Below are 230,686 nucleotides of genomic sequence, written 5' to 3'. Positions count from 1 at the left end.
GATCCACAAGCTGGCACCTGTTCTAAATACCCAGTCTTACGAGTACTCCTTTGGCGCGGGACTGGACACCATGTTGAAGACCTCGAACGGCTCTGCCTATATCTTTGCCATGATCGACGGCAGCTCAAAGCCAGGTAGCCGTGTTTTCCAACTCCCTAAGGACATCAAGGCCAGTTCCGTTGAGGTTGTGGATGAAAACCGCACCATCAGCGTCGGCGCTGATGGAAAGTTCACTGACAATTTTGCCAATGAATACAGTTACCACATTTACAAGATCGGCTAGCCTTCACCAGCCTTTTCGACGGGGTGCGGTCCGGACCATTCGTTCGGGCGGCACCCCATTGGCATTTGCCGCGAGCTAGTTTCTTTTCCTGATCCTTCGAAGCTGGCGGATTCCCCGGTCCACCACAATGGCCGAACTCATAGCGGTGGCAGCGCCCAGCGCAGCAATGGCCAGCAGAGCATATTTTGAGCGGACGGGTATGTACTCCACCGTGACTTGTGCCGGTTGCCTCTCGCTGGTGATCCGGGACTTTTCCCAGATGCCCATCTGCGCCTGTGGCAGCACCACAAGTTTCTCAATATCGGCAGTGATTTTCTCGGCTGTCAAGATCACATCTTGCGGGTTGGATTTCACGATCTCCACCGCTATCGCGGGACTGTTGAAGTTGGTCTGCCATTGCCCTCCGGCACTGGGAAGGTAGACAGCCACAGCATTCCTCAGGCCCGAGCCATAGAGCGGGGCCGAGGTTGGCACCACTGGAGCATTTACATGCCCATCCGCATACAGCCTCTGCACCACGGCCGCAAAGTGCACCACCGATGACGCTTCCGTGCGCAAGGCATTACCCTTTGTTGCCCCCGCCGGCGCCTGGAGCTCTATATTGAACTTCGCATAATAGACCCCCGGCGCACTACGCGCCACCATGGCCATGGGGATAAAAATCAGCAGCACTGCCAGACCCACATACCAGCGTCGACGCAAGGATCCACTCAAACGTCTGGCTCCGGTGTTCTCTTGGGGATCACCACCGTGCGCGCCGGGCGCGTCCAACTCAGCAGGTACAGTCTGCCTGATGTTCCAATGCCCTCCGCTGAGGCCAATCATGAGAAAGAGCATGCCGACTGCCTGCGGAAAATGGAACGAGTCAAAAAAAGCGCTCAGCAGGGCACCGGCCATTACAGCTGCGCAAAGTGCAGGGCCAAGGGCACCAATGAGCGGATCGGGTGCGCGCCGCCGCAGAAAAGTTGTCACCATGGCGGTCAGCACAAGCAGGGAAAACGCCACCGTACCAATCACACCCGTCTCAATGATGAAGCCAATGTACTGGTTGTCAAAGATGCGGTACTGAGGTCCCATGGTGCCTAATCCACGGCCAAACAAGGGTGAAATGCTAAGGTAGTCTCCAACAACCGAGTAGCTCTCGGTACGTGAATCCACGCTGGGGTCATTACCGGAAAACATGCCTAAAATAGTCCCGCTCAGCCCTGGCACCAGAGCGTACATGACCACCGCCCCGCCGCAAGCAGCCCAGATTGCCATCTTCTTCACTGCTGGTTCCCACGTTGGAATGAGCACCAGGAGCACGGCAATAATCCCCAGCAGTGCAGACCGGGTGACTGACAGGAACGCCGCCATCAGGATCGCGGCTGTAGGAAACCAACGAATAAACATTCGCTTCCGGGATTCACCGATGGCCATTGTCAAAGCAATCGGGAGGATCATCGAAAGCACAGCGGCGTATTCCAGGGCATGCCTGGCCGTTGATTCCGGCCTAACGAAGTCACCTCGAGTATCCACGCCTCCGGTCCCGCCCGAGGCCAAGCCCGGGATTTGGAGAGAATCCACAAAGTTCAGTCCCGTAAAGAACTGCATGAGACCCAACGCCGCATAGAGTCCCCCAGCCAGTGCGATGCGCCGCAACAACACCAAGAACCGTTCGCGGCTCTCGATTCCGTCATTGGCAAGCAGGACCACTCCTACATAGGAGGCCACGTTCACCAAGACCAGGTTGGAGGCGTTCTGGTCAATGAACGGCAACGAGGAAAGCGCCGCTACCGTGTAGCTTGCCAAAACAGCCAGGGCAAAGATCACGAACGCGATTCGCACCGGTTGCACCCTACGAAATTCATCGGGCCGCTGATGACGAACCTGATGCCAAATCCACCAGAGCAGAATGCCAAGTCCAAAAATGGTTGAGAGCGAGCCGGCTCCTCCCAATGGCGCAATACCGCGGTCGGAGGGGACTGCCACCAGAAGAAACAAATAGATAGAGAGCACCGTCACCGCATCTGGTGATTGCAGTTTCCGTGGCGGCGGCAGCTTCCTGCTCTTTGCTTGCTTTGCCGGCAGGGGTTCTGCCGCGCGGGTCTCAGGTGCCAACATCTGCTGATTCGCTGCTCTCAGCGCGGCCCTTCTCTACCCCGTCCCGGTACTTTTGCCGACGAAGGCCGGTATCTGCGCCGGGCATGGCTGGGTCCGCCTGCTTGCCAGTGACAATAGCTCGTGGGCCCATCGGCTGGTCAGGGGCAGTATCCAGGCTTTTCTTTCTCCGTGCCCCCTTTTCCCTGGACATGATCCGATCAATAAATCCGGTGGCTATCAGAGTCACTGCTAGCCCGCCTAGGGCCGCCATGGCAGTCATCTGGATTTGTTTCTTGGCAATCTTGGTTGGTTTTGTGTCCACTGACAACGCCAAGGCCGTAATGACTGACGGTGCTGGCACCAACATGTCCTGCTGTAATGATGCCAAAGTGGCCGGTATGAGATCCAGCGAAGCCCGCAGCAGCTCCATGGTTTCATCCGCGTTCTCCCCTGCAACCGTTACCGCCATGATGGGGCCCGAGGTGGTGCCATCCTTGGACATGGCAATGGAGGAGCCAGGGAACTTCTCTAGCAGCGGTCCGGACACTTCCGGAGATGCCGCTTTGACCTGCAACACGCCAAGTGCCTGGTCCAGACCGCCCAAGTAAAGGTATGGGTTATCCCCAACGGTCACGGCCACAGCTGGGGGAAGGAGAACAATGCTGGCTTTCGCCTCGTAACTGGGCGGGACCATGGTGAACGCGAAATACGTTAAGACACCGGTAATGAGCAAACCAGCCACCACAAAATACCAGCGTCTTAGACAACTAATCAGTATGTCCCTAACCAACAATGAAAGCGCCCCCTAGCTCGATTTGACGTGTGACGCCAACCATATACCTGTTGTCTGTATCAACATTTGTTTCAATTTGCACGTGTAGGCGCACCCCCAGCGAGGAAGGATTTGAACGCGTTCAACCCTTTTTTTCCAGCGACGCCCAAGATCAGCGCCTTGGCTGCACCGCGCAGCGCGTCTTTTCCCGCCCGCAGCGGTGAAAACACACAACTATCGAGGATCAGTTCAAAAGCGGCAGGATCTCCCGCCTCATCCAGTCCCACCTTAAAAATTTCCCGATACTTGCCCGGAGCCACTCGGGTGCCCCTGACGCGGTTGCTGACATTTCCGGTGTGGATCATTTGCAGCCAGCCCGGATGCCCGAGGATTTCAATGACTGGCATCAACTCCCCCAGCTTGGTGTGCCAATCGGTCCAGCACGTCAGTGGAGCCTCCCAGCTTTCTGAGACTGAACAAAAAGCATTCACGCGGTCCCTACGCAAATAGAGCCTCCCGCTTTGCTGAATCAGCCCATTGACCACATACACCGCCACCCGGCTCTGAGACTTGACCGCTGATTGCAGGCGAGAAACAAAGTCCACCGCCAGGCCGTCGTCGTTGTCCAAGTTGGTAGTCAGGAGGACGTCCCCGCCTGCGCCAGTTACCCCGCGAATGTCTGCAACGAGGACATCGTGGGGCACCTCGTCACGGTAGATGGCTGTGAAGAGGCCGCAGTTGCCGAGCTCGCCTATCCGCTCCCGTAACCACTGCGGACTTTGCGTGTCCAGGTAAATGATCCAATGAAATCCCTGTTCGGATTGCTGCGCGACAGCGGGGAGACAGTAGCGCTCAAAGAGGGCAATACGGTCCACAAGCCACCCTTCCTGGGCCCGGACCAGACTCTCCACACCGACGGATGGGAGGTTGAATCTGGTCAGGAGAACATGGTCAATACGCATCTGGCAGCTCCTCTGTAGTCAAGATTCCGGCGTGCTTGTGACTCGGAACGCCTGTCTGGGCCGTAAGTATCCAAGATCAATCCCCCTTATCAATCATTGCCATCAGCTGCGTGGCCCGCGCGTCCCAGGTATGTTGGCTGGCAAAAGAGCGCCGGGCAGCAACGAACTGATCTGGTTCCTGGGCTGCCAACGCCTGCCGGACCATGTGGACAAAGTTCGTTGCCGAGTCCGCAATGTTCACCCATTCACTGTTGAGCCACCTCGCTGAGGGCAGGTCGGTACTGACCACTTGCATGCCAGCTGCAAGATAATCCAGGGTCTTAATGGGGAAGCTGGCGCGGTTGAAAACAGTATCCGCGTAGGGCGTGATGCCGACGGCCGCGGTTTGCATCCGCGCAAAAGCATCACCTTCATCAATTTCCCCCAGCCACGAGACACCCTCTGAAGCCAGAAAAGTATCAAGACGGCGGCGGACCTGCGGATCCCGTTCCCTCCGCGGGCCAATGACTTCTATTTCCACACCGCTAGCCACCAGCTGATCAAGCAGGTCCAAGTCAAGACGTTCATTGAGCTGGCCCACAAGTGCGGCCACGGCACGGCGTTCAGGCGCGGCGCCGCTGTTGCTGCGTTGGCCACTGCCGCTACTACTGAGGCAGCCGTTAGGGAGGATGACAGGGACACAGCCAGGATTCCGGTCAGTGATCAGCGCACCCAGTGAAGGAGACACAATGCACACAGTGTCCGCCTCATCAATGTTGCTATGCAAAGTGCTGGAGACCGCTTGCTGCGAGAGCCCCATCATGGCCGAACCTGCCACCCAGTCATCCGTGACATGAAGAATCTTCCGCCCGCCAATCCCCACAGGGAACACCTCCCGCGGTGACAGGAGAATAGTTGCACAGTGCTCAAAAGGCAGCTCTCGGAGCGTGGCCCTAATGGCCCGGCCCACAAGAGCCTTGACAACATCACGCAGTACTGGCTTGGTAAACCCGGGAGGAGCCGCAACACGCAGGCGCAGCATGCCCGGCTTGATCCCATCCAGCGCATAGCCGGGCCGTAACGGTGGCCTTCCCGAGGCTGCGGGCCCAAAAATTGGTGTGGGCGGATCCACCCACAATACGGAAGCCCGTTTGGCCAGGGCCTCAGCTAAGCGGTGATCGGTGCCCCTAGTATTTTCCCATCGACTCCCAGCGATCATGACCACCAGTCTGGGGGCGTCTGCGCTCATCGTTTCACCTGCTCAGCCACAGCAACAGGCGTTGCATTGAAATCATCAAGCGAATACCGTCCCACCAGTTTGGCCTTGAATTGGGTGGCCTTGTAGTTAAGGAACCTTCCTGCCGCCAGCGTTGCATGGCGCAGTTCATCAAGTGGCCCAGCCGGGGCCAATTCGAGGGCTTCCTTGTAGAACTCGAGTTGCTTATGCGCAGCAACCTCTAGAGAAAAACGCTCGCACACAAGAGTCCGAGAAAACTGCCCCAACTGGGCGCACAGGCGGGGGGACGTAGCCAACCGTTCAAGAATGATCATGAGCCTGTCCACGGCGCCTTCGCTCCCGGAGCCCACCCCGTACCAGCCCTGCCACAGGAATGTCTGCACCGATGACTTATCCAAAAGCTGCCAGTAGCCACTCTCGCCCTGGACAATGAGTGGAAGTTCAAAAGCCATGGCTCGCAGGGCCGAGCCACCCATGCCAATACTGACATCGGCACAGGCGTAGGCCGGCCGGGGGTCATCCAGCTCGCCCGCAAGAATGATCCGAGTGGTTCCCAACGCGTGGTTGGCGGCACGTGCCGCCTGCTCAACCTCCGCACGGGCTGGCCCATCGCCGGCAATGATGAGCTGAACGGGAAGCGTTGCATTGAGCCTTTCTACAGCCGTGATGGCGCACAGGATGCCTTCCAGCTTCATCTGGTGGGCCAATCTCGAAACTATCGAGACAGTGAAGACGTCCTTGCTGGTACCGAGCCCTGCCAAGAAGGCATCAGGGCGGGAATCATCTGAGACCGCGTTGAGAACTGTGTCCACGGGCGGCTCCAACAGTGCTGCCCGTCCACGGCCCCTGGCCTTTTCTGCGGCAAGAATCTGTTCCGTGCCTACCAGTAAAGGCATATTGTTCGGGATAAAAGGGGCAACCGACATGGACATGACCGTTGCCGTTGCCGCTGCCCCTCCACGTCCAGCACAGGCAAGGGCAGATTCGAGCGCCGGCGGCCATTCATAAGCGTGAACAACGTCAAATCCGCGTTGCTTCGCTGTCCGGCGCAAGTGCCTGACAACGCCCGGAGTTGGACGCCGATGCACCGCCGGGGACGGGATGAACTCCAACCCCAGTTCATGCACCCGGTCCACCAAGGGGCCCGGTTGCCCGTAAACTGCCACATCATGGCCCAGTGCTTTGACTGCCGAAGCCAGTTCGATGGCATTGAGCTGGCTGCCGCCAATGGCCAGATCATGAGGATAGACAAGTATTTTCATGTCACAAGCTCCTGTTCCCGGCCCCAGCTGCGGATGGCTGCCAGGTCCTTTCTGCGGATGAACAACAATGCTGCCATGGCAGCTGTGCCCAACCCGGTGGCAGCAATAACTGCCAGCCAGTCAGTGGCAATAGTGAGGGAGAGGACGTGGCTACCTACTGCTACGGGGATCGCCACTACAATGGCCGGCCACATCTTGCCAAGAAATTCGACCAGGCGAAATCCTCGCGCCGTTAGCATTCGCAGGTAGATCGGCAGCACCACCAACGCGGCAACGCCAACGGGTGCCGCAGCTAAACCTGCCAGGCCTGCCCAGTGCGCGCCAGCAAACAAGGCGGGTATAAGAACCACCAGCCAAAGGATCTGTACTTTGAATATTGGTCCGGAACTTCCCAAAACAACCAGATAGTCATAGACCAGTTCAAAGAGGATCCGGAAAACAGCAAATGCGGCCAGCCACACCAGCGGCACAGCCGCAGGTGCCCATTGTGTCCCGTAAACAAACGTCACCAGCGGGACGGCCACACCGGCCATGACGGCAACCACAGGAAGGACCGCCGCCGTAACAACCCCGGTGAGGGACAACATTGCCGAGCGCATGGCAGGGGGATCGTGTTGTAACTTTGCAAAAACGGGTGGTGCCACGCCCCGCAATGGCTGGGAAAAGATACTTGTGGGCCAGCTTGAAAGGTTAAAGGCCAGTACATAGAAGCCCAACGCAACAGCACCAAGGACTTTGCCAGCAATGATCTGGTCCGCGTACCCAACAGCAAAAACAACAATGCTGGAACCTGCCAGTGGCAGGCCAAACACAAGCAATGCTCGCAGCTTGAGCTTATTGAAACCGAACCTCACCGGTAACGGCGAATATTTTATGAACATTATTGCTGCCACAAGGCTGGCCGCTACCCGCCCAATGGCCAGGGACATTGCGCCCAGCCCCACAACAACCAAAACCACGGAGACAATTGCTCCAAGCCATACATTGACCTGATCAATGATCATGCGCCGGCCCTGCAAGAAGTCCCGCTGCATCAGCGCCGCCGGGGTGGCAACGGCTCCGTTGATAATGACACAGCTGGCAATAACTCGGACAACGGCAGTAGCTTCTGGATCCCCCATGGCAGCAGCAAAATAGGGAGCGCCCAGAAAAGCACCCGCAAAAATGAGGGTACTGCTGATAATAGAAATAGTGGTGACGGTTCCGGCAATTTCCTTTGGATCACCAGGCCACCGCACTATGGCCAGGCTGACGCCCAGTTCATTGAAACTCAAAATGGCAATGAGCGCCACAAAGGCAATGGCGTACGTGCCAAATTGTTCCGGCCCCAACAGGCGTGCCAGAGCTATGCCAATCCCAATGGTGCCGAATCTGGATATAACGGTATTGAGCAGGCTCAGAGCAAAGGCCCGTGCAGCGGTGGGTTTTGCCTGCTCAGATTCCTGAAGTGGAGTGGCCATTAATAATTCACCCTGTCCGCAGCGCCTGGCGAAGAGTGCCAACCACCCGTTCCTGCTGTTCCGCGGAGATGTGTGGGAACAGGGGCAGTGAGAGAATCCGGCCAGCCGCAGCTTCGGTGACAGGGAAGTCGCCTGCGCCCTGCCCCAAATAGGAGAAGGCCTTGGTCATGTGGATCGGGGTTGGATAGTGAATGCCTGCCCCAATACCAGCAGCGTTGAGCTGCGCCAGGATTGCATCGCGATTGTGCACCTGCACCACATACAAGTGCCACGCGTCCTCGTAACCGGACCGGCCCACAGGAAGGCTGACCCCAGGCACATCATTCAACAGTTCGCTATACAACGCGGCAGCCTTACCCCGCATACCATTCCAACGTGGTAGCCGCTTAAGTTTGGCATCCAATACCACCGCCTGAATGGTGTCCAAGCGAGAATTCATGCCCACAACCTCGTGCACATACTTACTGGGGCTGCCGTGTGCACCGAGCATTCGAACGTGCTCGGCAACCTTGGCATCATCAGTGGTGACGGCACCGGCATCTCCGGCTGCCCCCAGATTCTTCCCGGGATAAAAACTTGTTGCACCAGCGAGGCCGAAGGACCCTGAGAATTTGCCGTTATAACTGGCACCCTGAGACTGAGCCGCATCCTCAATCACTACGGCACCGCAGGACGCGGCAACATCAAGGATTTCCTCCATGGGCGCCAGCTGTCCAAAGAGATGGACGGGCAGAATTGCCCGCGTCTTGGCCGTGACAGCCTCCGCGGCCAACTGCGGATCAATCAGCAAGTGCACCGGATCCACATCTACCAACACCGGCGTTGCTCCCATGCGCGCCACAGCCTCCGCCGTTGCAATAAAGGAATTCGCTGGCAGGATCACCTCTGCACCGGCCATCACCCCGCAGGCTCTCAGCGCCAGCTCCAGGGCATCGGTCCCATTGGCCACGCCAACACAATGCGATGTCCCGGCGAAGTCCGCATAAGCGTTTTCAAATCGGCGCACGGCTGGGCCGCCAATGAACGCTGCCGACCGCAACACGTCCTCTATTTCCTCAGAAATATCGTCATAAATTTCCGCCTGCTGCACCTGCAGGTCAACCAAAGGAATGTGTTCCATCTCAGCCAAGCCTCCCCAATTCAACTCTTTTATCTGCTTCCCTGCCCATAGTTGCCAGCGGCCGGGCAGGTACCCCAACCCAGGTTTCCCCGCTAGGTACGTCATGGACGACGGCGGCCCCCATCCCCACCGTGGCACCGGCACCAATGGTGCGCCGTTCCCGCACGCTGGAATTCATGCCCAGGTAGGCGCCGCGGCCAATCCGCACTCCCCCACCGAGGGACACGCCTGCCGTCAGTGTGGCAAAGTCCTCAAGCTCGCAGTCGTGCGTCAAAGTCACTTGCGGCATGATCACAACGTGCCGCCCAACCCGGACATCTGCCGTGAGCACCACGTTGGCCAGCAGGATGCTCCCCTCGCCCACTGCGGTGCCATAGGGAACGGTTGCGGTGGCGGCAATGACGGTGGCAAAGCGACCGGCGCCCACCCCGAGATCCGCCAGTTGGTAGGCAATCCGTTCCCTGATGGCACCCTTCCCGGCACAAATCACAAAGCGCACATCCGGATACTTTCCTGCCTCGGCTATGGGCCCAAGCACGGGCACACCACCTTGCAGGGTGCCTGCGAGCGCAGGATCGTCATCGAGGAAACCAACCACTTGGTCCTTCCCAGCAGCCCGGAGTGAGGCGAGAACTTCGCGTGCCAGGCCACTGGCCGCTACGAGGATCAGTTGCCCCATGTCAGTGCCGCCCCGTGTTTCTCACGGCGTCAATCACGCGGTCCTGCTCGCCGTCTGTGAGCTGGTGGTAGACGGGCAGAATGAGAGTGTTGTCGGTGAGCCTGTTGGTCACGGCCAGCTCGGCGTCGCCTGTATCCCGCCCGGCATAAGCCGGTTGACGGTGGGAGGCCATGATGCCGCGCCGTGCCGAAATACCCTGCACCGCAAGGTGTTCCAGCAACCTTTCGCGGCTTGTCCCGAAGCCCGGCAGTACCTCAATCCAAAAGGATTGAAAGTTGCTGCTCCCATGCTCGGGGTCACCGCAGAGCCGAAGCCCATGTACCCCCGTGAGGGCTTCCGTGTAGCGTGCCACAATCCGGCGGCGCTGCTCTACAGCCTGTGCAAGGCGCCCCAATTGGACAATTCCCACGGCCGCTTGCATGTCAGTCATACGGAAGTTGTAGCCAATTTCCGTATACTCCTCAGGCGGTGCAAGTACGGAGGCGTGCCGGCTCGCGGCAGAGGCACTCATGGCATGTTCGCGTAGTTTGGCGGCTCGCTGCGCCCAATCAGCTCGGGAACTGGTGAGCATGCCGCCCTCCCCCGTGGTCAGGATCTTGCGCGGGTGGAAGGACCACGCCGCCAGCTCGGCCCCGGCCCCAACAGGGCGGCCCTTGTAGGTGGACCCGGCGCCGCAGGCGGCGTCCTCAATCACTGTGATGCCCAGCGGATCGCACAGTTCCCGGATCGAATCCAGGTCTACGGGCATGCCGCCTTGGTCCACCACAATGACAGCCCGTGTTTTATCTGTCAGGGCCGCGGCGATGGTGGTTGCGCTCACGTTGCCGGTGGCCGGCTCAACATCGCAAAAGACCGGCCGGGCACCCACGTAGGTGGGCGCGTTGGCCGTGGCGATAAAGGAGAAGGAGGGCACAACCACGTCATCCCCAGCTTTGATCCCGGCCACCACCAAAGCCAGGTGCAGTGCCGTGGTGCAATTTGAGGTGGCCACGGCGAATCCGGCCTGTTGCACGGCCGCGAAGGCCGCCTCGAACTCTGCCACTTTGGGACCCTGCGCCACCCAGCCTGAGGCGATGACGCCCGCCAGCGCCTCGGCTTCCTCGGTGCCCAGCCACGGCTTCATGACGTTGATGCGCGGCAGGGCCGTCACATCCGATGACGTTGAGATGGTCATCGGGTACCCGCCCCCACGGTGCGCCCGGCAGCGATTTCCTCACGCAGCGGACGCCACCACTCAACGAGTTCGCGCAGTCCGTCCTCAAGCTGTGTTGAAGCTGCGAATCCCAGATCACGCTGCGCCGCAGAAATATCAGCCAAGCGCCGAACCACACCGTTGACGGCACGCTCGGGACCATGTTCTACGTGCAGGCTGGAACCCATGGCCCGCAGCAGCGCCTGCGCCAGCTCCAGCAGGGAGGTCTCCTGCCCACTGGCAATGTTATAGACGCCTTCGTTGACTTTGCTTTCCGCGGCCAAAATATTGGAGCGGGCAATGTCCACCGTATAGGCAAAATCCATGGTCTGACGTCCGTCACCGAAGATCAGCGGGGGCTGACCGTCAACGATCCGTTCCATCCAACGCACCAGCACTTCCGTGTACAAGCCGTGAACATCCATGCGGGGTCCGTAGACGTTGAAGTAGCGCAGCAGCACATAGTCCAGGCCGGTCATGGCCCTAAAACTGCGAACCATGCCCTCATTGAAGGACTTGGCCGCCCCGTAGAAGGTGTCATTGTTGTGGTGGTGGTGCCGTTCTGTGGTGGGGAACTCCTCCGCCATGCCATAGACGGAGGCGCTCGAGGCGGCGATCAGCTTACCCACCTTATGTTCGGCAGCAGCTTCTATGACGTTGAAGGTTCCATCAACCAGTACCTCCAAAGCCAGCCGGGGTTCCTCAGCGCATTGGGTGATGCGGATGGCTGCCTGGTGGAAGACGAGGTCTTTGCCCAGGGTCAGATCGTGGACACTGTCTCGGTCCCGCAGATCCGCTTCAATCAGCTCTACTTTTCCGGTGGCAAGCGCGCCGGCCAGATTTGATCTGCGTCCACGCACCAAATTGTCCAACACATCAATGTGGGCAACCCCCGCGTCCAATAGCTGGTCCACAATGGTGGAGCCAATGGTTCCAGCACCGCCGGTTACCAGAACATTTGCACCGTGAAGATTGCTCATCGTGTTCCCTCCAGTTGAACGTCATTGCTTGCCACGAAGCTTCTTTCCCCGCCCAGTTCCAGGCTCCGGCTGGCCGCCTCTAAAACATTGAGTACCCGCATCCCCGCCATGCCACTGGTACGTGAGGGGCGTCCTTGCAAAATGCTGGCCGCGAATTCAGTCACCATGAGTCCCAGGGCTTCCGTCTCGGGCAATGCCGGGGACCAGGTGTCTCCCATGCGGTAGGAAATGGCTTGGGCTTTGCGTTGAGCCGCAGAAGTGGAGGCCTTCTGGAAATTGATGCCCCTGTCATAAACACTGATCCGCTGCTGCGGTACCAGGTCATCCCAGACCAGAGTGCGCTTGGTACCACCAATGATCATCTGGCGGATCTTGGTGGGACTGAGCCAGTTGACGTTGATGTGGGCCATGGCATTGTTGGGCAAGTCAAAGCTCAGGTGACCTACACAGGCTTTGCCGGTCCCCAACGGGTCGGCGCCATGGGCTGCCACAGATTCGGGCCGCAGTCCGCCAGGGAGGATGAAGTCAATGACTGACAGGTCATGAGGTGCCAGGTCCCAAAACACGTCCACGTCCGGCTGGACCAGGCCCAAGTTGATCCGCACCGAATCGATAAACAAGATCTCGCCCAGCTCACCCTCTTGGATGAGTTCGCGAATTTTCAGTGCCGCAGGTGTGTAGCAATAGGTGTGGTCAGCCATCAGGATCAGCCCGCGGCTGGCGGCCGCTTCTACCATTTGCATACCGAGTTCCCGGCTGGCAGCCAGCGGCTTCTCAACCAGGACGTGTTTGCCGGCTTCAAGTGCTTGCAAAGCAAGCAGATGGTGGGTGCGGGCGGGTGTGGCGATGGCGACGGCGTCAACATCGATCTCTGCGAAGAGACGCTCTAGTGATTCAAAGACCGGCACGTCCCCCAAAGGCCCAGCAACCTTCAGAGCTCTGGCAGTGTCTTGGTCCACTATCGCGGACAGCTCACAATCCGGGCTTGCCTTGAAATTCCGAGCCAGGTTGGGCCCCCAGTAACCCGCACCTATCACTGCAACTCTCAAAGGCGCACCGGCGTCAGCCGGTGTTTCCTGATGGAGAGGACCTGAATTTGAGACCATGATACATTCCATTTCTGTTTGAAGTTGTGGTGTTTTCCGCCAGCGGATGCTCAGGAGGCGCCCGCCGGAGAATAGACAGCTTTAGCTGTTCTCCACAAAATGATGAAGTCCCCTGTTAGTGACCAGTTCTCCACGTAGTAAAGATCCAGCCGCACGGCTTCATCCCACGGCAATTCCGAGCGTCCGCTGACCTGCCACAGACCGGTGATGCCAGGCTTGATCAGCAGCCGGCGTCCTACAGGTGCCTGATACTTGGCTACTTCCGTGGGAAGCGGAGGGCGGGGCCCCACCAAGCTCATGTTCCCTACCAAGACATTCCAGAACTGTGGCAGTTCATCGAGGGAGTACTTGCGCATCCAACGCCCACAACGGGTAATGCGCGGGTCACAGGCCATCTTGAACAGCAGCCCTGCCCCCTCATTTTTGTTGGCAAGATCGGCAAGTAACTTCTCCGCATCCATGACCATGGACCTGAACTTGAGCATTTTGAAAGTGCGCCCATCCCGGCCCACACGTTCTTGGTGGAACAGTGCCGGCCCGGAACTGTCCAACCGGACAATGAGTGCCAAAATCAGCAACAGCGGAGAAAGGACCAGCAGTGCCATGGCTGAGAGTCCAACATCCATAGCTCGCTTGTAAACGTGTTTTCCACCTGAATACTGTGGCAGCTCCACGTGCATCAACGGCAGCCCCTCCACAGGGCGAAAATGCACCCGGGGTCCGGCCACGTTAGTGAGGCTTGAAGCGAGCACCAACTCAGTTTTCAACTCACCCAAGTCCCAGCCCAGCTGCTGGATGGCACCGGGACCGCCAGGCAGATTTCCGGCAACAATCACGGTGTCAGCACCTGTTACCGCAAGTATCTTCTCAATCTTCGCCTCACTGGAAAAAACCGGGACCCGATACCACGGCCGGTTCAGCTCCCTGCCCACGGCCAAAGAGGTCAAGGCCACCCCTGCCACCTTGTACCCCGTGCCGGGGTTGGCACGCAGTTGGGAGATCACATAGCCGGCGTCCTCGGTACCGCCCATGATCACGGCGTTGGAGAAGTAACTCCCTCCGGCCCGCTGCCGAGCCAACCACCGGCGCCACAGCCAGCGGCTCATCAGCAGCAGGAAAATCCCCAACGGCAGCGCAGTGGCGAAAAAGCCGCGGACCACTTCGAGTTTGACAACAACCAAGAGGATGGCCAGAAAACCAAAGGCGCGCAAAGTTGAGTGAATGATGCGTTTGTATTCGGTGGCACCGGAGCCAAAAATTTGCCGCTCACGGGTGCGGAACATTTCAAGGTCCGCATTCCACAACACCAGCAGAAGAAGACTCAACAGAATGTACTGTTTGGGCTCCCCGTGCAACTGGGTGGGCTGGTCCAACGTAAACCGGCCCAGAAATGCCACGGTCACAACCAAGCAGGTGACTAGGAAATCGGTCAGGCGGATATTTCGAGCGTAAGTGGTGGACCAGTTGACGCCCATCACGGGGTTGTCCGTGGCCGCGGGCCGAACCACTGCATCCCAAACGGAATGCCTGCTCCGTGCCGACTTCAACCGCTGACGGCGACCCGGTGCAGGTGCTGTGCCAGCTGATGAGAACAAGGAATGGTTTTTCAAGATGCTCATGACAACCTCTTTCCGAGGGTTGCTGTGAGCGGGGGGAGCCCTGTAAAAGCCCGATCCTGAGGCCAAAAGTAAGGGGGAGCCGACGACGGCTGGGGGAAAGCCTTGGTCTCAGAAGGCTTATCCGCCGTCGACTCCGATCTTGGAGCCCTGTGGCAGGCACAGGGCTGTTTTTTGACGGGTGAGTTCGAAGCATGGGCAACTGGATAGCGTAGGTGCGCTTCGTGACAGGCTGTAACTCCCCCGGCAAGGTGCACCACCGCGTGCATTGGCTGAGACATTGAGACCTTCCTGCACTAACGTTCGGTGGAATAACTCCAGCTAACGGCTTTTCGGCGCGAGTTACCCGAGTGGGCACTACGTGATTAGTCACAGCTTGCCCAAGTAGCTTCTCTGGAATTACCTAGAGCGGTACTTGCATAGCTGAGTTCACTACTTGGTTTGCCAGGTCTATACATAAAAAACCACCGTCTAATACGCCCTAAAGGACGGTACAAGACAGTGGTTTTTTTGGTTTTTTTCGACGCTAGCGAGTAGCTTTAAATACCGTATTTCTTAGTCTGAAAGGATTAACGCAAGGTCGTTTCGATCGGTTATTTCAAGCTTGGCATACGCCCGGTAGAGGTGACCTTCAACGGTCCGTACTGAGACGTGCAGTTGCGCACCAATGACCTTATCAGTGAGCCCCTGCGCGGCCATGAGCGCAATTTCTAGTTCTCTGGCTGTCAGCCGTTCCCTCATCCGTTGATGACCACCGGATTTTTTTCCTCCGGGTTCACCCTGCGCCCCCAATGTCTGCTCAATCTGTTCCAGGCCGTGACGGATCCGCCGGTTAATCAGGCTGTCACGTTCTTTAGCCGCTGTTGAATCTGCCAGCCGCAACAACCTGCCAGCATGTTGGTACATCTGTGCTTCTAAGAGCTGTTCGGCAGCATCCACCATGATGGAAGCTTGCCGTTGTTCTAGTGCACTAGCGTACGCGTACAGCCCCGCAGCCCATCTTCCCTCCACCTTGCCGGCGACGGAAAGAATCCGTGCTCTGGCGTTGCCGGGCGCAAAATCCATCAGTAGCGAGAGCGCGTTCAGCTCTGCCGAGAGCAGGCCTCGCTCAGCAGAGTCTTCGATCACACCAAGGAGTTCACCAACGCCTGCTCCGTCGCCGTTCAGGTACTCGCGTGCTGCCGCGATGAAAGCCCTCTCGTGAGCGAGCACAATATACATACTGGTGTCTTCGCCGTACTGTTCAATGAGTTCCCGAGCGGTGTCATGGCGTCCCAGCTTGGCTGCGGCATAGGCGGCCATCGAGATGCAGTAGCCCATGAGCTGCTGCGGATCGCTGTGCCGCAACACGTCCAGTCCCTCCAAGAGCACCTCAAGTGCTGCGGCCGGATGCCCCTGCTGCAGCCTCATCATTCCGCGGGCTACGCCCACACTGCCACCGAATGAAATGGTGCCTTTTCCAACATCGACTGCGAGAACATTTAGACTTTGTTCAGCTTCTTCCCACTGGCCTGCCGTCAGAATCGCTACTTGCGCGCGGCTAATGATCCACTCCGGCACGAAGAATACGTCGTGGTCCTCCGCCTGGACAATGGCAAAGGCTGCCGCTGCTTGTGCCATACCGGCCAGCGGAAAACCTAAGGCACTAAGTTTTTCCGCCTCGAACGCCAACGCAAGGGATCGGTTGCACACGTGATCGGGATCGTTATGCCCGTCACTTCGATTGAGCACTTCCTGGATGTGCCCGCTCATCTGGTTGTAGTTTCCTGCCCTAGAGTGGGCCATCAAGTCAATAATGTGGGCCCGCTCCCCAGATCGCAGCAAAATATCCGCAGCGTTCTCCGGATCCTTGCGGGCCAGCCTCTCACCATGCTGGCGCAACGCGGTGGCCGCATCATGAATGGCCTGCGGTGGCAGGGCCAGTGCGGACTGCAAAGCGGCCCTCAGCAATCCACCAAATAAAAGTTCGCTGATGCTCGCGGCGTTCTCATCGTGATGTTCCAGCAGTGCAGCAGCCTGCGCGTACTCCCCCATGTTGAAGTGTGCACGGGCTTTGACAGCACGCGCCCTGCCTTGGTTGTGGGGGTCTCTAATCTCTTCGGCAAGCCGCAACGCCACACCAGATTCATAGAGTTTGCCGGCAAAAATGGCTGCAGATAACACTTCAGAGTCCGGGACTGGCAGCCCGCTTTCCAAGGTCCAAATAACCATTCTCAACGCCGACTCCGGAGTGCTGGATTCCAATTTGAGCACATTGATGAGCCGGCTGTGCAGCATCCGGCTCTCGGATCGGGGCACCATCTCACGAATGACTTCACCATAGATGGGGTTTATCAGCCTTAGTAGCCTGATGGAATCAAAACTTTCCTGCACTAAGTCCCGTTCGAACAGTTCTTTCAACGCCTCTGCGCCTAGCTGTTGGCTAACTATTTCGGCAGAAACCGGTTCAGAAAGGGCCACCAAATACAGGGTTTTACGTGCATCTGAGGACAGACCACGCAATTGTTCCCGAACCACGGACTGCAATTGGTGTCCCACTGAAACGGACTGGACATCCATGATCCACAGATCGCCTCTGAGCCGCAGCCTGCCGCTGGCCAGCGCGTCCTCCATGACCAGCCGCATAAGCAGTGGGTTCCCGCCGGCAGTGTTCCAGAAGTACCAGCTGCTGTTGGCGGTGGTTGGCCCGCCCAGAAGGCCCACACAAAATTCGTGCCCGTCCTCTCGGTTCAGGGGGCGCAGGTGGAATCTTTCAGCAACTCCCGCTTGCCAGAGTTGGGGCAGCGGGCTGACAGGGTCATTAGCTGCGCGGTGCGCAACCACAACCTTGATTTTCTCTGCCTGTGCAAGGCTAACAACCACCGTGGCAGTTGCCGTGTCAATGTAGTCCGCTTCGTCAATGATGATCAGCGGACGCCCAAGATCTAAGCCCTCCCCCAGTGTGGCCCGCAGATGGGCTTGCTTGTCATCCAAGAGTGCCAACGTCTTCCGGATTGCATCCACATGCGATTCAACAAAGGCACAGGAGGTGCGTCGTAAAAAAGGTGCGAGAATTCCAAAAGGTATAGCTGCCAGCGACGGGGTGCCCTGCAGTGATATGACGGCAACGCGCTTGGACGCAATGGTGGCCAGCTCACGCAGCAGAGACGTTGCACCCATTCCCGTTTCACTGCTAAGGAAAATGGCGCTACAGTCCGGACGCTGCAATTGGGCGTAGATTTCATCGAGTTCCACCTGCCGGCAGAAATACGTGGACAGCGGCACAGTGCCAGCGGTGCGGGCTTGATTTTGAGTCCCCGGCATATCCTAAAATTCCTGCTCTTGTGCAAGTTCATGCCGCGTTGTGATGCCCAGCTTGCTGTACAGCTGGTACAGGTGGCCTTCGACTGTCCGCACCGAAACACCGATGCGATCTGCGATAGCCCGGTTGCCGAGCCCGCGTTTAGCTAATTTGGCCACTTGGATTTCCCGTTGGGTGAGTTTCACTCCGGCCCGCACCGGCATGTGGGGCAATTTGGGCAAGTTCTTGTTGAGCCGCTCCAAACGCTGTGTGGCCAGTTTAACGAGCGTATTTCTTCCTGCATCTCGCGCGAAGTCCAAGGCGATGACAGCGCAGCGGGACTCCACGGCGTCGAGCTTTAAAGACTGGGCAATTTGTGCGGCCTCAAGTGCCAGCTCGGCACTCCGGGTCAGGTAGCTGCGGGCCAGCAATACGCTGACAGTTGCCATGGGACCTTGGCGGAGGAGGGAAACTTCCTCCAGCAGGGCATGATCCTTCTCGCTTGCTTGGACGCTTGCGGCGAAAAGTGAAATGGACGCAGTAGTAACGCGGCTCTTTTCAATGTCGATCAAGGCAGAGCCCCGCAAGTTATCCGCAGCCCGGGGATCATCGAGCCAGCGCATGGCCAGCAGCCTGAAGAATTCAAGCATGGCTTGATTGGTCCACAGTGTGGGTCCTTGAACTGAATCAGCAAGTGCCAGGCACGCCATAGCCTCTTGTTCGTTATTGACCTGGGCATGGCAAAAGGCCAGCGCCGCATAAGCCAAGCTCAAGGCGTTGTCACTGTTGCGGGCTTCAAGTTGGGCGGCCGCCGACATCAGCACTTGCACCGCCTCGGCACCGCGTCCGGCATAGGCGTGGGCCAGGCCGAGGTTGAGCTCAATCAAGCCGCCGCGGTAAGGAATCGGCCGTTGGCCATCCTCGATTTCCTCACGGAGCAGCTCAACACAGTCCGTCCACTGTCCGCTCCAGATTTGGGCAACCGCCAGGCCATTGCGGTAGTGGTCGCTGAAAAGGGGTGTCAGTCCCAGCGCAGTAGTGTCCTTCTCAATACTTCGGGCCAAGGTGATGGCCTCAAGCTCGCGGCCAACCACAGCCAGCGCAGTCACCAGCAAGCACGCACAATTGAGGCTGTATTCCGTGTCCTCACCATGGAGCGCAGCTTCCAACGCCGGAATGACAGCGGCGAACTCACCCAGATGAACTTGGAACTCAAACCGGGCCAGATTGATCAGCGTTCCGGCCGCGCGGCTAGCTTCCATGGTTGCAGTGCCATCCGCCGAGGCCAAACGCCGCTCAGCCTGTGCCAACAGCGCCACAATTCGGCGTTCGCCACCGGGCACCCATAATAGTGCCCCGGCCATGGCCAGGACCCAGGAACCGTACTCTTCAAGAGAAAGCCGGGAAATGACCTCTTCTGGCAAGGCATCAAGTTCAGCTACCGCGGTGCCATAGTCTGCCAGCAGCCGGAAAGCGGCGCTGCGTGCTTGAACCGCCTTGGCCCGAAGCGGGTTGGCGGAGGGAATTTGGGCAGTGCAGCGCAGCGCCAACTCCGGGTCAAAGTGCCGCAGTGCACTGGACGCGGCAGCCAATGCAAGTGGCGGTTCCAGGACCATGCCGGCGTCCAGGGTCCAGGCCGCTAGGGACATGATCTCCCGCTCGTCAAGCGATTCCAGCTCCTGGTTGAGGCTCAGCGCAATGTCCGCAAAAATTTCAGACATTCTTGTGGAACTGAGGCCGCTGCGCACAATGTCACCGATGTAGCGTTCGGCAAGGGATGCGCGGTGCCGTCCTTCCACGGAAATCTCAACAAATCCGCGCTCTTCAAGTTGCCAGAGTACCTCCTGCCCCAAGGCGGACATGGCAAGCTGAAGCGGCGCATTGCCCAGAAGAGCCATTCTCTCCACCCCCAGACGCACGGCTGGATCCTCACGGGAGAGCCTGGCCCGAACAATTTCCGCCAGCGCACTATCGGCGTCAATATTGATGGAATCCTTGACTACCCAGCCGCCCAAGTGTTTCCTGATGCCACCCTTGGCCACTTGCTCGCGAAACAGTGCCTGTAATACCAGTGGAATGCCGTTGCTCGCCTGGTGGAGCGCAGTTACCGCAGTTTCGGAAACGAAGGTTCCAGTGGCCTTCCCAATCAATTCCCCGACCTCGGCCCGGCTGAAGTGCTCCAGCCTGATTTCACCCAGTTGTCCGTCCTTGGCAAGCCATACCAGGTCCTCGGGCATGTCGGTGGAATCGCGCGCCATGACCAGAACTTTCGCAGTTCCACCCATGAGCAGGTGCATCAGCACACCCACGCTCATAAAGTCCAGCCCCGGCAGGTCATCAACTACCAAAAGCACCTTGCGCCCGCCCGCATCGGAGCGAATGAGTTCATCGATCCCACGGATCACCCCGGTAGGTGTTTCCAAGGCGGTGGCAGGCAGCCGGGCCATGAGCATGGACAGAGGGCCGTAGGCGACGAGCGTTTCAGCGGACGAGCCGAAGAGCCGTTCAATGTGTGTAGTGGGGGCCAAAGCTTCTTCGACGGCACGGGCCAAGGTGGTTTTACCAACTCCCCATGGCCCCAAAACAGCGACCCCATAAGTTTTAGGGTCATTTAGTGCAAGGACAGTCCTGTCGATTTCCGTCTGCCTGACGAAAGAAGACCAGAACTTCCTATCAGCCGCCCCCATGGCTTCAAAAGTCCCCGATTTTAAGGGCCTCGACCATTTGGGAGCAGCGACATCATTGAAAATAGCCATGTCGAGACCCCGTTTTTTCCGTAGTCAACGTCCCCTCAGAGCCGCTGTACCACATATTTGCGATCATAACAGGGTGGCCCGACAAACAGAACAGCATACCGTGACGTGTAGCACAGCGTGCGGGGTGGCTTATTAGTTAAACTTGGCTTGGGCGGCCAGCAATCCCTCTGCAACAAGGAGTTCAACAGCATCGGCACTGTTATCTATCAGAAACGGCAGCGCCTTGTTTTCGGCAGTGGAGAAATCACGCAGCACATGGCTGGCAGCGTCAGCGCGGCCCGGAGGCCGGCCTACACCCGCACGCACACGGTAATAATCCTTGGTGCCAAGGGTTCGGGAAATATCCCGAAGACCGTTGTGCCCGCCTTCGCCACCACCAAGTTTGAGCTTCACGGTGTCAAAGGGGATCTCAATTTCGTCATGCACGGCGATGACATTGGCGGCGGGGAGGTTATAGAACTTGGCCAGTGCCGCCGTGGGGCCTCCATTAAGATTCATGAAGACGGTGGGCTTGGCAAGGATCAACTTGTGCCCGCCCACAGCTATGCGCCCGGTAGCAACCAGGGCCTTGGCTTTGTGGGTCTTAAAAGTGGCTCCTAGGCGGGAGGCTAGTTCCTCAACCACCATGTAGCCAATATTGTGTCTGTTACGGCTGTAGCCGGGCCCGGGGTTCCCGAGCCCGACTACAAGCCAAGTATCACTCATAAGTATGAGGTATTACTCTGCTGCTTCTTCAGCTTCAGCGACAACAACCGGCTCAGCGAAGTGAACGATCAGCAGGTCAGGCTCGTTGACCAGCACGACGCCGGCAGGCAGTACCAGATCGCCGGCGAGGACGTGCTGGCCGGCGGCCAAGCCCTCAATGCTGACCTCAATAAAGGCAGGCAGGTCGGTTGCGTCGGCTGACAGGCTGACAACAACTTCTTCCTGGTTAACAACGGTGGCCGGGGCAGGCTCGCCAACGAGGTGGACGGGAACGTCAACAATGACCTTCTCACCCTTCTTAACGGTCAGCAGGTCAATGTGCTCTACGATCTGCAGAACGGGATCGCGCTGGATGTCCTTGACCAAGGCCAAGTGAGCTTCGCCGTCGATGGTGATGGTCAGCAGCGCGTTGGAGGCGCGGATGGCGCGAACCGTCTCGCGCTCCGGCAGAACCAAGTGCAGGGGGGCCAGGCCGTGGCCGTAGATAACAGCAGGGATCTGCTTGGCACGGCGGATGCGGCGTGCCGCGCCCTTGCCGAATTCGTTGCGCAGTTCGCCGTTGAGAGTCAGATCAGACATAAAAAATGCTCCTTCTTGATGGGTGGGCGTGGACTAAACAGGTCAACACAATCCACAACACATTCGTCAGGAGCTGCGAGACCCAGTCGATCACGGACACCCACACTATGGGTGTCCCTCGCCAAGGTTTACTGCACAAGTTTAGCAGAACGCGAGGGTAGCAAACGCCAACGGCCGCTTCCCGGAGAGGGGAAGCGGCCGTCAGTGGTGCTGGGCCCTCAGTGTTCAGACGCGTCAGCGGCTGGACAGTGGGAGGCGTTGGTGGGCCCCCAGGCCCGAGGGCCCCGGTGTTCAGACGCGCCAGCGGCTGGACAGTGGGAGGGCGTGGGTGGGCCCCCAGGCCCGAGGGCCCCGGTGTTCAGACGCGCCAGCGGCTGGACAGTGGGAGGGCGTGGGGACTAGGCATCGCCGTCGAACAAGCTGGTGACTGAGCCGTCCTCGAAGACTTCCTTGATGGCCCGTGCCAGCAGGGGTGCGATGGAGAGCACTGTCAGCGTGGGGAAGCGCTTCTCCTCCGGGATGGGCAGCGTGTTGGTAACAACCACTTCACGGGCACCACAGTTGGCCAGGCGTTCGGACGCTGGGTCAGAAAGGATGGCGTGCGTGGCGGCGATGATGACATCCTTTGCGCCAGCATCCTTGAGGACACGTACCGCACCAGCAATGGTTCCACCGGTGTCGATCATGTCATCGATCAGAACGCAGGTGCGTCCCTCAACCTGACCCACCACGGTCTTGGAGACAGCCTGGTTCGGCACTGTCAGATCTCGTGACTTGTGCACGAACGCCAAGGGGGCACCGCCCAAGCGCTCGGCCCACTGCTCAGCCACGCGCACACGGCCGGTGTCCGGGGAAACTACGGTGACGGCGTCGTCCCCGATGACCTTGCGGATGTGGTCCGCCAGCAGCGGGATGCCGAAGAGGTGGTCCACGGGGCCGTCGAAGAAGCCCTGGATCTGTGCGGTGTGCAAATCAACGCTCATGATGCGGTCTGCGCCAGCGGTCTTGTACAGATCTGCCACCAAGCGAGCCGAGATGGGTTCGCGACCGCGGCCCTTCTTGTCCTGACGTGAATACGGGTAGAACGGGGCCACCACGGTGATGCGGCGGGCAGAAGCGCGCTTCATGGAGTCAACCATGATCAGCTGCTCCATCAGCCAGTTATTCATCGGGGCAGGGTGAGCCTGGATGATGAAGACTTCCTTGCCGCGCACGCTTTCGCCGGAGCGGACGTAAATCTCACCATTGGCGAAGTCGTAGGCAGACATCGGCAGCAGCTCGGTCCCTAGACACTTGGCCACTTCCTCGGCCAGTTCAGGGTGGGCGCGGCCGGAGGCCAGCACCAGCTTTTTGTCGACGTTATGGACTAGTTCGCTCATGATTTTCTTTCTCGCAGTGGTGGGGTCGGTGAGAAGTTTTAGTTGGCTGAATCATCTGTGGCGCGGGCATTTTCGGCAGCCTGGGCAGAGATGCTCCCCGGACGGTTCGCCGCGGTCCAGCCTTCGAGGTTGCGCTGTGGGGCCACGGTCAGGGTCAGTGCACCTGCCGGAACGTCCTTGCGGACAATGGCTCCGGCTCCCGTGAAGGCGCCGTCTCCCACCGTGACAGGAGCTACAAAGACAGTGTTGGAGCCGGTCCGCACACCGGAGCCGATGACCGTGCGGTGCTTGTTCACGCCGTCGAAGTTGGCCGTGATGTTGCCGCAGCCAATGTTGGTGTCCTCACCAATTTCGGTGTCTCCGGCGTATCCCAGGTGGCTGAGCTTGGAGCCGCGGCCAATGGTGACGTTCTTCGTTTCATAGAACGCGCCGATCTTGCCGTCGGCACCCAGAACGGTCCCCGGACGCAGGTAGGTGAACGGACCCACATGGGCGCCCTCGCCAATGATGGCACCGGAGCCGTGGGTGCGCGTGACTTCGGCACCTTCGCCAATCTGGACATCGGTCAGCGTTGAATCTGGACCCACGACGGCGTCCCTCGCCACAGTGGTTTTACCGTGGAGTTGGGTGCCGGGCAAGATGGTGACATCTTCGGCCAGCTGCACAGTGGAATCTATCCAGGTGGTGGCGGGGTCAATGACACTCACACCCGCGCGCATCCAGCTCGCAACAATGCGGTGGTTGTGCTCGGTACCAAGCGCCGCCAGCTGAACGCGGTCATTGGCGCCTTCCACCTGCCAGCGGTCAGTGGTGGAGACTGCGGCCACCCGGCCACCGCTGTTCCTGGCCAGGGACAGCACATCCGTCAGATACATCTCGCCCTGATTGTTATCTGTGGTGACACTCTTGAGCGCTTCCCGCAGGACGGCAGCGTTGAAGGCGTAGATGCCGGAGTTGATTTCGCGGATTTCACGCTCAGATTCAGTAGCGTCCTTATGCTCACGGATACCCAAGACCGTGCCGTCAGTGCCATCGCGCAGGATGCGGCCGTAGCCGGTGGCGTCATCCAGAACCGCAGTCAGTACGGTGACGGCGTTGGCGTCCTTGTTGTGCGTGTCCACCAACTCGGCCAGCAATGCTGTGGTCAGCAGCGGCACGTCACCGTAAGTGACAACAACAGTGCCCTCCACGGCGGTCTGCGCGTCTAGCTGGGAGCCGGCCTGGGCGTCTAGCTGCGAGCTGGCCTGGGCGTCTAGGGCTTCGAGTGCCTGCTGGACGGCGCGGCCGGTTCCGGGGACCTCATCCTGATCAACAATGCGGGCGCCTTCATCGAGAGCCGCAATGTGAGCGGCAACAAGATCGCGCTCGTGGCGGACAACCACTGCCAGTGTGTCAGGGTTCAAGCCTTGTGCGGCGGCGATGGCGTGGCCCACCATGGAGATCCCACCAATGGTGTGCAAGATCTTGGGTGTGCGTGACTTCATCCGGGTGCCTGCGCCCGCAGCGAGGACAATGACAGCTGCCGGGTTGTTACTGATGATCTCTTGGCGGCTCACTAAGTGGCGCTCCTGCCCGGACCTCGGTCCGATTTCAAACGTACGCAATGGGAAACAATTCCATGGTACCTGCTTGGCCGAGCGGCCTGATCTCTTCCTAAAAGTGGTTCCGCCCACAGGATTCGAACCTGTACTCCACAGCTCCAAAGGCTGGGGTGCTGCCGTTACACCAGGGCGGACCATGAGCATCTTGCTTCCGCTGGAAGCTCACGAGAATATAGTGTGCCATGACGAGTGGCTGTTGCGCGACTTGAGCCCTCCCGTGGCGGAGCTTTTTTTGCCCCAGGGTGGCGAAGCTCACAAATTCTGCGCACCGTTTGGCGCCAAATGGTGCGCAACTTATGGATCTGAGCACGGTTCGGGGCTAATGGCGCGTGGCTGCAATGCTCTCCAGTGCCTGGCGCACCCACCGCAGCATCTCTTCCGGGTAGTACATGGCCACGGCTGCCCTAAAGTGCAGAACAGGCACGTCTTCAATCACCAGAACGTTGCCGCGACGAAGATCCTCTTCCCAAGCCTTTTCATTGTTATGGTATTCCCGGCCGTCAATTTCAAGCCCTAGTTGGCCATCCACCAGTGCGTCCAGGTGACCCATACCCCGGATATGCGCCTGGCCCTGGACGTTGTATCCAGCCTTTTTCAAGTGGTACCTGGCACAGGTTTCTGCAATGGACATTGATTGGGGGTCAATGGATTCAATGATTGTGCGAACACGGCCGTCATTGCGGCGATTGAATAACGTTCGAAGCTGCGCCAAGGTCACCTTGTGCTTGACTACGGCCGATTCCAAAACACACAGGATCTCCAGCTCAGTGCCGCATTGCGCGCAATGGCGAAGGATGTCCCTAAGCGTTAACGTGCCCTTGAATCTGTGGCTCACACAGCCTGATACGGGCCGCCCGTGAGCTATCCCAACGTGAGGTACGTCCTGATCATGAAGGACCCAGAGGCCCTCCTGCTTTGCGCGGCCAAAACACGTCAGCTGTGCCTAGTTCTTAGCCAGGTGTTCGGCCAAGGGCAGCGAGCCCGAAGTGGCATAAACGCCGCGAGAAATACGCCGGATGGCCCCTGATCCAAGAGCCCGCCTAATATGCCAGTCGGAGAAGCCTTTGTCCAGGAGCGCTACACGGCGAACCGCGCCGCCGCTTGCGGCAATGACGCTTTCAATGGGTCTGCGAGTACTGCTGCCTTGTACGTTCATGCCACCCATAGTGAGCCAAGAGCCTCAGCCGGCGACAGCCCCGACGTCGTGAATGTGAACAAGCCGGCGCCGAGCTAGGGCTGTGGAGGAACACGGCTGCGTATAGGGCCCTCTGAAGCTGCGCACCGTTGCAGGAACAATGGTGCGCAACTCTTGGGGCTGCACACCATTGCAGGAACAACGGTGCGCAGCCCCAAACGTGTTACTCGAGCACGCCCGAGGCCTCAAGCCATTCAAGCTCCAGGCCCTCGCGCTCGGAGGCGAGCTTGGCCAGCTTCGCTTGCAGATCAGCCAGGGCGTCATAGTCTCCCACGCTGGTTGCCATCTGAGCGTGGACCTTGGCATCGGCAGCGGAGTTCTTGCCCAGCTGACGCTCCAGCCGGTTCAGCACCTTCCGGGCGTCGCGCTTCTGCCCCTCCGTGGGGCCGGACGGGGCCGCAGTGGCAGCGGCCGGGCTGGACGCTGAGGGCCCCACGCCAGCATTGGCGCGCAGCTCCAAGTACTCGTCCACGCCCCGCACCAACCCGCGCAGCTTGCCGTCGCCCAGCAGCGCCATCTGGTGATCGGTGACGCGCTCCAGCAAGTACCTATCATGCGAGACCACCACGAGCGTGCCGGGCCAGCCATCGAGCACATCTTCCACGGCCGCAAGGGTGTCCGTATCCAAGTCATTTGTGGGCTCATCGAGCATGAGCACGTTCGGCTCCCCCACCAGCAGGCGCAGCAACTGCAAACGCCTGCGCTCACCACCGGAGAGATCCTTGACCATGGTCCACTGCTTGTCCTTGGTGAACCCGAGCTGCTCCACGAGCGTCCCGGCGCTCATTTCCTTGCCGCCCACGTCAAAGGAACGCTTTTCACGCTCAATAACCTCAATGACGCGCATGTTCAGGACGTCATCAAGCTCTTTGACTTCCTGTGTGAGCACGGCGGTCTTGACGGTGCTGCCGCATTTGACCTTGCCGGAGGTCGGTTCAACCTCACCGTTGAGCAACTGCAACAGGGTGGTCTTTCCGGCACCGTTGACACCGACCAGGCCGAGCCGCTCGCCCGGGGCAAGACGCAGCGTGATGTTGTCAAAGATCTCCTTGGCGTTCTCACCCTCCCCATAGCTCAGGGAGATGTTCTCAAGGTCAATGACGTCCTTGCCCAGGCGGGCGGTTGCCATCTTCGACAGCGCCACCGAGTCACGGGGTTCTGGCACGTCCGCGATCAGCTCGTTGGCAGCCTCAATACGGAACTTGGGCTTGGCCGTACGCGCCGGGGCGCCGCGACGCAGCCAGGCAAGTTCCTTCTTGACCAGCTGGACGCGCTTGGACTCAACCACTGAGTTCATCCGGTCCCGCTCGGCCCGGGCCAGCACGTAGGCGGCGTAACCGCCGTCGAACGGGTCAATGATCCCGTCATGGACTTCCCAGGTGCGGGTGCACACTTCATCCAGGAACCAGCGATCGTGGGTGACCACTACGAAGGCGCCCTCGTTGGCCCGCCAGCGCTGGTTGAGGTGCTTGGCCAACCAGGCCACGCCCTCCACATCCAGGTGGTTGGTGGGCTCATCGAGCATGATGACATCGTCATCACCGATCAGCAGTTTGGCCAGGGCAACGCGGCGTTTCTGCCCACCGGAGAGCGAATGGATGTTGGCATGCCAGTCCACCTCTCCCACCAGCGCACCCATGATTTCACGGATCTTGGGGTTGGACGCCCATTCATGGTCCGCCGCCTCCCCCACAATCGCGAAGCCCACCGTATGTTCGCCGTCCAGCACGTCCGTCTGGTCCAGGTAACTGACCTGGACCCCGCCGCGCACGGTGACACGGCCGGAGTCCGCAGTTTGGCGCCCGGCCAGCAGGCGCATCAGCGTGGACTTGCCGTCGCCATTACGTCCCACAATGCCAATGCGGTCCCCTTCTTCAAGCCCGACACTGACGCCGTCGAGCACGGTTCGGGTGGCGAAGGCAATGCTTAGATTTTCTCCGCCCAGCAAATGAGCCACGTGGTACCACTTTCCTTCAGATTTTGGATGTAAAAATTTTTCTAGGCGACTATGTGGGCGCCGTGAACAGGTCCCTGGACAGCCCAGGCCTCATGGCCCAGCCCGGCCAGAGCCGCCGACAACGACTGCGCATGGTCTGCGTCCTCGGCCAGAAACGCGATGGTGGGCCCGGATCCGGACACCAACGCTGCCAGCGCACCCAGCGACTTTCCCTCGGCCAGGGTCTGGGTCAGCGACGGTGCCAGCGACACTGCCGAGGCCTGCAAATCGTTGTGTAACCAGGGGGCCAGTGCCTGCGCATCCCCGGCCCGCAACGCCGCCAAGACACCAGCCTTGATCTGGCTGGGTTCCGAAGCGGTGATCCCGGCAGCCAGGCGCAGCGCATCAAGCCTGTCATAGACCACCGGGGTGGACAGCCCAAAGTCTGCCGGAACCAGCACCCAATGCAGTGGCGTGGGTGCCAGAGCAGGGCTGAGCTCATCCCCAATGCCCAGCCCGACGGCGGCACCCCCCATGAGTGCGAACGGCACGTCTGCGCCCAGTTCGGACCCCAGTTGGGCCAGCTCTTCACGGGAGAGGCCGGTATGCCAGAGCGCGTCGCAGGCCACGAGGGTCGCTGCGGCGTCCGCCGAGCCGCCGCCCATGCCACCAGCAATGGGCACATGTTTGGTAATTTCAAGATGAACCCCGCTGGGGTCCTCAGCAATCCCAGCTACCAGAAGTGCAGCTCTGACCACCAAGTTGCTGGCATCCAGCGGTATGGTTGCCAGCAGTTCCGGCTCAAGGGAGCTTTCCGGGCTGAGTGAGACTGTGATCTCCGTGGCGGGCGTACCGGGGCGGGATGTGGCAGCCACTTCCTCGTACAGCGAGACCGCCACATAACTGCTGGCAACGGCGTGGTAGCCGTCCGCACGTAGCGGACCCACCTGAAAATAGGCGTTGATTTTCCCCGGGGCACGCACTTTGACCCGGCGGGCGGCCGGGGCCCACGTGGGATCTGTGGCGAACTGATCGGCGGAACCCGGGGCTCCACTGCTTGGTGTGGCGGCCCCGCCTCTTCCGCGCTTGTTCATAGGGTCCATGGGCTAGGCCGTTGCCATGAGCTTTGCTTCGGCGATACGGGCGTAAGCGGCCACATCAATAACTTCGCCACGGGCGGTGGGGTCTATTCCAGCTTGACGCAAGAAGACTTCAGCCTCGGCAGCACCGCCGGCCCAGCCTGCCAAGGCTGCCCGGAGGGTCTTGCGGCGTTGAGCAAAAGCAGCGTCGATGACAGCAAACACTTGCTCCCTCGAAGCCTGGGTGACGGGAGGTTCGCGGCGGGTGAAGGCCACCAGCCCGGAATTGATCTTCGGGGCTGGCCAAAAAACATTCGTACCAATGACGCCGGCCTTGCGCATCTGCGAGTACCAGGCGCCCTTGACGGAAGGCACCCCGTACGTCTTGGAACCGGGACCGGCAACCATCCTGTCTGCCACCTCATCCTGGACCATGACCAGGCCGTGGCGCAGCGAAGGAAAATGCTCCAGTAGATGCAGTACCACGGGGACTGCCACGTTGTAGGGCAGATTAGCCACCAGGGCTGTGGGTTCAGCGGGAAGCTCGGTGATGCGCATGGCGTCCGAGAGCACCACATCAATATTTCCCGTGAGTAACGGACGGAACGCCGCGATGGTATCTGGGAGCTTCGCCGCCAGCACGGGGTCTATTTCCACGGCGACCACGCGGGCGGCGACATCGAGTAGCCCCAGTGTCAAAGAGCCAAGTCCGGGGCCCACTTCGAGCACGGTTTCGCTGGGGTCCACACCGGCTGCGGCCACAATGCGGCGGATGGTGTTGCCGTCAATGACAAAGTTTTGTCCCAGTGTCTTGGTGGGGCGCACACCTATTTCTTCTGCCAAGCGGCGAATTTCGGTGGCGCCCAGCAGTGGCTGGGTGGCTGGGGTGGGATGCGGGGAGGTCACGCAATAATGGTAGCCGCTATTAACGAAGACACTCCCCGCATCGGTGTTGAAACCGCTCCGGGGAGTATCTACTGACTATCACTTGTGCAACGTCACACAGGCTCCGCCGCTCAATGCGGCCACTCACTCAGGGAGAGAGCTAGATCAGGGTGGCTGCTACTGCACCACATGTCCACAGCCCCACGGCTGCAGGCCGCGCTGGGCGTAAACACGGTTGGCAATGTCAATCTGCTGGGCTTTAGTGGCCAGGCTGGCGTTGGGGGCGTAGGCTCCGCCGCCGTTGCTCAGCCAGGTACCAATGTCAAACTGCAAGCCGCCGTAGTAGCCGTTGCCGGTATTGATGGACCAGTTTCCGGTGGCTTCACACTGCGCAATGGCATCCCACATGGCCTCGTTGGACATGGTCGGTGCCTTGGCCCCGGTGTTAGCTCCGGTGTTGGCTCCAGCTTTGGCTTCGGTGTTGGCAGCCTTACTGCTGGTTTCATCCTTCGGGGCGGGGCGTTCTTTGCCACCGATGCTGATTTTCGCGGCAACTGGTTCCTTGACAACCGTGGACCCGGTTTCGGTGCGGCTGACAACCACACCGTCAACAGTTACCGTACGGAAGGTCTTTTGCAGCGTGCCGGCGGCACCTTCACTGATGGTCTTCTTCTGATCCTTGAAGAGTGCAGGATCCACGCTTTGTTCGGTCTCAAACGGCACATCTGCTGTTTCTTTGGCTGTTCCAGAGGTGTTGACCCGGGTCACCTTGACCACCATGTTCTCAACAACTGTTGCCACGCCGGGAGTGGAGACGAGATCACTCTTAGCCAGCGTCACTCCAGTCTCAGCCAGGAAATCGCCAACATTCTGGGCCGTGGTGGTCTTGACCTGCTTCTTGCCGTCAGCCACGAGCGTGATTTGTTTAGGGGTGATGATGCTCAGGTCAGCCGAATTGGCGAGCAGAGTATCTGCCGGCAGTGAGAGCCTGGCGTTGGCGGCGATGCCTAGTTGGCTCATCAATCCGCTGATCTTTGTGGAGGTGGTGGTGACAGTGTGTTCCGCCCCATCCAAGCTCACCTTGATGTCCTTGGCCGTATTGACGGTGATGGTTGAACCACTCTCGACGCTGGTATCCAGAGCCGGTGTGATGTGGTCACCAGAGTTCACACTCACGTCTGCATGCTTGAGCACGTCACTGACGGAGGAACCATAAGCCTGAATTGAGCTGGCTTGGCCATCCACCACGAGAGTGACGGTTTTAGTGGCCGTGATGAATGCCATGAGCGCCGCGACGAGTGCTATGAGCACTGCGCCTTGGCAGGCAAGCTTCAAATAACTCAATTTGCCATTGACGGTAAGGAAAGAAGACACGAGTTCTCGTTACTACTAGAGCACCCGGGCACGGGAAAGTACGGAGCAACACTGGTGGATAGTGGCCGCAAGATACTGCGGACGGTCCTGCCAGAATTGTTCTTGCGAACGGTTGCCACGGATCATTTTTTTACGCTATGTCCTATGGCATTTCATCCGTTGGCCTTCCCCGACCACGGCTAATAATTCCCCAGCGTAACCCAATCGTGACCAAACGGACAAGGTTTGGTCACGGAAAAGTGATCGAAAGTACAGGATCAATCGGACCAGGAGCCGTAAACAGAGCCAGTATTTGTGCGCAGCAGGTGGCCCATTTCACTCAAGTCCAAGTCCATCAATTGTGCCATGCATTGCACCGTGTAAGGCAGCATATAGCTGGCATTAGGGCGCCCTCTGAATGGATGAGGTGTCAGAAATGGCGCGTCAGTCTCTACCAGAATCAGCGCCGGGTCAGCCACCGCAAGGGCCGCACGCAAATTATGGGCATTTTTAAAAGTCAAGGTCCCAGAAAAGGACATGAACCATCCCTTTTCGTTACAAATTTTTGCCAATTCGGCGTCCCCTGAGAAGCAGTGAAAAACTAACCTTGAGGGTGCCCCCACCTCATCCAGTGTTGCGAGGACATCGGTGTGCGCGTCACGGCAGTGAATTTGCAGCGCGAGCTCACGCTGCTTGGCCATGTCCAGGTGCGCACGGAAAGAATGGTGCTGCGCCGCCAAGCCCGCTTCGCCCGTCCTGAAATAGTCCAGGCCTGTTTCACCGATGGCCCTAATGCGGGGATGGGCGGCCATGGCATCAATTTCAGCCAGAGCATCATCCAGAGTGCCCGCCAGAGCCAGTTCGGGGGCGTCGTTGGGATGGATGGCAACCGCGCCCAGCAGGCGTGGGTCCGCATCGACCGCGGCAACTGTAAACCGGGAGGACGCCAGGTCACAGCCAACCTGAACGGCACCGGCAACACCTACGGCCTCTGCCGCATCCAAGGCCGCACGCAGCTCAACTGGAGAGTCGCCAAAGTCAAAGTGCGTGTGATTGTCATACACGGGGACGGGGAGCGGTGCGGGGGCACCGGCAAAGGCACCCGGGCGGGCTCCGCCAATGTCCGTCAATTCTTCAGGGCGATAAGGGCGCGGAACGTCATGGGTGCACATGGTTGCCAACTTTACCGTTTGCTTAATTTCTTTGTCCCAATGACCCCAAAATCACGCCACACTAGTAGCGTGGATCACACGAGGCAGCTCATGGTGTGTTGTTGGGTTTTTTTCGAAAGGTGAGGCATGCACCTCCAGGAAACTTTACTGGCAGCAGACGTTGCAGGGGCTATGAACCCGCAGGCATCCGAACTGGCCATGGCTCCGGAACATTTTTCTGAGCTAAGCCAAAACATTATGGCCGTCATGAACACTGTTGTGGATGGTAAGGAAGACGCCGTCCGGCTTGCCCTGACAGTGTTACTGGCGGGTGGGCACCTCCTCTTGGAGGATGTGCCCGGCGTGGGCAAAACGCTGCTGGCCAAGACGCTGGCCCGCACCCTTGACTGTTCGGTTAACAGGATTCAGTTCACCCCGGATCTGCTCCCTAGCGATATCACCGGGGTGTCAATCTTCAACCAGTCCTCACAGGCCTTTGAATTCCGTCCGGGCCCCATTTTTGCCAACATTGTCATTGGGGATGAAATCAACCGCGCCTCCGCAAAAACACAGTCGGCACTGTTGGAATCCATGGCCGAACGCCAGGTGAGCGTGGATGGAACCACCTACCCTTTGAGCGGCCCATTCATGGTTGTCGCCACACAAAACCCCATTGAAATGGCCGGCACTTATCCGCTGCCAGAAGCCCAGCGTGACCGTTTCATGGCACGCATCTCCTTGGGCTATCCGCATCCCGGCGCAGAAATGGCAATGCTTGAGACCCATCAATCGTTCAACCCGCTTGATGCTGTACGCCCAGTGGCTACGGCTGCCCAAGTTGGCGCCATGACGGCCACGGTGGCAGCGATTTACGTGTCCCCTGCCGTGCGCGCCTACATTGTTGCTCTGGGACAAGCCACCCGTTCCAGTCCGGAGCTGCGTCTGGGCGCCAGTCCCCGGGCGTTGCTGCAATTGCTGCGGGCGGGAAAGTCTGCAGCTGCCCTTGCCAGCCGCGGCTTTGTTCTCCCCGATGACATCCGTGCCCTGGCCGAACCGGTACTGGCACACCGTTTGCTGGTGGAGCGAAGCGCCGCCAGCCAAGGATCCACGCCTGCTAGCGTCATTACAAAGATCCTGGCGGAGGTTGCTGTTCCTGGCGAGCAGGACGGGCGTGCCGGACAGGACGCCCGCAGCAGGTAGCCGCCCATGTCCTTTTTTCAGCTTCTTCGTCCACGGGGCTGGTTGTTGTTTGCCTGCGCGGTTCTTTCCCTCATCTTGGCCTCAATTTTGGGTAGGCGTGATGTTCTGACCCTTGCCGTATTTTGCTTTATGCTGCCAGCCACAGCCTATGCGTCCCTGCATTTCTTCAAATCCGGCTTCAGCCTGCACCGACGCATCTCTCCCCTTCTGGGCCGTGTTGGCGAACCCGTTGAAGTGAGCCTTGAGGTCCATGGGCACAATCCTGGGGGTTCACAAAGCCAGCTGGTGGAGGCTCTCCCCACAACTTTCGCTCAGGTACCCACCTTCAGCCACCCCCAAGCCGGAATACCACGCGCTTCCAGCAGTAACTATCATTACTCCTTACTTCCGCGCCATCGCGGCGTGTTTACCATTGGCCCCTTGTTGTGCACGTTCACCGATCCTTTTGGTGTGGCATCTCTACGGCGCGGAATAGACCAGGGCGACCGCCTCACCATTGCCCCTGCAGCTCTCGAACTGCCGGCAATTTCCGTGAGCGAAGGCCACGGCCAAGACGGCTCACAGAGCACCTCGGAGCTGGCCCGTTCACATCAGGATGACCTCATGACTCGTGATTACCGCTACGGGGATCCGCTGCGACGGGTTCATTGGGCGCTCACTGCTCGGCAAGGCCGGCTCATGGTCAGGGGGGAGGAACCCGTAACAACTCCCGAAGCTATCCTTATTCTGGACCGGCGCGCCCTGGCGTTCGGGCCATCTGTACCATCAGCGCCTGCCCCGCCAACCGCGCCAACAGCGCCTGCCCCGCCAACCAACAAGTCCTTGCGCACCGCCACACGAACCGCCCAGGATCTGCCAGAACTGGCCACCACGGCGGCCTTTGAAGAGGCCATTGTTGCCACCGCCTCCATTGCCGCGCATCTGCTGGAACGCGCGTTCACGCTGACACTGCTGGACCATCTGGGCGCCCCGGCACTGTTGACATCGGCCTCCGCGGCGGAGCCGTCCCGTGCTGAATACAGCGGCGGCGAAGGAAGCTACGCCGTGGCTGCTGGCCTGGCAGCTGTGGAACTTGCCGGACCTGGTGAAACAACGCTGGCCGCCACCCTGGCCCACCGGCTTCATGACCGCGAGCGCCGCGGCCCGGTGATTGCTGTCATGGGAGCCCTCAGTGAGGCCGAGGCCACCTTGCTGGCCGGGAACGCCGAAGGCACACAAAGCTCCTACGCCCTCCTCGTGTGCGCCACCGCCACTGACGCCGAACCCGCGGCACAAATCCTGCGCCGCGCCGGCTGGCATGCTGCACCGGTAACTCCAGCCACTACCCTGTGGCAGGCCTGGGCTAACCTGGACGCCCACCACGGGGGCGGGAAGGGGCGTTCATGACGAATAATGTTCTGGCGAGCCCGAACCCCTCCCACCAGAAAAACGGCGACGGCGGGAGGCCCGAGTCCCGTTCGTTGCACAGCTATTTGGGTACCCAAGCAACGGGCCCGGCACGCTGGGTGCTGGCTTTGGTCATCTTTTCCGCCGTTATGGGCGCCTCGCTTGGTTTGGCAGGAGTGCTCCAGGACATGGCGTGGCTGCCCCAAGCTGCCGTAGTGGTTGCCGGAACGTTGCTGTTCCCAGCCTTGATGCGCCGCTACTCGGCACTGAGCCCAGCGGCTCCGTTGGGTGCTCTTGTTGGCTGGTTCATGGTTCTGACGCTGATGTTCTTCCCTGGCACCGCTGTGCTAGGGGTAATCCCGACTCCTGGAACTCTGAGCTCCGCCTTGGATCTTGCCTCTGATGCATCAAATCTCATCATGACAAATTTGGCACCCGTCCCTTCAGCCTCCCCCATGCACTTTCTGTTCTGCGCCGGGCTGGGTTTTGCCGCCTTACTGATAGACGCACTCGCCATCACGGTAGCTCTCCCTGCCGCAAGTTTCATGGGTCTCTTACTCATCCTGCTACCAGCTGCGCTGACCACCAGGACAGGGATCAGCACTCCCGGACTGGTGGGGACGGCGTCCGGGTTTCTGCTGATTCTGGCGTGTTGCCGGTGGTATGTACCGGATGGAAAATTTCGAACAGACATGCCCAAAGCGCCCAGCGGCACCCTCACGAAGGCACTGGTCATGGGCGCCTCCGTGGTCCTGCTGATGCAGTTTGTCACAGCTGCCCTCCCCGGGTTTACAGAGGGCCGGTATCCGCAAGGTTCTGCTTTGAACGCAACAGGCGAAGGCGGTTCACTGGACGCTATGGTGACCCTCGGTGATGACTTGCGCTCCCAGTCAGAGCGCGTGGTGCTGCGGTACACCACCAGTGCAGAGGAGCCGGAGTATTTGCGGCTGACCACGTTGGAGAACTTCAAGGGCAAGGTCTGGGGTCCCTCGGCACTGCCTTCAAACCTGCAAGCGAAGCTCTCACGTCTTTCTCCCGCTATCGGGCCGTCTTCAGGACTACCCAAGGCAAAAACAGTTACTCGTATTACTGTCCCGGGTGTGGGTGATGAGTGGTTGCCCGCTCCGCTCACGGTCACGGATGTCCAGCAGTTGCCTGGAGTGTGGCTATGGAACCCCTCCACAGCCACCATCGTCTCTCAGACCTCGACCACGGCTGGGCAGTCTTATGTAGTGCGCAGTGAAATGCCGGTCCTGACGCCGGATCTGTTGAATCAGGCAACGGCAGCGCCGAGGAAAGAACTTGACCCGGTCTTTTTGGCGCTACCCTCCGATGTTCCCTCAATTGTGAACAGGACCGTCACGGATCTCACCAGTACGGCAGTCAGCCCCTATGCCAAGGCAATAGCCATACAGAACTATTTCCAGTCGGATGAATTCAGCTACAGCTTGAGCGCACCTGTGGCGGACGGGTATGACGGCTCCGGAATGGGTGTGCTGGCAGATTTTCTGGTGAACAAAAAAGGCTATTGTGTCCACTTCTCCGCAGCTATGGCAGTCATGGCGCGTGAGGTGGGGATCCCCTCCCGCATCGCCGTAGGTTATACGGCTGGAACCCGGACGCCGGGCTTGGACAAGCAAGAAGAGAATCTTCAGATGCGCGGCTTTGAAGTTGCCGGCCGCGATGCTCACGCATGGCCCGAACTTTACTTTGAGGGCCTGGGTTGGGTACCTTTTGAACCCACTCCATCCCGCGGTGACGTGCCGGCGTACGCCCAGGAAGACTCCGTCCCAGCGCCAGCGCCCCAAAGCCAAGCTGCTACCACGGAACAGCCTTCAACCGCTGCTTCCACTGCCACTACTAGCGTCAGTGCCACCGCTCTATCCGGTACTGGCACAGCGGTTGATAAAAGTGGCCGGTGGCTGGCAGGGATGGGGTGGGTGCTGCTAATTCTGGCTGCTCTGGCGTCTCCGGCTCTGCTACGCAGTGCTATTCGACGCCGGCGCCTGGCTAAGATCCACGATCCTCGCGACACTGTTTCCCCAGAGGTGCGGGCTTGGCGAGAACTTCAGGATTCGGCCACAGATTTTGGTTATCGCCAAGATCCTGCCCACACCCCTGCGTTGGCGGCACAACAGTTCGCGGCAATGCTGGGGCCAACAACACCGTCCGGTTTGACCTTGCTGCTCCATGCCTATGAAGAAGCCATCTACGGTGCGGGACTTTCCAAGACACGCCGGGACGATTTGGCGGATGCTGTACAGAGCGTGACCGCGCGGTTACGGACACAATCCACACCAATGGGACGGATGCGCGCCTTGTTGATGCCGGCCTCGCTCATCCGCCGCACCGACACCAACGCAAGCTAGAGAGCCGACGACACACATGCCAGGTTCCCGGCAGATCGCGCAGCGATATACCGGGCCGGCAGGTGGGTGGGGCCACACATGCCAGGTTCCCGGCAGATCGCCCAGCGATATACCGGGCCGGCAGGTGGGTGGGGCCACACATGCCAGGTTCCCGGCAGATCGCGCAGCGATATACCGGGCCGGCAGGTGGGTGGGGCCACACATGCCAGGTTCCCGGCAGATCGCGCAGCGATATACCGGGCCGGCAGGTGGGGACTAGGCGTTGTTCGGGTTGGGGAAGCCGATGTACTGGGTGTACAGGTATTCCTCGATACCTTCGATGCTGCCTTCACGGCCCAAACCGGACTGCTTGACGCCGCCGAAGGGGGCTGCGGCGTTGGAGATGACACCCGCGTTTAGGCCCATCATGCCGGTTTCAATCCGGTTGGCCATACGCAGGCCGCGGTTGTGGTCCTTGGTGAAGACGTAGGCCACCAGGCCGTACTCGGTATTGTTGGCCAGCGCTACGGCCTCGTCCTCATTCTTGAACGTAACAATGGGGGCGACTGGGCCGAAGATCTCTTCCGTGAGGATGCGGGCTCCCGGTTCCACACCCGTGAGTACGGTGGGCTGGTAGAAGTATCCGGCACCCTCCACGGCACTGCCACCTGTGATTGCGGTGGCGCCGCCGGCTACGGCCTCGCTCACGAGTGAGTGCACCTTGTCACGGCTCTTGGCGTCGATCAGCGGCCCCACCTTGGTGGCCGGGTCAGTTCCGCGGCCGGTGGTCATGGCGCTCATGCGGGCAGCAAAGCGGGTGGCAAATTCTTCGGCCACGGATTCGTGCACGAGGAATCGGTTAGCTGCCGTGCAGGCTTCGCCCATGTTCCGCAGCTTCGCGGCCATGGCACCTTCCACGGCTGCGTCCAGGTCTGCATCGTCAAAGACCAAAAATGGTGCGTTGCCGCCCAGTTCCATGGACGTGCGCAGCACATTCGCGGACGCGTCCACGAGCAGGCGTTTGCCCACGGGGGTGGAGCCAGTAAAGGAAAGTTTGCGCAGACGCGAGTCCTGGATCAGCGGACCCGTCACGCCGCCGGCGTCGGTGGTTGCGACAACGTTGAGGACTCCGGCCGGCAGGCCAGCATCCATCATGACCTGGGCGAAGAGTTGGCTGGTCAACGGCGTCAGATTGGCGGGCTTGAGCACCATGGTGCAACCGGCAGCGATGGCCGGGGCGATCTTGCGCGTGGCCATAGCGAGGGGGAAGTTCCAGGGGGTGATGAGCAGGCAGGGACCTACCGGCTTCTTCTGCACTAGGATCTGCGCGGTGCCCTCAGGGTTGGTTGAGTAGCGACCAAAGGAGCGGGTGGCTTCTTCGGAGAACCAGCGCAGGAACTCGGCACCGTATTTCACTTCGCCTTGGGCTTCAGCCAGCGGCTTGCCCATTTCCAGGGTCATCAGCAGAGCGAAGTCGTCCGCCCGGGCGGTGACCATGTCAAAGCCACGGCGCAGAATTTCGGCACGTTCCCGTGCCGGAGTTGCTGCCCATTCTTCTTGGACAGCCACAGCCGCATCCAAGGCTGCAGCACCATCCTCGGCGCCAGCGTCAGCCACCTCTACCAAGGCCTGACCTGTTGAGGGGTCCTCCACAACAAAGGTTTTCCCGGAAGCCGCAGGCCGCCATTCGCCGTTGATCAACAAGCCGGTGGGAACACTTGCCAGCAAGGCGCGTTCGCGTTCGGTCAGTTTGGCGCCGGAGAGTTCGGCGGTTGGGCTCACTGTCATGGTGACTCCTTTTATCTGGTGCCCACACCTCAGGCGGGGCCAGGGAGGGCGCCAGAGTTTACCGGGGCAGTGCATGGAAAATAGTGCTGTAGTTCACGGTAGTTCCGGGCGAACAACAGTGTCTACGCATGGACGCACTGCCCATGCGGGAATCGCTGTGCATCTGCACAAAAACATCTGCACAACAACATCTGCGGCGAGTACCAGACTGGCAGCTGTGGCTACCCGCGGGCTGCCAGCACGGCGCTGTAGAGTTCACGCTTGCTGACATGCACGTCATGGGCAATCACCGCAACGGCTTCCTTCATGCGCATCCCCTGTGACATGAGCTCGTTGACAGCAGCCACATGGTCTTCAGTGGTACCCAGGTCACCTTCCAAAGCACCGCCAACAACAATGGCGATCTCGCCGCGAATCTGGTTTTCTTCAGCCCATTCCAGCAGTCCCGAGAGGGGTTTGCGGATTACTTCTTCATAGGTCTTGGTCAGTTCCCGGCAGACGGCGCCGGGGCGGGAAGGCCCAAAAGCCGTGTGCAGGGCACGCAACATGGCTTCGAGCCTGTGCGGGGCCTCGAAAAACACCATGGTGCGCTTTTCCAGCGCAAGTTCGTGCAGGCGCGCCGCCCGCTCCCCTGACTTACGCGGCAGGAATCCTTCAAAACAGAACCTGTCCGTGGGTAGACCTGAGAGGGCCAGTGCCGTCAAAACAGCTGACGGTCCCGGAGCAGCTGTCACCTTTACACCTGCGGCAACGGCCGCGCTCACTAGCCGGAAGCCAGGATCGGACACTGACGGCATCCCTGCATCGGTGACCATGAGAAGTGTCTTGCCGCTTTGTACCTGAGCCAGCAGCTCGGCGGTCTTCACGGCCTCATTGTGTTCGTGGTAACTGATGATCTGCCCGCCCACCTTGACGCCCAGGCTGGTCACCAGCCGGTGCAGGCGGCGGGTGTCCTCGGCGGCAACAATATCTGCAGCACCCAACCAGGCAATCAGCCGAGCTGAGGCGTCACCCATGTTTCCAATGGGTGTTGCGGCCAGAATAATGTACCCCTCCCCGGGGAGCACAGGAGGCGCAAGGCTTGAATCGAGGGTTTCTTCGGTTGTTTCCGAGTCGTCATGTGCGGGTGCCGGATTTGTGCCAAAGTCATCTTCCATGACACCAGCGTAGTGCGCCCCAGCTTCTGGGCCCACTTGGGTAGCATTGACTCCGTGCAACCCCAAGCTATGGATACCGCCCCGGCGGCCCCGGAGAACCCCACCACCTTTGATCCCCAGGCGGACAGCTCTGCTCTCCCGGTAAGCGCTGACTCGGTCACGGCTGATCCGGCAGTGGAGGCTCCGGTACCCGCGGCGGGCACGGGAGTTTCTTCGCTGCGGTGGCTGCGAGATCCTGCGCAAGCTTTTACCCGCTCGGCTCTTGGCGCACGGCTGCTTGGTGCACGCTATTCTTTTTCCACTACCCCGGCGAGCCTGCGGCTTTGGTTTTGGCTGGCGCCTGCCTTGACCGCCTTGGTAGGCGGACTGCTGCGCTTCCTGCGTCTGGGCCAGCCGCCGTCGTTAGTTTTTGACGAGACCTACTACGTCAAGGACGCCTACAGCTACTTACAAAGCGGCTACGAGCGAAATTGGGCGGAGAAAGCCAACGACCTCTTCAACCAAGGCATTTTTACCAGCCTAGAGACCACCCCCGAATATGTGGTGCACCCTCCCGTGGGCAAGTGGATGATTGCCTTTGGTATGTGGCTCTTCGGCCCGGAAAGCACGTTCGGTTGGCGGTTCTCTGCAGCCTTGGTGGGTACCGTATCCATCTTCCTGCTGGCATTGATTGCCCAGAAGATGTTCCGTTCCACCATTCTGGGCGCCACGGCCGGGCTACTGTTCGCGGTTGACGGGCATGCCATTGTCCAGTCCCGAACATCATTGCTGGACATCTTTGTGATGTTCTTTGCCCTCGCCGCCTTTGGCGCCATCATCATGGACCGTGATGATGGACGACGGCGGCTGGCTGCGAAGCTTTCCATCCTCGCCGGCCCCGGCGGCTTGGTCCCGGCCAAGGAGCTCCTCTATGGGCCGTGGCTGGGCATCCGCTGGTGGCGGCTGGCCGCCGGCGTAGCTCTGGGCCTGTGCATTGGCACCAAATGGTCAGGTTTGTTTTTCCTGGCTGCTTTTGGCTTGATGAGCGTTATTTGGGATATGAATGCCCGCCGCATCGCCGGCATTAAGTATTGGGTGATGGGTGCTATCTGGAAGGACGGCATTGTTGCCTTTGTCAGCATGGTTCCCGTGGCGGCTGCAACGTATTTGGCTAGCTGGACCGGCTGGTTCATGTCCAAGGATGCGTATGACAGGAATTGGGCTGGCGAGAATCCCTCCACGGTGTGGGGTTGGATCCCGGATTCGCTGCGTTCCTTGTGGCACTACCACTCCACCGCCTATAACTTCCACACCGGTTTGGGTTCTGATCACCCCTACAAGGCCAACGCTTGGTCCTGGCTGGTCATGGGCCGCCCCACCTCTTTCTATGTGAAGAACTATGAGAATGGTGACGGCGGCTGCGTAGTGGAAAAATGCACTGCAGCAGTCACCAGCGTGGGCAACCCGCTGATCTGGTGGGGCGGGACCTTAGCCATCCTGTTCCTGGTGGGCGTGTGGGCCATCAAACGCGACTGGCGTGCCGGGGCCATCCTGGCCGGATTCGCTGCCGGCTTCCTGCCGTGGATCTTCTACCCGCTGCGCACCATCTTCTTCTTCTACGCCATTGCCTACGAACCCTTCATGATCTTGGCTCTGGTGCTGGTTTTGGGCATGGTCCTAGGCAAGGTTTCCGACCCTCCCTGGCGTCGTCAACAAGGCGCCATCATCGTAGGGATCTTCCTGGTCCTCGTAGTAGCCCTGAGCGCCTTCTTTTACCCCATTTGGGCGGCGGAGATCATCCCGCAAGAACAATGGCGTCAACACATGTGGCTGCCCAGCTGGATCTAACCACCGCCTTTTTCATGACGTTCACCCGCCGAGCCAGCCCGGCAGGTGGACTGGGAAGCAGCGAAGGTTAGCGAGGTGGGGATGTGGCCTGCTAACGGCTGTCCCCCAAATACCTCCGGATCCGAATGTCACACTTCTTCACCAATTGTGAGACCCTACCTTTTGGACCACAAAACTACATCAGAAATAATGTTGGGCCCCATGACACGCTTTTTGTCACAGCCTGGCTTCTCTGATGCCCTCTCAGGCCTGCCCGCTTTCAAGCCCAATACAGATATATGGCTTACTGGCATGAGGCCTACTAGCGCCCAAACCGTGGGTGGCCATGATTACTGAATGAGATTGTACCCGGCACAGCGCCAGAGCCTGGCTAAGGAGGCTGTCAATTGATGGCAAAACGGCCTCGACGGCTTTCCTATGAAAAGAGGTACTATCGCTAACGTTCGCCACGCTGGCAGTATCTACTTTTGGCGCTATTGGCTGCCGCAGCGGGCTTGCTGCGCAGCTATGCCGCGCGGCGGCCGGGACGTTGCGCCGCAATGACGGCCACGCGGCGCTCTCTTGTTGGCCAGGTGAAGGCTAACGTCAGCGACGAGACCACCAGGACAAAGGCACCGATGAAGATGCCGGAATCCAACCAAAATTGGCTAGGGAACAACCTGATGAGGGTGTCGTCGGTGTAGAACGTCCACGTTCCTTGGGCGAAGAAAATCTTATGAAAGTCAGTAAAGAACCGTTCCCAGCCGGTTGCGGCAAAAACACCCAAAGCAATGATCAAGACCAAAGTGGCGATCGAGCCTGCGAAAAAAGCCCGGCGATTGCCGCCGAAGCTACGCCGCGAAAGATATATCACGCCAATAGCCATGATGACCGCCAGGAGCAGGGCGCTGAGGAAGGCCATAACAATAACGGTCTTCACATCTGCCATATGCCCCACTTCCCGGGTCAGGAACAAGGGGTTGCCAATGCCGTTGACCAGGTCACCCAAGTACCGGGGCGGGGCAAAGTTGAGCAGGTAGTCCACGGTGTAGGAGCCGTAGGTGAGCCTGTCCTCGGTACTGAACCCAAAAGAGTCGCTCGGGAACCCGGGGCGGTGGTACTCGATCCACAAAAACGTGGAGGTGGTGACCAGCCTGATGGCTAGTACCAGCAGCACGATGGGATAGAAAACTGCGATGATGACCTGAAATACCCGTGTCAGTACTGGCTTTGTATTGACGGCCTTGTCTCTGGCAGCCTTGCGCTTTGCCTGTTCCTCAGCCGAGGGGCGCACAACGGCACTGTCCTCGCCCTGTACATCTGGTGTCCCCGTGCCACCAGCCACGGCTTCGGCCACGGCCGCGCTCTTAGCCAGTGCTGCGGCGATTTCCTCGTCACTGGGCAACTGCGGCATCCGCGATGCCGCCCGCATGGGTTCCTGGTCAGCAACTTGCTCTATTTTGATCCGTGAGACCGAGCTCTCGCCAACAGGTGCCGCCACGCGCCGAGCACGGGCCTTTTCCGCAAGAGCAGCGGCCTCACTGGCAGCAACCTTGGTATCAGCGGCCTTGGTATCAGCGCTGCCGGCGGCGGGACTGCCTTGTGGGGCCTGCGCCCCAACTTCTTGGCGTGCCACAGCATCTTGGCGTGTCACAGCATCTTCGGGTGTCACTGAGTCCTGGGGCTTTGAATTCTCGCTCACAAGTCCAAACGATACCGGCAGGCGGTCCCACCCGGTGGCTGCCACCCCGTGACGATGCCAAACTGTCACTCTGGTTCTTTTTCAGGCTTGGGTGCCGCTCCTGCATCTGGTGGACCAGCCTCACCAAAGAGGCGGCCCCGGCTGGAAAGCGGGACACTCTGCAGGGGTGCCGGCACAGGCCGTTTGGCACCGAATCCTCCTGTCGGGGACTCGTGCCGGATTCCTCGGAGTACGTAGGGCATCAAATAGTTCCGGGCCCACGCGATGTCACCGACTCTCGCTTTCCGCCAACTTGTCACAGGAAGCGGTTTGGGCGTCAGTGGCTTCAGGGAGTTCGGCACACCCAGCGTTTCTAGGACCATAGCCGCCACTGCGTGGTGACCCAGGGCTGACGGGTGGAGCCGATCCTGACTCCACATGCGGGGATCATGTAGTTCCTTCATGGCCCACAAATCGGCCACAAGGCACTCGTGGTGTTCGGCGATGCTGCGCATATTTTCATTGAAGATGGCAATCTTCGTACGGAATTGGCCCATGACGGTGGAGCGCCCGGAGTCCGGCCCAACAAAGATCAGGACGCTCACTCCCTGCAGGCGCAGGCGGCTCACGGCTCCCTCTAAAAGAGCGGCCAGCTTGTCAGGGTCCGCACCGGTGTGAAAGAGATCGTTGCCTCCTGCTTGAAATGAGACCAGATCTGGTGTCAGCGCCAGGGCGGGACCCACTTGGGTGTCAATTACCTCGTGCAGTAGTTGCCCCCTGACGGCCAGGTTTGCGTAGGCGAAATCTGGCACTCCCACACTCAACTCCTCCGCTGCACGGTCCGCCCATCCTCGATATCCGCCGGGACTGCCCGGTTCCGGATCATCCAGGCCTTCCGTAAAGGAATCTCCCAATGCCACAAAACGCCGCCACGGGTGCGGTGGAATGAGTTGATCCGCGCTCCCCTGTTGCACCGTGGTCTGGAACAACCCCGTGTTCTGCAACAGTCCGTTGTCCTGGCCTGCAGTGTCATCACCCATATCCCCATCTTGCACCCACGGGGTGATTTTGGGGAGGCCTGCGGCAAGCATCTATTAGCCTGACGCAACTACTAGGACGAGCGGATGGTGGCTCCGGCGTCGTCCGGGTTAAGGTCACCCAACTCCCCTGCAAGGAACGCCTTGCGGCCCAATATCAGGGTGTAGGCCCAGTACGCCCCAAGAACCAGTGCGCCAATGGTGATTTTGGCCCACACAGGAAGCGGGCTCGGTGTGACATAAGCTTCCACGAGGCCGGAAATAAACAAGACGAAGACCAATCCCACGGCCACCGTCATGAGAGAACGTCCTTCACGGGCCAGCGAATCCAGCCGTGTGCGGGGCCCAGGGCTCACCCAAGCCCAAAATATCCGCAGTCCTGCGGCGGAGGCAATGAAGATGGCTGTCAGTTCCATGAGACCGTGCGGAAGAATATAGCTGAAGAAAACATCACCCTTGCCATAGGCGAACATGGCTCCGGCGGTGACACCAACGTTCTGGGCATTCATGAAAATTTGATACGGCACAAAGGCCCCGGTGATCCCGAAGGCCACGCACTGGGCAGCAATCCAGGCGTTATTGGTCCAGACGGCGCCAGCAAAGGAGGCTGCCGGATTTTCCGAGTAATAGTTCACAAAGTCGTGATTGACCAGCTGCTGCAGTTCCGCGTCAGATCCCAGAGCCGCCTGTACGGCCGGATCCCCTGCCACCCACAGCGCAAAGAGGGAGGCGATGAGAATAAAAACGCCGCCAATAATAACCGTCAGCCAGCGCAGCCGGTAGAAGGCTGCCGGCAGGGCTACAACGAAGAACGTTGCAATATCAAGAAAAATATTGCTTCGCGCGCCCGTAAACCGAGTCCGGGCGTTGGCCAACGTTGCTGACAATGAGGCGGAGAGAGCACTTTCTGCCGTGAGGGAGCGGATGAGGGACAAATGTCCTGAAACGCTTTGATACAAATGCAGCAGTTCATCCGCCTCGGCACCGCTCAATCGCCGTTTCCGGGCAAGCGTATTTAGCCGCTCCCATTGCGGGCGGTGTACCGAGGTAAAGGCATCCATGTCCATCCGCACCAGCATATAGGGCCGAGGTCCCAGGGCGTGGATAGACTGTTTTCATGTCCGCAATCATCACCGGTGAAGCCGTTGTCCTGGAACTTCGCCCCGCTTCCTTCGCTGCCCGCTCCGTGGCCACGGCCATTGACCTGACAGTCACGCTGGCTGTGGCGTTTGGCTTGTTCGTTTTACTGGGCCAGGTGGCATTCATGCTGGATCCGGCCGCAGCGCGTGCCATCATTTTGGCTATTGTGGTGGGCTTGCTGGTGGTTGTCCCGATCACGGTGGAGACGCTGAGCCGGGGTAAGTCGCTGGGAAAGCTTGTTATGGGGCTGCGTGTGGTGCGCGACGACGGCGGTTCCATCCGCTTCCGGCACGCCTTGGTTAGGGCACTGCTGGCGGTGCTGGAAATTTACCTCACGCTGGGTTCGGTGGCCTGCCTGGTTTCATTGTTTAATGACAAGTCCAAGCGGCTCGGTGACATGCTTGCCGGCACTTACGCCATCCGAGACCGCGCTCCCAAGAGCGTGCCCCTGCAGGTTTCAGTGGCCCCCGCACTGGCACAATGGGCCGCGTTGGCTGATATTGGCCGGCTTCCCGATCCTCTGGCGCGGCGCATCTCCTTGTTCCTGCGTCAAGGAAGCGCCATGGCCGGGAACTCCCGCTTTGCCCTGGCCATGGAATTGGCCAGTGAAGCCAGTGCCCACGTGGCGCCTCTTCCGGCTCCCGGAACCGATCCCACAGTATTCCTCGCCTCACTCATCGCAGAGCGTCGAGACCGCGAATACCGCCGCATGGATGCGGCAGCAGCGCGGGCAGCGGCTATCAGTAGTGCGCTAGGGCGCCACGGGGTTGGTTAGATCACGGGGTTGGCGGGAAGTAGCCTGCCGCTGCGTTTACGTGAGGCGCTGCCTTAGCGTGAGGCGCTGCCTTAGCGTGAGGCGCTGCCTTAGCGTGAGGCGTAGTCCTTGAACGCGAAGTTCCAATCGCCGTAACCATCCGTGGGATGGATGGTGTCATTGGGTGTGCCCACCGTGTGGACAAGATCGCCTGGGCGCATATTCTCAAAGACCCAGCCAGCGCCTTCATGGGAGAGCCCAATGCAGCCGTGTGAGAGGTTGGTGACGCCCAGGTAGGGAATGGCATAGGGGGTGGCTTGATGGATGAAGATGCCACTGTTGGAAAGCCGTGTGGCGAATTCCACGTCCACGGAGCCGTAGTCGCCCGGATCCCCTGGTTTGAGCCCAATGGTTGATGCCTTGAAGGTGGCGTAGCGCTGCTTATCAGCGGTAATCACCATGAACCCGGAGGCTGAGGGGAACCTTTCATCGCCCATGGATGCCGGGAAGGTTTTGGCTACCTGGTCATTGATGAGAATGCTGACGGACATGTTGGCCGCATCCGCTTCCATGATGACCTTGTTGCCAATGTTGACCTCGTAGCTTTTGTTGGCGTTGTAGATCATGCCGTTGCCAATATCGGTGCCAAAGAGTGCCATCTGCACCGTGAGTTTGCTGTTGGCCGGCCAGTAGTCAGCGCCGCGGTAGCGAACCTTGGTATCCGAGTACCAGCGGAACGCGCCCTGTTGGCCCGTGCTGCTGGTGATGGTGATGGCCTTCTCTACGGCTTCCTTATTGATGACTGGTTCGCTGAAGTTGAATTCGAGCGGTTGCCCCACTCCAACAGTGGCACCCTCAGCCGGGTATACCCAGGCATCAGCCTCATGTGAGGCGGCAACGGTGGAGAACGAACTGTACGTGGTGGTCTTGGTGCCTGCGGTGTCCTGGGCCGTAACACTAAAGACGTAATCGGTGCCGAATTTCAGAGGTTCTTTGGAAATCCATTTACGGTTACTCACCACCAGTTCACCAGCAACCGGGGTGCCCGTTGCTTGTTCTTCTAGGACGGCTTTGGCCACCGTGCCATTGGTGACCATGGCGTTTACTTCAGTGGCAGGGTTTACGGAGACGGTTCCTGTTGCGGGGCTGACCAACGTCTGCACCGGAACAGCGGGGGTGGTGGAGGGTGGTGCCGTGGTGGCCGTGCTGGTTTCAGCGGCACCGGGGGCGGGACTTTCGCCCACTGCAGAGCACCCTGTACCGGATAAAGCCAAGCCCAAAGCGAGCAAGGAGATCAAGGCAACTCGCAATCCCTTGCGACGATTCCTGGTCTCATCCAACTCAGCCATGCAAACTCCCATTCGGTGGACTAATTCCAATGTCCGCTATCGTGGCACCACTAGTGCCGGATACAATTTTACGCCACGATTGCGTGCCAGCGAGCCGCGCCAAGCCCAGAGGGCCGCGGTGTTATGGGGTTGTTATGGGAAGTGAAGTCTAGACCCCAGCGGCAGATGTCCGGGGCGGCTAACCGAGCAGGTACAGTAACTGTGCTTCCACGGACAAATACGCCGCACCCTGCAGATGCTCCGGCACATCTTTGTACACAATCGCCGCCACCTGCGCGGCAGTTGGCTCTGCCGTCCCGATGCTGGCGAGAAGTTCCACGGCGTTGCGAACCTCTGCAATGCGCACAGCCCGGTGTTCCTCATAGGCTTGTGCCGCTGCGGCAATGTCTCCTAGCACCGGGCCATGGCCCGGCAGCGCAGCCACACCAGCTCCTGCAACAGGGCGGGTAAAGACAGCTCCGTTAACTCGCGCGCCGCGCCTGCGCAAGGCCGCAAGGGAGTCCAGGTAATCCCCCAGCTTGCCGTCAGGATGGCAAATCACTGTGCTGCCGCTGCCGAGGATGGTATCTCCGGTGAGAACAACCGTGCCGGCGCCCTGCCCGAAGGAATCCCTCGCTAGTGGATCTGTGACAACAAAACACAGCGAATCGCTGGTGTGTCCTGGTGTGGCGAGGACCTCGAGTGTGAGGCCGCCCGCCTGGATGATCTCGCCGTCGTGCAATGCCTGCGCGCCATGGCAAAAGGCGGGCAATGCCGCCCGGACAGGGGCACCCGTGAGCTGATGCAGCCGGGCGCTGCCGTCGGTGTGGTCCCCGTGGTGATGGGTGATCAGGATCAGCTCTACTGAACCGGCCGCTGCCAACTCGCCAAGATGCCTCTCCTGGAGCGGTCCGGGATCCACCACAACCACCCCTGATGCCCCGGGAGCGGTCAGAATATAGGAATTGGTGCCGTCAAGGGTCATGGGTCCGGGGTTTTCAGCCCTCCGGCGCCGCACGAAGCTCCCAATGTTCTCCCACGCTGACACCACGGCCCACCCCTTCGTCACTGAACTTCTCGCTTGGTTGATGATAGGAAAGCACAGGCACTGGCTGGCCCGGTGCGCTAAGCAGTGAGCTGCTAGGCGGTGAGCTGCTAGGCGGTGAGCTGTTCGGGGCTGAGCTGTTCGGGGGTGAGCAGCAGCGCAATCCCCTCATCGATCTTGTACCGCACGGGCGTGCCGCGCTCACCGTTGGCTGTGCTCAGTAATTCTTCGCCCACCTGGATCAGTGGTGAGTTGGTGACGGGACAACGCAGCAACGCCAAGAGGCCTTCGTTTATCTTTGCCATGGCCGGTGCCACTCCATTTCACTTTTTTAGGGGAAGTTTTCGGTTACTGCCCTGACGGTGGGCCGTGAGCTGCGGACTCAGCTTCTAGGAGTTTAGTCCTCCAGGATGCGAAGGTGCCCGCGGCGGCTGGGGGGTCCCGAATATGAGGGCAGGTGCGACGGCGGTTCCAGGGCTCCCCGGTAGTCTCTCCGCGTTGCGCTCACGCCAGTGGCCTTTTCCGGGCCTGGATTCGCGGCTTCCCGGACGGCGTCGGCCAGTGCCAGCAGATCATCCGGGCCCGGAGCTGGTGGCTTATCTGAGCGTGCCAGATGGATAACTTCCCACCCTCGCGGGGCCGTGAGGCGCGCGGAATGTTTGGCACACAAATCGTAGCAATGTGGTTCTGCAAATGTGGCCAGAGGACCCAGGACAGCCGTCGAGTCCGCATAAACGTACGTCAAAGTGGCCACGGCCGTTTCCCGGCAGGCTGATCTGGTGCATTGACGAAGGATACCCACGTTTGCCAACACTACCCTTCCCGCGAGGATATTTCCCCTCCGCGAGCCCGCGGCCTAGAGTGAAATGATGGAGTTCAAGGCAATTCATGGCGAGCGTTCGATCCAGATCTCACTTGATCTGCAGGAATCCGATGCTACCGCGGCACCAAACCCGGCGGCCCGTACGTTTCAGCGGCGCCGCCGTGACAGGCATGGCAGGGGGCGCCGTGGCCCGCTCTTAGCTGCCGCCTTGCCCGCCTCGCGGACCCGTGCTGAGAAGTTTGATGACCTGGTGGTGGACTCCGCCGAACGCCTTCGCACCTTGTGGCCCGCGGCACTGGCCACGGCGGAATACCTGGTGGAGGAAGTTCCCGATCAGTTGGAGGCCCTGCTCGCTTCCGGAGCGCAGGCGCCCTTGGGCAAGTATCTCGCCGCCCTCCCCGCAGCTGACGGCCGCCAGGGGGAACCGCCCGCCATCATCATTTACCGCCACCCGGTGGAAGCGCTCTGCGATACTGCCGGACAAGTGCGGGAGCTGGTGCACGAGGTCTTGGTGGAGCAAGTGGCTGGCCTTCTCAATATTGATCCGGACGCAGTTGACCCCTTGTTCCGGCGTTACCGGGGCAACTGACCGGGAGCAACTGACCAGCTCAACTGAACGGGGGCGCTCTAGTACCGGGTGCTGATATTGATTGCTTGGGTTCCGGCGGAGGACTGGGCCAGCGGCAGCACGGCAATACCGGCGCCCCCATCCTTGACGAGTACTTGTGAGCCGAAGGCCGGTGCACCCGAGACGGAAGCTATCACGGCAACGCTTTCACTACCCAGCAGTTTCTTGGCGTTGACGGCTACCGAGGTGCCAGCCCGTACCTCCACGTCCTTGCCCTGACCCAAGACACCGCTTGCTGAAATGGGCACCAAATTGATAGTGGCGCTGCCTTCAAAGGCGGCAAACACCAAGCTGGTATCAACATCATTTTGCAAGGTCATCAGATGGGTTTCGCCCAGCCGGGGCGAGGATGGAGCGTAGGCGAAGTCTACGGCGGCCCCTGGCTTGGTGAAGCTGCTGAGCCGCACAGCGGCCGTAACGGCGGTGTCCGCTGTGATGGCCAGTGAATAGCTGCCCTCGGGCAGCCCTGCCAGAGAGAGCGTACTGACCTTGCCCGCGGCGGCGCTCAAAACGCCTCCGTTGGGCAGGGCCACCTGGCCGTCTTTGCCAAAGGCCTTGACCTCCAGGACCGCGTCCTTTATCCCAGGTACCGTGACCATCAATGCGGTATCGGCATCTGCGTAATCATTCTGCGCCGTGATCTTGGCGGATTCCGCCACGGACCGAACCTGCACGCCCGCAATGGCCAATGAGCTGGCCGGTGCTTGGACCGGTGCCAAATAATCGATCCCGCCCGGGGTCAGACCGCGGAGCACCGACTGCTGAATCACTGCGCTGACGGGGCCTCCCACACTCTTGACATGGACGCTGAGCGCGTCCGAGTCCGGGGCAAGGCCTGACAGTACAACGGAGCGCACAGTTCCCGGCGCAACCACCAATCCCTTACTGCCTGCTGACTGCACGGGTCCATCTGAACCAAAAAGTTCGAGGGAAACAGTAGCGGGACTCAGGGAGGAGTTAGCCAAAGCAAGGATTGCGGTCCGTCCCACCATGGTGCTCGCCCCGGTAAGCCAGACTTCATTGCTTGGCTGTTGGCAGGTGGCAGCCGCTAGCCCGGCAAGATCACCGTCAGTGGCCTCAACGATGACAGATCCGCTCCCCTGTGAACTCTCGGGGCCGAGCGGGTCAAGACGAAGCACCGACGGGCCCGCCACGGTTTTCCCGATCAATACTTCGGCACGGGCTTTTGGTTCACCGCTCAGCACCGGCGCACTCGCCGAAGCCTGAGCTGAAGCAGAGGTTGCTGATGGTTTGGCCAGGACAGCCAGAGGGGAGAACTTGCCGTCCAGCCCCTGAATCTGCGATCCCGGGATGTCTCCCTCGGCGCTGCTGAGCACCACGGCGTTGACGGAGGTCTTGGTGCCTGAAGAACTTGGCGAAAACTCCGGATCGGCCCCTGCTGCGGAACCGGCCAGCAGTTGAGTGGGACCTTGACAGTTCGCCATGGATTCGCCAACAGGAAGTACATGCGGGCTCGGTGTCGTCACGGCGGTGGCATCCACGCCAGGGAACAAACTGCCGGCACCCACTACGGCAACAGCCACAGCCGCCGTGACCACGCCGGCAACAATGGCCGGCCAGCGGCGCGTGGCCTTCCGGGTAGCCCTACCTCGCGGGGTAGCAGCTTTCTGCGCCTTCTCAGCCTTGGTGGGCTTCTCGGATTTCTCGTCTTTGGCTGCTTTGGCGGCCTTCTCGAATTTCTCGGCTTTGGAGGGCTTGGCGGCTTTCTCAGCTTTGGAGGGCTTGGCGGCTTTCTCAGCCGAAGCGACAGCCTTGGCGTCAACCGTGGCGGCTTTCTCAGCTGAAGCGGCAGCTTTGGGGTCAACGGCTGGTTCACTCAGCGGGGTCTCGATGAGCTTTTCGCCCTGAGTTTCACTACCAGCCGAGTTAGCCTCAACGTTGTTGTCCTTATTTTCAGGCACGTCTACCAACCCTTTGCAACGATGCTTCATCCCGGTATGCACCGGTGCGGCCACGACGGGCCCGGACGGGAACTGCCAGCAGGATTGTCAATCCGAAGATCAGCAACATGACAATGGTAAACACTGCATCCAGTGGCTGAATATAGCGAATCTCCAAGGTTCCGGCACTAGCAGGTAGCTCAAAGGCCTGAGCCCAGCCTGCGGTGACGGGCTTGAGCGGCTTGCCGTTAAGCCAGGCCTGCCACTGGGAGTCTGCACGTTCGGCCATCACCACAGTGCGGCCAGGTGCCCCGGCAGCAATGGCACTTTTCACACCGAGGCCGTTCGATGGCACGGGAGAAGTAGCTTTTCCACCCGCATCGACCAGCCGTACACGATTCACAACGTCAGTGTCACCCGCCGTTGTGTAGCTGGGTGCAACACGCCACAACCACCCTGATTCGGTGGGTCCAACGCTATTGAGCCCGGGAACCCCTTCAAGTTCGCTGGCCAGTAGCTCAGCGGCTGTGTCACCGGGACGCAGCACCACGAATCCTACGCCCAGATCCACCAGTTGGTTTCGGGGGTCAATGCCCGACTTGGACACCAGGGCGGCCACCGTTGACTCCAAAATCTGTGTTGGCGCATCGCTGGCAAGAATTGCCTCGTTCCCCGGCGCACCCGTGATGCGTGCTGCTGCGGAAATTCCTGAGAGCGAGTCCAAAGTTGTTCCGGCACCTTGCATGAGTGCCGCGTCAATGCTGCCGTCAGGGCGAACCGTGAGCACAATGGTGCGGCTGGCTTCAGGACCTGTACCGCGGTCAGCTGCCGTGGCCGGAATGGTCCCGGCTGTGGCACCTTCCAGCAGGAACGGACCACTTAGCGCCGCACCCGAGTGGTCGGAGGAGAATTGCTGCACTGTCCACGCACCGAGGCTCGCCACCGGCGCTGCCACCAGCACCACTGAGAGCACCACGGCGGTAGCCTTCGCAGCCGGGTGCCGCTCCTTAGAGGTACGGGACGGTTCATAGGCCTGACGGTGAATTGCGTCAAAGCCCACCAGAGCAGCCCCGAGCAAGGCGAAGAATGCAAGGGAAACAGCGGGACCGTTGAACACGGTGACGAGGGTACCGCCGTCGAACGCAACAGCCAGGAGCTTACCGCCGTAGGAAACCCCCAGCGCCAACAGGGCAAGGAGCCACAGGCTGCGCACCATGGCGGCGCGGCGCAGGGGAAGCAACAGGGCAATCACGGCCGCTGCCACTACCGGCACTCCAATGATTCCCACGAAAACGCCGGTCAGCCAGGGCGCTGCACCCAAACCGAGGACGCCTTCAACAGTGTCCAGCTGAAGCGGGAAACCAAGGATCTGTTGCCAGAGAGGGCCCTGAGTTGCCGCGAGGGGAAGCCCCGGATCGGCCAGAAGCGCACGGGGATTTTCCCAGGCAGACCAAACAAAAGGCAAGAAGAGAGCGGCCGTTGGCAGCAAGGACCACCAAATGGTCCTACCCCGGCGCCCCAGAAGCACGGTTGCGGCCAGTACACCCACCACGGCCACCACAAACAGGCTCGGCGCAGCGGCGCACACAACGGCCAAGGCAAGGCCCGCAGCGGCAGCGGCAGTCCACGAGGGGTTGCCGCCCACGCCCGGCCGGCCAAGCTTGAACACTGCAGACTTAGAGGTTGCGGACTTCGCTGTTGCGGATTTGGTGCTGGGGAGGGCACCCTCCACGGTGCCCGGAACGCTCTCGGGGCTTACCGCGCCACCGACAGCGCGGATCATTCCCAGCATGACGATGGGAATCAGGATGTGGGCCAGGAGGGCACCCACGCGGCCCTGGCCCAGTGCGATCAGCAGTGCCGGGGCACCTGCCCACCCCAGAGCCGCAACCACGCGCGGCCAGCGGCGCAGAGTTAACGCACCGGCTGCCAGCCAAGCTGTGAAGGCTGACAGCGGTAGGGCCAACAGCACGAGCCACAGGACGCTCAGCGAAGCGTTTCCGCCCAGTGCGCCGAGCAAAAACAAAATAAAGTTGAAGGGATTGCCCCGGCCGGGCATGCCCGATCCGAGAGAAATCCACCAATCAGTGGCATGGCTCCAGATGGTGCCAATATCAGCGGAGAGGGGCAGCAGGGCCCCGCCCATCAAAGCCGGAACTCCAAGGAACCGTGAGAGCGCCACAAGCGCGAGCACCCCCAGCACCACTACCAAGGCGAGCCCACTGATGATGGGTGCCGTTCTGGTGGCGGCCAGCGGGGTCACATTTTCCCTGTGACTTTCTCCCGTGGGTTCCAAAAGAGAGGGACCTTCAAGAATGTCCTCGGAGCTGTGCTCTTCCGGGCCAACGGATTCACGGAGCATTTTCAGGTGGTCCCTTGCCGTCCGTTCTGGCACGTGCAGACCCTTGTGGACGGAGCGGCGTTGGGTTCGGGTGGCGGCTAGGGAAGCCCTGCTGCGCCGCAACGCGAGGGGATGCATCAGGCCCGCGCAGGTGGCGATGAACATCCGCACGGCATGACCGGGCGCCTTCAGCACAAATCCTGCCAAGAGCCAATAAATAGCGGAGAAGAACGTGCCAATGCACAGCAAGGGGACACCCCAGGCCGGGGCGTGCTTGAGCCTGAGAAAAATGCCTGCCTTACGGGCAGCCACAGCTGAACCTACGCCGTTGGGCCTGTGCACCACGTGAAACATATGGGCTGCGGGTACTACCAGAACCCTGTCTCCGGCCATCCGGACGCGGGCGCAGAAGTCCAGGTCATCTCCGGGGCCGGGCAGGGCCGGGTCAAATCCGCCCAGTCTTTCAAAGACATCTCGACGCACCAGCATGCCGGCGGTATTCACGGCAAACATGTCAGTCAAGTGATCGTATTGGCCTTGATCCTGCTCATCGAGTCCCACCAGGGAAAAGCGGTCAAACCACTTGTTGGCGCGCAACCCCACATCGACGAGTCGCCGGTGGTTGTCCCAGTCGAGCTGTTTACAGCCAACAACAGTGGCCGTGGTGGCCCGCTCGGTGGCTTCGATCAACAGCTTGAGGGCATCCGGGGCGGGCGCCGCATCATCTTGCAGGAGCCAAATCCATTCGTTGCTGGTGGGCAGTTCCTCTTCGAGCACACCCACTCCCCCGGAAGGTCCCTGTGATCCGTGGCGCGCTGTGCGGGCAGGCAGAACGGCAGCGCCGTGGAGCCGCTTTTGGTGCTCGAGCACTGCATTGACGGCTGCCCCGTAGCCTTTGCGGGCTTCGAGGGAGATCACATGACGCTCACCGAGTTCCTTGCGCAGCAGCTCACCAGAGTCATCTGTGGAGCCAACGTCTGCGGCCAACACCTGATCCGGCTGATGTGTCTGTGCGGCCAGAGCGGCTAGGACTGCGGGTAGATAGGCACCGCCGTTGTGGGCAACCAGAACGGCCGTGACTTTTACTGCTTCAAGAATTAGACCGCTCGCTTCCGCAGCCGCCGGCGCTCACGCTCCGACAGGCCGCCCCAGATTCCAAACCGTTCATCATTGGCCAAAGCATATTCAAGGCACTGAGCTTTGACGTTGCACGCCCCACACACCTTCTTCGCGTCCCGGGTTGAACCGCCCTTTTCAGGGAAGAACGCCTCTGGATCGGTTTGTGCGCACAGGGCGTCAGTCTGCCAGCCTAGTTCACCTTCGTCACTAAAATCATCACGAGGCAGGCCCAAGCCGATCCAGATGGGGTCAGGGTCCGCTCCTTCAACATCCGAAAGTCCCTGATCCAAGGCGGGCTCTGTGGGTGCCTGCAACTCATGTGCGGTCAGGAACGCCGTGGCAGCATCAGCCAAGACCTGACGATTTTCACGCTCATGAAACTCTGCGGCATCCGGATCTGCAGGGTCCACATACCAATCGGTGGGCACACCCCGAGAACGGTATGCGGCTGCAGCTTGCGCCGCTACCGAGTCGTCACGAAAATCCTCCACACTCAGCTGCGCTTGCCCCATAATCGTCCTCCTGAATGTTGCCGCTGACACTGTCAATCAACCATCCGGTTCCCGCAACATGCGGACTGCAGTGCCAAACTCAGCGGTTGGTGCGTCTAATTACATCCATGTAAGTCCGCCACGTCAAGCCGGGAGGAGATGATAACCACTTCCAGTGCGGTTCTACCCGCACGCCACGCCCGGCATTTTCATACCAATACATTCGTGTCTTTTGGTCTCTAACCGCCAAAATCCCGTGTTCTTGGGCAGAATTGGAAGTTTTTTGAGAATTCATGGGGAATACCCAGATTCATACTTGTAACGCACATCACGTAACAATTGGATTTCCTCCAATCGGTGGAGATCTGCTCCGAGTTGACCTCCGTGTTGACCTCCGTGTTGACCATGGCAAAATGGGCTCTCATGGACCGCTCTGTGAATACCCCCGAAAAGCTACTGCACGCCTTCCGCACCGATAACCCCACATCACCCCGGTTGACGTGGTACGGCCCGGGCTCCGAAAGGGTGGAATTCTCCGGGCGGGTCTTAGATAACTGGGTGGCCAAAACAGCCAACTATCTGGTGGATGAGCTCGACGCCGAACCCGGCACCGTGGTTGCCCTGCACTTGCCGCTGCACTGGCGTTCCATAGTCTGGTTGCTTGCCACGTGGGCTGTGGGAGCGAAGGCAGTAACGGTTCCCGGCACAACTATCTCCAGCACTACTGATGCCCCCGGAGCGGATGCGGAGACCGACCCGTGGGCCGAGCTGGCCGCAAACGCAGACATTCTCGCCACAGCCTGGCCGGACGTGGCGCACAGCCATTTGACCGGGGCCAAGAGTGATCCGCTGGTTGTGGCCGTTGCCCTGCCCGCTCTGCAGATGCGCTGGATGTCAGAGCTGCCCCCACGAACTCTTGATTACTCCGGCGACGTGCGTTCGCACGCCGATGTTTTCTTTGCCGACAGCGCCGCTGACTCACAGGACGTGGCCTGGCAGCACCACAGCACCGGGACCAGCGAGTGCAGCACCACTTATGCAGCACTGCTCACCCCAGGTGCCGAATTACTTTCGGTGCCGCACATACCATTGCCACTTGCCCCCCAGCGGGTCCTGCTGCATGTGAGGGACGGGTGGGACGCCGTTGTGCGGGATGCTTTGAGTATTTGGGCGGCCGGCGGATCAATAGTTTTGCTCGCTGACGGCGTAGCCGATACTCCCGCCCTGCGTGCCAGCGAACAGATTACGCTGGGCTAATTTACGCTGCGCTAATTTACGCTGGCTAATTTTCGGGGGGGCCAGCGCAGAAACTCAGGCCTCGTGTTCAGCCTGAATCAGGCTGTGGTCAGCCTCATATCCGGGCTCCTGATCCAGCTCGTCAGTGAAAACCCAGAACCTGTAGGCGAAGAACCGGAAAATTGTCCCCAGAACCAAGCCGATGATAGAGCCGGAGACAAAGTCAGCGGTGGTGGATTCAAAGCCCAGCACCCAGTGCGAGATGTATACACAGGCTGCCGCAATGCCCATGCCAATACCGTTCATGATGATGAACAGGAATACTTCGCGGAGCACATTGGCTTGGCGGCGGTGGCGGAACGTCCAGTAACGGTTGGCGAGCCAGGAGAAGACGGTAGCCACCGCGGCGGAGATGATCTTTGCCTTGGTGGGGTGCCCGCTCATGCCGCCACTGAGCAGCCACAGATAAATTCCGGTGTCTATAACGAAGGCAAAACCGCCCACAACACCGAACTTTGCCACTTCACGCCAAAAGAGGCCCATCAGGCCTTGGATGCGATCTACAAGCTTTTGAAACATGGTCCTCCGTCAGGCATTTTGGCCAAAAACGGATGATTCTCGCTGCAGCCTCTGGTGAAATTCTAAGCCAAAGATTCCACTACTGACGTGCGTGTGTTGCCTAAAACACCTTATAAAGGCCTAGCAGCACTGGTCAAAGCATGCATCTGGCCAGAGGTTCGGTACGCTGGGGACTGTGACTTTTCCTGTAATCGGTGTGGTGGGTGGCGGACAGCTAGCCCGCATGATGGCCCCCGCAGCCGTGGCCCTTGGTTTTGAATTACGCGTCCTTGCTGAATCGCCGGAGGTGTGTGCGGTGCCGGTAGTGGCCCACGCCCCCGTGGGCGATTACAAGGATCTTGATACTTTGCGTGCTTTTGCCCGCGGCGTGGACGTGCTCACTTTTGACCACGAACACGTCCCAAACAGCCATTTGCAGACGCTGATCGCGGAGGGCGTCAACGTCCAGCCCCGGCCCGATGCTCTGGTCAATGCCCAGGACAAGCTGATCATGCGCGCCGCCATTGAGCGCCTTGGCTTGCCCAACCCGGCTTGGGCCGCTGTGGCCTCACCGGCAGACGTGGCCGCCTTCGGTGAAAGCCACGGCTGGCCCGTTGTCCTAAAGATGCCCCGTGGCGGTTATGACGGCAAGGGTGTGCGGGTGTTGCGCTGCGTTGCCGACGCCGAGGCTGCCGCCGATTGGTTTGCGGCCATGAACCCACTGCTGGTGGAGGAGATGGTTGAGTTCTCCCGCGAGCTTTCCGCTCTGGTGGCCCGCACGCCGTCCGGCCAGGCCAAGGCCTGGCCGGTAGCAGAATCCATCCAGGTTGACGGGGTGTGTGATGAAGTCATTGCCCCCGCCCCGGACATCGCGCCCGAGGTGGCCAGCGCCGCAGCGGCTGCCGCCCTGCGCATTGCCAACGAGCTCGCCGTGACAGGTGTCATGGCCGCCGAACTGTTTGAAACCCCGGGCCGCGCCCCCGGCTTCCTCATCAATGAACTGGCCATGCGTCCGCACAACACCGGGCACTGGACCATGGACGGGGCCGTGACCGGCCAGTTCGAACAGCACCTGCGTGCCGTACTGGACCTCCCCTTGGGTGACACCGACGCGCTCGGGCCGATTGTGGTCATGAAGAACTTTTTGGGCGGCGCCAACCAGGACTTATTCAGCGCCTACCCCGCCGCACTGGCTGCCGAGCCGTCCGTTAAAGTGCACAGCTATGGCAAGTCTGTGCGCCCCGGCCGCAAGATTGGTCACGTGAATGTGATTGGTGCCAAGCACGACGACGTCACTGCAGTACGTGCCCGCGCCACCACCGTGGCAAACATCATTAGAGACGGAGCGTAAAACCATGAGCAGCACACCCACACCCCTTGTTGGCATTGTCATGGGTTCAGATTCTGACTGGCCTGTCATGGAGGCTGCGGCGGCGGCCCTGTCCGAGTTCGGCATCCCCTTTGAAACTGACGTTCTCTCCGCTCACCGGATGCCCCTTGAAATGATTTCCTACGGCCAACAGGCTGCTTCCCGCGGCATCCGCGTCATCATTGCCGGCGCCGGCGGTGCCGCACACCTGCCCGGAATGCTCGCCTCCGTCACAACTTTGCCCGTGGTAGGTGTCCCTGTTCCGCTGAAGACCCTTGATGGCATGGACTCCCTCCTCTCCATTGTGCAAATGCCTGCCGGAGTACCCGTGGCCACCGTGTCCATCGGCGGGGCTCGCAATGCAGGGCTCCTGGCCGTGCGTATGCTGGCGGCCGGAACTGACGAGCTGGCAGCCTCCTTGGCGGCCCAATTGGCAACTTTTGCCCAGGAACTCAACCACCAGGCCACAGCCAAGGGAGCAGCCCTGCGGGAGAAGGCAAGCGCCACGTACCCGCTGGCCATGGCCCGGCCCGTTTCCGCCCTGACCGGGGCGTGATCACAAGAGCATGAGCTTTAGCAGTCCCAAGGTTTCGCGGCCCTCTAATTCTCCGCCCACGTTGACAGACCCTGCCCGTTTCCCGGAACCGGCCTCGGCCCCCGTGCGTTCGAGGCGGGCCTGGATCTTGTTGCTGCTGACACTTATACTTCCTGGCGCCGCCCAGGTAGTGGCAGGCAATAAGCGTCTGGGCCGGTTGGCACTGCGCTGTACCTTCACGGTCTGGGCTTTGGTGATTGCCGCCGTCTTACTGGCTTTGCTCCAGCGCGAGACACTGCTGAATCTTTTTACCAGCCCCGTGCCGTCCTTGCTCATCATTGTGGTTTTGGTTGCTTTGGCGGTGGGCTGGGCCTACATGTTCCTGAACACCCTGAGCATCATCCGGCCCGGCCTGCTGGCACCGGGAATGCGCGGCATGATCAGTATTGCCGTGGTTGTCTTGATGGTGCTGACCAGCGGCTCCTTGGGCTACGGCGCTTTTCTTATTAATTCCGGACGCAATGCCATCACCAGCATTTTCGCGGCCGGCCCCAATATGAAACCAGTTGACGGCCGCTACAATTTTCTCCTCATGGGCGGCGACGCCGGTGAGGACCGCAGTGGCAGGCGCCCGGACTCCATCATGGTGGTCAGTGTTGATGCAAAAACCGGTCAGGCTGCCACCATCAGCATTCCGCGCAACTTCCAGAATGCGCGCTTTGAGCCCGGCTCTCCCCTATGGGATGTTTACCCGGATGGCTACAACTGCGGGGATCAGTGCATCATTAACTTCCTCTACACCGATGTCACTAACAACCACCCCACTCTGTATCCGGGTTCGGCGGATCCCGGCGCCAGCGCCATGATGGATGCCGCCGGCGGCATCCTGGGCCTGAGTATCCAAGGTTATGTTCTGGTGGACATGGCTGGCTTCTCCGATTTGATTGACGCCTTGGGCGGGGTCACAGTCAATGTGGGCGGCTGGGTACCAATCAGCGGCGATGACATCAACGGTACCGGCGATCATCTGCCACCCACCGGCTGGATTGCCCCGGGTGTGCAAAAGCTCGACGGCTACCATGCCCTCTGGTTTGCCCGCTCCCGGCAATGGGTGCTGGAGTACAACCGGAGCCAGCGCCAGCAGTGCATTCAGGCCGCGATGCTGGCCCAGATGGACCCGGCCACCATCTTCACCAAATTCAGTGCACTTGCTGATGCCGGATCAAAGGTTGTTGAATCAGACTTACCTGCCGGACAGTTGGGCAGCTTCGTCTCCCTGGCGCTGAAGTCCAAGGGACACCCGCTGGCCCGCCTGACTATTGGTCCCCCGGATTTCGATAAAAACTTCCCCACATATCCGGACTTTGGGGTGCTGCACCAGCGGGTCAAGCAGCTCCTGAACCCTCCGGCGAGCACTCCCAAGGCGCCTACATCCAAGGCGCCCGCACCGGCAGAGCCGGCAGCACCTGCAGCACCGGCCCCGGAAGTACCCGCCGAACCGGCTCCGGAAGCTCCTGCTGCCCAGGCACCAACTCCGGCGGCGCCCTCTTCGGGGCCGGAGATCACTGCCGAATACCTGCAGCAACTTGCCATCAACGGTGACGATCTCACGCTGGGGTCACTGTTGGCGAACAACGGCACCTGCTCCCCCGGCTAAACACCCCACGCGGGTGCCGGGGCCCGGCCACGGGCCACAACTTTCAATCGATCTACAGCTCGTCTTGGACCAGGAGAAATTTTTATGTTTGCTCTGACGAACGTGACCCGTGACTACGCATGGGGTTCAACCACGGCCATTGCCGCACTTTTGGGCACCACGCCCAGCGGCGGTCCCGAGGCGGAGTTGTGGATGGGCGCCCACTCCGACTCCCCTTCGATCGCTTCCACTCCTGACGGCGGGGTGCCCCTTGATGAGCTGATTGCCCAGCATCCACTTGAGACGCTGGGCCAGCAGGTCCATGCTGACTTTGGTGCGAAGTTGCCTTTTCTGGCGAAGCTTCTCGCAGCCGAATCCGCACTTTCCCTCCAGGTGCACCCCACGCTGGAGCGGGCCGGGGAACGGTTTGCGGCCGAAGAAGCCGCTGGTATTCCGCGCGACGCCGCGCACCGCAACTACAAGGATGCGAACCACAAGCCGGAGATGATTCTGGCTCTGACACCTTTCGAGGCCTTGTGCGGATTTCGGCCATGCGCCGAGGCCGCGGCCCTTTTCCGTGCCGTGGCGGCAGCCATCGAGGCTCACGGCGCTCAGGTTCCAGAGCTTCTGCACCAGCTAGAGATGACCTTGAATTCCCGTATGGCTGCCCCCATGGTGGTGCGCCGCGCCTTTGAAACACTCGTGGACGGCGGGGCTGCCACCACAGCCCTTGTGGAACTGGCCGCCGCTGCTCTGGCAGCGGACAGCACAGCTCTGGCAGCAGGTGAGGGCGCCGCCTCCAACACTTGTGCAGGGCTGCCGGATAACGGCGCCGCCTCGCTGCGCACCGTGGTGGAACTGGCGGGGCAATATCCTGGAGATGCCGGGGTGCTGGTCTCGTTGCTGTTGAACAGGGTATCGCTGCGCCCCGGTGAGGCCATCTACATGCCAGCTGGCAACATCCACGCGTACTTGAACGGCCTGGGTCTTGAAGTGATGGCGTCATCGGATAATGTGCTGCGCGGCGGGCTGACGGCCAAGCATATGGACGTCCCGGAGCTGCTTGACACGGTGAACTTTAGCCCCAACACGGTCCCCATGGTCCCCACCCGCACCACGGATCTCGGTCAGCAGGTCTGGGAGCCGCCCTTCGCCGAATTTGCGCTTCAGCGAGTGGAGCTTTCAGCCGGGGCCGCCCCGGTCCCCTTGGTGCAGAACGGCCCGCTACTGGTACTGGCAGTGCAAGGCTCCGTCCTGCTGGACTCGCCGCGCAGCGACATGGCGCTGCACCGGGGTGGCTGCGCCTTCATTCCTGCTGTTGAAAACCCTGTGATGGTTCACCCCGGCGCCCAGGCGGGCAGTGAACCGGCAGTCATTTTCGCGGTCACCGTCGCGGGGTGACCGCCAAGGTTCAGCCTGAGAGTCACCGCGCCCGAACGTCAGCGCTTGAGCAGTCCGCGGACCTTCTTGAGCGAGCGGCGTGCCACGGGAAGGGCCTTGGCGAACACGGGGTACAGCGGAGAAAGCCCCAGATCCCAGGTGCCTGCGAGCATGTTCTCATGGTCGGCGAAGCCAAATTTGAACTTCGAAACACCGTCATTGAGCAGGCCGTTGAAATCGTAACGGCGTATCCCCCGCGCCTTCATCTCCTGGATAGCCAGCCACTTCAGAGAGAAGTTTGCCCGCAGCACACTGCCTTCCTCGCTCATGCCGCCATACAGCTCAAACGCGGTGGACTCGCTTGCCGCGAGCCAGAGGAATGCCACCAGTTTCTCGCCGTCAAACGCGCCATAGATGGGTGATCCCTGCGCCAAATTCGCCCAAATGTCACTGTAATAAGCGTCCTCGTGGATACCGAATTCGGCACGCTGGGCGGTTTCCTTGTACACGGCCATGCACAGGGGAAGCTCGGCGGCTGTGACAGCGCGGTACACCAGCGCCTCCCGGCTGGACTTGCGAATGTACTGGCGCGTCTTCTTGCTCATGGCCGCCAGCAACTGCTCTTCGGTGCGGGTCAGATCCAAAATGAGGGTCCGCGGAATGAGGATGCTGGTGGGGCTGGGACTCCAGCCCGTTGCGGGCAGGGTGGCCACGGCCACGGTATCCGCGTCCCAATCCGGTTCAATGCTCAGCGCCACGGATTTATGGGTGGCCTTCACATACCGGCCCACGGCGTCAAGCACTTCATGCTCCCGGCCCGGCTCCGCCTGTGGTCCCCTCGCGAGGTACGCCAACGAGCGGAAGGGTACGGGCAGTGAGCGCAGCAGGATCTGTGCGGAGCCCACAAGCATCTGGCCGTCCTTGACCAAAACACGATCCACACTCCAGTTGTGGGCAGCTTTGGTCTCACCCCAACCCCACAGTTGCATGGGGTGGCCCTGCTGCGAGTTCACAGCGGCATCCCACTCGTCACGGACAAGGCACGGCACAACACTTAAAGTCATGCTTCAACCCTACCGGCTACTGCTGGTGCCGGGTCCCGCAGGCCGCGTGACCCGGCTCCGTTAGCTGGTGGTTAGCCGCGGCGGGCGTAGGTCTCCCACTTGGCTGCCTGGTGTTCGCCCTCCACGAAGCGGATGGTTCCGGACTTGGAGCGCATCACGATGGACTGGGTCAGGACACGGCCCTTATCGTAACGGACACCCTTGAGCAGGTCTCCGTCAGTGATGCCAGTGGCTGCGAAATAGCAGTTATCGCTGGTGACAAGGTCATTCGTTGACAAAACCCGGTCAAGATCGTGGCCGGCATCAATGGCTTTTTGCTTCTCGTCATCGTCAGTGGGCCAGAGCCGGCCCTGAATGACGCCGCCCAGGGTCTTCATGGCACAGGCCGCCACAATCCCTTCAGGGGTTCCACCAATACCCATGAGAGCGTCAACACCGGTACCGGGGCGGACAGCAGCAATGGCCCCGGCAACATCGCCGTCGAGGATGATCTTGGTCCGGGCACCGGCGTCGCGAATTTCTTGGATCAGGCCCTGGTGACGGTCACGGTCAAGGACCATCACCGTGAGCTGGTTAATTTTCACACCCTTGGCCTTGGCAATCAGGTGCAGGTTCTGCTTCACGGGCAAGCGCAGATCAACCATGTCCGCAGCCTCGGGGCCCGTCACCAACTTCTCCATGTAAAACACGGCGGAGGGATCAAACATGGTGCCCCGCTCAGCCACAGCCAAAACGGCGAGAGCATTGTTGATGCCCATGGCGGTCAGCCGGGTGCCGTCAATCGGGTCAACAGCAACATCACACTCTGGTCCGGATCCGTCACCAACAACTTCACCGTTATAGAGCATGGGAGCTTCATCTTTTTCACCCTCCCCAATGACCACAACACCGTTGAAGTGGACAGTTGAAAGGAGCGAGCGCATGGCGTCCACGGCGGCACCATCGGCAAGGTTCTTTTCGCCAAAACCTACCCAGTGGCCACCTGCAATGGCGGCTGCTTCCGTTACACGGACCAGTTCCAGCGCCAGGTTGCGGTCCGGCTCATCGTCACCGACGGCCAATGATCGGGACAATTGCGAATAATCCATCTGTGCTGCTTTTTCAGCCACGTTTAAACCCCATTGTTCAGGTAGGCGCAGTTTTGCTGTGCGCTTTTGCACGCAGTCCTGGCGTTTTATTGCCTACTCAAGCAATCATAGGTGACTGCGTGAAACAAAAAGCCGTGAAGTGCGCCACAGCGCCTCCAGCGGGACGCTTTGGCTCTCCACATCTGGGAAGATGGGGAGGTGAGTGATTCCAGCCCTACCCCGCCCTTCAAGCCCACCATTGCCGCCGGAGCAGCAAAACGCGCCAATGCTTCACTGGTTGGCATGCTCTTGGCCATCTTCTCCACCATCGCCATTGTGCTGACTATTGTGTGGCTTAACCCTCAGCAAAAAGCCGAAAGCTACCGCATGGACATTGACGTCTCCGCGGTTGCCAAGCATGCCGCAGATACGGCCGGCTTTGCCCCTGTGGCCCCGCTTCTGCCCGATGGTTGGTACGCCAACTACGCTCGGTGGAACCCTGCCGGTGCAGATGGTGTGGCTTTTTGGGACGTTGGTTACGTCACGGCAAGTAACACTTTCATTGCCTTGCGCCAGTCCATCACGGCCAACCCCACGTGGACAGCAGACCAGTCTTCCAACGCCCCTATTACGGGCACTCGGGCCATCAATGGGCACGAGTGGGAAGTGCGTGATAAACCTAAAGGGGACCGCAGCTTGATCTTGAACTCCGGAGATAACACCGTCATTTTGACTGGTGCTGCGGATTTCGCCGATTTTGACTTCCTGGCCAAGGCCGCGACCGACTCGCTTAGCAACGGCAAGTAACGTCAGCAGCACGGCACCGGTTGGGGCTGGCACCACCAACCCCGCCGCCGGACCGGCACGCTCCAACTCCAGCTCCAGCATTTCAACTACGAAGGGCAACAACTCATGACCGGTGGAGAAGACGGCAACAGCACCGCAATCGCAATCGCAATGCACCCTCAAACTCCGGCGCAAGCCTGGGAGACGTTGATGGATGGCAATGCCCGGTTTGTAAGTGGCACCTCCAACCACCCCAACCAGGACGCTGCCCGGCGCACCTCACTGCTCTCCGATCAGCACCCCTTCGTCATGATCTTTGGCTGCTCAGATTCGCGCCTGGCCGCTGAAATCATCTTTGACCTCGGCTTGGGCGATGCTTTTGTGGTGCGCACGGCCGGTCATGTTGTGGACAACACCGCCCTGGGCTCATTGGAGTACGGCGTGGAATACCTGGATGTGCCGCTCATTGTGGTGCTCGGTCACGACAGCTGCGGTGCTGTCACGGCCACCAAGTCCGCCGTGGACACGGGAAAGATGCCTGCCGGCTTTGTCCGCGACCTCGTGGAGCGCATCACCCCTTCGGTGCTGGCGTCACTGCGCAAGGATCAGGGCAGTTCCGTCAATGACATGGTAGAAGAGCACGTCAAGCAGACGGCAGCCCGCCTGGTGGAAAACTCCCCCATTATCGCCAGTGCCGTTGCCCGCCAGCGCACAGCAGTGGTGGGCCTGACGTACCGCCTCAATGACGGCACGGCCGATCTTGTCTACAGCAACGGCCACATCCACGGCTAATACGCGAGCCTTAGTACCCCAGATTTATCGCCCCCCACGCTGAGGCGGGGAAGAGAGCGGAACGTACGTGCCGCTCTCTTCCCCGCCTTTCGTCAATGGCTGGCCTGCGCGAATCCCCGGGTGGACACGGGCAGGGTTTTCGAACCTGGGGGCGGCGGCGATAGGGTGGATGTCATGACTGATACTGCCGCGGCCTCCGCACAAGAATTCCGTATTGAACATGACACCATGGGCGAGGTCCGGGTTCCGGCCAACGCCCTGTACAGTGCCCAGACCCAGCGCGCTGTGGAGAACTTCCCCATTTCCGGCATGACCTTGGAGTCAGCCCACATTGCAGCCTTGGCGCGCATCAAGAAGGCTGCCGCCACCACCAACGCCGAACTGGGTGTTTTGGATGCTGAGCTGGCCCGCGCCATTGAGGGCGCCGCCGATCAGGTAGCTTCCGGCACGTTTGATGGCGACTTCCCGATCGACGTCTTCCAGACCGGCTCCGGAACCTCCTCCAACATGAACATGAATGAGGTCCTGGCAACTCTGGCCAACAAGGCCCTGGCTGCTGCCGGCTCCGAAAAGGTGGTGCACCCGAACGATCACGTCAACGCCTCACAGTCCTCCAATGACGTGTTCCCCACCTCGGTCCACGTTGCGGCCACCTCCGCCCTGATCAATGATCTTGTTCCGGCCCTTGCTTACCTGGCTGAATCACTGGAGCGCAAGGCCGAGGAATTCAAGGACATCGTCAAGTCCGGCCGCACCCACTTGATGGATGCCACCCCCGTCACGCTCGGACAGGAATTCGGTGGCTACGCCGCCCAGATCCGCTACGGCATTGAACGCGTGGAGTCCGCCCTGCCCCGCGTGGCAGAGGTCCCCCTCGGCGGCACCGCGGTTGGCACGGGCATCAACACCCCCGCTGGTTTCCCGCAGCGCGTCATTGCCCTGCTCGCACAGGACACCGGCCTGCCGTTGACCGAGGCACGCAACCACTTCGAGGCACAGGCCAACCGCGACGGCCTCATTGAGGCCTCGGGCCAGCTGCGCAACATTGCGTACTCGATCATGAAGATCAATAACGATCTGCGCTGGATGGGCTCTGGCCCCAACACGGGCCTGGGCGAAATCTCCATCCCCGATCTGCAGCCCGGCTCCTCGATCATGCCCGGCAAGGTCAACCCCGTGATCTGCGAGGCCGCCATCATGGTTGCCGCCCAGGTTATTGGCAACGACACCACCATTGCGCTGTCCTCCACCAACGGCGCCTTCGAGCTGAACGTGGGCATCCCGGTCATGGCCGCGAACCTGCTGCAGTCCATCCGCTTGCTGACCAACACCTCACGTGTCATGGCGGATAAGATGATTGACGGCCTCAGTGCCAACGTTGAGCGCGCCCGCTTCCTGGCGGAGGCTTCACCGTCCATTGTGACGCCGCTGAACAAGTACATCGGCTACGAGAACGCCGCCAAGATCGCCAAGCACGCCATCAAGGAAGGCCTGACCATCCGTGAAGCCGTCCTGGCTCTGGGCTTCGTGGACCGCGGCGAACTGACCATGGACCAGCTGGATCAGGGCCTGGACGTCATGGCCATGACTCGCGCACCCAAGTAATTCCTGCACACTGCGCATTAAGCACCGCGCACTCAGCACCGCCACGGAGGGACCCGCTGCACTTTACATGGAGCGGGTCCCTCCGCCGTTTCTAAAGGCCGCGGGCCTATGGCACAGCTCACCACGTCTAGATTTTGCACTTTGCGGTTAATAGTGCAAACTTTTACTTTGTGACTGAAAGTGCAAAACTCTGCCAGGCCCCCGGCCTGCGCGCCCGCAAACGCGAGGCAACCCGCTCCGCCATCACCAAGGCGGCGCGGATTTTTACTGCCCAGAGCGGCCTCAACGGCTTCACCATAGAGCAATTATGTGAAGAAGTTGGGGTGTCCCGGCGGACGTTCTTCAACTATTTTCCGTCCAAGGAAGACGCCATCATCGGCTACTTGCAAGATGAATTTCCTGCAGATGCCATGGCTGTATTTCTTGCGTGCGGAAAAGCGGACAAGGACCCCGAAGGCAATCCCGCAGGTGAACCGTGGCCATTGAGCACCACCCTCGTGCAGGATTTATTTACCCTCGCCTGCGCCATGACGGAGCAAATGGACTTCTCCAGGGAACACATTCAGGATCTCCTGGCGGCCATGAAAAAAGAACCCCAGCTCATGATCAAGGTGATAGGAAGTGCCCATGCCCGTGAGCAGGAGTTCGCCGAACTGATAGCCCAACGCGAACAGCTTCCCGTAGACGATCCGATGGCCCGCATGGCAGCAGCCCTCTTCGGTACTTGTTCACAGCGTGCCAGCATGGCGTTCTTTTCCGAGGACAACACCTCCTCCTACGCCTGCCTCCTCGCCGCGAATATCACCACGGCCCAAAAACTTTTCACCTTGTCACACACCACCTTTGAAGGAACTCCATGAGTACTGCACTCAAAGCAGGGGAACCCCTCCTGTTGACCCAAAAGAGGATCTGGATCATCTTCTCCGCGCTGATCGCCGGAATGATGCTCTCGAGTCTGGACCAAACCATTGTTTCCACCGCCATGCCCACCATTGTGGGCAAGCTCGGCGGTGTAGAGCACCAGACGTGGATCACCACCGCGTACCTGCTGGCCACCACCATTGTGATGCCCATCTACGGCAAATTGGGTGACATCCTGGGACGGCGGAACCTGTTCCTGGCCGCCATCGCCATCTTCACCCTCGCCTCCATTGGTTGCGCGTTTGCCACGGATTTCTGGGGCTTTGTGATCTTCCGCGCCATGCAGGGTTTGGGTGGTGGCGGCTTGATGATCCTCTCGCAGGCCATCATTGCAGACATTGTCCCTGCCAATGAGCGCGGCAAGTACATGGGCCCGCTGGGCGCCATCTTCGGCCTCTCCGCCGTTGCCGGGCCCCTGCTGGGCGGCTACTTTGTAGACCACCTGACCTGGGAATGGGCGTTCTACATCAACATCCCGATCGGCATTGCCGCTTTCATCGTGGCATTCTTTGCCCTGACGCTGCCCTCCAAGAAAGCCACACAGAAGATTGACTTCATGGGTGTGGTGTTCTTGTCCATCGCTACCACCTGCCTCATCTTCTTCACCGATTTCGGCGGTAAGGCCGGTGGCTGGACTTCACTAACAACGTGGAGCTGGGGCGCCGGCATGATCGCAGCCGTTGCCCTGTTCATCGCCACCGAGGCCCGGGCAGAAGATCCCATCATCCCGCTGTCCCTGTTCAAGAACCCCATCTTCTTGAACTCCACGGCCATTGGTTTTGTACTGGGCATGGGCATGTTTGCCGCCATCGCGTTTGTGCCCACGTTCTTGCAAATGTCCACGGGCACCTCCGCCGCCGTCTCCGGACTGTTGATGCTGCCCATGATGGTGGGCCTGATAGGCACCTCCATCTGGTCCGGTATCCGCATGTCCAAGACCGGCAAGTACAAGGCCTTCCCCATTGCCGGTTCTCTCGTGACCATGATTGCCATGCTGTGGCTGACCACACTGTCCGCCGAGACCCCCATCTGGGTTATTTGTGCCCAGCTGTTCGTGTTCGGTGCCGGCATTGGCTTGATCATGCAGATCGTGGTCATCGTGGTACAGAACTCCGTGCCGCCTGCACAGCTGGGCACCGCAACCAGCACCAACAACTACTTCCGTGAAGTTGGTTCCGCATTGGGTGTGGCCGTTTTTGGTGCCATGTTCACCACCCGCCTGGCCGAGTCACTCACCAAGGTCTTCACCGAAGCTGGCGCGTCCCCGGAAGACGCTGGCAACTCCATGTCCAGCCTTGACCCGCAGGCGCTGCACCAACTGCCGCAGTCCATCCAGGACGGCATCATCAACGCCTATGCCGATTCCCTGGCCCCCGTGTTCTGGTACCTGGTTCCATTCATGGCAGTGGCCTTGGTGCTGGCCATCTTCATGAAGGTTATTCCGCTCTCAGACACCTCCGGAATGGTGGCCCGCGGCGAGGCCGTAGGCGGTGCCGAAGCCGAGCGTTTGGAGGCAGAGCGCACCGCGAACAAGGCTGCTTCCGGCAATCCGGCATCAGCAACGGACCCCAGCGGCACGGACACTCTCCTACTCGCCAAGGATGAGTCTGCGCAAGGCCCTGACAAACCTTAGTCCGCCCTTGGCGAGGCGGGTGCCGCCGTCGTACTTGAAAAAGGTACGACGGCGGCACCCGCCTTCCGTGCCTAAGCCTCGCTAGCGCTGGAAGTGAGGTTCGCCATTGAAGGCGAGCGCCCGGTGAATACAGTCCAGATGGCCAGGGCGCAGGGGTGGGAGTGCGTCCAGGGCGAACCAGCCTACGGCGAGGGATTCGTCGTCATTGACGCAGGCCGTTCCGCTTACGTAGCGGGCAATAAACTCGATGTTCAGGAAATCACAGACATCGCCGTTGGGGAAAGTGACAGGCCCCACGGCCGCCACCCCCAGCAGGTGCTCAATCCGGGCACTCACACCGGTCTCCTCCAGTATTTCGCGCAGCATGCCGGGGCCCGGCTCCTCCCCCGGCTCCAAGATACCGGTAATGAGCGCCCAGCCACCGGTATCAGCCCTCTCGCCCAACAGCACCTGGCCGGTGTCGTCAAAAACTACGGCGCGCACCCCCGGGAGCCAGAGCGGATCATGGCCGATCTTTTCGCGGAGCTTGAGAATGTATTCCGGTGATCCCATGTGCCCAGCCTATCCCCAGGGGATGACACCGCTGAGGCAGCGGCACCTTCCATCTGGTGGCGCTGCCTCCGGAGACGGCCGCCCTACTGGTGTGATCACCCCAAATGGGAGGACCGCTAACTGTGGCGGCGTGTGTTCAGGCAGGGAGCAGCAGCATGGTGGCCAGTGTGCCAGCGATCATGGCGGGGGCAAAGGGTATTGCCGTTTTGGCCGTGCCTTTGCGGCTCACAATCAGCAGCATGCCCCAAAGCCCGCCGGCAACAAATCCAGCGGCAATCCCGAAAACAACATGTTGCCAGCTCAGAAATCCCAGAAACAGGCCCAACACTCCTGCCAGTTTCACATCCCCAAAACCCATCCCGGCCGGATAGATCGCCCACAACAGCCAATACAGGCCAGCCATGGCCAGCGCTCCGCCGGCGGCCCGGAGCGCATGCCCTGGTGCCTGAGCAGCTATGGCTGCCGTCAGCAGCAACGCCGCAACAATGGGATAGGCCGGAAGTACATAACGGTTGGGGAGGGTATGGGTGCGGATATCGATAACGCTCAGCACCAGGGCCAGCCACAGCAGATACAGGCTGGCGGCGAGAGCACAGAGCAGCGCCAGGGAGTTTCCTTCCCAGAAATCCAGCAGTCTTGTGACCATAAGCGCGATGCTACGCCATTGCCTCCTGCTGCGGGCCAAAATGGCCAGCCACGGGGCTAAGCTGTGGATATGAGTGCCCCCACCTTCACTGCCGATGCCTTTCGACATCTTGCCCGCTCCTCCCCGTGGCGCTGGCAGAGCGTGCGCTTTGAACTGCATAGGAAGTTTCCCAACTCCGTCTACGGTGGCTCCGGAAACTCGTGGGTGCCGCTAGCTGTGGCTGGCGCCGAAGTAAAGACTACTCCCGGCATTGATGAGCGCACGCGCGGGCTGCTCGAAGACAAAGATCCCACGTTGTCCATAAATTGCTGGGTGCGCCGTCCCGGAGCGTTGCGGGTAGAGACGTTGGAGGGGAAGTTGTTGGCCAGCACCACCAAGATCAATGAATCACGGGACTCCCTCTTTATCAGCGGAAGCCGCAAACCGTGGCTACTGCAGCCCTCACTGGTCAATCCAGTCAAAGATAGCCAAGGATTCGTGGTGCGCCGCCCCGAGGCTCGCTACGGCGAACCCGCCTATGGCTCCGGCCGGGCCGCTGCAGCCCTCGATCCGGTGGAACTGACAGGGGAACGCCCTGTTCCGTTGGAAGCACCCTTCGCCAATGTGGCTGAAATTGCGGACATCGCCGTGGTAACTCACCACGGCAGGGACGCCGTGGAAGCGGTGCTCACACCTAATTCAAGTTACCGTCCGCTCTTTGCTGACGCGCCGCTGCTGTTTCCGGGCCGCACAGCCGTCCGCATCGATCTGGAGACGGGGATTTGTGTGGCCTCCCAGTCACTCGATGGCGACAGTGCCGGGGCAGGGCACTGGATGGTGCTTCTGGGTATTGATGAGTACATGCTCGATGACCTTTTTGAAGAGGTCAGCATGGGCTTGACCGATGTCCGGGCCCACATCCCGTGGGAACTGGGCCCGGATCAGTAGCCTAGATCTCTGCCCGTTCCAGCAACTCCGTCACGAGCGCCGCAATAGGCGAGCGTTCGCTCCTAGTGAGTGTCACATGGCCAAATAGTGGATGCCCCTTGAGTGTTTCCACTTCCGCCACCACGCCGTCTTGTCTGCCCACCCGCAAGTTATCCCGCTGAGCGACGTCGTGGGTGAGGACAATCTTGGATCGCTGGCCTATCCGGCTCATGACGGTCAGCAGCACATTTTTCTCCAATGACTGAGCCTCATCCACAATGACAAATGAATCGTGGAGGGAGCGGCCTCGGATATGGGTCAATGGCTGCACCTCTGCCACCCCAGTCCATCCCGAATCTGCCACGAGTTCATTGCGGTACTCCAGCCGCAGTGCCCTAGAGCAATGGTTGTGGCGAAGCCGCCATGAGCTGCGCCCAACTCATCCAAGAGCCGCAGTGCTGTGCGGGCAAAGTAGCCCAACTCGGGGTCGTGGCGCTTGCGTTCCAACTCGGCGACCACCACAATCGGCACCACCACCTGGTGCTCGGCGAAACGTGTCACCGCCCGTGGGTCCGAGAGTAAAACGAAAGGTGTCAATAACGTACGTACGCAAGGCGGCCGTTGTGTGCCGGCGCTGGGATTGCTGTTCAAGGTTCATGGTTTCAACCACGTCTGCTCCAACCCTCCGGAGGGTCTAAGAACCTCCGGAAACCTCAGGGGCTCCTGGTGAGTGCCAGCTAATCCTGCCGTTGATCAGAACCGCCAGAACCAGGACGGCCACGGCAATCCACAAGGCGTTCAGATTAAGCGTCAGGTAGGCAAAGCCGCCGATGATGGAGCCTGCCGTCAGCGAGAGCCAGAGCAGGCCATAGCGCAGCCACAGCCACCGTTGCCCCCCGGTCAGTGCTGTGGCCAGATGCTGACCCATTTTCACCAACGTGCCTGTCATATAGGTCAGACCGATGCTGACCTCGCCGTCGCGCTCAAAAATGACGTTTTCAGCGCCCATGGCCAGCGCCATGATGGCCGGGGCAAGCCATCCCCCCAGCCCCAGATCAAAAAGTACGACGGCGCAGACCAGTGCCGCACTCACGTACAGCAGCACCGCCATCCGTTTACGGGACGGGACCATCCGGCGCAGGATCGAGGCACTCACCACCCCTATGAGAAACGCGGCCACCAGCCCGAAGGCGAGGGCGAAGCCCAGCCAGTTGCCTTGGGCCAGTGCCGTGCCACCCCGTGTGGAGTTTCCGCTCATGAAGGAGACAAAGTAGCCGCCCAAATGAATGAATCCCACGGCATCAACAAATCCTGCACCGCTGGAAAGGACGGCGGCAAGGAGTATCTCGGAGCGGTGATGGCTCTGCACTGCGCGCTGGCCTAGCTGCCGAAGCGCCGGCTGCGGCCCGCGTAGTCGCGCAGCGCGCGGAGGAAATCGATCTTGCGGAAGGCCGGCCAGAGCGCTTCGCAGAAGTAGAACTCGCTATAGGCGCTCTGCCACATGAGGAACCCGGAGAGGCGCTGCTCCCCCGAGGTACGGATCACCAGATCAGGATCGGGTTGGCCGCGGGTATAGAGAAATTTGGAGATGTCATCAACACTCAGAGAGTTGGCAACCTCCGCCATGGTGCGCCCCGCGGAGTCCGCGTCATGGAGGAGTTCCCGGACGGCGTCAATAATTTCACGCCGGCCACCATAGCCAATAGCCATGTTGACGTGGATGCGTTCCTGCGCCGGGACCCGTTCAGTCAGTGTGGAGAGCCGGGCGGCCAAATATTCGGGCAGTAGTTCCGGGGCGCCCATGGCGTGAACGCTAATGTCAGCGTCGGCGTCGAGTACATCCAGGGTGTTGGCGATGATGGCCATGAGCTCATCCAGCTCTTCGGGCGAGCGGCTCATATTGTCGGTGGAAAGCATATAGAGCGTGACCACCTTGATGCCGAGGTCTTGGCACCAGCCCAAAAATTCCAGAATCTTATCCGCACCGGCCTGGTGACCCTGGCTGGTGGGGGCATTGAACTGTTTGGCCCAGCGGCGGTTGCCATCGACCATGACACCAATGTGCCCGGGCACGCTGTCCAGATCAAGAGATCTTGCCAAGCGCCGTTCATAGAAGTTGTAGAGAATCTTTGGCATCCGCATGGACGCGGTGGACAACCGCATGAGAATGCACCGGACCTTTGCGAATGATGGCCCTGCGGCCGTACGAATCTTGCTAGATCTAGATTACCCGCACGCACCGGGGAATCCTGCCAAGAAAAAGCAAAATACTTGTTACTCACCGGTAGCCCTATGGGTGCGCGGGATATGATTTTTGCCATGAGCACTCTTTCAAACACGGAACACAAGCCCTCTTGGCGCGGCTGGCTACATGCTGGAACTGCTCCGTTGGTTCTGGTGGCAGGCATCATTTTGGTGGTATTGGCACCGAGTTCCGAGGCAAAAATCACGTGCGCCATTTATGTATTTACTGGCGTACTGCTTTTTGGCACCAGTGCGCTCTATCACCTTGGCACTTGGTCTCCAAAAGCGAAGGCCATTCTTAAACGGCTCGATCACAGCAACATCATGCTGGTCATTGCCGGCTCCTACACGCCGCTGTCCTACTTGATGCTGCCCCGACCCACCGCCACGCTGTTGTTGTGGATGATTTGGATTGGCGCCATCGCCGGAGTCATCTTCCGTGTGGCCTGGGTGCGCGCCCCACGCTGGCTCTACGTCCCGATCTACGTGCTCTTGGGCATCACAGCCCTGTTTTTTCTCCCCGAATTCTGGGCAGCAGGGGTAGTACCCACGCTGCTAATTTGCCTGGGCGGGGCCATGTACATTGCCGGCGCCGTCATTTACGGGATCAAGAAGCCCAATTTCAGCCACCTCCACTTTGGCTTCCACGAGTTGTTCCATGCCCTCACTGTGGCAGCCTTCGCCACCCACTTTGTGGCAGTGGTCCTGGTGGTCTTCTCCTAGGCACCATATTCTGGGCACCGTCTTCTGGGCACCGTTACCTACCGGCCGTCTCCCCACAGCCGTCTCCGCAGTGCGCAGACGGCCGTTATTCTGCCTTGACGCGGTGCGGGCGGCCTACGAGCTGTTGGAGCTCTTCGGGGCTTTCAACGGGGCGCGCACAGACCATATTCCTGCAAACATAGGCCAGCGGGCTGCTAGCCGCTGTGCGCCCGGCCAGCAGTGGCACTGTTTGCGTGTCAACGCCATCCCCCACAGCAAGGGCCATCCCGGGCGATCCAGATAGCCATGCCTGGCGTATCAGTGCTTCCCGTAGCTCCCCAGGGGCTCCCACGATGGCTAGTTCCAACGGCCCGGCAGCTAGTGCTAGCGCGGCACCGAGCATTCCTCCGGCAGATCGAGGCGCCCGGGCGGCCAGTTCCGGAACTGTTGCCAGCATGCTCTCCGCCATGGCCCGATGCCGTGCGGATCCGGTGTATGCCGACCACGTGGTGAACGCCTCCGCCAGCAACGCCACCCCGCCTGTTGTGGCGTTGTCGAAGGGATCGGCACAACGCGATCCCTGCACCGGATGTCCGGCGGACGCAGCGCCCTGGTTGAACACCACGGAATCTACAATGAATTCCTGCTCCGCCGCCGCCACAAGTTCCCCGGAAAACTCAAACCAGCGGGTATCCCCCGTGGCCGCATACAGTGTCAAAAACCCGTTGGCGCAGGCTGCATAATCCTCCAGTAGCCCCTTGATGCCGCGGGCCACCCCGTCATGGGAAACCCGAGATAGTGTCCCATCCCAGTGGACAGAGTGCAGATATTCTCCCAGTTCCACGGCGGCCACCAGCCACGTGGGTTCCTCAAGTACCATGGCGCCTTCAGCCAGGGCACGCATGAGCATGGCATTCCAGGCCGCCACCACTTTATCGTCCCGGGCTGGCATGATCCGGGTGGCCCGGCGCCGCAGCAGGGCGGGCTTGAGCTGTTGCCATTGCTGTTGCTGGCGCCCAGTCAACGGCGCTCCAGGATGCAGCGGATGGGAATCACCGGCACCGGCGTCCGCGCTAATCCCCATGGCTTGTCCCACGGCAGCTGCCAGGTCCAGCGCGGCAGCTGAATTCTCTTCAATTTCACGCGCCGCGTCCTGCAATTCCGTCATGTTCCACTGGTAGCTGGCACCCTCGTGGTGAACGCCCGAAACCACGGTGTCTGCATCCAGGGAGGACGCAAATGCGCCACCTTGCAGGCGCAGTTCCGTCAGGAGCCAGTGCACCGTGGCTGTTGCGGCCTCACGGGCTGCAGCGCCTCCCAGCGGCGCAACGGAAGGCGGGCAGGCTGCAACCCAGGAATTTTGATCTTCCAACGGCTCGCTCTCAAGCAGCCTTATCCACCGCACCAACACCTGCAGCAGCCCGGCATTGTCATACAGCATTTTCTCGTAGTGCGGTTCTGACCAGTCAGCTGTGACGCTGTACCTGGCAAAGCCGCCGCCCAACTGATCAAACAGAGCCGAATGCACCATGGCGCCCAGTGTCCGCCCCGCCAAACCACGCGCCTGCGCGGCCGTTTGGGTTCCGGAGGTGGCCAATAGGAGCAGGAATTCAAGGCCCGGGGTGGGCGGGAACTTCGGGGCCTGACCCAGCCCGCCGTGACGCAAATCTTCGGCCGCAGCCATGGCCGCCAACGCTTTTTCGCCCGGCCCCAGCCAGTCCGGGCCCTGCCCTGTGGGAAGTTCCACGGCGTCCCGCACGTTTGTGTGCACCTGCCACAGCGGCTGGGCGAGGGTTTCGGCCAGGGACTGTGCTGTTTCTTCCACCTGGTCACGGCGCATTCGCCAGGCCTCTTCCACCGCTTCCAAAACCTGGGCAAAAGAGGGCTGACCACTGACGGGTTGGGGCGGGAAGTAGGTGCCGGCGTAGAAGGCTTTGCCCTCCGGGGTGAGGAAACCGCTCATGGGCCAACCACCTTGGCCACTCAGTGCCTGGGTGGCGGCCATGTAGGTATCATCCACGTCGGGGCGTTCCTCACGGTCCACCTTGATGGAGACAAAATGCTGGTTCAGGTAGACGCCAATGGCGGGGTCTTCAAAGGACTCCCCCGCCATGACATGACACCAATGGCACGCGGCATAGCCCACTGAAAGAAAAATGGGTACATCACGTGCCACTGCTTCGGCAAAGGCAGCCTCGTCAAAAGGCTGCCAGGCCACTGGATTATGAGCATGCTGGCGAAGGTAAGCGCTAGGTTCACCCGCCAGCCTGTTCATAAGATCCGGCTACTTCTCGCCCGGGCCGGGGGTGTGCACGGGCCGCGGTGCGCCGCCGTCGTTCTCCTGCGTGGCATTCTCAGGAACAGAACTCTCGGGTGCACTCGCTTCGGGCACACTGTCCTTGAAGGCGTTCTGGTAGCTGGCCTTTAACATGTCAGACTCGGACATGATGGGGATGCCCAGGTACTCACTGGGGACTCCCGAGCGTTCTTCCTCCACCAGTGCACGGTAACGGACGCGGCGAACGCGTTTGACCATGTCACGGATCAAGAAAAACATGATCACCACAATGCTGAAGGTCATGACAAAGCCCAGCAGTCCCGGCGTGATTTGATCTTCGGTCAGGCCAGGGCGCAGGCCCGGCTGCGTAGGGATGGCAGGGTCAGTGTTGGCGAGCAAAATCAGTGTAAGCACAATCCGTCTTTCGTTTCATCCCCGGTGGCCAAGGTGTCAGCGGGAAACGTCCACTATCTATCGTAAGCCAGCAAAGAGGTCGTTCTCCGGCATAGTGGTTGGAACGCGGGATTCAATGAGTGAATAATCCTCCCACGGCCAGACTTTGCGTTGCATGGCCGGGCTGACGGCGAAGAAAAAGCCTTCGGGGTCCACTTGGGTGGCATGGGCACGCAAGGCGTTGTCACGGCTTTCGAAGTAGTCACCGCAGTCAATCTGTGTGGTGGTGGGGTGTTTACTGGCAGGCGGGGTATGCCCCTCAGTATCCGCTTCTAGCCAGGACGCGATCCGTTCAGCGTAGGGCGAGGCAAGGCCCGCCTCCTCCAGTGCGTAATGCAGTGAACGGAAACGCTGCGGGTTGAATGCCAGATCATAGTACAGCTTTGACGGTTCCCAGGCTGGCCCAGTCCCGGGGTACAGGGCAGGATCACCGGCGGCGTTGAAGGCCTCCACGGTTACCTTGTGCGCCATGATGTGGTCCGGGTGGGGGTAGCCACCGTTTTCATCGTAGGAGACAATCACATGCGGCCTAAAGCGACGGACCAGCCGGACCAGCGGGGCAGCGGCAATCTCCAGTGGTTTCAAGGCAAAGCAGTTGGCGGGCAGTTCCGGCAACGGTTCACCTTCGGGCAGCCCGGAATCGGCAAAGCCCAGCCATTGGTGTTTGACGCCAAGAATTTTTGCGGCCCGGGCCATCTCCATCCGGCGTGCCCCTCCCATGTCACGGGCAGAGTGCGGATCATCCTTCAGTGCCGGGTTTTGGATGTCACCACGTTCCCCGCCCGTGCAGGTGGCCACCATGACCTCAACGCCGGAGGCTACGTAGGAGGCCATCATGGCCGCGCCCTTGCTGGCTTCATCATCCGGGTGGGCATGAACGGCCAAAAGTCGTAGTGTCCCCACTTGTTCATTCATCTTGCTACTCACGTAAAAACTTCCTTCGATTCTTCGCTCACACAGGGACAACACGCGGTGGCAGAAAGAACGCTAAACTTGTCTTGGTCCAGCGCTCCATCTCTTGGGGCGGCCGGCCGCGGCAATCGCGGAACAGACACAAGTGGATGCAGTGACAAATTCTGATTCTTCAGCAGCTACCAGCCTAGCCAATCGTTACGGGACACCCAAGCGTAAGGTGTCCAAGAAAACACAAAAAATCATCATTGTTGTTGCGGCCGTGCTCGCCCTGACATGGATTTTGTGGGTCACCATTGGCGGCAACGCCGGGATCAGCAATAAAGATCTCAGCTACCATGTGGTGGATTCAACCTTGACCACTGTGGACTTCGCTGTCTCTAAAGATCGCGACGCTACAGCACAGTGCGCCATCAAGGCCATGGATGACACCTACGCCGTGGTGGGCTGGAAAGTGCTCACCATAGGACCCAACAGCAAGGACACCGGCTCCGAAAACGGCCGCACCACAATTGTCCGTGCGCAGCTACGCACTGACACTTTGGCCGTCACGGGCCTGGTGGAAAACTGCTGGATAGTGAAGTAGAAGTCACATCCCCCGCGTCAATTCTTGGGTTTATCCGCCTTATTGACTAAACTAGCTCTTATTACCATCTGCCCCGCTTGGTTGATCCCAAATTTTTACGGCGTATGGATTGCGCAACATCTGTGTTGCACAGGCATAAACGTTCAAGGGATCGGCACCGGCGGGGCCTTTGCTTTTGTACATTCAAGGAGAACTACGTGCCTACGACCCACAGTGCGCCTTCAGCATGGCTGACGCAGGAAGCCTTCGACCGCCTCCAGGCTGAACTTACCCGGCTATCTGGCCCCGGCCGCGCGGAAATTGTCAGCAAAATTGAGCAGGCCCGCCAAGAAGGGGACCTGAAGGAAAACGGCGGCTACCACGCTGCCAAGGACGAGCAGGGCAAGATCGAAGCCCGCATCCGTCAGCTCAGTGAGATGCTGCGCAATGCCCGCGTTGGCGAAGCTCCGGCTGATGATGGAGTTGTGGAGCAGGGCATGGTGGTGGTTGCCACCATCGCAGGAGACAAGACCACGTTCCTGCTCGGCAGCCGCGAAGTTGGCGCTGGCGATCTGGAAGTCTTCAGCGAGCGTTCCGCCCTCGGCGAAGCCATCATGGGTAAGCAGATTGGTGACAAGCTCAGCTACCTGGCCCCCAATGGCCGTGAGATTGCCGTGGAGATCATCTCCGCCAAGCCCTATGTAAGCTAAGGCTTCGCATCACTAAAAATGACCCGCAGCACACACCGAATCCGGCGTCTGCTGCGGGTCATTTTTCTGGGCTCTTGCTCACAGGGCACAAGAGCCCAGAACACTGTGGTTTAGTGCACTGGGGTTTAGTGAACTGGGGTTTAGTGAACTGGGGTTTAGTGCACCACGATGGGTTGGAAGCCTTCGGCACGCAAAGCGGTCAGGACCAGTTCACAGTGCTCATGGCCCTTGGTTTCTAGGTTGACGGTGATGGAAACATCTCCCATGGAGATGGAACCGCCCACGCGCGTGTGGTCCAAGCCTGTGACGTTGGCATCATTTTCGGCAATGATGCGCGAAATGGTGGCTAGTGAACCCGGGCGGTCGTTGAGCATCATGCGTACCGTCATGAACCGCCCTGCCGCGGCGAGACCGCGCTGGATGACCTTGAGCATGAGCATGGGGTCAATGTTGCCCCCTGAAAGGACCACCACCGTGGTGCCTGGGTTTTCGATCTTGCCTTCCATCAGGGCTGCAACACCCACGGCACCCGCGGGCTCCACCACCATTTTGGAGCGTTCCAGCAAGAAGATCAGGGCCCGTGCCAGGGAGTCTTCGCTGACGGTGATGACGTCATCTACTAGTTCGCGGATGATGGAGAACGGCAGCTGACCGGGACGTCCCACGGCAATACCGTCAGCCATGGTGGAAACCTTCTTCAGCGGCACCAGGGCGTCAGCGGCTAGCGAGGGCGGGTAGGCTGCGGCGTTTTCGGCCTGCACACCAATGATCCGGATCTCCCGGCCCAGCTCTTTGGCACGCGCCTTGACGGCCACTGACACACCGGCCAACAACCCGCCGCCACCAACACCCATGATGATGGTGTCCACATTGGGCACCTGATCCAGAATTTCCAGGCCAATGGTGCCTTGTCCGGAGACCACGTCCACATTGTTGAACGGGTGCACAAAGACGGCCCCGGTCTCATTGGCGTAGCGCTCAGCCTCGGCCAGGGATTCATCCACGTTGTAGCCGTGCAGCACCACTTCGGCGCCGTGGCCGCGAGTGGCGGCCAGCTTGGGCAGGGCCACGCCCAGGGGCATGTAAACGCGGGCCTTAATGCCCAGCGCCTTGGCCGCCACAGCCACCCCCTGTGCATGATTACCGGCCGATGCCGCAACCACGCCACGGGCACGTTCCTCTGCGGAGAGCTTCGCCATGCGCACATAGGCCCCGCGCACCTTGAACGATCCGGCCCGCTGCAAATTCTCACACTTGAAAAACACCTCAGAGCCCGTCATTCGCCCCAGCGCACGCGAGCTCTCGATCGGTGTCAGGGCAATAATCTCCGCCAACAACTCCCGTGCCTCTTCTACATCTGCAAGGGTGACGGGGAGCTTGCTGCTTGCGTTCACGGTAGTTTTCTCTTTCTCTGCGAAATGGTGGTGGAGCAATTTCACTGCCTGTGACGGCGGGGAAATCTTGAAGGGTTCGTGTTGATGTTCCGCTCCGGACCCCGGGTCAGTCTCGTGATTCACCCTCAGGGAAAGCCGGGGAGGCAGCGGTGGCCGGGGTGGGCTCGGGCGGCCCGGCGGTGGGCTCACCGCCGTCGGGCACTAATTGCGGGATCCCATACTTTTGGCCAATCTCTACATCATGCTCCCAGCCTCGGTTGGCAATGTAGCGAATAAAGGAGTTGGCCACGGCCAGTAGGGGAACCGCGAACAAGGCACCCAGGATGCCTGCCACGCCGGAGCCAGCCGCCACGGCCAGGATCACGGCTACGGGGTGCAAGGACACTGCTCGGCCCATGATGAAGGGCTGCAGCAGATGGCTTTCAAGTTGCTGGACGAGCAAGACGATGCCGAGCATGATCAGGGCGTTGACCCAGCCGTTAGCCACCAGTGCCAGCAGCACAGCAACAGCACCGGTGACGAGCGCACCAACTACGGGGATGAAGGAGCCAACAAAGACCAGTACGCCCAACGGCAGTGCCAAGGGGACCTGAATGATCGCAGCACCGGCACCGATGCCTACGGCGTCCACGGCGGCCACCAATATCTGAACGCGGGCATAATTGCCCAGCGACGTCCAGCCGCGACGGGCGGCGCCGTCCACGGCGGGCCGTGCACGGCGCGGGAAGAACTTCACCACAAACGCCCAAATATCCTGCCCTTCAAGGAGGAAGAACAGCAGAATGAACAGGGTCAGCAACAGCCCCACGGAGAAGTGAGTCAGGCTACTGCCCACACCCAAGGCGCCAGAAAGGATCGCGTTGGAGTTATTCTGCAAGCTTGCTAGGGCATCGTTGAGATACTCCGTCATTTGATCGTTGCTAAGGCCCAGCGGACCGGAGTTGAGCCACTCCTGAATCTGGATCAAACCCTTAATGGCTTGCTGGCTCAGGTCACTAAAGCCCACCACCACTTGCCGACCCACTAGGAACAAGGCACCCAAAACCAGAACTACCAGACCCACCTCGGCAATGGCCACGCTGAGTCCTTGGGGGACACCAATTTGTTTGAGTTTTTTCACCAGCGGGCGCAGCAATGATGCCAAGATTGTGGCGATCATAATGGGCACAAGCAAGATCGAAACCTGGCTCAATAGCCAGATCAGCATGGCTGAAACTATGAGGACAACGGCCATCCGCCAGGACCAGGCAGCGGCCACGCGCATGCCCACCGGGACCATAGAGGTTTCATTCTGGAGAGTGCGCTCATCGTGCTGCTTTGGGGGCGTCATAATGTAATACTTCCCTATAGCGCAAAAATTGTTAAAACGGCGTCCATTTTGACCGTTCCACAAAGGCTCAAAGTACGGAGTCAACGCCCCAGTTCATGGTGAATCTCTCACCGGGTGCCAGCCAGCGCAGACCTTGACCGGAGTTGAACGCATTGGCCGGACCGGTCATGGGTTCCAGTGCCACGGCAAGGGTCCGTCCCGGAAAAATACTGGTGACGTACACGTGAACATAATCCACGCTGGAATCGTGCCACAGACTTACGCTGCGCCCGTCCGGGGCAGATAGCGTGTGCAGGGCTACGCCGTGGTCCGTCACCAGGTCGGTGAAGGCAGTGTCCATCAGGGAATCCGGGACGGGCCGGCCGGCCCGCAAGTCAAAGCGCCCTGCCACGGCTTGCGTACTCGTGGGGATCATGCGCTCATTCGCTACCAAGCGAGTGGCGGCGTGCACCGTCAGAGTCAGCTCCTGCGCCGGGACATCACCCAAAGTGAAGTAAGGGTGGGCGCCCAGGACGAAAGGGGCTTTCCGGGAGGAATCGTTAATGAGGGTCTGGGCCGTCCGCAAGTTGCCATCTGCATCAAGGCAATACCGCACCTGGTGACGCATCAGAAAAGGGTAGCCATGCTGTGGATGGATAACCGCTTCCAACAGCACGTGAGTCTCGCTGACATCCAAGGCGTGGTAGCCGGTATTGCGCAACAGGCCGTGAATGGCGTTGTTGCGATCAACTTCGGTAATGTCCATCTGCTGCGTGTGGCCCTCCAGCTCCCACCGCCCACCATCAATACGATTGGCGAAGGGGGCCAGTGTGATGCCCGCCGCGCCGGGAGCAATTTCTTCTAGCCGGTAGCTCTCAACGAGCGCCACCCCGGACTTGTCATAGGCGCGCAGACCAGCAGCCAAAGAGGTGATAATGGCGGTGGCATCCCCGCGGCGCAACGTAAATTGTGTGCCTGTGGCTGCCCGGGGGGCCGCTGATTGGCCGGTGGTGGCGTCAATAGTACTCATGCTGATTAGGTTACTGCCTTCACTATGTTAAATGTGTTTTGGACCACGAGACATACTGCGGAAACCACAACAATAATGTAATATTTTGTTTGAAACTGTTATTTTTGATCGGTGATGGAAGTAGGGCTTTTCAATGCTTGCACCAGAGCGCCAAGCGCGCATCCTCAAAGAACTGCAATTGCACGAAGCCGTTCGCGTGGCTGACATCGCGGTACTTCTAAATGTCAGCGAAATGACCATTCGCCGCGATATTGAAACCTTGGACCAGAACGGGTTGGCCCGCAAGATCCACGGTGGGGCCATGCGCTTGGCCCGGCTGAGCGCGTTAGAGCCCGGCTTTCTGCTCAACGTGGACAAGGCTCTTGATGCCAAAGTTGCCATTGCCAGTGAAGCTCTTGCGTTGGTGCAGCCTGGTATGACGCTTGCCCTGACAGGTGGCACCACCACGTATCAGCTGGCCATGGCACTGGCAGCGGAATTGGACAGGCTGCGGAATCTGACGGTTGTCACCAACTCCCTCAAGGCCGCTGAGTTGCTGTATAACCACCAGGGCAGCTCGGATCTGAAGGTCATAGTGACAGGTGGGGAACGCACCCCCTCTGAGGCTCTTGTTGGTCCTGTGGCACGGCTTGCACTGCGCAGCATGAACACCGATATTTGCTTCATGGGCGTGCACGGTCTGGATGTGGAGCGCGGCTTGACCAGCCCCAACTGGCTCGAGGCGGAAACCAACGCCGCCTTCATTGAGGCCACCTCACGGCTGGTTCTGCTGGCTGATAGCTCCAAATTCCAGGTACGTTCACTGGCCGCCATTGCCCCCTTGTCCGCTGTTGACACCATCATCACCAACAACGATCTGAGCCCGGCCACCGTAGAACTATTCTCCGCACGGGTCAGCCATTTTTTCGCCGCACCTCAAACGGGCGCATCCTCCCACCTCCCAACCGGAAAGATCTCATGACCATCGCCACCAGTACGCGCCTTGCCGACGGCCGGGAACTCATTTACTTTGACGACGGCACTCAAGCCAAGTCTCATAAGAGCCTTGACACGCGTCCCCTTGATGCACGTTCCCAGGAGAACACGGGAGAACTGCGCTTCGACGCGCTCACAGGAGACTGGGTGGCTGTTGCCGCGCACCGGCAGACCCGCACCTATTTGCCCCCGGCCAACCAGTGCCCACTCTGCCCCACCACGGGCGAGAATCTCTCCGAGATTCCCGATTCCGCTTATGACGTGGCTGTTTTTGAAAACCGTTTCCCGTCACTGGGCCCGGCGGTGGGCAGCATTCCGGAAAGTCCTCAATGGGGCACCATGGGACGGGCCTTTGGCCGCTGCGAAGTGGTGGCCTTCACCCCCGAGCACACAGGTTCCTTTGCCGGGCTCTCCGAAGAGCGCGCCCGCACTGTTATCGATGCCTGGGCGCACCGAACAGAAGCATTGAGCGCACTGCCGGGCATCAAGCAAGTGTTCCCCTTTGAGAACCGCGGCCAGGATATTGGTGTGACATTGCACCACCCCCATGGCCAGATCTACGCCTACTCCTACGTCCCGCCACGCAGCCAGGTCATGGCCGCTGCTGCCCGGGACTTCTATGACGCCCATAATGGTGGCGCCACGCTGCTGGGGAACATCCTCGCCAACGAATCCGAGTCCGGGGAGCGCATGATCGCCCAGGGCCAACACTTCAGCGCCTACGTGCCTTTTGCCGCGCACATGCCGCTGGAAGTCCATCTGACCCCGCACCGCCATGTCCCCGACTTTGCCGCACTCAACGATGCTGAACGCGATGAATTGGCCTCCATGTATTTGGATGTTCTACGCCGTCTGGACAGCCTCTATGACTCCCCCACACCGTATATTGCCGCCTGGCACCAGGCGCCGTTGGACTCTGTGCTGCGTCCGGCCGGACGGTTCCACCTGGAACTTACTTCCCCGCGCCGGGCTGCCGACAAGCTAAAGTTCCTGGCCGGCTCCGAGGCCGCCATGGGCGCCTTCATTAACGACACCACACCCGAACAAGTTGCTGCTCTGTTGCGTAACACCCCCGGGAGTCCCACATCCAGCAGCACATCCGGGTCCCTTTCCGGCATGGACTCCCGCACCCAGAAAGCAGGTTTGCTATGACCCAGTCCATCGATGCCACCGCGGTAGCGGCAGCGTTCACCGAAGCCTTTGGTGGCACCCCCGACGGCGTCTGGGCGGCTCCTGGCCGGGTCAACCTCATCGGCGAGCACACCGACTACAACGAAGGTTTTGTGCTGCCGTTCGCCATTGACCGGGCCGCCGCGGTGGCCATCAAGCTCCGAACCGACAACGTGGCCCGGCTGCGCTCCAGCTATGGCGAGGCGCTCACCGTGAGTGTTAATCTTGACACCCTCTCCCATGAGACCATGCAGGGCTGGACGGCCTATCCGCTGGGCGTTGTGTGGGTCATGCGCCAGATGGGCATCACCCTTGGCGGCTTTGATCTGTTCCTGCATTCCACGGTGCCCTCGGGTGCCGGGCTGTCCTCGTCGGCCGCCATTGAATGCGCCGTGGCCACGGCCTTCAACGAGCTGGAATCTGCCGGGCTGAGCCTGAACGAACTTGTTCTGGTGGGCCAGCGCGCGGAGAACGAGGTAGTGGGAGCCCCCACCGGCATCCTTGACCAGTCCGCTTCCCTGCTGGCCACGGAAGGCCATGGCGTGTTCCTGGACTGCCGCACACAGGAGTCCAAGGCCGTGCCGTTGGATCTGGACGCGGCGAATCTGCTGATTCTGGTGGTTGATACCAAGGTCAGCCACGCACACGCCACGGGCGGATATTCTGCCCGCCGCGCCTCCTGTGAGCTGGGTGCAGAGGTGCTGGGCGTCGCCGCCCTGCGGGACGTTTCTGTCAGCGGACTGCCCGAGGCCGCGGGTCTTCTGGATGAGGAGACGTACCGCCGCGTGCGCCACATTGTCACGGAGAACCAGCGTGTGCTGGACACCATTGCTGTCCTTGACCACGCCGGACCCGGCGCCATTGGTGACTTGCTCACCGCCAGCCATGCCTCGATGCGGGACGATTTTGAAATTTCCTGCCCTGAGCTAGACCTTGCCGTGGACACGGCACTGGCTCATGGCGCGCTGGGTGCCCGCATGACAGGCGGCGGTTTTGGCGGCTCAGCCATCGCCCTGATTCCGGCGGCCAGCGAGGCCACGGTGCGTGAGGGCGTTCTCCAGGCCTTCGCAGCGGCCGGCTTCACAGCACCTGACATCTTTGCTGTGTCTGCGGCTCCGGGCGCCCGGCGAATCGCCTAAGCGCTCAGCGCATCGTCAGCACAAAGGCCGCGCCCCACAGTATGTGGGGCGCGGCCTTTGTGTTGACGCCGGACTACTTGTTCAGGTGGTCCCGGTGTGTTTGCTGTGCCTGGGCGATTTGCATCAGGATTTCCTCGGAGTCCTTGTGCTTGTCGCGGTACTTAGGCTCCATGGTGCTGATGGTCTTTTCTTCGACCATCAGCATGCTGTACACGCGCTCCCGCTCAGCGGAATCAGCCGTGTAATCCAAGTCCAGGTAGTTATCCGCATGGCGGCGGGCGTTATTGAACACCGTCTGCGCCTTGCCGGACTTGCTCACCAGCGAGGCAATGATGGTCACTGCCAGGACTCCGATGATCACGGTCAGGGACAGCCCCGTGCCGATTTCAAACACCGGGACGGCCTCGCCACCGTTGATGAACGGCAGGTTGTTCTCGTGCAGCGCGTGCAACACGAGCTTCACACCAATGAACGCCAGGATCGTAGCCAGGCCGTAGGAAAGGTAGATCAGGCGGTCCAGTAGGCCATCTAGCAGGAAGTACAGCTGGCGCAGACCCATGAGGGAGAACGCCGTGGCGGTGAAGACGATGTACACGTTCTGGGTCAGCCCGAAGATGGCCGGGATGGAATCCAAAGCGAAGAGCAGATCGGTGCCACCAATGGCCACCATGACCAGCAGCATCGGGGTAAGGACCTTTTTGCCGTCGATCTTCGTGAAGAGCTTGTCGCCGTCGTACTTTTCAGAAGTATTGAAGAGCTTCTTGGCAAGCTTGATGATGAAGTTATCAGCGTCGTCGCCGCCGCTGTCTTCTTCCTTGAGCAGGTTTCCTGCCGTGATGAGCAAGATGATGCCGAAGATGTAGAACATCCAGGACCAGGTGTTGATCAGTGCTGCGCCGGCAAAAATGAAGGCGGTGCGGGCGATCAGCGCAAAGACGATGCCGAAGAGCAGCACTTTTTGCTGGTCTTCGCGGGGAACCTTGAAGCTGGCCATGATGACCAAGAACACGAAGAGGTTATCAACGCTCAGGGCCTTTTCGGTGATGTATCCGGCGAAGTACTCCCCGCCCATGGTGACGCCACCGAAGGCAAGCACCACAACTCCGAAGACTAGGGCCAAGCCTACGTAAATGGAGGACCAGATGGCCGCTTCCTTCAACGTGGGGATGTGCGCCTTTCGGATGTGGAAGAAGTAGTCAAAGGCCAACAAGGCCAAAATGACAACAATGGTAATGCCCCAGATCAGAGGGGATACGTTCATGAGCTGCTCTCGCTAGTTTCGAACAAGGTATGTAAGTGCTTTCAGTATGTAAACAACGCCCGGTCCAAGGGGCCGGGCGTTGTCAAAAGAAGGGGTGGGAGGGGCTAGTTATTGCCTCGCAGGATGGCCAGCAGGCGCAGGATCTCCACATACAGCCACACGAGCGTGACCGTGAGGCCAAAGGCGGCCGTCCAGGAATATTTGGTGGGCACCCCACGCTGCACACCCTGCTCAATGGAGGTGAAGTCCACAATCAGCGAAAATGCTGCCAAGCCGATCGCGAACAGGCCAATGACCACGCCGAACGGGATGTTTGTTCCCGGAATGTTCATGCCATTGATACCCCAAGGGGTGGTGGTGACGTTGAAAACCATGAGGAAGAAGTTAATCATCGAGAAGAGGGCGTAGCCAGAGAGCGCGATGATGAAAAAACGCGTCATCTTCGGTGTGGCACGGACCTTCGCGTTGCGGAACAGCACCAAGGTGACAAGGAAGACGCTCAAGGTACCCAGCACGGCTTGGACAACAATGCCCGGGTAGAGGCCCTCTAGCAAGCCGGAGAGGCCACCCAAGAACAAGCCCTCAAAGAGTGCGTAGGCCAAGATCAGCACCGGTGACGGTTCCTTCTTGAAGGAGTTCACCAGCCCCAGCACCAGACCAATGATCATGCCGGGCCACATGAGGGCCGGAACCATCCACCCCAGGGCAGCACCCACCAGCACCAGGGTGAGCGTGAAGACTGTCTTCATGATGACGTCGTCGTACGTCATCCGGCCGGTCTGGGACGCATTGGCTGAGGGCTTGCTGTACATGTCCTGCAACTGCTGCGCGGAGAACTGCGCCTGGGCGGACATGGTGTCAGCTCCACCGTTGACGGAGCCGCGATATCCGGCCGGCGTTTCCTTGAAGTTCTTATTGTTGGCAAATACCGGGTTTCCACCAAGTGCCATCGTGCCTGTGCCTCCAAAATAGGGGGTGAAGTAATCTTCCAACTCTACCAAGCAGGATGCGTAGACGAGACAATTTGTGCCTTCTGGACGCTATTGACAGCTCATTGCCAGTATTCGTTCACCTAACGTTTACCTAACTGACCAAAACAGCGCTCCGCTGGGCGTTGTGCCCGTCACAGTGGCCTACTTGTCGCAGGCAATGCCATCCTTGTCACGGTCAAGCGGTCCCCGGTACCCCGGTTGACCAACATGCATGGGAGCAGCACCAGCAGCCTTGGCTTCGCTGCAGTTCGCATAATAAACTGCCGCTGGCACCTCAACTAGGGGCTGAATAGGCGGGGCTTGTTGGGCCTCGGCCTCCTCAGCCGCACGCCGGGCAGCCTCATTGGCCGCGGCTGTATCTGCCGCAACCTTTTCCGCAGCGGCCTTTTTCTCAGCAGCTTCGGCAGCTACCCGTGCGGCTTCATCGGCGGCCGCCTTGGCCTGCTCATCTTGCGCAGCCTTTGTGGCTGCGACGGCCGATGCTTCGGCGCTGGCCTTGGCCTCGGCGGCGCCTTCTTTAAATACCTGGAACACCACGGTCTCGCCTTCGGCCACGAGTGCCCCGGATGCCGGGTCATGACTCTCAACGGTCCAGTTCTTTGGTGACAAGATTGTTTTGCCATCAACTGTGTCAACGAATGTGGTCTCGATCCCGTGGGCTTTCATCGCTTCAACAGCTAGCTCCAGAGATTTTCCCGCGTAGTTTGGAAGGGTGAAGCCATTACTGGCAGCGGTGCCGGTTGAAGAGGCCTCATCAATGTCCTCGCCAGTTCCACAAGCACCTAGCAATCCCATCAGGACAACCAGAATAATACCGCCGCACAGCAACTTGGCTCTCTTCGCCATTTTCTTCTTCACAGTCTGTCCCCATCAAGGCTTGAGCGTTACGAGTGATCGCCGACCAACACCTCATAGCCACGGAATATCAACTTGGGTGGAAAACGCCGGCACACAGCAAGAAGAAACTGAAATACGGCGGGAGTTGGCCTTCATCACGAGCATAGGACGGTGGCTCATGTTTAGTTTAAACGCGGGGTTGCGCAGTGGAATAAAGTTCGCTGAACTCGTAACAATCCACGCATCTACTCGCGGGAGCCCACAGGTGTGCACAAGCGGTGGCGCTGACTGGTGGTACCCCAGGTCGGACTCGAACCGACACTTTACAGATTTTAAGTCTGTTGCCTCTGCCATTGGGCTACTGGGGCTGATTTACAGGAGAATTCCTTTATGCTCTCGTCAACACTACTGGATGCACTGCCCGTCAATGAAACTGCGTGTCAGAGCGAGTTGAAAGGATCGGCGTACCGGAACACTCCGTGGCTTCCGGGTTCATAGTTGGCTAGGGGTAGCCCCATGAAATGTGAACCCCAGGACTGATCAGGTGAGACGATGCCCAGAGAATCGGCAGGGACAAAACCGAAGCGGGGGAAGTACTCGGCGTGACCTAAAAGGACCATAGTCCGCTCCCCCATGGCATTCGCCGCCTCGATGCTCGCGTTCATCAACGCCGAACCAACACCTTGTTTTTGATATTGCGGCAGCACTGCAAGGGGACCCAGACCCAATGATTGCGCTTCACCGATCCAGGCACGCGTGGTGATGACATAGCCCAGAATTTCACCCCGGTCTCCCTCCGCCACCAACGACAACAGTGGCAGGTATTGCCGGGCGGCAAAGAGTTCCCGCACCAGTTTGGCTTCCATGAGAGTGGGGAACACTGCCTCCAGGAGGGCGTGGATCTCAGGCCGATCCCCTGCTTGCTCACGTCGAATGATCATCAGATAAGTCTAGTGCAGTAATTTTTTGAGCCCCTTGGAGCCATGGTGCCTTGGCAGCGTCAGGCCAAGACAGCGTGAGAGTGAAAAACGGCGACCCCCGCCTAGGCCTGTTTCCAGGGTGGGAGGGGTCGCCGTCGTATGTTTCTTAGAAGTGCTGGCTACTTGGCCGTGGCTTCTTCCTTCTTTTCAACCTTGGCTTCAGCGGGCTTGGCAGCCGGAGCTTCAGAGGCCGGAGCGGCCGGAACCTCAGCGGGCTTGGCAGCGGGCTTCGGGGCCGGGGTGGCAGCCGTGACGAAGGCCTTGCGCGGGTTGTCCAGGAATTCCAGCTGAGCCAGGTCGCGGCCAGCAAACATTGCCACGAACCAGTCCATGATGACGCGGAACTTGCGCTCCACAGTGGGCATGGCCAGCCCGTGGTAGCCGCGGTGTGCCACCCAGGCCAGGGGGCCCTTGAGCTGGATGCCCATGATCTTGGCAACACCCTTCCATTCACCGAAGCCGGCAACAGCACCAAGGTTCTTGTGCTTGTAACCCTTCATCGGCTTGTTGAAGCGGCTGGCCCACAGGTTCTTGGCAAGGCGCTTGGCCTGGCGGAGAGCGTGCTGGGCATTCGGAACACAGGTGCCATCGGGCAAGCCGCCGGTGACATCCGGAACAGCCGCCACATCGCCGGCAGCCCAGGCGTTGGGGATAACACCGAATTCGCCGGTGATCTGCAGGTTGGCATTGACGGAGACGCGGCCACGCGGCTCGATCGGGAAGCCAGTGGAGCGGACCATGGGGTTGGCCATGACTCCGGCAGTCCAGATGAGGGTATCGGCGTCAAATTCCTGGGCAACACTCTTGTCCGGCAGGTTGATGAGCTTAATGCCCTTACCTTCGGCGTTGTCCAAGGAGGTGTTCAAGAGTACTTCCATGCCGCGGCTGCGGAGGTGGTCAACAACCCAAAGTGCCTGCTTCTCGGTGACCTCGGGCATGATCCGGCCCATGGCTTCCACGAGTACAAAGCGCAGCTCGGACTGCTCTACACGGTTGTTGAGCTTGACGGCGGCGCGTGCCATGTCCTCAAGCTCGGCGATGGTCTCGATACCGGCGAAGCCGCCGCCAACTACCACGAAGGTCAAGGCGCGTGCGCGCACGGCGGGGTCGGTCTCGGTGGAGGCCTGCTCAATAAGGGACAGAACCTGGTTGCGCAGTGCAACAGCTTCTTCAATGGTCTTCAGGCCGATGCCTGATTCGGCCAGACCCTTGATGGGGAAGGTGCGGGTGACCGCGCCGGCAGCCATGACCACGTCATGGTACGGCAGCTCGAACGGTGCGCCGCCGTCAACCGGGGCAATGACAGCCGTGCGGTTTTCGTGGTCAATGCTGGTCACGGAACCCTGGATAAGTTCGGTTTCCTTCAGGTGCTTGCGGTGTGAGACAACAGCGTGACGTGCCTCGATGTTGCCACCGGCAACTTCGGGCAGGAACGGCTGGTACGTCATGTAGGGCAGGGGATCAACAAGGGTGACGATGCCACCGAACTTTGCGATCTTCTTCTGCAGGTTAAACGCCGTGTAAAGGCCGACGTAACCGCCGCCAACTACGAGGACGCGCGGACGTGCTGAAAAGGTGGGAGTGATTGCCATATCTCTATACTACATTTGTTTGTGAAAATATTCACTAGGGAGTTTTTGTGATTCTCACCGCACCCTTTCCCCAAGGCACGACGGCGGCACTAATGCTTGGGTTTGTTGCCTTGCCGAGGGCGCAAGGAGGGCTCTGGCGGGGCCTCGGATGCCGCCCCGGAGCCAGAATCGCCACCTGACCCGCCAGCTTCTCCCGCAGCTGCCACGTAAGCTGGGCCACCAGCTTCTCCCGCACGCACGCGCCGCCGTGCCAGCAACAGATGCCCGCTGCCAGCAGCCAGGATGAGCACCAAAAGCCCTGCTGATCCCAACACCAATGCCTGAGGCAGGGGGCTGCCCAATAGCTCCGGCGTGATCGCCACAGGGACGTGCGCATCGCTCAGTGTTGGTTTGGGCTGAGGCCTGGAGGTCACGGGTGTGCCGCCCTCATTGGTGGGCGCCACCACGGCGCCGCGACGGTGCACACGGATCCACTCCGAGATGCTGCCCATGGGGTTATCCGTGACCTCGGGAACATCGGCGCTCAGGGCCGCTTCGGCGTCGAGAATTCCGTAGCCATAAATGGCGTTGGGGACACCCTCCCCCTTGGGCTTGGCTGTTGAAATGATCCTGTTGATGACCTGTGCAGCGCTCATGGAAGGGTATTTGGAGCGAATCAGGGCTGCGACTCCGGAGACTATAGGCGCGGCCCCACTGGTTCCATTCCAGCTGGCGTACCCGCCGCTGGGCAGCCCGCCTGCCAGGTCCTCCGCCGGGGCACTGACGCCAATGCTGATCCCCTGCGAGGAGGAATCGATGCTTGCCGTGCCGTCTCGATCGAGACCGCCCACGGCCAGGACACCCGGGATGGTGGCTGGAGCACCCACTTGTTCGCTGCCTGATTTGCGGTTGCCTGCCGCGGCCACAATGAGAACATCGTTGGCTTCTGCGTAGGCAAAGGCGTCATCCCAGCTCTGCGGCCAGGCTGTGGATGAACTGCCCAGGGACATGTTAATAATTTTGGCGCCCTGGTCCACGGCCCAGGTCACGGCTGCCGGAATCTGGTCATCAATGTTTCTTCCGGACGGGTTTTCGCTGCCCAGCCACACCGAAATGCTCAAGAGTTCAGCTTTTGGTGCCACGCCGATGACCCCGTCCGGCCCGGCCCCCACGGTAGCTTTTGCCTTGGCTGTGCTGCTGGCTTTTGGTGCCGCCTTTGATGGACTGGCGGTACTGGCGTTGTGTCCGCGGCCTCCCAGCATTGTTGCCACAAGCGTGCCGTGCTCGGGTTCGGCGCCAATGCCCTTGGTGCCTTCTTTGTTACCTTCACCGGACATGTCGATCCCGCCCACCACGGCACCTTTGAGGTCTATATGGTCCGCGTCAATGCCACTATCGATGATGGCAACTTTCACACCCTCCCCCTGCGAGAGTTCCCACGCCTTTGCGATCCCTGACTGTTGGAGCCAGTACTCGCGGTTGCGGATGTCATCGGCGGATGCGGCGGGCGCCCCCACTACGGCCAGTGAGCCGGCCAGGGCAAGCGTTATCAGCGCGGCAGCGACAGCGCGCAACCGTGGGGCTAACTGCATGTGGGCTCGTTTCAGTAAGGAATGGATGTCAGCTTCGGGCTGCACCCAAGGCAATTCCATCCAGAATATCGTGTTCACTGGTGGTTGCCGATTCCACGCGCCCGCCGTTGAGCTCTGACACCCGGCGCAGCACCGTTCGCCAGATCAGGGCTCCGGCGCCAATGACGTCTACACGGCCCGGATGCATGAAGCCAAGCTCGGCGCGCTGGGCCCGTGTCATGGACAGCAGCGAGGTGGCCGCAGCATCCACTGTTTCCAGAGGTACTACGGCGGCATGAATCACCTCGCTTTGGTAGCTCTCCAACCCCAGGGCGTGCGCCGTGATGGTGGTGATGGACCCTGCCACACCCACCACTTGGGTGACGTTGGCAAGCGGCACCGCGGCGAGGACCTCCTGGAGTTTGTCTTCGATGGCTGCCTCGGCAGCAGCAATTTCAGCCTCGGTGGGCGGGTCTGATTTCAAGTACCTTTCGGTAAATCGCACGCACCCCATGTTGGTACTCACCCCCGCCACAACACCCTTGCCGTCACCCACAACGAATTCTGTGCTGCCGCCGCCCAGATCAACAACCAGGACGCGGCTCTCCCCCAGTACTGGTAGCACGCTGACAGCGCCGGCGAAGGAGAGAGCCGCCTCTTGGTCACCACTGACAACTTCAGGTTCCAGCCCGAGCCGGGCCTTGATGCCGGCCACAAATTCGTCCCTGTTACCGGCGTCGCGGGTGGCGCTGGTGGCCACAAAACGCACCCGTTCCACGGCGTTGGCGGCGATGATGGCGGCGTAATCGTCCACGGCAGCGAAGGTGCGCACCAGTGCCTCAGGGGCCAGTAATCCGGTGACGTCAACGTCTTGTCCCAGCCGGACCACACGCATTTCACGGTGCACATCACTCAAGGACGCCCCACCCTGTGCTCCTAGGGACACATCAGCAATGAGGAGACGGATCGAATTTGTTCCACAGTCAATAGCTGCAACGCGCATCTTGATGGCCTTTCGGAAAAGCTGCGTGGACGTGCTGATTACGGGTTCTGCTGGTTTAAATGCTTGACGTGGCGGCTCAGGTCCTTGTGCGGGACGGGTGCGGCGTTGTCCCAGGCACCGGCACAGTAGCAGGACTCTGGCGTCCACCACTGGGCTACTGCGGCTAGGGCCTCGTCGCCCAGCGGGTTGACGCCGGGACCTTCGGCTAGTGCATGCCCAATGAGCACGTGAAGGCATTTGACACGGGTAGGCATGCCCCCGGCGGAGATGCCGGCAATTTCCGGCACAGGACCGGTTCCGGCGCGTTCACCAATCGCTTCGCGTGCTGCAATGTAGCTCTCATGCGCCTTCTGGTAGGCGGCGGCCAGCTCCGTGTCCGTCTCCAACCGTTGGGTCATCTCGTTCATGAGACCGGCGGCTTCGAGCCGTGATGCCGCAGCCGTCAAGATGGGGTGTGTCAGGTAAAACGTGGTGGGGAACGGGATCCCGTTGCTGAGCCGGGGAGCTGTGGCTGCCACCAGCGGGTTGCCGCAGATGCAGCGGGCCGGTATTTCCACAACATCGCGCACAGGGCGGTTGAGCTGCCGGCTCAGGGTGTCCAGATCATGTGGCGTGGGGACGCGCCCATTCGAGGCGGAGCTGATGGTTACGGGCACGGACGGGCCTTTCCTGGAACTGTTCTCAAGCGTTGTCCGGCGACGGCCGGGGTGTTCAACCTATTATTTTAGCGTGCCGGGCGGACACCGGGCATCAGGGTGCCGCTGGCGCAGTGGGCTCAACCGCCGGGGCAGGCTGTTTGGCAGCGGGCTCCTTGGGCGTCACGGGCACCTGTTCCTTGGCGGAATTCTTGACAGCCTCCCACAGGCCAGACACCCACGGTTCCACTGTGACTTCAGTAGCTTTTTTGGCTGTTGTTGCTTCGGCCGCAGCAGACTTGGCTGCACCTACCGAGTCTTTGACTTCCTCGGTGCCGTTGGCCCCATACACCCAGTACCCGGTTTCACCGGGCATCAGCATACTCACCCGCTCGCGGGCTTGGCGCTTGATATAGGCAGGATCATCCCAGCGTTGAAGTTCTGCAGCATAGGCGTCCTGTTGCGCCTGCCGGGAGGTAATGTCTTCTTTCAGCGTGGCAATTTCGCTGCGTTGAGTCATGAAGGTGTGCACGTTGGGAGCCAATAAGATGGTGAAAACGCCCATGGTGAGCACAAGTACCAGGATTCGCCCGGAAAATGATCTGGCCGGGACAGGGCTGGTGCCTGCCGTGTGAATCACACCGTCCTGGCGGCTGCGCCCGTTGGGCCCACTGGTGAGCTGGCGCTCACGCTTGCCACGGGGCGGGGCCGGGACCGAAGAACCTTCGGGACCAGCGCCGGAGCCGGGCGTGGCACCAGAGTCAGCTGCCGGCGTCGTGCTAGCCGACGTGGCATCAGGTTTTTCCGGGCCGTTATGAAGCCCGGATGTGAACTGTGCTTTGGGCACTGAAGGCCGTCGTGTGGCCATGCTTTCCCTACCTGCCTGCGCCGGAGATTCCCCGGCAGCAATTATTCCAACGCTCTCTCACCTTCGGGCCGTTTTATCCAAACGCTCTCTCACCTTCAGGCCGTTATATCCAAACGCTCTCTCACCTTCGGGCAACGCGTGGGTTAATCGCAGAAGGCCGCGGAAGCTGGCGAGGTGTGAATTCCACCTTAGCCAGCCCCCGCGGCCTTCGTTGCTATTTAGCCCTTGAAACGCGGGAAGGCGCTGCGGCCTGCGTAGCGTGCGGCGTCGTCGAGCTCTTCTTCGATGCGCAGGAGCTGGTTGTACTTGGCAACTCGCTCGGAGCGGGCCGGGGCACCTGTCTTGATCTGACCGGCGTTGGTGGCAACGCAAATGTCAGCAATGGTGGTGTCTTCGGTCTCACCTGAACGGTGCGAGGTGATGGTGGTGTAACCGGCGCGCTGTGCCATGGACACTGCGTCCAGGGTCTCGGTGAGCGAGCCGATCTGGTTGACCTTCACCAGCAGCGAGTTGGCCGAGTTCTCAGCAATGCCGCGGGAAAGGCGCTCGGGGTTGGTGACGAAAATGTCATCGCCCACAATCTGGACCTTCTCGCCAATGGCCTCAGTCAGAGTCTTCCAGCCTTCCCAGTCTTCCTCATCCAGGGGATCCTCGATGGAGACCAGCGGGTAGTCGGCAACAAGCTCAGCGTAATAGGCGCTCATGTCCGCAGCAGTCAGTGCCTTGCCTTCGAACTGGTAAGCACCGTCCTTGAAGAACTCGGACGAGGCAACGTCCAGGGCCAGGGCCACGTCCTTGCCGGGCTCGTAGCCTGCGCGCTTGATGGCTTCTAAGATCAGGTCCAGGGCTGCACGGTTGGAGGGCAGGTTCGGTGCGAAGCCGCCCTCGTCGCCCAGACCGGTGGAGAGACCCTTTTCCTGCAGAACGGCCTTGAGGTTGTGGTAGACCTCAACGCCCCAGCGCAGACCCTCAGAGAACGTTGCTGCACCCAACGGGACAACCATGAATTCCTGGATGTCAACGTCGGAATCTGCATGTGAACCACCGTTGAGGATGTTCATCAGCGGAACCGGCAGTACGTGTGCGTTGGGTCCGCCCAAGTAGCGGTACAGCGGCAAGCCTGCGGACTCTGCAGCAGCGCTGGCCACGGCCAAGGAAACGCCCAAGATGGCGTTGGCGCCGAGCTTGGACTTGTTGGAGGTGCCGTCCAGTTCCAGCATGACGGAGTCAATCAGGCGCTGATCCGTTGCGTCCAGGCCCTCAACTTCGGGGGCAATAACTTCCAAGACAGCCTCGACTGCCTGCAAAACACCCTTGCCCTGGTAACGGTTCTTATCCCCGTCACGGAGTTCCATTGCCTCGAAGGCACCTGTGGATGCACCGGAGGGAACGCCGGCGCGGCCCATGGCGCCATCGCTGAGCAGAACCTCAACCTCTACGGTCGGGTTTCCACGGGAATCCAAGATTTCGCGTGCATGAATGGCTTCAATAAGTGCCACGTATCGCTCCTAATAGTCAGCTTTGTTGAGTAGATGTCGACCACGCTGTCGCCTCAATCCTAGCCGACGGCGTGATGGGGCACTCATTCAATACGCTCAAAGCGGGAATGTTGCTCCCGGGCGGTGCCCCATAACGAAATTTTGCGCAGGAGACTTCCCTCACCTTCGTAGCGATACATCGTTGAGTATCGCTGCCTTGGGACTGGCTACTGCCTGCTGGCGCCCTGGCTGCGCTCCTGGAATTCCTGCACGGCGTGGCGCAGGGCCCTTTCGGGGTCTAGCCCCTGACCTTGCGCCGCCAGCACGACGCCGAAGAGCGCCTTTCCGAGGTCTTCTTCAGTTTCGATGGGGCTGGGTAGGGTCCCTGCGGGGACTGGCAGGGATGCCCGCCGGGCCCGCTCCACTGATTTTTGTGCCCTGGCCAGGGCTGGCAAGGAGCGCGGAATTCCGGCAAAGGGGCTCAATTGCTGACTCGGGGCCGCCGTATTCTGCCTTGAGGCGGCACGTTCCTGGGCCTTAACCCGCTCCCAGGTCTCCTCGATTTCGGCAATGGTGGCGGGAAAACTCTCCTGCAAGGTGCCGTTGGCGTGGAAGACGTGGGGACTGCGGCGAATCATTTTTTCGCTGAGCCCGTGGGCCACCCTAGCCAAGTCAAATTCGCCGCATTCTTCGCCGAGGCGTGCGTGCAGCACCACTTGGAGCAAAATGTCTCCGAGTTCTCCGGAGATTTCACTGGAGTTTCCGTGCTCCAACGCCTCGATGAACTCATGTGTTTCCTCCACCAGATAGCTGGTGAGTGATTCATGAGTCAGTGCGGCCGTCCAGGGGCAGTGTTCGCGAAGTGCCTGGACCACAGCAACAAGGCGGGCCAACTCCACTTCTGTGGAGCGGGCCCGCCCGTTGTGTTCAGGCACGTAACTACTCGTCACGTCCGGCATCGCCTAGATCGGATGCGTCAAACGTTTCAAACTCCTCAGAATCTTCAAAGTCGTCCATCTCCTCCATGGCGTCCTCGAAGTGCTCAATGATGAAGTCCGCTAGCTGTTCGCGTGATTCGATGGGCAAAAACGATGCATGGACTGCGTTCAGGGTCAGTTCCAGCACCGTGTCCAGGCCGTAGCCGAAGGTTTCCACGAGCAGCCCGAACTCACCGGTCAGGCTCACGCCACTCATGAGCCGGTTGTCCGTGTTGACCGTGACGTTGAAACCCAACTGATGCAGCAGGTCAATGGGGTGCTCGGCAATGGTGGTTCCAAAAGCCGCAATGGCGCCCGTCTGCAGGTTAGAGGAGGGGCACAGCTCTAGCGGGATTTGGCGGTCACGTACCCACTGGGCCAAATCACCCAAGGTGAGCGTGCCGACGTCGTTCCCGTCCTCTTCTTGGACATCAAGGTGGATGTCCTCGGCAATGCGCACGCCGTGGCCCAGTCGCAGCGCCCGGCCATGGACCAGTGCGTCCTGGATGCTTTCCAGCCCCGCTCCCTCGCCTGCGTGCACAGTGGCAGGGAAGTTGTTCTCGGCCAAATAGGTGAAGGCCTCGGTAAAGCGGGAGGGCAGGAAACCGTTCTCGGCCCCGGCGAGGTCAAAGCCAACCACGCCGTTGTCACGGTGGCGGACAGCCAGTTGGGCAATCTCGGAGCCACGGTCGCCGTGGCGCATGGCGGTGATGATCTGGCCTACCTCAATGTATCCACCAGCCTCATCCACCGCGTCCATGCCTTCTTCAAGGCCTTCCTGGACAGCTTCCACGGCATCGTCGAGGGACAGCCCGGCGGTGAGGTGCTGCTCCGGGGCCCAGCGCACCTCGCCGTAGACCACTCCGTCTTCGGCTAAGTCTTCAACGAATTCCCGAGCGACCCGCACCAGGTCATCATGGCTCTGCATGACGGCAATGGTGTGTTCGAAGGTCTCGAGGTAGCGTTCGAGCGAACCAGAGTCAGCGGACTCGAGGAACCAGCTGCGCAGTTCCTCGGGGTCGGTAGCCGGCAATGTATGCCCGGCTTTGGCAGCCAACTCAATGATAGTTTCGGGGCGTAGACCTCCATCAAGGTGGTCATGCAGGGACACTTTGGGCAGCGATTTGAGATCGACACCCGGGAGAGAAATGCCTGTGTGTTCTGAAGTTGAGTTAGTCACAGTCCCACTCTAGGGATGCGGGGGGCCCTGCGCTAGTTTGACGGCGCTCTAGTGCCTGTTAGGCCCAGTTCCTACTTCTTCAATTTTGTTCCCCACGGGACTTAACAGCTCCTGCTGATCGGGCTCATTGATGGCGGGCACCGCAGGCGCGGCGGCCGCAGCGGGCACGGCCGGCACCGCAGGCAGATCGGGCACAGCAGGTACGGCAGGCGCGGCGGGATCGGGTACGGCAGGCGCGGCGGGCGCAGCGGGATCGGGTACGGCAGATCCGGGATCGGGGACAGCAGGCACAGCGCCGAGATCAGACACGGTTCCGCTCACAGCCACATCCCTGTTGAGCCCTCGCTTCTCCAAGATGCGGTGCACAAGCTTCATCGCATGGTCCACGAGGAAGCCGATGCCGATGGCAAAGACCACGGCAATGACTACACCCAGCAGCGGGTTATCGTGCACCCAGCGGCCAGCGAATGTTCCCACGGCCACGGAATAACTGGCCCACGTTAGAACCGCGATGCTGTCCAGAATCACGAATTGTCGCCACCGGAAGCGGGTGGCGCCTGCCGTGAAGTTGACAGCAATCCGCCCCACCGGGATGTAACGTGCCGTGAAGATCAAGATAGCCCCACGTTTTTCCAGTTCCTTGCCGGCCCACGCGAAGGCTTTGGCGCTGCGGGGCCAGCGCATCCACCGGAAGCGTTCCACCCCGAGCCTGCGACCCAGCCAATAGGCAATATTGTCGCCAATGATGGCACCGAAGGAAGCGCCCAGGATCAGCAGCCAAATATTGGGATACCCCTCCCGGGAGGCTATGGACGCCAGAGCTACTATGGCGGTTTCGCTGGGCAGGAACAGGAAAAACCCATCAATGAGGCAAAAGAGTGCCACAACAGGAATCACCCACCATTGAGCAGCGGAATGTTCAATGGTGACGTTGATCTGATCGATGAGGCCCAAAAAATCCACCGGGGACTTGTCCTCTCCTGTGATGGTTGCTTCCTTAAAGTTTCCCACGTTGGCGCAGCCCCTGTATCCACCCATCGGAGGATATTCCCTTGCCCCAGTCCCTCTTGAGAATGAGAGCCCTCCCCCGCGAGCATATGTGCCGGTTCCGGTGAATTTGCCTCGACCGGCATCACCCCACGGCTAACCACCACCCGCCAAACGGAGTAGAACATTCTCTAGCGCAACAAAGGTGGCCCGGAAAGATTCCGGGCCACCTTTTTTGCTGGTGCAATCCCATCACCTGAGAGTGATTGAGAGAGCGTTCCTCAAAACACCCCATTAAGTGAGAGAGCGTTGGTAGTGGGGTTAGGCGATCCGGTCGATGATGAGCCGGTTCGCCGGGCGGGAACCTTCCGGGGCAATAGTGAACGCACCCTCGAGTGCTTCCTTGGCGCCCTGGAACTTCTCCGGAGTGTCTGTCAGCAGCGTCATCAGCGGCTCCCCTGCCCGCACCACGGCACCTGGCTTGGCATGCATACGCACCCCAGCCCCAGCCTGGACAATATCCTCCTTGCGGGCCCGTCCTGCACCCAGCCGCCACGCGGCAACCCCAACGGCCATGGCATCGAGTCCCACGAGCACGCCATCGGCCGGGGCATAAACCGTCTCCGACTCCCGAGCCACTGGCAGTGCTGCCTGCGGATCCCCGCCTTGGGCACGAATCATGCGCCGCCACACGTCCATGGCCCGTCCGTCCTTGAGCGCCGCTGCCGGATCAGCACCGTGAATGCCGGCTGCCTCCAGCATTTCCTCTGCCAGCCTGACGGTAAGTTCGACGACGTCTTCCGGACCACCGCCTGCCAGCACGTCCACGGACTCTTGGACCTCAATGGCGTTACCTGCGGTCAGACCCAAGGGTGTGGACATATCTGTCAACAGCGCCACGGTGTTAACACCTGCGTCTTTGCCCAACGCCACCATGGTCTGCGCCAGCTCACGGGCCCGCGCTTCGGTCTTCATAAACGCCCCGTTGCCCACCTTCACATCCAGCACCAACGCCGCAGTGCCTTCGGCAATCTTCTTGCTCATGATGGATGAGGCAATGAGCGGGATGGATTCAACGGTTCCCGTCACATCGCGCAGCGCATACAGTTTTTTATCCGCCGGCGCCAGGTTTCCACCGGCTGCGCAAATGACTGCGCCCACCTCGGAAAGCTGGCGCATCATGGCCTCGCGGCTCACATCTGCCCGCCAGCCGGGAATGGCTTCCAGCTTGTCCAAGGTCCCCCCGGTGTGCCCCAGCCCTCGGCCAGAGAGCTGTGGCACGGCTGCGCCAAATACGGCGACCAGAGGCGCCAGCGGCAAGGTGATTTTGTCCCCCACGCCGCCAGTTGAATGCTTGTCAGTGGTGGGCATCCGGGCCCCGGCCGGGTTGCGCAGAGCGGAGAAGTCCAGCCGCTCACCCGAGGCGATCATGGCCGCAGTCCACTGTGAAATTTCTTCCCTGTCCATGCCGTTCAGGAAAATGGCCATGTTCAGGGCAGCCATTTGTTCCTCAGCAATCTCCCCGCGCGTGTAAGCCGCAATGGTCCAGATGATCTGTGCAGGGGTGAGCTTGCCGCCATCACGTTTGGTGGCGATCACGTCGACTGCGGCGAAAGTTTCTTGGGCGTTCATGAGTGTTCCTTCAAGTTGTCGGGGCCGAAAGCGTCGGGCAGAATTTGATCCATGGTCTTGGCTCCTGAAGAAGTCATGATCTGGGTTCCCGCCGTACTGAATTCAAAGAGCAACTGCCGGCAGCGCCCGCACGGCATGAGGATCTCTCCAAATCCGTCAACGCAATAGAACTCGGTGATCAGGCCGCCGCCGCTCATCCGGGCGGCACCCACCATGGTGCATTCTGCGCAAAGAGTCAGCCCGTAGCTGGCATTTTCCACATTGCACCCGGAGACGATCCGCCCGTCCTCAAGCCTGGCCGCAGCCCCTACCGGATAGTTGGAATACGGCACATAGGCGTGGGTGAGTGCCGCGGTGGCGGCTAGGCGCAGTGGCTCCCACACGGAGCCGGACTTCACGGCCACACCGGCCTTCACAGCCATACCGGATGTCACAGGTACCTCAGACTTCTCAGGCATACCGCGCTACTCCTTAATATAGGGCTCGCCGTCCGCGGCCGGGGCCAGAGAACGGCCCACGAATCCGGACACGGCCAGAATGGTCAAAGCGTAGGGCAGCATCGCCAGGAACTGGCCGTCGATCGGGGTACCGGCCAGGGAGAGGATACTTTGAAGGTTCCCGGCCACACCGAACAACAGGGCTGCCAGTGCAGCACCGATGGGGTTCCATCGGCCAAAGATCAGCGCCGCGAGGGCAATAAAGCCCAGCCCGCCGGTCATGTCCTTACTAAAACTGCTCACCGCAACCAAGGTGAAATATGCGCCACCGATTCCTGCCACAGCACCACCGGCCAGCACGTTGATGACCCGGGTGCGGTTGACGTTGATACCGACAGTGTCCGCCGCTTTGGGGTGCTCGCCTACCGCCCGCACCCGCAATCCCCAGCGGGTGCGGAACAGCCCGAACCACAAAGCCGCGACAAGGATCAGCATGAAGTAGCCAATGATGGACTGGCGGAACAAGGTGGGCCCAATGATGGGAATTTCAGAAAGCAGCGGGATCGGGAGGTTGGGAAGGTGAGCCGGCTGGTTGTAGATTGTGGCGCCGTCGACCTTGGTCTTCATGATTTTTTCGAAGAGGAAGCCAGTCAAACCGGACACCAGAACGTTTAGCACCACGCCAACAATGATCTGGTTCACCACATATTTGATGCTGAACAGCGCCAGCAGCACTGACACCAAAACACCGGCGACGGCGGCGGCGATGAGCCCGGCATAGGCGTTGCCTGTAATTGAGGCAACCAGTGCGGCCGTGAAGGCACCCGCCAGCAGCTGACCTTCAATGGCAATGTTGACCACTCCGGCACGTTCCGAGAGAACACCTGACATGGCGCCGAACAGGATGGGGGTGGTGATCAGCATGGCACCGGCAAACAGGCCCACCAGCGTGATGTTTTGTGTGCTGGTTCCGCCAATGATCCACACCATCACTCCAATGACAAAAACCACGGAGAAACTTGTGATGACCCATTTGGCGATCTTGCCGGAGTCCCTGGTTTGGCGCCACGCCAAATACGTCAGGGCCAAGGCGATAATGGAAACTAGGGTGCCCACGGCCTTGGCCGGAACTACCAGGTCAGGTACCTGCCACGCATCCGTATCTTGGGAGATTCGGAACGTTGCCGTGCCGCTCGGTCCCAGAATAATAAAGACCACAACGGAGAACAAGGACAGTATGCCCAGCAGAATCGGCATCTTCCAGCTGCGGATGGCAACCGCGTCGGCAACCTTAGGCGTCTCACTCTTAGCGATGATGCTCATGTGTTCGCTCCTACACGGCGGGCTACCTTGATCCGGAAAATCGACCGGACCAGAGGAGGTGCGGCGATGAAGAGAACTATCAATGACTGGACCACGGCAACAATGTCAATGGAGACGTCGGCATTGATGGCCATGGAAGTACCACCGGCCTTGAATGCACCGAAGAGTATTGCGGCGAAGAAGGTCCCCCACGGTTTCGACCTGCCCAACAGGGCCACCGTGATGGCATCAAAGCCAATACTGCCGGCAATGTCTGAATCGAGGATTTTTTCGGTACCGGCCAGCTGGGTGACACCGGCCAAGCCAGCCAAGGCTCCGGAGATCAGCATGACGGTGATGTAGCCCCGAGAAACCAGCATGCCGGCCGTGCGTGCTGCCCGCGGATTTGCGCCAATGGCCCGGTACTCAAAACCGAGGGTTGAACGCTCTAACAGCCAGGAAACAACAAACACGGCGATCACGGCCACTATCAGCCCCGCATGGATACGGAAGTTAGGGCCCAGCAACAGCGGGAACATGGCACTTTCATGCATGCGTGGGCTGATCGGATTGGAACTGTTCGGGTCTTTGAGCTGGTTCTTGAGCAGATACAGCACCAAGGACACTGCAATGTAGTTGAGCATGATGGTGACAATGACCTCATGCGCCCCGGTGCGTGCCTTCAAGAATCCTGCGATCCCGCCCCAAACCGCTCCACCAACAGCACCAGCCACAATGACGGCCAGCAAGTGAATACCCGGCGGCAGTTCAATCAAGAACCCTACGGCGCCAGCAAAAGTGGCACCCAAAATAATCTGGCCTTTGGCGCCAATGTTGAACAAGCCCACACGGAACGCCAAGGTCACGGCCAGTCCTGAGAGGATCAGCGGAGTGGCGAAGGTGAGGGTTTCAAAAATACCCAGCCGCCCCTTCCACGTGCGTGAGCCGGGATCATAGGTAGCACCTCGCCACAGCGCGCCATAGGCTTCTGAAACTGATGCCCAAACAGCTTTGAACGTTGCGGTGGGATCGCCAAAGAAATAACCCAAAGCGGTGGTAACACGGGCATCAGTGGCAGCGATGAGGATGCCACCAATAACAAGGGCTACCACTACTGCCAGAACAGAAATCATGGCGTTACCGCTCATAATTTCCCGTACCAGCTGGCTGCCACCCCCTTCTCGCTCCGGTTTCACGGGAGAGCCCGGGGCTCCGGGTACACCGGGTGTGCCGGGATTGCCGGGGGCTCCGGGTACTGACGTGCTGGTTGATGTGCTGGAAGGCTCCGCGGCTTCCTCTGCAGGTTTGTTCACTTCAGGCCCGCTCATAGCTGCACCCCTTCCCCGGTTTCCCCGGTAGTTCCAGATTCTTTTTGCGATTGCATTTGTTCCGACGCTTCTTCAGCGCTGAGCCCGGCCATCATCAGACCGAGCAGAGCGCGGCTGGATTTTCCAGGCACAATGCCCATGAGCCGGCCTGCAAAGAGCACTGCGATCCGGTCAGCGAGTTCAAGAACTTCATCTAGTTCGGTGGAGACAATGACCACCGGTGTTCCGGCATCGCGTTCTGCCACAATGCGCTTGTGCAAAAATTCGATGGAACCTACGTCAACACCGCGTGTGGGCTGTGAAGCAATGAAGAGTTTCAAAGGCCGGGACAACTCCCGTGCCAATACTACTTTTTGCTGGTTGCCACCGGAAAGCGTGTGAGCGGCATCCCGTGGTGACTGGGCTCGAATATCAAACTCTGAAACCTTCTCTACAGAATTTTGGGCAATGGCGGAGCGGTTCAATGTTCCGCCACGGGAGTACGGAGCCTTTTTATAAAGGTCAAGGATCAGATTTTCCGCGATGGAAAGTTCCCCGACCAGGCCATCATCTTGGCGGTCCTCAGGAACAAAACCGACACCGGACTCCAGCACCTGACTAACGCTTTTGCCTACCAGCTCTTTTCCGTCCAAAGTGATGGACCCCAGGACATGCTTATGTAAGCCCAGCACGGCCTGGGTCAATTCGGTCTGTCCATTGCCCTGCACCCCGGCGATCGCCAAGATCTCCCCTTGAGAGACGCTCAAGGAGAGATTATCGAGCAGCCGATGACCGGAATCGTTCATGACTGTCAAGTTGGAGACCTTAAAGGTTTCCGCACCTGGAGTAGCATCGGCTTTGTTCAACGTCAGGTTCACAGCGCGTCCCACCATCATGGCCGCCAACTCTGTCGTGGACGTATCGGGGGGCGCAGAACCAACCACCTTGCCCCGTCTAATGACGGTGATGGTGTCAGAGATCGCCTTCACCTCACGCAACTTGTGGGAAATGAAGACGATGGAGGTACCGCTGTCCCTGAGCTGTCCCATGATCTCCATGAGTTCATCAGTCTCTTGAGGGGTGAGAACGGCGGTGGGCTCATCCAGGATCAGTATCTTGGAGTTCCGTACCAGTGCCTTGATGATTTCCACCCGTTGCTGCACCCCTACGGGAAGATCTTCCACCAGCGCATCGGGATCCACATCGAAGCCAAATTGTGCGGAAATCTCACGAATCTTCCTCCGCGTATCGCCAAGATTGAGAACTCCTCCGAAGGAGGTGCTCTCCGCTCCCAATGCCACGTTCTCCGCGACAGTAAAGACCGGGACAAGCATGAAGTGCTGATGGACCATGCCGATTCCTGCCGCCATGGCGTCCGCCGGGCCGGAGAAGGAAACGGGGACATCATCAACTAAGATCTGTCCTGAGCTGGGTGAATACAGCCCGTATAAAACATTCATGAGCGTGGATTTTCCTGCACCGTTTTCACCCAGCAGACTGTGGATCTGTCCTGATTCCACCACTAGGTCGATGTGGTCATTCGCCACGAGGGTACCAAAGCTCTTGGTAATGCCCCGAAGTTCTAGTTTCAACGTTTTAGCCCGTCTGCGAAAAAATGGTCACGGCTGACAAACGCGTGTGCTGGGGGCCGCCACCGGCGACCCCCAGCACACGCATCACATTACTACTTCGGGCTGGCCGCAGATTCGACCTTGATGGACCCGTCAATGATCCCCTTCTTGATGTCATCAAGTTGGGTCTTGAGGTCTGCACTGACAGCAGAGTCCAAATCGTGGAACGGCGCAAGTCCTACGCCACCGTTCTCCAGGGTGCCAATGTAGGGCGTGGGGTCAAACTTGCCGTCCATATCTTCCTTGACAACGGTCTCCACTGCTTCTCCCATGGTCTTGATGACTGAGGTCAGCAGGATCTCCTTGTAGGTGGGTGCTGTCAAGAAGCCGTCGGAGTCAACCCATACCAGCTTCACATCCTTGCCGCCCTTATTGGCGGCCAGGATGGCATCTCCTGCACCCTTGCCCAACGGACCGGCAACAGGCATGATCACGTCAGCGCCGTCGGCGATCAGGTTGTTGGTGTTCTTGGTGCCCTCTTGGACAATTTCAAAGGTGTTGGCGAACACGCCCTGCTGGGTTTTGGCGTTCCACCCCAACAGCTTGACATCCTTGCCCTGCTTCTCGTTGTAGTAGTCAACGCCCTGAGCAAAGCCATCCATGAAGATGGTGACGGTGGGGATGTTGATACCACCGAAGGTGCCTACCTTGCCGGTCTTGGAGACGCCGGCTGCAACGTAGCCAGCCATGAACGCGGCTTGGGCTGTGTTGTACACAATTGGTTTGACGTTGGGCAGATCGATGGAATTGTCATCGACGATGGCGTAGTGCAGATCCGTGTTGTCCTTGGCCGCCGTTGCGGTGGCTTCTGCCAGCAAGAATCCGACCGTCACGGTGAGGTTACAGCCAGCGCTGGCCATTGTTGCCAGGTTCGGTGCAAAGTCAGCGGTGGTGGAAGACTGAGCTTCCTTCATCTTAATGCCAAGATCCTTAACGGATTTCTGCATTCCCTCATACGATGACTGGTTGAACGACTGATCGTCGAAACCGCCGGAGTCAGAGACAATGCAGCCAAGGAAGTCAGACGCGGCCGGGTTTTGTGAGCTCGACTCGCCACCACCGGGGGCGGGCGGAGCCTCGCCACAACCTGTCAGAAGCAGTGCCGTGGCACTCAACGCAATGGTGCCCACCAAGGCCCCGCGCTTGACAGTGTTCAAAAGCAAATTTTTCAAAGTTCCTCCATCGGTTGATCGCCGCACTGGAGGGTTGATGGACAACGCAACGCTATCAAGCCCAGCTACTAGATCAACGCTGACCTAGAGGATGAAGCAAAAGCGAATACCCTGACACACCCCAGCATTGCGGCACTACCCCATACCCTAGTGTGATTTCACAGCCAGCGGCCAGTCTCAACCATGTCCAGCCATCCATCGTTGGGTAACTGTTACACAACTCGCAAAATCCCTGCCGAGCTAAGCGGCGGTTGGCTCGCGCAGGGTCCGCAGGGCCGCGGCACACAATACCCGGATGCCTACTGAGAGCGCCCGTTCATCAACAATGTAATCGCCCCGGTGCAGATCGTATTCCTCTCCGCCCGGAACGTGCGTGCCCAACCGCATGAGTGAGCCTGGAATGCCTTGCAGGAACCAGGCAAAATCCTCGCCGCCCATGGACTGCGGTGCCAGCACCACTGAATCATCCCCCAGTTCAGCGCGGGCAGAAGCTTCAATCAGCGCCGTCTCATGCTCTGAGTTCACCACAGGAGGGACGCCGCGCGTGTGCTCCAGATGAACGTCCACCCCGAAGGGTGCAGCACTCTGCTGGACCACCTCATCGAGCAGCTCACCTGCCGCATGCCACGCCTCACGGTCCAGACAGCGCATGGTGCCGCTCATGACACCGTGCACAGGAATGGCATTCGGAGCCGAACCAGCGTGGATCTGACCCCACACCACCGAGACACCGCTGCGCACATCCACCCTCCGGGACAGCACAGCCGGGACACTGATGGCAATCTGTGCTATGGCGAACACCAGGTCCTCGGTCAGGTGCGGGCGCGAGGTATGGCCACCGCGGCCGGTGAGCTCGATCTTGATGGTGTCCGAGGCACTGGTGATGGGCCCAATCCGGGTGCCAATCTTACCCACCTCAATACGGGGGTCACAGTGCAACGCCATGATGCGGGGAACGCCGTCCAGGGCACCCTGGTCTATGCAGGACAACGCGCCTCCGGGCATGGTTTCCTCGGCAGGCTGGAAAACAATCCTGACCCGGCCACCGAGTGGGCTGTGCTCATGCATCCGTGCCAACACCAAGGCGATGCCGAGCATGGTGGCGGTGTGAAAATCATGGCCGCAGCCGTGAGTCACCCCGTGGTTGCGGGAGGCGAAGGGCAGACCCGTTTCCTCAACGATGGGCAGTGCGTCAATATCGCCGCGCAACGCCGTGGCAATGGGTCCTTCCCCAATGTCCACAATGACCCCGGTACCGTCGAGGCGGCGGGGCGCCAACCCGGCGGACACAAGGTGTTCGAAAATTTTCTCCGTAGTGCGGAATTCTTGAAAGGACAGCTCCGGGTGGGCGTGGAGGTCCCGGCGAAACTCTAGGACTTCGGCCAGCACAGGTTCCAGCCACGGGCCTACTAATTCAGTTGCATCTGTTTCCAACGAGTAATTGCGCACACATCAAACTCTAACCACGTCAGAGCCGGGGAACCCCATTGACTTCGCCGCATTACTCCGAGCTTGAGGATCGAGAGCCCGTGGATGGGCCCACGCGCCCGAGGGCCCCGTTTTTTGGTCGCCTGCGACCAAAAGATCGGGAGCCCGTGGATGGGCCCACGCGCCCGAGGGCCCCTTTTTTTGGTCGCCTGCGAGCAAAAAGTCGAGAGCTCGTGGATGGGCCCACGCGCCCGAGGGCCCCGTTTTTTGGTCGCCCGCGACCAAAAAACGGGAGGGCGTGGGGACTACAGGACGTCGGTATCTCCGCGGGCCTTGAGCCCGTCAACAGCCTTTTTTACCAGTTGCGAATGCGCCCTGGTAGTGACCAATAATGCGTCCGGGGTATCCACAACCACCACGTCCTGGATACCGATCAGGGCAATAACACGCTTGGTATCGGTCACCACAATCCCTGTGCTGTCCTCCGTGAAAACTCGTCCGCCTTCGCCAATGACCTTGACGTTTTTATCTTCTTTAGCGCTGCTCAGGCGTGCGATCGCAGCAAAATCTCCTACGTCATCCCAGCTAAAATCACCAGGAATCACGGCCACGTCACCGGCGTCAGCAGCAGGCTCGGCCACCGCATAGTCAATAGCGATCTTGGGCAGCGTGGGCCAAACGCGGTTCTTCACGGCAATCCGGTCCGGGGTGTCCCACGCGGCCGCGATTTCCATCAGGCCTTCATAGAGGCCAGGCTCGTTGGCTTTGAGGTGGCGGAGCATCAGCTCAACCGGCGCCACAAACATGCCTGCGTTCCAGTTGTAGTCACCGCTGGCAAGGTACTCCTCGGCGATTTCCTGGCTCGGCTTTTCCACGAACTTGACCACGGTGTGCGCGCTAGGGGCACCCTCAACAATCAAGGGCTCGCCCGTGCGAATGTACCCGAACCCTGTGGAGGCATGGGTCGGTTTAATGCCGATGGTCACAATCTTGCCCGTAGCTGCGGTGTAGATAGCTTCACGCACGGCAGCCTGGAATTTTTCCACGGGGCTAATGACCTGGTCCGCGGCAAAGGAACCCATGATGGTTGTGGGGTCGCGCATGTACAAGATTGCCGCTGCCAACCCGATGGCAGCTCCTGAATCCTTGGGCTCTGTTTCCAACACCAAATTCTTGTCCAAAATTTCCGGGAGCTGGCGGCAGACCGCTTCACGGTGCGCATCTCCGGTCACCAGCAGCACCCTTTCACCACTCAATGGCTCTAAGCGGTCAAAGGTGGCGCGGATCAAGGTACTGCCACTGCCCGTCAGGTCATGGAGAAATTTCGGTGCTGCAGCCCGGGACAACGGCCAGAGCCTGGTACCAACTCCGCCAGCGGGAATCACGGCGTAAAACCGATCTAAGGGGTCGGTCGAGGCCGGTGTGGGGTCAACCAAATTTTGCGTATTCATCATGACCACCATAATCGATGCGTTTCAAATAGAGCCTTCTGACGCCGTGCAAACACACCGGCGAGGGCGAAAGACCCACCCACGGTAGTAGAAGACGGTAATGCCGGTTGTGCCGGGCGGTGGCACAAGCGGATGCCGGGCTGTTGTAGCCGGGCCCACCGCAGCCGTAGCTGACAGTGGTAGCCGGAGGTAAATGAAGGCAATTAAAGTCGGCACGAGGCCTGCCTTCTTCACCCAATTCTCCCAAATTGCAACGCCGTTGTGATTTGATGCATAGAGCAAGGAGTACCTAAGTTGAATATGCTGTTAGCTAAGCCTAAATTTAGGCTCAAGTATGAGTGCTCACGCCGTGTGCGTTTCCCCGCGTGGAACCACGCCAGCGCAACGGTGACGCAGGGAAGGTTTATTCAGTGCCGACAAAACCAGCTGGCACTCTGTACCGCGGCCGAGAAGGCATGTGGTCATGGGTGGGACACCGTATTACCGGTGTAGTGATTTTTATTTTCTTGTTGGTGCACGTTCTCGACACCTCTTTGGTGAGGGTTTCCCCTGAGGCGTACACCGCAGTCATTGGGGCGTATAAAAACCCCATTATGGGTTTGGGTGAAGCGGCTCTTGTCGCAGCAATTGTGTTCCACGCCTTCAACGGCCTGCGCATTATTGCCATCGATTTTTGGAAAAAGGGACCCAAGTACCAGCGTCAGATGCTCTGGGGCGTACTCGCTCTGTGGGCTGTGACGATGATTCCGTTCCTGATCCGTCACCTCACCATTGTCTTCTCCAATTTCTTCGGAGGGAACTAAATTGAGTACAAACTCCATCGCGTCCCCGCGCTCCAACAGCGCGCAGTCGCCCAAGTACAAGCGCAACAAGGCATCGCATTCGAGCTTTGAAATGTTCGCGTGGCTGTTCATGCGCCTCTCCGGTGTGGTCCTGATCGTTCTGATCTTCGGTCACCTCTTCGTCAACCTCATGTTGGGCGAAGGCATTCATGCGATCGACTTCGGTTTTGTTGCCGGCAAGTGGTCCGATCCGTTCTGGCAGATCTGGGACCTGGCCATGCTGTGGCTTGCCATGCTGCACGGCACCAACGGTGTGCGCACCATCATCAACGATTACGCTGAGCGCAATGGCACCCGGATGACTCTCAAGACAATCCTGTATGTGGCTAGCGCCGTCATCATCGTCTTGGGCACCCTGGTCATCTTCACTTTTGATCCCTGCCCTCCCGGCGCGGTCATCGACCTCCCGTCCTTCTGCCCCGTTCCTTAGTTTTAGGAACGTCCCCTTACCGGGGTGGCAAGAAGTGAACACCAGTTTTTAGTGCAGTACAGAGAGAAAGAGCATCCAGTATGCAGGTCCACAAATACGACGTTGTAATCGTCGGGGCCGGTGGCGCAGGAATGCGTGCCGCCATTGAATCCGGACAGCGCGCCCACACCGCCGTCCTGACCAAGCTCTACCCCACTCGCTCCCACACAGGTGCGGCCCAGGGCGGCATGTGTGCAGCACTTGCCAACGTGGAAGAGGACAACTGGGAGTGGCACACCTTTGACACCGTCAAGGGTGGGGACTACCTGGTAGACCAGGACGCTGCGGAGGTCATGGCCAAGGAAGCCATTGACGCCGTGATCGACCTGGAAAAGATGGGTCTGCCGTTCAACCGCACACCCGAAGGCCGCATTGACCAGCGCCGGTTCGGCGGTCACACTCGCGACCACGGCAAGGCTCCTGTCCGCCGTTCCTGCTACGCAGCAGACCGCACCGGTCACATGATCTTGCAGACCCTGTACCAAAACTGTGTCAAGCACAACGTTGAGTTCTACAATGAGTACTACGTTTTGGATCTGTTGACGGTTGATGAGGAAGCCACCCGCGAGGACGGCACCGTCTACCTGCAGAAGAAGATTGCCGGCGTGGTCTCCTATGACCTTGCCACAGGCGAATTGCACATCTTCCAGGCCAAGTCGGTGATTCTGGCCACCGGCGGCGCAGGCAAGGTCTTCAAGACCACCTCCAACGCCCACACCCTGACCGGCGACGGCATGGGCATCGCGTTCCGCAAGGGCATCCCGCTGGAGGACATGGAGTTCTTCCAGTTCCATCCGACAGGCCTTGCCGGTTTGGGCATCCTGCTCTCCGAAGCCGCCCGCGGCGAGGGCGCAATCTTGCGCAACTCCGAGGGTGAGCGCTTCATGGAGCGTTACGCCCCCACCATCAAGGACCTGGCCCCGCGTGACATAGTTGCCCGGTCCATGGCCAACGAAGTTCGTGAAGGCCGCGGTTGTGGCCCGAACAAGGACTACGTTCTCCTTGATTTGACCCACCTGGAACCGGCTCACATCGACGCCAAGCTCCCGGACATCACCGAGTTCGCCCGCACCTACCTGGGTGTGGAACCGTACACGGAGCCTGTTCCCGTGTTCCCCACGGCCCACTACGCCATGGGCGGTGTTCCTACGAACATCACCACCGAGGTTCTGCAGGATAACGACACCATCATCCCCGGCTTGTACGCAGCCGGTGAAGTGGCCTGCGTTTCGGTCCACGGCTCCAACCGTTTGGGCACCAACTCGCTGCTGGATATCAACGTGTTCGGCAAGCGCGCAGGTGTAGCTGCTGCCGAATACGCCAAGGGTGCCGATTGGGTTGAGCTGCCGCAGAACCCGGAAGCTGACACCCGCGCATTGCTGGACCACATACGGACCTCCGACGGCGGCGAAAAGGTAGCTGCGATCCGCAAGGAACTGCAGGACACCATGGACGCCAACATGCAGGTGTTCCGCACCGCCGATTCGCTGAATAAGGTTCTTGGCGATATTGCCGGCTTCGAAGAACGTTATTCCCGCATCACCGTCCAGGACAAGGGCAAGCGCTTCAACCTTGACTTACTTGAGGCTGTTGAGCTGGGCTTCTTGCTGGAACTGGCCAAGGTCATGACGGTTGCTGCCCTGCACCGTCAAGAGTCACGCGGCGGTCACTACCGCGAGGACTTCCCGGACCGTGATGATGAGAATTTCATGAAGCACTCCATGGCTTATCTTGATTCCGGTGTCACGGCAGATAGCTCCAAGGAGCACATTGCTGGTATCCGTTTGGAGACCAAGCCTGTTGTTGTTACCCGTTACCAGCCCATGGTGAGGAAGTACTAATGAGCGCCGTAGAAGCTGAATTGCCGGAGCCGGCATCAAAGATTGAACTGCCTGTCCACCTCGGTGGCGGCGGAGAAATCCCAACTTTTGACGTCACCTTGCGTGTGCGTCGCTACGACCCCGAATTTTCGGAAGAGTCAAAGTGGGAAGACTTCACCATGACCATGTACGGCACCGACCGTGTGTTGGATGCCCTGCACAAGGTCAAGTGGGAGCAGGACGGCTCGCTGTCCTTCCGCCGTTCCTGTGCGCACGGCGTGTGCGGTTCCGATGCCATGCGCATCAACGGCCGTAACCGTCTGGCCTGCAAGACCCTGCTGAAAGACCTGGACACGTCCAAGCCCATCACGGTTGAGCCCATCAAGGGCCTGCCCGTTGAGAAGGACTTGATTGTGGATATGGAACCGTTCTTCCAGTCCTTCCGTGAGGTCATGCCCTTCCTGGTCAACCGCGACCACGCCCCCACCAAGGAACGTCTGCAGTCCGCTGAGGAACGCGCGCGTTTTGACGACACCACCAAGTGCATCCTGTGCGCCGCGTGCACGTCTTCTTGCCCCGTCTTCTGGACCGATGGCCAGTACTTCGGCCCGGCAGCCATTGTGAACGCGCACCGCTTCATCTTTGACTCCCGTGACGACGCAGGAGATATGCGTCTGGAGATCCTCAATGACAAGGAAGGTGTGTGGCGTTGCCGCACCACCTTCAACTGCACCGAAGCATGCCCGCGCGGTATCCAGGTCACCCAGGCCATTGCCGAGGTCAAGCAGGCCATCCTGGCCCGCCAGATCTAGTAGTTGCCGAACTACAAAGCGCCGCTCCCCTTGTGGGGGCGGCGCTTTTGTGTTTCCTGTACTTCTTACCCCCATTTCCCACAGTACGACGCCGGGAGGTGGGCTCACGCTGGCAAAGGTGAGCCCGCGCCGTCGTACTTGCGCTGACACTAGCGGGAGGTGGCCTCGAGTTCATCCAGGGCCTCGGCAATGTCATCGCGGGACTTGATGTTCAACTTCTGATAGATCTTCACGGCATGGGTTTCAGCGGTTCGTTTGGAGATAACAAGCTTCTTTGTGATCTGGCTATTGCTGTAGCCCAAGGCCAGGAGAAAGGCGAGCTGCTGTTCACGTGGCGTGAGAATTTGCAGCGGGGTTGCTGGCACAAAAAGTCCGCGGCGCGCCAACAGTCTGGCTGCATCCCCGCGGCTGGGAACACCGCCGGCAACAATGTGCTCACAGCTTGCCAAAAGTGGGGCCGCTAGCGGCGCGTCCATGCCGCGGGCCAGCCCCCGCGCTCTGTCAAGCTGCTCGGGGGTGAGCCCTCCGCCCGCACAGCACGCCAGAAGGTGCAGCGCCCGCAACTCCATGAGCGCAAAGTCGAAGGTCCCAGCCAGCTCAATGAGCGCCAGTGCCTCCGCTTCTTCGCCTCCGTTAGGCGCATACATTGCCGCGAGGAGCAGCGCATAGCGGGAGGGTAGTTCCAGTAGGCGGCTCTCACCCGTGGTGCGGTTGAGTAGTTGCTGACGCACTTGGGCGGAGGCCACGTGGTTGCCGTTGGCGGCATGGGCCAACGCAAGGGTTGCCAGGAGCATGCCCTCAGAGCCGGTACCGGAAAAGTCCTCCAGTTCAGCACAGGCCAAGGTCAGGTTCTGTGCTGCCGCCGGCCATTCACCATTCATGGACGCCAGCAGTCCTTGGCCAAAAGCCACAAGAGTCTTGCGTATCTGCACGTGTCCGGGGTTGCGTGAAATGGCAGTGTTCATCAGCCCGTAAATGAACGAGGCTTCGCGGACGTTACCGGTGAGCATGTCAGAAAGGCACCAGGCGCCAATAATTTCACCGGCCGCAAGGGGGTACTTGCTCATGGATCTCACAGCATGTGTCATTTGTGTTCGGGCGAGGGCGCGTGCCTGTTTTGCCTCCCCGCGCTGACCCAAAGAGATGATGCTGGTAGATGCCAGCGGAAGAAAATGCGGTGTTGAGCGGGTGGCCTTGTGGGTTTCGCTTTGCACACGGGCGGATTCCAACATGTTGCCGCCGTAGCTCAGGTGAATTCCCCGGGAGGCGCGGAGGCGAATTTTTGCAGCCTGAACGGGCAATTTGGAGGAACTTAGAAGTTCTTCTGCCCAGTCCAGGACCTTCAACGCATCCTCCCATCGGCCCTGCTGAAGTACATACGCATCAGCTAGCACCGTTGCCAGATCGGCGGCCAAGGCGTTGCGTTGCTCTCCGTCGGGGAGGTACACCACAGTATTTTGGGCACGCTGAGCATCGGCGGAAACGGCCTCCGGATTGTTGCTGAAGCGCTGCGCTTCAATCCGGCTGATGAATGCCTGGGCTCGGAGCGTGGCAGGCGCCCCGGCATGGCGCAGGATCAAGGTGGCCGTGCGGATACGGAAGGCATAGTCGGTGAGCATGCGCCCGTATCCGAAGGCTTCCGCCAACAACCACATAGGTACCTCAGTGCCCGCATCCAGCGCCCACCCCACCACCGTGAGTAACTCGGAAATGTCCCCCGTCCAGACATATTGTGCTGCTTGCGACCCTGATGCTTGTGGCACTGCTGCTTGTGGCCTTGCCGGTGCCACCCCCTGAGGGGCTTGCTGGGCGTAGCGGGCCATGGCGGCCGTGTAGAGGGCGAGGTAATGGCTTCGGCATTGGGCCGGGCTCAGCAGACCTTCCATGGCCTCACCAAAAATGGGGTGCGTGAGTGAAACGATTCGCCCTAGGTTTGCCGAGTTGTTGGAAAGTCTAATGAGTCCGGATTCAGCCAGCGCCTCAAGAGCCTCCAGGCTCACTTGCCGGCCAAGTAAGTCCAGCGGCACAGGAGCACACAGCGCCACTATCTCAAAGGCGGCTCTTTGCTCCGCTGAGAGCTGTTCAATTTCAACGCGGAGAATATCAGCCAGTGATGTGCCTGCCGGTAATTCTCCTGCCCAAACCCACAGCCCCTGCCGCATTTGCAGCTGCTCAGAGGTTTTGAGCACACGGAGAAGTTCGTGCAGAAACAGAGCATTCCCGCCGGTCATTTGGTGCAACTTTTCAACGGTTTCCACCGCAAAGGCCCGATCAGGGAGAATGTTGGCGGCAAACTCACCCGTCTCGCTCAGGGAGAGCTCAGGGACGTCAATGCGCCGCAGAGTTCCGTCCCGCCACGCCCGGACAAGTGTCCCGGACGGGCCAGGAGTGCTCCGACAGGTGAGGATCACCCGGACATCGGTGCGGGAGAGGAGGTATTCCAGAACCGCTTCACTCATCTGGTCCAGTAGCGGCACATCATCAATGTGGATGATCAGACGCCCGGCTTTTGCGCCGGCCCGGCCTTCAAGCCCAGCGAGGTGGTCCAGGCAGGACTGGATGATATATTCACCCACACGCTCCGGGCGCCGAGTATCAAGGTGGTTCTCTTCTGAGAACACCGAGTCAAATACGGCCAGAGGGGTGCGTCGCGTTGCCTCCGTCGCGGCAAAAGCCATCACCTGCAGCCCTGGAGTCTGGCTGCACAGCTTCTCAAGTGAATGGACAGCCAGCGAGGTCTTACCCACTCCCCCTGCGCCTACCAGAAGCAGGTTTGAGCCGGGCCGTCCAATATCTGAAACCACCTGCTCCACAAGCTGCTTACGGCCCAGAAACTCGCGCCGTCGCAGCGCCGAGTGCCGCAAGCTCATTCTTGACATATGCAATTATTCCATCCGGTGAAATACTGGCCGACTTAGGCAAAACGGATACTCTCGCGTTCATGATGAAGCCCGCTGTATTGCTTGCACATCCCACACTCAGATACGGGGCTTTTGAATGCCTTCGATTACTTCACTTCATACTAGTTCAGAGCTACCAAGCATTGACAAGAGATGACGGCGGACCAGGAACTAACGGGCACCCTTGCGGGGACGCAGATCTGCCGCCAAAACAGCCGCAATAGCCGCCGAGATTAAGTACACCTGGCTGAGAAGGAAGAACCAGACAAACAAACCCAGGATCACGGCAAAGGGTGCCAAAAGTCTGTTATTGGTGATTCCGTTCAGGAGCAGGGCGCTGAAAAACCGCAGGACGGTGGCGCCTGCACCGGAAAACAGGGCCGCCAGTATCAGGACCCGACCCCGCATGCGCACCCTGGAGGCGATGCTGAACATGACCATGGCTACGGCCACATCCAAGATGAGCATCAAGGCCATCGAGCTACATCGTGCCACCGCACCGGTCAAGAACGAGCCTATTCCCAGTAATTCGCTCACGCTGCCCATAGCTGCCGTGCTCAGCAAACCAAGGATGCTGGTCAGCACCAGTGCCACGGCCAGCACGAGGAGGGTCCCGCCGTCGCGCATTTTGGAAAGGACCGGGTTGGTCCGGTCCCTGGCCAAGCCCAGAATGGACCGGATGCCTTCACGCAGGCCGTTGATCCAGCCCATGGCGGTAACTAACAAGGCGGCCAAAGACACCAGCAGTGTCGCTCCGAAGCCGCCAGTGCCCAGGAGCTGATCTGGCGTGGCCAGCCCTCCAGCACCGGTGTCGATGAGCCCGGGCGTGCTCTCGGCAACCAGCTCGATCACGGCGTCGCGCAAAACATCATTGCCGGCCGCGAATATGCCAAAGATGGCGAACCCGGCAACCAGCATGGCACCGACGGAGAAGAACATCAGGTAGGCGTTGCCTGCGGCGAGGAGGGGGCCGCGGCGGCGCGTGTACAAGTTCCATACCCGGACCACAAAGCTCTGCCCCGCCCAAGCGTTGAGCCACTGAAACAGTGTGCTCAGCTGTGCAAACTGGTTCCCGCTGGCACGCGCCTTCCGAAAGGATTCGCGTTTCTCCACGGTCCACGCCGCGAGGCCAACGCGGTCCAAGGGGCTGGGCGGGGGCTTCTCCGGGGCGGCCATGGGGCGTTTGGCAGCTATACCCGGTGCCAAAAATCCCGGAAAATGTCCTGAAAGCTGGGCACGGCTAGGTTCTGGAAGTTCCTCCAAGAATCAGCTCCTCGCGCAGCGCCCAGCTACCTCCAATGAAGTTGTAGAGCCCAATACTGACCACCTCAAAGTCCGCTTCAAAACCTGCCATCTCGGCCTTGGCCTTGGCCATGGTGGCCTCGGGCAGATCGTGGGCAATGGTCAGATGCGGGTGAAATTCAAATTCAAGCAAATGCTCCAGAGGACCCTGTAGCAGCTTGGTGTGCAACTCGGCACAATCTTCAGCGCCCAGGTCAACGTTGAGGAACACCACGGCAGAGAGGGGTTCAAAGGTCCCGGTACCCCGTAAAGAAAGATGGAACGGAGCAAAGTCTGCGGCAATACGGCGCACATGCTCTGCCGCCGCAGCCCACGATTCCTTAGTCCGCCCTGACACCAAGGTGACATGGGCAGGTACAACAGGCATTTCCGGACCAGCATACTCGGCACGCTTGTGCGCTAAGTCCGCGGTCAGGGACGCGGGCAAGGAAATGATCACACCTAAACTATCGGCGTGCGGTACCAGTGAACCACCACTCTGCCCAATGCCCGGCACTATTATCCAACCGCCCCGAGCGGAGGCAGGAAACCTACCTTGGCGTAGACGTCAGCGAGGGTTACCGAGGCAATTTCACGTGCCTTGGCCGCACCCTTTGCCAGCAACGCATCCAGCTCCGCAGGATCGTCAAGCAACTCCAGCGTGCGTGCACGGATGGGCTCCAGCCGTGCCACAACTGCCTCGGCAACATCAACCTTCAAATGACCGTACATCTTGCCATCGTACTCAGTCACCAGCGTCTCCACTGATTTGCCTGTCAACGTGGAGAGGATTTCCAGCAGGTTGGTGACTCCAGGCTTAGATTCGCGGTCGTGGGCAATCACCGTGTCCGCGTCGGTGACGGCGGACTTGATGCGCTTGGCAGTGACCTTGGGATCATCGAGTAAATTGATCAGACCGTTGGGGCCAGAGGCGGACTTGGACATTTTGGCACTCGGATTTTGCAGGTCATAAATGCGTGCACCCTCCTTCTGAATGAAGGCCTCGGGAACCACGAATGTCTCGCCAAAACGGTAATTGAATCGCTTGGCCAAGTCCCGTGCCAGCTCAACATGCTGACGCTGATCATCACCCACCGGCACCCCCTCGGGACGGTACAGCAGAATATCTGCAGCCATCAACACGGGGTAGGTGAAGAGGCCCACGCTGGCAACATCGGCCCCACCCTTGGCGGACTTATCCTTGAACTGGGTCATGCGCGACGCCTCACCGAAGCCGGTGATGCAGTTCAAAACCCACGCCAGTTGGGCATGTTCGGGAACATGTGATTGGACAAACAGGGTCGATTTTTCAACGTCGATCCCGCCGGCAATGTACTGTGCCGCCGTCTTACGGGTGCGGGCCCGCAGTTCTGCCGGGTCCTGCTCCACAGTGATGGCATGCATGTCAGGGATGAAGAACAGGGTCTGGTATTCGTCCTGGGTTTTTACCCAGTTGACGAGTGCTCCGAGGTAATTGCCAAGGTGCAGACTGTCGCCTGAGGGCTGCATGCCGGACAAGACGCGCGGGCGTTGGGTACTCTCACTCATGATGATTGATTCGTCCTTTAGAACTTGTAATCGACAACAAGCGGGGCATGGTCAGAGAAGCGCTCCTCGTAAGAGGCTGCCCGGTCCACCACACAGCTCTGAGCCTTCGCCGCTAAGCCTGGCGTGGCGGCATGGTAATCGATGCGCCATCCGGTGTCATTGGTGAAGGCCTGCCCTCGGTTGGACCACCAGGTGTAGGGTCCGTCTACTTCGCCAGCCAGCTCGCGTGCAACGTCCTTCCAACCAATTTCCTCGCCAAAGAACCTGTCAAAGTAAGCGCGTTCCTCGGGCAGGAACCCGGAGCGCTTGACATTGCCCTTCCAGTTCTTGATGTCTAGGGTTTTGTGACCAACGTTGAGATCGCCCACCACCAGGGCATGATCGCTCGCAGCAGCAAGTTGCGGCAGGCGCCCGATCATGGTGTCCAGGAAACGGAATTTGTCTTCTTGCTTAATGGTGCCAACCTCGCCGGAGTGGACGTAGGCGCTCACCACGGTCAGGGTCTGCGGCGTGCCATCGGATCCGTTGATCACATAGTCGGCCTCGACCCAGCGACCGGTGGTGGCAAAGTATTCCTCGCCAATACCAATGCGCGTGGCAACGGGTTCCAGAACATCCTTGCGGGTGGCGATCAAGACCCCGGCACGGCCCTTCGCCTCAGCCTCAGCATGGAGTACGTGCCATTCCTCGCCCAGGAAACCCTCAACGATGGCATCTGGTGCGCGGACCTCTTGCAGGCACAGAATATGCACATCTCGCTCGGCAAGCCAGGGGCCCATGCCGTTCTTGTAGGCGGCCCTGATGCCGTTGACGTTGACGCTTGCGATCCTCAATTGACCGTTTTCGATACCGTTACTCACTTGTTCCACCTTACCTGCAGCTACCCGCAGATCCTTGTTGTGCCACCCCGGCGCTATTAGTCGATGATGACGCCGCTGACGGGCTCCTCACCGTCTCCGCTCTGAGCCGGACGGGTGGCGTTCCGGGGGTTTTCGCCTTGGCGTTCCGCGTTCTTCTTGAGCATGGCCGCATCCATTTTGGCTTCCTGCTCTTCCCAATTCGGGTTGATCATGCCCCGGCCGTTGGTGGCGGTGATGTCAATGGTGTCCAGCGCACGGGCCACCATTTCAGGGTCCTTGCCCAAGTATTCGTTGACGACGCCAATCTGGACGCTGATGATTTTGAAGGAATGATCCAGCTTCATTTCACGCGCCTTCTGCGCCGAGCGTGAGCCGGAGTCCTGCGAGACCAGGTGAGTGCCGCCGTCGGACGGGGCATTGGCGCTGTTTTGCTGCGCCATCTGAGCCTGTGCCAGTGCTACCTGCCGGGCGCCAAACGCTGCAGCTTTGTGTACCCCGATGTAGACGGCGGTGGAGAGCACCAGCCAGCCCAAGGCAATCGCGGCGATGACCCAACCGAGCACGGTGAAGTTGTTAGCTGCCATCACCACGGCAACGAGGAACACGATCGCCAGCACAATGGTGCCGAGGCCTGTGAATTTGCTGGGTTTCGACATTTTGCCAGATACAGGAGAAGTCATGGTTCCATTCTCTCAAATCCCGCGGACACTCCAGACCGCCTTCCACCAGCGGCGAACGCGGGTGCGGCCACCAGGGCGTTCACCGCTCCCAGCCCCGCTAACCTTCCCCGCCCGTCCCCCACATCCGCGCCCGTAAGACCGGTAGCGGATGTGGGGGACGGTAGCGGATGTGGGTGCTCCTCTTGCCTGGAGTTAACTTGTGCGCCACCACGGCAGTCTGACGTTGGGCAACTTGTTCACTGGCGCCGCCCCAGCACTCCCGCCGTGCGCTGAGCAACCGGATCCTGGACCTACTTAAACGGGTTCCAGGGCGCATCAGGGGCCAACACTGACAATCCGCCCCGCAACAGCAGGAAGCCCACAATACCCACCACCCATAGCAGCGTCTCCCCCGCAATTTTTCCCAACGTGGCGCGGACCCGCTGCAACAACGGATCCAGCCGGCGTCCTAAGAGCACACGCAGCAGCACAAGAACCAGTGCCGGGATCAGCATGAGCAAACAATAGATGGCAAGCACCGCAATTTCTCCAGGCAGCGCCAGCGTTGAGTTGGATAGGAACCTAATGGCCACCAAGTACGGAAGCATGGTGGGTAGTTCCAACAATCCTGCCAATAGCGCCAAGCCGACAATGCCGCCCGGGCTAAGCAGGGCCTTGGACAACCTCTTGTGCCATTTGATTTCGGCGCCTGCAACAGCGGCGCCGGTGCCCGTCCCGGCGGTGCCAGTCCCGGCAACGCCAGCAGACGAGTCCGCTGAGACGATGGCCCGCTGCTTCTCCCTCTTCGCCGGGTTCGGCGCCAACGCATACGCCAGCATGCCTGCCCCACCCAACAGCATGACCCACTGGATCACTGGGAGCTGTTCCAATGATCCACCGTTCAAACCGTTGAGCGCCCACTCAAGACCGCTGAGCATGGCGATTCCAATCAACAAATAAAAGAACGCCAACACACCAAGGTACAGCAGGATCCGTGGAAGAATCCGGCGGGCATCGGGGCGTAAGAGCAGCCAGAGCGGGATCAGCAATGTTCCTATGCTGGTGCTGTCAATAAGGGCCAATACGGCAAGTTGGGCATAGATGGCAATAGTCATGCTTCCAGCGTGCCCACGCCCTTCCCGCACCGCGTCGGCCAGGGGAACCACAACCTGTCATACCTTCGTCGCATGAATGCCGTGTTTGGCTTGCTGCGCCCGCTGTGGCACGGAACACTGGTGGCATGGTCCAATCCCCCGCAGCCACCCGTCCACTGCCGCTGTTGCGGCGCTTGGGTGGCAGATTCATGAGTCTTGACGTGCGCAATATTGGCAACATCAAGATCGAGGATATGGCCCTGTCCGGTGGCTACTTTGCTATTTTTTGGCTCCTGGAGGCTGTCAACCTCACCGCTTTCGGCAGCCTCAAGGTCGAAGCTTTCGCGTCCGCTTGGCCAGCCATTGCCGTGCTGGGCTGCGCGGGTGTATTGTTCCGCCGGACCTCCCCCACTGCCATGGCATGGATGTGTGGCACCGCAGCCGTGGGCTTGCTCCTGGCTGGTCAGGCCGGGGCGTTCTTGCTGATGTTCGAGCTCTTCTTCTCCTTGGTCCTCTTTGGGACTGCACGGGCCTCAGCGCTTGCATCACACGCCGCATGGGTTCTCTCCGCGCTATCTGTGGCGGGCGCCTTCGCTCTCTTCCGGGATGCCGGAATTGCCGTTGCCGCCGGCTTCATCGCCGTCCTCACTCTCCTGACCCCAGCGGAGTGGGCCGGGAACTTGCGCAAAGCCAATCAGCTTGCGGACAGTGAATCCGCCCGCGCCGATGCCGTCCAGGAGGCGTCCCGGCAACGCCTGCTGGCCGAACGCAACGCCCATGATTTAGCCCTGGAGCATGAAAGAGCGCATCTGGCGCGGGAGCTCCACGACGTCATCTCCGCCCGGCTCTGCGCCATTGCACTGCAGTCCGGGGCTGCGCTCCATGGCGCCCCAGAGGGATCGGGCCGCGTTCTCCTGCACCAAATCCGCGGTGAAAGTGTTGCCGGCCTGGAAGAACTGAACACCATGATCCGGCTCCTGCATACCAGAGAGGTTTCCGAGTCCCCGGGCAGGCTTGCTGATCTCGAATCTCTGACCGAGTCCCGCCGGGCTGCCGGGCTTGAGGTACATCTGGACAATGCCATGGACGACGGCGGACATCACCTACCGCTGTCCGTGCAGACCGCGGTGTACCGCATAGTGTCCGAGTCCCTAATCAACGCTGCCAAACATGCCCCGGGTCAGCCGGTGGATATTTCCCTTGCCGCCAGTGGTCCGGGGGAAGAGCTTGTGGTGAGCGTGCGGAACCTGCTTCCGAGTGATCCCAGCGGTGCCCCCACAGGAACAGGAACCGGCATCCCAAGCATGCATTTCCGTGCCACGCATGCCGGCGGAATGCTGAGAACCGGCCCCGAGGAGGAACACTGGGTGGTCCGTCTGCGGCTTCCGCACCAGCCCCAGGACAGCACCGATCCCAACGAAGGAGCGCGTGCATGAGCCTGCCCCGCTCCCCCGCCCCCATCACAGTGCTGATAGTTGATGACCACGCAGCCATCAGGCTCGGCATGCGCATGGTGGTAAACACTTCCCCGGACATGGAGGTAGTGGGCGAGGCCGGTGACGGTGCAACGGCACTTAGCATGGCACGGGCCCTGCGTCCGGACGTGGTGCTCATGGATTTGCGCATGCCCGGCATGGACGGCATCGAGGCCACCAAAACCATCACCGAGGAAAGGCTCGCCAGCGTCCTGGTGCTGACCACCTTTGACCACGACGCGCAACTATTTGGCGCGCTCCGGGCCGGTGCCTGCGGGTTCCTGCTCAAAACAGCCGAACCGGAAGCGATCACGGCAGCCATACGCCGGGTGCATGGTGGAGATCAGGTCATTGCCCCAGAGGTAACGGCCCGGATTGTGGCCGCAGCGTTGTCGGGCAAGCAGGCGCCGGTGCCGGATCCTGCCCCTGTTCCGGGCCTGGCGGAGCTGACGGAGCGCGAACGGGAGGTGTTTGCCGCCCTCGGCGAGGGCCTGAGCAACCACGTGATCGGGCGCCGTCTGGGAATCTCCGAGGCCACCGTAAAAACCCACGTCTCGCGGGTGCTCTCCAAGCTGGGCCTGGCGTCGCGGGTGCAGGCGGCGCTGCTGCACAAGTAGCAGCCCATCGCGCTCCCTTGCCGCCGGCCAACTTCGGGTCCATCATGGGGGAACGGAGCATAGAGGGCTCGCGCCTGGGTCAACAGGCACTGCGCCGCTCTCATGGGGCGGTTGCTGGGGAAAAGGAGAACGTCATGGGAGCAATAAGGAAACCCACCCGGTGCAGCATTGCGCCACCGGATTTGTTGGGTAGGTTAGCTGTGGAGGGAACACCTGAGCAGCGTGAAGCGGCCACCTGTGCACTGGCCACCTCCGCGGCCATGCGGTCCCAGCGGGCCGTGATGGGCCAGCTGGGCCGGCGGTTGAACATCCGCACCGGGTCCCTGGCAGGCGCCACCTTGGAGACGGGCGAACGGCTGAGCGTCTACGACAACCAGACACAAGGCCGGCAGTTCCTGCCCGGCGTTTTGGTGCGCGGCTGGGAGGCGCCTGCCGTGGTGGACACGTCAGTCAACCAGGCCTATGACGGCAGCAACGCCACCTATGAGTTCTACCGCGACCAGTTTGGCCGCAGCTCACTGGACGGGGTTGGCATGGAACTCGTCTCCACGGTCCACTACGGTGTCGGATTCGACAATGCTTTCTGGGACGGTTCGCAAATGGTGTATGGCGACGGCAGCGGGCGAATCTTCAAGATCGGCGCCCTGACCAGTGCCATCGACGTGATTGCCCACGAGCTCACGCATGGTGTCACGGAGTTCACTGCCGGGCTCGTCTACAGCAAACAGTCAGGCGCACTGAATGAATCCTTCTCCGACGTTTTTGGTTCCCTGGTCAAGCAGCATAGCCTCAACCAGACGGCGGCAGAGGCCAGCTGGCTGATTGGCGAAGGAATCTTGGTCCCCGAGCTGGGGGCGGCACTGCGTTCCATGATTCACCCTGGCACCGCCTACTCCGGGGACCGGCAGCCCGGGAACATGGCAGATTACGTGAACCTGCCGGACAACAACGATCCACGCAACGACAACGGCGGGGTGCACATCAACTCCGGCATTCCCAACCGTGCCTTCGCGCTGGCAGCAATTGCCTTGGGCGGACACGCCTGGGAAAAGGCCGGCCGGATCTGGTACGAGGTCCTGACTACCAGGCTGCGCCCCAGTACACAATTTGATGCAGCCGCCCACGCCACCATTGATGTAGCGGGGATGATCTTCGGAGAGGCTGAGCAAGTTGCCGTCCACAACGCGTGGAAGGAAGTTGGAGTACTCTCATGAAATTGACCATCATCCGGGCCGGCGGCATTGCCGGAATCGTGGCCCGGACAGAGCTGGACCAGCAGGCCCTGCCGAAATCGGCGGCGAAGGACTTTGCCGGGGAAGTCAGTAGAGCTAGGCTCTCCGACCAGCCGCCACCTCCTCCCGATGTGCCAAGGCCCGACACCCAGTTATACGAACTCAATCTGGAATGGACTGGGCGCGAGGTCACGGCGCGCTATACGGATGACAGCCTCCCTGAGGACGTCCGGCTGCTCGTGGCCTGGGTGGACAGCCGTCCGGAGAGGGTGGAATCGATCGAGTTGTAATCCCGCGCCTAGTGCGCCACCCAGCCCTCCAACGCAGAAGGGAAGCTCCACGCCGGAACGTGCGTTCCGTCGTCGAGCTTCCCTTGGCAGCAACTACTCCTAGGCGCGCTCTGCGGCCTCCACTACGTTGGCCAGCAGCATGGCGCGGGTCATGGGACCCACACCTCCCGGGTTCGGGGAGATCCAGCTGGCTACCGAAGCAGCGCCGGGCTCCACGTCACCGGTGACAACTGCCTTGCCGTTACCGTCATCCACGCGGGACACGCCAACGTCCAGGACAATGGCTCCAGGCTTCAAATCAGCGGCCTTGATCATGTGCGGGACACCGGCGGCGGCAACCACCACGTCAGCCTCGCGCAGCTCGGCAGCAAGGTCCTTGGTTCCCGTGTGTGCCAGAACCACTGTGGCATTGATGTCGCGGCGGGTCAGCAGCAAGCCCATGGGCCGGCCAATGGTCACGCCGCGGCCAACAACCAGAACACGTTTGCCGTTCAGTGAAATGCCGTGGCGTTCCAGCAACACAATGCAGCCCTTGGGCGTGCATGGCAGCGGGGAGACCATGGGCCGGTTCACGTTCGCAACTAGGCGCCCCAAGTTCATGGGGTGCAGGCCGTCGGCGTCTTTGGCCGGGTCGATGGCTTCCAGCACCACGTCCTGATCAATATGGCCAGGCAGTGGCAACTGCACAATGTAACCGGTGCAGGAGGGGTCCTCGTTGAGCTGGCGGACCGCTGCCAGAACCTCGTCCTGGGTGGCTGTCTCGGGCAGGTCAATACGAATGGACTTGATGCCCACTTGCGCACAATCCTTGTGCTTTCCGCCCACGTACCACTGCGAGCCCGGATCCGAGCCAACAAGGATGGTACCCAGGCCCGGGGTGACCCCGCGTGCGGCGAGGGCCGCTACGCGTTCGGTCAGCTCGGCTTTGATGGCAGCGGCTGTGGCCTTGCCATCAAGAATCTGAGCAGTGGCCATTTTTACCATTCTTCCTGACCGGGGTACAGCGGGAAGTTCGCGGTGAGGGCCTTGACACGGGCGCTCAGTGCCTGAACATCGGCACCACCCTTGAGTGCTGAGGCAATGATCTCGCCAACTTCGGTGAACTCCGGTGCGCCAAAGCCACGGGTGGCCAGCGCCGGGGTGCCAATGCGCAGACCGGAGGTGACCATCGGCGGGCGCGGGTCAAACGGAACAGCATTGCGGTTCACGGTGATGCCAACGCTGTGCAGGAGGTCCTCAGCCTGCTGGCCGTCCAGGACGGAGTTGCGCAGGTCAACCAGCACCAGGTGCACATCGGTGCCGCCAGTCAAAACGGAAACTCCTGCCTCGGCAACGTCAGGAGCGTTCAGGCGCTCAGCAATGATCTTTGCACCCTCCAAAACGCGGGCCTGGCGTTCGGCGAATTCTTCGCCTGCGGCAACCTTGAAAGCCACAGCCTTGGCGGCGATGACGTGCATGAGCGGGCCGCCCTGCTGTCCCGGGAAGACGGCGGAGTTGAGCTTCTTGGCCCATTCCTTCTTTGCAAGGATCACACCGGAGCGCGGACCGGAAAGGGTCTTGTGCACAGTGGAGGTGACCACGTCGGAGTACGGCACCGGGCTCGGGTGCAGGCCAGCGGCAACGAGTCCGGCGAAGTGAGCCATATCCGTCCACAGCAGGGCCCCCACTTCATCAGCGATGGAGCGGAAGGCTGCGAAGTCCAGCTGGCGCGGGTAAGCGGACCAGCCGGCGATGATGACCTGCGGCTTCTCGGCGATGGCCTGGGCGCGCAGCTTATCCATGTCAATGCGGAAGGTATCGGGCTCAACTTCGTACGCGGCAACTTCGTAGAGCTTGCCGGAGAAGTTCAGCTTCATGCCGTGTGTCAGGTGCCCGCCGTGAGCCAGGGACAGACCCATGATCTTATCCCCGGGCTTGATCATGGCAGCTAGCGCAGCGGCGTTCGCCTGGGCACCGGAGTGCGGCTGAACGTTGGCGTACTCGGCACCGAACAGGGCCTTCACACGCTCAATAGCCAGGTTCTCTGCCACGTCAACAGCTTCACAGCCGCCGTAGTAGCGCCGGCCCGGGTAACCCTCGGCGTACTTGTTAGTCAACACGGAGCCCTGGGCTTCAAGAACGGCGCGGGGCGCGAAGTTTTCGCTGGCGATCATTTCCAGCGTGTCACGCTGGCGGGCGAGCTCGTCCTTTAGAACGGCGGCAATCTCCGGGTCAAGCTCGGAGAGCGGGGCGTTGGTAACGGACTGGGTGGGTGAAAAAGACACTACAGACTCCTGAATTCTCAGCACGAAAAACTCTTCTTGAAAAGGTTATCGCCAAACACCGCGGTATTAGGCTTTTCGTGACCTTGCGTCCCAGGCGTACGATCGCATTGGTCTTGATTCGTGCTGCTCCCCGGTGGTGTCCCACCTCATCGCCAGTCGCAACTCCTCAATAGTAATACAGAGCCCCCATGGGACGGTAACGTTGGTAGGGTGACTGATTTAATTGCGCCCTCTTCGACTCCTGCCTCCACGCATGGCTACGTGCTGACCCTTTCTTGCGCTGACCAGCCCGGCATTGTCCATGCCGTTTCTGGTTCCCTCTTGGATGCTGGTTGTAATATCACCGACTCTCAGCAATACGGAAACCCGGATACTGGCACCTTTTTCATGCGTGTTGCGGTGGAAACTACGACGTCGTTTTCCAAGCTCCGCGAGCACCTCCAGATGGTGGCGGATCGCTTTGAGCTCAAGTGGACCCTGCACCGTGCCGGTACCCCCATCCGCACCCTGATCATGGCATCCAAGGCAGCGCACTGCCTCAATGACCTGTTGTTCCTGCAGCGCTCAGGCACCCTTCCGGTTGAAATTCCGGCCATTGTCTCCAACCACAAGGACCTGGAACCGCTCGCCGAGTTCTACGGCATCCCCTTCTATTACATTCCCGTCACCCCCGAGACCAAGGCCAGCGCCGAGGAGGCTCTCCTCGAGCTGGTGGCCGAACTCGGTGTTGAACTTGTTGTTCTGGCCCGCTACATGCAGGTCCTTTCAGATGATCTCTGCCAGCGCCTGGCCGGCAAGGCCATCAACATCCACCACTCCTTCCTCCCCTCCTTCAAGGGCGCCAAGCCGTACCACCAGGCTCACGCGCGGGGGGTCAAGATCATTGGCGCCACGGCTCACTACGTCACGGCCGTGTTGGATGAGGGTCCCATCATTGAGCAGGAAGTTATCCGTGTAGACCACGGCCACTCGGTAGAGAAGTTCGTCTCCATGGGCCGCGCGGTGGAGGCTCGCACCTTGGCGCAGGCCGTCCAGTGGCACGCCGAACACCGGGTCCTGCTGGATGGTCACCGCACAGTGGTCTTCGACTGAGCCTTTGATCTGTCGCTCCCCGCAGCCCTCACTGCTGGCTGCGCGCTGTTCCAGAGGCCGGGATCAGGGGTGAACCAGCTCAATTCCCACCCAGGAGATACCGGTGACCAGCACGGTTGAGGCCGCGGCCAAGATGAACGGACGCGCGCCAACCTTGATCAGGCTGCGGATTTTAACCCCGCAGCCTAGGGCGAACATCGCTGCGGAGAGCAGGCTTGTTTGTAACAACGAGCCGGCATGTAGAACGTCCGCTGGTATTACCAGTGTGGAACGCAACAGGACCATGGCCAAGAATCCGAGAATAAACATCGGAACTATGGGGGGACGTTTTTCACCGGGTTTGCCACAACCGGCACGCCGTTGACGCACGCTGAGCACGGCCATAACCGGCGCCAGCATCAGTACCCGCGCCAATTTGACGATCACAGCAGCCCCCAGCGCCCCTCCCCCAATAATGCCTCCGGCAGCAACCACCTGGGCAATCTCATGGATTGAAGCTCCAGCCCACATGCCGTTGAGTTCCGCACTCATACCCAGCGCCTGCCCTAGCAGTGGGATGAAGGGAATCATGAGCGAGCCGAAGATGACCACCAGTGCCACCGCGGTGACAACATCCTCCTCCTCGGAGTCAACCACCCCCTCAGCCCCGGCCACGGCGGCTGCTCCACAGATGGAGAAGCCGCAGGCAATGAGCAGCACCTGGGCCCGGCGCATCTTCAGCGCCGTGCCCAGCAACACCGTACCCAGAATGCCTCCAGCAACAATGGCAACAATGACAAGGAGCATCGGAGCGCCTAGCGCGAAGATGTCTGCGAGCGCCAACGCCAAGCCCAGGAACACGATGCCCCACCGGAGTAATTTCTTAGCTGAGAAGTCCAGCCCGGGCGCCAATACAGCCGGCAACCGGAGAGCGTTTGTCATGAGAATGCCCAGCACAATGGCGATGACGAGCGGACTGGCGGCGGAGAAGAGAGAATTTATGGCCATGGACACGGCTGCGGCCCCGGCACAAAGCGCTAATCCTGGCCCGTAGGACCTCACTAACGGCAGACGGGGCAGGAGCTTTCTTGTTTCAACAGTTGTTTGTGGGGCCCCAAGGTGGGCTTTAGTACGTGGAGTGGAGAACATATCTTCATGCTTTCAAGGACGGGGCAACCCCGGTAGACGGCACTTTCACATCACGCTATATGCTTTTGATATGAGCGATGACTGGCCGAATCTGCAAGTACTGGAACTCTTTGTTGCCGTGGTTGATACGGGCAGTGTGGGTGCAGGGGCGCGGAAGGCGGGTATGGCTCAGCCCAACGCCAGCCGTGCCGTGGCCGAGCTGGAAACCAGGCTCAAAACTTCCCTTCTAGAACGCAGCCCTCGGGGATCGGTTCCCACCGAGGCCGGCCTGGCTCTGGCTGATCATGCAAGGGAACTGCTGGATGCTGCCCAGAGTTTCACGGGCTGGCTGCGCTCCAGCCCCACTGGCGGGCGCGAAGACATCCGCGTGGGTGCCAGCATGACCATCGCCGAAACTCTCCTGCCGGCCTGGTTGGCGGAAGTCCGACGGCGCCGGCCAACCTTACGCGTTGACGTGCACGTGCTGAACTCTTCACAAGTACTCCATGAAGTCCAGCAAGGGGCCCTCCACGTGGGCTTCGTGGAGACTCCGAACGTCCCGGTGCGGGTCAATGCCATGGTGGTCCAAGAAGATCAGTTGCTGGTAGTGGTCCCGCCCAATCACCGCTGGGCCCACCACACCGGCAAAATCTCCTTGGCGGAATTAGCTCGCACACCCTTGGTTGTCAGGGAGCCCGGCTCGGGAACCCGCGAAGCGTTACAGGAGCTTTTTGCTGGCCTGCCCATGGCCGAGCCTGCGCAGGTGTTGGGCAGCAACGCAGCCGTCCGGGTGGCTGTCCTCTCCGGCGCCGGCCCCGCCGCCCTGAGCGCACTTGCACTTCACGAGCAGTTGGAGAGCGGGGCCCTACTGCGGGTCCCCTTTGAAGGCCAGGGCATCAGCCGCCCGCTGACAGCGGTGTGGTCCGGGGCGCAACGGCTTTTCGGAGCCGCAGCGGATCTTGTTGCCGTCGCCGCCGCCCAAGAAGGCCCGCACTGAATCCACTACTGAGGAATCCTATGGCTAGGCTGGTGGCATGCAAACACGTATTTTGGGAAGAACAAACCGCACCGTATCCGCCGTCGGGCTGGGGACATGGCAGCTGGGGGCAGATTGGGGCAATGTCAGCGAGGCCGACGCCTTGGAGGTGCTTGGCGCTGGTGCCGATGTTGGCGTGAGCTTCTTTGACACCGCAGATGTCTACGGCGACGGCCGCAGCGAACAGGTGATTGGGAAATTTCTGCGCTCACGCGGACCGCAGCACGGCATCACTGTTGCCACCAAGATGGGCCGGCGTATGGACCAGATTCCAGAAAACTATGTTTTGGCGAACTTCCGCGCATGGACGGACCGGTCCCGCAAGAATCTTGGCACGGACACCCTGGATCTGGTGCAGCTACATTGCCCTCCCACCGCGGTGGTGAGTTCGGATGAGGTTTATGACGCGCTAGATACCCTCGTTGCCGAGGGCGCCATAGCCAGTTATGGGCTGAGCGTGGAAACCTGCCAGCAGGCTCTGGAGGCGATTGCCCGCCCCCACGTGGCCACCGTCCAAATCATCCTGAACGCGTTCCGGCTCAAGCCCCTCGAAGCAGTGCTGCCCGCCGCCCAGAAGGCTGGCGTGGGCATTATTGCGCGCGTGCCGCTGGCCAGCGGGCTACTGTCCGGAAAGTACACCGCCACCACCACATTCGCCGCCGACGACCACCGCAACTACAACCGCGACGGCAGTCATTTTGATGTGGGCGAAACCTTCTCCGGCGTTGACTATGCGCGGGGGCTTGAAGCAGCCACACGTTTTGCAGAACTCGCAGCCACGGCAGGGACCACCCCAGCACAGGCCGCGCTTGCCTGGGTGGCCCAGCTCGAGGGCGTATCTACGGTAATCCCTGGCGCCCGCTCCACGGACCAAGCCCAGGCCAATGCTGCTGCCGGATCCTTGCAACAGCTAGGCGCGGCCTTCAATACTGAGGTAGCCGCCATCTACAATTCATTACTACGAGCCGACATCCACCCACGCTGGTAACCCCCGGCCACTGAATAGTCACCACAACCCCCGAAGATTGGACAAATCATGAACCAACTCATTGCCCTCGACGGCAACACGCCCGACGTCCACGAAAGTGCCTTCGTGGCCCACACCGCCGTCATCATCGGGGCCGCATCGCTGGGCGCGGATTCCAGTGCGTTCTACGGTGTTGTGATGCGCGGGGATACCAACTCAATCACTGTGGGTGAGGGAACAAATCTGCAGGACAACGTGGTGTTGCACGCTGATCCTGGCTTTCCTACCAGCGTGGGCAATGGTGTCAGTGTGGGCCACAGCGCAGTGATCCACGGCTGCACGGTTGAGGACGACTGCCTCATCGGTATGAGCGCCACCATCATGAATGGTGCCATCATTGGTGCCGGATCACTTGTGGCAGGTGGAGCTGTGGTGCTTGAAGGCGCCATTATTCCGCCCGGCTCACTCGTAGCGGGGGTTCCTGCCAAGGTTCGCCGTGAGTTGAGCGCTGAAGAGCTCGAACATGTCCGTGAGAACGCACGTAACTATGCGGTATTGGCCCGCAAGCACAAGGCCCTCCAGAGCGAATAAGCGCACGCATGGCATCAGCACGTCTTGCACAAAACCAAACAAATTCCTGCACGTCGGGAACAAGAACGTGCCTAAATTCCCTGAATTGCAGACAGTGTGCGCCAAGAAAGCTGGCGCTGAATTACCCACTTATTCGCCCAAGAGCTCACGCTACACATTTGGGCTTAACGTTAAATCTTCAATCTCTGTGAATTGCGTTAATAAGTTGACCTCAAGAGCTTATGTGATGCACGCTACTATGTATGACTGACCATCTCCCCCTCACATCACCACAGGATCCCAAACCCGGCTCCCAGTCCGCGCTGCGGCATCGCAATGAACAGCTCATTGTCGCAACTCTGCGTGAGCTCGGTCCCCTCCCCCAGGCTGAGCTTGCTCGGACCACGGGTCTGTCCACAGCAACGGTCTCCAACATCGTCAAGTCCATGTGCGCAGAAGGGCTCGCCCACACCAGCCCTACCACCAGCTCGGGGCGACGCGCCCTGGCGGTTTCGCTGCTGGAGTCCCCCCACGTTGTTGTGGGCATTGATTTTGGCCGCAGCCACGTTCGGATCGTTCTAGCCAGCGCGGACCACCAGGTAAGAGCGGAAAAATCAGCACCCCTGCCAGTGGGGCATCTGGCCACCGAAAGCATCGCCACGGCCGCCACCATGCTGGCGGATGCCCTGGCGGAATCCGGAATCTCCCGCAGTGATGTCATGGGCGCTGGGATCGGGGTTCCGGGCCCCATTGACCACCGCACCGGAACCGTCATCCGTGGCGCCATCTTGCCCGAGTGGGTGGGCGTGAATATTGTGGCCCGTCTCGAAGAAGCCCTCGGCATGCCAGTATTTGCCGATAATGACGCAAACTTGGGCGCCCTGGCCCAAGTGACATGGGGTGAGCACAGCGCCGTCCGAGACCTAGTGTTCTTGAAGATCGGCAGCGGCATAGGTGCAGGCCTGATCCTCAACGGCGCCCCCTACTACGGACACACCGGCATCACCGGTGAAATTGGGCACGCCACCATCTTTGACCAAGGCCTGGTGTGCCGCTGCGGCAACCGCGGCTGCCTGGAAACCGTTGCCTCTACAGCGCTCATGATTGAACTCCTCAGCCGTGGGGAACCCCGCCCCCTCACCGTGCAGGACATCATTGCCCGCGCTACATCCGGGGATGCGGCGGCGCTTCGAGTCATTGACGACGCCGGCATGGCCGTGGGCCGGGCTGTGGCCAACGTGGCCAACATGATCAACCCGGAGATCATTGTGGTGGGCGGCCCACTCGCAGCCTTGGGCCACATCCTGCTCGATCCCATCCGGCGCGGACTGACAAGGCACGCCGTTCCCGCTATTGGCGAGGCAACCACCGTCGTCATGTCTTCCCTCGGCGATCGGGCCGAGGTGCTGGGTGCCGTTTCGCTGGCCCTAAACCACACCCGCAAGCACTAATACGCCCAAATAAGCACCAGCCAGCGCAGCATTCATGGTGGGAGGAGACAAAACGGGCTACTGTTACCAATCCGTTGCGTTAAATAATTGACTACAACAAGTGATGCAGGTAACTTTTGGGGAGCGGGTATTTAACCACCCACAAGATCATCATTTTCGAACAATTATTCACGGAGGAAAATATGCGACGTCGTCTATCGTTGCTTGCCGGAGTTGCAGCGCTGGGTCTGACCCTTGCAGGCTGCGGCGGAGGCGGCGACACACCCAGTGACAACGGCAACGCCAAGGATGCAACCGGCAAGGTTGGCGTCTTCACTTGGTGGGCTGATGGTTCTGAAAAGGCTGGCCTGGATGCCCTCGTTGGCGTGTTCAACAAGGACTTCCCGAACGTCACCTTTGACAACCTGGCTGTTGCTGGCGGCGCCGGTTCACAGGCTAAGAGCGTTCTGGCTGCCCAGTTGAAGGCTGGCAACCCGCCGGATTCCTTCCAGGCCCACGCAGGTGCCGAACTGCAGGACTACATCGATGCTGACCAGCTCGAAGACCTCAGCAGCTTCTACAAGGACAACGACCTTTCGTCGCAGTTCCCCAAGGACCTGGTTGACCGCCTGACAGTTGACGGCAAGATCTACTCCGTGCCCTCCAACATCCACCGCGCCAACGTGGTGTGGGCCAATGTTGAGGTCCTGAAGAAGGCCGGCATTGATCCGGAAAAGCCGGCTGAGAACCTTGACGGCTGGTTCGCAGACATGGACAAGATCAAAGCCACCGGGGTCATCCCGCTGGCAGTGGCTGGTTCCTGGACCCAGGTCCAGCTGTTTGAGAACGTCCTGCTCTCCAGCTTGGGTGTTGACGGCTACAACGGCCTCTGGGACGGAAAGACCGATTGGAAGAGCGCCGAAGTAACCACGGCCATCAAGGCCTACGAGAAGGCACTTTCCTACACCAACACAGACCGTGACTCACTTAGCGACTGGGCTCCGGCAACGCAGCTGGTCCAGGACGGCGCAGCGGCGTACAACGTCATGGGTGACTGGGCCGAAGCCAAGTTCGCTCAGGACGGCGATAAGTCCGGCGTCGATTACACCTACTTCCCTACCCCGGGAACCGCAGGCGTTTTTGACTTCCTGGCTGACTCCTTCACCCTCCCCAAGGGCGCCCCGAACCCGGCCGGCGCCAAGGCGTGGCTGACCACCATCGGCTCGGCTGAAGGCCAGACCGCGTTCAACAAGGTCAAGGGATCCATCCCGGCCAACACCACGGCAAAGACCGATGACTTCTCTGAGTACCAGAAGAGCGCCATCAAGGACTTCAGCCAGGACAAGATCGTTTCCTCCTTGGCTCACGGTGCAGCAGTGCCCGTTGCCTGGTTGAACGATCTGAGCACAGCTGTGAGCAAGTTTGGCGGCGACAAGAATGTTGATGGATTGCAGAGCTCCGCTGCAGCCATTGCGGCGAAGTTCGCCAAGTAATAACCACAGTGAGGTTGGGGGCGGCCGTGACTACCAAGTTGCGCCGCCCCCAAACCATGTGGTCCCGAATTTCTTCGGAAGGAGGCAAACTATGTTAAAGCGCGCAAAAACATGGGGCCCCAGCGTATTGCTGCTGGCCCCCACCATCATCCTCGTTGGCGTATTCGTCTACTGGCTCATCATTGAAAACTTCCGAGTCAGCCTGACCAACCAACACACCGCCAAACCGAGCAATAAGTATGTTGGTTTTGAGAACTACACCAACCTCTTGGCGGACCCCAACTTCCAGCACTCCCTATGGAACCTGCTGATCCTGACAGTTGTCTTCCTCGGCGGCACCCTCATTTTCGGCTTTTTGTGGGCCTGGATCCTGGAACAGCCGGCCAAGGGCGAAGGCTTCTTCCGCTCTGTCTACCTGTTCCCCATGTCAGTTTCCTTCATCGCCTCCGGCGTTGTGTGGCGCTGGCTGCTTTCCAGCCTGCAAACGTCCCAGCCTGGTGGTGAACGCACCACCGGCCTGAACCGCCTCTTGGACAGCGTGGGCCTGGGCGCCCTGCAAAACGACTGGTGGTCCAACCCCACCTGGGGTATCGCCGCTATTGCCGTCCCCGCCATCTGGCAGCTCTCCGGCTACGTCATGGCCCTTTTCTTGGCCGGTTTCCGCGGCATCCCGGACGAGCTGCGAGAAGCGGCCCGGATTGATGGCTGCACCGAATGGAAGCTGTACCGCCACGTGATCTTCCCGCAGTTGAGCCCCGTGATGCTCTCCGCCGTGATCATCATCGGCCACATGTCACTGAAGCTCTTTGACCTGATTCGCGCCATTGTTCCGGACGCCAACACCTACGACGTCCAGGTGCCCGCCACCATGATGTGGGTCAAATACATTGGCAGCGACTACGCCGATGCAGCAGCGATCGGAACCATCCTGTTGGTTCTGGTGGCCCTGGTTGTCATCCCCTACCTCTGGTACACCTCACGGATGGAGAAGCGCTAATGGCCACCGCCACAGTGAATAATAAAAACCGCGCGCGTTCCGCCCAGGACATGGCCTCCGACGCAAAACGCACCACCAAGCGCCGCATCAACCGGACCTTGAAGTACGCACTGCTGATCTTCTTCGTCATCATGGTCCTGCTGCCCGCCTATGTTTTGTTCATCACCAGTTTCAAGGGCACCGCCGACGCCGATCCCTCGCGCGCCTGGTACCTCCCCCAGGTGTGGGAAACAGGAGGCTGGGTCAAGGCCTGGACCACCCTGGCACCGTCACTGGGCCGCACCGTCATGCTGGTGGTCCCCTCCGCCATCATCTCCTCCTTCTTGGGCTCCATTAACGGCTATGTACTCTCCAAGTGGAAGTTCCCCGGGGCCAACATCATCTTCACGTTGATCTTGTTCGGCATGTTCATTCCGTACCAGGCCGTGATGATCCCGTTGACGCAGTTGGTCAGCGATCTCGGCATTCCTCAGGGCATCCCGTCCCTGATGCTTTTGCACATTGTGTATGGCATCCCGATCTGTACGCTGATCTTCCGCAACTACTACGCCTCCGTGCCCGATGAACTGATCGAGGCCGCCCGCATGGATGGGGCCGGAATTCTACGCACTTATGGCTCAGTCATCTTGCCGGTGTCAGCGCCGGGCTTTGTGGTAGTGCTGATCTGGCAGTTCACGTCCGCCTGGAACGATTACCTCTTTGCCGCGTTCTTCTCCTCCGGCCGCAACGGCCCGGTCACGATCGCACTGTCCTTCCTGGCCGGCGGTCAGCTCACCGACTACGCCGCCTCCATGGCCGGGGCACTCATCGCCTCCGTCCCCACGCTCATTGTCTACATCCTGTTGGGCAAGTACTTTGTGGGCGGCCTGATGAGCGGTTCCGTCAAGGGCTAAACCAGCGTCCTGAGGCTGGCCAACAGCGAAAGGCCCCTCCCGCCGTCGTATATTTCCAAAAGGAAGTACGACGCCGGGAGGGGCCTTTTGCATGTCATCCCACCTGCCTATGAGGTTGCTCAGTTGCGTTTCTTGGGACGGCTGGCGATGGCCAGCAACGCTATCAAGGCGATACCTGCACCGAGCTGCGCCAACAGCCTCCCCCACGTCATGCCAGCGTTGAAGGCGTCAGAGCCGTGTGGGGCGGTGAGCCAGCCGATGGCTGTGATGCCGAGGCTGGTAATGATCAGCGTAGCGACGACCAGCACTATCACCCTGCGACCAACGCTCATGCGGTACCAAATCATCCTCATGGAGTAACTGTTTCTTTTCGGGCCGCTTCTTGGCGGGCAACTATTTCGGTAATCCAGATCGGCGCATAGGGTGAGGTGCAGTTGGGCGGTGTGGGATAGTCTTTGAGCACTTCGAGGCGTTCGCCGATAGCTAGTGCACGCTCGCGCAGCTCTGGGTTTTCAATGCCAATCTGGGCCAGCGCCGTGTTCATGGCCCATTGCAGGCGTGACGGGGCCGTTTTCATCTGCACCTCAATGATCTCCAGCAGTTCCGGCAGGTTCAGCCCGTCCGGCTTTTTCACGATCAGTTCACTCGTCAGTGCCCAACCGGAGGCGGCCACAATAGGGTCGGGATCGGCAAACCAGGCCTGCCGCAACTCTTCCGTGTGGACGCTTTTCTTCACCACGTAGTTAATGAACCAGTCGTTGACCTTGGGTACGGATGCTTCCCGAACCATGGTTTCCAGCTCCTTGACGGTGAACGCCTTGGGCCGGCAGATCAGCAGGGCCAGCAGACGGGCTGCCGTGTTGCCCGTCTGCCACAATTCGCGGGACAGCTCGGGCTGGGTTTTCAGCGCTTTCGCGATGGTGCGCAAGGTGCCAAGGTTCACGCCGTGATCGTCCCCGCGGGATTCATTGATGGCCCGTGCTTTAGGATTCTCCAGCGCAGCGAGCTCCTGCAGCAACTGCTCAGCGGTAAGCTGTTCCACGGTATTGCCTTTCTTTGATCTATAGTCTCAAGCGTAATAGCAGAGGCCCACACCGTGGCCCGTCATGTTCCCCGCCCTACACCTGGCAACTGGCAGAATTGGCGCATGAGCATCCAACGATTCGTCGGCCGTCCCGACTGGTACACAACGTTCAATCCCGAGACTCTCACCGCAACCGGTGATGCCCTGCGCTGGGGAGTTGTCGCCACCGGAAACATTGCCCGTACCGTGACTGCCGATTTGGCACTTCTGGAGGACGCCGTCCTGCACGCCGTCAGTTCCCGCGGAGTAGGCAGCGCGGCCGGTTTTGCCACCGACTTCGGCTTCGCTACGTACTATTATGACGGCGGGGAGGACGGCACCGCCGCGGCTGGATACCTACAACTGGTGCAGGACCCGGACGTGGATGTGGTCTACATCGCCACCCCGCACGCCCAGCACTATGACATCGCCAAGGCTGCTTTGGAGCACGGCAAGCATGTTCTGTGTGAGAAGGCGTTGACCATCACCGCAGCTGAAGCACGGGCACTCATTGAGTTGGCCAGGGAACGGCAGCAGTTCCTCATGGAGGCTGTGTGGGCACGGTTTGTTCCCGGCTTCCAGCGGGCGTTGGAGATCCTGGAATCCGGAGAGATCGGCCAAGTGAAGTGGGTGCGGGCCGATCTTGGTTTCCCTGCCCCGATGGATGACAGCGCCCGCATCTGGGCGCCAGCTGACGGTGGCGGGGCGCTCTTGGACATCAGCGTCTACCCCCTGTTGTGGGCGTGGGGCACGCTGGGCGCCCCGGAGGCCGTGCATGCCACGGCGGAGTTGACTGCCTTGGGTGTGGATGCGCAAAACTCTCTGGCCCTGAGCTACGCCAACGGCGCCCAAGCCCAGCTGATCAGCTACCTTGGCTCGCATGGTCCCCGGGCCGCAGCAATTTCCGGGACCTTGGGGTTCATCGAAACAATTGGTTCGGTCAATAACCCCAAGGGATTGCGGATCGGTGTGGGCTGGGAAGAGGAGCGCGAAGAGTATTTTGAGCACCCCGGCAGCGGATACACGTACCAGCTGCGCGAGGTAACCCGCTGCATCCAGGCCGGGCTAACTGAAAGTGCCACCATGCCTTTGGCTGACTCCTTGGCCATCATGGAACTCTTCGATAACGCTCGGGAACAAATTGGTGTCAGCTACCCCAACGATTCCCGCACGGACCTCTAGCCCCACCCCCCCACCCACGCCTCACCCACAAACGCTCTCCCATCAATGGTTGAAAAATCAGGAACGCTATCTCACAAAGTGGGATAACGTTGCTGAAAAACTCGCCATTGCTGAGAGAGCGTTTGTAACAAGCGGCTCGAAGGGAGGCAACCCATCCTTGGAAGTGGGGCTGGGAGTTGGTCAGCCTACTCCTAGGTAGGCTTCCTTGATCGCCGGGTTGGCCAGCAGTTCCTTTCCGGTGCCACTGTGCGTGATCTCCCCTGTCTCCAGGACAAAGCCTCGGTGGGCGCGCGCAAGCGCCTGATTGGCGTTCTGCTCCACCAGTAGCACTGTGGTCCCCTGGGAGTTAATCTCCGTGATGATCTTGAAGATCTGCCGGATGAACTGCGGTGCCAACCCCATGGACGGCTCGTCAAGGAGCAGCAATTTGGGGTGAGACATCAAGGCCCGGCCAATGGCAAGCATCTGCTGCTCGCCACCACTCATGGTGCCGCCAAACTGCTTTTCACGCTCCTTCAACCGGGGAAACAAGGTGAAAACCCGTTCCAGATCCTCCCCGACCTTGCTTCGATCCTTCCGGCCAAAGGTTCCCATATCCAAGTTCTCCAGGACCGTCATGGCAGGGAAGATGCCCCGCCCTTCCGGAGCCTGGGAGATACCCTGGACAACCCTGATATGGGCTTTCATTTTGGTGATGTCCTCACCCATGAACTTAATGGTTCCGTGCGTGGGGTTCAACAATCCGGAAATGGTCTTCATAGTGGTGGTCTTGCCAGCACCGTTGGCACCAATCAGGGAAACAATCTCCCCCTCATCCACGGTGAAGGACATGTCATGGATGGCCTGAATGCGCCCGTAATGGACGGAGACGTTCTCGAGCTCAAGCAAAGTCATCTTCGGGCTCCCCTAGATAGGCGGAAATAACGCGTGGGTCTTCACGGATGTCATGCGGTTTGCCATCGGCGATCTTCTTCCCGAACTCCAGCACCACAATCCTGTCCGTGACCCCCATGACCAATTTCATATCATGCTCAATCAGCAACACCGTATAGCCATCGTCGCGGATGGTACGGATCAGCGCCATGAGTTCTTCTTTTTCTGCAGGGTTAAATCCTGCGGCTGGCTCATCCAGGCACAGCACTTTGGGATCCGTGGCCAGCGCCCGGGCAATTTCTAGGCGCCGCTGGCTGCCGTAGGGCAAATGCCGCGACAACGTGGCTGCCTGATGGCCAATGCCCACAAAGTCAAGCAGTGCCATTCCCCGTTCAATGGCGTTGTGCTCCTCACGGACGTGCCGTGGCAGGCGCAGCAAGGCACCCACCACACTGGTCTTGTGCCGGGCATCCAAGCCCACCACCACATTTTCCAGAGCCGTCATCTCACCAAAGAGGCGGATGTTCTGGAACGTTCGGGCCAGCCCTGCGCGGGTGATCTTGTGCTGTTTCATCCCATTGAGCAGGCGTCCTTCCAGAAGGACCTCCCCACTGGTGGGCTTGTAAACACCCGTCATAGCGTTGAAACAGGTAGTTTTCCCGGCACCGTTGGGCCCAATCAGCCCCAGAATTTCGCCACGTTTGATGGTGAAGCTGACATCATCCATGGCCACAAGGCCACCGAATTTCATGGTCAGGTTTTTGACCTCCACCAGATCCTCGCCGATCCCAACGGCGAAGTCCCTTTCCGGCGCCACCATCTCGGCAGTTTCAAGAACTACCCCGCCTGCCGCCAGCGCAGCCGCGTCAACGGAGCCTGTGGGCTCTGGTGTTGCACTCATGCTTGCTCCCCTTCTGCTCTGTGTGCTGGCGTGGACGACGACGTATGCGCCCCTCCCCCTGTACCGGAACCTCCGGCGGCGCTGGGATTAGCGGACCCTCGGCGGCGCACAGCAGCATAGGCCGCGGTCCCGTAAGCCAGCAGCCGCTGCCTGGCTGGCAGCAAGCCTTGGGAGCGGTAAATCATGATGACCACCAGAGCCAGGCCAAAGATCAGGAACTTGTACTCAGCGATAGCAGTGAACCTCAAAGGAATGTAAGCCACCAGCGCGCCACCCAGGATTGCGCCAACCTTGTTGCCCGAGCCGCCCAAAACCACAGCGGCAACGAACAGGATGGAGGTGACGACGTCGAACTTTTGGTTGTTCACGAAGCCCACCTGGCCACCCATGAGCGAACCGGCCAAACCACCCACACCGGCACCGAGCGCAAACGCCCACACCTTGTACTTGAAGGTGGGAACGCCCATGGTTTCTGCTGCGTCCTCATCTTCGCGGATGGCAATCCAAGCACGGCCCACACGGCTGCGTTCAAGGTTGCCCACCAAGAACAACACGATGATCAAGATGACAAGTGTGAGCCAGTACCACGGGGTGCCATTGGAGTTTGCAAAGATGGGGATGCCATCAGCGCCAATGCCCGGGGGATGGCCCACATTCTGGAAACCTGGCTGACCCTTCATGGCCGGAATGAGAGTGGCCAGGATGCGGACAATCTCACCAAAACCTAGAGTCACAATGGCCAGGTAGTCCCCTCGCAGGCGCAGCGTGGGTAGACCCAGCAGCACGCCCACAAACATGGAGACGGCAATAGCCACCGGGATGGTCCAGAGGTACGGGATCTTGATGAACGCCGAATCCGGGCTGGTCAGCATGGCCGCCGTGTAGGAGCCCACGGCGAAGAAGGCAATGTAGCCCAGATCCAGCAAACCGGCGTAGCCGATCACAATGTTCAGACCCACTGCCACGAGGGCGAAGATGGCCATGGCCTGGCAGGCCAAGGGCCAGTCGTTGCCTGGCTCGGTGGTGATCAGTGGCGGGTTGATCACGGGGAGCAGGAATGCCAGAATCACCACCGGGATCAGGATCAGCCACTGCTTTTGTCGGGGCATTTCACGCCAACGGTCACTCCAGCTACCAAACTTGCGGTTGGGCCGGGGAACGGCACCGCTGGAACCCGGGGGAACCCCCGCAGATTCCATGTTGGCAGTTTTTTGCTCGGATTTGGCTGTTGAGAACGGCTTGGGGCCGTCAACCATGCTCATGCCTTGCTCCTTCCCAATGAGGTGCCCAGAATTCCTTCGGGTCGGAACAACAGCACCAGGACGAGCACCATGAATGCCACCACGTCAGTCCATTGCGAGTTACCCAACAGGATTTGCCCGTAGTTACCAATCAAGCCCAGCAGCAGACCACCAAGCAGTGCACCACGGACGTTGCCAATGCCGCCCAGAACAGCAGCCGCGAAGGCTTTGATGCCGAGAATGAACCCACCGTTGTAAACTACGCCGGAGGGAATTTTCATGACATAGAACAGTGCAGCGGCACCAGCTAGAATCCCGCCAATAACAAAGGTGGTGATAATGATCTTTTCCTTGTTGACGCCCATCAGCGTAGCCGTGTCAGGATCCTGTGCCACCGCACGGATACCGCGGCCGGTTCTGGATTTACTGATGAAACGCTCTGTCACAACCATCATGATCACGGCTGCTGTGACGATCAAGATCTGGTCCGAGTAGATGATGGTGCCGAAGACCTGAAAAACTGGTTTTGTTTGGAACATGGTCAGTGCCTGCTCTGGAACGGGACCACGCCACAGGAAAATCAAGTACTGGATGGTGAAGGAAGCACCAATGGCTGTGATCAGGAAGACCAAGCGGGGTGCGTTGCGTTTGCGCAGCGGTCTATAGGCCAACCGCTCCAAGAGAAACGCCGTCAGGGCGGAGGCCACAATGGCCGCTATTAGCGCTAAGAGTAGATTCAAGATGATGGCTCCAACGCCCAAATTGGGGGCAGAGGGGCCAAAACCCAGGAAACTCAGGGTGAAGAAAACCGCGTAGCAACCCATGATGAATACTTCGGAGTGGGCGAAGTTAATGAGGTTCAGAACACCGTAAACCAAGGTGTAGCCGAGGGCCACGAGGGCGTAAATGGAGCCGAATGTCAGCCCATCAAAGGTGGCTGACCAGAAGTTCTGCCCCAGCGAAACAAAATCAAGAGTAATCCAGTCGTTGGACACAGGCGCGGCCATGAGGATAGTTGGAATCATAGGATTGTCCGTTTCTTGCGGGGTGCCGTGATCGGTTGCCTCCACGGTCCCTGGAACCCGCGGAGGTGGGCTGATGAGAAAATTGCATGAACAATGCTGTGGGCCGGTTTTACCCAACCCACAGCATCCTCACTTTGCAGAATTACTCCCCGATGGGACCAATGGGAACGATCTTGCCGTTCTCCACCTTGTAACCGTAAACAGTCGGAGCCTGCAGCTCGCCCTTGTCATTCCACTTGTAGTGCTTGCTCAAACCATCAGCATCGTAGTTCTTCACCCAGTCCAGCAGACTTGCCCGGTCTTGGTTGCCTGCATCAATGCCAGCTAACAGAACTGTGGTGGCGTCGTAGCCCTCAATGGAATACGTGCCCGGATCCATGTTTGTCAATGACTTGTACGCCTTGGCGAACGAAGGGATCAACTCACCCGGAATGCAAGGGCACGTGAAGAAGGCGTTCTTCGAAGCATCACCTGCCTGCTTGATGAACTGGTCATCCTTCAAACCGTCCGGACCAACAAATGTCCCCGTGTAGCCCTTGGCCACCAACTGCTGATCAAATGGCGCACCCTCAGCGTAGTAACCGGAATAGAAGACTGCGTCTGCGTTGGAGTTCATGATCTTGGAGATCGTGGCCGAGAAGTCTTTCTGACCCTGGGTGACCTTGTCGGTGCCAATCAGGGCATCCCCCAAAGCATCCGAGGTGGTCTTGCCCAAACCAATTCCGTATTCGGAGTCATCTTGGACCAGATAAACCTTTTTAGCTCCAAGCTTGCCCGTCATGAACTTCGCTGCTGCCGGTCCCTGGACTGCGTCATTGCCTAGGCCGCGGAAGAACGTTGTCCAGCCGTTCTCGGTCAGACCAGGGTTGGTAGCTGCCGGGGTGATGTGGACCATCTTGACTTGTTCGAAGATATTACCTGTTGCTTTGGACTCACCGGAGAACGGCAACCCAACAACACCAATAATGCTCTCTTCCTTGGTGGCTTGCGTGACGGGGCCGGTGGCCTTATTCGGGTCCCCTTCAGTATCAAACTTCTTGAACGCTACCTGGCAGTCCGGGTTGGCCGCATTGTGCTCATTGATGGCGAGCTGAATACCTTGGAAAATGTTGATGCCAAGTTGTGCGTTGGCGCCCGTCTGTGCGCCAATATAGGCCAAGGTGGTGGTGGCTGGGCATTTGGCCTTGCCATCCCCTGCCGGCAGAACGGCATTCTTGGGTGTTTCAATGGAGGTCAGCGCGGGAATATCAACGGCCGAGCTACTGCCTGCAGCCGAGGAACTTCCGCCCTCCGGTGCAGCCTGATTGGCGCAGCCGCTAAGCAGCAGCCCCATGGTGGCCACCGTCGCCAACGTTGTCATAACTTTCTTGCGATTCATGTATTCGCCTTCCGGATGCGCATCATCAGCCGTGCAACGCCGTCGTTACACGTAGCCAATGGCTCAGTGACTCGACCCTACTCCGCAGTACGTGATCTACGACACATTACTGCGTAAAGATCTGATAACGGATCTTTTATTGCGCCATAAAGGCACGACGGCGCGTCCCCGGCAAGAATCTCACACTGCCCAAAAACAAAAAACCCGCCTCCAAAAGAAGCGGGTTGATTGCTGTGACAGCGGTTCTCGAGCCAATCGAACCACGGTGGCCTAGCCAGCCAGTGGTTTAGCCAGCCAGTGTTGAGATGGCGGCATTCAGAAGGGCCGAGGGGCGCATGATAGCGGCAACCTTGGCTGAATCGGGGCGGTAGTAGCCACCCAGATCAACGGCGGTTCCCTGCACGGCGGCGAGTTCGGCGATGATGGCGTCCTCGTTGGCGCTTAGCTCAGTTGCCACTGCGGCGAAAGCTGCAGCCAGCTCGGCGTCCACGCTCTGGCTCGCCAGTTCCTGCGCCCAGAACTTGGCCAGGTAGAAGTGGCTGCCACGGTTGTCGAGTTGGCCAACCTTGCGCTTTGGGGACTTGTCCTGAAGCAGGAACGTGCCGGTGGCGCGGTCCAGGGTGTCGGCCAGGATCTGTGCGCGGGCGTTGCCTTCGGTCACCGCGAGGTGCTCGAAGCTGACGGCCAGAGCCAAGAATTCTCCGAGTGAATCCCAGCGCAGGTGGTTTTCCTTTACGAGCTGCGAGACGTGCTTGGGAGCAGAGCCACCGGCACCGGTCTCGAACAGGCCACCGCCAGCGATCAGCGGAACAACGGAGAGCATCTTGGCGCTGGTGCCCAATTCCAGGATCGGGAACAGGTCTGTCAGGTAGTCGCGGAGAACGTTACCGGTGACGGAGATGGTGTCTTCGCCGCGTCGGATGCGCTCCAGGGTGAAGGTGGTTGCCTTCTCGGGTGACATGATCTGGATGTCCAGGCCATCGGTGTCGTGGTCCTTCAAGTACTCGTTGACCTTCACGATCAGGTTGGAATCATGGGCGCGGGTCTCATCCAGCCAGAACACGGCGGGAGTTGCGGAGGCTCGGGCGCGGGTGACGGCCAGCTTGACCCAGTCACGGACAGGGATGTCCTTGACCTGGCAGGCACGCCAAATATCACCGGCGTCAACGCTGTGCGCGATCAGCACGTCGCCGGCTGCGTTGACGATCTGCACGGTGCCGGCTTCGCTGAGCTCAAAGGTCTTGTCATGGCTGCCGTATTCCTCGGCCGCCTGAGCCATGAGGCCCACGTTGGGAACCGTGCCCATGGTGGTGGGATCGAAGGCGCCGTGTGCGCGGCAATCCTCGATCGTGGCCTGGTATACCCCGGCGTAGCTGCTGTCAGGCAGAACAGCCAAGGTGTCATGCTCGGCGCCGTCGGCACCCCACATGTGGCCGGAGGTACGGATCATGGCGGGCATGGAGGCGTCAACAATCACGTCCGAGGGCACGTGCAGGTTAGTGATGCCCTTGTCGGAATCGACCATGGCCAGGGCCGGGCCGTTCTCGTAGCCGCTCTTGATGGCAGCCTCAACACCGGCGCGAACGTCCTGCGGCAGATCAGCTAGGCCGTTCAGGATGGATGCCAAGCCGTTGTTCGGGCTCAGGCCGGCAGCAGCAAGCGCTGCACCGTAGTTGGCGAACAGTTCCGGGAAGTAAGCCTTCACAACATGACCGAAGATGATCGGGTCGGAGACCTTCATCATGGTGGCCTTGAGGTGAGCCGAGAGCAGGATGCCCTCTTCCTTGGCGCGCGCTACCTGTGCTGCCAAGAACTCATCCAGTGCTGCGGCGCTCATGAGAGTACCGTCAACAATTTCGTTGGCGAGGACCGGGAAGGAGTTCTTCAGCACGGTGGTGGTGCCGTCGGCTGCCACGAACTGAATCTTGATCGAGTCATCAGCTTCGATCACAACGGACTTCTCGTTGTGGCGGAAATCGCCCGCATCCATGGTGGCAACGTTGGTCTTGGAGTCTGCGCTCCAGGCACCCATGCTGTGCGGGTTGGCCTTGGCGTAGTTCTTGACCGAGAGGGGCGCACGGCGGTCGGAGTTACCTTCGCGCAACACCGGGTTAACGGCGCTGCCCTTGATCTTGTCGTAACGGGCGCGAATGTCTTTTTCTTCATCCGTGGAGGGGTCATCCGGGTAGCTGGGGAGGGCGAAGCCCTGGCCCTGCAGCTCGGCAATGGCGGCTTTTAGCTGCGGGATGGAGGCGCTGATGTTGGGCAGCTTGATAATGTTGGCGTCCGGGCTCTTAGCCAATGCGCCCAGTTCTGCTAGAGCGTCTTCGATGCGCTGGTCTTCGGCGAGGTAGTCGCCGAAGACAGAGATGATGCGACCGGACAAGGAGATGTCGCGAGTCTCCACATCAACACCTGCCGTGGAGGCGAACGCCTCAACGATCGGCAGGAGTGAGTACGTGGCCAACATGGGCGCTTCGTCTGTCAGGGTGTAGATGATTTTGGCCATGGGTGAGCGCTCTCCTACGAAAATTCAGTGGATTACTTAAGAATCTAGTGTGATTTCTTTCCGTATCTAACTTACCCGAGACAGTGCGTTTGCCCGCTATCGGCGCCTTTTGGTGACTGCACACGGATAATTCACCCCGCCCCTAAAGACCGTAGTCACCGCGTGAGGTGAGGCTCGTCTACTGTGCGCAGCGGCTCACTTGAGGCTACTTTGGGAACATGGAACTTATAGGGAAGCTCGCAACCGCCATCAACGCTCAAATTACGCTGGAAATCCAGGCCTCGGTGGTTTACCGCCAACTCGCCATTGAAATGGATGTGCTTGATTTGCCCGGCATCTCCGGCTGGTTCTTGGCTCAGTCAGCCGAGGAATTAGTGCATGCACAAAAGTTCACCAACCATATGACAGACCGTAACGCCTCCCCCAAGATTGGTGATATTACGGCCCCCAACGTCACCACCACCACGGTACTGGAGGCTTTCGAAGCGTCCCTGGCGCACGAGCAGAAGGTCTCCGAATCCATCCGCAACCTCTACCGCCTGGCCATGGCTGAAGGTGATATTGATTCAATCCCGCTGCTGAACTGGTTCGTTGAGGAGCAGTTGGAAGAGGAAGCCAGCGTCGGTGAGATCATTGGCCGCGTCAAGTTGATCGGCACAGATGGCAACGGTCTGCTGCGGCTAGATGCAGAGCTGGGCTCTCGCAAAGAGGCCAGCGAATAGCCCTCCCCCTGAACCAGCCGTGAGCTTTGGCGGCTTAGAAGTACTCAAAGCAGCTCAAAGCAGCCAAAGCTCACGGATCGAATTACGCACGGATCAAATAACAGCGTTTTAAGGTTCTAGCGCTGCCACATCTTAATCACAATTCCCACCAGCAAGGCCAGGAACACCAGCGAGCCAGCGCCAATGATCAGCGTGGCTAAAACGCCCGGCTCCCACAGCCATGCAAGGCTCATGGGTTAGTGGAAGAAGTGCCGGGCACCGGTGAAGTACATGGTGATCCCGGCAGCGTTAGCCGCTTCAATCACTTCTCCGTCGCGCACTGACCCGCCGGGCTGGACTACGGCGCGGACACCGGCGTCGAGCAGGATTTGCAAACCGTCGGCGAACGGGAAGAACGCGTCGGAGGAGGCTACCGCGCCGATGGAGCGCTGGGCCGAAGCACCCTCGCCACCTGAGGCACCGCCGGCGCCGTCAACATCGGATTCCACCGTTACGCCCAGTGTGTTGGCACGCTCAACGGCCAGTTTGCAGGAGTCCACGCGGTTGACCTGGCCCATGCCAATGCCCACTGCGGCTCCGTTGTTGGCGAGCAGAATGGCGTTGGACTTGGCTGCACGCACTGCGGTCCAGGCGAACTTCAAATCAGCCAGGGTCCCGGCATCGGCCGGGGCGCCTGCGGCGAGTGTCCAGTTGGCGGTGTCATCGCCCTCGGCGTCAACCCTGTCGCTCATCTGCACCAGCATGCCGCCGGAAACCTGGCGAACCTCTGCCGGGTAGCGGCCGTACCCTTCGGGCAGGGCCAGCAGGCGGATGTTCTTCTTGGCCGAAAGGATCTCCACTGCTTCGGGCTCGAAGTCCGGGGCAATAACAACCTCGGTGAAAATACCGGCCACGGTGCGGGCCATGGCCGCGGTGACGGTGCGGTTGGCCGCAATCACACCACCGAATGCTGAGAGCGGATCGCAGGCGTGAGCCTTGGCGTGGGCGTCGGCAATGGGATCCACGGCGTCCGGGGAGGCAACGGCCACACCGCACGGGTTGGCGTGCTTGATAACGGCCACAGCCGGTACGTCAAAATCAAACGCGGCACGCAGGGCGGCGTCAGCGTCAACAAAGTTGTTGTAGCTCATGGCCTTGCCGTGCAGCTGGTCCGCCTGGGCAATGCCGGCAGGTGCAGCCTTGTCCACATACAGCGCGGCCTGCTGGTGCGGGTTTTCACCGTAGCGCAGCACCTCTGAACGCTCCAGGGAGTAGCCGGCGTAGGCGGGCCAATCGATGACGCCGTCCCCGTCCGCATCCAGGAACTGGGCCGAGGTCCAGGCAGCAACAGCGTTGTCATAAGCGGCGGTGTGGGAAAAGGCTGCGGCGGCCAGGCGCTGGCGTGCGGCGAGCGTGAAGCCACCTTCCTGCGCTGCGGCAATGACGGCGCCGTAGCGGGCGGGGTCAACCACAACAGCAACAGACGGGTGGTTCTTCGCGGCGGCGCGGACCATGGAGGGCCCGCCAATATCAATCTGCTCAACAACGGCGTCCTGTCCGGCACCAGAATTGACGGTGTCCACGAACGGGTACAGGTTCACTACCACCAGATCGAAGGGCTCAATGTTCATCTCTTCGAGCTGGTGCACGTGGTCCGGCAAGCGGCGGTCAGCCAGGATACCTGCGTGGATCAGCGGGTGCAGGGTCTTCACACGGCCGTCCAAGCATTCTTGGAAGCCTGTCACCTCTGAAACTTCAGTCACGGGCACACCGGCTGCGGCGATTCTTGAGGCAGTAGACCCGGTGGAAACAATGGCTACACCGGCGGCGTGCAGGCCCTGGGCCAACTCCTCCAGACCGGTCTTGTCGTAGACCGAGATCAATGCCCGGCGGATGGGAACACGGTTAAGGGGAACGCTGGTCACGTTGAAATCTCCGTAGGTGGCTCGATGATGGCGACACATAAAGTTTAGGCCACGTAAGCGCCGGTAAGATCTCAATCATGACTTCCAGTGATCTGCTCACCGCACCGGCCCCCGCTCAAACCTCCCCCGCAGGACTCACCCCTGCTGTAGAAGGGCAGTTGCCCGAGGACCTTAACCGCCTGATCAACTCGGTTATCCTCCCCGGTTTTGTTGGCACAACCGTGCCACAGTGGCTGGAACGGGCGCTCGAGAACGGTTTGGCCGGCGTGGTCTATTTTGGCCACAACATTGATCCGGACTCCCCGGAGCAGGTCTCTGCGCTCTCTGCCGCCATCCGCGCAGCCAACCCGAACGCTGTGATCGGTGTGGATGAAGAAGGCGGCAATGTCACCCGCCTGCAGTCCCGTGACGGCTCCACCATCCCCGGGGCGGCGGCGTTGGGAGCACTTAACGAACTCGGTACAACGGAGGCGGCGGGCCGCGCCATTGGCCAGCTCTGCCGCGACGCAGGCATCAACTTAGCCATTGCACCGGTGGCTGATGTGAATACAAACCCACTCAACCCTGTCATCGGCGTGCGGGCGTTTGGTGCCGATACCTCCCTGGTCAGCGCGCATACTGCCGCTGCCGTCCGCGGTATCCAGGAACTGCGTGTGGCTGCCTGCGCCAAGCACTTCCCCGGCCACGGGGACACTGTTGCAGATTCCCACATGGACGCCGCCCGTGTGGATTTGACCATGGCGGAAATGGCCCAGTTCCACCTGCCGCCGTTCCGTGCCGCCGTGGAGGCCGGTGTGGCGTCCATGATGAGCGCACACATCATCATCCCTGAGTTGGGCGAGGCCCCGGCAACTCTGACTCCGGCGGCGAGCGCTCTGCTGCGTGGGATGGGGTTCGACGGCGTGTTGATCACCGACGCGCTGGACATGGCTGCCGTGCGTGTAACGGTGGGCCCGGGCGAGGGCGGCGTGCTGGCGCTGCTGGCCGGCAACGATCTGCTCTGCGTGGGCAACCCGCTCAACGCCTACACCACGGGACGCGATGATGAGTCCTGCTATACCGAGGTCTTTGACGCCCTGCACGCCGCAGCGATCTCAGGACGGCTGCCTGTGGACATCCTGCGCCGTGCGGCCGGACGCGTTCAGGCCCTGGCGCAGTGGTCTGCCGGGGAGGTTGCCGCGGACAAGCACGACGCCGTTGACTGGGTTTCCGTCGCTGCCCGCGCCACCCGCACGGACTCGCTAGGCTCCGGCTCGCTGGGCAAGACACCGGTGCTCGCCGGCTCCGGTGTGCTCACCTTGGTGGATGCGCGCACGGGTCACAACATGGCGGCCGGTCCCACCGAGAACTTCCTGGCCACGGCGCTGCACCACTACGCCGTGACCGCAGTGAACGCCACCGAGCTCTCCAGCGCTGAACTGGAAGTGGCGCTGATGCAGGCCCGGGGAGCTGTGCTGGTTCTTGTTGATTCACTTGAATCTGCGGAGCAGGCACAAACTCTGGAACTGGTCTTCGCCACGGCTCCGCAGGCGGTGTGCGTCAACGCCGGGTTGGCACCGGCTGAGCCCACCCTGTTCCCCGCCCTCCATGCCCACGGTTTTAGCCGCGTCACTGCCGAAGCCGTGGTCCGCGTTCTGGAAACCGTTTAACCCCGCGGCTGCCCTAGGCCCTCTGCACTAACCGCCCTCCCGCAAGGAAGAACACCGTGAGCACCCCTGAGAACACCTTCGACGCCGTCCGCGCTGAGATTGGCCAGCTCGTCACCGAAGCCAGCAACCCGAAGTACCCGGATCTGGCCGCTCTCTCCACCCAGGAGCTTGTAGCGGCCATGAATAGTGAAGACGCGATGGTTCCGGCCGCGATAGAAAAGGCCCACCACGTCATCTCCTCCATCATTGATGAGGTTGCTGCGCGCATGGCCCGCGGCGGGCGTCTGATCTACGTTGGCGCTGGCACGCCCGGACGCATGGGTATTCTGGATGCCAGCGAATGCCCGCCCACCTTCGGCACCGACCCCTCCCTGGTGGTAGGTGTCATTGCTGGCGGTAGTGCAGCCGTAAACCAGGCCGTTGAAAATGCCGAGGACAGTGAAGAGGGCGGCGCCGCGGACATGGCAGCCCTGAAACTGACCGCCAACGATTCCGTTGTGGGTATGGCCGCCTCCGGCCGCACCCCCTATGTCATCGCCGCCATCCGAGCCGCACGTGCAGAAGGCGCATACACCGTGGGATTCGCCTGCAACAATGGCTCCCCTCTCGGTGCCGCGGCCCACACCGCCTTGGAGATCGAGGTGGGTCCGGAATTCTTGGCTGGTTCCACCCGGCTGAAGTCCGGAACCTGCCAAAAGCTGGTGTTGAACATGATCAGCACCATCACCATGGTCCGTCTCGGCAAGACCTATAAAAACGTCATGGTGGACTTGCGCGCCACCAATGCCAAGCTCCATGCACGCAGCGAGCGGACCCTGATGCACGTCACCGGTGCCGATGCTGCCACAGCCTCAGCTGCCCTCACCGCGGCCCATGGTCACGTGAAGGCTGCGATCCTCTCGATCATGACGGGCCTGCCCGCAGATCAGGCCCTCTCCCTGCTGGCAAAGAATGCCGGTTTCTTACCAGCCGCCATCGAGGCCGGCAACCAGTAAGCACTTCTTCTCTCCGCATCCCTTTCACCCCCCGAGTCCGATTGGAGGCACCCACCATGAGCCCCTCTCACCCCCACTTCGCAACGGAGCTGCGCAACCGGCTCCAACGCCTGCTCGAGGCAAGCGTCAGGGACGGGGTGGCACCCGCAGTGGCCTGCGCCGTCGTACTCCATCAAGGCAGCGGAAATGACAGCGGCGGAGCGGGCGGGATTGAACTGCCCGTCCTGACAGCGGGCCAAGCCACCCACGGCACCTTCTTTGATCTGGCCTCGGTCACGAAACTGTTCACCACGGCCACGGTGCTAGCCCTTGTCAATGATGGGCGGCTGGCTCTGGACGCACCCATTGGCCGGCATCTTCGCGCTTATGCGGCCGGGGAAAAGTCCACGGTGACGCTGCGGCATCTGCTCACCCACACCTCGGGCCTGCCGGCGCAGTGGCGGGGCTGGCACACAGCGCTATCAGACGGGAACGGATTTCGGCGCACAGAACTCATTGCGGATCTGCTGACCACGCCGCTCACCGCCCCTCCGGGGACCCGGTACGAGTATTCCTGCGCCGGATTCAACACGATCATGGTACTGGCCGAGCGGGTGACAAAAACGCCGTGGGCACAGTTGGTGAAAGAGCGGGTCCTGTACCAGCTGCCCACCCACGGCATCACCGGAAGCCCGCGCATTGAGCAATGCGCCCCCACCGAGTATCAACCGGAGCTGGGACGCGGGCTGGTGCGCGGGATTGTGCATGACGAGGCGGCGTGGTCTTTGGCCGGGCTCAGCGGAAACGCCGGCATGTTTGCCACGGCGGATGGGCTGCGTGTTTTCGGCACGGTGTTGCTGAACGGCCTGCCGGGCATCCTCTCCCCCGGATTGGCCGCCGAAATGTGGCGGGATCAGCTGCCCGGAATACTAGCAGAGCACTTCAAGGTAGCCGGTCCCGGTTTCGGCCAGGGTCTGGGCCTGCGCATCAACGAGCAGCCGTGGATGGGGGCTGCGGGTACGCAGGCTCGCGGGCATACTGGATTCACCGGCACCTCCCTCCTGGTGGATCAGGAGGCGGGGTTGGTGATCTCCCTGCTCAGCAACCGGGTCAACCCCAGCCGGGACTGCTCAGATGCAACGGAGCTGCGCCAGGCTGTGTCCGAGCTCGTCTACTCTTTTGCCCAGTGATTCGAAAGGCACCATGAATTCCACCACCGAGCTCTTAACCGGCGATCGTGTTGTGCAGGAACTGCCGTGGCGCTGGCGCGTGCAGGGCAGTATTTTTCTCATTGGCGGGCTCGGCTTCATGTTCGATGCCTGGGATGTCACACTCAATGGCTTCTTAATTCCGCTCTTGTCTAAGGAATGGGGACTCAGCACCGGACAGGCGGCGTGGATTGGCACAGCCAACCTGATCGGCATGGCCGTGGGTGCCTTCGCCTGGGGATCCATTGCGGACATCATTGGGCGCAAGAAGGCGTTCACCCTGACTCTGCTGATTTTCTCGGTGTTCACGGTACTGGGCGCGTTCTCGAATGAGATTGTGCTGTTTTGCGTGTTCCGTTTCATGGCCGGCTTTGGATTGGGCGGCTGCATCCCCGTGGACTATGCACTGGTAGGTGAGTTCACCCCGCGCAAGCACCGGGGACGGGTACTGACGGCCATGGACGCCTGGTGGCCCATCGGCGCTTCCCTGTGCGGCGTGGTTTCTGCTCTGTTGATGGCATGGTTTGGCGACTGGCGCTTCCTGATGCTGATCATGGTGTTGCCGGCACTACTGGTGTTCTGGGTACGTACGGGCATCCCGGAATCACCGCTGTTTCTGGTGCGCGCCGGACGTCCGGCGGAGGCGAAGGCAGTCATTGATTCCTTGATCAAGCGGACCAGGGCCACAGTGGGCCCGTGGGTTTTGCCTGACCCGGCCGCTGCTCCAAAGCTTTCCTTGGGCAAGGTCACGGATCAGCTGGCCGGGCTGTGGCGCTTCAACTGGCGCATCACCGGCGTTGCGTGGTCACTATTCCTGACAATTTTGCTGGTGTACTACGGCGCGCTGACATGGATGCCCTCAATTTTGGTGTCCACAGGATACGCGGAAAACAAGGCGTTCATGGCCACAGCTTCCATGACGGGCATTGGCCTGCTCGGTGTGGTGGCGGCCGCCCTGCTCGTGGAGCGGCTGGGGCGCAAGTGGATCCTTGCCATTACGGGACCGCTGGCCGCACTCTCGCTGGTAATTTTTGCGCTGGTACTGGATGCGCCCGTGGCCTCTGCGATCTGGCTGTTGGTGTTTGGTTTTGTCATCCAGGTGGCCATACCCGTTCTTTACACCTACGTTTCGGAACTGTACCCAACCCATCTTCGCGCCACCGGTTTTGGCTGGGCCTCCACCATTTCACGAGTGGGCGCCGGGCTGGTGCCGTTGATCTTCGGGTCTATTTTGTGGCCAGTGCTGGGCCTGCCGCTGACGTTCGCCCTGACGGGTGGGCTGGTGCTGCTGGCAGTGATCTGGATGGCCTTCTCAGCTCCGGAGACCAGGGGCGCAGCACTGGACTAAGCCGCGCAGCGGCGAAAGCCTCCCCTGCGGCGAACTCCCCTCCCTGAGTTCATTCCCTCCCTCGGTTCAAGGGTCTTCAGCATTCCCTCACTTTCACCCGGTATTCTAGTGGCAACCGTGCATTCCCACTGAGTAAGGATCACCATGAGCGCGTTGCTTCCCACTGTTTTCTCCACTGCCGGACTGCTTGGCGGTTACCAGATAGCTAGGGCCACCAAGAACCGGCAGCTGGGCGGCGCCGTTCTGGCTGCGGCAGGTGCCGCGGCCTTTCTGGGCTGGAAGAAAAACGCTGGGACGGGAACCGCCACGGCCTTGACCGCCACCTACGTGCTGGCTTTTGGCGCCTCCCACCCTCTGGCCAAGAAGATGGGTTCCTGGCCTGCCGTGTACACGGTTACAGCTGCAACGGCTGTTGCCTCACTGGTCTTTGGCCGCAGCAAGAAATAACGCCCCCTGTCCAGGGCATAGCAGCCGCGAGCAGTAAACCTTAGATTCCACAAAGGCCGTACACTTTTTAGGTACAACCGCCTCTAAGCGGTGATCTTCAAACGAAAAGGATCCCATGGATCTCGCAGCCGATACCACCGGCTTCCTCTCGAGCATCTGGGTCTACCTGCTGGGCGGCGGATTCGTCATGGTCTCAGCCCTCATCCCGCCGGTCCCCAGTACCACTGTGTTCGTTGCCCTAGGCGCCGTGGCGGAGCTCGACGGCGGACCCCTAGCACTTCCGCTGGTGCTGGCCATGCTGACCGGGGCAGTTGCCGGAGACTTGCTGACCTATTGGCTCACCAAATTGATGGGCGCCACACGGTGGGGTAGCGCTAGCGGGCCGCGGCGTGACCGGGCCGTGGAGGCAGCTACGCGCAGGCTCCGGAGCCGCCCGTACATGTTCATGTTGACCTCACGCTTCATTCCACTGGGCAGGCTCTCCTCCAATATTGCCGCGATAGCGGCCAAGTACCCGTTGCGTTCATTCACGGCTTTTTCGGTGGTCTCTGGCATCATCTGGTCACTGTACTCGGTGGGGATCGGCATGCTCACCCAGCAGTGGCCCGAGATCTCAACCCAACTTGCCGTGGTCTTGGCGATCGTCTTTTCCTTGATCCTTGGCTGGTTAATTGGCAAAGTCTCCAGCTGGTTACTGGACCGTAAGAACGCCAAGGATGCTCCCAGCTTGGCTCCCTAAGAACCTCTTACAGGCAATGGCTACCTCATCGACCCGGGCCGGAGGCGCGGGCCAGCTTGCGTGGACGCAGATCTAGGCACGGGCCAGGTCTGCGAGCACCTGGATGAGCAGCTCGCGCTCGGCCACTTTGATGCGCTCGTGCAGTGAATCTTCGGTATCTTCGGGCAGGATTGCCACGGGGGTTTGGGCAATGATGGGGCCGGTATCCACACCCGCGTCCGCGAAGTGCACGGTACAGCCCGTCACTTTAACGCCGTAGGCCATGGCATCGCGGACCCCGTGGGCACCTGGGAATGACGGCAGTAGGGCAGGGTGGGTGTTGACGTAGCGGCCCTCAAAGGCGCTGATGAACCCGGGGGCCACAATGCGCATGAAACCGCTGGAAATCACGTAATCGGGCGTATAAGAAGCCACCTTCTCCAAAAGCGCGGCGTCCCATTCGGTGCGGGCAGAGTAGTCCTTGAAGTTGACCACAAAAGTTTCCAGTCCGGCGGAAGCGGAACGTTCCACGCCGAGGGTGCCGGGCCTGTCCGCGCCCACTGCCGCAATCTCTAGGGGCAGGCTGCCATTGGCGACTGCGTCAATGACAGATTGCAGATTTGAACCGGTTCCGGATACTAAGACAACTATGCGCATGCCCTCAATTTTAGGGGCACGGCGCGGGCTAGCCCTATTCGGTGCCAGCGTGGCGGCGCTGGGGCAGACCCATGGATAGGTGGTCCCCTTCCAGCCAGGGTCCTGCCAGGGAACCGATGATGACACCAGCTGCTATTTCAGCCCCTACCCACAGGGCGGCAGTCAGCGGATCCGGACCCAGCTGGGAGAACCGCCCGATCCCGGCGGAGCCTTGTGAGATCCAGAAAAGGATGCCGCAAACAATCGCGGAAACGGCACCTATCACTGCACCGAGAAAGATGGTGGAGGCGGGCAGTGAGAGCCAGCGCTGGCGTACCTTCAAGGAGAGCCACTCATCAAAATGGTTTTCACCGGCCCGGACAAACCACCAACCACCCAAGAGGCCGGCCAGGACGGGGATGATGAGGGCGGCAAAGCCCCATCCCAGCTCACCGGCAGGCAAGGCCGCCAGCAAGGGAATGGGCGGCACCGGGGCCACGCTGGTGCCCAGGGGTGAAACTGTGGAACCAACACCCAAGGAGAAGCCATCGCCCCCGGCCCATGCCAACGTCCAGATGGCCAGGTTGGGCATGAATCCTAATTGGGCCAGCGTCAAGGCAGCGCCTCCCACAGCGCCGGGCCGTAACGCCTGATAGACGGCAACAATGTCACTCCACCTCGCCACGAGGTTGATGGTCAGCAATAAGGCTGAGAGTGAGAGTGCGGCCATGGACGCCACAAAACCGGCTCTGATCACCGAGGCCACATACGATCCTGCCCAGCGCTGATCTTGGCTCGTCTTGGAAATCCAGTGTGCAGCATTGACACCAATGAGCCTGCCCCATGATCCGGCCTCTAGCCTGGATCCGATGATGAGCCCGGCTCCTGCAGGAATGAGTGGCACCAACATGCTGGGAATGAGGCTTACGCTGATTTCCGGTGAGCTGCAAACAAATCCGGTGGCCAGTCCAGCCGCAGCGTAGACGGCGAGGGCACTGAATACCGGCTGCCAGAGTTGGTCGGTGTAGGAGGCGCGAGCCAAACGCCCGCCTGCCCGCCAGGAAAGCAGGAAAGGAATCAGGGCCAAACCGAGTGGCAGCAGAGTAAAGGTCCCGGTCTCTACTGAGGCCGAGCTGGGGCCATTGGTCATGGTCAGGTGCAAGGGCACACCGTGGCCCAGTAACCAGATCTGGCCTGCAAACTGGGCTACCGCTGAGGCGTCCCGTTGCGCAAAGCCGCCCGCCCACCAGGTGGCTGCCACCGGAACGGCCACGATCAGCGCGGAGATGACGAACATTTGTGCAGCTTCAAAGGCCCCCTGCAGCCAGAGCGGCATGGGTATTCCGTGGCGTTTTCGCTTGTCCGCTGTGCTGTTCATCGTCTTCAATGGTGCCACATGGCGGGCAGATACCTAGTTAGCGGCACTGGGTTGGCTGGCAAAAAGTGTTCAGTGCATCCTCACTTTGTCTGGGGAACCCGGCCCTACACCCTGGGCCCCCGGCGCTGGGGACCCGGCGCTGGGGACCCGGTTCACGTTCCGCTCCTTAAACACAAATAAGGCCCGGGATAAACCGGACCTTATTTGTTCAAGCCCTAAAGGCTAAAGAAAAATGCGGTTACCCGCAAATGTTCTTTAGAATTAGATAGCCTGGATGTTGACTGCCTGAGGACCCTTGGGACCCTGCTCAACATCGAAGGAAACCTTCTGGTTCTCTTCGAGGGAGCGGTAGCCTGAGGAGTTGATCGCGGAGTAGTGCGCGAAAACGTCCTGGGACTGGTCATCGGGAGAGATGAAGCCGAAGCCTTTTTCAGCGTTGAACCACTTGACGGTACCTGTTGCCATTATTTCTATTTCCTTCTGAAGTTGGAGATTCCGCCCGACCTTCGGGCCTCCGTGTACGGTGTAAGTCCGCTTCTCCAGAAAAGCGACGTCTTCCCCGAAAGGATGGCGTCGCTTCAACTACAAAAAACGCAACACTACAACTACGTCCAAGTATACATACCTATTACCCAAAAGCCACTAAGAGCTGAGAGGTGTGTCACTTAGCGCCTTGGGGCGGGCCGCAAATATTCGCAAATCGTTGATTTTCCGGGAAGAAATAGGCCTTCTTCCGTGACGCGGCACTCATTGTTCACTTCGTCTTCACTTGTCATGTTCGTGAAATATTGATCTGGCTGCCAATCTTTGTGGCCAAACAGAGCACCTTGGCCACACACTGCGCCGGCACCCGGCGACTAGTGCCGGCACCCGTATAGTGGGCCCGAGGATAGTGAAGCCATCACTTGGCTGATGTTGAGAACAGTGAGGGGGATCAGATGCGCAGTTTCAGCTCGCGAGTCCCCGGAACATTCCCGGCACTCTTGATGGCTCTCCTCCTGGCACTGGGCACCATGACACTAGTGGTCATAGGCTGCACCGGTGCCCAAGCATCGCCTGGCATGCAAACAATTGCAGTGACCCCCGCAGCAGAGCAACAGATCACAGCAGCCACCACTGCTGCCCTTAATACCCATTCCTCGCGCACCAGAGATGTGCTCCATGCGGTTAATCAGCTCTCCCCAGAATGTAAACCCAGGCACAAGAAGGTTCGCCTGGAAAGCCATGCGGTCTCCCCCAACCTGGTTCAGTTGCAATCACCTCGCGGATCTTTTGGCTCCCCCCTTCCCCACCGCCTCCTCGTGGACGGTGCTGCCCAGCAGTTCCTCGGACGGATACCAGCGGCTTTGAGCCATCTGGATCTCGGGATCGTAAGGACGTAGACAAGGGTGCGCCAACTCCTACGCCAGCATTAATGCCAGCGGCGGGTGTCCGGCGTCGAGCCTGTCCTAATATTTTCCCGTGGCGCACTGCCACCGGGCACACTTTCCAGTGCCTGCGAATGTGCGCTGCTGATACGATCCTGAAAGTTTTTTAGATGAATACCCAAAAGACGAGTACCAAAAAGACCCGGAATGTTGTTTTAGCGCTGGTGTTGGGCGCCGTTGTTATCTTGGCAATAGTTTTTGCCGGCGCTGCGGCCAATGAGAACCGCCTAAAACCGGCAGGTACTGGCTCCAACGCGCTTGGCGAATCAAACCTGCCAGCCGCCGAGCAGGCCCCTGACGTCAAGCTTGAGCGGCGCATTTCCGGCGATCCGATGGCGCTGGGCGCCGTGGATGCCCCGGTAGTCATGATCGAATATTCGGATTACCGCTGCCCATTCTGTGGTGTCTACGCGCGCAAGACCCAGCCGGAAATCATCCAGAAGTATGTTGATTCGGGGCAATTGCGTATTGAATGGCGTGATTTGCCGGTGCTGGGTGAGGCATCGGTGAATGCGGCCGTTGCTGCCCGCGCCGCAGGTGAGCAGGGCTTGTTCTGGGAGTTCAACCAGGCCGTTTACGCCGGCGCCCCGGAAAAAGGCAAGGCCGAACTCAGCGAAGCAGAGCTACTGAAGTTCGCGCAGAAGGCAGGGGTGCCTGATCTGGCAAAGTTCTCCGCGGATAGCAAAAGCCCCGAGTTGTTGGCCCTGGTCAAGGCCGATCTATCCGAAGGAACGGCGCTGGGCCTGAACAGCACCCCTACCTTTGTCATCAATAATGAGGCGATCCCCGGCGCCCAACCCATGGAGGTCTTCTCCGAAGTGATTGACGCTGCCCTGGCCAAGGCCAAGTAGCCGTGGATATTGGCTATACGGGAGCGTTTCTGGGCGGGATACTGACCCTGCTGAGCCCTTGTTCTGTCATGCTCCTACCGGCGTTCTTCGCTTACGCCTTCGCCAGCCCTACAAAGCTGCTGGGGCGCACAGCACTGTTTTATGCCGGTTTGCTAACAACACTGGTCCCGCTGGGGCTATTGGCAGGACTGCTCGGTTCACTCGTTCTTCAGAACCGGACGGCGCTGATCAGCGTTGCCGCTGGGGTAGTCATTGTGATCGGCATCCTCCAACTCGTGGGGGTGGAATTTCCCGGGCTAAGCCGGCGCGCTGGTACTGACGGGACCTCAGCGGTATCCGTTTTTGTGCTGGGCTCGGTCTACGGCGTGGCCGGGGTCTGTGCCGGTCCCATCCTTGGCTCGGTGCTGGCGGTGGCCGCGACGGGCGGAAATCCACTCTATGGCGGGATTATGCTGGCAATTTTTGCCCTCGGCATGGCTTTGCCGCTGCTGCTACTCTCACTGCTGTGGACGCGCCTGGGGCTCGGCACACGGGGCTGGCTGAAACCGCGCCGCTTCAGGATTGGCCCGTGGGAAAACTCCATCTGGATGGCAATCTCGGGCCTGTTGTCAATAGGAATCGGTGTGCTGCTTCTGGCTACGCAGGGCACCTCCTCACTAGGTGGTGCGCTGACCATTGACGCCCAGTTCGAGGCTGAGTCCGCGGTGGTGAGCTTTGCCGCGGGTATCTCCAATATGTGGTTTGCAGGGGCGGCATTAGTACTCTTGTTGCTCGCAGGCGGACTCTATTGGTGGCGGTCTCGGCGGGCGGAAAGTGCCGCGAGCCCGGCTCCGGCACAGGAGCGCCCATGATGATCACCGTTGCGGGGAACCTGCGCACGTGGCCGCTGCGGCGCTGGCTCACCGGGGCGGCAGTGGCGGCGCTGGTTTACGTTCTTGTTGCCATCCCCACGGTGTTGATCCCCAATACCTTCTTTAGCCGCGAGATCCCGCCAATCTGGTGGTCTTACACGGCCCTGGGCATCAGCTCTCTACTGACAGGGCTGCTGGTGGCCACCTATGTTGCCTCCCCCATACCCCGTACGGGCGCCACCAATAAGTCCGGCGTCTTCGCATCGTTGCTGACGTTCTTCGCCGTGGGCTGCCCTGTGTGCAACAAGCTGGTGCTGCTGGCTCTGGGCTCTTCTGGTGCTATAACGTTCTTTGAACCCGTCCAGCCGGTCCTGGCCCTGCTCTCTCTTGGCCTGCTCCTCTGGGCCTTGTTGCGCCGGATCTCGCAGGAGAATGCGTGCACGGTGCCGGTCCCAGCGTAAGCCGGGGTTCCCGGCGTCGTGCTTGGTAGTGAAGTACGACGCCGGGAACCTCCTTGCGCTGGATGAGCCAGGGGTAGGTACGCAGGCAACAACGTCAGTGTGGCCTGACATCACCATTCCCTGAGCTCTCAAGCGGATCAGGTCCAGGAGCTGTGATGCACACCTCAGAAGTGGCTTGACAGTTCGCCGTCAGTGCGGTGCAATATATTGCATGCTGCACATTGATCTTGCAGAACCTTCAAGCCGTACTTTTCCTCATAGAAAGTTCATCCACCATGGCAATCACAGACTTTGAGCGCTACCCCTTGACCTTCGGCCCCAGCCCCATCCATGAGCTGCCACGCTTGAGTGAGCACTTGGGTGGCGCGAAGATCTGGGCCAAGCGAGAGGATGTGAACAGTGGCTTGGCCTTCGGAGGCAACAAGACCCGCAAGCTGGAGTACATTGTCCCGGACGCCATTGCCCAGGGAGCGGACACGCTTGTCTCCATTGGCGGGTACCAATCCAACCACACCCGCCAAGTTGCAGCCGTCGCTGCAAAGCTAGGCATGAAAGCCCGCCTCGTTCAGGAGAATTGGGTTGACTGGGCCGATCCCCTCAGCGACCGGGTCGGTAACATCCTGCTCTCCCGCATCATGGGTGCCGAGGTTACTTTGGACAATGCCGGCTTCGACATCGGCATCCGTTCCAGTTGGGAACAAGCCATTGCTGAGGTTGAAGAAGCAGGCGGTAAGCCGTACGCCATCCCGGCAGGTGCCTCCGAGCACCACTTAGGCGGGCTGGGCTTCGCCAACTGGGCCTATGAAGTGGAGCAGCAGGAAAAGGACCTTGGCGTCTTCTTCGACACCATTATTGTCTGCACCGTCACCGGTTCCACCCATGCCGGGATGATCGCCGGGTTCGCCGGCCAGGACAAGCCCCGCCGGGTCATCGGCATCGACGCCTCTGCCACGATCGAAAAGACCCGTGCACAGGTGGCCCGGATCGCCCGGCATACGGCAGAGTTGATCGGTTTGGGCCGGGAACTGCGCGATGACGAAATCACAGTCCTTGAGGGCTGGGCTGGGGATTATTACGGCATCCCCGTTAAATCAACCATGGAAGCCATCCGCCTCTCCGGCTCTCTCGAGGCCATGATTATTGACCCCGTGTATGAGGGCAAGTCCATGGCCGGGCTCATTGATCTGGTCAAGAGCAAGGACATTCCCGAGACCAGCAATGTTCTCTACGCCCACCTCGGTGGCCAGCTCGCACTGAACGCTTACAGCGGACTCTTTCGCTAAGTCAATCCAGCAGGTGGAACTCCGGGCTCGCAAGGGTCCGGAGTTCGGCTAGGCCCGCTCCAGAATTCCTGCTAGATCGGCCGACGCCGGGAGGTTGCCGTAGTTGAAGGAGCGCTCAAGCCCCAGCCGGGAGAGCACAAACGCCTCAGATACGCTGGCCGGGGCGAAACGGATAAGCAAGGACGCCTGGAGCGCGAGCGCCATCTTCTCCACGATGTTTCGGGCTTGCCCGGCGAAGTTCAAGGGGGCCAGGCGGAGAGGCGCAAGTTGTTCCTTGAGCCGGGCCATAAAATCATCAAACACCGGGTGCTCCCCCGATGCCAGCCATAACTCGGCCAAGAACGCATCAACGGAATCCGGCTCCGTCCCCATGGCCCGCAAAACATCAAGGGCAATGACGTTGCCGGTGCCCTCCCAAATGGCCATGACCGGCTGCTCCCGGTAGCGCATGGCGAGGGGGAAGTCCTCAATGTATCCGTTGCCGCCCAAACATTCCATGGCTTCATAGGCGTGATTGGGTCCGCGCTTGCACACCCAATATTTGGTGACCGCAGTAGCAAGGCGGCGGAAGGCGCTCTCGGTTGGTCCGGCGTCGTAATCATAGGCGCGGGCCAAACGCATGCTGACAACGGTGGCAGCCTCGGACTCCAACGCTAGGTCCGCTAGAACATTACTCATGGCGGGCTGGTCGATGAGCTTGGATCCAAAGGCCTGCCGGTGCCGTCCATGCCAGAGAGCCTCGGCCACGGATTGGCGCATCCCGGCGGCGGTGCCCAAAATGCAGTCAAGCCGGGTGCGTCCCACCATGCCCATGATGGCGCGTACGCCGCGGCCGGGCTCACTGATCCGCCAGCCGTGGGTGTTTGAAAACTCCACCTCGCTGGAGGCATTGGACCTGTTTCCCAGCTTGTCCTTGAGCCTCTGCATCATGAAGGTGTTGCGTTCACCATCCTGCAGCACGCGCGGAACAAGGAAGCAGCCTAGGCCGGCATCCTCCTGTGCAAGAACCAAGAAGGCGTCAGACATGGGGGCGGAGCAGAACCATTTGTGGCCGGTGAGCAGGTGGTGTTCGCCCTCCTGCACGGCGCGGGTGGTGTTAGCGCGGACGTCCGAGCCGCCTTGCTTCTCCGTCATGGCCATGCCGAAGAGCGCACCTGGCTTACCGTGCTGCAGCGCCGGTGAATAGTTGCCCGAGTAGAGCCGGGGCAACCATTCTTGCGCCAGTTCGGGTGCCAGCTGGAGGGTATCGACGGCGGCATGACTCATGGAAATGGGGCAGGCGTGGCCCGGTTCCACCTGCGCGAACAGCATGAACTGCGCAGCTCTGTGAGCATTGGCGCCCACCCCGGGCTTTTGCCATGCGGAGGTGTGGGCGCCGGCAGCCACCGCGGCAGAGATGATCCGGTGGTAGGAGGGGTGGTACTCCACCTCGTCGATCCGCTGCCCATACTTACTGTGGGTGTGCAGGATGGGCGGGTTTTTATGGGCCAGCCGGGCGTCGTCTTGAAACTGTGCTGAACCCACCACTGCGCCACTGGCTTCCAGCGTTGCCTCGCCTTCCGCTTCACCGACCGCTTCACCGACCGCTTCACCGACCGTGCGAAGATACTCCCGGAGCGGGATGTTGACGGTGTACTCGTTGAGGTCCACACGCGGCGGCGGCTGGTTGGTAACACGGTGAGTTATATAAGGTCCGGACGTGATGCCGGCGTCATTGGCGGTCATGGCTTCAGGCTACGCCCTCCCGTCAAGGTCCACAGATCTTCTACCCCTCCACCGCACCCGGCGAATTCGCGTGCTTAGTGTTCGTCGGACTGCGAGCGCCACGTGGCCAGTATCTGCTCGGTGGCAAAGTCCGGGCTGTCGCCGAAGAAGCGGTGCAACACCTCTGCGAAGAGGGGCTCCTCCGGGGCGGCTGTTTGGAAGAGTGTCATGGACGAGCGCAGCTTCATGGCGTCAACCTGACCCAGAATGTCCTGCGCAGAATCATCCGGGACCTCTAGCAGGAGCTGTGCGCACGCGCGCAGCCGCGCACCGAGGACAGAATGCGCAGCGTAGGCCACGGCTTCCCCCAAGGAGGCGATGGCGTAAAACTGGGCGGTGGGGCTCGTTCCTAGCCCGGCGGCCTGTGGAAAGATCCACCACATCCAGTGTCCGGTCTTGTACCCGGCACCCAACTCAACCCTGACGCCGTCGTACTTCTCTTCCTGTATGGCAAGGAAACGGTCCAGGTCAAAGGTCTCAGAAACGCTCATAGTATTCCTTCGTGTCTCCGCCGCATCACGGCCATGCAAGCTTCAGGGCTCGAGAAGTTGCGACGTTCATCCCTCCGATCACGAGGAAATTTTAGCAAGGCCTCCACGTCTTGCCACCGGGTGCATAACAACGGGGTCCGGTGTACCCAACATCTCCGCCGCCTCCGGAATCCTGCACCGGCGGCTGGTATACCGGAGGGTCATAGGGCACGGGTGCAGGAGGAATATAGACCGGAGGAAGGTTACGGATACGTTCAGCCTCCGCTTCGGCGGCTGCCTTGGCCGCCGCTTGTGCTTTGGCTTCGGCCACGGCTTTCGCCTTGGCCTCCGCTTTGGCTTTCGCCTTGGCCTCCGCAGCTTCGGCTGCTGCCTTTTCAGTCTTTTTCTGGTTACTTTCGGTCTGCTTCAAGGTCTGCAGATTAGATTCGGCCAACTCGATCTTGGTGGACAACAACTTGGTTTCAGATGCTAATCCCTGTTCATCGAAGGCAGCCCACCGAACCATGTCCGTGCTTGCGTTGCCCGCGACAAGCATCGTTTTAAGCGCTTTTGCTGTTTCGACGGAGAGCTCCGTTAAAGCAATGACAGTCCCCGTGCCCGCCGCGTTGGAACCCGCTGTTACGCCGGCGGCCTGCGCTAATGCATCCGTAGCGGCGGTAATCTCGGCGGGCAGGGTGCATTCAACAAGTGGATCAAAAATTCCTTTCGCCGCCGCCTTTCCTTCCGCCTCTGCCGCTTCCACCGGCGGTAGGAACTGGGTGTTCGGGCCGAACGAGACGGCAGTACCGAGGCCGGCCCGTGCAATTTCAGCACTGACAAAAACGTCATCCGAGGTGAACACCGCTGCGAGTGTGCGATCGAACTTGTCAGTTCGCTCGACGTCGTACATTAATTTGATCTTGGCCCCGACGGGAAGCAGCTCACTCAAGAATTCGGTAGCTTCAGTCCCCAAACACTCCACCGGCTTATTCGGGTCTTTAGTTTCGGGGGTGTCGACGTTCAGCAGCCGAATGGTCTGACTCTTCCCATTCACAGATGCCACCAAGGTATCCCCATCAGTGATAGAGACTACTTTTCCAGTGTCTGAGTTCTCATCAGTGCAGGCAGTGGTGCCAACCGCCAGTACAGCGATGACCGCCAGGCCGAGCAGCCCTCGTCTGCCCGGAAACCCGCCGAAAAATGCCATTCCTGTATCAATCCCCAAACTGTCCTCAGTGTCTTTCGCGGCTCAATCAAACGTAAATCATATAGCTTTGCAGCTTCGCTTGGTACAAACTTGCGGAGCTCCTAGTTCCATCTTGAATTCCTCACGTCAAGTGCGTGCAGGTCTATTAGGAATCGTTAGCATCAGGTAGGTCGCGACAGGCCGCGTCCAAAAACTCCGCCACTTCCCGCGGCCGCGAGAGCAGTGGGGCATGGCTGGAGGCAACCTCGGTGATGGCGGCCCCCATACGTTCCGCCATTTCTCGTTGCAGCACCGGCGGAACACAAAGATCCTCTGCGGACACCCAGTAGTGCGACGGCAGATCCAACCACGCAGGCGAGCCAACTTTTACCCGGTCCACGCCTATCCTCACCATCCGCTGGGTGGCCGCGGCGACGGCTACGTCTTCCGGGAGCGCATCGGCTGCCAGCACGTCCCCAAAATAATCCCTGTCTATATAGGTGTACTCCCCCGCAACCACCACATGCGCCGAGATGAGACTGCCAGGATACTTGCGCGAAAGCCCACTCACGGACTCCCCCTCCGCCGGTGCGAACGCAGCGATGTACGCCAGCGCCTTCACGGCTTCAACCCCGCGGGCGGCTTCGCCTATGACTGCCCCACCGTAGGACCAGCCCACCAGCAGCACCGGCCCCTCTACAGTGGCAAGGGTCCGGCGGACGGAGGCAACGTCGTCGTCGAAGGTCTCAAGGGAAAGCTGGGCGGCGACAGGGGTGTGGCCCATGGCGCGCAACTCCGTAATGACCTTTGCCCAGCTGGATCCATCCGACCACAACCCATGCACCAAAACTATGTTCGCCATCACGCACCTCTTCCTTGAGTTGCCCCCAAGATATCAAAGGGTATCCCCCGCCTGCATAAGGTGAGCTAGCGTTCGTCGAAAAGCCCCCAAAGGTGAGATAGCGTCGGTAGGAGGGCGGGTCAGGTGCAGAGGAACACACCGGCACGGTAGCCGTAGTCTTTTTCCAACTTGTCTACCCCGTCTGGGTCGTGGCCCGTCAACGCTTCCTGGATGACCTCAGGCGGTGCCGGGAACTCCGCATTGAGATGACGCAGCGCCCACGCGTTGGACGTGAAGGCCCATTCGAACACCAGCAACGCCCCAATCACGGCAGCCCACGTCAGCACATGAGCCGCCGTCCACGGGATCTCCCGGTTCAGCGGCGCCATCACCATGGAGTGAGTGCTGAGCATGGCAAATCCAGCCGCGAAGAAGCCGGCAAAAACGGCGGCTTCAGTGGCTCCGAAGGAGACACCCGACCGGATGAACCAACGGCTGCGCAGCATGAACTGCCAGTAGATAGCCGCATTAATTATGGTCAGTACCGTATAAAGCCACAGTGCAGCCAGCGTCCACCACGGCACATCCTGAACCATAGGCGGGACCAACAGCGTCCCTATCAGCGCCAATACTGCGATCAAATTCGGTGGGATGCCAATAAGTATGCGGGTCCGGGGGGCGGCCCTCGGCGTGGCTGCGCCGCTGGCCGCCGTCTCATCAGCCATCCACTGAGGCAGCCTCTTCAAAGCTGGGGCCGAACTCCCAGACTCAGCTACCCCACTCACAGTGGCAAGGTTCACGGCTGCGCCCGCCTGCGCAATGCCGGCGCGCGCTCCGGCAACTGTACCGTCCGGTTCCGTGCCGGGCCGGGCCACCAAATCCTCTTCGGAGGCGTGCACACCCGGCACCGGAAGATCGGTGAAGTGTGCAAATTTCTGCCCCACATAGCGGCGTTCAAGCAGGATCCGTTCCTGAACAAAGGGACGTTCGGGGTCAACCCACACGTCAAACTCATTGCCTATGGCCGGCGCCCACACCGTGTAGTCAAAGAAACGAATCCTTGAAGTCTCCATCCTGCCTTGAATCAGGTATTCCACATCCACGTGGAACATGGCTCGGTTGTCCAGAAGAAATTTCTCGTTCGTCACAGCCACTACCGTGCCTAAGGTGTGTTGGCCGCTGGCAATGATATCCCAATGAATTCGGTGTTCTTCTCTGGCCTTGAGCCACATAATCCGCGCCAGCCGTAGGACCTTGACACTCCAAACCAGCAAGGGCAGAGACAGCCCAATCAGCAGCAACATCTCCAACCAATCACCCGAGACTGCACGAATGATCGCCGCCGCCACGGTCCCCAGAAACAGTCCTACCAGCACCGATGCTTGGGCGATTCGCCGGCCCCGCTCCGGAACCACGGCGCGCCCAGCGTGCGCTGAAACTACTTTGATGTCCCCATAGCCCAGCACGTGCATGACGTCTTTGCCGATCTCATGCCCGACCCGGACGGCTCCCACCACACCAATGACAAAGAGGAGGGCCGGCAGGAAGTGACTAACGTCTTCAAAGATGCGGTTCATCTTGACAGGCGAGAAGAAGCCCAACATGGACACTGCCAGCGCCCACAGGAACACCACCAGGGCGCAGGCGCGCCACGTCTTCACCACGTAGCCAGCCCACACCACGGGGGACGTGGGCACGGGAACGGTTTTTGCCCCCAGCACGGCTCGGGACATGGGATACGCCACGGCTCCCCCCTCCAGTTGGCTGAACTTTCATTGTGCCCACGGGCGCCGGCTATGTCGAATTCGGTTACAGCTGGGCCAGCCGGTAGGTCCTGTCCTCGCCCGCGCCCCAGACGCCGTTGCGGTGGCTGCGATGGCGTCCTGCAAATGTGACAGCTGACCTGCCGGATCCCGGTACCAGCTCAACCACCACACACGGAACATGCTCCAGCCCAGTCCGGCGAGCACCGATTTGCGCAGCCGGTCCCGATTTCCTCAAGACCATCCGCCCATCCCTATATCTCGCCACCCGAATATCATCCTTCACCCATCGGAATCAATAGGATTCCGGACCAAACCCCGTTTATACCCCCACAGGACTCAAAATAAGCGCGACCTTGGGTCTAGTAGGAAGCCGCGACGTTGCCACTAACCGCGAGTCAAGGTTTGGCTCTTCCTACTCACTTCTACGCAAGTCTTCTGCGCAAGTTCAGGCTCTATCTGGCTTCATTTTCACCACAGCGGGTCGGGGAAGTTGGTCACGCGGCTTAGCGGCCAAAAACCACGGCCATTGACCTTAAGGCTAGTTGCAGCTCCCCTGAAGCGAGTCAGCTTGTTCAGACTGCTAGCCTACTACCAGCGCGTCACAGATGACGCTTCAAATGGAAGGCTTCAATGGTGCAAATTCTCCCTTTGGCCCACACTGCCGTGGGCGAAGTTCCGGAATTGCTGGAGTTTCTCTCACAAGCAGGAATCTCCTTGGCACCCCATGTGGCTGCAGCTTTGGTCACAGACCTAGCCTCAGACATTGAAGCTGTACTTGAGGTGGCTAGAGCCCTCACCCCCTCCCAGCTTTCCGGCCACTCTGCACTCCCAGACCCGCTGCCTTTGATGCCAGGGCTAAGGGCGCGGATAGGTGCCGCCGGTGACGAGCTCGACGCCGAAGACCGAGCAGGCCTGCTGGCTGCGGCAATCTGTGTCGAGGACCGCACCGACGTGCTTCTGGAACAGCAGCAAGTCACCATGAGCGAACTCATAGCCAGCCGGGGGGGCACCCATCTGCTTTTCGTGGCAGGACATTTTTCCTTTGTTGACCCCCGCATGCGTATATGGGTCCATGGTTCGGCAACCCTAGCCGAACGGACAAACGCCCACATCGAGATGCAGCGCGCTTACACCGCCATGGGGGATATGGACAAAGCGATCTGGCACGAGTCACTGGCGACCCTTGAGGGTGATAACTTACTTGTCCCATCCCTGCTGCGCCTCTCTCGCAAAGCGAACGCAGCTAACAATGCAGTCTGGGCGCATGCTATTGCCCGCGAAGCTGCCAGTCATGCCGTGGGTGCTGAATTATTTCAAGCACAGCTATGCGCTGGTGAGGCCGCGCTCAACCTTGGGCAAGTGGGCGACGCCGCCACTTGGCTTGGTGGAGCCTTGTCGTCTCCGGATGTGTTGGTGGCTGCCCGGGCACTGCCGGCATTCATTCACGCCGAGTCGCTCTTGGCAGGGGAGGCGCCCACCGTGGCCCTAGCTCGCTACAGTGAAGCCTTCCTCAGCCGAGCCCAGGCCCTGGATGCGGCGGGGTTTGCTACCGTTGCCCGCCAGGTTGCCAAGGCCACTGGGTTGGCAGCCGGGTTGTGCGCGGCACGGGGCATGCTCGAGGAGGCCGAGGGGCTGTTAACCATGGCTGAGCGGCTGGTGGAAGTTCACAAGATTGACGGGCTACCACTCTGTGCAGCACGGCTCTGGTGCGCGAACTTTGGCGGACCCACCATTGAGCCGGAATACGCCTGTCGGTGCCGCGGGTGCCTTGACGGCCTGCCTGATAATTCCGGTGCGCGCGTGGTTATGGAGGCGTTGACGCTAGGACTTGATGACGATCCCTACGCGGGTCTGCGCTTACTAAAAGAGGGTCCAGAAGCCGGTCGGTCTATGACGGTAAGTAACCGAGGCGGTGGGCTGCAATGGGCACCAACACCGCTGGGACTTGCTTACGGGGCAGTCGTGGCAGCGTTACTTCAGCTATGGCTCGGAGATGTCTCACGAGCAGCAGCCGAACTGGGGCGAGCGGCCGCTTCCGTGCCCGTGGGCCTGCCATTTTTTGGCCTCGGTGTTATCGTAGCGCGGCGACTTGACGTGCTCACCACCGGGCAAGTGGGCACCGTGGCCCATGCCATGGAAGCTAGCTATCCGGCCGGTAGCTCTGCCTTCATTCGCACCGGTGATCTCATGGACCGGACGCTGAGTGCATATCTGGATGGCAGGATCGAAGAAGCCTCCACTTTGGGCAGACTGGCTGCTGAACGCTCGTTGCGTGGTGCCGCGTCGCCACTGCATGTCCCTGGCTTTGATGAGATGACACCGCACCAGAGTGAAGCGGGTAGTGCTGGGGCCAGGGTGCACGATGATGGCATCAACGGACCACAGATGCCATCTGGCCACCGCCGGGCCAGCTCCGCCCGCATGGCTCTTTGCGCCACCAGCGCCTCCCGTTTTGCCAAGGACTATGAATACGCAGAGAGAGTCAGCGTGACGCTGCGGTCCCAATATGAACGGGCCCGCACGGAATTCGTCATTGGCCGGACATGTCTAGAACACGGTACGTCCGGCGTTGCCCGGGAACACCTCGTGGTGGCCGCCGATCTCTTCCGGGAAATCGGTGCCATGGCGTGGCTGCGCTGCGTAGAAAACACTCTCAGCAATATGCCGGAGCTGCCAAGCCACCTCGCTGCCCCTACGTTGGAACAAGATATACCCACGGAGACGGTGACCATCAGCGCCGCAGCTGCACCGCGGGTAGCCGCGGGCTCGAAGGAAGCTTTGGCACACTCCAGCGGCCCTCAAGGAGGATCTTTGGCATTAGCTAAGTCCGTGAACGTGCGCGGGGACGGCCCTCTGCAACGCTGCCGCCAAGCGTGGGGTGAACAGCTGACCGAGAGGGAAATGGAAGTAGCCATGTTGGTTGTTGATGGTGCGCCAAACAGGCAAGTAGCGGCACAGTTGCATGTTTCTGTACGCACGGTGGAAGTTCACGTGGGCCGCATCTTTGCCAAGCTCAGTGTCCGTTCCCGTGTGGAGCTAAGCGTGTTGGCGCACCGTATGGGCAGCGAATGGATACCTGCTTGTACGTAGTGACACCTATGCGTGTTTGTGCTGATGTGCGGTGGCCATGGCCATGGATAGCCTTGGGCCAGCAAGCGTAGGAGCTTACTTCCTGCGCTGCAGCGGTCTCATTCGCACAGCAGAACAGGAAATTCATGCAGACACCAACATTGCCAAGATGGCGGCATCGCAGTGCCGCCATCGTGACGGGGTTCGCCCTCGTTGCCTCAATAGGCATAACGACTCAGGTGGCTTATGCCTCCCCCTCTGGGACAACCACAACCAAGGCGTGCGCCACTCCGTGGGCCCCGGCCAGCTCGTACAGTTCAAACGCAGTGGTCTCCCACCAGAGCGTGAACTACTCTGCCAAGTGGTGGACCCAGAACAACGTCCCGGGCTCTGATCCTTGGGGCCCGTGGACTAGTCAGGGCACATGCGGCACCGTAACCGATCCGACGCCTACGCCGACGCCAACGCCTACGCCGACGCCAACCGCGGTTCCGACCACAACTCCCACTGCTGTTCCGACAGCAACCCCAACCACGCCGCCACCCACAACTCCTGCGGCCGGAACCCCTTGGACATCAAACCCGGATGAGAAGTGCCGGCCCGACGGCCTGTACCAAACCCCCGGCGTCAATGTGCCGTATTGCTCCGTCTATGACGAAGCCGGCAGGGAACTCCTTCCCAATGGACTAGAACAACGCGTGATCGGCTATTTCACCAGCTGGCGCACCGGTGAGAACGGCGCCCCACGCTACCTCGCCAGTGACATCCCGTGGAAGAAACTCAGCCACATCAACTACGCCTTTGCCCACATTGACAAGAACAACAAAGTCTCCGTGGGTGCAGAGACACCCGGTAATGCGGCCACTGACCTGACGTGGCCCGGTGTTGCTGGCGCAGAGATGGACCCAACGTTGCCTTACAAGGGGCACTTGAACCAGCTGAAGAAGTTCAAGAAGGAAAACCCTGGAGTGAAAACTCTGGTTTCAGTTGGTGGTTGGGCCGAGACCGGTGGTTACTTCGCTGCTGATGGCACTCGTGTTGGGGATGGCGGCTTCTATACGTTGACCGAATCCCAAGCAAAGATCGATACCTTCTCCGATTCAGCCGTGGAATTCATCCGCAAGTATGGCTTTAGTGGTGTGGATATCGATTATGAATACGCCACTAGCAACTCCAAAGCGGGTAACCCGGATGACTTTGCTATCTCGGAGCCTCGCCGAGCCGTGCTCTTTGAGAACTACATGAAGCTAATGAAGACTCTGCGCGAAAAACTGGACAAAGCCAGCGTTGCTGATGGCACTTACTACCAGCTCACAGTTGCCGCTCCGGCCTCGGGCTGGCTGTTGCGTGGCATGGAAGCGCATCAGGTTGTTAAATACTTGGACTTCGTTAACATGATGAGCTATGACTTGCACGGTGCATGGAATAACTTCGTGGGCGGCAACGCGGCGCTCTTCGACGATGGCAAAGATCCAGAGCTCGCCGCTGGTGGCGTGTACAACGCCTATAAGGGCATCGGCTACTTGAACTCTGACTGGGCATACCACTACTTCCGCGGCGCAATGCCAGCTGGTCGCATCAACCTAGGAGTGCCTTTCTACACTCGCGGCTGGACTAACGTACAGGGCGGAACCAATGGCCTCTACGGTAGCTCCGTGTTGGCCGACCAGAACAAGTGCGCTCCCGGAACCGGGCCTAAAGCCGGCGGAAACTCCAAGTGTGGTGACGGTGCCGGGGGCATCGACAACCTGTGGCATGACAGCGATTCGATGGGTGGCGAATTGGCCGCCGGGGCTAACCCAATATGGCATGTGCTGAACCTGCAAAAGGGTGTTGTGGGCGATTACGCGGCTTCCTATGGTTCACCGACGGGTGCTCTCAAGGGCACTTACACACGCCATTTTGATAACGTCACCAAAAATGAGTGGTGGTGGAATGACACCACAAAGACATTCCTTAGCGGCGACGCCGATCAGGCGATCCAAGCCAAGGCAGACTACGTGGCAGATAAGGGCCTGGGCGGGGTCATGATTTGGGAGCTCGCCGGTGACTACGAGTACAACGCCAGCAAGGGCCAGTACGAGATGGGCTCCACACTGGTAAATAAAATCCATTCAACCCTGTCCGCGTCCAAACCCTATGGGGCCACCAAGGCCAACGTGAAGATGCCCACCAAGGCCATTGACCTTGGTGTTGAACTGAAAAACTTCGCCTTGGGTGACAACAACTACCCCATCAACCCAGAAGCGCACTTCACGAATAACTCCAAAACCACCATCCCGGCCGGTGCAACTATCACCTTTGACAGTGCAACAAGCGATACGGGTGAGATGAAGGAACAGAGCGGCTGGTCTATCACAAAGGATTCCAGCGATCACACCGGCAGTAACGTCGGCGGGCTCAAGGGTGACTTCCATACCTACACCATCAAGGTACCCGCCGGGGGCATTGCGCCCGGCGCTACCGTCAGTACCAAGCTGGCATGGACGCTACCTACCTCGATGATTTCCAACTTCCGGGTCAGTATTGGTTCAGAACAGTATGCTCTCCTGACCGATTACCCTCGTGGCGTGAGCGTGGTGGAGCCCTCCGCGGGCACTGGCGGCGGCAACGGCGCGGGCCCGGTTGAGAGCTGTAATGGTGCTGTTACATGGTCCGCTGCAGCGGTCTACACCGGCGGGGCTGTTGTAGCTCACGCAGGCTCCAGTTATAAGGCCAAGTGGTGGACCCAGGGTGAAGTCCCCGGTTCCGGCGCTGCCAACGCTTGGGGTTCTCCCATCCTGTGCGGCAAGTGAGGCCTTTCCTGCTGACACGGGAAACGTAACACCACAGATCGTGAGCATCTAACACAAAGACGGCGGGATTCTTCGGAATCTCGCCGCCTTTATGTCCATGAGTGGGGGGAAAAGTAGAGGAAAAGAAAAAATTCCTGCCATCACGGCAATCTAAGTATTACTACTTAGATCAATGTCAGCGGGAAAAGTATGTGGATCATGCTGATGTGACATGCGCCACCGACGAATAGCGTTGTTCCTGGACGACGGTGCGATACGCGCACCTCACTGTTCAAAGGACTGCTCATGTCAGAAAAAATCAAACGGCCCAGACGCCTTACTAAGCTGTGGGCTGCTGTAGCGGCGGGCACCATGGTTGCCGGATTGGCAGGGGGCGTGGGTGCCCTCGGTGCCAATGCTGCACCGCCCAACACCGCGGCCGATGCCCCCCTCACTTCAACGGTCAACGGCTACCGCAACGTTGGCTACTTTGCACAATGGGGAGTGTATGGACGCGCATTCCAGGCAAAGCAGCTAGACGTCTCCGGTACAGCCAAAAACCTCACTCACATCAACTACTCTTTCGGTAACATCAACAACCAGACATTGACCTGTTTTATGGCCAATAAGGCGCAGGGAACCGGTCCCAACGGCTCCGATGGAGCCGGCGATGCTTGGGCAGACTTCGGCATGGGTTATGCGGCCGACAAGTCCGTCTCAGGCAAGGCTGATACTTGGGATCAGCCTTTGGCTGGTTCATTCAACCAGCTCAAGCAGTTGAAGGCTAAAAACCCCAAACTCAAAGTCATGATCTCTTTGGGCGGCTGGACCTGGTCCAAGAACTTCTCCAAGGCCGCAGCCACTGAGCAGTCCCGCCAGAAGCTGGTTTCCAGCTGCATTGACCTATACATCAAGGGCAACCTGCCAAACTTCGAAGGTCGCGGCGGCGCTGGTGCGGCGGCCGGGATTTTTGACGGCATTGACATTGACTGGGAATGGCCGGGCACAAACTCCGGTCTAGAAGGCAACGGTGTAGACACCGTCAATGATCGTGCAAATTTCAAGGCTCTACTGGCGGAGTTCCGTAAGCAGCTTGACGCTTACGGCTCAACGAATAATAAGAAGTACGTCCTGAGCGCCTTCCTGCCTGCTAATCCTGCGGACATCGATGCAGGTGGCTGGGATGACCCTGCCAACTTCAAGTCCTTGGACTTTGGCAGTATCCAGGGCTATGACTTGCACGGTGCGTGGAACCCCACGCTCACCGGTCACCAGGCCAATCTGTATGACGACCCCGCGGATCCTCGCGAGCCGAGCAAGAAATTCAGTGCCGATAAGGCCGTGAAAAAGTACCTTGCAGCTGGCATTGACCCGAAGCAGCTGGGACTAGGGCTAGCAGCCTACGGCCGCGGCTGGACAGGTGCAAAGAACGTTTCCCCTTGGGGCCCTGCCACTGATGGCGCTCCCGGCACTTACGAAAAGGCCAATGAGGACTACGACAAGCTAAAGACGCTTGGCACGGACCACTACGACGCCGCAACCGGATCTGCGTGGCGCTATGACGGCACCCAGTGGTGGAGTTATGACAACATTGCCACCACTAAGCAAAAAACTGACTACATTGTCAGCAAGGGACTTGGCGGCGGCATGTGGTGGGAGCTCTCTGGCGACCGCAACGGTGAGCTGGTAGGCGCAATGTCTGATAAGTTCCGCGCTGCAGCGCCGGGTCCTGTCACTGAAGCAGCACCCCCGTCCACGACGAACCCCACTCCTACTCCTACACCTACACCGACCACTGCTCCGACTCCCACTCCTACCCCGACCACCACTCCGACAGTCACTCCCACAACACCGCCCACAACTCCGCCCACCGGGTCAGGCTGTGCCGCTCCTTGGAGCGCAACAGCGACCTATCTCGGCGGTTCCAAGGTGTCCCATGGCGGCATCAGTTACAAGGCCAAATGGTGGACCCTAAATGAGAAGCCCGGCGCTTCACAGTGGGGACCTTGGGAAGCCACAGGAGCCTGCAACTAGGGCATATCTCCTCATGCGGCGCAACAGTTGATTACGGTCGGCAGTACGGCTGTTAAGCCTTAGCGTGTGGAAAGTTTTGAAAGAAGTACGTTTATCCCTCATGCCCGGTTCCGGGCAGGTCTTAGACCTCCCGGAACCGGGCTGATCGATGTTAAAGGCATCCCTGGGGAGTGATTGCCCTCCGCATCCTCAAACGCGAGCCTATCTAGGGCAAAGTCCCAAGACATCTTCAACGCTGGTGCAGGCGTTTACACACGCTCAGGATCTGAGTTTCATTCGTATCAGCTACCGTGGCCACATGCATTTACTGGCTGACGGGCACGCCCAACGCCGCGGCACTGGATCAGTGATCTCGGGTGCTGGAAATTCAGTAGCTTGTGGCGACGCTCCAGGGCCAGCAGGCCCTCACGCCAGGCCTTCATTTGGCTTTTCCGCTTACTCAGCTGCATCCCTGCCGGCATCGTGTCCACCGCCGTCGGCTCACCATCCACCCGCTGCCCACGCACTAATCACTCGCCGGGGCGCAAAAAGCCCCGTCCTTGCAACCAAAAGGCAGAAAGAACGGGGCTTTGCGGTGTGGCGAGCCAAGCTACTCGGGCCACAGGCACCACAAAAAATCAGCCAACGTGGGCTTAACTACAGGCGCATATCACCGGTTTCAATGTAGCGCTGGTGCCAGGACAGGGCCTCGCCCATCAGGTGCGGGGTGTGCTTGCCGTACGAATCCCTTGAGGCGCGGGCAAAGTAGTCCTCGAGCATGGGCTTGTAGTCCGGGTGCGCACACTTTTCGGTGATGACGCGGGCGCGCTGCTTCGGCGCCAAACCACGCAGGTCAGCCAGGCCCTGTTCGGTGATGATAAGCATGGTGTCATGCTCAGTGTGGTCCACGTGGCTGGCCATGGGAACAATGCCGGAGATCTTTCCGCCCTTGGCAGTGGAAGGGGACATGAACGCACCCAAGTAGCCGTTGCGGGCGAAATCGCCGGAGCCGCCAATGCCGTTCATGACGTGTGAGCCAACAACGTGGGTGGAGTTTACGTTGCCGTAAATGTCCGCTTCGATCATGCCGTTCAGGGCAATACAGCCCAGGCGGCGGATCAATTCGGGGTGGTTGGAAATCTCCTGGGTGCGGAAAACAATGCGCTCACGGTAGAAGTCGACGTTGCGGTTGAACTCCTCAATGCCAGCCTCGGAGAGGGAGAAGGAGGTGGCCGAGGCGAACGCCAGGGTGCCGTCCTTGATCAGCTCAAGCATTCCGTCCTGGATCACTTCGGTGTACGCCTTCAAACCGCGGTATCCACCACGGGACAGTCCTGCCAGCACAGCGTTGGCAATGTTACCCACGCCAGACTGCAGCGGCAGCAGCTTATCCGTCAGGCGTCCGGTCTTGATCTCCCCGTCCAGGAAGTCCAGCAGGTGTGAGGCAATCTGGGTGGAGGCCTCATCCGGGGCGGCGAAGGCAGAGAGCCGGTCCGGCGCGTCGGTCTCCACCACGGCAATGACCTTGTTCATGTCAACGTCCAGGTAGGCCTGGCCAATTCGGTCTTCCGGTGCCACGAGCGCGATGGGCTTACGATGCGGCGGCAGCGCAGTGCCGTAGTAGATGTCGTGCATGCCTTCCAGCTGCGCGGATTGCTGCGCGTTGACCTCAAGAATCACGGCGTCGGCCATGTCCAGCCAAGTCTTGTTGTTGCCCACCGAGGTGGAGGGAATCAGCGATCCGTCCTCGCGAATGCCCACCACTTCAACGATCGCAATGTTGATGCCGCCGTAGAAACCGAACCAGGTGTGCTGGGCAACGTGGCTGAGATGGATGTCCATGTAGTCGAGGTCACCGTCGTTAATACGCTTGCGCAGAGCTGGATCTGACATGTACGGCAGACGCAGTTCCATGCCGCCAACCTTGGCCAAGACACCGTCCAGTTCAGGGGCGGTGGAAGCGCCGGTGAGGACCTTGATCTTGAAATCAGTTCCGGCGGCGTGCGCGGTTTCCATCTGTGCAGCGAGCGCCTGCGGCACTGCTTTAGGGTAGCCCGCACCGGTAAAGCCACTCATGGCGACGGTCATTCCGGGCTTGATCAGCGCAGCTGCCGCCTCGGCCGACATACGCTTTTCCAACAATCCGGCATGGCGAATACGATCGTGCACAGTGGCCCTCTTTCAAGATTTTTTGCGGGACATCCGTCCAATGTCACCCAGACCACTATAGACGGTGATGCAGAATACACCCAGCCGGGCGGTGCGTCCACAGATTTCATAGAATTGATGTACCACGGCGCTCGTTGGGCGCAGGCTGCGGGTGGCACTTAACGCTGGCCTGTCAATTGTGAACGGGGAGTCTCAGCACAGTCTCAGCTTCACGGAGAGGAAAGCCTTGTTGGTACTTCACGGACACGAAGCGAACGCAAGTTCCGTCGCCAATACTGGTAGAACTAGAACATGACTGAGAACTCCCACCTTGAACCCACGCCAACCGAGCGCGTAAAACAAGAACGCTCCCAGCTCACCGGCACCCTCGTGGCGCTCATCGGCTGGGCTGTGGTGGTGGTGCCGATCATTTTGATGGCGGTCTTCATCCTTGCCGCCGTCTTGGAGCCTTCGCAGAGCATGGCATCGCCAGCCCGCTTGGCCCTGATTTTTGGTGGCGCAGTCCTACTGTTCTGCATGATTGCCGCTCCTCACCTGCTGGGCCAGGCGGTGCGGTTTAAGGAGCGGGCCATGTGGCGGGCAGCACTGATCACCGGAATTCCCACCGTGTGCGTCATTTTGTACTTCGTGTTCCGCTGGCTGAGCAATCTGGGCTGATGGCCTATCTCAGCAACTCCAACCACGCCCCTGAGCCAAGCTGTACTAAGGAGATCCCGGCGCTCAAAGCGAGGGGTAACGTGGGTGGGGCCGTCGCCATCACGGTCATCGGGTGGCTAGTATTTTCTCCGGCTTTCCTGGTCTTTGCTGGTTTTTCCCTCATGGCTGCATTGATGAGCTCCGGCAACGGGGATTCTAATAATTCCAATTTCTATGTGCAGTCTTTTTTCGTCGGCGCTTCTGCAGTAGCTTCCCCTTTACTACTCGGGATGGCACTTTACCGGCGCAGCACGGGCTTGTTGATTTTTGGCGCCTTAGCCACCATCCCTGCCATTCTTGGCCTCATTCACGTAGCTACTGGATGACTCTAAGTGCATACAGTCCGCACTCAGCACGGCATGCCAAAATAAGCCCATGCCCCGTCCTCACCGCGAGATCCCGTCCCAGCGCCTAGCCACATCACGCGCTGAGCCAGCTACTGCAGCTAGGCCCCAGCGCGGACTCTGGCTGGCCATTGTCATCACCGTTGCCGGCTGGGCGTTGCTGGGTTACCCCGCGTTGTTGCTGGCACTGCTCTCTATCATCGTCATGACGGGAACTCTGGACACAGCGGTCACGGGCCCCGGTATTGCCTTGGGCGTTTTGGGATTTCTGGCCACCTTGGCCATGCTGGCTTTTCCGCTGCTGCTGGGCCTTGCGGTGAAAGCACCACGCCGCTCACTCTGGATTGCGGCGTGCTTCACCGGAGTGATTACCATTGCCGCCTGCATTTACGTTGCGGTGGAGTGGCTGGTCCCCTTCGGCTGAGGGTTACTTGGCGCTCTTGTGCTTAATGAAGGTGACCTGCTCCGGGTCCAGGCGTGTGCGCATAACTTCAATGGCTTCGGGGTTTTGATCCACCATGACAAAGCGCCTGTCCAGTTCCAGGGCGGCGGCCCCGGTGGTGCCACTGCCACCGAAGAAATCCAGTACCCAGTCCCCCGGCTCGGTGCTGGCTTGGATAATGCGGCGAAGGATCCCGAGGGGCTTCTGGGTGGGGTACCCAGTTTTTTCGCGGCCCATCGGGGAAACAATGGTGTGCCACCAAGTATCGGTGGGCAGCTTGCCCAGTTCCCGCTTTTCGGGTGTGACCAGCCCGGGCGCCATGTAGGGCTCGCGGTCTACTTCGGTGCTGTTGAAGTAATAGGTTTTAGGGTTTTTGACGTAGACAAGGATGTTGTCGTGCTTGGCGGGCCAACGCTTTTTGGAGCGCGCCCCGTAGTCATAGGCCCAGATGATTTCATTGAGGAAGCACTCGCGGCCAAAGAGGGCGTCCAGCAGCACCTTGGCATAGTGGACCTCGCGGTAGTCCAGGTGCAAGTAGAGAGTGCCATCGTCCTTCAAGAGACGCCATGCTTCTTCTAGCCGGGGCTCCAAAAATTCCCAGTAGTCGCCGAAGGAATCGTTGTAGCTCAGCGTCAAGCCCTTGATGGTTTCATAGCTGCGGCCTTGAAAACCTACGCGGGAGCCTGTTTCGCTGCGGACGTTGGTCATGTTTTGGCGCGCTTGAACCTTGCCGGTGTTAAAGGGCGGGTCAATGTAGATCAGGCGGAAACTTTCATCCGGCAGTGTGCCTAAAAAGCTGAGGTTGTCCCCTTCTGCGACGAGGTTCCCACTCTCCGAATGCCAAGCTGCTGCCGGCTTTTTAGCCGGGGTAGCACTCAGGGTGGAATCACTCGCGTCGATTGTCATGCTTCAAGGCTAGCCGGGCGGTGGGAGGCCGCGAAATGCAGGGAGTAGGTACAGGCATTGGGCACTAGGACAGCGCCCAAGCAAAATTCACGTTAGGGTCGATAAATGGGATCGTCTCTAAGTACAGCTCTGACCACCACCAGCCCTGAGCACTCAGGATTTGTCCAAGTCCGCGGTGCCCGCGAGAACAACCTGAAAAACGTGGACGTGGATGTCCCCCGCGACTCCATTGTCGCCTTCACCGGCATCTCAGGGAGCGGTAAGTCCTCGCTGGCCTTTGGCACTATTTTCGCTGAAGCCCAACGCCGCTATTTTGAATCCGTGGCTCCCTACGCGCGCCGTCTCATTCAACAAGGAAACACACCCCGGGTGGAGTCCATTTCGGGACTTCCACCGGCAGTGGCCATGCAACAGCGCCGCGGAACCCCCAGCACCCGCTCTTCAGTGGGGACAGTAACAACTCTTTCAAACTCAGTACGGATGTTATTTTCTCGGGCAGGTGACTACCCTAAGGGCGCTGAGATTTTGTACTCAGATTCCTTCTCGCCCAACACGGTGGCTGGCGCCTGCCCGGTGTGCCACGGCCTAGGGACTGCCCACACTGTTACCGAAGAATTGCTGGTGCCGGACCCACACCTCAGCATTCGCGAAGGTGCGGTTGCGGCGTGGCCCAGCGCTTGGCAAGGTAAAAACCTCCGCGACATTCTCAGCCATCTGGGCTACAACGTTGACGTTCCGTGGAAGAAGCTGCCTAAAAAAGAACGTGATTGGATCCTCTTTACCGAAGAGCAACCTGTTGTTGAGGTAACGCCGCAAAGGGACCGGGTGGCCAAACCCTATAAGGGAAAATTCTGGAGCGCCCGCAGCCATGTTTTACACACTCTAGCCAACACCAAGAGTGCACCTATGCGTGAGAACGCCCTGAGATTCATGCATTCAGGACCCTGCCCCGAATGTGGTGGGAGCGGGCTGAAAGTGGCGGCCATGGCGGTGACGGTGGAGGGCAAAGACATTTCCGCCATGAATGCCCTGCCGCTGACGCAACTCGCTGAGGTACTGCAGAGGATCATGACCGGCCCTACTGGCGATGATGGGAGCCGTGAGGCCGTTGCAAGCGCCATTGCCCATGATTTGCACCAGCGCATAACAGTGCTGCTGGATCTGGGACTAGGGTATCTGAGCCTGGGCCGCAGCACGCCCACCCTCTCCCCCGGAGAGATGCAGCGCTTACGCATTGCCACCCAGCTCCGTTCTGGACTTTTCGGTGTCATCTACGTTCTGGATGAACCGTCAGCGGGGCTGCATCCGGCCGACGCCGAGCCGCTGCTGGAGGTATTACAACAGCTCAAACGTTCCGGAAATAGCGTCTTCATTGTTGAACACAACATGGACATGGTCCGGCGGGCCGACTGGCTGGTTGATGTAGGCCCCCAGGCAGGTGAAGCCGGTGGCCGGATTGTTTACAGCGGCCCAGTTCCGGGGATTGCCCATGTTCAAGAGTCAGTCACGCGGCCCTTCCTATTGGAAGGGGCTTCCCCGTCTGCGCCCATAGCGCAGGATGCTGAAAGGGCTACCGGCACCTCCGCAGTGCGCAGAGATCCCCAAGGCTGGTTGGAATTGGTAGGTATCAGCTCCCACAATCTTGAGAACGTTGATGCACAGATCCCTAAGAACGTTCTGACAGCCATTACTGGGGTATCCGGTTCTGGGAAGTCCACGTTATTGCAGGTGCTGAACAGCACTGCTGGAGGCCAGAGCGAAGGCGATGACTCCGCCCCGGAGGACATCGCGGGAACAAGCGGGTTCGGCGGCGTAGACCGTGTGGTTCCCGTGGACCAGCGCCCCATTGGCCGGACACCGCGCTCCAACCTGGCTACGTACACAGGAATGTTCGACGCCGTCCGGCGTGAGTTCGCTGCCACACCCGAGGCACGGGCGAAGGGATTTACCGCGGCCAGGTTTTCTTTCAACGTTGCGGGTGGGCGCTGTGAAACATGCTTGGGTGAAGGCGCCGTGGCGGTGGAACTACTGTTCCTTCCGGGTAGTTACGGCCCCTGCCCCGTCTGCCACGGTTCCCGCTTCAATGATGAGACCTTGGCAGTGTTGTACAAGGGAAAGTCCATTGCCGATGTTCTGGCGCTGACGGTGGATGCGGCAGCGCAGGTGCTCGCGGACATTCCCGCTGCGGCAAGAAGCTTGGCAACCCTACGTGAAGTGGGGCTGGGCTATCTCCGGCTGGGGCAGCCTGCCACGGAACTCTCGGGTGGTGAAGCACAGCGGATCAAACTTGCCACCGAATTGCAGCGCCCGCGGCGCGGTCACACGCTGTACCTCTTGGATGAGCCCACCACGGGTCTGCACCCTGCCGATGTTCAGTTGTTGATGCATCAGCTCAACCGGTTGGTGGACGCCAACAACACTGTGGTGGTTGTGGAGCACGAGATGGACGTGGTGGCCGCCGCCGATTGGGTCATTGACTTAGGGCCCTCGGGAGGGTCCGCCGGCGGCCGCATCATGGCAACCGGGTTACCCGAGGACGTAGCCACTGCTGAGGAAAGCCGCACCGCACCTTATTTGGCGGCCGCGTTGGCCAGACGATAGTTGGGAGAGCTCACAGGCAACAGCGCCTTAGCCGCGCAGCACGTCTTTGGTGGCGTGGTTGTAGTGGAAAGTGACATGCCCGCCAGCATGGGAGAACTCGTGGTTGGCGCCATCTAGCAGACCGAATGCGCCGTAGTTTTCATCCCAGCTTCCGTTGACCACAGCCTTGTAGTTGTACTGTCCGGCGGGGAGGTCGGCTGTCAACTGCCAGAGCCCACCAATGCTATCTAGCGTCATCTGCACGGCGGCATGGCTGGGATCCCAGTTCTTCTCCGCACCCAAGGTGGTGCCGAAATCTCCCACCAAAGCCACTGAAGCTGGCTGCTCCCCAAGTACGACGCCGGAGTCCCCCGCCTGCTCTTTCGCGGCCATGGGGGCTGTGGCAGCCTTGACGGACGGCTGCTTGGCTGGTGCGGTCTTTGCTGCTGGTGTGCCGGCAGGTTTTTCTGGCAGTTCAGTACCGGCAGGAATGAGTGTGCCGTTGCTGAGTGCATCGCTGAGCTTCTCAACAGTGCTGAAGGCCACCGTGGCGCGTAGGCCGTTGTCCGTGATGGCCCAGCCACCACGGCCCTTGGTCATCCATCCGGCCTTGACCAGATCTGCCGTGGCCTTGGTGAGGTTCTTGTGACCGCGCGGGATGCCGCCGCTGAGGAGTTCGGACTCTTCCTTGGTGAAGGGAATCCGTGCCACTGCTTCGGCCAGGACTTCACCGCCGTTGGGCTTGTCATCCTGCCACGATCCGGCGGCCATGATGTCAAGGACTTCTTTGAGCCTGCGGTTGGTGTTGTCTCGAATGCTCATGGTGGTCCTCCTATAGCAATGGGTATCGTTCCACTGTTGCACGAACAATAGATACTGCGCAGTAGGTGACGATTGTTTCCGGATTCAACGCGATCCAGCCCATCACGCCCGGGCTATGGGTTCATTGCGCCACTGCAGCAGCATCTGCAAATACATCCGCCGGCATGGCACGCTGCAGCTTCCAGGTGATGGCGATGGGCTTCTCACCCTTGTGCTGGACATAGTCAACTTGGCCAAGGCATGTGTAAGGCACGGTCAATCCAGTCTCATCCTCCGCAGCTTCCCGGGTGAACAGCACAATCTTGGAGCCGTGGGACTTACGATCCAGATATCGCTTTCCTGTGGGGCTTGTGGGCAAGGTTGCATTCTGCGATTCCCAATGGAAGAGCTCTGGACTGATGGCGTAGTCCTTGTACATGGTGGTAGCTGAGTGGTTTGCTTCATCTTTATTGAGTGTCACGAAGAAGGCGTCCGTCTTTGTTTCAGGGCACCAGGCCACACCCTCCCTATGGCTAACATTTTTGCCCTTGGCGAGTGAACCAAACTCCAAGGCCGCAAGGATTTCTTCACGCCTGTACGTGGCATGCGAAAGCAACGGCACGCCAGCGAGCTCCATACCTAAACTTTTGCCGGCTCGCTTGGAAGCCCCTGCTCCCAAAGCTACGAGTTGGTGAATTTCCTGACACACATAGGGGTAACTTCGCAGATATTGGAATCCTGCATCATAGGAGGCAAATCCCCCGGCATCGTCCCACAAGGTGTAAAAGAGCATTCGGGCGAAGACCTGCTCACGTGTGGTTAAATCCGCGTAAGGAGGTGCATTTTCGGAAACGAGCATCGAGTAGGCTTCGGCACGTTCCCTGTCATCGATGTGAATGAGGGCGGCCATTCTGGATAACAGTTTGCCCTCCGCCGCATGAGAAAGTTCTTCAAGTTTTCCCTGAATCGCGGCTTCAGCCGGTGAGAATCCTTGAATGAGATTGGCTTTTCTCAGGTAGCCGGTCCAGGAGTCTTTGGTGCTGCGGTAAATGGTTTTCAGGTCGTGGCCGGACTTGTCCAAATATTCTGCCAGAAATAGTTCTGCATACGATCTGATGTCCTTGACCAGATTCGGCCGGCTCAGGTTCAGCTGTGCCTTGATGCTGCCGAGCACAACGTCCTTGGCAACTCTGTCCAGCACTATCTGTGATCCCGACGGCAGGAAGGGGAAGTCCTCTTCCACGGCTTTGCTCAGCTGCTTCCGGCCATATCCCGTCAATGCCCGGAAGCGCACATCAAACCGGAATTCGCGGTGTTGCTGGCCGATGAAATCCAGAACAGTGAGCACTGCCTTGTCTGGGGCCCGTCTGAGTCCGCGCCCCAGCTGCTGAATAAATATTGTGGAACTTTGAGTCGGTCGCAGCAGCAGAATTGTATCTACTTGTGGCAGGTCCAAACCCTCATTGAATAGGTCAACGGCGAATATGCAATTGATTTCGCGTTCACGCAGGCGCCGCAGCGCAAGGGCGCGTTCGCCGTCGTCCGTTTGCCCCGACACCGCAACAGAGGTGATCCCGGCCCGGTTGAAGACCTCCGCCATGAAAATTGCATGCTGCACGGAGACGCAAAAGCCGATGGCGCGCATGTCCGCAGTGCTGGTGACCTTGTCCCGCAGCTCGCGAATGACCTTCGCCGCACGCGCATCATTGCCTGTGTAGAGCGTGCTCAGCTGTTGCACATCATAGGAACCGCGTTTCCATTCCAGATGGCTCAGATCCACGTCATCCGAGACGCCGAAATAGTGGAACGGCACCAACAGGTCAGCATCGAGAGCATCCCACAGCCGCAGTTCGCTGGCCGTGCGCCCCTCAAAGAACTCATCTGCAACGTGGATACCGTCACCGCGTTCAGGCGTCGCTGTCAGCCCCAGCAGTTCCTGCGGCTTGAGGTGCCCAATCACTTCCCTGTAGGTGGGTGCCGCTGAATGATGGAACTCATCAATGACGACCACGTCGAAACGGTCCGCATCTAATTGCGTAACTCCCATGGCTGAGAGCGACTGGACGCTGGCAAATACCTGCTTCCACTGTCTCGGTTTGTGCTCTCCAACGTAGAGCTCACCGAACGCGCCATCTTGCACGACGTCGCGGTATGTGGTCAGGGACTGCTGCAGAATTTCCCTGCGGTGAGCTATGAACAATAGCGAGAGCCTTCGCCCAGCGGCTTCGCAAAGACGCTGGTAGTCAAGGGCGGCAATGACAGTTTTGCCTGTTCCCGTAGCTGCGACGAGTAAATTGCGGTGGAAACCCTTGGCACGTTCCGCTTCGAGGTCTTCGAGCATCTCCTCTTGGTGAAGATACGGCTGAACTTCAAGACCTGTCAGTCCGCTGGGCGCCGCCGTGAACTTTCCACCGTTGCGGGCCAGCGCGGCATCGAGTTTGTCGGCGTCGTTATCAGGGTCATAGCTTTGGAAGGCACGTTGCTCCCAATAGCTGTCAAAAGTGATGGCAAACTTCTGCAGCAGAGCCGGAGTTCCGACGTTTGAGAGCTTGACGTTCCATTCAAGTCCGTCCACCATGGCCGCCTGGCTCAGGTTTGAACTTCCAACATAGGCGGTGTCAAATCCGGTATTGCGGCGGAACATCCACGCCTTGGCATGGAGCCTGGTGGAGTGGGTTTCGTAACTGATCTTGACTTCTGCACCGTACTCATTGACCAAGTGGTCAATTGCCCGGCGTTCCGTTGCACCCATGTAGGTGGTGGTGATGACGCGTAGTTTTCCGCCCCGTTCCTTTAATTCAAGAAGGGCACTATCCAGAAGCCGGATGCCAGTCCATCGGATGAAGGCACACAGTAGATCCACTGAATCTGCCGACTCAATTTCAGCTCTGATTTCGGCGGCAAGGTTCGGATCGTCCTTGCCATTGGTCAGGAGCGCACTGTCGCTGAGTTGCGTTGACGGGCGGCGCAGCTGGCGACGCTTCAAGGCGTCAGTGCGATGAAGAGACTGAAGCTGTCGCGGCCCCGTACTGACACGGTTTCCAGGGTCAATGACGCTCAGGATCTGGTTAGTTTTGGCAACACGGTCCTCAGCTTTGGTTCCGTTGAGCAATTCGCGGACGGCATCACCAACGTGGCGGGCGAGGACTTCCGGAGACAGTTCTGTCTGGACTTGAACCAGCTCTGGCTGAAAATCAGGGACCAATTGCAGCCGCTGCCCCAAATTGTCCGTGTGCAGCAGCTCGTACAGTCCCTCGGCCAGCAAATTAGCTGACTCTCCCCCATCAAAAGTGTTCACTTCGCCAGGGTATTTGATGGGTGCGACAAAAACGAACCGTCATACTCTCTGCAATCCCGCAGCAACTCCTGAGAGCAGGTAGCTTGGAGATTTCATTGCATTCGCAGTAGGGCCCCACTGCGCGTTGCATTCCACCCGAGCCTGACTTTAGCGTTGGTCAGCTAGCTGAGCAGGCAGTTTGGAACCAGTTGATGGCGGACTTGCCGGACGACGTGGTGCTGGCGCATTCAGTTCAGGTGCGGCATGGCAGGGCTGAGCACGAGCTCGTTGCGCTGGCGATGTAACTTGTAGCGGGTGGGAGCCAGCCGGGTTCGTGGCCGCGGATTTCAGCCGTGGATTACAGCGGCTGGCGTGGAATCGGCACGGTGGTGCAGCATCCTGATGACGCCGGTCTCTGGATTGGCGGCTCGGCACAGTTGCCGTTCCTCGGTTCGGATGACGTAGCCACCCGCGGCCTGCCGGCAGCACTGGGTGAGGTGTCCGCCGTCGTTAGTTTGTGCAGGGTTGGTCAGGATGCGGCTCCTCTCATAGCAGCCGAGAATCATGCGACGTTCTGGCTGATTGACAGTGCTGATCCGGCTGAGAATGCACATCTGGACTTTGTGCTGCGAGATGCGGCAGAAGCCGTGGCCCGATTCCGTGCCGAGGGGCACACGGTGTACCTGCACTGTGTACAAGCTGAGAGCAGGACGCCCACAGTGGCAGCTCTGTATGGCGCAATGGTTTCGGGCGGGTCGGAATTGGAATCGTTGGAACGGATCAGCCGGGCGCTGTCCAACGCACACCCGAATGGAGCATTCATGGACGTGTTGCGGGGCACTGCCTCGGTATCTGGGTATCGGCCTCTTACCGAAACCGACTGCAGGCCGCCCTGTTTAGCTCGTCTTCGTCTGCAAGAGGTCTTTGCCATGCTTCCACAGAACAACATCCATGATGCGAAGTGCGGATGCATCAGGAGCAACACCCGCTTTCTCCTGAATCTCCTTCAGCCGCTCAGGCAGTCCCGATCCATCTGTCAGCAGTTCGTGCCAGGTGATCCACTGCTTGTCTGAATTCTTCATTTCCATCACTGAACTGATCACGGAATCGCAAATAGGAATCAACCTAGGGCGCTTGCGGGCCATAATTTTGCTCGCCTTAGTGGGGCCAACATCCCAACGCTCCGCATCAGATTGGCGAAGAATCCGCCAGAGCTGAATGGCGGCGCTGCCTTAACCCAGGGTAGAGGCGAACTTCTCAGTAGAAACGCTAGCAAGGTCAAGGTCAGCCGGGATCTCTATTAGCAGCTCAGAAATTTTGGCCTTGTGAGTTTCCAAAATCCCGATGGCAGCAGGTGCGGGGACTTCGACGGAGAGGAAACCCACGGGAATCAAGTCATCCGCTGTAATCGTATTGACCACCTCAGGGGCATCTCCACCACCCGCCCATGATTCAAAACGAGCGCCAGTCTGTATTTCGCCACGCTTGTAGGTCTTGGTGTAGTACTCCTCGACCAGTTCGGCAGCCTGGTCAATATGGGCGGCATCAAGGATCATAGGTAGCTTCATGGTCTCAATGAACCACGGGGGTTCAACATCGCACGATTGTTACGGCAACAGGGCCACCATCCACCATCCACTTAACAATGCCGGTGTTTACTTTTAGGCTCCCACTCGATATCCACATCAACCACTCAAGTAGTGTCAGCGGGACATCAGCGGTGCATCGGGGACGCTGCATCTGGGTTGTTGTGCGGTCCCTCGGAGCGGACGTTGTGGACCTCCGCATCGGCTCTATATTGGCGCTCAAACACAAGAATCAATGCGGTAGACAACTCGCAGAAATTTTGTCCTCATCGGGTCGCTCCAGCCGAGCACAAACGTCTCTGTGCATACGAGCACGTAGAGCGATTCATTAGAAGCAGCTGGCGCCCTATCAGCCCATTATTCTTGCCGGCCTCAGCCACTGCTGGTCTGAGTAAGGCAATTTCTGAACACATCGAATCGTGACTCACCAATCTTGTCAGCACCACCCTTGCGTCCAGGAGAACCGTTGATGACAGCACACTGAGAGGTGACTACACCAGTGCCTGGCAGCCTTAGCTCAGCTTGCCGCCCAGGCGTTGGCGCATCTTGGCACTGGCCTCATTCAGACCCACAATTTCCACGTCTTTACCCAGCCGCTGGTACTTATCCGTAATAGCGTCCAACGCCGCAATGGTGGAGGCATCCCACAGATGGGACGCGTGCATGTCAATAACCACATGAGCTGGATCCAGTACGTAGCTGAACTGGGTGTACAGGTCATTGGAGGAGGCAAAGAACAGTTCCCCATTGACTACATACGTGACGCTTTCCTCCCCTGTGGCCATGATCCGTTGCACGGTGACAAAGTGGGCCACGCGCCGGGCGAACATCACCATTGCCGTGACAGTGCCTACACCCACCCCAATGGCCAGGTTTTCCGTGGCAACAGTGGCCACCACGGTCACCACCATGACGAACGTTTCGCTCTTGGGCATGGTCCGCAAGGTACTCAGCCGGATGCTGTGCCAATCAAAGGTGGCCCAACAAACAAAAATCATGACAGCCACCAGTGCTGCCATGGGAATAATTGACACAACATCGCCCAGAACCACCACCAGCAATAGCAAGAACACTCCTGCGAAGAAGGTGGAGATGCGGGTGCGGGCGCCGGAGGCTTTGACGTTGATCATGGTCTGGCCGATCATCGCGCAACCACCCATCCCACCAAAACATCCGGTAACAATGTTGGCCACGCCCTGCCCCCACGCCTCACGGGTCTTACTGGAACGAGTATCTGTGATGTCATCCACCAGCTTTGCGGTCAGTAAGGATTCCAACAGACCCACAAAGGCCATGGCCAGTGCGAACGGGAAAATAACCTGCAAGGTCTCCCACGTGAAAGGCACCTGCGGCAGGTGCAAGAACGGGACGGAATCAGGCAGCTCGCCCTTATCTCCCACTGTAGGAACCACAAGGGTGGCAACCACCGCGATCACCGTCACAACCACAATGGCCACCAACGGGGCAGGCACGGCCTGCGTGAATCGCGGCAACACAAACATGATGATCAGCGCCAGCGCCACCAGCGGATATACCAGCCACGGGACACCAAGGAGTTCCGGCAGCTGGGCCATGAACACCAAAATGGCCAAGGAGTTCACAAACCCCACCATGACAGAGCGCGGAATGAACCGCATCAACTTCGCCACTCCGGAGATACCCAATAGGACTTGGATGACGCCAGCCAAAATCACTGCGGCAATCAAATAATCAACTCCGTGTGACTTCACCAACGGGGCAATCACCAGTGCAACGGCGCCCGTGGCCGCAGAAATCATGGCAGGACGCCCGCCCACAAACGCAATGGTGACAGCCATGGTGAAGGCCGCAAAAAGCCCCACTCGAGGATCAACCCCGGCAATGACTGAGAAGGCAATGGCTTCCGGGATCAACGCCAAACCCACCACCAGCCCGGCCAGCACTTCAGTCTTCAGCCGGCGGGGTGAGCGCAAGGTTCCCCACACGGACTGACGTTGCTCCGGAGTGAGGGTTGAGGCGGGCTCTACTTTTACGGTTGCCACTACTGGTTCCATTCATGATGAGAAAAAGCCCAGTCAGCGCTGCGCCCGTTAAACCCTACCTTAACGTAATGGTAGGGTTTGTCGCAGAATGAGGAGTGACCCACCCATGACTGAACGTGAGGCCATCACCATGCACATCGGAGAACTGGCGGAGCGCACCGGCTTGTCCCTGCGAACCATAAGGCACTACGACGACGTAGGCCTCCTCCCAGCGACCGCGCGGACCGAGGGCGGCTTCCGCCTGTATACCGAGGCCGACCACGAACGGCTCTTAACGATTATGGCTATGAAACCCCTGGGGTTCTCTTTGGAGGAAATGGCGGAGATGCTCTCTCTTCTTCCCGCCCTCACCGACAACCTAGGCAATGACTGTGCCGCAACAACAGAACGCTTGGAATTCTTTCGCAACCGAGCCACCCACCAGCGCGAAAAGATGATTCGTAACCTGGCCGCTGCCGATCAATTCATTGCATCATTCGGCGGCTGATCTCCGCCCACAACCCAGGCACCGGCTTCAAGGCTCCCGAATTTTCTGGGTTGGCGCGTAACTGTAGGATCAACGCCATAGCTAAAGGCATATGCACAGCAAAAATCTGAAGGGGATGGCACCATGAGCGCACCAACAATCCGAAGATCAAGTGATCTAACGCGGCAACTTGTGGTGGCCACCAGCGCCGTCATTGCTGTTGTAGGTTCCTTCATTGGATCCGGCGCAGCAGGTGGCACCCCCATTCAGAATGCCTCCAACGGGGCCTTGGCTGCCGATGCCACACTCATCGCCCCAGGCGGCTCCGCCTTCTCCATCTGGAGCGTGATCTACCTTGGATTAATGGCCTACGCGGTGTGGCAGTTCCTGCCCGCCCAAAAAACCTCAGAACGCCACCGCCTTCTGGGCTACTGGGCCGCGGCCTCCCTCATCCTGAACGCGGCTTGGATCCTCAGTATCCAATTTGATCAGCTCTGGCTCAGTGTCCCCATCATCATCTTTTTGCTTGCCGTGCTCTCACGAATTTTTGTCCTCCTGTTACACAACAAACCACGCAACACCCTCGATGCAGTGCTCACTGACGGCACCATGGGCTTGTACTTGGGTTGGGTGTGCGTGGCCACAGCCGCCAATATTTCCGCCGTCCTAGTAGCAGCCGGATTTGCTGGCTGGGGGCTAGCGGCCAACGCCTGGGCCGTTCTGGTCCTTGCCGTTGCTGCAGCAGTCGGTATTGCCCTGGCCCTGTACGGCCGCGGCCGGCTCTCCCCCTCCGTTTCTCTATGCTGGGGCTTGGCCTGGGTAGCCATAGCACGGACCAACGGGGACCTCGTGTCCACGCCAGCTGCGGTGACAGCCGCCGTCGGGGTGGTAGCGGTACTAGCCGTCACTATTATTACGCGCATCAAGGCCATCCGGGGCTAGCATAGGGGGCATGTGCGCAGCCTGTGATTCAACGCCGAAACCCCCTCAGCTCAAGTCCACGGCCCCGCCGGCACTATCTTCAGCGCCAAGCGGTGAAGTACCTGGCGCTGCAATGCCAACCACAGCTGCGTTGAACCCCGCCTACTGGCAGGATGAACACGGCGATGCCGAGATGCTCATCAGCGGTGGTCCCATCATTACCATGGACCCGAACCGTCCCGACGCCGAGGCCGTTGCCATCCGTGAAGGCCGGATACTTGCGGTGGGCACTATGGAAGAGCTGCGTGGGCTCGCCGGCCCCGGGACAGAACGGGTGAACCTTGATGGGCGCACGCTGCTGCCCGGGCTCATCGATCCGCACATGCATTCCTCCATGGTCCAGCTCAATGACTGGGTCAATATCAGTCCCATGAACACGCCCACAGTTGATGAGGTCTTTACCGCGCTTCGCAACGCCCCTGCTACATCAACAGGGTGGGTTTTGGCTCAACAGTTTGATCCGAGCATCACCGAAGGCCACCCCGTCTTGACCTTGGAGGTCCTTGACAGGCTGGTTCCAGACCGGCCGCTTTTGGTGTTGGAAAGCAATGGACACATTGCCTATGTGAACTCGGCAGCTTTGGCCCGGGCAGGGGTGGATAAGAATTCTGTTGACCCGCCGGCTGGCCGCTACACCCGTGATGACCGCGGCGAGCTCACAGGCCGCCTCGAAGAGTCTTCAGCCTTGGCTGCCTTTTCCCAAGGCCTGCCGTTTGTCACGGGGGATGCTGCCACAGCACGCATCCGTGACCTGCTGTGGCATGCCGCTAGCAAAGGTGTCACGCTCCTGCACGATTGTGGGATCGGATCCATTGACGGCACCGCGGATCTGGCTGGGCTTGAGCAGGTGCTCGACGCCGATTCGCCCGTACGTTACCGGGGCATGCTCGTCTCTACGGCCTACGATGCGTGGATGGGAATGGGGCTGCGGCCAGGATTCGGCACTGACCTGTTCAGGGTGGATGGCATCAAGGCCTGGTCCGACGGCTCAAATCAAGCAGGCACCGGATTCCAACGCGAACCCTACCTGGGCCAAAAAAGCCGCGGTTCCTTGAACTATTCACCGGAGGAACTGGCAGGGGTGGTTCTGCGCGCCCACACCGATGGGTGGCAGCTTGGGGTACACGCCAACGGCGACGCCGCTATTGACGTCACCATCGACGCTTTTGAACAAGCCTTGAAAGCCCATCCCCGTGCCAATCACCGCCACCGGATTGAACACTGCAGCGTGATGCGTCCGGAACACATTCAAAGGATGGTTGAGCTGGGGCTCTCGCCATCGTTTCTGATTGGCCATGTCCGCTGGTGGGGCAAAGCCTTCCAGGACCGGCTTCTAGGCCCGGAACGGACGGCTTTTTACGATCCGTGTGCTTCGGCGCTCAGCGCCGGGCTGCGCATCTCCTTGCACAGTGATTGGAACGTGACCCCGCTGGAACCGTTGCGCTATGTCCAAGACGCTGCCACCAGGATCATGACTGAAGGCGGCGAGGTCCTGAATGCCAGTGAACGCATTAGTGTGGAGGCCGCGCTGCGGGCTGTCACCCTTGACGCCGCCTGGCAGTGCGGCGCTGACACCATCACCGGTTCCTTGGAGAGAGGCAAGTATGCCGATCTGCTGATGTTGGAGGAGAACCCTTTGGAAGTGAACCCCGCCTCTATTGAGAGCATTGCTATCTCCGAAACGTTCCTGGCCGGCAAGGCCTGTATCCGCTAGCGGTTTCCCTCATCATGAGGAAATTGGGATGCAGGCACTCTTGGCAAGTAGCCTCTTTTCATGACTGCTGACAAAGCCCCGGACACTAACCCAACGTCCGCCCCCACACCACTGGCTCCTGGTGAGGGGAAACGCACGTCAACTGGAGAATTCGCGCCGGTGGCAGCCGTGGGGTTTGTGTTCTTGATTCTGCGGATTTTTGCTGTCTCCGGGTATGACTGGAACACGGCGTTTGCCGTCAGCACCACCTTGAGCTTGAGCGATGGGCTGGCCTTGGTTTTTGGCTCACTCATGGCAGGGCATGTCCTGGTGCAAATCTTGCTGATCATTGTTCTGCCGTTGCTTATTGCCACATTTTTATGGTCCTCGAGCGGACACCGAGCTACGGTCTTATTAGCCACCACACTGAGCAGTGTCACTCTGATCGCTTTGACAGTCAGCTTCAAAATTTGGTGGTTGCCGCTGGCAACCGCAGCTGTTTTTGGAGTCTTTGCGCTCACCCGCGCCCTCCCGGTCAAGCACTGGCTACGGCGCGGGTTTGGGGTGGCCATGGCTGGCGTTGGTGGGGTCACCGCAGTTGCAGTGCTGATAGTTGCCGCTTTCATCCAGACCCCGTGGGTCCCGCATGAAGCCATCATGACAACCCACGGCCCCGTCAGTGGCTATGTCCTCAGCGTGGATTCGGGATATCTCAACGTTTTGACTGATGAACACGAGTTTGTCATTTTGAATAGCTCAGATGTGATTTCACGCAAATAAGGAGGCTCACAAAGTGCTACCCCTGCGTCTGGGCAGCACTGGTGCAAACGCGATGTGCGCGGACTGATCGAAGAGCTGTTCTTGAAGTAGCCGCTTCAATCCGCTGTTCCTGTGCGACGGGCGTCGATGTCCGCGTCACCATGGCCGCTTCCACTCTTGACGAGAATTGCTCACCATCTGTTTTACAAGAGAACGGCTTACCCATTGGGTAGACCTCTCCGGTGTAGCAAATCAGTGCGGGACCGCGGATAAGCCTCGGGCCAAGAGGGCTCAGTACACTGAAATTATGGATCCAATATTTTTCATTCCTTTTGGCGTAACTTTCCTCATCGCGATCGGCACCGCGTTCTGGATTTATCGCAAGTATGAGAAGAAATAGCTCTTATCTGCGGTTCACGGCGAGCACTGCACCGGGGTACTCCGTCTAGAGTCCCCGTCTCTGGTGTTCGGATCACAGGCCGGAGAGCTTGGGAAAAATTAGCACCAGCAACGGAAGCGCTCACAGGACGTGGTTGGATGGGCTTTATGGAGATTTCCACATGAGCGATCATTCAAGCGCCGGCGCCAGCATCATCATTGCCGACTTCGTCAACATCGACGCGGCCGGAAAGGTCAACATCATTGGTGGTGGCATCCAATTCCTAGGCTTCGACCCAGACACCGGAATGAGCGCACCGTTCTCACTCTTTGTGAGCGTCACCGTCAGCATTCCCGCCTTCGATTCAACCCAAGCCGTGGTGGAGGTGGCGCTCGTAGACACCGACGGCCGTCCCGTCAGCGTGCCGGCAAGCGAGGGACCCAACGTGTTGCACTTCAAACAGCAAGTCGATTTCAGGCACACCATGGCTCCTAACATGCAGCCGCCACCCATGGGCTTCCCGGGCTGCTCTAACGTGGTGCTGAACTTCCCCGGCGGATTGCCTCTGCCCACCGGCTCCGCCTATGAATGGGTTGTGATGCTCGACGGCGCACGGCTCTCCTCCAGCACGTTCTTCGTGCCGGGAATTGCTGACGGCAAGTAGCGTCTCAAGGCTATCCGCGGACGGGCCCGGCATTGCTTGCCGTAACCTGCGGATCCGCTGGCGGTGTCCATTCTCCGCGTGCATCCACAACTGGATAGCCGTTCCGGCACCAGTATTCGAAGCCGCCGATCATTTCCTGCACGGCCACGCCGCGTTGAGCCAAAATGAGTGCGGCCTGTGTGGCGCCATTGCACCCCGGTCCCCACCCATAAACGGCTAAGCGCTTGCCCTCCGGCAGTTCCAAATCCTCTCCGCAGAGGAGCTTCTCCACGGGCAGGTGGATGGCCCCGGCAATATGGCCGTGCCCCCACGAGGCCTCCCTGCGAGTGTCTATGAGCACCATCTCCTCGGAGACCACCAGCGCGGCGGCCGCGGTGACATCGATTTCATACGCCAGCTTCGCTGCCAAAACCATGGCAAGCTCTTCCGGATTCATCGCTTCAGGATCCGGGCGAGTTCTGGCAGCTGTGCGGAGTCCGCGAGGGCAGCACCAACGGCAATAACACTGGCACCTGCGTTCAGGAACTGCTCTGCATTCGCGGTCCCCATCCCTCCCGTGGCAACAATCTTGGCCTGTGGGAACGGCCCGCTCATGGCTTTGAACCACTCCACACCCAAAACGGAGGCGGGGAAGGCCTTCATCCATGTCAATCCGGCACCGAACGCCTGCTGGACTTCCGAGGCCGTGGCAACACCCGGCAACGAGGGCATACCGGCATCAGTGGACGCTTGCACCACAGCAAGGTCCAGCCCCGGACTCACCGTGAATGCAGCCCCGGCACTGGCAGCCTGGGCAACATGCTCAAGGCTTACTACGGTTCCGGCACCAACCTGCTTTCCGCGTTCCTTGCCCGCGGCCACCACGGCAGTCAGCGCCCGCAGATCTTCCTCGGTCTGGATGGGAATCTCTACAAGATTGATCCCCAGGTCCCAGGCCTGCGCGGCCAATGCCAAGCTTCTCTCTACACCCATTCCCCGCAGGATCGCCATGAAGGGCTGGCCTTGGAAGAGTGCCGTAAATTCATCATTGCGTAGCATTTGTGCGCCTTTCGTTGATTCAAGGTTTAGTGCTGGGACCATTCATAACGCTGAGGATGGCTACCGCTCGGGATGGCAAATACTTGGCATGCTTAGAGGTCTGTCGGGACGTCACTAGTGGAGCGCAGCACCAGGACCGCTTGCTCATGGCCGCAACGCAACTGTTCCGCTGGGCTCAATCCCCGCAGACAGGCGGAGAGATAACCAGCGGCGAAGGCATCTCCGGCGCCAATAACTTCCACCACTTCAGTGGGAATGGCTGCTACAAAGTACCTCTCACCATCACAAAATGCGGTGGCTCCCACATCGCCATCCTTGATCACAAGTGTTTCCGGGCCTGGCAAAAGTTCACGTACCTCTTGCGGTGTCCGTGTCCCCCACAACTCAAATGCCTCATCTAGGCCTACAAAGACAATGTCCGCTTTGGCTGCTATCTGAAGCAGTTGCGCAGCCGCATCCCTTTCCCCCCATAGTGCCTGCCGGTGGTTGACATCAAAGCTCAACTTCCCCGGAAGCTGCCGCACCCGCTCCACAACACCGTCAATGAGGGCCGCACAGCTTGCAGAAAGCGCAGGGGTGATGCCGGAGACATGGACGTAGGCGGCCTCCTCCAGCGGAAGACCCACCAGCATTTCCGGTCCCATGTGTGAGGCTGCGGACCCAGTGCGGAAGTACTGGACCCCCTTCCCCGGATCTTTGAAATACACACCAGTGGGCGCTGTAGGGTGAATGCTCATCCATTGCAGATCCACCCCACCATTGCTGACCTGCCGGCTGAGGCGGCGGCCCAAGGCATCGTCACCTAGCTGGCTGACCCAGGCTGTACGGTGCCCTAATGACGCCAAGTGCAGGGCCACGTTAGACTCCGCACCGCCGGCACCTAGGTGGAAATCCACGGCATTTTCCAGCGGTACGGCATGGGTGGGCGTGACGAGAACCATCGATTCTCCGATGGCAACAAGTTCTGGGATTGCGTAGTTTCGCATGACCCAACTATCAGGCAGTTGTGCGCGGATTGCAACAGTGTTGCATTTGTTGCACACTTTAATCGTCACGCAAACGCCAGTCACTGGCATTTGCGGCAAGTCCCGAGCGATTTATAGCAACGAGCACGCCACCCAGCCAGCCCTAGGCGGTACCCAGAAATAGTTTAGGTGTTGCATTATGCGCACACGCTGATGCATTCGTTATACAAAAGAAACATTTATGCGGCCCACTCGTCGATGTGATGCGCAATACTATTTTCATACCACCTGCAACGACTGTTGCATATTATGCACAAGGAGGAAATTTGATGTCACGCCTTAAAGCTTCACTTGCTATTGCAGTTGCAGCATCTTTTGCCCTAACCGGATGTGGCGGCAATAATGCCGAGACCGGATCTGCCGGCAAAGGAGGCGCACCTTCGGGAGAGTTGTCCTTCGCTACTTGGCAGTTCTTGGAACCAAATCGCGGCGAGAAGATCTTTGAAGCCATCAACGGCTTCACCACCGTCAATAAGGACGTCACCATCAAGAAGGTGGAAGTAGCCCGCGCAGACTATGAAAAGACCTTGAGTACCCAGTTCGGTGCCGGAGCAGGTCCGGATATTTTTGTCATCCCGGACGCCTTCTTCCCTCAGCTCACTGACGCCGGAATTCTGGAACCGCTCGATGATGTGGTTAGTGCCGCCAATGCGCAGGGCTTCCGCGACATCAACAACAACTACAAGGTGGACGGTAAGCAATACGGTGTGGTCTGGGAGGTAGTGCCGTATGCAACGTTCTGGAACAAGGACATTTTAGAGAAAGCCGGCGTCCAACCGCCCACCGACGTCAAGAGCTTGATTTCCGCTGCAGATAAGATCAAATCCGCCACCGGCAAGACCGGCTTCACCGTCCGCCACCAGATGAATGAGGAAACACCGTGGTGGACCGACTTCTCCAACTGGGTGTTCGGCTACGGTGGAGCCTGGTCCGATGGCACCAAATTGACCATTAACTCCCCCGAGAACGTGGAAGCTCTGACGGCTTTCAAGTCCGTCTACGGGGCCCCCGGATTCGGTAAGGGACAGGACGCCTCCACCTACCGCTCCGCATTCTCTGCTGGTGAGCTGGGCATGGCAATCGATAACTCCTCTGCCGTCATGACTCTTATTAGCGATAAGGTCCCGGCCACCGGAATCGGTTCGGCAGTGCTGCCGTTCCCAGCCGGCGGCTCCGCATTTGCCGGCTTCTCCATCGGTGTCAACGCCAACTCCAAGAACAAGGACGCCGCCAAGGAATACATCAAGTGGCTATTGAGCAGCGACGCCCAGCAGACCATGGCCAACACCTTGTTCCCATCTGCTACAGCCACCAACGTTCAGGCCTCAGCAGATTTGACCTCTGCCAACCCCTGGGTCAGTGCCTTCTCCGAGCAGGTCAATAACGCCAGCAGCGTGAACATCAAGGGCTTCGACGTCAAAACCGCAGAGATCCGCACCCTGGTTCTGACGCAGGTAGAGCGTGCTCTCACGCAGGACGTTTCCCCGCAGGCTGCTTTCGATGAAGCGCAGAAGCAGGCTGAAGCACTCGTCAAGTAGGGCTCTGTGGGTGGCCGCCTCATGGCTGCCACCCACAGCACCTTCAGGACCACAGCACCTTGCGCACCCTAAGGAATCCCATGACCACGTCAACCAGGTTGGCCAAGTCCGTAACACACCGAGCCGGGGCAAAACGCCGGCGCTGGAGCTACGGCCCCTACCTTTTCATTGGGCTCGCCGTAGCCTATCTACTATTCTTCACGGCCTTCCCGCTATTCACCGGCATCCAGCTCAGCTTCAAGAACACCAAATTGCTCAACCCCACCGGCGGACAATTCGTTGGCTTTGAGAACTACTCTTCGCTTCTGAGCAGCGGAAGCTTCATGAAATCCGTATGGACCACACTCATCTACACGGTAGCTTCGGTGGCTGGCTGTCTTTTTCTCGGCATTGTTTCCGCACTGGTCATCAACAGCGCCATCCCGGGCCGCGCCTTAGCCCGCACCATCATGGTGCTGCCGTGGGCCGTGCCCACAGTCGCAGTGGCACTGGTGTTCCGTTGGATCTACAACGACACCACTGGGGTTTCGGGCCAATTCACCCAAGCACTGGGCATGGGGCAGATCGGCTGGCTCACCGACCCCCAGTACGGGATGGCCGCCGTGGTCATCCCTACCGTCTGGAAACTCTCACCCTTTGTCATGCTGGTGGTCCTGGCCGCGCTGCAATCCGTGCCTGAGGAGCTTTATGAAGCTACCAAGATCGACGGCGCTGACGCCCTGACAACCTTCAGACAGATTGTGCTGCCGCAGATTGCCCCCACCATTCGCGTGGTGGCATTGCTCATGACCATCTGGTCCTTCCGGCGCTTTGAAATCATCTGGTTGATCACCGGCGGTGGACCCGTAGATGTGACCACAACCATTGTCATCAATGTCTACCGCCAGGCCTTCAACAACGGCGCCTTGGGCCTTGCGGCCGCCGCCGGCGTGCTCGGCCTGCTGCTGTCCCTGGTGGTCACCGTGGTGTACTTCTTCATTGAACAGCGCTCCAACAAAGCGAACGGGGCCTCCTAATGCTTGCTCGACGAAACCTCTCTTTGGGCGTCCGCGCTCTGCTGGCACTGATCCTGGTAGTTCTGGCGGGTTTCCCCGTCTACTGGATGATCAACACTGCAATGACCCCGGCCAGCCAGCTGTATTCAGGAAACCAGAACCTCATCCCTGAGTTCAGCCGAACCTTGAGCACCTTCCAGGTGCTGGTGGGTGATTCTCCGTTCCTGGGGTGGCTGGGTAACTCCGCCATTGTTGCTGGCGGCACCACGCTTTTGAGTCTTGTCATGGCCGCGTTGGCCGCTTATGCGCTCTCGCGCTACAAGTTTGCTGGTAAGGGCATTTTTGCCTTCGGATTCTTCGCCACACAGATGCTCCCCGAAGCGCTGCTGGTGGTTCCGTTGTATTCCATGTTCATGTCCTTGGGACTGCTGAATGAGCTCTACGGGCTGGTCTTGGTCAACACGGCCTTTGCCATGCCCGTGGCAGTGTTTTTGCTCAAATCAGCCATGGACACTGTGCCTTTTGAAATTGAGGAATCGGCCCGCGTGGATGGATGCAACCCTCTGACCATCCTGCAAGTGATGTTTATTCCGCTGATTGGCCCCTCCCTAGCTGCGGCCGCTGTCATCACCTTCTTTGACGGCTGGAACGAATACCTCTTTGCCACCACCTTCATCCAAGACTCCTCGAGCTGGGTGGCTTCCACCGGTCTGGCCTCCTTTATTGGCGAGTTCAGTACACCGCTGGACAGCGTCTTCAGCGCAGCAATTGTGTTCACCATCCCCGCCGCAGTCTTCTTCCTTCTGATGCAACGCAAGATTGTTTCCGGCCTGACCGCCGGATCCGTGAAAGGTTAAACCGTGCCTTCCCTTACCTTCGACAATGTGACCAAGAGCTTTGGCAAATTCACCGTGATCAACGATTTCTCCGCTGAGATTGATGAGAACGAGTTTCTGGTCCTGCTGGGCCCCTCCGGCTGCGGCAAATCCACCATGCTGCGCATGGTTGCTGGCCTGACGGAAATCAGCTCAGGCGAGCTGAAATTCGGTGACGAGGTGGTCAATGACCTCACCCCCAAACAGCGTGGAATTGCTTTTGTGTTCCAGTCCTACGCCCTCTACCCGCATATGAGCGTGCGCTCCAACATTGCCTTCCCGCTGCTTATGGACAACTTCCGTTGGTGGCATCACATTCCGTTTGTGGGAGGTGCTGTTCGCCGTCAGCTCATGAAGCGCAGCGACATTAAGGACAAGGTGGAGCGCACGGCGGAGATGCTCGAACTCACCGACTACCTGGACCGGCGGCCCAAGGCACTCTCTGGCGGGCAGCGTCAGCGCGTGGCTGTGGCCCGGTCCATTGTCCGCGAACCGTCCATTTATCTCTTTGATGAGCCCCTCTCCAACTTGGACGCCAAGTTGCGCATGCAGATGCGTGCGGAAATCTCCGCGTTGCACGCCCGGGTGAAGAAGACCTTTGTGTACGTCACGCATGACCAGGTTGAGGCCATGACCATGGGTACACGCATTGCTGTGATGAACGGCGGGGTGATCCAGCAGTTGGGCACACCGAGGGATATTTATGAGACACCCGCCAACGTGTTCGTGGCCCGCTTCATCGGTTCACCGCCCATGAACATCTTTGCCGCCACGCTCACCGATGACGGTTTGAGCGTAGATGGTGTGCCGGTCACAAACTCGCACCACATTGCCCACGTGCTGCGCTCACGGGACCTTCAGGGCGTCTCCGTGGGTATCCGGGCCGAGAAATTCTCCGTACTGACCTCCCCCGTTTTCACCGATCCGGACGCGCTCAGCTTTGCCGCCCACACCATGCTGCTAGAACACCTCGGAGCTGAAACCGTGGTGGGCTTCAAGGCTGGGCAGACACCCGAACGTGTAGATGTGGGTGCGGCCGCCTCTCACCAGTTGCACTACGCCCGAATCCCCGGGGAACAGCACTATGAGATCGGTGCCAACTGCCAGGTGCGGTTCAAGGACTCCGACATTCACCTGTTCCACCCCGAAACGGGCGAACGGATTGAGCGCTAAACCATGACCCACACAGCCCCCACTCCCCCACCCCATCGCACCATCCTGCGCGGAGGCACACTTCTGGGCGGCGCTGACTCAGGAGGCACAGCGTTCGACGGCGGTCACAGCGGTCCGCGCGTGGCCGACGTCGTGCTGGTCAATGGGCGCATTGAGAGCATTGGACAGGCCGTACAGCTGCCCGGGGACGTGGTGGTGGAATGTGCCGGGAGGCTGGTGCTACCCGGTTTTGTGGATGCGCATTCCCATGCGGATGCCGTTATTTTTGATCCGGCGGTGCAGCTTGCGCTGCTGCGTCAGGGAATCACCACGGTGATTGGAGGGCAGGACGGAGTCTCCTTTGCACCCGGTGATGGCAGGTACGCCAGCTCCTATTTTGCCGCTATCAACGGCACCCATCCGAGTTTCAGCGGCGGTGGGGTGGCGGAGCTACTGGCCTGTTATGAGCGGGCCACACCCCTGAACTTTGCGTACCTGATTCCCGCGGGAACCGTGCGCTGGGAAGTCATGGGGCGCAGCACAGCCGCGCCCACGGCAGAGCAGTTAGACCAGATGTGCCAACTGGTGGAGCAGGGTCTTGCCGAGGGTGCCGTAGGGCTGTCCAGCGGTTTGGACTATGTACCTGGCATGTTTGCCGACGCAGCGGAAATTTCCCAACTCTGTGTTCTTGTTGCCAAGGCGGGCGCCATCTACGTCACCCACATGCGCGGTGGCTACGAGGCAAATTCCAGCGTGGGAGTGGAAGAGATTCTCGCCATCAGCGTCGCTTCCGGTGTGAAGGCGCATATCTCGCATTTCCACGCCACGGCGCCCATCATCTCCGCCATGCTGGGCGAACTTGCGGGGAAGGGAGTTGATGCCACGTTTGATTCCTATCCCTACACACGCGGCTGCTCTCTGCTGTCCATGCCCATGCTGCCACCAGAGCTGTCGGTGAAACCGGTGGAGGAGATCATGGCTGCTTTGTCTTCTCCGGAGCAGCGCGCTGCCATCATCGCAGACTGGTTTCCGGCGGTTTCCCGCAACGCAAGTCTGGGATCGGAATGGCCCACCATGATGACTTTGGGGCACATTGCGGCGCCCGAATTCCAGTGGGCGCATGGGCTGACACTTGCTGGTGCGGCAGAGAATGCCGGTCAGGGGGTGGCCGACTTTACTCTGGATGTTCTGCTGCACTCGCGTCTGGAAGTCAACGTCATCATGGCTGTGCGCTACCAGCGCGACATGGCAGAGCTGGGAACCATTATGTCCAGCCCGCTGCATCTGGGCGGCTCCGACGGTATCTTCATAGGCGCCCACCCGCACCCGCGCGCGGCCGGGAGCTTCACCAAGTATCTGCGCACCTTGGTCCGCGAGCTACAGATATGGACATGGGATCAAGCAGTACAACATCTATCCACCGGTGCCTGCGAGCGCTTCGGGTTGGGGCAGCGGGGCCGGATTGCGCCTGGCTGGGTTGCGGACGTGATTCTAGTTGATCCGGAGAAGGTCTGCGATACCGCTAACTACCAAAATCCTGCGCAGTTGGCTGTAGGAATCGATGACGTGTTTGTGAGTGGAGTGCATGTGCTGACGAACGGTACGTTAACGGGCGCCCTCCCCGGCAAGGCCGTACAGAGAAGCGCGGCTGTACAATAAATTTCAATGTTGCAGTATCTGCATCAATCTATATTCCTTCTCGTGTGAGGCATCCAATGTCACAAAGCGTCCGGCGCGCAGCCAAGATCATCGACTCGATTGCCGAGGACCCTAAAACGGTCATGGAGCTGGCGGAGGCATTCTCCCTGCACCGCTCAACCATGTTCAGGGAACTGCAATCTCTAGAAGAAGTGGGATATGTGCGCCGGCGCAAGAACGGCAGCTACTCTCTGGGTTTACACCTCATAGCACTCTCGCGCAACGCCTTCGATAATTTGGATCTACGCGAGGCGGCCCACGAGCACATCCGCAAGCTGCACCGCAAGGTGGGCAACACCATCCATTTAGCCGCGCTCATGGAAAATAGCATTGTGTACGTGGACAAGGTTGAAGATGCCAGCGGTGTGCGCATGTACTCACGGATCGGCGCCTCAGTACGCCCACACTGCAGCGGCGTGGGCAAGGCGATCCTCTCTCACTTGAATACCTCCGAACGTGATGCCATTCTCGGTGACACCCAATGGGAAAAGTTCACCGAAAAAACCATTTTGACCCGCCCGGCGCTCGACGTGGAGTTGGCTACCATTCGCCAACAGGGTTGGGCAGCGGACGACGGCGAGTTCGAGGACTTTGTCAATTGCGTAGCCGTGCCCATTCAAAGCTCCGCCGGGGTGGTGGGAGCCATGTCACTGACAGCCATCCGCATGGTGGCGGATCTAGAACAGCTCAAGCTCCAGCTGCCGCTGATGCAAAAGACCGCCGAGCTCATCTCACGCGAGCTCGGCTAAATACCGGGCAGCTATGTCCGGCCCTATTGAGAGGAACACCATGTCCAAAGAAGCCGTCCACACCAACAACGCACCCCAGCCGGCTGGGCCCTACAACCAGGGCATCACTGCCAACGGGTTCTTCTACAGCGCCGGTTTTGGCCCCCAAGATCCCCGCACCGGTGACATGGCCGCTACGGTGGGTGAGCAAACCCGCCAGGTACTGCGCAATATCTCAGCTGTACTGGCTGAACGCGGACTGACTCTGAACGATTCCGTGAAAGTCACGGCACATTTGCAGAACCTAAAGGAAGACTTCGACGAGTTCAACGCCGCCTATCAGGAGTTTTTTTGCGCCCCCTTCCCCGTGCGCACCACTGTGGGCTCCACACTGTTCGATATTTTGGTGGAGATTGATGTGGTTGCTGCGTTCCCCGAGAAGGCCTAACCCTAGCCCCGGCAACGTGGTGGGCGTTAGTGTGAAGCTATGAGCAAGCATCCAGATTTTGATGACAGCGATTTAATTCACGAGCCGGCAAAGCCGGACCGTCTGGCCCAGGTTTATACCGAGATGGTGACCCCTGACATCGCCGAGATAAATGATCACGCAGCCACCCTGGAAGAAGAAGCCAAGACAGAGCCGGAACGGCTTTAGAGACTTCCTCATCGGGGCGGCACGCTGCGTGAGCTTCCCGGCGCTACCACCGGGCACCCAGAAACTGGGCGGTAAGAAACTGCTGCCGAGACTAAGAAATTCGTTGCCGCAGAAAACGTCCTACCGTATTGCGCCTTTGAGTACTTGCTTCCCACACCTTGCCCACCACCTCTGGCATTCTTGAAGTACCATGGCAGCTACTCCGCGCACCCCACAAACACTCATCTACTCCACACCAACCCGGGTTCTAGGTGCGGTGACGTGGACATTGTGCATCTTTTTGTCAGTGAATCTGATCCTGACCGGAACGGTGCAAGCCATCTGGGGATTTTTGCCATGGCTGCTGCTGGTTGGCTGGACCATCTACATTCTGTTGTGGCGCCCGTGCCTGCAAATCACCTCCGACAGCATTCTGGTCCGCAATATTCTGCGCGAGCACACCATCCCCTTCAGCGAGCTCACCGCCGTCCGCGTCCTGCAAACCACCAGCTTTGACACCACCGCGGGAAGGATCCCTAGTTGGGGAGCCCCCAGCATCGGAAAACTGGGCCCCCGCGCCCTCACCGTCCCGCACACCAAGGTTGTCATTCAGGCTGCGTGGGACGCCTGGGAACTTCGGCAACCAGAGATGGACGACGGCGCGGCCGCCTCCGCGCCCCACCCACCAACAGCGGTGACCCGGCGCTGGAACGTGGTCCCCGTCGTCGTAGGTCTCTTGAGCGTAGGGCTGGTTCTTGCCAGTGTGCTGAGCTAAGCCAAAAGCCCGGCCCACCCATGAAGGGTGAGGCCGGGCCTTTGTTGAGCTTGAAGCGGGTTGGGTTAGCTCTTGAATCCGATGCTGGTCCAGTCCATGGATTCGAACTGGGCGGCACCGTAGTTGACCAGTCCTGTCTTGACGCCCAAGGTGTTCGGGGTGGGTGTCAGCGGGATGACGGGGGTGTAGGCGAAGATTGTCTTGTCAATCTCGTTGGCCAGTTCAATGCGCTTGGCGGGATCCAGTTCCGCATTGGCAGCGGCCCACATCTCACCGAGTTTGTCATCGGTAATTCCGGTGAAGTTCTGCCCGGCATCGGCAGGGTAGAAGATCGATTCGGCGGCGGCCACCGGGAAAGCGGTCCCGGACCAGGCGAAGCCGGTCAGCTGGAAGTTGGACTTGAGCACGTAGTCGGCAAAGAACTTATCGGCAGGTACCGTGTCATTTTTGAGCGAGATACCAACAACTTGCAGGTTGGCCTGGATCTGTTTGAAGATCTGTTCAGAAACAGGGTTGTTGGCGTCCAAGGTGTAAATAAGTTCCAGCTTGGCACCATCTTTTTCCATCACCCCGTCGGAGCCCTTGGTGTAGCCGGCTTCCTTGAGCAGTGCCTCCGATTTGGCGGTGTCATAGCCAATGACGGCTGTTGCATCATCCTCGTAGCCCTTCTGACCAGGCATGAAGATGTAGCTGTTTTGATTGGCCACGGGGGCGCCGATAGGAGCTAGGCGGCTGGCGGAAATAGTGTCCCTGTCAATGGCGCGTGCCACGGCCTGGCGGACCTTAACATCTGCCAGCGGACCCTTGGAACCGTTCATTGTCACATGGTTCCAGGTCAAACCACCGGACTGCTGAATGGCGCCGTCTGCGCGCTTCTTGGCGGTGTCATAGTTGTCCTTGTTGGTGCCAATGCTGACAGCATCAAGTTCCTTGTTGGCGTAAGCCTGGGCAAGGGCATCGCGGGAGATGACCTTCATGATGATCTTCTCCAACTTGGGTTTTTGGCCCCACCACTTGTCATTGGGGACCAGGGTGACAACTTGGCCGGTGGTGTCCACCGTACCCACCTTGAACGGGCCCGTGGAAGGCAACGGCTTGGACTTGTAGCCCTCGTTGAAAGCCTTCACATCGGAGGCAACGGCTGCGGGTAGGACTGCTGCGGTAGCGGACCCTGCCGTGCTGCTGCCTAAAATGGAGGCCCAGTCAGCGTTCTTGTTCTTGAAGGTGATCTTGAAGTTAAAGTCGGTGTCCTCCTTGGTGACAGTATCAATGTCTTTGAAGACGTTGTCACCCACAATTTGGTAGTCCTTGTTGGTGCCATTATTGGCCTTGATGGTGGCGGCGTAATCCTTGTAGGTGATAGGTGTGCCGTCTTCCCACACAGCTTTGGGGTTCAATTTCACCTCTACAACTTGTGGGTCTTCGCTGAGCAGCTTGACCTCGGTTGCGTAGTCAGGGTCAACTTCCCAACCGCCGTCAACCGTGGTGCGAACTGGGCCGCCTAAGGTGGGGTCCAGGATTTCGGCACCGGCCTTGACGTTGCCGTCAACTTGGAGTGTGTTCCAGTTATCCGGCAGCTGGTCAACAGCCAGAGTCAAGGTGCCACCGTCCTTAACGGAAGCATAATCAGCGCTTACCCATGCGGTGGTGGGCAGGGTGGCGGTCTCAGCAGCGCCCTTGCTGCTGTCCACGGTGGGCTTGTTATCGCCTCCGCCGCCAGCGCTACAACCTGTCATGGCCAGGGCAACCGCCAAAACGCCGGCTCCCACCATCTTGTTAATATTTTTCATTTCTTCCTCCCATTGAATGGTCCCCGGTGGGTCATTGTTCTTCTCCCGCGGGGTTCGGTGGCTACGGTAAGTTCTTGGGGGTGTTCACGAAGGCGCGCAGGGATCATGGCATCCCGGCCGCCAGCAAGCCGATTCGCTCAGCGTGGTGGCAGGCCACCACGCTGTTTTGCACGGCTCGGGGTTGTGGATCCTGGGTCCGGCACTGTTCCTGGCCTGGAGCGTCCATGAGTTTGTACAGAGGGCAGCGGGTGCGGAAGTTACAGCCCGTGATGTCCTCGGTGGGGCTCGGTAGGTCCCCCTCGAGGAGGATCCGGGTGCGGCTGCGCTCCACGGTAGGGTCTGGGACGGGCACGGCCGAGAGCAGAGCCTTGGTATAGGGGTGTTGCGGGTTCTCGAAGATCGCTTCCGCGGGCCCGCTTTCCACGATCCTGCCCAGATACATGACGGCAACGTTGTCAGAAATTTGCCGCACTACCGCCAAGTCATGGGCCACGAACAAGTAGGAGAGCCCCAATTTCTCCTGCAGGTCCTGCAACAGATTGATCACCCCGGCCTGGATGGAGACATCTAGTGCGGAAACGGGCTCATCCAACACCACAATCTTCGGGTCAGTCACCAAGGCCCGGGCAATGCCGATGCGTTGGCGCTGCCCTCCAGAGAACTCGTGCGGATACCGTGAGGCCATTGACGGGTCCAGCCCCACCAGATCCAGAACGGCCCGGACCTTTTCCAGCCGGTCCTTGGCAGGGACACCGTGAACGGTGAGTGGTTCCGCCACGAGATCCTGCACGGGTAGCCGCGGGTCAAGGGAGGCCATTGGGTCTTGGAAAACCACCTGTATTTCCTTGCGCAGAGCCTTCCGTTCCCTGGCAGTGAGCGTGGCCACATCCCGCCCGTTGATACTGACCTGCCCGGCTTGAGGCTTGGTGAGTTCCAAGATCTCCATGACAGTGGTGGACTTCCCACAGCCGGATTCACCCACCAGTCCCAAAGTTTGCCCTGTCCGCAGGTCAAAGCTGACACCGTCCACGGCCCGCACGGTACCTATAGTGCGTTTGAACACCGAGCCCCTAGACAAGGGGAAATGGCGCTCCAACCCCGCCACATCCAGCACTGTTTTAGGGGCCACTTGAGCCCGTTGCGCAGCGGCTACGGGTTCGGGTACAGGGTACAACTGGGTCCGGTCCAGCTCGCCGGAGGCAATCTCAGCCACGCGCAGGCAGGCGGCAGAGTTCAACGGGTCCTCACCGATGACTGTCAAGGGCGGCTCGGTGGAACGGCAGGCCTCAATGACTATCGGGCACCGGGGCGCAAAGGGGCACCCTGGCGCCAGGTTGCTCAATTGGGGCGGACGGCCCTCCAGCGGCACCAGCCGGGTATGCCCGGCCGTGGCCAGGTTCGGCATGGAACGCAACAACCCCACGGTGTACGGCATGGACGGTGCGTGGAACACTTGATCCACGGTCCCGGTCTCCACAATCCGCCCCGCGTACATGACGGCGAGCCTGTCCGCATTCCCTGCCACCACACCCAGATCATGGGTGATCAGCACCACGGCTGCACCTGTCATGTCCTTCGCCTTCTGCAGCACTTCCAGGATCTGCGCCTGGATGGTCACATCAAGGGCCGTGGTTGGTTCATCGGCGATGATGAGCCGCGGATTGTTTGCTATGGCAATGGCAATCATGGCGCGTTGGCGCATACCGCCGGAAAATTCGTGCGGGAAAGCTTGGGCGCGGCGCTCCGGATTGGGGATGCCCACCACCTTGAGCAGTTCCACGGCGCGTGCGTTGGCGGCAGCTTTGGAGAGCTTGCGGTCATGCAATCGCAGAGCCTCAGAAATTTGCACCCCAATGGTGTAAACGGGGGTCAGCGCCGAAAGCGGGTCCTGGAAAATGATCGAGATTCCTTCGCCGCGCAGCTTGGACATTTCCTTATCGCTGCGACCCAGCAGTGATTTGCCTTCAAAGAGGATATCTCCACTGATTTTTGCGTTCGAGGGCAGCAGGCCCATGACGGCCAGCGAGGAGACAGACTTTCCGGATCCAGATTCACCCACAATCCCCAGAAACTCACCCTGGTCCACATGGTAGCTAACTCCCCGCACGGCTGTGACTGCCCCGCCCGGCTGAGGGAAGGTGACATGGAGGTCGCGGACCTCCAGCAGGTGGCTCGATGCGTTGGTGGAGCTCATTTCATTGCTTGCTGCGGTGTCGATCAGGTTTTCAGTCACGGTTGACTCCCGAGGTCGGGTCTACGGCATCTCGGAGCGCATCGCCAACAAGGCTGGCTGAGAGGACTGTGAAGACGAGGATGGCTGCGGGGAAGATGAACAGCCAGGGGCGGGTGGCGGCTGCACTCTGGCCTGCCGCCAAGAGGGTGCCCAAGGAAACGTCAGGGGCTTGGATTCCGAAGCCGAAGAAGCTCAGGGTGGTCTCACTGAGGATTGCAGCACCTACGCCAAGCGTCGCGTCGATGATCAGCAGCGAGGAGACGTTGGGCAGCACATGCCTGCGGATGATGGTCCAGGTATCCACACCCATGAAGCGGGCGGCCTTGATGAAGTCGCGTTCGCGCAGCGAGCGGGTTTGGGCTCGGATCACCCTGGCCATGATCATCCAACCAAAGCCTGCCAGAAGGAAGATCAGCGCCACCCAGGACAGTTGCTTGAAAATGGGGCTGAGCAAAATGAACAGGAACAAGCTAGGCAGCACCAATAGTAGATCGATGACCCAGACTATTGCCCTGTCCCACCAGCCGCCAAGGTAGCCTGCCACGGCGCCCACCACACCGGCAACAATGGCGGCCAAGGGACCCACCAAAAGGCCAATGATCAGTGACTTGCGCAGGCCCACAATGGTTTGTGCATAAATGTCTTCGCCAATGTCACTGGTGCCAAACCAATGCAGACGGCTGGGACTTGATCCCATGTTGTAAACATCCAGATCCGTGTAGTTCCAGGCGTTGGGAACCAGGCCAAAGATGGCCCACAGGATGATGGCTCCCAGGCCGATGATGCCCACCCAGAACCGTGGTGTGCTGCGCAGCCGGGCCATGACCAGACGCAGACGGGAGACAGGCTTTGCCGAAAGCACCACGTCAGGAGTTAGCGCAGCAGCATCTGGTGCCGGCATTTCATCAAGCATGGACATGGCTACACCCGCACTCTCGGGTCAAGGGCTGCATACACAACATCGGCCAATGTTCCGGCTATCAGGATCAGGATGGCGTTGAACAAGATGGCCCCCGTAAAGGCATTAATATCGCTTTGAGAAATCGCTTGAACCAGCAATTCGCCCATACCGTGCCAGCTGAACACAAGTTCGGTGACGGCGGCACCGGCCAAGACCGTGGCGAAGGAGTAGGCAAAGTAGGTGGACATGGGGATCAGGGCTACCCGGACGCCGTGACGGACAAGAGCCGAACCGCGGGTTCGCCCCTTGGAGCGGGCGGTGCGGATGTAGTCAGCGGCCAGTACATCCAGCATGGCGCTGCGCTGGTATCTGGAATATCCGGCAGCGCCCATGAGGGCCAGCGAGATGGTTGGCAGCAGCAGGTGCCCTGCTCGGTCCCAGAATTGGACCCACCAGCCGCCGTCGAGCCCTGGGGTGTATTCGCCCGTGAAGCTGATCAGCTGAACACCTAGGAAGTTATTGAGCAACGTGGCAACAATCATCAACAAGATGCCCAGCACAAAAGATGGTGTGGCAAGAATGGTAAAGGAGGCTACGGAAATGGCTTGATCACTGAATTTGTATTGACGCACAGCGCCCCAGACACCCAGGGCAACGCCCACAAGAGCTGCAATGACGGTGCCAAAAATCAGCAGCCGCAGACTGGTTCCGGCGCGGGCCGCGATCTCACTGATCACGGACGTGTTATGAATGGTGTCGCCCAGGGACCCTTCGGTTACGAGCCGCACAATCCAAGCCCACAGCCGCTCCACCCAGGGGGTGTTCGGGTTGACGCCCAAGCCATCCAGGATGGAGTTGATGGTGGAATCACTGGGGCGCGGATTACGGCCAAGGTAGCGCGCAGCCGGGTTCAAGATGATGCTGGCCAGGACATAGGCGCTGAGCGTGGCGATGGCTGAAAGGATCGCGTAATTAATGAAGCGCTTGGCAATGAACCCGATCATTGCGGGGGCCTTACTTCAGCCTTGAGGGGGATTGCACCGGGGCTGACCGGGGCCCGCCATGATGCCGAAAGTAAGAGCATGTAACCGTCCTTGACCTGATCCACCGGCCCCGCCATGGATGGTGGCAGAGGCTTGCGTGAGCCTATATTTCCTTGGGTGAAAGACAGGAATGTAACCCGGCTCACACTCATTGATGCAAACATACCCCAGTGAACTTTCACTACGGCCAAGCAAATTGCCCAGCCCCGGCAGGACTGTCCGATCGGATCAATTCGATCCGATGGCACCCCTAAGCCATCAGCTTTCAGCAAAACCCTTTTAGTAGCATTCATCCAAACGAATAGGAATAATGTGGCTCAAACGTTACTCGCAGACTCAAATGAGATGATCCAAAAGGGCGTAACCTGCCACCCCTGAGCCATTGGCAGCATGGGCGCGCTGTAAGGTAAGTCACTACTACGATCCGGTACGATCCGGCGCAAACGATGGAAGGAGCCCCATGCCTGCACAGAAAAACAGGAAGCGGCTCCCGGCACCAGAGTCCCTCAGCCACCCCGCCCCAGCACAGCCCGCGGCGGAACACCCTGCCGTGGAACAACTCAGTGGCAAAGCGCTGGCTGCGCTCCTGATGGATCCACAGCGCAACATCACGGTGCTAGTCATCTCCCACATCCCGGAACAACAATTTCGTATTGATCCGCATGTGCTGGCCGCCCGGCTGGGTCAAGAAGCCCGGACCTTCATGGTGGTCAATGGGGATGAAACCCACCAGCTGGAAAAGGGTCTGCCCTCGCGCCTCCACATTTACGGCACAGGAGCCCGGGTCTATCCGCACGGCGAGCGATGGCTGGAGAGAGTTTCCCGTCCTCATCTTTTGCACCGGAGCACCGCATTGCCACAGCTGTACGACACCCTTGAGCATGAGGTTTTAGCTGCCCAACGCTTCAACCCATCACGGCCCCACACGGCTTCCCTGCCCGTGATTTCGCCAGCGGTGGTCAAGGGTTTCCCGGGCGAGGATAGGGCTCTGGTGGAGCTACTTCCTGGCGGCGAAACGGCCCTCATCTGTAGCGAGGATTTACTACCCGGTATTCCGCTGGATTGGCTGGTGGCAAAGGGCCAAGAGCTCACGGGAGTACTCAATCCGGCCACCAATGTTCTGGACATCAAGGCTCTCCTACTGCCCCACCCCTCCCCCGTCACCGTCTACCAACAAGGTGATGTGGCACTGGGCCGTGTCAAGTCCGTCAGTCCCCGCCACGCCTGCGTGCAACTTTGGCCTGGCAGTGATTTCCGCATTGGCGTGGAGCGGATCTCCTCCAATGACCTGGATTCAGCCGAAGATCTACTGACCGAGGGCGAGGTGGTCCGGGTCCGTGTTTTGTATGAGAACGGTGCGGTCCGGCTCTCCATGCTGGACGTGGACGACGACGAACCAGCCGTCCGCGCCCCTGCTCTCCTGCGCGGGGGCCCGCCCTGGCTGGAGGCGAACCGGCCCTACGCTTCCATCTTCACCACCGGCACGGCCGTTGCCTCCCCTTCCTCCCAGGCCCCCCTCGATAGCGGCGCTGCGGGTCTGACCGGCGTCGACCTTTCCCACCAGGAATCCCTACTCAGCCCAGCTCAACGACGCTCGGCGTTACAAAGCACACAGATGCAGCTGGAGTCCGCCCGCCACACCATTGCCGAGTTGCTGGCGGCGGCGAAGCGGCAGGGCGCTACGGATCAGGTGGCCCGGGCGCTGCAGGATCAGCTCAAGGAGGAGCGCCGCGGCTCCGGTGAGCTTGCCCGAGAACTGCATTTGGCCGAGCATCAAGTGGAGGTCCTCAAAACGGATCTGGCCAAAACGCGCGAGGCACTGGTGCAGGTCCGCAGACAGCGCCGTTCCGCCACGTCCAGGACTGAAAGTACGCCTGAAAAACTGTTTCTGGATCCGCAGGAGCAGTTCAATTTTGATCTGCTTGCGCTCTGGGCTCGGATGGTTCCTGCGGCCGAAAAGCGTCTCCATCCGCTGGGAAAATTCAGCAGCAGCCCACAGTTCCTGGAGTCGTGGGCGGCGCTGACGGAGCAACAACGCAACAAGACTTTGCGTGCCGTGGTGGATCTGGTGGCTGACCGGGCGGGACCGCTGCGCAAACGCGAACCTCATGTTCTGCGGCTCAACGACGGTGCCCATGCCGCCCCCACCCGTCGAGGCGAGGACGTGTGTTGGCGCCTCTATGTGGAGCAGGGAACGGCGGGGGCGCTGCGGCTGCACTACTGGAAGCTGCAGACGGGCGGCTATGAACTCCATGCCGTAGTACCGCATGACGTGGTGAAACCGTAGCCGGTGACGCCCGTAAACTGGACAGTCATCGAGTCCTCAATGACTCCTGGCATTCTTTAGGTACAAATATTTGCATGACGCGCAGCATGAGATTTTCCAGCAGTCGTTTTCTGGCCGCAATGGGGCTGACCGCCGCGATGGTTTTCGGCACCACCGCCTGCAGCGGGGACACCACAGACTTCCTGCGCGAGTTGCTTTCCGTGGATGCCAAGATCAAGTTGATGTATGACGTTGAACGGACGGACAAGGACGCCCGCATACTGGCTGCCGTTTTCACCTCAAGTGACGCATTTGTCAGCGCTGAGATCGCCAGGGTGGGACTTGGCTCAGCCGTAACCGTGGGCAAGAACTCAACGTTCCTCCCACCTGTCCACGATGCGCAAATTTCTGCAGCCACACAATCCTTGGATACTGCAGCCCGGCCACAGCGGGCTCCACAACAGCAGCAACGGCCGCTGTGATCACAGTGGCCGCCCAGGCTGCCGACGCTGAACGGATCCGCAACCTTCCACCCGTCTACGTTCCGCCAGCTCCGGCACCTTACGTTCCGCCTGCCTACCAGCCCACGGCGCAAGACTCCGGCGGCGGTTACCCCGGATACACTGGACCCCGGTGCTATGCGCCCGGAGGAAAGACGTACAGGCCGTGCTAGAACTGCTGCGAACGGAAGGAACTGGTCCCATCATGGGTCAAAAAATTGAGCTGGTCAGGTTATTAGATGACAACGGCGCTGAGATGGGCAGCGCGGACAAGTCGCTGGTCCACACGGCACAAACGCCCCTGCATCTGGCCTTCTCCTGCCACCTTTTCGATTCCCAGGGCCGCACTTTGCTGACCCGCCGCGCGCTCACGAAGCTGACGTGGCCGGGCGTATGGACAAATTCCTTCTGCGGCCACCCAGCCCCGGGCGAATCTTTCGAAGAAGCGATCATTCGCCGCGCCGCCGTGGAATTGAACATCACCGTGACCAACATTCAGCCGGCACTTCCGGACTTCAGGTACCAGGCTACGGACGCGTCAGGGATTGTGGAGAATGAAATCTGTCCCGTTTTTACCGCTGTTTATGACAGCGATGCCCCCCTCACACCCAACACCGAGGAAGTGTGTGACTGGGCCTGGAGCGACGTGGTGGACGTTGAGGAAGCAGTCACGGCCACGCCGTTCGCCTTCAGCCCTTGGCTGGTGGAGCAACTAGCCGAAGGTGTCTACACAGGCGGGCGCCTGCTCTCCTAAGCACTGCTTTGTGGATTCTGCTCTTCCGGTCACTGTTTCTTGCTCACTGTTGCTTCGTCACTGGACCATGGCTGCGCTGTGTTCCCAGAGCTGGAGCGCTAGTGCGGGATCTTGTGCTTGGCGGCTGGTCTTGGTCAGTTTCCGGCGCACGTAGTACTCCCCCGGAGTCCAATCAGTACCCGGTTGCGTGGTGGCAAGCCACACGAGAGTATCCGCGCCCTCAGCTGAGGTAAGGAGGAACTTCTTGGCCACCGAACTGTACATAAGTTTGATGGGGCCCGCCGAATCCGCTGAAAAGTTGCTTCCCACTATGCCCGGGTGAAAGGCAACAGCATTAACTCCGTGGTCGCCGTAGCGGCGCTGCAGTTCCTTGGTAAAGAAGATGTTCGCCAGCTTCGCGTTTCCGTAGGCGGCGTTGGTGCTGTAGTGCTTCACGGCGTCGAGGTCATCAATGTCGAACTTAGCCATCACCTTGTGCGCGGCGCTGGAGGTGTTGATGACAGTTGCCCGGTCAGCTACGAGCTTCTCAATCAGCAAGGTGGTCAGCAGGAACGGTGCCAGGTGGTTGACCTGAAAAGTTTTCTCATGCCCGTCAACTGTGACTTCGCGATGCCCCATGACGCCGCCGGCGTTGTTGGCCAGCACATCGATGCGCGGATACTTCGTGGACAATTCAGCGGCCAGCGTCCGCACCTGGTCTAGTTCCGTGAAGTCGGCAACGAAATAATCGCATTCCAGCTCGTGGGCAATAGCCTTGGTTTTCTCTGGTGAGCGGCCCACCAGCACCAGAGTGTCCCCCGGGTTGGCCAACATTTTTGCGGCGGCGGCGGCGCCAATACCGTCACTGGCACCTGTAATAACTGTTGTACGTTGCATTGCGCATCCTTAGAACGGATTTCAGCATACATCCCCTAAATTGGGACCAGCTGACAACGTACCCAGCGGTAATTCCGCCGGTGCTCACCTTGGACTTTCTCTATGCGCCTTGCTGGACGCCAGAGCTGGTGCTTATCCTCTCAAGTCCCTGGCTAACCCAGCTGAGCATGAGTTCAAGGCGCTGAAAAAGCATTGCGAAGGAAATACGCAGACACGGCAAGCCCTCAATCATCATCAGGTTGTTCCGGACCAAATCATCAGCTTACCCCGTGGGGGTTGTCATGATGGGCGGCGCCGTTGGCCGCTGACTCTATGAACCACTCACCCTGGAATGGGACGCCCATGAGCTGATGCCACATGGGGGCGGATCGGCTTTTCCAGAACCCACAACCTCGATTGCGCGGCTTGGCTGAAACACGTCCGCTTCGCCTGATATTGAGCAAGCCGGACATCCAATGGGTCTGCTCCAGGCAGTCCAAAGTAACCCCGCGCCAGCTTCGGACCAGGCCATGCGCATACCGAACGTGGCATCCAGGCTCGTGGCATTCTAGGCGGAACCAGCAGAAGGCCGGCTCAGGGGTGCGTGTCCGTACCACTTTCCGGGCCCTCGATCATCCGTGCCACCTGCTGCTCGAGGGAAGCTAAGGTGACGTCGGGAAGCACAATCACGCCATCGAGCTCACGCCGGACCCGTTTGATGGCCGTTTGGCGTTCTGCCGCAGTGGCAGCATCGTTTTCAGCGATGTTGATGAGTTTGCGGGCCGTCCCCAGCCGTTGGCGTTCATCAGTGCTGAAGCCCGAGTCCTTGATGCGGCGGGCTTCCATTTCAGCCACGTCAAACGCCACAGCGAAGGCGTTGACGGCGTTGCGGTAATCGTCCCACCTGCTCTTGGACGGAATCTCAGCGACATTGAGCGGACGCAAGCCATCGGCGTCGCGCTTGGCCCGAAGAAAGGCAACGGTCAGGGGTTCGCGGACGTCACTCATCATGGGAAAGTCAATAAGTTTGGCAATATCAAGCTCGTAGCGCAGCCAGCGCCGGTTGACTTCATCGTGATCAGCCATGACCTTCTCCACGTCCGCGGTGGTGACATCCGGATGAGCAGGCGGGACCTTTTCCTCCGTGTTGTGATGGATGGAAACGTCAAGCCCGGCAACTTCGGGATGTTTAAGCTTGTACATTTCGATCTTGCGCTCATGGGCACGATCACGGGAGGAAAGTAGCGCTTTGAAGGCACCTACCCCCATGCCCCCGAGAGGGAAAAGTAACCACCAGTACGCGGCAAATAGTTGTGGAAATGACATAGCACCATCCTGTCACCTTGATCACAAGCTACCTAAGGTTATGTGTGGCAACATGTGCTCACAGGCCTGACAAACGCTAAAACGGCGCGGCGGCCAGCTTGCGAATACCGGCCGAGGCATTGAAGACCAGTTGGTAGGAGACCTCAACGATCCGTTCCACGTTAACAGCAGCGCCCTCGAGCACCGCGTCAAGGAGCATGTTGTTAACTCCGCCCACCATGGAGACGGCAGTGAGCCTGGCAAAGTCCAGCACAGTGGCTGGCGAGGCTTTTTCACTGCGAAGTTCTGGGGCGGTTCCAGCGCCCGCATCAGCGCCCGCATCAGTGACCGCCGGCCGTTCTACAGTCCCTTCCGGGGAAACCCCAGCCAACAGCAAGAGCATGGCCATCGATTGGCCAGCAAATTCTTTCAAAATCTCGTGACGCTTCACTTCAAGCTCAGCAGAAACGCCAACCACTTCCACCAACATGATCCGGGCATGGCGAGGATCCGTTAACATAAATCTAACAACTGCGCCCAGACTGGCCCGGATGGCTTCGTGCAGCGTCGCCTCAGGATCCTGCAGAGCGGACTTTACGTGTTTCATCAACTTAATCGACAACTGGGCGTAAACAACAGTGAGTAGATGCTCACGAGATTCAAAGGACTCATAAAAATAGCGTTCACTCAGACCCGCGCCCTGGCACAACGTCTTAACCTTGGCAGCGGAGTAGCCCACAGTGCCAAAGACTCCCGTCCCCGATTCAATGAACTTCTGGTACCGCTCTTGGGTCCGCTCGGATGGCTCCAAACCCGAATACCGGCGCCCACTTGCGCCCCCGGCACAGGGTGTCTGCGGGAGGTCAGCGCTGGGAACAAATGAGTGCTCATTCACGAGGCTGATTCTACCGGGCGTGGTCAACGAGCCCGCAGACAGGCCGTGATCTGTGACCGGCGAAGCGTGACACAATGGCTGTGACTTAATATGACAGCAAGCACAGCCCCTAACAGCGAACAGCACCGGGACCACGAGCCGGAACGGCCCGAGCGTCCTGCTAAGCCTGCGCACCAGATACCCGATGTACCGCGCCGGCTGTTCTTACTCACCATGGGCGCAAGCGCCCTCACCACGGCTTTTCAAGCCAACATTGCATTGGATGCCCGGTTCACTGAGCGCAGCCAGTACCGCATCACCACCCCGGACAATGACGAGAACAAGCTAGCAGCCGCCCGTTTCCCAGGAAAGACCTGGTACTTGCTCGGTGGATTCCGGGTCAGCTACCGCGATGCCGGGCGCAAACTTCAAGCACTGCAACCGGCCATGAACCAGCGAGCCTCAGCATCCTTTATTGGCTATTCCAACGAGGGCATTGACATAGCCTCGCTCTTCATCGCCATCCAGCGCGATGTTTTTGCACGCAAAATAGACACCGTGTATTTCTACGGAGACAGCTTTGGCGGGATGGCCGCCGTGGTGCTGGCCTCTTTGTTGACCCAGATTGGGGTCAAGGTGCGGGTTATTGTGATGGGCTCCAGCCCCAGTGATGTGGCCGATACCTTGGACCCTGGCAAGGAATACATCTCGGTAGCAGGCAAGGTAGTGCCCTATCTGGGCATAATGGGCCGCCTGGCCGCCGGGCTTTTGGGCGGCCTCGCTAATCCCAACGGTCAGGGCATGTATGAAGCAGCCCGCAGCGGTGTGGCCCGATCCTTTGACCCAAACAACAATTCGCTCATTCTCAGCACCACCCAGGCCACGTTTCTGCAGGCCTTTCCCCGCCAGTACGACGGCGGTGTGCCCACCAGCACGGGGATCGGTCTGATTTACGATCCCGAGGATTTCATTGTCAACGCCGCCCAAGCAATCCGCGGCTGGGAATCACTGCTGCCGAGCAACCCGCACTTTGTCTATAACGTCCCGCACACGGGCCATGCCAGCCCTGAAATCCATCCCGAGATTTACCGCACTGCACTCATGGTGGTCCTTGACACGCTGGATCCGCCACCACTGACGGTAAAACCCGAGCAACCCATTTTCTAGCTGTGAGCGTGCCCGCAAGTTAGCACTTAGCTGCCTTGCACATCAGCACTTAGCGGCGCTGTGTCTGGGCAAGCAGTTCCTCAAACGGCAGGGACGAAGCCTGGCTCATCTGCCGCTGCGCCCTTTTGGTCTTGTGATCGGGATTCCCGGCACGGTGCTCCTCACCGAGCAGAACGGCAACCAGCTCGGCAGCCCCCTGCGCGATTCGCTGCTCGAGTGGGTCAGTGCCGGATCCGCCCCAGTCCTCTGGGGAGGCATAAATGGCGGTGGGCATGGTGTTGGCACGCAAGTAACTAAACAGCGGACGAATAGCCATGTCAAGAACCAGGGAGTGGCGGGAGGATCCACCAGTTGCACCGAAGAGAACAGGCATGCCGTCAAGAATTTTCGGATCCAGAATGTCAAAGAAGGACTTGAACAGCCCCGAGTATGAGGCACTGAACGTGGGCGTTACAGCGATCATGGCATCGGCCGCTTCCACACGCGCAATGACCTCTGCCAAAGTAGGCCCGGCGTAACCGGTGACCATGTTGTTGGCAATGTCAGTGGCGTAGTCGCGAAGATCAATAACATCAATGACCGGCTCGGCTCCTGCAGCAGAAACGCGCGAACGCACCTCGGCAGCTAGTTGATCTGCAAGCATCCGTGTACTTGACGGAACGCCCAGACCGGCTGAAATAACAACTACGGTACGCTGCACATCTACTCCTTGTTTCATGCGTTTGCATCTACCGGAGTCAACGGCTGTGCTGCCCGGGTTATTCCCGTCCAGCACAGCCAGATTCGACGGCGCACGGCGCTACGCCCGCGCTACTCTCCGCAACAACTCAGGAGCTACTTACTTCAGGAATTCGCGCCCGGGCCAGCGGGACACCGCAGAAGAGCGCGTCATGAACGTGTCATAGTCCATTCCGGGCACCACACCGCGCCACATCTTCTGGGCCAGCAACCCGAAGGCAGGCTCCATCATGGCGTGCATGACGTGCTCGTCATAGTCCTTGAGAACAAGATCATTCCACAGTGCGCTGGCTGCCCCGAGCAACTGGGGGTGCTGCGGGTAGAGGTTCTTGCCTTCACCAAAAACGTGCGGCTCCCACGTATCGAAGAGCAGCTGCCCGTCCAGCGCACCACCGTGGTAGTAATCGGCAAACGGAACAATGTACAACAGATCATCATTGGTGTTGATGATGTTGTAGCCGTCAGCCACGGCGGCTTGGCCGCTGTACCAGTCATTGTTCCAGGAACAGATTGTCACGTCGCGGCTATACCCGCTCTCGGGGTGGCCGGCGCCGTTGGCCATGGTGCTCAGGCTCCCCCAGGCCATGGGTGCCTTGCCCAAGGACCGGAGGTGGGCGCTGATGCCATTGAAGAACTGGCGGTACTCGGGTTCGTGGTCCTTGGCGTATTCATCGGCGCCAAAGTGCACCACGGGGCTTCTAAACCACGGCACAAATTCACTGAACAATTCCTTGACCAGCTCTGTGGCTTCCGGGCGGGACAAATCCAGCATGTCCGAATCCCCACCGTTGAGCCCCAGCTCCGGCTTCCACTTGATGAGCGAGCGGGCGTGGGCGGGGACATCGATCTCGGGGATCAGGTTCACGTGGTGAGCTGCCGCAAGGTCCTCCAGTGCATCCCACTGCGCCCGGGTGTAGCTGCCATCCGTGGCCGCCAGCCCGGCAAACTGCGGGTTCTCGGACTCGAGCCGGAACGCCGCCTGGGCCACATCCCAGCTGCGCTTGGTGTCCTTGGCAATCTCATTATCGTTGAGGTGCACCATGAACGTGTTGAGCTTGAACCAGCCCATGTACCGCACCATGTCCGAAAGGAACGCTGTCTGCGAGAACCGCCGCCCAACATCCAGCATGAATCCGCGTACCGGGTAGTTGGGCCAGTCCACGGCCGTGCCGCACGGCAGTTCGCGGGAGGCAAGCAGCATCTGCAGCAGTGAGCGGGTGCCCCAAAAGATACCTGTCAGCGTCCGTGCTTCAAGCACGACGCCGTTGCCCACCCTGAGCACATAACCTTCCTGATCCGCTGTGGCGTGGTCTGTGCCAAAGTCAACCGCCGGATTCAAGGACAGCACAATGTTCACCCCGGCGCCCAGTTCACCGAGCGCCCCAGGCCCGGCCTGCCCGGCAGTGTTCTGCCCTGAAACTGTGGCGCTAATGCCAGCCACTTCAGCAAACTCCTCCACCAGCTGATGTGCCAGCTCGGCCAGGGAATCATGGTTCCAGTGCACCTGGCAGCCATCGGCCACAGTCACGGTGCCATCACCGGCGCTCCAGCGCTGAAGGGCGGGGACCACCACGGGCCCGTGTGTGCTCGGGGCTGCTGTCTCATTCATGGGTGCATCCGTTTCCGTCTGGGGGTTAAAAACTGTGGATTAGACTCTGTGGGCTAAATTCCGTGGCTTAAATAAGGTGCGCCGGCCCCAGTTTAAGGGACCGGCGGTGGCAGAAGGAGTTCCTCTGCCGGCAGTGCTTAGGCGGTGCTGGCCGTTGCCGCCATTGCCAGCCGCTCCTGCCGGCGCTGGCGCTGGCGGACGGGATCGGCAATGGGAGATGCCATCAGCAGGCGCCGGGTGTAATCGTTCTTCGGGTTTTCCGTCACCTCGGCGGCGTCCCCCATTTCCATGACTTCTCCACGGTAGAGCACACAAACCCTGTGACTCAAGTGCCGAACCACGGCCAGATCATGCGAGATGAACAGGTAGGCCACGCCGGTCTGTTCCTGGATTTCCAAAAACAAGTCAAGGACCCGTGCCTGGGTGCTCAGATCCAACGCAGAGACAGGTTCGTCGCAGACAATCAGCTTAGGTTCCATGGCCAGGGCCCGGGCAATGGCCACGCGTTGGCGCTGGCCGCCGGAAAATTCCCGTGGCAGGCGCGTCCCTGCATCTGCGGGCAGATGCACCCGTTCCAGCAGTCCGGCAACTTTGGCCCGGGCTTCTGCTTTTCCTTTGCCCTGGACAATGAGCGGCTCGGAGAGGATGTCCGCAATGGTCATGGCCGGGTTAAGAGAGGTGTATGGATCCTGAAAAACCACCTGAATATCGCGGCTGACCTGACGGCGTGCCGCCCCACTGAGGTGAGAGATGTCCTGCCCGTTGAAGGTGATACTGCCTTCGCTCACAGGCGCCAAGCCCAGGACAGCACGGCCAATGGTGGTTTTACCGGAACCCGACTCCCCCACCAGGCCCACGGTCTCGCCGGCTTTGACGTCCAGGTTGATGCCCTTCAGGACACGCACGGGGGGCTTGCGCCAACCTTTGACGGGGTATTCGGTGACCAGGTTACTTACCTGGAGCAATGTAGCACTCACAGTGCAGCCTCCTGAAGTGGTTCATCTACGGGCCGCAGCAGCCGGGTGCGGGGCGTCTTGTCTTCCAGCCCGGCCTCAAGGAGCATGCGCGTATACGGGTGTTGCGGGTTGGCAAAGAGCACCTCAACGGTGTTCTGTTCCACGATCTGGCCCAGTTTCATGACGGCAACGCGGTCACAAAGATCGGCCACCACACCAAAGTTGTGAGTCACCATGACCACTGCCATGTCTTTTTCCTTCTGCAGTTCGCGCAGCAGATCAAGAACTTCGGCTTGAACAGTCACATCCAGCGCAGTAGTGGGCTCATCGGCGATCAGAACATCCGGATCACACGCCACAGCGCCGGCAATGAGCACACGTTGTGCCATGCCGCCGGAGATCTGGTGCGGGTAGGAGTCAAAAGTACGCTGCGGATCGGCAATGCCCACCCGATCCAACATGGCCAGCGCCTTGGCCTTGGCGTCCTTGGCGGACAGGCCCAACTGCTTGCGCAATGGCTCCACCAGCTGGAAGCCAATCTTGAACGAAGGGTCCAGATTGGACATGGGCTCCTGCGGAATATAGGCCACTTTTTTGCCCAACATGGAGCGCATGGCGCCCTTGGACAATCCGGGCAGCGATTGACCGGCGATCTCAATTGTGCCGCCGGTGACCCGTCCCCCGGAAGGAAGCAGGCCCAAAATTGCCCACGCGGTCTGAGTTTTTCCGGAGCCGGATTCACCCACTAGACCAAGGATTTCACCCCGCCGCACACCCAGGGATACGCCGTTGACAACGTCCTTGATCCCATCCGCGCTAGGGTATCCAACCCGGAGCCCACGCACAGCCAGAACGCTGCCGTCCGGGACCTCATCAAAGCCGGGAACAGGGCTCTGCCCCCCAGCGAAAGCCGCGGGTTCCGGCGCTGCGGGCGTGACGGCGTCGTTCTTCTTGGCGGACTGCTTGGCTGAAGAGGTACTGCGACGGCGTACCCGCGGCCGGTCTTCCAAGGCGTCCCGAAGGCTGTTGCCGAAGATGATCAGTGCGGCGTTGACAACGCCCAAGGCGATGCCGGGCCACAGCATCAGGCCGGGGGCAATGTAAAGGTTGACGAGGGCTTCGTTGAGCATGGTTCCCCAACTGGGAACAGTGACGTCTCCCAAGCCCAGGAAGTCCAGACCGGATTGCACGCCAATGACTACCACGCCGGCCAGGGCCGCGTAAATGATGATGGGTGCTCGGATAGCCACTAGAACGTGACGGCCCAGGATGCGGGTCAGCGACAGCCCGGATACCCGGGCAGCATCAACATAAAGTTCGTTGCGCACGCCGCTGACAATGGCGCGGACCAGCCGGTGGAAGCCGGGGGCCATCAGTACGCCAAACACGGTCATGCTCAGCCACACGTTGGAGCCCCAGGCGGCACGGACGGCCAGCAGGATCATGATGTTGGGAAGGGCAATGAGCAAGTTGGAGACCCAGTCAACGCTGGAATCCAGTGCGCCGCCAAAGTAGCCGGCAAACAAGCCCGTGGTCACGCCAATGGCCATGGCCACAATCAGCGCCAAGGCGGCGCCGCCTAAGGTAATACGGCCGCCGTAAACAATGCGGGAAAAGACGTCACGGCCGGCACTATCCGTGCCAAGCCAATGCTCGGGGCTGGGGCCCAGCAGGGCCTGGCCAATATCCGAGACGGAGGGGTCAAAACGTGTCAGCAGCGGTGCCAGGATGACGGCCAGGACTATGAAGGCCAGCACGCCCAGGGAAATTGCCGCCATGGGAGAGGAGGCAATGCGGGAGCCAAGGCCCTGCCGCTGAGCGGATGCGCTCTTGGGTGCCGCGGTTGCGGGTTCTAGGGCTTGGGTCATGACAACCGCACTTTCGGATTCAGCCACCCATTGATCAGGTCAATGAGCAGGTTGACAATGACAACAATGACAACGGAGATCACCACGGCGCCTACAACGATCGGAATGTCTCCAACACCCGTGGCGTCCACGGCGATGCTACCGAGTCCGGGAAGGGCAAAGACGCGCTCAATCATGACAGCCCCTGACATCAGGGCAATGAAGTTCAAGGACATGACCGTCAGTGTGGGGGGTGCGGCATTGCGCAGGACGTGACGGAACAGCACGCTTGCCTCGGACAGGCCACGGCTACGCAAAGTGCGCACGTAGTCCATCTCCAGTACCGCGATGGTGGCACTGCGCACTTGTTGGGACAGGCCCGCAACAGCGCCGATGGCCAGTGAGAAGACAGGAAGCGTCAGGCTTAGTAGCCAGCCACTGAGCGATTCGCCGAAGGGTGTGTACCCGGTGGCGGGTACCAGGCCCCAGTCAATGGACACCTTGACCACCAGAACAAGCGCCAGCCAGAAGCCTGGAAAGACCAGGCCCGCCACTGAAACCACTTGCAGCAGTTTGTCCAGCCAGCCCCTGTACAGTGCCGCAACTATGCCCACCACAACGGAGATGACGGTGGAGATGATGACAGTGCCCACGGCAATGGAAAGTGTCACAGGGACGCGGGTTGCCAGCAGGTAGCTGACCGATTCGGCATTGAACCAGGACTGACCCAGATCGCCTCGAACCGCACCAAGGAGCCAGTGCAGATATTGGAGAATCATGGGATCATTCAGGCCCAGTTCAGCCTGCTTGGCTGCCAGCTGTTCTACTGAGGCCTGGTCACCGAGAATATTGCGCGCCACGTGCTCGCTGTTGGCAAGCATCAAGGCAAACACAATGAAGGAGGCAGCTGCCACCAATGCAATGCCCGACCCGATGCGCCGGAAGATGTAGGAAATCAAGGGCCAATCCTTGGAAGGTTAGGGTGGCGGGGGGCGGGGATACCGCCCCCCCCCGCGGGGGGGGGGGGTTTTTATTAGCCCGGGCGCAGTTGTATATAGACGGCACCCGCGGGGCGGTCTGGGCACTCACCGGGACGG

Annotated in this window: 199 protein-coding genes, 2 tRNA genes, 3 pseudogenes and 1 riboswitch (1 of these 205 cut by a window edge); of the genes and pseudogenes, 80 read left to right on the top strand and 124 right to left on the bottom strand. The window is 59.8% G+C overall.

Going from position 1 to position 230,686, the window contains the following annotated elements; translation table 11 throughout:
* Positions 1–283: the final stretch of a DUF4082 domain-containing protein gene (locus ABIB48_RS08190; RefSeq protein ID WP_354212682.1), read on the top strand. It extends 1,598 nt beyond the left edge of the window; 283 of the gene's 1,881 nt are visible here — the last part of the coding sequence; the start codon falls outside the window, past its left edge; its stop codon occupies positions 281–283.
* Positions 284–358: 75 nt separating this feature from the next.
* On the opposite strand, the gene ABIB48_RS08185 is transcribed toward ABIB48_RS08190, so the two are convergent.
* The 26 genes from ABIB48_RS08185 to ABIB48_RS08060 all read right to left on the bottom strand — a co-directional run bounded on the left by ABIB48_RS08185 (position 359) and on the right by ABIB48_RS08060 (position 32,650).
* Positions 359–2,110 (bottom strand): O-antigen ligase family protein, encoded by a 1,752-nt coding sequence (locus tag ABIB48_RS08185; protein ID WP_354212681.1) that lies wholly within the window; start codon positions 2,108–2,110, stop codon positions 359–361.
* Between the two features lie 262 nt (positions 2,111–2,372).
* Complete coding sequence (locus ABIB48_RS08180) at positions 2,373–3,107, bottom strand: hypothetical protein (protein ID WP_146212965.1); 735 nt, start codon at positions 3,105–3,107, stop codon at positions 2,373–2,375.
* A gap of 122 nt (positions 3,108–3,229) precedes the next feature.
* On the bottom strand, positions 3,230–4,099 hold the full coding sequence (locus ABIB48_RS08175) for a glycosyltransferase (RefSeq protein WP_354212680.1): 870 nt from the start codon (positions 4,097–4,099) through the stop codon (positions 3,230–3,232).
* Positions 4,100–4,175: 76 nt separating this feature from the next.
* The gene (locus ABIB48_RS08170; RefSeq protein ID WP_354212679.1) at positions 4,176–5,327 is read right to left on the bottom strand and encodes a glycosyltransferase; all 1,152 of its coding nucleotides are present in this window, start codon (positions 5,325–5,327) and stop codon (positions 4,176–4,178) included.
* Positions 5,324–6,577, bottom strand: a complete 1,254-nt coding sequence (locus tag ABIB48_RS08165) for a glycosyltransferase (protein ID WP_354212678.1) — start codon at positions 6,575–6,577, stop codon at positions 5,324–5,326. Before ABIB48_RS08165 ends, ABIB48_RS08170 begins: the two co-directional genes overlap by 4 nt.
* On the bottom strand, positions 6,574–8,037 hold the full coding sequence (locus ABIB48_RS08160; protein ID WP_110104617.1) for an oligosaccharide flippase family protein: 1,464 nt from the start codon (positions 8,035–8,037) through the stop codon (positions 6,574–6,576). The genes ABIB48_RS08165 and ABIB48_RS08160 overlap by 4 nt, the downstream gene beginning before the upstream one ends.
* Positions 8,038–8,044: 7 nt before the next feature.
* A complete protein-coding gene (locus ABIB48_RS08155) occupies positions 8,045–9,157 on the bottom strand; it encodes a DegT/DnrJ/EryC1/StrS family aminotransferase (protein WP_315914166.1) in 1,113 nt (370 codons plus the stop codon).
* A gap of 1 nt (position 9,158) precedes the next feature.
* Positions 9,159–9,836 (bottom strand): acetyltransferase, encoded by a 678-nt coding sequence (locus ABIB48_RS08150; protein WP_354212677.1) that lies wholly within the window; start codon positions 9,834–9,836, stop codon positions 9,159–9,161.
* 1 nt (position 9,837) lies between these two features.
* Positions 9,838–11,010 carry a DegT/DnrJ/EryC1/StrS family aminotransferase gene (locus ABIB48_RS08145; protein WP_354212676.1) on the bottom strand — a complete coding sequence of 391 codons (1,173 nt, stop codon included), beginning with the start codon at positions 11,008–11,010 and terminating at the stop codon, positions 9,838–9,840.
* Positions 11,007–12,008 (bottom strand): NAD-dependent epimerase/dehydratase family protein, encoded by a 1,002-nt coding sequence (locus ABIB48_RS08140; protein ID WP_110104621.1) that lies wholly within the window; start codon positions 12,006–12,008, stop codon positions 11,007–11,009. Before ABIB48_RS08140 ends, ABIB48_RS08145 begins: the two co-directional genes overlap by 4 nt.
* Positions 12,005–13,114, bottom strand: a complete 1,110-nt coding sequence (locus ABIB48_RS08135; RefSeq protein ID WP_315914170.1) for a Gfo/Idh/MocA family protein — start codon at positions 13,112–13,114, stop codon at positions 12,005–12,007. The genes ABIB48_RS08140 and ABIB48_RS08135 overlap by 4 nt, the downstream gene beginning before the upstream one ends.
* A 50-nt stretch (positions 13,115–13,164) precedes the next feature.
* Positions 13,165–14,733 carry a sugar transferase gene (locus tag ABIB48_RS08130; RefSeq protein ID WP_354212675.1) on the bottom strand — a complete coding sequence of 523 codons (1,569 nt, stop codon included), beginning with the start codon at positions 14,731–14,733 and terminating at the stop codon, positions 13,165–13,167.
* A gap of 552 nt (positions 14,734–15,285) precedes the next feature.
* Entirely contained in the window at positions 15,286–18,033 is a 2,748-nt protein-coding gene (locus ABIB48_RS08125; protein ID WP_354212674.1) for a helix-turn-helix transcriptional regulator, read from the bottom strand.
* A 3-nt stretch (positions 18,034–18,036) separates the two neighbouring features.
* A complete protein-coding gene (locus ABIB48_RS08120) occupies positions 18,037–20,766 on the bottom strand; it encodes a LuxR C-terminal-related transcriptional regulator (RefSeq protein WP_354212673.1) in 2,730 nt (909 codons plus the stop codon).
* A gap of 132 nt (positions 20,767–20,898) precedes the next feature.
* Positions 20,899–21,471, bottom strand: coding sequence for an aminoacyl-tRNA hydrolase (gene pth, locus ABIB48_RS08115; protein WP_354212672.1), 573 nt, complete (start codon positions 21,469–21,471; stop codon positions 20,899–20,901).
* Between the two features lie 12 nt (positions 21,472–21,483).
* Complete coding sequence (locus ABIB48_RS08110; RefSeq protein ID WP_315914174.1) at positions 21,484–22,050, bottom strand: 50S ribosomal protein L25/general stress protein Ctc; 567 nt, start codon at positions 22,048–22,050, stop codon at positions 21,484–21,486.
* Between the two features lie 398 nt (positions 22,051–22,448).
* On the bottom strand, positions 22,449–23,429 hold the full coding sequence (locus ABIB48_RS08105) for a ribose-phosphate diphosphokinase (protein ID WP_110104628.1): 981 nt from the start codon (positions 23,427–23,429) through the stop codon (positions 22,449–22,451).
* A 38-nt stretch (positions 23,430–23,467) separates the two neighbouring features.
* Positions 23,468–24,985: a bifunctional UDP-N-acetylglucosamine diphosphorylase/glucosamine-1-phosphate N-acetyltransferase GlmU gene (gene glmU / locus ABIB48_RS08100; protein WP_354212671.1), complete on the bottom strand. Its 1,518-nt coding sequence runs from the start codon at positions 24,983–24,985 to the stop codon at positions 23,468–23,470.
* Between the two features lie 104 nt (positions 24,986–25,089).
* A tRNA-Gln gene (locus ABIB48_RS08095) sits at positions 25,090–25,164 on the bottom strand.
* Positions 25,165–25,349: 185 nt separating this feature from the next.
* On the bottom strand, positions 25,350–25,775 hold the full coding sequence (locus ABIB48_RS08090; protein ID WP_354212670.1) for a hypothetical protein: 426 nt from the start codon (positions 25,773–25,775) through the stop codon (positions 25,350–25,352).
* A gap of 198 nt (positions 25,776–25,973) precedes the next feature.
* Positions 25,974–26,186, bottom strand: a complete 213-nt coding sequence (locus ABIB48_RS08085) for a type IV toxin-antitoxin system AbiEi family antitoxin domain-containing protein (protein WP_354212669.1) — start codon at positions 26,184–26,186, stop codon at positions 25,974–25,976.
* Between the two features lie 202 nt (positions 26,187–26,388).
* Complete coding sequence (locus tag ABIB48_RS08080) at positions 26,389–28,182, bottom strand: ABC-F family ATP-binding cassette domain-containing protein (RefSeq protein ID WP_315914177.1); 1,794 nt, start codon at positions 28,180–28,182, stop codon at positions 26,389–26,391.
* A gap of 41 nt (positions 28,183–28,223) precedes the next feature.
* Entirely contained in the window at positions 28,224–29,255 is a 1,032-nt protein-coding gene (locus tag ABIB48_RS08075) for a 4-(cytidine 5'-diphospho)-2-C-methyl-D-erythritol kinase (protein WP_354212668.1), read from the bottom strand.
* Positions 29,256–29,267: 12 nt separating this feature from the next.
* Positions 29,268–30,146, bottom strand: a complete 879-nt coding sequence (rsmA, locus tag ABIB48_RS08070) for a 16S rRNA (adenine(1518)-N(6)/adenine(1519)-N(6))-dimethyltransferase RsmA (protein ID WP_110104632.1) — start codon at positions 30,144–30,146, stop codon at positions 29,268–29,270.
* Positions 30,147–30,302: 156 nt separating this feature from the next.
* Positions 30,303–31,499, bottom strand: coding sequence for a resuscitation-promoting factor (locus tag ABIB48_RS08065; RefSeq protein WP_354212667.1), 1,197 nt, complete (start codon positions 31,497–31,499; stop codon positions 30,303–30,305).
* 257 nt (positions 31,500–31,756) lie between these two features.
* Complete coding sequence (locus tag ABIB48_RS08060; RefSeq protein ID WP_354212666.1) at positions 31,757–32,650, bottom strand: TatD family hydrolase; 894 nt, start codon at positions 32,648–32,650, stop codon at positions 31,757–31,759.
* 171 nt (positions 32,651–32,821) lie between these two features.
* Here ABIB48_RS08060 and ABIB48_RS08055 point away from each other — a divergent pair, with 171 nt between their 5' ends.
* From ABIB48_RS08055 to ABIB48_RS08045, 3 genes are read left to right on the top strand one after another with little or no spacing between them, the layout of a single operon-like run.
* Positions 32,822–33,829, top strand: a complete 1,008-nt coding sequence (locus ABIB48_RS08055) for an AAA family ATPase (RefSeq protein WP_245932039.1) — start codon at positions 32,822–32,824, stop codon at positions 33,827–33,829.
* A 6-nt stretch (positions 33,830–33,835) separates the two neighbouring features.
* Positions 33,836–35,215, top strand: a complete 1,380-nt coding sequence (locus ABIB48_RS08050) for a DUF58 domain-containing protein (protein WP_354212665.1) — start codon at positions 33,836–33,838, stop codon at positions 35,213–35,215.
* The gene (locus ABIB48_RS08045; protein ID WP_354212664.1) at positions 35,212–37,584 is read left to right on the top strand and encodes a transglutaminase TgpA family protein; all 2,373 of its coding nucleotides are present in this window, start codon (positions 35,212–35,214) and stop codon (positions 37,582–37,584) included. The genes ABIB48_RS08050 and ABIB48_RS08045 overlap by 4 nt, the downstream gene beginning before the upstream one ends.
* A 255-nt stretch (positions 37,585–37,839) precedes the next feature.
* Here the strand turns inward: ABIB48_RS08045 and ABIB48_RS08040 are convergent, their stop codons facing one another.
* Positions 37,840–39,351 (bottom strand): NAD-dependent succinate-semialdehyde dehydrogenase, encoded by a 1,512-nt coding sequence (locus tag ABIB48_RS08040; protein WP_354212663.1) that lies wholly within the window; start codon positions 39,349–39,351, stop codon positions 37,840–37,842.
* Between the two features lie 221 nt (positions 39,352–39,572).
* Entirely contained in the window at positions 39,573–40,508 is a 936-nt protein-coding gene (gene rsmI / locus ABIB48_RS08035) for a 16S rRNA (cytidine(1402)-2'-O)-methyltransferase (RefSeq protein ID WP_354212662.1), read from the bottom strand.
* Positions 40,509–40,577: 69 nt separating this feature from the next.
* Here rsmI and ABIB48_RS08030 point away from each other — a divergent pair, with 69 nt between their 5' ends.
* On the top strand, positions 40,578–42,335 hold the full coding sequence (locus ABIB48_RS08030; protein WP_315914365.1) for a dolichyl-phosphate-mannose--protein mannosyltransferase: 1,758 nt from the start codon (positions 40,578–40,580) through the stop codon (positions 42,333–42,335).
* A gap of 505 nt (positions 42,336–42,840) precedes the next feature.
* On the opposite strand, the gene ABIB48_RS08025 is transcribed toward ABIB48_RS08030, so the two are convergent.
* The 3 genes from ABIB48_RS08025 to ABIB48_RS08015 all read right to left on the bottom strand — a co-directional run bounded on the left by ABIB48_RS08025 (position 42,841) and on the right by ABIB48_RS08015 (position 46,099).
* The gene (locus ABIB48_RS08025) at positions 42,841–44,016 is read right to left on the bottom strand and encodes a TIGR01906 family membrane protein (protein ID WP_354212661.1); all 1,176 of its coding nucleotides are present in this window, start codon (positions 44,014–44,016) and stop codon (positions 42,841–42,843) included.
* 65 nt (positions 44,017–44,081) lie between these two features.
* Entirely contained in the window at positions 44,082–45,035 is a 954-nt protein-coding gene (locus ABIB48_RS08020; protein WP_110104923.1) for an SGNH/GDSL hydrolase family protein, read from the bottom strand.
* Positions 45,036–45,106: 71 nt separating this feature from the next.
* A complete protein-coding gene (locus ABIB48_RS08015) occupies positions 45,107–46,099 on the bottom strand; it encodes a stage II sporulation protein M (protein WP_179442371.1) in 993 nt (330 codons plus the stop codon).
* A gap of 50 nt (positions 46,100–46,149) precedes the next feature.
* On the opposite strand from ABIB48_RS08015, the gene ABIB48_RS08010 reads away from it, so the two are divergent.
* Positions 46,150–46,947, top strand: coding sequence for an RDD family protein (locus tag ABIB48_RS08010; protein ID WP_110104639.1), 798 nt, complete (start codon positions 46,150–46,152; stop codon positions 46,945–46,947).
* An 89-nt stretch (positions 46,948–47,036) separates the two neighbouring features.
* Here the strand turns inward: ABIB48_RS08010 and ABIB48_RS08005 are convergent, their stop codons facing one another.
* The 4 genes from ABIB48_RS08005 to ABIB48_RS07990 all read right to left on the bottom strand — a co-directional run bounded on the left by ABIB48_RS08005 (position 47,037) and on the right by ABIB48_RS07990 (position 50,101).
* Entirely contained in the window at positions 47,037–48,275 is a 1,239-nt protein-coding gene (locus ABIB48_RS08005; protein ID WP_170120868.1) for a L,D-transpeptidase, read from the bottom strand.
* Positions 48,276–48,453: 178 nt separating this feature from the next.
* Positions 48,454–49,323: an MBL fold metallo-hydrolase gene (locus tag ABIB48_RS08000; protein ID WP_354212660.1), complete on the bottom strand. Its 870-nt coding sequence runs from the start codon at positions 49,321–49,323 to the stop codon at positions 48,454–48,456.
* A gap of 86 nt (positions 49,324–49,409) precedes the next feature.
* On the bottom strand, positions 49,410–49,604 hold the full coding sequence (locus ABIB48_RS07995; protein ID WP_354212659.1) for a hypothetical protein: 195 nt from the start codon (positions 49,602–49,604) through the stop codon (positions 49,410–49,412).
* A gap of 92 nt (positions 49,605–49,696) precedes the next feature.
* Complete coding sequence (locus ABIB48_RS07990) at positions 49,697–50,101, bottom strand: DUF3499 domain-containing protein (protein WP_110104926.1); 405 nt, start codon at positions 50,099–50,101, stop codon at positions 49,697–49,699.
* A gap of 64 nt (positions 50,102–50,165) precedes the next feature.
* On the opposite strand from ABIB48_RS07990, the gene ABIB48_RS07985 reads away from it, so the two are divergent.
* Positions 50,166–50,711 (top strand): metallopeptidase family protein, encoded by a 546-nt coding sequence (locus ABIB48_RS07985; protein ID WP_354212658.1) that lies wholly within the window; start codon positions 50,166–50,168, stop codon positions 50,709–50,711.
* Positions 50,712–50,749: 38 nt separating this feature from the next.
* Here the strand turns inward: ABIB48_RS07985 and ABIB48_RS07980 are convergent, their stop codons facing one another.
* The 3 genes from ABIB48_RS07980 to ABIB48_RS07970 are packed head-to-tail and all read right to left on the bottom strand — an operon-like array spanning position 50,750 to position 56,623.
* The gene (locus ABIB48_RS07980; RefSeq protein ID WP_354212657.1) at positions 50,750–52,672 is read right to left on the bottom strand and encodes a DUF5719 family protein; all 1,923 of its coding nucleotides are present in this window, start codon (positions 52,670–52,672) and stop codon (positions 50,750–50,752) included.
* Positions 52,665–56,060, bottom strand: coding sequence for a glycosyltransferase family 2 protein (locus tag ABIB48_RS07975; protein ID WP_354212745.1), 3,396 nt, complete (start codon positions 56,058–56,060; stop codon positions 52,665–52,667). Before ABIB48_RS07975 ends, ABIB48_RS07980 begins: the two co-directional genes overlap by 8 nt.
* A gap of 29 nt (positions 56,061–56,089) precedes the next feature.
* Entirely contained in the window at positions 56,090–56,623 is a 534-nt protein-coding gene (locus ABIB48_RS07970; protein WP_110104644.1) for a WhiB family transcriptional regulator, read from the bottom strand.
* Positions 56,624–56,941: 318 nt separating this feature from the next.
* Here ABIB48_RS07970 and ABIB48_RS07965 point away from each other — a divergent pair, with 318 nt between their 5' ends.
* Complete coding sequence (locus ABIB48_RS07965; protein ID WP_354212656.1) at positions 56,942–57,859, top strand: TIGR03089 family protein; 918 nt, start codon at positions 56,942–56,944, stop codon at positions 57,857–57,859.
* A 54-nt stretch (positions 57,860–57,913) separates the two neighbouring features.
* Here ABIB48_RS07965 and ABIB48_RS07960 read toward each other — a convergent pair whose 3' ends face one another.
* A complete protein-coding gene (locus tag ABIB48_RS07960) occupies positions 57,914–58,417 on the bottom strand; it encodes a GtrA family protein (RefSeq protein WP_110104645.1) in 504 nt (167 codons plus the stop codon).
* 175 nt (positions 58,418–58,592) lie between these two features.
* Here ABIB48_RS07960 and ABIB48_RS07955 point away from each other — a divergent pair, with 175 nt between their 5' ends.
* The 4 genes from ABIB48_RS07955 (at position 58,593) to manA (ending at position 63,337) form a co-directional block, all read left to right on the top strand.
* Positions 58,593–59,747, top strand: a complete 1,155-nt coding sequence (locus ABIB48_RS07955; RefSeq protein ID WP_354212655.1) for a 5-(carboxyamino)imidazole ribonucleotide synthase — start codon at positions 58,593–58,595, stop codon at positions 59,745–59,747.
* A gap of 4 nt (positions 59,748–59,751) precedes the next feature.
* Positions 59,752–60,321, top strand: coding sequence for a 5-(carboxyamino)imidazole ribonucleotide mutase (purE, locus tag ABIB48_RS07950; protein WP_110104647.1), 570 nt, complete (start codon positions 59,752–59,754; stop codon positions 60,319–60,321).
* 10 nt (positions 60,322–60,331) lie between these two features.
* Positions 60,332–61,957, top strand: a complete 1,626-nt coding sequence (locus tag ABIB48_RS07945; protein WP_354212654.1) for an LCP family protein — start codon at positions 60,332–60,334, stop codon at positions 61,955–61,957.
* A gap of 84 nt (positions 61,958–62,041) precedes the next feature.
* The gene (gene manA, locus ABIB48_RS07940) at positions 62,042–63,337 is read left to right on the top strand and encodes a mannose-6-phosphate isomerase, class I (RefSeq protein WP_354212653.1); all 1,296 of its coding nucleotides are present in this window, start codon (positions 62,042–62,044) and stop codon (positions 63,335–63,337) included.
* A 38-nt stretch (positions 63,338–63,375) separates the two neighbouring features.
* Here manA and ABIB48_RS07935 read toward each other — a convergent pair whose 3' ends face one another.
* Both ABIB48_RS07935 and glpX read right to left on the bottom strand, forming a co-directional pair.
* On the bottom strand, positions 63,376–64,380 hold the full coding sequence (locus ABIB48_RS07935) for a lipid II:glycine glycyltransferase FemX (protein ID WP_354212652.1): 1,005 nt from the start codon (positions 64,378–64,380) through the stop codon (positions 63,376–63,378).
* Between the two features lie 71 nt (positions 64,381–64,451).
* Positions 64,452–65,468, bottom strand: a complete 1,017-nt coding sequence (gene glpX, locus ABIB48_RS07930) for a class II fructose-bisphosphatase (RefSeq protein ID WP_110104929.1) — start codon at positions 65,466–65,468, stop codon at positions 64,452–64,454.
* A 198-nt stretch (positions 65,469–65,666) separates the two neighbouring features.
* Here glpX and ABIB48_RS07925 point away from each other — a divergent pair, with 198 nt between their 5' ends.
* The 5 genes from ABIB48_RS07925 to ABIB48_RS07905 all read left to right on the top strand — a co-directional run bounded on the left by ABIB48_RS07925 (position 65,667) and on the right by ABIB48_RS07905 (position 71,184).
* Positions 65,667–66,254: a DUF4245 domain-containing protein gene (locus ABIB48_RS07925; RefSeq protein WP_315914193.1), complete on the top strand. Its 588-nt coding sequence runs from the start codon at positions 65,667–65,669 to the stop codon at positions 66,252–66,254.
* Between the two features lie 105 nt (positions 66,255–66,359).
* Positions 66,360–67,025 (top strand): carbonic anhydrase, encoded by a 666-nt coding sequence (locus tag ABIB48_RS07920; protein WP_281268032.1) that lies wholly within the window; start codon positions 66,360–66,362, stop codon positions 67,023–67,025.
* A 174-nt stretch (positions 67,026–67,199) separates the two neighbouring features.
* Positions 67,200–68,630: a class II fumarate hydratase gene (locus ABIB48_RS07915; protein ID WP_354212651.1), complete on the top strand. Its 1,431-nt coding sequence runs from the start codon at positions 67,200–67,202 to the stop codon at positions 68,628–68,630.
* Positions 68,631–68,800: 170 nt separating this feature from the next.
* The gene (locus tag ABIB48_RS07910; protein WP_354212650.1) at positions 68,801–69,490 is read left to right on the top strand and encodes a TetR/AcrR family transcriptional regulator; all 690 of its coding nucleotides are present in this window, start codon (positions 68,801–68,803) and stop codon (positions 69,488–69,490) included.
* The gene (locus ABIB48_RS07905; protein WP_354212649.1) at positions 69,487–71,184 is read left to right on the top strand and encodes an MDR family MFS transporter; all 1,698 of its coding nucleotides are present in this window, start codon (positions 69,487–69,489) and stop codon (positions 71,182–71,184) included. The genes ABIB48_RS07910 and ABIB48_RS07905 overlap by 4 nt, the downstream gene beginning before the upstream one ends.
* Positions 71,185–71,265: 81 nt before the next feature.
* Here the strand turns inward: ABIB48_RS07905 and ABIB48_RS07900 are convergent, their stop codons facing one another.
* Complete coding sequence (locus ABIB48_RS07900; RefSeq protein WP_354212648.1) at positions 71,266–71,736, bottom strand: NUDIX hydrolase; 471 nt, start codon at positions 71,734–71,736, stop codon at positions 71,266–71,268.
* Between the two features lie 136 nt (positions 71,737–71,872).
* Positions 71,873–72,382, bottom strand: a complete 510-nt coding sequence (locus ABIB48_RS07895) for a prepilin peptidase (protein ID WP_354212647.1) — start codon at positions 72,380–72,382, stop codon at positions 71,873–71,875.
* A 69-nt stretch (positions 72,383–72,451) separates the two neighbouring features.
* Here ABIB48_RS07895 and ABIB48_RS07890 point away from each other — a divergent pair, with 69 nt between their 5' ends.
* Positions 72,452–73,309, top strand: coding sequence for a hypothetical protein (locus tag ABIB48_RS07890; protein WP_354212646.1), 858 nt, complete (start codon positions 72,452–72,454; stop codon positions 73,307–73,309).
* Between the two features lies 1 nt (position 73,310).
* Here the strand turns inward: ABIB48_RS07890 and ABIB48_RS18050 are convergent.
* The 4 genes and pseudogenes from ABIB48_RS18050 to ABIB48_RS07875 form a co-directional block, all read right to left on the bottom strand.
* Positions 73,311–73,631 (bottom strand): annotated as a pseudogene (locus ABIB48_RS18050) (PhoH family protein); the annotation flags it as partial.
* Positions 73,607–73,819, bottom strand: coding sequence for a hypothetical protein (locus ABIB48_RS18045; protein ID WP_502914117.1), 213 nt, complete (start codon positions 73,817–73,819; stop codon positions 73,607–73,609). The gene ABIB48_RS18045 and the pseudogene ABIB48_RS18050, both read right to left, overlap by 25 nt.
* Before the next feature lie 163 nt (positions 73,820–73,982).
* Complete coding sequence (locus ABIB48_RS07880; RefSeq protein ID WP_354212645.1) at positions 73,983–74,657, bottom strand: YoaK family protein; 675 nt, start codon at positions 74,655–74,657, stop codon at positions 73,983–73,985.
* Positions 74,658–74,668: 11 nt separating this feature from the next.
* Positions 74,669–75,430 carry an isoprenyl transferase gene (locus ABIB48_RS07875; protein ID WP_110104932.1) on the bottom strand — a complete coding sequence of 254 codons (762 nt, stop codon included), beginning with the start codon at positions 75,428–75,430 and terminating at the stop codon, positions 74,669–74,671.
* 177 nt (positions 75,431–75,607) lie between these two features.
* On the opposite strand from ABIB48_RS07875, the gene trhA reads away from it, so the two are divergent.
* On the top strand, positions 75,608–76,255 hold the full coding sequence (gene trhA, locus ABIB48_RS07870) for a PAQR family membrane homeostasis protein TrhA (RefSeq protein WP_354212644.1): 648 nt from the start codon (positions 75,608–75,610) through the stop codon (positions 76,253–76,255).
* Between the two features lie 85 nt (positions 76,256–76,340).
* Here the strand turns inward: trhA and ABIB48_RS07865 are convergent, their stop codons facing one another.
* From ABIB48_RS07865 to mca, 3 genes are read right to left on the bottom strand one after another with little or no spacing between them, the layout of a single operon-like run.
* Complete coding sequence (locus ABIB48_RS07865) at positions 76,341–78,509, bottom strand: thioredoxin domain-containing protein (RefSeq protein ID WP_354212643.1); 2,169 nt, start codon at positions 78,507–78,509, stop codon at positions 76,341–76,343.
* 9 nt (positions 78,510–78,518) lie between these two features.
* A complete protein-coding gene (locus tag ABIB48_RS07860) occupies positions 78,519–78,926 on the bottom strand; it encodes a hypothetical protein (RefSeq protein ID WP_110104659.1) in 408 nt (135 codons plus the stop codon).
* Between the two features lie 57 nt (positions 78,927–78,983).
* Positions 78,984–79,880 (bottom strand): mycothiol conjugate amidase Mca, encoded by an 897-nt coding sequence (mca, locus tag ABIB48_RS07855; protein WP_315914369.1) that lies wholly within the window; start codon positions 79,878–79,880, stop codon positions 78,984–78,986.
* 151 nt (positions 79,881–80,031) lie between these two features.
* Here mca and ABIB48_RS07850 point away from each other — a divergent pair, with 151 nt between their 5' ends.
* Both ABIB48_RS07850 and greA read left to right on the top strand, forming a co-directional pair.
* Complete coding sequence (locus ABIB48_RS07850) at positions 80,032–80,463, top strand: DUF4307 domain-containing protein (RefSeq protein WP_170120869.1); 432 nt, start codon at positions 80,032–80,034, stop codon at positions 80,461–80,463.
* A gap of 197 nt (positions 80,464–80,660) precedes the next feature.
* The gene (gene greA / locus ABIB48_RS07845) at positions 80,661–81,152 is read left to right on the top strand and encodes a transcription elongation factor GreA (protein ID WP_110104662.1); all 492 of its coding nucleotides are present in this window, start codon (positions 80,661–80,663) and stop codon (positions 81,150–81,152) included.
* Between the two features lie 155 nt (positions 81,153–81,307).
* Here the strand turns inward: greA and ilvA are convergent, their stop codons facing one another.
* From ilvA to ABIB48_RS07830, 3 genes are all read right to left on the bottom strand, one after another.
* Positions 81,308–82,546, bottom strand: coding sequence for a threonine ammonia-lyase (ilvA, locus tag ABIB48_RS07840; RefSeq protein ID WP_110104663.1), 1,239 nt, complete (start codon positions 82,544–82,546; stop codon positions 81,308–81,310).
* Positions 82,547–82,652: 106 nt separating this feature from the next.
* Positions 82,653–83,876: an AI-2E family transporter gene (locus ABIB48_RS07835; RefSeq protein ID WP_315914201.1), complete on the bottom strand. Its 1,224-nt coding sequence runs from the start codon at positions 83,874–83,876 to the stop codon at positions 82,653–82,655.
* 67 nt (positions 83,877–83,943) lie between these two features.
* On the bottom strand, positions 83,944–84,885 hold the full coding sequence (locus ABIB48_RS07830) for an aldose 1-epimerase family protein (RefSeq protein ID WP_354212642.1): 942 nt from the start codon (positions 84,883–84,885) through the stop codon (positions 83,944–83,946).
* Positions 84,886–85,018: 133 nt separating this feature from the next.
* Here ABIB48_RS07830 and ABIB48_RS07825 point away from each other — a divergent pair, with 133 nt between their 5' ends.
* The 3 genes from ABIB48_RS07825 to galK are packed head-to-tail and all read left to right on the top strand — an operon-like array spanning position 85,019 to position 88,169.
* Positions 85,019–85,846, top strand: a complete 828-nt coding sequence (locus ABIB48_RS07825) for a DeoR/GlpR family DNA-binding transcription regulator (RefSeq protein ID WP_110104666.1) — start codon at positions 85,019–85,021, stop codon at positions 85,844–85,846.
* Positions 85,843–87,012: a galactose-1-phosphate uridylyltransferase gene (galT, locus tag ABIB48_RS07820; protein ID WP_354212641.1), complete on the top strand. Its 1,170-nt coding sequence runs from the start codon at positions 85,843–85,845 to the stop codon at positions 87,010–87,012. The genes ABIB48_RS07825 and galT overlap by 4 nt, the downstream gene beginning before the upstream one ends.
* A complete protein-coding gene (gene galK, locus ABIB48_RS07815; protein WP_354212640.1) occupies positions 87,009–88,169 on the top strand; it encodes a galactokinase in 1,161 nt (386 codons plus the stop codon). Before galT ends, galK begins: the two co-directional genes overlap by 4 nt.
* Positions 88,170–88,242: 73 nt before the next feature.
* On the opposite strand, the gene ABIB48_RS07810 is transcribed toward galK, so the two are convergent.
* The 22 genes from ABIB48_RS07810 to ABIB48_RS07705 form a co-directional block, all read right to left on the bottom strand.
* Positions 88,243–89,430, bottom strand: coding sequence for a TerC family protein (locus ABIB48_RS07810; protein ID WP_110104669.1), 1,188 nt, complete (start codon positions 89,428–89,430; stop codon positions 88,243–88,245).
* Between the two features lie 104 nt (positions 89,431–89,534).
* Entirely contained in the window at positions 89,535–90,380 is an 846-nt protein-coding gene (locus ABIB48_RS07805; RefSeq protein ID WP_354212639.1) for a Bax inhibitor-1/YccA family protein, read from the bottom strand.
* A 183-nt stretch (positions 90,381–90,563) separates the two neighbouring features.
* Positions 90,564–91,268, bottom strand: coding sequence for an excalibur calcium-binding domain-containing protein (locus tag ABIB48_RS07800; protein WP_354212638.1), 705 nt, complete (start codon positions 91,266–91,268; stop codon positions 90,564–90,566).
* A gap of 283 nt (positions 91,269–91,551) precedes the next feature.
* Positions 91,552–91,627, bottom strand: a tRNA-Leu gene (locus ABIB48_RS07795).
* A 72-nt stretch (positions 91,628–91,699) separates the two neighbouring features.
* The gene (locus ABIB48_RS07790; RefSeq protein ID WP_110104671.1) at positions 91,700–92,200 is read right to left on the bottom strand and encodes a GNAT family N-acetyltransferase; all 501 of its coding nucleotides are present in this window, start codon (positions 92,198–92,200) and stop codon (positions 91,700–91,702) included.
* A 158-nt stretch (positions 92,201–92,358) separates the two neighbouring features.
* Entirely contained in the window at positions 92,359–93,831 is a 1,473-nt protein-coding gene (locus ABIB48_RS07785) for an NAD(P)/FAD-dependent oxidoreductase (RefSeq protein ID WP_354212637.1), read from the bottom strand.
* Between the two features lie 89 nt (positions 93,832–93,920).
* A complete protein-coding gene (locus tag ABIB48_RS07780) occupies positions 93,921–95,402 on the bottom strand; it encodes a S8 family peptidase (RefSeq protein WP_354212744.1) in 1,482 nt (493 codons plus the stop codon).
* A 28-nt stretch (positions 95,403–95,430) separates the two neighbouring features.
* Positions 95,431–96,384: a Ppx/GppA phosphatase family protein gene (locus ABIB48_RS07775; protein ID WP_110104673.1), complete on the bottom strand. Its 954-nt coding sequence runs from the start codon at positions 96,382–96,384 to the stop codon at positions 95,431–95,433.
* Positions 96,385–96,422: 38 nt separating this feature from the next.
* A complete protein-coding gene (locus ABIB48_RS07770) occupies positions 96,423–97,040 on the bottom strand; it encodes a DUF501 domain-containing protein (RefSeq protein WP_354212636.1) in 618 nt (205 codons plus the stop codon).
* Between the two features lie 94 nt (positions 97,041–97,134).
* The gene (locus ABIB48_RS07765; protein ID WP_354212635.1) at positions 97,135–97,887 is read right to left on the bottom strand and encodes an FtsB family cell division protein; all 753 of its coding nucleotides are present in this window, start codon (positions 97,885–97,887) and stop codon (positions 97,135–97,137) included.
* Between the two features lie 218 nt (positions 97,888–98,105).
* Positions 98,106–99,386: a phosphopyruvate hydratase gene (gene eno / locus ABIB48_RS07760; protein WP_110104676.1), complete on the bottom strand. Its 1,281-nt coding sequence runs from the start codon at positions 99,384–99,386 to the stop codon at positions 98,106–98,108.
* A gap of 206 nt (positions 99,387–99,592) precedes the next feature.
* Positions 99,593–100,300, bottom strand: a complete 708-nt coding sequence (locus ABIB48_RS07755; protein ID WP_354212634.1) for a MazG nucleotide pyrophosphohydrolase domain-containing protein — start codon at positions 100,298–100,300, stop codon at positions 99,593–99,595.
* A gap of 4 nt (positions 100,301–100,304) precedes the next feature.
* Complete coding sequence (locus ABIB48_RS07750) at positions 100,305–101,522, bottom strand: adenosine deaminase (protein WP_245932011.1); 1,218 nt, start codon at positions 101,520–101,522, stop codon at positions 100,305–100,307.
* 48 nt (positions 101,523–101,570) lie between these two features.
* Positions 101,571–102,533 carry a DedA family protein gene (locus tag ABIB48_RS07745; RefSeq protein ID WP_354212633.1) on the bottom strand — a complete coding sequence of 321 codons (963 nt, stop codon included), beginning with the start codon at positions 102,531–102,533 and terminating at the stop codon, positions 101,571–101,573.
* 297 nt (positions 102,534–102,830) lie between these two features.
* Positions 102,831–104,141: a thymidine phosphorylase gene (locus ABIB48_RS07740; RefSeq protein WP_315914212.1), complete on the bottom strand. Its 1,311-nt coding sequence runs from the start codon at positions 104,139–104,141 to the stop codon at positions 102,831–102,833.
* Positions 104,138–104,563 carry a cytidine deaminase gene (locus ABIB48_RS07735; protein ID WP_354212743.1) on the bottom strand — a complete coding sequence of 142 codons (426 nt, stop codon included), beginning with the start codon at positions 104,561–104,563 and terminating at the stop codon, positions 104,138–104,140. Before ABIB48_RS07735 ends, ABIB48_RS07740 begins: the two co-directional genes overlap by 4 nt.
* A gap of 42 nt (positions 104,564–104,605) precedes the next feature.
* Positions 104,606–105,901, bottom strand: a complete 1,296-nt coding sequence (locus tag ABIB48_RS07730) for an ABC transporter permease (protein ID WP_354212632.1) — start codon at positions 105,899–105,901, stop codon at positions 104,606–104,608.
* On the bottom strand, positions 105,898–107,208 hold the full coding sequence (locus ABIB48_RS07725) for an ABC transporter permease (RefSeq protein ID WP_354212631.1): 1,311 nt from the start codon (positions 107,206–107,208) through the stop codon (positions 105,898–105,900). Before ABIB48_RS07725 ends, ABIB48_RS07730 begins: the two co-directional genes overlap by 4 nt.
* On the bottom strand, positions 107,205–108,779 hold the full coding sequence (locus ABIB48_RS07720; RefSeq protein ID WP_354212630.1) for an ABC transporter ATP-binding protein: 1,575 nt from the start codon (positions 108,777–108,779) through the stop codon (positions 107,205–107,207). Before ABIB48_RS07720 ends, ABIB48_RS07725 begins: the two co-directional genes overlap by 4 nt.
* Positions 108,780–108,871: 92 nt before the next feature.
* A complete protein-coding gene (locus tag ABIB48_RS07715) occupies positions 108,872–109,990 on the bottom strand; it encodes a BMP family lipoprotein (protein WP_502914115.1) in 1,119 nt (372 codons plus the stop codon).
* A gap of 240 nt (positions 109,991–110,230) precedes the next feature.
* Positions 110,231–111,439: an amidohydrolase gene (locus tag ABIB48_RS07710; RefSeq protein ID WP_354212629.1), complete on the bottom strand. Its 1,209-nt coding sequence runs from the start codon at positions 111,437–111,439 to the stop codon at positions 110,231–110,233.
* A gap of 284 nt (positions 111,440–111,723) precedes the next feature.
* On the bottom strand, positions 111,724–112,869 hold the full coding sequence (locus ABIB48_RS07705; RefSeq protein WP_110104938.1) for a mannose-1-phosphate guanylyltransferase: 1,146 nt from the start codon (positions 112,867–112,869) through the stop codon (positions 111,724–111,726).
* Positions 112,870–113,279: 410 nt separating this feature from the next.
* On the opposite strand from ABIB48_RS07705, the gene sdhC reads away from it, so the two are divergent.
* The 4 genes from sdhC to ABIB48_RS07685 all read left to right on the top strand — a co-directional run bounded on the left by sdhC (position 113,280) and on the right by ABIB48_RS07685 (position 116,812).
* Entirely contained in the window at positions 113,280–113,672 is a 393-nt protein-coding gene (sdhC, locus tag ABIB48_RS07700; protein ID WP_110104939.1) for a succinate dehydrogenase, cytochrome b556 subunit, read from the top strand.
* A gap of 1 nt (position 113,673) precedes the next feature.
* Entirely contained in the window at positions 113,674–114,141 is a 468-nt protein-coding gene (locus ABIB48_RS07695; protein WP_110104684.1) for a succinate dehydrogenase hydrophobic membrane anchor subunit, read from the top strand.
* Positions 114,142–114,221: 80 nt separating this feature from the next.
* Positions 114,222–116,021, top strand: a complete 1,800-nt coding sequence (gene sdhA, locus ABIB48_RS07690; protein WP_354212628.1) for a succinate dehydrogenase flavoprotein subunit — start codon at positions 114,222–114,224, stop codon at positions 116,019–116,021.
* Entirely contained in the window at positions 116,021–116,812 is a 792-nt protein-coding gene (locus tag ABIB48_RS07685; RefSeq protein WP_110104686.1) for a succinate dehydrogenase iron-sulfur subunit, read from the top strand. Before sdhA ends, ABIB48_RS07685 begins: the two co-directional genes overlap by 1 nt.
* 149 nt (positions 116,813–116,961) lie before the next feature.
* On the opposite strand, the gene ABIB48_RS07680 is transcribed toward ABIB48_RS07685, so the two are convergent.
* The 7 genes from ABIB48_RS07680 to ABIB48_RS07650 all read right to left on the bottom strand — a co-directional run bounded on the left by ABIB48_RS07680 (position 116,962) and on the right by ABIB48_RS07650 (position 125,175).
* A complete protein-coding gene (locus ABIB48_RS07680; RefSeq protein WP_354212627.1) occupies positions 116,962–119,691 on the bottom strand; it encodes a LuxR C-terminal-related transcriptional regulator in 2,730 nt (909 codons plus the stop codon).
* Positions 119,692–119,883: 192 nt separating this feature from the next.
* Positions 119,884–120,975: a YihY/virulence factor BrkB family protein gene (locus ABIB48_RS07675; RefSeq protein ID WP_354212626.1), complete on the bottom strand. Its 1,092-nt coding sequence runs from the start codon at positions 120,973–120,975 to the stop codon at positions 119,884–119,886.
* A complete protein-coding gene (locus ABIB48_RS07670) occupies positions 120,953–121,453 on the bottom strand; it encodes a 2'-5' RNA ligase family protein (protein WP_354212625.1) in 501 nt (166 codons plus the stop codon). Before ABIB48_RS07670 ends, ABIB48_RS07675 begins: the two co-directional genes overlap by 23 nt.
* Before the next feature lie 59 nt (positions 121,454–121,512).
* A complete protein-coding gene (gene trpS, locus ABIB48_RS07665; RefSeq protein ID WP_354212624.1) occupies positions 121,513–122,541 on the bottom strand; it encodes a tryptophan--tRNA ligase in 1,029 nt (342 codons plus the stop codon).
* A 17-nt stretch (positions 122,542–122,558) separates the two neighbouring features.
* Positions 122,559–123,410, bottom strand: coding sequence for an exodeoxyribonuclease III (locus tag ABIB48_RS07660; protein WP_373366672.1), 852 nt, complete (start codon positions 123,408–123,410; stop codon positions 122,559–122,561).
* 47 nt (positions 123,411–123,457) lie between these two features.
* On the bottom strand, positions 123,458–124,081 hold the full coding sequence (locus ABIB48_RS07655) for a hypothetical protein (protein WP_146212967.1): 624 nt from the start codon (positions 124,079–124,081) through the stop codon (positions 123,458–123,460).
* 290 nt (positions 124,082–124,371) lie between these two features.
* Positions 124,372–125,175, bottom strand: coding sequence for a GAP family protein (locus ABIB48_RS07650; protein WP_110104692.1), 804 nt, complete (start codon positions 125,173–125,175; stop codon positions 124,372–124,374).
* Positions 125,176–125,300: 125 nt separating this feature from the next.
* Here ABIB48_RS07650 and ABIB48_RS07645 point away from each other — a divergent pair, with 125 nt between their 5' ends.
* From ABIB48_RS07645 to ABIB48_RS07630, 4 genes are all read left to right on the top strand, one after another.
* Positions 125,301–126,590, top strand: a complete 1,290-nt coding sequence (locus tag ABIB48_RS07645; RefSeq protein WP_146212968.1) for a sensor histidine kinase — start codon at positions 125,301–125,303, stop codon at positions 126,588–126,590.
* On the top strand, positions 126,587–127,246 hold the full coding sequence (locus ABIB48_RS07640; RefSeq protein WP_110104694.1) for a response regulator: 660 nt from the start codon (positions 126,587–126,589) through the stop codon (positions 127,244–127,246). The genes ABIB48_RS07645 and ABIB48_RS07640 overlap by 4 nt, the downstream gene beginning before the upstream one ends.
* A 134-nt stretch (positions 127,247–127,380) precedes the next feature.
* A complete protein-coding gene (locus ABIB48_RS07635) occupies positions 127,381–128,460 on the top strand; it encodes a M4 family metallopeptidase (RefSeq protein ID WP_354212623.1) in 1,080 nt (359 codons plus the stop codon).
* Positions 128,457–128,768 (top strand): protealysin inhibitor emfourin, encoded by a 312-nt coding sequence (locus tag ABIB48_RS07630; RefSeq protein WP_110104696.1) that lies wholly within the window; start codon positions 128,457–128,459, stop codon positions 128,766–128,768. The genes ABIB48_RS07635 and ABIB48_RS07630 overlap by 4 nt, the downstream gene beginning before the upstream one ends.
* Before the next feature lie 99 nt (positions 128,769–128,867).
* On the opposite strand, the gene ABIB48_RS07625 is transcribed toward ABIB48_RS07630, so the two are convergent.
* Together ABIB48_RS07625 and glyA are read right to left on the bottom strand one after the other, a co-directional pair.
* Positions 128,868–129,743: a bifunctional methylenetetrahydrofolate dehydrogenase/methenyltetrahydrofolate cyclohydrolase gene (locus ABIB48_RS07625; RefSeq protein ID WP_373366671.1), complete on the bottom strand. Its 876-nt coding sequence runs from the start codon at positions 129,741–129,743 to the stop codon at positions 128,868–128,870.
* Between the two features lie 2 nt (positions 129,744–129,745).
* The gene (gene glyA / locus ABIB48_RS07620) at positions 129,746–131,032 is read right to left on the bottom strand and encodes a serine hydroxymethyltransferase (RefSeq protein WP_110104698.1); all 1,287 of its coding nucleotides are present in this window, start codon (positions 131,030–131,032) and stop codon (positions 129,746–129,748) included.
* Positions 131,033–131,113: 81 nt separating this feature from the next.
* Positions 131,114–131,202, bottom strand: a riboswitch (ZMP/ZTP riboswitch).
* Between the two features lie 40 nt (positions 131,203–131,242).
* Here glyA and purU point away from each other — a divergent pair.
* Positions 131,243–132,124 carry a formyltetrahydrofolate deformylase gene (gene purU, locus ABIB48_RS07615; protein WP_354212622.1) on the top strand — a complete coding sequence of 294 codons (882 nt, stop codon included), beginning with the start codon at positions 131,243–131,245 and terminating at the stop codon, positions 132,122–132,124.
* 63 nt (positions 132,125–132,187) lie between these two features.
* Here the strand turns inward: purU and ABIB48_RS07610 are convergent, their stop codons facing one another.
* Positions 132,188–133,252: a YeiH family protein gene (locus tag ABIB48_RS07610; protein WP_354212621.1), complete on the bottom strand. Its 1,065-nt coding sequence runs from the start codon at positions 133,250–133,252 to the stop codon at positions 132,188–132,190.
* A gap of 70 nt (positions 133,253–133,322) precedes the next feature.
* On the opposite strand from ABIB48_RS07610, the gene ABIB48_RS07605 reads away from it, so the two are divergent.
* The 7 genes from ABIB48_RS07605 (at position 133,323) to ABIB48_RS07575 (ending at position 140,617) form a co-directional block, all read left to right on the top strand.
* A complete protein-coding gene (locus tag ABIB48_RS07605) occupies positions 133,323–134,228 on the top strand; it encodes a LysR family transcriptional regulator (protein ID WP_315914223.1) in 906 nt (301 codons plus the stop codon).
* Between the two features lie 37 nt (positions 134,229–134,265).
* Complete coding sequence (locus ABIB48_RS07600; RefSeq protein WP_354212620.1) at positions 134,266–135,255, top strand: aldo/keto reductase; 990 nt, start codon at positions 134,266–134,268, stop codon at positions 135,253–135,255.
* Between the two features lie 48 nt (positions 135,256–135,303).
* Positions 135,304–135,825, top strand: a complete 522-nt coding sequence (locus ABIB48_RS07595; protein WP_315914225.1) for a gamma carbonic anhydrase family protein — start codon at positions 135,304–135,306, stop codon at positions 135,823–135,825.
* A gap of 242 nt (positions 135,826–136,067) precedes the next feature.
* The gene (locus ABIB48_RS07590; RefSeq protein WP_110104703.1) at positions 136,068–137,255 is read left to right on the top strand and encodes an ROK family transcriptional regulator; all 1,188 of its coding nucleotides are present in this window, start codon (positions 136,068–136,070) and stop codon (positions 137,253–137,255) included.
* Positions 137,256–137,437: 182 nt separating this feature from the next.
* On the top strand, positions 137,438–138,727 hold the full coding sequence (locus tag ABIB48_RS07585; protein ID WP_110104704.1) for an ABC transporter substrate-binding protein: 1,290 nt from the start codon (positions 137,438–137,440) through the stop codon (positions 138,725–138,727).
* A 91-nt stretch (positions 138,728–138,818) separates the two neighbouring features.
* Entirely contained in the window at positions 138,819–139,724 is a 906-nt protein-coding gene (locus ABIB48_RS07580; protein WP_110104705.1) for a carbohydrate ABC transporter permease, read from the top strand.
* A complete protein-coding gene (locus ABIB48_RS07575) occupies positions 139,724–140,617 on the top strand; it encodes a carbohydrate ABC transporter permease (protein ID WP_502914113.1) in 894 nt (297 codons plus the stop codon). Before ABIB48_RS07580 ends, ABIB48_RS07575 begins: the two co-directional genes overlap by 1 nt.
* Before the next feature lie 119 nt (positions 140,618–140,736).
* Here the strand turns inward: ABIB48_RS07575 and ABIB48_RS07570 are convergent, their stop codons facing one another.
* Positions 140,737–140,970, bottom strand: a complete 234-nt coding sequence (locus tag ABIB48_RS07570) for a hypothetical protein (RefSeq protein ID WP_354212619.1) — start codon at positions 140,968–140,970, stop codon at positions 140,737–140,739.
* The gene (locus tag ABIB48_RS07565) at positions 140,967–141,659 is read right to left on the bottom strand and encodes a DNA alkylation repair protein (protein ID WP_354212618.1); all 693 of its coding nucleotides are present in this window, start codon (positions 141,657–141,659) and stop codon (positions 140,967–140,969) included. Before ABIB48_RS07565 ends, ABIB48_RS07570 begins: the two co-directional genes overlap by 4 nt.
* 105 nt (positions 141,660–141,764) lie before the next feature.
* On the opposite strand from ABIB48_RS07565, the gene ABIB48_RS07560 reads away from it, so the two are divergent.
* The gene (locus tag ABIB48_RS07560) at positions 141,765–142,862 is read left to right on the top strand and encodes a Gfo/Idh/MocA family protein (RefSeq protein ID WP_502914112.1); all 1,098 of its coding nucleotides are present in this window, start codon (positions 141,765–141,767) and stop codon (positions 142,860–142,862) included.
* 180 nt (positions 142,863–143,042) lie between these two features.
* Here the strand turns inward: ABIB48_RS07560 and ABIB48_RS07555 are convergent, their stop codons facing one another.
* The 6 genes from ABIB48_RS07555 to ABIB48_RS07530 form a co-directional block, all read right to left on the bottom strand.
* A complete protein-coding gene (locus ABIB48_RS07555) occupies positions 143,043–143,756 on the bottom strand; it encodes an ABC transporter ATP-binding protein (RefSeq protein ID WP_110104710.1) in 714 nt (237 codons plus the stop codon).
* Positions 143,743–144,636 (bottom strand): ABC transporter ATP-binding protein, encoded by an 894-nt coding sequence (locus ABIB48_RS07550; protein ID WP_110104711.1) that lies wholly within the window; start codon positions 144,634–144,636, stop codon positions 143,743–143,745. Before ABIB48_RS07550 ends, ABIB48_RS07555 begins: the two co-directional genes overlap by 14 nt.
* Positions 144,633–145,898, bottom strand: a complete 1,266-nt coding sequence (locus ABIB48_RS07545) for a branched-chain amino acid ABC transporter permease (RefSeq protein ID WP_315914229.1) — start codon at positions 145,896–145,898, stop codon at positions 144,633–144,635. The genes ABIB48_RS07550 and ABIB48_RS07545 overlap by 4 nt, the downstream gene beginning before the upstream one ends.
* Positions 145,895–146,902, bottom strand: a complete 1,008-nt coding sequence (locus tag ABIB48_RS07540) for a branched-chain amino acid ABC transporter permease (RefSeq protein WP_110104942.1) — start codon at positions 146,900–146,902, stop codon at positions 145,895–145,897. Before ABIB48_RS07540 ends, ABIB48_RS07545 begins: the two co-directional genes overlap by 4 nt.
* A gap of 142 nt (positions 146,903–147,044) precedes the next feature.
* Positions 147,045–148,280, bottom strand: a complete 1,236-nt coding sequence (locus tag ABIB48_RS07535) for a branched-chain amino acid ABC transporter substrate-binding protein (RefSeq protein WP_110104713.1) — start codon at positions 148,278–148,280, stop codon at positions 147,045–147,047.
* Positions 148,281–148,566: 286 nt separating this feature from the next.
* Positions 148,567–150,789, bottom strand: a complete 2,223-nt coding sequence (locus ABIB48_RS07530) for an NADP-dependent isocitrate dehydrogenase (RefSeq protein WP_110104714.1) — start codon at positions 150,787–150,789, stop codon at positions 148,567–148,569.
* Between the two features lie 218 nt (positions 150,790–151,007).
* On the opposite strand from ABIB48_RS07530, the gene ABIB48_RS07525 reads away from it, so the two are divergent.
* Entirely contained in the window at positions 151,008–151,511 is a 504-nt protein-coding gene (locus ABIB48_RS07525; protein WP_110104715.1) for a ferritin, read from the top strand.
* A 236-nt stretch (positions 151,512–151,747) separates the two neighbouring features.
* Here ABIB48_RS07525 and purH read toward each other — a convergent pair whose 3' ends face one another.
* Positions 151,748–153,415, bottom strand: coding sequence for a bifunctional phosphoribosylaminoimidazolecarboxamide formyltransferase/IMP cyclohydrolase (gene purH, locus ABIB48_RS07520; RefSeq protein ID WP_179442365.1), 1,668 nt, complete (start codon positions 153,413–153,415; stop codon positions 151,748–151,750).
* Between the two features lie 77 nt (positions 153,416–153,492).
* Here purH and ABIB48_RS07515 point away from each other — a divergent pair, with 77 nt between their 5' ends.
* From ABIB48_RS07515 to ABIB48_RS07490, 6 genes are all read left to right on the top strand, one after another.
* Complete coding sequence (locus ABIB48_RS07515; RefSeq protein WP_354212617.1) at positions 153,493–155,064, top strand: glycoside hydrolase family 3 protein; 1,572 nt, start codon at positions 153,493–153,495, stop codon at positions 155,062–155,064.
* 56 nt (positions 155,065–155,120) lie between these two features.
* The gene (gene murQ / locus ABIB48_RS07510; RefSeq protein WP_110104718.1) at positions 155,121–156,059 is read left to right on the top strand and encodes an N-acetylmuramic acid 6-phosphate etherase; all 939 of its coding nucleotides are present in this window, start codon (positions 155,121–155,123) and stop codon (positions 156,057–156,059) included.
* A gap of 56 nt (positions 156,060–156,115) precedes the next feature.
* Complete coding sequence (locus ABIB48_RS07505) at positions 156,116–157,228, top strand: serine hydrolase domain-containing protein (protein ID WP_354212616.1); 1,113 nt, start codon at positions 156,116–156,118, stop codon at positions 157,226–157,228.
* Between the two features lie 13 nt (positions 157,229–157,241).
* Positions 157,242–158,594: an MFS transporter gene (locus tag ABIB48_RS07500; RefSeq protein WP_354212615.1), complete on the top strand. Its 1,353-nt coding sequence runs from the start codon at positions 157,242–157,244 to the stop codon at positions 158,592–158,594.
* Positions 158,595–158,738: 144 nt separating this feature from the next.
* A complete protein-coding gene (locus tag ABIB48_RS07495) occupies positions 158,739–159,041 on the top strand; it encodes a hypothetical protein (protein ID WP_354212614.1) in 303 nt (100 codons plus the stop codon).
* A gap of 115 nt (positions 159,042–159,156) precedes the next feature.
* Entirely contained in the window at positions 159,157–159,780 is a 624-nt protein-coding gene (locus ABIB48_RS07490) for a DedA family protein (RefSeq protein WP_354212613.1), read from the top strand.
* A 72-nt stretch (positions 159,781–159,852) separates the two neighbouring features.
* Here ABIB48_RS07490 and purN read toward each other — a convergent pair whose 3' ends face one another.
* From purN to ABIB48_RS07475, 3 genes are all read right to left on the bottom strand, one after another.
* The gene (gene purN, locus ABIB48_RS07485; RefSeq protein ID WP_354212612.1) at positions 159,853–160,416 is read right to left on the bottom strand and encodes a phosphoribosylglycinamide formyltransferase; all 564 of its coding nucleotides are present in this window, start codon (positions 160,414–160,416) and stop codon (positions 159,853–159,855) included.
* Between the two features lie 34 nt (positions 160,417–160,450).
* Positions 160,451–161,773 carry a cell division protein PerM gene (locus ABIB48_RS07480; protein WP_354212611.1) on the bottom strand — a complete coding sequence of 441 codons (1,323 nt, stop codon included), beginning with the start codon at positions 161,771–161,773 and terminating at the stop codon, positions 160,451–160,453.
* A gap of 261 nt (positions 161,774–162,034) precedes the next feature.
* Positions 162,035–162,238, bottom strand: a complete 204-nt coding sequence (locus tag ABIB48_RS07475; protein WP_038467205.1) for a cold-shock protein — start codon at positions 162,236–162,238, stop codon at positions 162,035–162,037.
* A 473-nt stretch (positions 162,239–162,711) separates the two neighbouring features.
* Here ABIB48_RS07475 and ABIB48_RS07470 point away from each other — a divergent pair, with 473 nt between their 5' ends.
* The 5 genes from ABIB48_RS07470 (at position 162,712) to ABIB48_RS07450 (ending at position 166,646) form a co-directional block, all read left to right on the top strand.
* Entirely contained in the window at positions 162,712–163,155 is a 444-nt protein-coding gene (locus ABIB48_RS07470) for a hypothetical protein (RefSeq protein WP_354212610.1), read from the top strand.
* Positions 163,156–163,310: 155 nt separating this feature from the next.
* Positions 163,311–164,051, top strand: coding sequence for a DsbA family protein (locus tag ABIB48_RS07465; RefSeq protein WP_110104726.1), 741 nt, complete (start codon positions 163,311–163,313; stop codon positions 164,049–164,051).
* 2 nt (positions 164,052–164,053) lie between these two features.
* A complete protein-coding gene (locus ABIB48_RS07460; protein ID WP_110104727.1) occupies positions 164,054–164,902 on the top strand; it encodes a cytochrome c biogenesis CcdA family protein in 849 nt (282 codons plus the stop codon).
* Positions 164,899–165,363, top strand: coding sequence for a hypothetical protein (locus ABIB48_RS07455; protein ID WP_354212609.1), 465 nt, complete (start codon positions 164,899–164,901; stop codon positions 165,361–165,363). Before ABIB48_RS07460 ends, ABIB48_RS07455 begins: the two co-directional genes overlap by 4 nt.
* Before the next feature lie 275 nt (positions 165,364–165,638).
* Positions 165,639–166,646 carry a 1-aminocyclopropane-1-carboxylate deaminase gene (locus tag ABIB48_RS07450; RefSeq protein ID WP_354212608.1) on the top strand — a complete coding sequence of 336 codons (1,008 nt, stop codon included), beginning with the start codon at positions 165,639–165,641 and terminating at the stop codon, positions 166,644–166,646.
* A gap of 48 nt (positions 166,647–166,694) precedes the next feature.
* Here the strand turns inward: ABIB48_RS07450 and ABIB48_RS07445 are convergent, their stop codons facing one another.
* The 5 genes from ABIB48_RS07445 to ABIB48_RS07425 form a co-directional block, all read right to left on the bottom strand.
* Positions 166,695–168,371, bottom strand: coding sequence for an acyl-CoA dehydrogenase family protein (locus ABIB48_RS07445; RefSeq protein ID WP_354212607.1), 1,677 nt, complete (start codon positions 168,369–168,371; stop codon positions 166,695–166,697).
* 74 nt (positions 168,372–168,445) lie between these two features.
* Positions 168,446–168,901, bottom strand: coding sequence for a DUF1810 domain-containing protein (locus tag ABIB48_RS07440; RefSeq protein ID WP_354212606.1), 456 nt, complete (start codon positions 168,899–168,901; stop codon positions 168,446–168,448).
* A gap of 91 nt (positions 168,902–168,992) precedes the next feature.
* Positions 168,993–170,087 (bottom strand): thermonuclease family protein, encoded by a 1,095-nt coding sequence (locus ABIB48_RS07435; RefSeq protein ID WP_354212605.1) that lies wholly within the window; start codon positions 170,085–170,087, stop codon positions 168,993–168,995.
* A gap of 145 nt (positions 170,088–170,232) precedes the next feature.
* Positions 170,233–170,928 (bottom strand): alpha/beta fold hydrolase, encoded by a 696-nt coding sequence (locus ABIB48_RS07430; RefSeq protein ID WP_354212604.1) that lies wholly within the window; start codon positions 170,926–170,928, stop codon positions 170,233–170,235.
* A gap of 119 nt (positions 170,929–171,047) precedes the next feature.
* The gene (locus tag ABIB48_RS07425; RefSeq protein WP_354212603.1) at positions 171,048–172,652 is read right to left on the bottom strand and encodes a hypothetical protein; all 1,605 of its coding nucleotides are present in this window, start codon (positions 172,650–172,652) and stop codon (positions 171,048–171,050) included.
* Between the two features lie 651 nt (positions 172,653–173,303).
* Here ABIB48_RS07425 and ABIB48_RS07420 point away from each other — a divergent pair.
* The 5 genes and pseudogenes from ABIB48_RS07420 (at position 173,304) to ABIB48_RS07400 (ending at position 180,550) form a co-directional block, all read left to right on the top strand.
* Positions 173,304–175,763 (top strand): response regulator transcription factor, encoded by a 2,460-nt coding sequence (locus tag ABIB48_RS07420; RefSeq protein WP_354212602.1) that lies wholly within the window; start codon positions 173,304–173,306, stop codon positions 175,761–175,763.
* Positions 175,764–175,888: 125 nt separating this feature from the next.
* Positions 175,889–176,131, top strand: a pseudogene (locus ABIB48_RS07415) (carbohydrate-binding protein); the annotation flags it as partial.
* A gap of 35 nt (positions 176,132–176,166) precedes the next feature.
* Positions 176,167–176,331: a hypothetical protein gene (locus tag ABIB48_RS07410; RefSeq protein WP_354212751.1), complete on the top strand. Its 165-nt coding sequence runs from the start codon at positions 176,167–176,169 to the stop codon at positions 176,329–176,331.
* A gap of 43 nt (positions 176,332–176,374) precedes the next feature.
* Complete coding sequence (locus ABIB48_RS07405; protein WP_354212738.1) at positions 176,375–178,537, top strand: glycosyl hydrolase family 18 protein; 2,163 nt, start codon at positions 176,375–176,377, stop codon at positions 178,535–178,537.
* A 285-nt stretch (positions 178,538–178,822) separates the two neighbouring features.
* Positions 178,823–180,550, top strand: coding sequence for a glycosyl hydrolase family 18 protein (locus ABIB48_RS07400; protein ID WP_315914246.1), 1,728 nt, complete (start codon positions 178,823–178,825; stop codon positions 180,548–180,550).
* A 636-nt stretch (positions 180,551–181,186) separates the two neighbouring features.
* Here the strand turns inward: ABIB48_RS07400 and scpC are convergent.
* Positions 181,187–182,698, bottom strand: coding sequence for a succinyl-CoA:acetate CoA-transferase ScpC (gene scpC, locus ABIB48_RS07395; RefSeq protein WP_211315077.1), 1,512 nt, complete (start codon positions 182,696–182,698; stop codon positions 181,187–181,189).
* 291 nt (positions 182,699–182,989) lie between these two features.
* On the opposite strand from scpC, the gene ABIB48_RS07390 reads away from it, so the two are divergent.
* From ABIB48_RS07390 to ABIB48_RS07380, 3 genes are read left to right on the top strand one after another with little or no spacing between them, the layout of a single operon-like run.
* The gene (locus ABIB48_RS07390; protein WP_315914247.1) at positions 182,990–183,355 is read left to right on the top strand and encodes a hypothetical protein; all 366 of its coding nucleotides are present in this window, start codon (positions 182,990–182,992) and stop codon (positions 183,353–183,355) included.
* Positions 183,355–183,720, top strand: coding sequence for a hypothetical protein (locus ABIB48_RS07385; protein ID WP_354212601.1), 366 nt, complete (start codon positions 183,355–183,357; stop codon positions 183,718–183,720). Before ABIB48_RS07390 ends, ABIB48_RS07385 begins: the two co-directional genes overlap by 1 nt.
* 49 nt (positions 183,721–183,769) lie before the next feature.
* Positions 183,770–184,162 carry a hypothetical protein gene (locus tag ABIB48_RS07380; RefSeq protein WP_110104738.1) on the top strand — a complete coding sequence of 131 codons (393 nt, stop codon included), beginning with the start codon at positions 183,770–183,772 and terminating at the stop codon, positions 184,160–184,162.
* A 3-nt stretch (positions 184,163–184,165) separates the two neighbouring features.
* On the opposite strand, the gene ABIB48_RS07375 is transcribed toward ABIB48_RS07380, so the two are convergent.
* On the bottom strand, positions 184,166–185,086 hold the full coding sequence (locus tag ABIB48_RS07375; RefSeq protein WP_354212600.1) for a DNA-methyltransferase: 921 nt from the start codon (positions 185,084–185,086) through the stop codon (positions 184,166–184,168).
* 105 nt (positions 185,087–185,191) lie between these two features.
* Here ABIB48_RS07375 and ABIB48_RS07370 point away from each other — a divergent pair, with 105 nt between their 5' ends.
* Positions 185,192–187,687, top strand: coding sequence for an excinuclease ABC subunit UvrA (locus ABIB48_RS07370; RefSeq protein ID WP_354212599.1), 2,496 nt, complete (start codon positions 185,192–185,194; stop codon positions 187,685–187,687).
* 27 nt (positions 187,688–187,714) lie between these two features.
* Here ABIB48_RS07370 and ABIB48_RS07365 read toward each other — a convergent pair whose 3' ends face one another.
* From ABIB48_RS07365 to ABIB48_RS07345, 5 genes and pseudogenes are all read right to left on the bottom strand, one after another.
* A complete protein-coding gene (locus ABIB48_RS07365) occupies positions 187,715–188,488 on the bottom strand; it encodes a pullulanase X25 domain-containing protein (RefSeq protein WP_354212598.1) in 774 nt (257 codons plus the stop codon).
* A gap of 121 nt (positions 188,489–188,609) precedes the next feature.
* The gene (locus ABIB48_RS07360) at positions 188,610–191,765 is read right to left on the bottom strand and encodes a DEAD/DEAH box helicase (RefSeq protein ID WP_354212597.1); all 3,156 of its coding nucleotides are present in this window, start codon (positions 191,763–191,765) and stop codon (positions 188,610–188,612) included.
* A 326-nt stretch (positions 191,766–192,091) separates the two neighbouring features.
* A complete protein-coding gene (locus ABIB48_RS07355; RefSeq protein ID WP_354212596.1) occupies positions 192,092–192,358 on the bottom strand; it encodes a hypothetical protein in 267 nt (88 codons plus the stop codon).
* A 282-nt stretch (positions 192,359–192,640) separates the two neighbouring features.
* A pseudogene (locus ABIB48_RS07350) lies at positions 192,641–193,300 on the bottom strand (DUF6308 family protein).
* A 542-nt stretch (positions 193,301–193,842) separates the two neighbouring features.
* Positions 193,843–195,363, bottom strand: a complete 1,521-nt coding sequence (locus ABIB48_RS07345) for a SulP family inorganic anion transporter (RefSeq protein WP_502914111.1) — start codon at positions 195,361–195,363, stop codon at positions 193,843–193,845.
* A gap of 94 nt (positions 195,364–195,457) precedes the next feature.
* Between ABIB48_RS07345 and ABIB48_RS07340 the strand changes: the two genes are divergently transcribed.
* The 5 genes from ABIB48_RS07340 to ABIB48_RS07320 all read left to right on the top strand — a co-directional run bounded on the left by ABIB48_RS07340 (position 195,458) and on the right by ABIB48_RS07320 (position 200,293).
* Positions 195,458–195,838: a MerR family transcriptional regulator gene (locus ABIB48_RS07340; RefSeq protein ID WP_245932017.1), complete on the top strand. Its 381-nt coding sequence runs from the start codon at positions 195,458–195,460 to the stop codon at positions 195,836–195,838.
* Between the two features lie 123 nt (positions 195,839–195,961).
* Positions 195,962–196,759: a TspO-related membrane protein gene (locus ABIB48_RS07335; protein ID WP_110104749.1), complete on the top strand. Its 798-nt coding sequence runs from the start codon at positions 195,962–195,964 to the stop codon at positions 196,757–196,759.
* Positions 196,760–196,871: 112 nt separating this feature from the next.
* A complete protein-coding gene (locus ABIB48_RS07330) occupies positions 196,872–198,512 on the top strand; it encodes an amidohydrolase (protein ID WP_354212594.1) in 1,641 nt (546 codons plus the stop codon).
* Between the two features lie 60 nt (positions 198,513–198,572).
* Positions 198,573–199,271: a hypothetical protein gene (locus ABIB48_RS07325; RefSeq protein ID WP_354212593.1), complete on the top strand. Its 699-nt coding sequence runs from the start codon at positions 198,573–198,575 to the stop codon at positions 199,269–199,271.
* A gap of 539 nt (positions 199,272–199,810) precedes the next feature.
* The gene (locus tag ABIB48_RS07320) at positions 199,811–200,293 is read left to right on the top strand and encodes a DUF6941 family protein (RefSeq protein WP_354212592.1); all 483 of its coding nucleotides are present in this window, start codon (positions 199,811–199,813) and stop codon (positions 200,291–200,293) included.
* A gap of 10 nt (positions 200,294–200,303) precedes the next feature.
* Here ABIB48_RS07320 and ABIB48_RS07315 read toward each other — a convergent pair whose 3' ends face one another.
* The 3 genes from ABIB48_RS07315 to ABIB48_RS07305 form a co-directional block, all read right to left on the bottom strand.
* Positions 200,304–200,729, bottom strand: a complete 426-nt coding sequence (locus ABIB48_RS07315; RefSeq protein ID WP_354212591.1) for a rhodanese-like domain-containing protein — start codon at positions 200,727–200,729, stop codon at positions 200,304–200,306.
* On the bottom strand, positions 200,726–201,331 hold the full coding sequence (locus ABIB48_RS07310) for a bifunctional 4-hydroxy-2-oxoglutarate aldolase/2-dehydro-3-deoxy-phosphogluconate aldolase (protein WP_354212590.1): 606 nt from the start codon (positions 201,329–201,331) through the stop codon (positions 200,726–200,728). The genes ABIB48_RS07315 and ABIB48_RS07310 overlap by 4 nt, the downstream gene beginning before the upstream one ends.
* A 92-nt stretch (positions 201,332–201,423) precedes the next feature.
* The gene (locus ABIB48_RS07305) at positions 201,424–202,317 is read right to left on the bottom strand and encodes a sugar kinase (RefSeq protein WP_354212589.1); all 894 of its coding nucleotides are present in this window, start codon (positions 202,315–202,317) and stop codon (positions 201,424–201,426) included.
* 308 nt (positions 202,318–202,625) lie between these two features.
* Between ABIB48_RS07305 and ABIB48_RS07300 the strand changes: the two genes are divergently transcribed.
* From ABIB48_RS07300 to ABIB48_RS07260, 9 genes are all read left to right on the top strand, one after another.
* Positions 202,626–203,894 (top strand): ABC transporter substrate-binding protein, encoded by a 1,269-nt coding sequence (locus ABIB48_RS07300; RefSeq protein ID WP_354212588.1) that lies wholly within the window; start codon positions 202,626–202,628, stop codon positions 203,892–203,894.
* An 80-nt stretch (positions 203,895–203,974) separates the two neighbouring features.
* Positions 203,975–204,910, top strand: coding sequence for a carbohydrate ABC transporter permease (locus ABIB48_RS07295; RefSeq protein WP_354212587.1), 936 nt, complete (start codon positions 203,975–203,977; stop codon positions 204,908–204,910).
* A complete protein-coding gene (locus tag ABIB48_RS07290; RefSeq protein WP_354212586.1) occupies positions 204,910–205,746 on the top strand; it encodes a carbohydrate ABC transporter permease in 837 nt (278 codons plus the stop codon). Before ABIB48_RS07295 ends, ABIB48_RS07290 begins: the two co-directional genes overlap by 1 nt.
* 3 nt (positions 205,747–205,749) lie before the next feature.
* Positions 205,750–206,937, top strand: coding sequence for an ABC transporter ATP-binding protein (locus ABIB48_RS07285; RefSeq protein ID WP_354212585.1), 1,188 nt, complete (start codon positions 205,750–205,752; stop codon positions 206,935–206,937).
* Between the two features lie 3 nt (positions 206,938–206,940).
* Positions 206,941–208,575, top strand: coding sequence for an N-acyl-D-amino-acid deacylase family protein (locus ABIB48_RS07280; protein WP_354212584.1), 1,635 nt, complete (start codon positions 206,941–206,943; stop codon positions 208,573–208,575).
* Between the two features lie 56 nt (positions 208,576–208,631).
* Positions 208,632–209,363, top strand: coding sequence for an IclR family transcriptional regulator (locus tag ABIB48_RS07275; protein ID WP_354212583.1), 732 nt, complete (start codon positions 208,632–208,634; stop codon positions 209,361–209,363).
* Between the two features lie 40 nt (positions 209,364–209,403).
* Complete coding sequence (locus ABIB48_RS07270; protein WP_354212582.1) at positions 209,404–209,790, top strand: RidA family protein; 387 nt, start codon at positions 209,404–209,406, stop codon at positions 209,788–209,790.
* Between the two features lie 39 nt (positions 209,791–209,829).
* The gene (locus ABIB48_RS07265) at positions 209,830–209,997 is read left to right on the top strand and encodes a hypothetical protein (RefSeq protein WP_354212581.1); all 168 of its coding nucleotides are present in this window, start codon (positions 209,830–209,832) and stop codon (positions 209,995–209,997) included.
* Positions 209,998–210,187: 190 nt separating this feature from the next.
* On the top strand, positions 210,188–210,751 hold the full coding sequence (locus ABIB48_RS07260; protein WP_354212580.1) for a hypothetical protein: 564 nt from the start codon (positions 210,188–210,190) through the stop codon (positions 210,749–210,751).
* A 65-nt stretch (positions 210,752–210,816) separates the two neighbouring features.
* Here ABIB48_RS07260 and ABIB48_RS07255 read toward each other — a convergent pair whose 3' ends face one another.
* The 4 genes from ABIB48_RS07255 to ABIB48_RS07240 all read right to left on the bottom strand — a co-directional run bounded on the left by ABIB48_RS07255 (position 210,817) and on the right by ABIB48_RS07240 (position 216,679).
* Positions 210,817–212,541 carry an ABC transporter family substrate-binding protein gene (locus tag ABIB48_RS07255; RefSeq protein ID WP_354212579.1) on the bottom strand — a complete coding sequence of 575 codons (1,725 nt, stop codon included), beginning with the start codon at positions 212,539–212,541 and terminating at the stop codon, positions 210,817–210,819.
* A gap of 103 nt (positions 212,542–212,644) precedes the next feature.
* Entirely contained in the window at positions 212,645–214,735 is a 2,091-nt protein-coding gene (locus ABIB48_RS07250) for an ABC transporter ATP-binding protein (RefSeq protein WP_354212737.1), read from the bottom strand.
* A gap of 31 nt (positions 214,736–214,766) precedes the next feature.
* Positions 214,767–215,693, bottom strand: coding sequence for an ABC transporter permease (locus ABIB48_RS07245; protein ID WP_354212578.1), 927 nt, complete (start codon positions 215,691–215,693; stop codon positions 214,767–214,769).
* A gap of 2 nt (positions 215,694–215,695) precedes the next feature.
* Entirely contained in the window at positions 215,696–216,679 is a 984-nt protein-coding gene (locus tag ABIB48_RS07240; RefSeq protein ID WP_354212577.1) for an ABC transporter permease, read from the bottom strand.
* A gap of 499 nt (positions 216,680–217,178) precedes the next feature.
* Here ABIB48_RS07240 and ABIB48_RS07235 point away from each other — a divergent pair, with 499 nt between their 5' ends.
* The 3 genes from ABIB48_RS07235 (at position 217,179) to idi (ending at position 220,238) form a co-directional block, all read left to right on the top strand.
* Positions 217,179–219,005 (top strand): hypothetical protein, encoded by a 1,827-nt coding sequence (locus ABIB48_RS07235; RefSeq protein WP_354212576.1) that lies wholly within the window; start codon positions 217,179–217,181, stop codon positions 219,003–219,005.
* A 74-nt stretch (positions 219,006–219,079) separates the two neighbouring features.
* On the top strand, positions 219,080–219,466 hold the full coding sequence (locus ABIB48_RS07230; protein ID WP_315914267.1) for a hypothetical protein: 387 nt from the start codon (positions 219,080–219,082) through the stop codon (positions 219,464–219,466).
* A 223-nt stretch (positions 219,467–219,689) separates the two neighbouring features.
* On the top strand, positions 219,690–220,238 hold the full coding sequence (idi, locus tag ABIB48_RS07225) for an isopentenyl-diphosphate Delta-isomerase (protein ID WP_110104949.1): 549 nt from the start codon (positions 219,690–219,692) through the stop codon (positions 220,236–220,238).
* 57 nt (positions 220,239–220,295) lie between these two features.
* On the opposite strand, the gene ABIB48_RS07220 is transcribed toward idi, so the two are convergent.
* The 3 genes from ABIB48_RS07220 to ABIB48_RS07210 form a co-directional block, all read right to left on the bottom strand.
* Positions 220,296–221,114 (bottom strand): SDR family NAD(P)-dependent oxidoreductase, encoded by an 819-nt coding sequence (locus ABIB48_RS07220; RefSeq protein ID WP_354212575.1) that lies wholly within the window; start codon positions 221,112–221,114, stop codon positions 220,296–220,298.
* Positions 221,115–221,687: 573 nt separating this feature from the next.
* Entirely contained in the window at positions 221,688–222,419 is a 732-nt protein-coding gene (locus ABIB48_RS07215; protein ID WP_110104766.1) for a hypothetical protein, read from the bottom strand.
* Between the two features lie 76 nt (positions 222,420–222,495).
* Positions 222,496–223,293: a TetR/AcrR family transcriptional regulator gene (locus ABIB48_RS07210; RefSeq protein ID WP_354212574.1), complete on the bottom strand. Its 798-nt coding sequence runs from the start codon at positions 223,291–223,293 to the stop codon at positions 222,496–222,498.
* Positions 223,294–223,383: 90 nt separating this feature from the next.
* Between ABIB48_RS07210 and ABIB48_RS07205 the strand changes: the two genes are divergently transcribed.
* A complete protein-coding gene (locus ABIB48_RS07205; protein ID WP_354212573.1) occupies positions 223,384–224,439 on the top strand; it encodes an alpha/beta hydrolase in 1,056 nt (351 codons plus the stop codon).
* 49 nt (positions 224,440–224,488) lie between these two features.
* Here the strand turns inward: ABIB48_RS07205 and ABIB48_RS07200 are convergent, their stop codons facing one another.
* The 5 genes from ABIB48_RS07200 to ABIB48_RS07180 form a co-directional block, all read right to left on the bottom strand.
* Complete coding sequence (locus tag ABIB48_RS07200) at positions 224,489–225,157, bottom strand: FMN reductase (protein WP_354212572.1); 669 nt, start codon at positions 225,155–225,157, stop codon at positions 224,489–224,491.
* A 120-nt stretch (positions 225,158–225,277) separates the two neighbouring features.
* On the bottom strand, positions 225,278–226,786 hold the full coding sequence (locus tag ABIB48_RS07195) for a beta-N-acetylhexosaminidase (RefSeq protein WP_354212571.1): 1,509 nt from the start codon (positions 226,784–226,786) through the stop codon (positions 225,278–225,280).
* Between the two features lie 137 nt (positions 226,787–226,923).
* Complete coding sequence (locus ABIB48_RS07190) at positions 226,924–227,763, bottom strand: ATP-binding cassette domain-containing protein (RefSeq protein WP_354212570.1); 840 nt, start codon at positions 227,761–227,763, stop codon at positions 226,924–226,926.
* Positions 227,760–229,637 carry a dipeptide/oligopeptide/nickel ABC transporter permease/ATP-binding protein gene (locus ABIB48_RS07185; RefSeq protein ID WP_354212569.1) on the bottom strand — a complete coding sequence of 626 codons (1,878 nt, stop codon included), beginning with the start codon at positions 229,635–229,637 and terminating at the stop codon, positions 227,760–227,762. The genes ABIB48_RS07190 and ABIB48_RS07185 overlap by 4 nt, the downstream gene beginning before the upstream one ends.
* A complete protein-coding gene (locus tag ABIB48_RS07180; RefSeq protein ID WP_354212568.1) occupies positions 229,607–230,548 on the bottom strand; it encodes an ABC transporter permease in 942 nt (313 codons plus the stop codon). Before ABIB48_RS07180 ends, ABIB48_RS07185 begins: the two co-directional genes overlap by 31 nt.
* Positions 230,549–230,686: the final 138 nt, after the last annotated feature.

It is taken from the genome of Arthrobacter sp. UYCu511 (genome assembly GCF_040547105.1).
In the GTDB taxonomy this organism is placed as follows: domain Bacteria; phylum Actinomycetota; class Actinomycetes; order Actinomycetales; family Micrococcaceae; genus Specibacter; species Specibacter psychrochitiniphilus.
The sequence above is the reverse complement of the archived record's forward strand: the minus strand, read 5'-3'. Positions and strand labels throughout refer to the sequence as shown.

Bases quoted from the DNA above. Each gene is read 5' to 3' on its own strand.
- trpS (WP_354212624.1), bottom strand. From the start codon at position 122,541: ATGAGTGAGAGTACCCAACGCCCGCGCGTCTTGTCCGGCATGCAGCCC.
- ABIB48_RS07580 (WP_110104705.1), top strand. From the start codon at position 138,819: ATGTTAAAGCGCGCAAAAACATGGGGCCCCAGCGTATTGCTGCTGGCC.
- ABIB48_RS07995 (WP_354212659.1), bottom strand. From the start codon at position 49,604: ATGGCAAAGATAAACGAAGGCCTCTTGGCGTTGCTGCGTTGTCCCGTC.
- ABIB48_RS07280 (WP_354212584.1), top strand. From the start codon at position 206,941: ATGACCCACACAGCCCCCACTCCCCCACCCCATCGCACCATCCTGCGC.
- ABIB48_RS07215 (WP_110104766.1), bottom strand. From the start codon at position 222,419: ATGTCATTTCCACAACTATTTGCCGCGTACTGGTGGTTACTTTTCCCT.
- ABIB48_RS07290 (WP_354212586.1), top strand. From the start codon at position 204,910: ATGCTTGCTCGACGAAACCTCTCTTTGGGCGTCCGCGCTCTGCTGGCA.
- ABIB48_RS07455 (WP_354212609.1), top strand. From the start codon at position 164,899: ATGATGATCACCGTTGCGGGGAACCTGCGCACGTGGCCGCTGCGGCGC.
- ABIB48_RS07890 (WP_354212646.1), top strand. From the start codon at position 72,452: ATGAGTGCCCCCACCTTCACTGCCGATGCCTTTCGACATCTTGCCCGC.
- ABIB48_RS07345 (WP_502914111.1), bottom strand. From the start codon at position 195,363: ATGGAACCAGTAGTGGCAACCGTAAAAGTAGAGCCCGCCTCAACCCTC.
- ABIB48_RS08040 (WP_354212663.1), bottom strand. From the start codon at position 39,351: ATGACAGTGAGCCCAACCGCCGAACTCTCCGGCGCCAAACTGACCGAA.
- ABIB48_RS07680 (WP_354212627.1), bottom strand. From the start codon at position 119,691: ATGTCAAGAATGAGCTTGCGGCACTCGGCGCTGCGACGGCGCGAGTTT.
- ABIB48_RS07325 (WP_354212593.1), top strand. From the start codon at position 198,573: ATGACTGCTGACAAAGCCCCGGACACTAACCCAACGTCCGCCCCCACA.
- ABIB48_RS07330 (WP_354212594.1), top strand. From the start codon at position 196,872: ATGCCAACCACAGCTGCGTTGAACCCCGCCTACTGGCAGGATGAACAC.
- ABIB48_RS08020 (WP_110104923.1), bottom strand. From the start codon at position 45,035: ATGGGTGATGACACTGCAGGCCAGGACAACGGACTGTTGCAGAACACG.
- ABIB48_RS07935 (WP_354212652.1), bottom strand. From the start codon at position 64,380: ATGACTTTAAGTGTTGTGCCGTGCCTTGTCCGTGACGAGTGGGATGCC.
- ABIB48_RS07480 (WP_354212611.1), bottom strand. From the start codon at position 161,773: ATGAACAGCACAGCGGACAAGCGAAAACGCCACGGAATACCCATGCCG.
- ABIB48_RS07595 (WP_315914225.1), top strand. From the start codon at position 135,304: ATGAACCAACTCATTGCCCTCGACGGCAACACGCCCGACGTCCACGAA.
- ABIB48_RS07655 (WP_146212967.1), bottom strand. From the start codon at position 124,081: ATGACTTCTCCTGTATCTGGCAAAATGTCGAAACCCAGCAAATTCACA.
- ABIB48_RS08055 (WP_245932039.1), top strand. From the start codon at position 32,822: ATGAACCCGCAGGCATCCGAACTGGCCATGGCTCCGGAACATTTTTCT.
- ABIB48_RS07545 (WP_315914229.1), bottom strand. From the start codon at position 145,898: ATGAGCATGGTTGACGGCCCCAAGCCGTTCTCAACAGCCAAATCCGAG.
- ABIB48_RS07600 (WP_354212620.1), top strand. From the start codon at position 134,266: ATGCAAACACGTATTTTGGGAAGAACAAACCGCACCGTATCCGCCGTC.
- idi (WP_110104949.1), top strand. From the start codon at position 219,690: ATGGGTCAAAAAATTGAGCTGGTCAGGTTATTAGATGACAACGGCGCT.
- ABIB48_RS07295 (WP_354212587.1), top strand. From the start codon at position 203,975: ATGACCACGTCAACCAGGTTGGCCAAGTCCGTAACACACCGAGCCGGG.
- ABIB48_RS08135 (WP_315914170.1), bottom strand. From the start codon at position 13,114: ATGGTCTCAAATTCAGGTCCTCTCCATCAGGAAACACCGGCTGACGCC.
- ABIB48_RS08150 (WP_354212677.1), bottom strand. From the start codon at position 9,836: ATGGGGCAACTGATCCTCGTAGCGGCCAGTGGCCTGGCACGCGAAGTT.
- ABIB48_RS07590 (WP_110104703.1), top strand. From the start codon at position 136,068: ATGACTGACCATCTCCCCCTCACATCACCACAGGATCCCAAACCCGGC.
- ABIB48_RS07235 (WP_354212576.1), top strand. From the start codon at position 217,179: ATGCCTGCACAGAAAAACAGGAAGCGGCTCCCGGCACCAGAGTCCCTC.
- ABIB48_RS07500 (WP_354212615.1), top strand. From the start codon at position 157,242: ATGAATTCCACCACCGAGCTCTTAACCGGCGATCGTGTTGTGCAGGAA.
- ABIB48_RS07725 (WP_354212631.1), bottom strand. From the start codon at position 107,208: ATGAGCGGGCCTGAAGTGAACAAACCTGCAGAGGAAGCCGCGGAGCCT.
- ABIB48_RS07550 (WP_110104711.1), bottom strand. From the start codon at position 144,636: ATGAGTGCAACACCAGAGCCCACAGGCTCCGTTGACGCGGCTGCGCTG.
- ABIB48_RS07585 (WP_110104704.1), top strand. From the start codon at position 137,438: ATGCGACGTCGTCTATCGTTGCTTGCCGGAGTTGCAGCGCTGGGTCTG.
- ABIB48_RS07730 (WP_354212632.1), bottom strand. From the start codon at position 105,901: ATGAGCATCATCGCTAAGAGTGAGACGCCTAAGGTTGCCGACGCGGTT.
- ABIB48_RS07945 (WP_354212654.1), top strand. From the start codon at position 60,332: ATGAGCTTTAGCAGTCCCAAGGTTTCGCGGCCCTCTAATTCTCCGCCC.
- ABIB48_RS07575 (WP_502914113.1), top strand. From the start codon at position 139,724: ATGGCCACCGCCACAGTGAATAATAAAAACCGCGCGCGTTCCGCCCAG.
- ABIB48_RS07915 (WP_354212651.1), top strand. From the start codon at position 67,200: ATGACTGATACTGCCGCGGCCTCCGCACAAGAATTCCGTATTGAACAT.
- ABIB48_RS08015 (WP_179442371.1), bottom strand. From the start codon at position 46,099: ATGGACATGGATGCCTTTACCTCGGTACACCGCCCGCAATGGGAGCGG.
- ABIB48_RS07240 (WP_354212577.1), bottom strand. From the start codon at position 216,679: ATGATCGGGTTCATTGCCAAGCGCTTCATTAATTACGCGATCCTTTCA.
- ABIB48_RS07200 (WP_354212572.1), bottom strand. From the start codon at position 225,157: ATGAAACAAGGAGTAGATGTGCAGCGTACCGTAGTTGTTATTTCAGCC.
- ABIB48_RS07605 (WP_315914223.1), top strand. From the start codon at position 133,323: ATGAGCGATGACTGGCCGAATCTGCAAGTACTGGAACTCTTTGTTGCC.
- ABIB48_RS07365 (WP_354212598.1), bottom strand. From the start codon at position 188,488: ATGAGCATTCGAGACAACACCAACCGCAGGCTCAAAGAAGTCCTTGAC.
- ABIB48_RS07320 (WP_354212592.1), top strand. From the start codon at position 199,811: ATGAGCGATCATTCAAGCGCCGGCGCCAGCATCATCATTGCCGACTTC.
- ABIB48_RS07420 (WP_354212602.1), top strand. From the start codon at position 173,304: ATGGTGCAAATTCTCCCTTTGGCCCACACTGCCGTGGGCGAAGTTCCG.
- ABIB48_RS07685 (WP_110104686.1), top strand. From the start codon at position 116,021: ATGAGCGCCGTAGAAGCTGAATTGCCGGAGCCGGCATCAAAGATTGAA.
- ABIB48_RS07435 (WP_354212605.1), bottom strand. From the start codon at position 170,087: ATGGCATTTTTCGGCGGGTTTCCGGGCAGACGAGGGCTGCTCGGCCTG.
- ABIB48_RS07970 (WP_110104644.1), bottom strand. From the start codon at position 56,623: ATGGGGCAAGCGCAGCTGAGTGTGGAGGATTTTCGTGACGACTCGGTA.
- ABIB48_RS07490 (WP_354212613.1), top strand. From the start codon at position 159,157: ATGGATCTCGCAGCCGATACCACCGGCTTCCTCTCGAGCATCTGGGTC.
- pth (WP_354212672.1), bottom strand. From the start codon at position 21,471: ATGAGTGATACTTGGCTTGTAGTCGGGCTCGGGAACCCCGGGCCCGGC.
- ABIB48_RS07440 (WP_354212606.1), bottom strand. From the start codon at position 168,901: ATGAGCGTTTCTGAGACCTTTGACCTGGACCGTTTCCTTGCCATACAG.
- ABIB48_RS07905 (WP_354212649.1), top strand. From the start codon at position 69,487: ATGAGTACTGCACTCAAAGCAGGGGAACCCCTCCTGTTGACCCAAAAG.
- ABIB48_RS07505 (WP_354212616.1), top strand. From the start codon at position 156,116: ATGAGCCCCTCTCACCCCCACTTCGCAACGGAGCTGCGCAACCGGCTC.
- purN (WP_354212612.1), bottom strand. From the start codon at position 160,416: ATGCGCATAGTTGTCTTAGTATCCGGAACCGGTTCAAATCTGCAATCT.
- ABIB48_RS07635 (WP_354212623.1), top strand. From the start codon at position 127,381: ATGGGAGCAATAAGGAAACCCACCCGGTGCAGCATTGCGCCACCGGAT.
- ABIB48_RS07895 (WP_354212647.1), bottom strand. From the start codon at position 72,382: ATGGTCACAAGACTGCTGGATTTCTGGGAAGGAAACTCCCTGGCGCTG.
- ABIB48_RS07560 (WP_502914112.1), top strand. From the start codon at position 141,765: ATGAGCATCCAACGATTCGTCGGCCGTCCCGACTGGTACACAACGTTC.
- ABIB48_RS08155 (WP_315914166.1), bottom strand. From the start codon at position 9,157: ATGGAACACATTCCTTTGGTTGACCTGCAGGTGCAGCAGGCGGAAATT.
- ABIB48_RS07465 (WP_110104726.1), top strand. From the start codon at position 163,311: ATGAATACCCAAAAGACGAGTACCAAAAAGACCCGGAATGTTGTTTTA.
- ABIB48_RS07810 (WP_110104669.1), bottom strand. From the start codon at position 89,430: ATGAACGTATCCCCTCTGATCTGGGGCATTACCATTGTTGTCATTTTG.
- ABIB48_RS07250 (WP_354212737.1), bottom strand. From the start codon at position 214,735: ATGAGCTCCACCAACGCATCGAGCCACCTGCTGGAGGTCCGCGACCTC.
- ABIB48_RS07900 (WP_354212648.1), bottom strand. From the start codon at position 71,736: ATGGGATCACCGGAATACATTCTCAAGCTCCGCGAAAAGATCGGCCAT.
- ABIB48_RS08165 (WP_354212678.1), bottom strand. From the start codon at position 6,577: ATGAAAATACTTGTCTATCCTCATGATCTGGCCATTGGCGGCAGCCAG.
- ABIB48_RS07570 (WP_354212619.1), bottom strand. From the start codon at position 140,970: ATGAGGATGATTTGGTACCGCATGAGCGTTGGTCGCAGGGTGATAGTG.
- ABIB48_RS07650 (WP_110104692.1), bottom strand. From the start codon at position 125,175: ATGACTATTGCCATCTATGCCCAACTTGCCGTATTGGCCCTTATTGAC.
- ABIB48_RS07300 (WP_354212588.1), top strand. From the start codon at position 202,626: ATGTCACGCCTTAAAGCTTCACTTGCTATTGCAGTTGCAGCATCTTTT.
- ABIB48_RS07450 (WP_354212608.1), top strand. From the start codon at position 165,639: ATGGCAATCACAGACTTTGAGCGCTACCCCTTGACCTTCGGCCCCAGC.
- ABIB48_RS07530 (WP_110104714.1), bottom strand. From the start codon at position 150,789: ATGGCCAAAATCATCTACACCCTGACAGACGAAGCGCCCATGTTGGCC.
- mca (WP_315914369.1), bottom strand. From the start codon at position 79,880: ATGAATGAACAAGTGGGGACACTACGACTTTTGGCCGTTCATGCCCAC.
- ABIB48_RS07825 (WP_110104666.1), top strand. From the start codon at position 85,019: ATGCTTGCACCAGAGCGCCAAGCGCGCATCCTCAAAGAACTGCAATTG.
- ABIB48_RS07315 (WP_354212591.1), bottom strand. From the start codon at position 200,729: ATGAATCCGGAAGAGCTTGCCATGGTTTTGGCAGCGAAGCTGGCGTAT.
- ABIB48_RS07740 (WP_315914212.1), bottom strand. From the start codon at position 104,141: ATGAACGCCCAAGAAACTTTCGCCGCAGTCGACGTGATCGCCACCAAA.
- ABIB48_RS07260 (WP_354212580.1), top strand. From the start codon at position 210,188: ATGGCAGCTACTCCGCGCACCCCACAAACACTCATCTACTCCACACCA.
- ABIB48_RS07830 (WP_354212642.1), bottom strand. From the start codon at position 84,885: ATGAGTACTATTGACGCCACCACCGGCCAATCAGCGGCCCCCCGGGCA.
- ABIB48_RS07875 (WP_110104932.1), bottom strand. From the start codon at position 75,430: ATGCGGATGCCAAAGATTCTCTACAACTTCTATGAACGGCGCTTGGCA.
- ABIB48_RS07340 (WP_245932017.1), top strand. From the start codon at position 195,458: ATGACTGAACGTGAGGCCATCACCATGCACATCGGAGAACTGGCGGAG.
- ABIB48_RS08005 (WP_170120868.1), bottom strand. From the start codon at position 48,275: ATGGCTGAGTTGGATGAGACCAGGAATCGTCGCAAGGGATTGCGAGTT.
- ABIB48_RS08130 (WP_354212675.1), bottom strand. From the start codon at position 14,733: ATGAGCATCTTGAAAAACCATTCCTTGTTCTCATCAGCTGGCACAGCA.
- ABIB48_RS07445 (WP_354212607.1), bottom strand. From the start codon at position 168,371: ATGACCGCCAATGACGCCGGCATCACGTCCGGACCTTATATAACTCAC.
- ABIB48_RS08160 (WP_110104617.1), bottom strand. From the start codon at position 8,037: ATGGCCACTCCACTTCAGGAATCTGAGCAGGCAAAACCCACCGCTGCA.
- ABIB48_RS07375 (WP_354212600.1), bottom strand. From the start codon at position 185,086: ATGACAATCGACGCGAGTGATTCCACCCTGAGTGCTACCCCGGCTAAA.
- ABIB48_RS07625 (WP_373366671.1), bottom strand. From the start codon at position 129,743: ATGGCCACTGCTCAGATTCTTGATGGCAAGGCCACAGCCGCTGCCATC.
- ABIB48_RS07515 (WP_354212617.1), top strand. From the start codon at position 153,493: ATGACTTCCAGTGATCTGCTCACCGCACCGGCCCCCGCTCAAACCTCC.
- ABIB48_RS08060 (WP_354212666.1), bottom strand. From the start codon at position 32,650: ATGTGCACCCATGACGTTCCGCGCCCTTATCGCCCTGAAGAATTGACG.
- ABIB48_RS07535 (WP_110104713.1), bottom strand. From the start codon at position 148,280: ATGAATCGCAAGAAAGTTATGACAACGTTGGCGACGGTGGCCACCATG.
- ABIB48_RS07265 (WP_354212581.1), top strand. From the start codon at position 209,830: ATGAGCAAGCATCCAGATTTTGATGACAGCGATTTAATTCACGAGCCG.
- ABIB48_RS08030 (WP_315914365.1), top strand. From the start codon at position 40,578: ATGGATACCGCCCCGGCGGCCCCGGAGAACCCCACCACCTTTGATCCC.
- ABIB48_RS07610 (WP_354212621.1), bottom strand. From the start codon at position 133,252: ATGTTCTCCACTCCACGTACTAAAGCCCACCTTGGGGCCCCACAAACA.
- ABIB48_RS07775 (WP_110104673.1), bottom strand. From the start codon at position 96,384: ATGCGCGTTGCAGCTATTGACTGTGGAACAAATTCGATCCGTCTCCTC.
- ABIB48_RS07385 (WP_354212601.1), top strand. From the start codon at position 183,355: ATGGCCTATCTCAGCAACTCCAACCACGCCCCTGAGCCAAGCTGTACT.
- purE (WP_110104647.1), top strand. From the start codon at position 59,752: ATGAGCAGCACACCCACACCCCTTGTTGGCATTGTCATGGGTTCAGAT.
- ABIB48_RS07230 (WP_315914267.1), top strand. From the start codon at position 219,080: ATGACGCGCAGCATGAGATTTTCCAGCAGTCGTTTTCTGGCCGCAATG.
- ABIB48_RS07780 (WP_354212744.1), bottom strand. From the start codon at position 95,402: ATGCAGTTAGCCCCACGGTTGCGCGCTGTCGCTGCCGCGCTGATAACG.
- ABIB48_RS08110 (WP_315914174.1), bottom strand. From the start codon at position 22,050: ATGTCTGATCTGACTCTCAACGGCGAACTGCGCAACGAATTCGGCAAG.
- ABIB48_RS07805 (WP_354212639.1), bottom strand. From the start codon at position 90,380: ATGGCACTTGGTGGAAACCCGGTATTTGCCAACAATAAGAACTTCAAG.
- ABIB48_RS07390 (WP_315914247.1), top strand. From the start codon at position 182,990: ATGACTGAGAACTCCCACCTTGAACCCACGCCAACCGAGCGCGTAAAA.
- ABIB48_RS07645 (WP_146212968.1), top strand. From the start codon at position 125,301: ATGGTCCAATCCCCCGCAGCCACCCGTCCACTGCCGCTGTTGCGGCGC.
- ABIB48_RS08175 (WP_354212680.1), bottom strand. From the start codon at position 4,099: ATGCGTATTGACCATGTTCTCCTGACCAGATTCAACCTCCCATCCGTC.
- sdhA (WP_354212628.1), top strand. From the start codon at position 114,222: ATGCAGGTCCACAAATACGACGTTGTAATCGTCGGGGCCGGTGGCGCA.
- ABIB48_RS07270 (WP_354212582.1), top strand. From the start codon at position 209,404: ATGTCCAAAGAAGCCGTCCACACCAACAACGCACCCCAGCCGGCTGGG.
- ABIB48_RS08105 (WP_110104628.1), bottom strand. From the start codon at position 23,429: ATGAGCGAACTAGTCCATAACGTCGACAAAAAGCTGGTGCTGGCCTCC.
- ABIB48_RS07410 (WP_354212751.1), top strand. From the start codon at position 176,167: ATGCGGCACCGTAACCGATCCGACGCCTACGCCGACGCCAACGCCTAC.
- ABIB48_RS07430 (WP_354212604.1), bottom strand. From the start codon at position 170,928: ATGGCGAACATAGTTTTGGTGCATGGGTTGTGGTCGGATGGATCCAGC.
- ABIB48_RS07765 (WP_354212635.1), bottom strand. From the start codon at position 97,887: ATGGCCACACGACGGCCTTCAGTGCCCAAAGCACAGTTCACATCCGGG.
- ABIB48_RS07220 (WP_354212575.1), bottom strand. From the start codon at position 221,114: ATGCAACGTACAACAGTTATTACAGGTGCCAGTGACGGTATTGGCGCC.
- ABIB48_RS08120 (WP_354212673.1), bottom strand. From the start codon at position 20,766: ATGGCTATTTTCAATGATGTCGCTGCTCCCAAATGGTCGAGGCCCTTA.
- ABIB48_RS07335 (WP_110104749.1), top strand. From the start codon at position 195,962: ATGAGCGCACCAACAATCCGAAGATCAAGTGATCTAACGCGGCAACTT.
- ABIB48_RS07400 (WP_315914246.1), top strand. From the start codon at position 178,823: ATGTCAGAAAAAATCAAACGGCCCAGACGCCTTACTAAGCTGTGGGCT.
- ABIB48_RS08085 (WP_354212669.1), bottom strand. From the start codon at position 26,186: ATGAACGTACAAGGCAGCAGTACTCGCAGACCCATTGAAAGCGTCATT.
- ABIB48_RS07370 (WP_354212599.1), top strand. From the start codon at position 185,192: ATGGGATCGTCTCTAAGTACAGCTCTGACCACCACCAGCCCTGAGCAC.
- glpX (WP_110104929.1), bottom strand. From the start codon at position 65,468: ATGGATTATTCGCAATTGTCCCGATCATTGGCCGTCGGTGACGATGAG.
- ABIB48_RS07475 (WP_038467205.1), bottom strand. From the start codon at position 162,238: ATGGCAACAGGTACCGTCAAGTGGTTCAACGCTGAAAAAGGCTTCGGC.
- galT (WP_354212641.1), top strand. From the start codon at position 85,843: ATGACCATCGCCACCAGTACGCGCCTTGCCGACGGCCGGGAACTCATT.
- rsmI (WP_354212662.1), bottom strand. From the start codon at position 40,508: ATGGAAGATGACTTTGGCACAAATCCGGCACCCGCACATGACGACTCG.
- ABIB48_RS07960 (WP_110104645.1), bottom strand. From the start codon at position 58,417: ATGTTTCAAAAGCTTGTAGATCGCATCCAAGGCCTGATGGGCCTCTTT.
- ABIB48_RS07305 (WP_354212589.1), bottom strand. From the start codon at position 202,317: ATGCGAAACTACGCAATCCCAGAACTTGTTGCCATCGGAGAATCGATG.
- ABIB48_RS07540 (WP_110104942.1), bottom strand. From the start codon at position 146,902: ATGATTCCAACTATCCTCATGGCCGCGCCTGTGTCCAACGACTGGATT.
- ABIB48_RS07640 (WP_110104694.1), top strand. From the start codon at position 126,587: ATGAGCCTGCCCCGCTCCCCCGCCCCCATCACAGTGCTGATAGTTGAT.
- ABIB48_RS07555 (WP_110104710.1), bottom strand. From the start codon at position 143,756: ATGACTTTGCTTGAGCTCGAGAACGTCTCCGTCCATTACGGGCGCATT.
- ABIB48_RS08125 (WP_354212674.1), bottom strand. From the start codon at position 18,033: ATGCCGGGGACTCAAAATCAAGCCCGCACCGCTGGCACTGTGCCGCTG.
- ABIB48_RS07245 (WP_354212578.1), bottom strand. From the start codon at position 215,693: ATGTCCATGCTTGATGAAATGCCGGCACCAGATGCTGCTGCGCTAACT.
- ABIB48_RS07275 (WP_354212583.1), top strand. From the start codon at position 208,632: ATGTCACAAAGCGTCCGGCGCGCAGCCAAGATCATCGACTCGATTGCC.
- manA (WP_354212653.1), top strand. From the start codon at position 62,042: ATGTTTGCTCTGACGAACGTGACCCGTGACTACGCATGGGGTTCAACC.
- ABIB48_RS07205 (WP_354212573.1), top strand. From the start codon at position 223,384: ATGACAGCAAGCACAGCCCCTAACAGCGAACAGCACCGGGACCACGAG.
- galK (WP_354212640.1), top strand. From the start codon at position 87,009: ATGACCCAGTCCATCGATGCCACCGCGGTAGCGGCAGCGTTCACCGAA.
- ABIB48_RS07525 (WP_110104715.1), top strand. From the start codon at position 151,008: ATGGAACTTATAGGGAAGCTCGCAACCGCCATCAACGCTCAAATTACG.
- ABIB48_RS08145 (WP_354212676.1), bottom strand. From the start codon at position 11,010: ATGACCATCTCAACGTCATCGGATGTGACGGCCCTGCCGCGCATCAAC.
- ABIB48_RS07985 (WP_354212658.1), top strand. From the start codon at position 50,166: ATGATGGAGTTCAAGGCAATTCATGGCGAGCGTTCGATCCAGATCTCA.
- ABIB48_RS08140 (WP_110104621.1), bottom strand. From the start codon at position 12,008: ATGAGCAATCTTCACGGTGCAAATGTTCTGGTAACCGGCGGTGCTGGA.
- ABIB48_RS08170 (WP_354212679.1), bottom strand. From the start codon at position 5,327: ATGAGCGCAGACGCCCCCAGACTGGTGGTCATGATCGCTGGGAGTCGA.
- ABIB48_RS08050 (WP_354212665.1), top strand. From the start codon at position 33,836: ATGTCCTTTTTTCAGCTTCTTCGTCCACGGGGCTGGTTGTTGTTTGCC.
- ABIB48_RS07495 (WP_354212614.1), top strand. From the start codon at position 158,739: ATGAGCGCGTTGCTTCCCACTGTTTTCTCCACTGCCGGACTGCTTGGC.
- ABIB48_RS07735 (WP_354212743.1), bottom strand. From the start codon at position 104,563: ATGGCTGTGAAGGCCGGTGTGGCCGTGAAGTCCGGCTCCGTGTGGGAG.
- ABIB48_RS08045 (WP_354212664.1), top strand. From the start codon at position 35,212: ATGACGAATAATGTTCTGGCGAGCCCGAACCCCTCCCACCAGAAAAAC.
- ABIB48_RS07835 (WP_315914201.1), bottom strand. From the start codon at position 83,876: ATGACGCCCCCAAAGCAGCACGATGAGCGCACTCTCCAGAATGAAACC.
- ABIB48_RS08010 (WP_110104639.1), top strand. From the start codon at position 46,150: ATGTCCGCAATCATCACCGGTGAAGCCGTTGTCCTGGAACTTCGCCCC.
- ABIB48_RS07470 (WP_354212610.1), top strand. From the start codon at position 162,712: ATGCGCAGTTTCAGCTCGCGAGTCCCCGGAACATTCCCGGCACTCTTG.
- ABIB48_RS07800 (WP_354212638.1), bottom strand. From the start codon at position 91,268: ATGGCGAAGAGAGCCAAGTTGCTGTGCGGCGGTATTATTCTGGTTGTC.
- ABIB48_RS07355 (WP_354212596.1), bottom strand. From the start codon at position 192,358: ATGTGCATTCTCAGCCGGATCAGCACTGTCAATCAGCCAGAACGTCGC.
- ABIB48_RS07790 (WP_110104671.1), bottom strand. From the start codon at position 92,200: ATGATCATTCGACGTGAGCAAGCAGGGGATCGGCCTGAGATCCACGCC.
- ABIB48_RS07920 (WP_281268032.1), top strand. From the start codon at position 66,360: ATGACCGGTGGAGAAGACGGCAACAGCACCGCAATCGCAATCGCAATG.
- trhA (WP_354212644.1), top strand. From the start codon at position 75,608: ATGAGCACTCTTTCAAACACGGAACACAAGCCCTCTTGGCGCGGCTGG.
- ABIB48_RS07195 (WP_354212571.1), bottom strand. From the start codon at position 226,786: ATGAATGAGACAGCAGCCCCGAGCACACACGGGCCCGTGGTGGTCCCC.
- ABIB48_RS07785 (WP_354212637.1), bottom strand. From the start codon at position 93,831: ATGGCAATCACTCCCACCTTTTCAGCACGTCCGCGCGTCCTCGTAGTT.
- ABIB48_RS07310 (WP_354212590.1), bottom strand. From the start codon at position 201,331: ATGCTACGCAATGATGAATTTACGGCACTCTTCCAAGGCCAGCCCTTC.
- ABIB48_RS07630 (WP_110104696.1), top strand. From the start codon at position 128,457: ATGAAATTGACCATCATCCGGGCCGGCGGCATTGCCGGAATCGTGGCC.
- ABIB48_RS07255 (WP_354212579.1), bottom strand. From the start codon at position 212,541: ATGAAAAATATTAACAAGATGGTGGGAGCCGGCGTTTTGGCGGTTGCC.
- ABIB48_RS08075 (WP_354212668.1), bottom strand. From the start codon at position 29,255: ATGAACAAGCGCGGAAGAGGCGGGGCCGCCACACCAAGCAGTGGAGCC.
- ABIB48_RS07380 (WP_110104738.1), top strand. From the start codon at position 183,770: ATGCCCCGTCCTCACCGCGAGATCCCGTCCCAGCGCCTAGCCACATCA.
- ABIB48_RS07705 (WP_110104938.1), bottom strand. From the start codon at position 112,869: ATGAATACGCAAAATTTGGTTGACCCCACACCGGCCTCGACCGACCCC.
- ABIB48_RS07865 (WP_354212643.1), bottom strand. From the start codon at position 78,509: ATGAACAGGCTGGCGGGTGAACCTAGCGCTTACCTTCGCCAGCATGCT.